Genomic DNA, 230,686 nt, shown 5'->3' on the forward strand with positions numbered 1-230,686 from the left:
GGGGGGGGCGGGGGGGGGGGGGGGGGGGGCGAGCGGGATCGTGCGGCGGTGCGGGGATCAGCGGGGCCGCACGGGTGCCGGGCCCGTGGACCCCCGGACGGTCAGGTGGGTCGGCAGCGCGACGGCGCCCGACGGGTGCTCACCCGGCGGCTCGTCGGCCGGCAGCGCATCGAGTCGACCGAGCAGCATCCGGATCGCCACCCGACCGGCGCGTTCGATCGGCGACGTCATGGTCGTCAGGGGCGGGTTGCAGAAGTCGGCACCGAAGATGTCGTCGCAGCCGACCACGCTCACGTCCTCGGGCACGCGGACGCCCCGCTCCCGGAACCGCGTCAGCATCCCGATCGCGATGAGGTCGTTGAAGGCGATGCACGCGGTGGCCCCGGCGTGCACGGCGGCGTCGGCGGCGGCCGCTCCGGAGTCGACGAACGGCGCGTGCGGGCCGATGCGGGCGACCCGGACACCCAGGCGCCCCGCCACGCGGACGAGCGCCCGCCAGCGGCGTTCGTTCGACCAGGAGCTGTCCGGGCCGGCCACGTAGAGCACGTCCCGGTGCCCGAGGGACACCAGGTGCTGCACGGCCTGCTCGACGCCTCCGGGGGTGTCGATGAGGACCGACGGCACCCCGGCCGGGCGACGGTTCACGACGACGAGCGGGGTGCGCTCGGCGAACCGGGCGATCTGCGCGTCGGACAGGCGGGACGCCGTGAGCACGGCGCCGTCGGCCTTGCCGGCGACGGCACGCAGCGCCGCGACCTCGGCCTCGGCGGACTCCTCGGTGTCGACGAGCAACTGCGTCCACCCGGCGGCGGAGAGCTGGTGCTGCGTGCCGCGGATCACGTCGAAGTAGAAGGGGTTGGTGATGTCGGACACCAGGACGGCGACCGCCCGGGTCCGTCCCGAGGTGAGCGCCCGGGCCTGCGAGTTCGCGACGTAGCCGAGCTCGCGGGCGACCTGCTGGATCCGCTGCTGGGTGTCGCGGTTGACCCGGTCCGGCAGCGAGAGCGCGCGGGAGACCGTGGACGGGGCGACCCCGGTCGCGTCGGCGATGTCCCGGATGGTCACCCGCCGCGAGGTGTCCGTGTCTGCGCTGCTCACGAGGCGAAACTAGGCCGGCGTGGCAACAAGTGGCAACCGGTTGCCGGTTGTTGCCACGGCCGGGACAGTGGTGGCACGTCGGCAGCGCAGCCGCCGTCCCGGGCACCATCGCCCGGGGGAGATGTCGAGGAGGACACCCCCGCATGAGCACAGGAAGACGCAGGACCCGCATCCTGGTCGGTGCCGCCGTCGTCGCCGTCGCCGCCCTCTCGCTGCAGGGCTGCGCGATCGTTGACGGCAGCGGCGACGACCCGGACACCCTCCGCGTGATGATGGGCGCGGACACCACCTACCCGAAGGAACGCGCGCAGTGGCAGCGGGAGACCGCCGCCGAGTTCGAGCGCACCACGGGTGCCGACATCCAGTGGGAGACCTACTCGACCCCGCAGGAGGAGCTCACCGCGATCCAGACCAGCGTCATCTCGGGCCAGGGCCCGGACGTCTACGCGATCGGGACGACCTTCACCCCGACCGCCTACGCCACCGGTGCCTTCGTCGAGATGGGGCCGGAGCAGTGGGACGCGGTCGGCGGCAAGGACCAGTTCGCACCGGCGTCCCTCGGCATCTCCGGTCCGAGCACGGCGGAGCAGATCGGGATCCCCTTCGCCAGCCGACCGTTCGTGATGGCCGTCAACACGGAGCTCCTCGAGCGCGCCGGGATCACGGACCTGCCGACGACCTGGGACGAGCTCACCGAGGACGCCCGGAAGACCACCGGCGACGGTACCTACGGCATGGCGATCGCCTACGCGGACGGCTTCGACCCGTGGAAGTTCGTGTGGGGGATGGCACAGAACGCCGGCAACACGATCATCGACGGTGGGAAGGCCGAGATCGACGCCCCCGCCGTCGAGCAGGCCTACCGCACCTACTTCGACTGGGTGACGGAGGACGGCGTGGTCGACCCCGCGGCGATCGGCTGGAACAACCCGCAGGCCCTCGCGCAGTTCGCCGACGGCAAGGCCGCGTTCTTCCCGATGACCACGACGACCTCCCTGAACTCGCTGCAGGGCTCGGCCGTCGACGGCAAGTACGAGTACGCCCTGCTGCCGACCGTGCCCCCGGGCGCGACCGAGCGTCCCGCCGACGGCATCGAGGCGGCGAGCATCCTGTCCGGGGACAACCTCGTCGTCGCCGACTACGGCTCGAAGCAGGACCTGTCGTTCGACTTCGTGCGGCAGGTGTCCTCGCCCGAGGCGCAGGAACGCTACTTCGAGCTGTTCGGGCAACTGCCGACGAACACCGTCGCGGCGGACCGCATCGCGCAGCAGAACCCCGACCTCGCCCCCATCGTCCGCGCCGGCGAACTGTCGAAGCCCACCGCCTTCACCGGCGCCTGGTCGGACGTGCAGCTCTCGCTGGTCGACGTCGTCGTGCAGTCGATCCCGTCGCTGAAGCGCGGCGAGGTCAGCGACGACCAGCTCCGGAAGCGCCTCGCAGCGGCGCAGCGGGACGCCCAGGCAACGCTCGACCGCCAGAAGAACGGAGGGCTGTGATGACCACCACGCAGACCCGACCCCGCCAGGAGACCCCGCGGGAGGTCCGCCCGCACGGGACGACCCCGCTGTACCAGCGCGAGCGTCCGCTCTGGATGCTCCTGCCCGGCGGCGTCCTCATGCTCGCCGTCATCGTCGTACCGCTGCTCGTCGGCCTGTACATCGCGATGCTCGACCTCGACCAGTACACGCTGCGCCAGTGGTTCAGCGCTCCCTTCGTCGGGTTCGCCAACTTCGCCGAGGCCTTCACCGACTCGCCGCTCCTGCACTCGATCTGGATCTCGGTGTCCCTGTCGGTGCTCGTCACCGCGGTCACCGTCCCGATCGGTGTCGCCGCGGCGGTCTCCACGCAGAACCGGTTCCCCGGGCGCGGCCTGGTCCGGTCGATCTACCTCGTGCCGTACGTGCTGCCGGCCTTCGTCGTCGGGACGTTCTTCCGCACGATGCTCCAGCCGCAGGGCGTGGTGAACACCGTCCTCGGCACCGACGTCCTCTGGCTGAACGGCTCCGCGTCCTACTGGGCGCTCGCCGGCGTCATGGTGTGGACGAGCTGGCCGTTCGTCTACCTGCTCTCGCTCGCCGGACTGCAGGCGGTCGACAACGAGGTGCACGAGGCCGCCGCCCTCGACGGCGTGACGTGGTGGGCGAAGCTCCGCTACATCGTCTTCCCGTACCTGCGCGGACCGCTGAGCCTGGCGATCATCATCTCGATCCTGCACAACATCAACAACTTCACGCTGCCCTTCGTGCTCTTCGGCAACCCCCTGCCCTCGAGCGTCGAGGTGATGCCCGTCCTGACGTACATCGCGAGCTTCCAGTCGTTCCGCTTCGGCCTGTCCGCGGCGATGGCGATCTGCTCGCTGGTGATCGTCGCGATCCCGCTGTTCGTCTACCTCCGGGCCGTCAAGCTCGACACCGGAGACGACGCGGGCCCCACCCGGAAGCAGCGTCGCGCGGACCGCGCCCTGCTCGCCGCCCCGGCCGCCGCCGACCTCGAGGGAGCCCGCGCATGAGCGCCTTCAGCCAGACCCGCACCCGTCCGACCGCGACGCTCACCGAGAGCATCACCGCCGGTGGCTCGAAGCGCCCGAAGCGTCCGTACGACACCGACGTCACCCGGCTGCTGCCGCGGTGGCTGCTGGTCACCGTGATCGCGGTCCTCGTCGCGTTCATCGCCGTGCCGGTGCTGTACATCCTGTTCGGCTCGGTGAACTCGGACGTCGCGGTCGCCCGCGGCGAGTACTTCCCGTCCGAGTTCACGCTGTCGAACTACGTGGCGATCTGGGACACCGTGGCGCTCGGGCAGGGCCTGGTGAACTCCCTGCTCACCGCCGGTGCGGTGGCGGTCGCGAGTGCGGCGCTCGCCGTGTCCACCGCCTACGTGCTCGTCCGGTTCCGGTTCCTCGGCCGGCTGACGATCCTCCGCGGGCTGCTCGCCCTGCAGTCGATCCCCGGCACCCTGCTGCTCCTGCCCGTCTTCGTGGTCTTCGCCAACATCGCGAGCGCCACCGGCGTGCAGGTGATCGGCACCCGCTGGGGCCTCTTCGTCACCTACCTGACGTTCGCCCTGCCGTTCTCGACGTGGGTGATGGTGACGTACCTGCGCGGTCTGCCGAAGGAGCTCGAGGAGGCGGCCCGCATCGACGGCGCCTCGAGCACCCGCATCCTGCGGAGCGTCGTGCTGCCCCTCTCGTGGCCCGGCATCGTGGTCTCGGCGATCTTCGCCTTCCTGCTCGGCTGGAACGACGTGCTCTTCAGCACGATCATGACGACCCCGAACACCCGCACGGTCGCCGTGGTGCTGCAGGTGCTCGGCACCGCCCAGGAGGGCGGCGCCGTCCCGATCTACGGCCAGATGATGGCCGCGTCGATCGTCTGCGCCGTGCCGGTCGTCGCGCTCTACCTCATCTTCCAGCGCTACCTGGTCGGCGGGCTCACCGCCGGCTCCGTCAAGTGACCTGGTCGGCGGGCAGGACCCGTCGAGGCCGCCGGCTCCGTCAAGGAGCGAACGCAACCACACGACGGACGGGAGGCGCGGTGCCGGCCCGCCACGCGCCTCCCGTCCGACAAGGAAGGAACACGATGACCCAGCCAACGTGGGAGCTCTCCGGCTTCGGCGACGAGATCGATGCCGACCCGGCCGTCCAGGTCGCCGTGCTGCAGGCGCTCGGCGCGAGCGCGATCGAGGTGCGCAGCGCCTGGGGCACCAACGTCGTCGACCTCGACGACGACCAGCTCGCCGGCCTCCACCGCCTGTTCGAGGAGCGCGGGCAGACCGTGTCCGCGATCGCCTCGCCGATCGGCAAGGTGGTCGTCGACCGGCCCGTCGAGCACGAGGTCGAGCGGCTGGGCCGCGCGATCGCGGCCGCGCACGCGCTCGGCACGACGAACGTCCGGATCTTCTCGTTCTACTTCGACGGGCGCACGGCGGACGAGGTGCGCGACGACGTCATGGTCCGGATGCGTGCGCTCGCCGACCACGCCGGGCGCGAGGGCGTCACCCTGCTGCACGAGAACGAGAAGGACATCTACGGCGACGTCCCCGAGCGCGTGCTCGACATCGTCGAGAGCGTCGGGTCGAGTGCGCTGCGGCTCGCCTGGGACAACGCGAACTACGTGCAGTGCGGCGTCCGGCCGTTCACCGACGGCTGGGCGCAGCTCGCGCCGTACGTCGACTACCTGCAGGTGAAGGACGCCCTGGCCGCCGACGCGTCCGTCGTCCCGGCGGGGGAGGGCGACGGCGAACTGCTCGAGACCCTGACCGCCCTCCGCGACGCCGGCTACTCCGGGTACGCCTCCCTCGAACCGCACCTCAGCGACGTCACCTCCCTCGGCGGGTTCTCCGGCCCCGCGGCCTTCGGCCGTGCCGGACGGGCCTTCCGTTCCCTCACCGACCAGATCGGAGTCACCCTGCGATGAGCACCCCCCTGAAGTTGGCGGTCGTCGGCGCCGGCGTCATCGGACGCCACCACGCCCGCGTCGCCGTGCAGCACCCGGACCTGCAGGTCGTCGCCCTCGTCGACGCCGTCCCCGCAGCCGCCACCGGCGCGGCGGACGAGATCGAGGCGACGGGCGCCGACCGGCCCGTCACCACCGCGACCGTCGAGGAGGCCATCGCGCAGACCGACATCGACGTCGTCGCGATCTGCTCCCCGTCCGGCATGCACGTCCAGCTGGCCGAGGCGGCGCTCGCCGCGGGCAAGCACGTCGTCATCGAGAAGCCGCTCGACACCACGATGCCCCGGGCGCGCCAGATCGCGGCGCTCGCCGCGGACGCCCGCTCGCGTGGGGTGACGGCGAGTGTGATCAGCCAGCACCGCTTCGACCCGGCCTCGGTCGCGGTCGCGGGAGCCGCGCACGGCGGCGACTTCGGCACCGTGACCTCCGGCGTCGCGAGCGTCGCCTGGTACCGCTCGCAGGGCTACTACGACTCGGGCGACTGGCGCGGCACCTGGGCGCTCGACGGCGGCGGCGCGGTGATGAACCAGGGCGTGCACACCGTCGACCTGCTCGTCTGGGCACTCGGTCGTCCCGAGGAGATCTCGGCGCAGGTCGGGCTCCTCGCGCACGACCGCATCGAGGTCGAGGACACCGCGGTCGCGACCGTCCGGTTCCGCGGCGGCGCGCTCGGCGTCATCCACTGCACGACCGCCGCCTACCCGGGACTCTCCGCGCGCTACGCGGTGTACGGCACGCACGGTTCGGCGATCGTCGACGACGACCGGCTCGCGTACTTCCACGTCGCACCGGACGCGGCGACGCTCGAGTCCGCGTCGACCACGGCGAACGCCACCGCGGTCGCCGACGCCGTCGACCAGAAGCACGACGTCGTCCCGCCGGAGCACGTCGTCGGCGGCCCGCCGGAGCCCGACCACTTCGCCGCGGGGCACGCCCGCCAGTACACGGACATCGTCGCCGCGATCCGCGAGGGGCGCGACCCCGGCGTGACCGTCGACGACGCCCTCGTGTCGCTCGCGACCGTCCGCGGCCTGTACGTCAGCGCGACCCTCGGGCAGCCGGTCCGGATCGACGACGTCATCGAGGGGAAGTACGACGACGTCGAACCGGTCGTCGCTCCCCGGGAAGGAGCAGTCCGGTGAAGTTCTCCGTGTTCACCGCGTCCACGCCCGACTGGACCCCGTCGCAGGCAGCCGACACCCTCGCCGAGCAGGGCTGGGACGGCATCGAGTGGCGGATCGTCGACGACCGCACCGAGGACGGCTCGTCCGGCTTCTGGGCCGGCAACCGGTCGACCTGGCAGTTCACCGGCATCGCGGACCGGGTCGGCGAGATCGCCCGCACCACCGCCGCCGCCGGCCTGCAGTACTCGGGCATCGGCGGCTACCAGCCGGTGTCCGACCACGAGGGCGTCGAGACGATGCTCCGGGTGACGAGCGAACTCGGCGCCCGCCAGGTGCGCGTCACCATGCCCTGGTACCAGCGGGAGCGCGAGCGGACCGGCGCCACCTACGGGGAGCTCTTCGACCGCACGCGCGCCGACCTCGAGTGGGCGGCGGTGCGTGCTGCCGCGCTCGGTGTCAAGGCACTCGTCGAGCTGCACCACATGACGATCACCCCGTCCGCGTCGGCCGCGCTCCGGCTCGTCGACGGGCTCGACCCCGAGCACGTCGGCGTCATCCACGACCTGGGGAACCTCGTGATCGAGGGGCAGGAGGACCACCTCGCGGCCTTCGAGCTCCTCGGGCCGTACCTCGCCCACGCGCACGTGAAGAACGCACGGTGGGTCGACACCGGCGAGACCCGGGCCGACGGCAGCCGGATCTGGCGGAACGAGTGGGTACCGCTGCGCGACGGCCAGGCGTCGGTGTCCGAGTACCTCGACGCCCTGCGACGGCACGGGTACGACGGCTGGGTCACCATCGAGGACTTCTCGACCGACCTGCCGCTCGCCGAGCGCACCGCCGACAACCTGGCGTACCTGCGCTCCCTGGTCCCGGTGACCGCATGAGTCGGCGCCCCGGCATCGCCCACCTCGGCATCGGCGCGTTCGCGCGCGCCCACCTCGCCTGGTACACGCAGCACGCCAGCGGTGATCCGTGGGGGATCACCGCCTTCACCGGGCGCTCGCCCGGAGCAGCCGATGCGCTCGCCGGGCAGGACTGCCGGTACACGCTGGTGACGCGAGCGGCCGACGGTGACACGGCCGAGGTGGTCGACTCGATCGTGGCGGCGCACCCCGGCGGCGACGGCACGGCCTGGAGGCACGTGGTCGCGTCCCCGGGGACGACCATCGTCACGCTGACGGTCACCGAGGCCGGCTACCGCGCCGACGCCGACGTGCCGGCCCGGTTGGTCGACGGGCTCGCCGCACGCCGGGCCGCCGACGGCGGACGCATCGCCCTGGTGTCGCTCGACAACCTGACGCACAACGGCGCCGTGCTCCGCGAGGCGGTGCTGGGGGCGACGGACGACCCGGCACTCCGGTCGTGGATCGAGTCGTCCGTCGCCTTCCCGTCGTCGATGGTGGACCGGATCACGCCGGCCACCACCGCCGCCGACCTCGACGAGATCGGCGACCTGCCCGGGGCGTTCGACGGCGACCGTGTGCCCGTGGTCACGGAACCCTTCGCCGAGTGGGTGCTCGAGGACGTGTTCGACGGCATCGACCGCCCCGAGTGGGAGACCGCCGGCGTCCGGCTCGTGCCCGACGTCACCCCGTACGAGCAGCGGAAGCTCTGGCTGCTCAACGGGGCGCACTCGCTCCTGGCGTACCTCGGCCTGCTGCTCGGCCACGACACCGTGGCGTCGGCGATGGACGACCCACGCTGCCGGACCGCCGTCGAGCAGCTCTGGGACGAAGCCGCCGCCGAACTCCCGCTGCCGGCCGACGAGGTCGCCGACGCCCGGGCCGCGCTCGTCGAGCGGTTCGCGAACCCGCGCATCCGGCACACCCTGCGCCAGATCGCGTCCGGCGGCTCGCAGAAGCTGCCCGTCCGCGTCGTCGACGTCCTGCGTCGGCGACTCGAGCGCGACCCCGACGCCGGGGTCGGCCCGGGAGCCGCGACCCTGCTCGCCGCCTGGTGGGTGCACTGCACCACGCAGGCCGAGCTGGTGGACGACGCCGGAGCACCCGGGCCAGACTCGGACGTGCACGACGTCCTGGGGGTCGTCGCGCCCGACCTCGACACCACCCCAGTGGTGGCCGCCGTCACCGCGGCCGCCGAACGCATCCGCGCCGCCGCGGCACCAGCACGCGGCCCCGTCGACGAAGGAGTCCACGCATGACCGACACCGGCACCACGAACCCCGCTGCGCCCGTCCCCGGCGCTGCCGATGGCGGCGGGGCGACGGACCCGACCGCCGGCCGACCGGACACCTGGGCGTCGGCCGACCGCGGACAGCTCATCGACCGGGCGGAGGTCATCGTCACGAGTCCGGACCGCAACTTCGTCACCCTGCGGATCACCACCGCCGACGGTGTCACCGGGCTCGGCGACGCCACCCTCAACGGCCGCGAGCTCGCCGTGTCCGCGTACCTGTCCGAGCACGTCGTCCCGCTGCTCGTCGGGCGGGACGCCAGCCGCATCGAGGACGCCTGGCAGTTCCTCTACCGCTCGTCGTACTGGCGCCGGGGCCCGGTCACGATGGCCGCCATCGCGGCCGTCGACATGGCGCTGTGGGACATCAAGGCCAAGGTCGCCGGGATGCCGCTCTACCAGCTGCTCGGCGGGGCGTCGCGCACCGGACTCATGGCGTACGGCCACGCCTCGGGCAAGGAGCTCCCGGAGCTCTTCGACTCGATCCGCGAGCACCAGGAGGAGGGCTACCGGTCCATCCGCGTGCAGACGGGCGTCCCCGGGCTCGAGAGCATCTACGGCATCGCGTCGAACCGGACGACCGAGGGCAACGCCGGCGTCCGGTACGACTTCGAGCCGGCACAGCGGGGTGCGTTCCCGGCGATGGAGGACTGGGACACCCGTGCCTACCTGCGCCACGTGCCGACCGTGTTCGAGGCCGTCCGGAACGAGTTCGGGCCCGAGCTGCCGCTCCTGCACGACGGCCACCACCGGATGACCCCGCTGCAGGCGGCCAAGCTCGGCAAGAGCCTGGAGCCGTACGACCTGTTCTGGCTCGAGGACTGCACCCCCGCCGAGAACCAGGAGGCGCTCAAGCTCGTCCGGCAGCACACCACCACGCCGCTCGCGATCGGCGAGGTCTTCAACACGATCTGGGACTTCAAGGACATCATCCGCGACCAGCTCATCGACTACGTGCGCGGTGCCGTGACCCACATGGGCGGCGTCACCCCGCTGCGCAAGACGATGGACTACGCCGCGATGTACCAGATCAAGTCCGGGTTCCACGGGCCGACGGACATCTCACCCGTCGGACTCGCCGCGCAGATGCACCTCGGGATGGCGATCCACAACTTCGGCATCCAGGAGTACATGCAGCACGGACCGAGGACGAACCAGGTGTTCCGGCAGACGTTCACCTTCACGGACGGGTACCTGCACCCGGGCGACGAGCCGGGCCTCGGCGTGACGCTCGACGTGGACGAGGCGGGGAAGTACCCGTACGAGCAGGCGTACCTGCCGTTCAACCGCCTGGCCGACGGCACCGTCCACGACTGGTAGTCCGACGCCGGACCGGCGGCCGACCCCGCCCCGAGCGCCCGCCCCCGCCCCCGCTTCCGAGCGGGCGACCCCGCCCCCGCCCCCGAGCGGGCGACGTACGGCACGGTCGCGCACGACGGTGACGTACGCGGCCCGCTCGGTGGAGGACGTCCGGCGTGTCCTGCCCGGTCGCTCGTGCTTCCGACGAGAGCGCGGGTGCGTCGACGGGCATGCTGGGGGCATGGAGTTCGCGGACGAGGCGAGGGAACTGCTCCTCGTCGCGCCCGCCGACTTCGTCCGGCAACGCACCGCGCGGCAGCGTGCGGTGCGGAAGGACGACCGAGCGCTCGCGACGCGCATCGGCGGTCTGCGCAAGCCCGCGCCCGCGGCGTGGGTGGTCGACCTGCTCGCGCACGAGGGCGCCCTGGACGAGGCGGTCGAGCTCGGCCCGGCGATCCGGCAGGCCCTGGCGGACGCCGACCCCGACGAGATCCGACGGCTCCGCCGCCAGCGGTCCGACGTCGTCGCCGCGCTGGCGCAGGCGGGGGCCGACCTGGCGTCCGACGCCGGGCACCCGCTGACATCCGCCGTCCTCGACCAGGTCCGCGCGACGATCGAGGCTGCGACGGCCGACGGACACGCGGGCGCCGCCGTCCGGTCCGGCCTGCTCGTCCGACCGCTCGAGAGCGCCGGGTTCGACGACGTCGACCTCGACGGGGCACTGGCCGATCCCGACGCGGTCCCGGACGCGTGGTCCGGTACCGACGCCGAACCCATCCCGATCACCAGCGCGCGACGGTCCCGGAAGGGGAGCCGAGCCTCCCGGCCGGAGCCGGAGCCGGAGCCGGAGCCGGAGCCGGAGCCGCAGTCCGAGCCGGAGCCGGAATCCGAACCGCAGGCCGAACCCGGACCGCGTACCGACCCCGCTGCCGAGCGCCGCGCCGCTCGCGAGGCCGAGGCGACCGCTCGGGCCGAGTCCCGCGATGCCGACGCGGCCCTCGATGCGGCGGAGCAGGAACTCGAGGCCGCCGAGGACCGTCGTGCCGAGCTCGAACGGCAGCTCGCCGAAGCAGTCGTCGAGGTCGAGCGGGCCGAACGCGCGCGCGACGAGGCAGCGGACGCGAGTGACCGCGCGCGGGACCTCCTGCGCGCCGCGCAGCACCACCGCCGAGACGTCGGTCGCTGACCGGCGACGACCCTCAGGCACCAGCCGATCGCTCGGAACGCACCTCCGCGACGAGCCGCTGCACGCGCGACCACCGACGACGCTCAGCGACGGCGAGGACGACCACCAGGACGGCGGTCGCGAGGACGATGGCGGGGACGAGCGGCCCCGGGGAGCCGAGCAGGACGATCCCCAGTCCGACGAGGCTCGGCAGGGTCGCCGCCGACGTCCGGCGCTGCCACCGGGTGATCGCGTCGACCAGGTCGACCGATCGCGGCGTGGGTACCTCCGCACCGCGGAGCTGTCGGCGGAGGTCCCGACGATCGGCAGCCCCGAGGAGTGCGACCGGAGACCGGGCAGGGAGGAACGGTTCGAGTCGCCCGCGCCGTCGAGCGACCGACCACGCCCCGACCGCCACGACCCACCCGAGGACCGCGACGGCGACGCGCCAGTCGAGCCCACCGAGGACCGCGAGCGGCACGTCGATGCCGGCCACCAGCGTCGCGGCGGCGGAGAGGGCGGCCTGGATCGACGGCCCGCGTCCCCGCCTCGGTCCGCGGGCGAGCGCTTCGGCTGCGCGCGCCGCCGCTGCCCACCGGTCGTCGGTGGCCGGGTCGCGCGCGGGCAGGGACTCGTTCGTCGACACGCCCCGACGCTAGCGACGCGTCCTGACCGCAGGGCTCGACGGCACCTCATCCACTCGGATGAAAGGTGCCGCCCGAGCTCGCAGCCGCGTCGACGCCCGCCCTACGCTCGCCGACATGACCTCCTTCCTGCGTCGCCGCGTCCGGCACGTGCTGCCTCCGGTCGTCGGTGCCGTGTACCTGGTGCTCTGGATCGTCGCCGAGGCCGGACGCTCCGAGCTGACCGGCCACGTGCTCGTCGTCGCCGCGTTCGCCGTCGCCATCGGGTTGACGAACTGGATGCCCGCGACGGCGCTCGGCCTGGTCGTGGTGGTCCCGCTGCTGCAGGCGCTGCACCTGCTCGACCGCCCGCGCGCGACGACGTGGCCGGAGTACCTGGCGATCGCGATCGTCGTGGGCGTCGTCGGTGCAGGGCGGTCGGGGCTGCTCCGATGGCTCGCGGTCCCGGCCCTCGGCGTCGCGAGCATCGCCGCCGCCTGGGCGATGGCGGTGCCGACGGTCGCCGACCCCGACGTCTGGGGCAACTGGACCGGGGCGCACTCGGGGACGCGGAGTGACCTCGTGCTCCTGTCGCTGGCGATCGCCGGCGCGAGCGGCATCGCCTGGGCCGCCGGCGTCGCCGTCGGTGCAGCGTGGCGGATCGGCCTCGCCAGGACCCGCGTCGTCGCGGCCGAGCGGGAGACCGAGGTCACGACCGCCGAGCTCCGCGCGGAACAGGAACGCGCCAGGATCGCCCGCGACGTGCACGACTCGCTCGCACACTCGCTCGCCGTGGTGGTCTCGCAGGCCCAGGGCGCCGCGGCGATCGCCGGTGCCGGCGCACCGGCAGCGACGGCCCTCCGCGACATCGCCGACGTGAGCCGGAGCGCCCTCGGTGACGTCCGTGCACTCGTCGAACGCATCCAGGGCGCCGGGTCGGCGGCGGTGCACGGCCTCGTGGACGTCCCCGACCTCGTCGAGGACATGCGCGACCTCGGCATGCGTGCGACGTTCGAGCAGCACGGTGTGCCCGGACCCGTCGGCACGGCGACCGGGGGAGCGGTGCACCGGATCGTGCAGGAGAGCCTGACGAACGTCCTCAAGCACCAGGGGCGGACGGCGTCGACCCGCGTCGTGCTCGACTGGCGCGGCCCGGGCCTCGGCATCGTGGTCACCTCGCGAGGGGACGCGCCCCTGGTGCAGCTCGACGGCGCGGGCTCGGGCATCGAGGGCATGCGGGAGCGGGCACGGCTCGCCGGCGGGTGGCTCCGGGCCGGCGCGGGTGACGACGTCGACGAGTTCGTCGTGACCGGTTGGGTGCCCGTCGAGGACGCCCGGTGAGCGCGATCCGCGTCGCCGTGGTCGACGACCAGCACCTCTTCGCCTCCGGCATGCGGATGCTCGTCGAGGCCCAGGACGACATGGCCTGCGTCGGCACCGCTGCCGACGGCGCCGCGGCGCTCGAGCTCTGCGCCGACGAGGACCCCGACGTCCTGCTCCTGGACCTCCGCATGCCGGTGCTGAACGGCATCGAGACCACCGCACGCCTGGCCGCGCAGGGCGGAGACCGCCCGAGGGTCGTGGTGTTGACGACGATCCGCCGCGACGAGGCCGTGCTCGCCGCCCTCCGTGCGGGAGCGGCGGCGTTCCTGACGAAGGACGCCCTGCCCGATGTGGTGCTCGGCACGATCCGCGACGTCCACGAGGGGCGTCCGGCGCCGACCGAGGCCGAGGCGCTCGACCTGCTCCGCGCCGACGGGACCCTCGTCGAGACCCCGCGCCCGGACGAGGTGCTCGACGTCCTCACCGCCCGGGAGCGCGAGGTCTTCCTGCTCGTCGCGAAGGGGCTCAGCAACCAGGAGATCGCGGCGACCGTGTTCCTCAGCGAGGCCACGGTCAAGACGCACGTCCGCGCGGTGCTCACGAAGCTCGGACTCCGGAACCGGATCCAGGTCGTCATCACCGCACACGAACGCGGACTCGTCCGCGCCTAGGGGGAACACCATGCGCATCACCCAGCGTTCCGCGAAGTCCGGCGCACTCGTCCTCGTCCTCGCCGGCCTCGGGGGAGCCGTGCTGCACAGCCTGCCCGAGCCCGCCGACCACGCCGTCCGCCCGACGGTGGAGCGCGACCTCGACACGTGGTCGATGCCGCTCGACGGCTACGCCCGGCCCGCGGTCGACGAGACGTCCTACGCCGAGGAACTGGTCGCGGAGCCGTGTCTCGAGCGGCTCGGGATCGACGGGGCACCACCGTGGGCGACGGTCTCGGGGCTCCGCGCACTGAGCGAAGCGGACGACCCGGCGGTCCGCGGCAACACCGCGCCGGCACTCGCGACGACGAAGCCGCTGCTGCCCGCACTGGCCGAGCGCCGCGGGTACCACCTCACGTCGACCATCGGCGCGAACGTCGAGGCGAGACGGTCGTGGGCCGGCTCTCCCGAGCGGACCGCGGTCATCGCGGCAGCGCCGCGGGACGCGGTCGCCGGCTGCTGGCACCAGGCCCGTCGGACGCTCGGCACGAACGGGCGCGGCGTGGAGCAGAGCACCGAGGTCGCCGAGCGGCTCACCGCCCTCGCCGCCGCCGACGCCCGTCAGGACGCATCGGTCGAGGCGACGACGGGCGCCTGGCACCGCTGCATGTCCACGGCCGGTCTGGTCGACCTCCCCGCGGCGCCGAGCGACCTGCCGTCGCAGTCGATGCTCATGGACTACGGCCTGAACTTCCGTGAGGGTGAGGTCACGAAGCCCGAGATCGCCCTCGCCGAGCACGACCTGGCCTGCCAGCAGTCGTCCGGCTACCGGGAGGCGCTCTACGACGCGCAGTGGTCCCGGCTCCTCCACGTCACCGCCACCGACGCCGCCGTGCTGGCAGCCGCCCGGCCGGACCAGCTCGCGGTCGCCGACCGCGTCGCCAGGACGATCGAGCGACTGGCGCCGGAGGCACCGGAGGACGTCGACTGACGGGCGCCGGCGACGGACCCGCGGTCGCGGGCAGGTGGACCTGGGGGGACCGGTCCGCGACCGTGCGCAGGGACGGACGGGAGGCTCGTGGCGGCACCGCCACGAGCCTCCCGTCCGGTGGTGGGCGGTGCCGCGGTGCGACACGCCCGACGTCCCCTGCTAGACTCACAAACCGACTTCGGCGAGGGCCGCGCAGCGCGCGGCCGTGATCGACGCGGTAGGGAGACCCGGCCCAGTCCTGGGAGCGTTCCTCACGCGTGCACGCGTTCGAGTTGCAACACCACAGACCCCCCGATGCCGGCACCCCGGCGTCGACCCCGACACCAGGAGGCACCATGGCCGACTACACCAAGCTCGCAGCGGAGACCCGCACCAAGTTCGGCAAGGGCGCTGCGCGCAAGCTCCGCGCCGCCGACAAGATCCCCGCGGTCGTCTACGGCCACGGCACCGAGCCGCAGCACATCACCCTCCCGGGCCACGAGACGATGCTGCTCGTCCGTACCGCCAACGCGGTCGTCGACCTCGACATCGAGGGTGCGGCCCAGCTCGCCCTCGTCAAGGACGTCCAGCGCGACCCGGTGCGCCAGATCATCGAGCACATCGACCTCGTCGTCGTGCGCCGTGGCGAGAAGGTCACCGTCGACGTCCCCGTCGTCGTCGAGGGCGAGTCGTTCTCCGGCACGATCCACGTCCAGGACCTCTCCTCGGTCTCGCTCCTCGTCGAGGCGACCGACATCCCGGAGCACGTGACCGTCGACGTCGAGGGCCTCGAGGACGGCACCCAGGTGCTGGCCTCGCAGCTCGAGCTGCCGACCGGCGCCGAGCTCGAGACCGACGGCGAGGCGCTCGTCGTGCAGATCGTCACCCCGCGTGGCACCGCTGACGACGAGGCTGCTGCCGAGGCGGGCGCCGAGGCCGGTGCCGAGGGCGGCTCCGCCCCGGTCGACTCCGAGTAACACACCCGCCGCGGAACGTCTGGCCGACGCTGATGACAGGAACGACCCTCGTCGTGGTCGGGCTCGGGAACCCCGGGCCCGGCTACGCGGGGAACCGTCACAACGTCGGCCAGATGGTCCTCGACGAACTCGCCGCCCGCATGGGTGCGACGTTCAAGAAGCACAAGACGCCGAACCAGGTCGCCGAGGGGCGCCTGGTGCCCGGCGGACCGAAGCTCGTCCTGGCGAAGCCGGGATCCTTCATGAACACCTCGGGTGGCCCGGTCTCGAGCGTGCTCGGGTTCTACAGCGCCACCCCGGCGGACCTCGTCGTCGTCCACGACGAACTCGACCTGCCGTTCGACACCGTCCGTCTCAAGGGCAGCGGCGGGCACGGCGGCCACAACGGGCTCCGCGACATCATCAAGGCGACCGGCACGAACGAGTTCACCCGGGTGCGGATCGGCATCGGCCGTCCCCCGGGTCGCCAGGACCCCGCCGACTACGTCCTGCGTGACTTCTCGCCGACCGAGAAGAAGACGCTGTCGAACCTGCTCGCCGACGGCGCCGACGCCGTCGAGGCGATCGCGGAGCTCGGGCTCCTCGCCGCGCAGCAGCGCGTGCACGCGCCCTCCTGACGCGTCCGGTCGAGTCCGCGGATCCGGCCGGGAGGCACGGTGTGGGTCGTCCACGCTGCTGTCCGGTTCCCGCCGGGTCCCCGAACTGGGGGACCGTCACGTCCCCCGGTCGTCGGTAGGTTCGCCGTCGGGGCGACCGTCCCGACGACGAGGGGGCGACGTGGGGCGAGCACGACACCGGGCAGGACCGGAAGACGTCGCACAGCGCTCCGGCACGGGGGTGCGTGCGGTCCTCGCCGTCGTCCCGGCCGCGGTCGCGCTCATCGCGGTCGGCATGGCCTCCCTGCTCACCCAGGACGGCGCGGTCGCCGGCACCGAGACCTGGACACCGACGAGCGCCGAGTCGTCCGCGCCACCGGTCGCGAGCAGCTTCTCCGCCCCGAACGACGTGCACCACGACGTCGACGGACGACTCCTGGTCGCCGACTTCGCCGGGAACGGCCTGCTGCGCCGCGGACTCGACGGCACCTGGAGCGTGGTCGCTCCGTTCGGCACGGCGCCGGGCGACATGTGGAACCCGTCGGCCGTGACCACCCTCGACGACGGCCGCATCCTCGTCGCCGAGGCCGGGCGGCGGTCGATCACGCTCCTCTCCCCGGACGGGCTCGTCGTCTCCCGGTGGGCCCCGCCTCCGAGCGGACGAGCCGTCTCCGAACTCGCGGTGCAGGGGACGACGGTCTTCGCGGCCGTGCCCGGCAGCGGATCGCTCTGGACGGCCGAGCTCGGCAGCGGGACGTGGACGGCGGTCGCGGGTCCGTGGTCCGACCCGAGCGGCGTCGCGATCTCCGCCGACGGTGGAACGCTCACCGTGACGGACGCCGGACCCGACGAGGTGTGGCAGGTCGACCGCGCGTCGGGCGTCGTCAGCGCGCTCGGGTTCCCGGCCGACGGGCAGACCCGGCTCCGCGGGGTGGCGGTCGACGACGGGGACGTCTTCGTCGTGGACAACGGGAACGGTCGCGTCTGGTCGGACGCCGGCGGCGCGTGGGCTCCGGCGTTCTCGACGGCGCCCGACGGATCGGCACTCGCGAACCCGACCGCCGTGTCCGTCGGCCCGGGTCGGAGCCTGGTCGTGGCGGACTACAACCGGCAGCGGATCGTCACCGCGACGTCGTCCGGCAGCGTCGAGGAGAGCCCGGGCACGAGCCCGACCGCACCGACGGCGGAGCCCCTGCCGTCGGACACCCCGACGCCCGAGCCGACGGCTGGCCCCACGACCGCCCCGTCTCCCGGACCTTCGGCGGAGCCGACGACTCCGGCGACCGGCGAGCCGACGACGCCGGCGAGCAGTGACCCGAGCAGCGGTTCGACCCCCTCGCCGACGGCCGACCCGACCGACCCGCCGACGCCTGACCCGACCGCCTCCCCGACCGACCCGTCGACGCCCGACCCGACTGCCTCGCCGACGTCCGACCCGACGGGTGAGCCCACCCCCGAGCCGACGTCGGGACCGACCGCCGCACCGACGTCCGACCCGACGGGTGAGCCCACCCCCGGGCCGACGTCGGGACCGACCGCAGCACCGACGTCGGATCCGACCGACCAGCCGACGCCCGCGCCGACGCCGACGCCGGCGCCGACGCCGAGCAGCGAGCCGGGTGCGGACCCGTCGGCGCCGGCGACCGACGAGCCCACCCCCGCCCCCACGGGTGAGCCGACCGACGAGCCCTCCGACGAGCCGAGCGCGACGCCGACGGTGACCCCTGCACCGACCTCGTCGCCCTCCCCGACCGACGATCCCACCGCGGAGCCGACCGCCACGCCGCAGCCCGGTCCCTCGACGGAGCCCGGTCCCTCGACGGACCCGGAGCCGACCGACGAGCCGGGCCCCACCCCGACGCCGCCCGGACCGACCACCCCGGAGCCGACCCCGACGCCGTCGGGCACCCCGGGCGCGACACCGACGACCGACCCGGACCCCCGACCCGAGCCGGATCCCGGCCCGACGTGGGAGGCGAGCGCGACCCCGACCCCCTCCGCCCCGGCCACGGCAGGACCGCTCCCGACCGGGACACCCGCGACGGGAGCGCAGCCGTCGCCCGCACCGTCCCCGACGGCCGAGCCGACCGCGGGGCCGGAGCCCGGAGCGACCTCCGCGCCGGAGCCGACCACCGCGCCCGGACCGACCACCGCGCCGGAGCCGACCACGGCGCCCGGACCGACGACCGCGCCGGAGCCGACCACGGCGCCCGGACCGACGACCGCGCCGCAGCCGACCACGGCGCCCGGACCGACGACCGCGCCGGAGCCGACCACCGCCCCCGAGCCGACCACCGCGCCCGAACCGACCACCGCGCCCGAGCCCACCACCGCGCCCGGACCCACCACGGCGCCCGAACCGGGGGCGACCACCGCCCCGGAGCCCGGACCGTCGCCCGCGCCCGACGTCTCGTCCGGACCCACCCCCGGTCCGACCGGCGCCCCCGGACCGACGCCCGCACCCGACCCCGACCCGTCGCCCGGCCCGGGCGGCACCACCGGCGGGGGAGGACCGACCGCCCCGACCCCGAGCGACCCGACCCCGAGCGCCGACCCGGGGGCGGCCCCCGGCCGCGGCGGGACCACCGGCGTGACGGGTGCCGACGCGGCGGACGGTGCCGCGCCTCCCGACCGGGCCGGCTCCACGTCTGCGGACCGCAGCCCGACCAGCCTCGCCTGGACCGGCGCCGCACCCGTCGCGCCCGCGCTGCTCGTGGCCGCGCTGCTCGTCCTGATCGGGTCCCGACTCCGTCGCCGCAGCTGACCGTGTTCGCCGCCCGCGCACGCCGGGCCGGGTGTCGGACGCCGCCGGTACCATCGTCTGAGTGACGATCTCGGGCATCATCCCTGCGCTCTCGCGCGCCTCCGCGTTCGATCGCGTCCTCCGCGCTGCCGGGCGTGACGCGGACTTCTCCGTCGTCGACGGCCTGCGGGTCCCGTTGCTCGGCGCGCTGCTCGCCGAGCGCAACGGTCCCCAGTGCCTCTTCGTCGTCACCGCCACCGGGCGCGAGGCCGAGGCGGTGCGCGGCGCCTTCACGTGCACGGTCCCCGACGCCGAGGTCCTCGAGTTCCCCGCGTGGGAGACCCTGCCGCACGAGCGCCTCAGCCCGAGCGCCCAGACGGTCGGCACCCGCATCGCGACGCTCCGCAAGCTCGCCGCGTGGCAGGACGCCGATCCGGCCGACCGCCGCACGATCGTCGTGGTCGCGAGCGTCCGCGCCGCACTGCAGCCCATCGCGGGCAACCTGACGTCGCTCGCCCCGGTCGCACTCGCGACGGGTTCACGCGGCAACGACCTCGCGGCCATCGCGTCGCAGCTCGTCGACCTGGCCTACGCCCGGGTCGACCTCGTCACCCGCCGCGGCGAGTTCGCGGTGCGCGGTGGCATCCTCGACGTCTTCCCGCCCGGTGCCGACCACCCGGTGCGCGTCGACTTCTTCGGCGACGAGATCGAGGCGATCAAGGCGTTCTCGGTCGCCGACCAGCGCACCACCGACGACGACCTCGGCTCGGTCGAGCTCACCGCCTCGCGCGAGCTCCTGCTCAGCGACGATGTGCGCCAGCGGGCACGCGAGATGCTGCACGAGTTCCCGAACCTGTCGCAGATGCTCGCGAAGATCGCCGAGGGGATCCCGGTCGAGGGCATGGAGTCCCTCGCGCCGGCCCTCGTGCAGGACCTCGTGCCGATCACCACCTACCTGCCCGAGACCGCCACGATCGCGGTCCTCTCGCCCGAGCGGGTCGCCGGTCGCGCGCACAGCCTGGCCGAGACGAACACCGAGTTCCTGCAGGCCGCGTGGAGTGCCGCGGTCGCGGGCGCACAGGCACCCATCGACCTCGACGCGGGCAACTTCCTGTCCGTGCAGCAGCTCAAGAACACCCGTGGCCAGCGCACCTGGTGGACGGTCACGCCGTTCGACTCGGGGCTCGACGAGGGTGACCGCGAGCGCGTGCTCACCGACGCCGAGGCCGCTGCTGAGGCCGGTGAGTACATCCGCGTCCGAGCGGAGTCGATCCCGAGCTTCGCGGGCAGCGCGGACGGGGCCGTCGAGCACGTCAAGCAGCTCGTCGACGACGGCTGGGGCGTCGTCGTGACGGCGCAGGGCAAGGGGCTCGTCGAGCGCGCGGTGCAGGTGCTCGCGGACGCGGGTGTCGCGGCTCGTGCCGAGGACCTCACCGCCCCGCCCGAGCCGGGTGTCGCGATCGTCACCACCGCCACCGTCGAGGCCGGCTTCGCGACCCCCGACCCGCGGATCGCCGTCCTGAGCGAAGCCGAGTTCTACGGCCGCAGCGTCCAGCAGGGCGCCCGCACCGTCAAGAAGCTCGCCGCCCGCCGCAAGAACGTCGTCGACCCGCTGCAGCTGAAGCCGGGCGACGTCGTCGTGCACAACACCCACGGCATCGGCAAGTTCGTCGAGCTCGTCTCGCGCGAGGTCAGCTCCGGCGGTCGCAACGCCGTGAAGACGCAGCGTGAGTACCTCGTGCTCGAGTACGCCCCGTCGAAGCGGAACTACCCGGGCGACAAGCTCTTCGTCCCGACCGACCAGCTCGACCAGCTCTCCCGGTACGTCGGCGGCGAGAACCCCACCCTGTCCAAGATGGGCGGCTCGGACTGGTCCGCAGCGAAGTCGAAGGCGCGCAAGGCCGTCCGCGACATCGCCGTCGACCTCGTGAAGCTGTACTCGGCGCGCATGGCCTCGAAGGGGCACGCGTTCGGCCCGGACACCCCGTGGCAGCGTGAGCTGGAGGAGGCCTTCCCGTTCGCCGAGACCGCCGACCAGCTCACCACCATCGACGAGATCAAGCGCGACATGGAGAGCCCGATCCCGATGGACCGCCTGCTCTCCGGCGACGTCGGCTACGGCAAGACCGAGGTCGCGATCCGCGCGGCGTTCAAGGCCGTGCAGGACGGCAAGCAGGTCGCCGTGCTCGTCCCGACGACGCTGTTGGTGCGTCAGCACATGGAGACGTTCCAGGAGCGCTTCGCGGGCTTCCCCGTGCACCTCCGCGCACTCAGTCGCTTCCAGACCGAGAAGGAGTCGAAGGAGACGATCGCCGGCCTCGCCGACGGCACCGTCGACATCGTGATCGGCACACACCGCATCCTGTCGCAGAACATCGCGTTCAAGGACGTGGGGCTCGTCATCATCGACGAGGAGCAGCGGTTCGGCGTCGAGCACAAGGACCAGCTCAAGAAGCTCAAGACCAACGTCGACGTGCTCGCGATGTCCGCGACCCCGATCCCGCGGTCGCTCGAGATGGCCGTCACCGGGATCCGGGAGATGTCGACGCTCGCGACCCCGCCGGAGGACCGCCACCCCATCCTGACCTTCGTCGGGCCGCAGTCCGACCTGCAGGTCGCCGCCGCGATCCGCCGCGAGCTCCTGCGCGAAGGTCAGGTCTTCTACGTGCACAACCGCGTGAAGGACATCCAGTCGGTGGCGTCGCACCTGGCCGAGATCATCCCCGAGGCCCGGATCCAGGTCGCCCACGGGCAGATGTCCGAGGGCACCCTCGAGCAGGTCATGGTCGACTTCTGGGAGCGCAAGTTCGACGTGCTCGTGTCCACGACCATCGTCGAGACGGGCTTGGACATCGCCAACGCGAACACGCTGATCATCGACAAGGCCGACAAGTACGGGCTGTCCCAGCTCCACCAGCTCCGAGGTCGCGTCGGCCGCGGGCGTGAGCGCGGGTACGCGTACTTCCTCTACGACGCCGACAAGCCGCTCTCCGAGACCGCGCAGGACCGTCTCGAGACCATCGCCGCGAACAACGAACTCGGCGCCGGTATGCAGGTGGCCATGAAGGACCTCGAGATCCGGGGTGCCGGCAACCTGCTCGGTGGTGAGCAGTCCGGGCACATCGCGGGGGTCGGGTTCGACCTCTACCTGCGGATGATCGGCGAGGCCGTGTCCCAGTTCAGGGGAGACGTCGCCGAGGGGCAGACCGAGCTCCGGCTCGAGATCCCGGTCGACGCGCACATCCCCGAGGACTACGTCGAGTCCGAGCGGCTCCGGCTCGAGGCGTACCAGAAGCTGTCGGCCGCATCGGCCCCGGCTGCGCAGCCCGAGGCGATCGACATGGTGCTCGACGAGCTCACCGACCGCTACGGCCAGCCGCCGCAGCCGGTGCTCACCCTGGTCGAGGTGTCGCGCCTGCGGCGCATGGCGCAGCAGGTCGGCCTGTCCGACGTCGTCGTGATGGGGTCGAACCTGCGGATCGCGGGCAAGGAGCTCGCCGACTCGGCCCAGGTCCGGCTGAAGCGCATGTTCCCCGGCGCGCGCTGGTTCCCGCAGCAGGACGCCGCGAGCATCCCGCTGCCGAAGCCGCACGGCGAGACGCTGCCCGACGACGGGCTCATCGAGTGGGTGGAGAGCATCCTGACGGCCGTCTACGGCGCGTCCAAGGCCCCCGCGGAGGCGCCCGCCTCCTGACACGGTCCGGCGCGAAGTGACGCGGCCCGACGCGGCCTGGAGGCGCGGTGCCAGCCGGTACCGCGCCTCCAGGCCGTCGGGTGGCCGTCTTCCGACATCGCACGTGTCGTCGTCCGACATCGCACGTGTCGATCGACCCGTGCGGAGTCGTACGATGCGCCTGCAACGACACGTCCGCGGTCGTCCGACCGCGGACGTGTCGCAGCGCAGCGGCCGCTCGGTGCGCTACTCGGTGGCCTCGGCCTCGGCGAGCTCGCGTCGCGCGCGGTAGCGGCGGGCGCGCAGGCTGACGACGACGGCGGACGCGAGGATCGCGATGCCGGACCCGACGAGCACGGCGAGGACGCCCTCGTCGAGGATCTCCTCGTTCCGGGCGAACGCCAGCTCGTTCATGAGCAGCGAGACCGTGAAGCCGATCCCGCCGAGCACGCCGACCGTCACGATCGACCAGAACGAGAGCGTCGATCGACCGGGGGCGCGGAAGATGCGCGTCGCGACGGCACCGAACAGCGTGATGCCGATGACCTTGCCGACCGGGAGCGCGAGGACGACGGCCCAGAACGTGGGGGAGAGCTCGCCGATGCCGACGCTCGGGATCACGACCGCCGCCGAGGCGAAGGCGAACACCGGCAGGACGACGGCGTTCGACCACGGCTCGACGTTCTCGTGCAGCGTGTGTCCCGGACGGCGGGGCAGGACGAGACCGAGCGCGACGCCGGCGATGGTCGCGTGCACTCCCGAGTGGTAAACGAGCCACCACGTCACGAGGCCGACCAGCACCATCGCGGCGATGATCCACACGCGGCCGGTGCGGCCCGGACGCAGCAGCCGACCGAGCACCGCGAAGACGGCGAGGGCGACGACCGCACCGCCGAGCGCGAGGAAGTCGGTGCCGTGCGCGAAGACGACGGCGATGATGACGATCGCGATGAGGTCGTCGAGCACCGCGAGCGCGAGCAGGAAGACGCGGAGCGTGGAGGGCAGCCCTCGACCGAACATCGCCAGGACCCCGAGCGCGAACGCGATGTCCGTCGCGGTCGGGATGGGCCACCCGTGCTGGTAGGGCGTGCCCGAGGTCACCAGGAGGAAGATCCCGGCCGGCACGAGCACGCCGCCGACCGCGGCGATCGCCGGGATGACGGCCGTCTTCGGGTTCGAGAGTTCCCCGTCGAGCAGCTCCTGCTTCAACTCGATCGCGACCAGCAGGAAGAAGACCGCGAGCAGGCCGTCGCTGATCCAGTGCGACATGGACAGGTCGAGACCGACCGCTCCCCACGGCGAGTGCGCGTCGAGGGCTCGTTCGAGGCCAGGTCCGAGCGGCGAGTTCGCCACGAGGAGGCCGAGCACGGCGGCGGTCAGGAGCGCGATCGCGCTGAAACGGGGGGAGCGGACGAGTGCCGACATGGATCTCCGACGGTGTGCGGGTACGGGTACGGAACCGTCGACCAGACTTCCCGACACACCAGGGGTCAGCCTACCGGAGCGGCCTGCGTGCGAGCATGACGCCATGACCGCCGTCACGGACCTCGTCGAAGTCGTCGACCGCCTGCTCGCCCCCGACGGCGGTTGCGTGTGGAACCGTGCACAGACCCACGCATCGCTCGCGCGGTACGCCGTGGAGGAGTCGTACGAACTCGTCGACGCCGTCGACTCCGGCGACGACGACGACCTCCGCGAGGAACTCGGCGACGTGCTCTACCAGGTCGTGTTGCACGCCGGACTGGCTGCAGTGCAGGGCCGGTTCGACCTCGAGGACGTCGCCGCCGGTTCTCGCGACAAGATGGTCCGTCGGCACCCGCACGTGTTCGGTGCCGAACGGGCGAACACGGAGGCGGAGGTCGTCCGGGTGTGGCGGGCGGCGAAGTCGGCCGAGAAGGCGTCGCGCACGAGCGTCCTCGACGGGGTCCCGAGGGCGATGCCGCCGCTGGAGCGAGCCGTGAAGCTGCTCGAACGCCTGGAGGAGCGTGGCGACGCCGCCACGGTCGTCGCCGCCGCCGTGCGCGCATCGGGGCGGGAGATCGGGAAGACAGACGGGTCGGCGGACGTGGGCACGGTCGGGTCGGCGGGTGCGAACGCTGTGGACGAGCGGTGGGGCGCGCGCATGCTCGCCGAGGTCGCCGCGGCGCGCGAGGCGGGCATCGACGTCGTCGCCAGCCTGCGGGACGCGGTGAGCCGGCTCGAGGCCGGCGCGCGCGTCGGGGAGTGAGCTGCGCCTCCAGTTCGGAGACGCGGGGGAGTGGGCTGCACCTCCTGTTCGGAGCGTGCGGGTGAGTGGGCTGCGCCTCCTGTTCGGAGCGCGCGGAGGAGTGCCGGACGGGCAGACGAGAGAGCGGGCACCCTCCCAACCCGAAAAAGGAGGGTGCCCGCGAGCGGGCCACGACGTGCCAGGGGGGACACGACGATAGGGACGCCCGCTCGAACCGCGGGGCACCGTTGCAGCACACCGGCCCCGCGAACGATCTGGTGGCCGGATCAGGAGGCCGCCAGACCGAGGTTCTGCATCCAGAGTATCAGTAGACCGGATGCGGCGCAAGGTCGTGCCCTGGTTCTGGCAGGATTGGCGGCATGGCGACGACCGTGACGGCTCCCCGTGGCATGCGTGACTTCCTCCCGGCGGACAAGGCCCGTCGCGAGCACGTCCTCGGGGTGGTCCGGGACGTGTACGCGCGACACGGGTTCGACGAGATCGAGACCCCGGTCGTCGAGGACGCCGCACGCCTGCACTCGGGGCTGGGCGGCGACAACGAGAAGCTCGCGTTCGCGGTGATGCGCCGAGGGCTCACCACCGAGGATCTCCAGCAGGCGGATGCGCCGCTCGACCTCGCGGACCTCGGGCTCCGCTTCGACCTGACGGTCCCGCTCGCCCGCTTCTACGCCTCGCACCGCGCCGAGCTGCCCTCGGTGTTCCGTGCCGTGCAGATCGCACCCGTGTGGCGTGCCGAGCGTCCGCAGAAGGGGCGCTACCGGCAGTTCGTCCAGTGCGACATCGACATCCTCGGCGAGCCGGGGCAGCTCGCGGAGATCGAGCTCATCCGCGCGACCACCGCCGCGCTCGACGCGCTCGGCATCGCGGACACCACCATCCGCATCAACGACCGTCGCATCCTGCTCGCGCTGCTCGCCTCGTGGGGGATCACCGACCCGGACGCCGCGGACCGGGCGCTGATCACGGTCGACAAGCTCGACAAGATCGGTGCGGACGGGGTGGCCGCCGAGCTCCGCGCGACGATCGGCGCCGACCTGCCGGGCCTCGAGGACACGATCCGTGCGCTCGAGGCCGCGGACTGGGCGTCCGTCGAGGGGGCGCCGTGGCTCGATGCCGAGGCGTTCGCGGACCTGCTCCGCCTCCGCCGGGCCCTGCCGGGCGTGGACCTGCGCTTCGACCCGACACTCGTGCGCGGCATGGGCTACTACACGGGCACGATCTTCGAGGTCGCCCACCCCGACTTCGGCTACAGCCTCGGCGGCGGCGGTCGCTACGACGGCATGATCGGACGCTTCCTCGGGCAGGACGTGCCCGCAGTCGGGTTCTCGCTCGGGTTCGAGCGGCTCGTCGACCTCGTCACGCTGCCGGAGTCGGCCGAGTCGGACGCCGTCGTGCTCCTGTACGACAAGGACGTCGACCCGGTCCGCCTCGCGGCGCTCAAGACCGAGGCCCTCGCGTCGCACCGTCGCGTCCGGCTCGAGCGGCGGCCGAAGAACACCAAGAACCTGCTCGCGAGCCTCGCCGAGCAGGGCTTCGCGGCCTTCGCCGGTGTGCGGGCCGACACGGAGACCCTGGAAGGTGTCGAGTTCCGCCCGCTGGCGTGAACTCCTCCACACCCGACGTCATCCGCGGCGAGGCGTCCACCGCGCCTCGGTAGGATCGACCCGCTGTCCACCACAACCGAACTCGTAGGGAGTACCCCGTGGCCCAGATCGATGCCGTAGGCGCACGCGAAGTCCTCGATTCCCGAGGCAACCCGACGGTCGAGGTCGAGGTCCTCCTCGACGACGGCGTGGTCTCGCGCGCGCTCGTCCCGTCCGGTGCCTCCACCGGTGCGTTCGAGGCGTACGAACTCCGCGACGGCGACGCGAACCGCTACGGCGGCAAGGGCGTCCTGAAGGCCGTCGACGCCGTCCTCGACGAGATCGGCCCGGCGCTCGAGGGCTTCGACGCCACCGACCAGCGCCTCGTCGACGCCGCGCTCATCGAGCTCGACGGCACCGAGAACAAGTCCCGCCTGGGCGCCAACGCGGTCCTCGGCGCCTCGCTCGCCGTCGCCCGTGCCGCCGCCGACTCGGCCGACCTGCCGCTGTTCCGCTACCTCGGTGGCCCGAACGCGCACACGCTGCCCGTCCCGCTCATGAACGTCGTCAACGGTGGCGCGCACGCCGACACCAACGTCGACATCCAGGAGTTCTTCCTCGTGCCCTACGGCGCCGAGAGCTTCTCGGAGGCCCTGCGCTGGGGCGTCGAGACCTACCACGCCCTCAAGGGTGAGCTGAAGAAGCAGGGTCTCGCGACCGGCCTCGGCGACGAGGGCGGCTTCGCCCCCGAGCTCGCCTCGAACCGTGCTGCGCTCGACTTCCTGCTCGCCGCGATCGAGAAGGCCGGCTTCACCCCGGGCAAGGACATCGCGCTCGGCCTCGACGTCGCCGCGACCGAGTTCTTCCACGACGGCAAGTACGCGTTCGAGGGCAAGCAGCTCTCGAGCGAGGAGTTCACCGGGTACTTCTCGGACCTCGTCGCGAACTACCCGCTCGTCACCATCGAGGACGCCCTGGCCGAGGACGACTGGGAGGGCTGGAAGCACCTCACCGCCGAGCTCGGCTCGAAGCTGCAGCTCGTCGGCGACGACCTGTACGTCACGAACCCGAAGCGTCTGCAGCGGGGCATCGACGAGCAGGCCGGCAACTCGATCCTGGTCAAGGTGAACCAGATCGGCACGCTGACCGAGACCCTCGACGCCGTCTCCCTGGCGCACCGCCACGGCATGACCGCGATCCTGTCGCACCGCTCGGGCGAGACCGAGGACACCACCATCGCCGACATCGCGGTGGCCGTCGACGGTGGCCAGATCAAGACCGGTGCCCCGGCCCGCTCAGACCGCGTCGCGAAGTACAACCAGCTGCTCCGCATCGAGGAGGAGCTGGGCGATGCCGCCGTCTACGCCGGCCGCACCGCGTTCCCCCGCGCCGCTGCGCTCTAGGTCGCACCCGCACCACCACGAGACGCCGTCCTCCTCCGGGAGGGCGGCGTCTCGCCGTCTCCGGGCGCTCTCGTCGCCGTCGAACTGATCCGCCCTCGCCCTCGAATCGGTCTGCTCTCGCCCTCGAGCGGGCAACATCTGCGACGTCCGGCGCAGCAGTCCGACGGATCTCGCCCACTCGGCGGACGCGAGCGGCACGTCCTGCCCGTTCGACGGCCAGCTGGCTCAGCGGTGGACGCTCGGCGGTGGGTGGCGGACGGGAGGCGCGTGGCGGCCGTGCGCCGCGCCTCCCGGCCGCTGGGAGGGTGCCGAGCGACGCACGACGGTCCGCGTGCCGGGTCACGTGACCGTGCCGTGCCGGGTTATCGTCGAGCCGTGCCCAGCCAGAAGCCCCGCGTCCGCCGCATCCCCGTGGCCGTGCCGGAGTCCGGTGCGCACGAGCAGCCCTGGTACCGGTCCATCCGGTTCTCCGGCTTCAGCCTCCTCATGCTCGCGATCATCGTGCTGTTCGTCGTCGTGCTCGCCCCCTCGCTGCGGACGCTCATCCAGCAGCAGGAGCAGATCGCGCAGCAGCAGCGCGAGGTCGCAGCGCAGAAGGCCGACGTCGCGCAGAAGAAGCAGGACGTCGCGCGGTGGGACGACCCGGCCTACATCGAGGCCCAGGCACGCGACCGGCTGCTCTACGTGTACCCGGGCGAGGAGAGCTACCTCGTGATGGGTGCGGAGCAGGCGAAGGGGTCGGACCGGGCCGAGACCGACTCCGGCAGCCCGGTCAGCTCGACGGTGCAGACGCCGAAGGTCGACTGGGTGCAGGCAATGCTCTCCAGCGTGCTGCAGTCAGGACTGACCGAGAAGACCACTGAGCAGCTCGTGGCGCCCGACGTCTCCGGCACCGGAGACCCGACCGGCGCCGCGACGAGCGACAGCAAGTAGGGCAGCCGGGGGCGCCGCGGCGTCACGGAGTGGGACGGCGACCAGGACTCGGGTAGGCTCACGTGCCCGTGACGACCCCTCCCTTCGATCCGCCGTCCGACCGCGACATCCAGGTCGTCTCGGCGCAGCTCGGGCGACCGGCCCGCGACGTCGTCGGGATCGCTGCACGGTGCGCCTGCGGCAACCCCACCGTCGTGTCGACGAAGCCCCGACTCGCGAACGGCACCCCGTTCCCGACGTTCTACTACCTGTGCCACCCCGCCGCCACCGCGGCCGTGAGCACGCTCGAGGCGAACCACGTCATGCCCGAGCTCGCCGCCCTGCTCGAGGACGAGACCGTCGCGGCGCAGTACCGCGCGGCCCACGAGTCCTACCTGGCGGACCGCGAGTCGATCGAGCACGTCGACGAGATCGACGGCATCAGCGCGGGCGGCATGCCCACCCGTGTGAAGTGCCTGCACGCGCTCGTCGGCCACGCCCTCGCTGCCGGACCCGGCGTCAACCCCATCGGCGACCTCGCGCTCGAGCGCGTGGACTGGTCGCCCTCCCGCTGTGAGTGCCGGGCGTATGATGGCATCGCAGACGCTGGAGTCGGGGCGGGTGGCGGCGAAGACTGACCAGCCTCCCGGCAAGCAACCACCCCACTCCAAGGAGATCATCCCCCGTGCCCAAGATCCTCGTCGTCGGCGGCGGCTACGCCGGTTTCTACACCGCCTGGAAGCTCGAGAAGCACCTGCGTCAGGGTGAAGCCGAGGTCACCATGGTGGACCCGCTGCCGTACATGACGTACCAGCCGTTCCTGCCCGAGGTCGCCGCCGGCTCGATCGAGCCGCGTCACGCGATCGTGTCGCACCGTCGTCACCTGAAGAAGACCCGTGTCGTCACGGCGAAGGTCACGAAGGTCGACCACGCCACGAAGACCGCGACGATCACCCCGGCCGAGGGCGAGGCGTGGGAGGAGTCCTACGACCAGATCGTCATGACCGCCGGTGCCGTCTCGCGCACCTTCCCGATCCCGGGCGTCGCGGACGAGGCCATCGGCCTGAAGACCATCGAGGAGGCCGCGGCGATCCGCGACAAGATCCTCACGAACTTCCACAAGGCGGCGAACCTGCCGGCCGGTCCCGAGCGCGACCGCCTGCTCACCGTCGTCGTGGTCGGCGGTGGCTTCGCCGGCATCGAGGTGTTCGCCGAGCTCCGCTCCTTCGCGTCCGACCTGCTGAAGAGCTTCCCGCAGCTGTCCTTCGATGACACGCACTTCCACCTGGTCGAGGCGATGGGCCGCATCATGCCCGAGGTGTCGCTCGAGACCTCGCACTGGGTGCTCGAGAACCTCGCGTCCCGCGGCGCGACGGTGCACCTCGAGACCCAGCTGGCCTCGGCCGAGGGCGGCGTGTGCCAGCTCAAGGCCAAGGACGAGTCGATCGAGACCATCGAGTCCGACCTCATCATCTGGACCGCCGGCGTCATGGCGAACCCGATGGTCAAGGGCACCGACTTCCCGCTCGAGCAGCGCGGTCGCATCCGCGTGCAGCCCGACCTCCGCGTGGTCGACGACAACGGCGTGATCGCCGACGCGTGGGCCTGCGGTGACGTCGCGGCCGTGCCGGATCTGACCGGTGGCGGTGTCGGCGGCTTCTGCGTGCCGAACGCCCAGCACGCCGTGCGTCAGGCGAAGCAGCTCGCGAAGAACCTGGTCGCGGTCGTCCGCGGCGAGGCGACGACGGACTACAAGCACGAGAACCTCGGTGCCGTCGCGGGCCTGGGTCTCGGCACGGGTGTGTTCCAGTCCGGCAAGTTCGCCATGAAGGGCTTCCTGGCCTGGGGCGCCCACCGCGGGTACCACGGCCTGGCGATGCCGTCGTGGGAGCGCAAGTGGCGCGTCATCGGCGACTGGGTCGGCGGCTTCTTCCTGGGCCGTGACATCGCGTCGCTCGACGACCGTGAGACCCCGCGTGCCGCGTTCGAGGCCTTCGCGTCGCGCCCGAAGCCCGCTGCAGCCGAGGAGCCCAAGGCCGTCGCTGCCCCGGCTCCGGCGGAGGGTCAGCCGGCCGACGCCGCCGGCCCCGCGTACGCCACCCCGGCCGAGGACGTCTCGAAGGACGCTGCGCCCGTCGCAGCCCCGGCGGACGCCAAGTAGCACCAGCACCAGCACCAGCACCGACGGCCGTCGCCCCACGTGGGGCGACGGCCGTCGTCGCGTCGGTAGGCTGTTGCGGCCCGCCCCCGTGGCCCAATCGGTAGAGGCACGCGACTTAAAATCGCCGAGTTGTGGGTTCGAGTCCCACCGGGGGTACGCGAGGCGCGGGTGCGCCGCCGGCCGCGCCCCGCCGCCTGCCAGCGGGCGAGTCTCGGCTCCGCGGACAGTTTCGCGGATCGGCCGTCGCGAACGTGTCCGCACAGGCGAGTCTCGTGCGAGCGCCCCGCCCGCACAGACCCCAGCCGCGCAGTAGCATCGACGTCCGTGGTCGGACTCGGAAGCGCTCTCGCGAACCTGCGCAACGCGCTCAACCGACCCGAGGCGCACGTCGAGGTCGTCGACGGCGAGACGGTCCCCACCGGGATGCTGCTCGGGACCCTCGGCGCCCTGCTGCTCGACGCCGGCAGCTCCGTCACCGACGTCCGCTCCGCGCTCGAGAAGGCCCGCGACGCTGCCGGGGTCGGACCGACGCTCGCCGTCGGCGTCCTGCCCGCACTCGTCATGGTCAGTGAGGTCGCCACCGGCGCCGCCACCATCGTGAACGCCGAGGGCGTCGAGCTCTCGTCGCGTCAGGCAGCGCGGGCGAACCGCCTCGTGCTCGGCCTGGAACGCGGTTCCATCGCCCTCGCCGAGATCCCCGCCCGGGTGCGCGCGATCCGGACCGGTACCGTGCCGCCGCCGGCGCTGCCGTGGATCACCGGGAACGCCCTCACCTCGGTCGGACTGGCCGTCGTGTTCCGCTGCCCGTGGTGGGCGATCGTGCTCGCGCTCGTCGTCGGTGCCCTGGTCGGTGTGCTCAGCCTGGTGCTCCGACGCTTCCGCGAGGCCGTCGCGATCATCCCGTTCCTGGCCGCGTTCATGTCGACGAGCGTCGTCGGCCTCGTCGCCGCCGGCACCGGGTTCGACCACGTGCCCCTGTTCGCGGTGTGTGCGCCCGTCGCGGTCTTCGTGCCCGGCGCGCTGATCACGAACGCGCTGCTCGAGCTGACGGCCGCCGACATCGTGACCGGAGCCTCGCGCCTGGTGCAGGGGCTCATCACGCTCGGCTTCATGGCCGCCGGGATCGCCGCGGGGAGCGCCCTCACCGGCCTGCGCGTCGACCCGTCGTCGGCGGCCCTCGTCGGCGAGGTCGCCGGCGTCGGCACGCTCCGCGGTGGTTGGGAGGCCGTGCCGTCCTACTGGGTGTCCTGGGTGGCGGTGGCGGGCCTCGCCGTCGGCCTCGGGCTCGTGTTCCGCTCCGGCTGGCGGCTCACCGTCGTGTCCGTCGCCGTCATGATCAGCGCGTACGCGGTCGTGAGCGGGACGACGCCGGTGTGGGGCAGCGTGGTCGCGACCGGAGCTGCGGCCGCGCTGCTGTTCGTCGCGACGCGGTTGCTCGAGCGTGTGGTCCCGGTGATCCCGGCGACGGTGTCGTTCTTCCCCGCGTTCCTGCTGCTCGTGCCCGGCACCGTGGGACTCGTCGCGGTGACCACGTTCGACCCCGTCGCGCTCGGCACGCCCCTGGCGACGTTCGTCAGCCTGTGCATCGGGACGAAGATCGGCGGCCTGCTGCCCGGTCTGTTCCGGCGGAACGTCCCGCACCGCGTGGCCTGAGACCTGGGGCGCGCGGCGGTCGGGAGGCGCGCAGCCGCCCCGTCACGCGCCTCTCGTCCGACCGGTGCGGGCCGGGAGGCGCGTGGCGGGCGAGCCCGGCGTCTCCCGTCCGGTGGGTGGCGGGCCGGGAGGGGCGTGGGTGGCGAGCCCGGCGTCTCCCGTCCGGTGGGTGGCGGGCCGGGAGGGGCGTGGGTGGCGAGCCCGGCGTCTCCCGTCCGGTGGGTGGCGGGCCGGGAGGGGCGTGGCGGGCGAGCCCGGCGCCTCCCGTCCCGTGGACGGACCGGTCAGCGGTGCTGTGCGGCGGTGCGCGAGCCGCGCAACCAGACCCAGCAGCAGGCGACGGCGGCGGCGCACAGGGCGGACGCCACCGCGGTCTCGGTCGGTGAGGGGACAGCGGGAGCTCCCGCGCCCGCCGTCACCGCCGCCAGCGCGACCCCAGCGGCGGTGAGGCCGACCCAGCGCGCACGCGCCCCGGCGACGAGCACCGCACCCGTCGACCCGGGCAACGGCAGCAGCGACACGACGAGTGCCCCGACCGCGCCGACGCAGAGCGTGGTGGCGAACTCGGCCGTCAGCGTCGTCCAGAAGCCCGACCCGTGCACCAGCGAGTGCAGGACCCAGCCGACGGTGGCGACGCCGAGCAGCGCGGCCGAGCGGGCCGTGGCGCTCCGGACCCCGCGGGCGAGGCTCGAGCCCAGTCGCAGGGCGGCGGTGTCGGCGCCGGGGCGGCCGACCGGGACGAGGACGGCCCCGACGACCAGGGCGGGGGAGAGGTCGGTGACGCGGGTCAGGGCGCAGCCCAGCACGGCGGCGAGCACGAGCCAGGGGGAGACGCGGAAACCGACGGCGGCGCGGTCCTTGCCGGCCGCCCAGCGGGTGGCCAGGACGACGACCCCGGTGGTGACCGCCGAACCGAGCAGCACCGCGAGCGCGAGCCGGACGTAGCGGGCCTCGAGCGCGACGCCGACACCGAGGAGCGTCGTGACGACCACGATCCCGACGCCGACGGCCGCCGCGGCCCAGGTGGGCAGGACCTCGTCCCCGAGTCGTCGCTCCGTGCGCGAGCGGTTGCGGCCGAGCAGCGCGGCGAACGGGTTGTGCAGGCGACCCCGGGCCGCGGCGCCGACCACCGCGAGCGGCACGGCGACGAGCACGAGGAACCCGGCGGCGACGCCGGTGGCGAGCAGGACGGTGCCCCACGAGAACGAGGCCTGGATCGTCGGGACGCCGCGGTCGTAGGCGGTGTCGGCGGTCCAGTCGCCCGCGGGGCCGGACCAGTCGGGCACCCCGCTGGTGCTGCCCCCGGCGCCTGCCGTGCCGCTGCCCCCGGCCGTCCCGGTCGACCCGCCGCCGCTCGTGCCGGTGTCGGTCGGGGTCCCGGTGCCGTCCGTCGCACCGGACGTGTGGTCCGGCGTCGTCCCCGGCGTGCCGGACGACGACGTCTGCCCGCCCGGGGCCCCGGAGGCACTCGCGCTCGGCCCGGCGCTCGGCGCTGCGGTCGCGTCGCTCAGCACGACGCGGACCCCAGACGACGACGGTGAGGAGTTGCCCGCGGCGTCCTGCTGCATCGCGCTCACCACCCGGGTCCCGGCGGGTGCGGTCGCGCCCGTCGTCGTGCACGCCCACCGGCCGTCGGCACCGACGTCGGAGCGGCACACCGGCGAGCGGTCGACGTACACGGTGAGGACGGCGCCGGGCTCACCGGTGCCGCGCACGGTGAACGGCTGGGAGCGGACGCGCTCGTCGGACTCCGGCGTGGTGACGACCGGTGCTGCCGGGGCGGTCCGGTCCACGACCACCGTCCGCGGGGCCGAGGGGGCGCTCCGCAGGTCCGAGCGGAAGCCGTTCGCGGTGCTCGCGGTCTGCGCCGCGGAGACCGTGATGCGCCCGTCGCGCGCGCTGCCGGGCAGCGCGACGGTCCAGCGACCGCCGGCGTCCACCCGCGCGGTGCGGTCGGTCGGGGTGCCGGAGACCGACACGGCGACGGTCGCTCCGGGCAGGCCGGTGCCGGACACGGGACCCGAGGTGGGACCGTCGGTCATGACGGCCGGCGGGACGACGACGTCCGAGGCCGGAGCACGGGACGACCCGAGCGCGGCGTCGGTCTCGTCGGCGACCGTGAAGACCTGCTGCGGGCCCGAGCGGACGGTGGCGATGCACGACCAGGACCCGTCGGTGGCCACGGTCGTCGTGCAGCCGCTCGAGCCCGTGGCCGCCGGTCCGGTGACGCGCAGCCGGTGCCCGGGGGTGCCGGCGCCGTGCAGCCGGACGGTGGCGGTCGTGACGTCGCCGGGGTCGGCGATGCTCGGGCGGACGGCGGGGCGGTCCGTCGGCGAGGGTGCCGGGGAACCGGTGTCCGGTGGCAGGGTGCCGAACTGGGGGAAGGGCGTCGGGGAGGCGGTCCGGGCCGCGTCGTCGTCCTGCTGCGGCACGGTGTCGGTGGTGGACGTCGTGGACGTCGTGGACGTCGTGGTCGTGGTCGTGGTCTTGGACGTCGTCGCGGGCGCGGCTGCGGCGGGCTGTGCGCCGAGCAGGACCGTCCCGGTGGCGAGCACCGTCACCAGCGCCGCGGCCAGCAGCCCGACGCGCGATCGGGGTCGACCGACGGGACCGCCGCCCCCGACGGTCCCCTCCTGCGCGTTGTCCCCGAGCCTGTCCACCGTCTCCATCACACGCGATCATCGGGCTCGGGTCAATCCACCACCCGGATGATGTGTCCCGGGACCGATCCCCGGCTGGGGGTCCCCGGACGGTGGGTGTGCGCCACTCGGGAATCCCCCGTGAACCAGACTGCGCGAACGGGTCGTGCCGGTGCGCCTCGGTACACTCGTGGACGGTCGTCCCACGGCCATGCACCGGCCGCGGTCCCACTGCGCCGGACCCGAAGCGCAAAGGAGTACGCCCAGATGGACACCGGACTCGTCACGACGCTGATCGTCGTCGGAGTGGTGGTGGTCCTGCTCGTCGTGGTCGGGATCTACCTCTGGGTGACCTACAACTCGCTCGTCACGCTGAAGCTGCGCGTGGACGAGGCGTGGAGCGACATCACGGTGCAGCTGAAGCGCCGCGCGGACCTCATCCCCACCATCGTCGAGACGGTGAAGGGGTACGCCGCGCACGAGAAGTCCGTGTTCGAGTCGGTGACGCGCGCCCGCGCCGAGACCCTCGGCGCATCGGACGCCTCGAGCGCCTCGGTGGCCGAGGGGCACATGCAGAAGGCCCTGAAGGGTGTGTTCGCCGTCGCGGAGGGCTACCCCCAGCTGCAGTCGAGCCAGAACTTCCTGCAGCTGCAGTCGGAACTCGTCGACACCGAGGACAAGATCCAGTCCGCCCGGCGCTTCTACAACGGTGGCGTGCGCGAGCTGAACACGAAGATCCGGGTCTTCCCCAACTCGACCTTCGCGAAGAGCAAGGGCTTCAGCGAGGCGACGTTCTTCGAGACGGCCGAGCCCGCGGCGATCGCCGAACCGCCGCGCGTCCAGTTCTGACGCCGACCGGGGCGGCCTGACCCGTGTACAGCGCCATCGCGCGGAACAAGCGCAACACCGTCGTCATCATCCTGGTCTTCCTGCTCATCGTCGGGGCGCTCGGGTTCCTGGGCGGCTACCTCGCGGGCAACGTCTCCGTGGGCGTCATCGTGCTGCTCGTCGCGCTCGGGTACGCGGTGCTCCAGTACTTCCTGGCCGGGCGGCAGGCGACGGCCATCGCCGGCGGCGTCGAGATCGACCGGAACACGGAGCCGCGGCTCTGGCGGACGGTCGAGAACCTGGCGATCACGAACGGCATGTCGATGCCGCGGGTGTTCGTCATCGAGGACCCGGCACCGAACGCCTTCGCCACCGGACGGGACCCGGAGCACGCGATCGTCGCGGCGACGACCGGGTTGCTCGCGATCATGGACGACAGCGAGCTGCAGGGCGTCATGGCCCACGAGCTCGGTCACGTCAAGAACTACGACATCCGCGTCTCGACCATGGTGTTCGGCCTGGTCGTCGCGGTCGGGTTCCTGGCGGACGTGCTCCTGCGCATCTCGATCTTCAGCGGGCTGAGCGGGCGCGGGCGGAACAGCGACTCCGGGGGTGGAGGTGGCAACCCGATCGTCCTCGTCGCGGGGATCGTGGCCGTGCTCGTCGCCCCGATCGCGGCCGCGGCGGTGCAGGCGGCCGTCTCGCGGCAGCGGGAGTACCTCGCCGACGCCACGGGTGCGATGACCACGCGGTACCCCGAGGGACTCGCCCGTGCGCTGGAGAAGCTCCAGGCGTACGGCCGACCGACCCGGTCGCAGAACTCCTCGATGGCGCACCTGTGGATCGCGGACCCGATGCGACCGGGCGTGATGGACCGGTTGTTCTCCACGCACCCGCCGCTGCCCGACCGGGTCGCGCGACTCCGGGGGAGCCTCGACCGGTTCTGACGGGCGCTGCCGCCGTCACCGCCGTCGCCGTCGCTGCGATGCCGGCGCCGAGACGCCGGTGTCCACACGAGACGGACTCGTGCCGGCGAGACGCCCTCGGAATCCGCGGCGCCTCGACGACGATGCGGCGTCTCGACGACGCTGCGGCGTCTCGACGACGTAGCGGCGTCTCGGCGACGACGCGGCGTCGCCACGACACGGCGGCGTCTCGCGGGCCGTGCACGACCGGCGCGACGGAGCGGCGGGTGACGGGGCCACGACCCGAGCCGGACGGGCGGGGCGGACGGGCGCCGTGCCTCCCGGCCGCTGGTCACACGACCGTTTCGTCCTCGGGAGCCGGAGCATCGGCGTCGTCCGCCGCCTCGTGCGGGACGAGCGCGACCCCGAGCGCCGCGGCCACCGCACCCGCGGCGGTGCCGCGATCCGTGACCTCGACGCCGTCGAGGCCCTGCCACGCCGCCGCCCGCCGCAGCGTCTCGGCGAGGCGCTCCGCGTCGAGGTGCTCGCCGGGCTCCTGCCAGGCAGTCCGGACCCGGAGCACGCCGCGCTGCCGATCGCTCTTCAGGTCGACGCGTCCGGTCAGCCGGTCGTCCTGCAGGACGGGCAGCACGTAGTAGCCGTACACACGCTTCGGCGCCGGCGTGTAGATCTCGATGCGGTAGTGGAAGTCGTACATGCGCTCCGCGCGACGCCGGAACCACACGACGGGGTCGAACGGGCTGAGCACCGCGTCGGCGGCGACGTGGCGCGGGACCCTGGCGTCGACGTGCAGCCAGGCACGGTCCCGCCAGCCTGCCACCCGGACCGGCACGAGTTCGCCGCGCTCCTCGAGCTCCGTGATCGCGGCGGCGGTGTCGTCCGCACGCAGGCGGAAGTAGTCGGCGAGGTCCGCGCGGGTCCCGACGCCGGATGCGCGCGCGGCGCGCCGGACCAGCTCCGTGACCGCGGTGTGGCGGTCGGGCGCGGCCTCGAGCGTCCCCACCGGCAGCACCTGGTCGGGCAGGGCGTAGACACGCTCGAACCCGGCGCGTCCGGCGCTCACGACCTCGCCCCAGCGGAACATCTGCTCGAGCCCCGCCTTCACGTCGCTCCACCCCCACCACGGCCCGCGTCGGACGTTCGCCTCGTGCTCGACCGCGCTGGCGGGCAGGGGCCCCTCGGCGGCGAGCAGTGCGCGGAGCTCCCGGCGGACGCTCGCGGTCCGTTCCACGCCGGCGATCCGGTTCGGTCGGGCGTCGCGTTCGCGGTACGCGTCCATCCGCCACCGGAAGAGCGGGAGGTCCGTCCGCGGCAGGAACGCCGCCTCGTGCGCCCAGTACTCCGCGTAGGGGCCGGAGCGCCGCATGGTGAGCCGGTCCAACGTGTCCCGGTCGTAGGGACCGAGGCGGGCGAAGAGGGGCAGGTAGTGGCTGCGTTCGAAGACGTTCACCGAGTCGATCTGCAGCAACCCGAGCCGGCCGATCGTGCTGGTCAGGGTGCGGGTGCCCACCGCGTCGCGCGGGGGTGCGCCGAAGCCCTGGGCCGCCAGCGTGACGCGGCGGGCCTCGGCGGCGGAGAGCGTGGACCGGACCATGGCACGACGCTACCGATCGACGCCGACACCGGGGTCGGGCCGACGTATGCCGCATCTGGAACACACACCGGCACGCGTCGGTACACTCACCGCATGGCCTGGGGAAAGAAGACGCATCCGGATCCCGTCGTCGAGCAGGTCGTGCCGACGGGCATGCGGATCGCGGGCGCGTGGTCGTGGCGCGTGCTCGTGGTCGTCGGTGTGGTCGCGGTCTTCATCTACCTCGTGACGTTGTTCAGCGAGGTGCTCATCCCGTTCCTCATCGGGATCGTCGTCGCCGCCCTGCTCGTGCCGCTGTCGAACTGGATGCAGCGCCACCACGTGCCGAAGTGGATCGCCGTCGTGGTCAGCCTCGTCGGGGGCCTCGCGGCCGTCGGCGGACTCATCTGGCTCGTCGTCGACCAGATCGCGGCGGCCTACCCCTCGCTCCGCGACCGGACGCTCTCGCAGTACGACAACATCCGCGAGTTCGTCCTCAGCTCCGGTCTGGGCATCAGCCAGTCCGACCTCAACAACTACCTCAACCAGGCGACCGACTGGCTGTCGAGCAACTCCGGCTCGATCCTGTCCGGGGTCGCGAGCGCGGGATCGTCGCTGACGCACCTGCTCACCGGCTTGTTCGTGGTGATCTTCACGGTGATCTTCCTGCTCATCGACGGCAAGAACGTGTGGCGCTGGACCGTCCGGCTGTTCCCGAAGAACGCCCGCGCCGCGATCGACGGCGCCGGGGTCGCCGGGTGGACCACCCTGACGAGCTTCATCCGCGTGCAGATCTTCGTCGCGTTCGTCGACGCCGTCGGCATCGGCATCGGTGCCGCCGCGCTGCAGCTGCCGCTCGTCATCCCGATCGCCGTGTTCGTGTTCCTCGGCGCGTTCATCCCGGTTGTCGGCGCCATCGTCACGGGCTTCCTCGCCGTCTTCATCGCCCTGATCTTCAACGGCTGGGTCGCGGCGCTCGTCATGCTCGGCGTGATCCTCGTCGTGCAGCAGGTCGAGGGGCACATCCTGCAGCCGCTCGTCATGGGCAGCGCGGTCAAGGTGCACCCGCTCGCCGTCGTCCTCGGCGTCACCGCGGCGTCCGGGCTGGCCGGCATCGCCGGAGCCTTCTTCGCGGTGCCGCTGATCGCGACCGTGAACTCGATGGTGACGACGATCGCGAGCGGCCGGTGGAAGGGGCTCGACTCCGACCACGTGCTCGAGGCGAAGCAGCGCGACCACCACGCGAGCGTCGAGGCGAAGAAGCGCCGTCGCTGGCGGAAGCGCCACCCCGACGGCGTCCCGGCGCCGGGCAGCGACGAACAGCCCACCGCCGCGAAGGGGACCGCGGGCTGAGCGGGCGTTCACCGACGGACCGTCACGAGTTCGCCGTGACGGCTCCGACGGACGATGATGGGTCCGTGACCGACACCTCCGCGCCCCAGCAGCAGACCGACGCGTTCCCGACGCTCGCGGACATCGAGGCCGCTCGGCAGACCATCGCGGGCGTCGCACGCGTCACGCCGATGGAGACGTCGCAGTTCCTCGCCGAGCTGCTCGGCTCGCCGGTGCACCTGAAGTGCGAGAACCTGCAGCGCACGGGCGCCTACAAGGTGCGCGGCGCCTACAACCGACTCGCCGCCCTCAGCCCCGAGCAGCGAGCGGCGGGCGTCGTCGCCGCGAGCGCCGGCAACCACGCGCAGGGAGTCGCCCTCGCCGCTCGTGAGCTCGGCATCCCGGCCACGATCTTCACCCCGGTGGGCGTCGCGCTGCCCAAGCTCCAGGCGACGCGGCACTACGGCGCCGAGGTCGTGCTGCGCGGCCACTCGGTGGAGGAGGCGCTGAGCGCCGCCAAGGACTTCGCCGCCCACACCGGTGCGGTGTTCATCCCGCCCTTCGACCACCCGGACGTCATCGCGGGCCAGGGCACGCTGGGCCTCGAGATCATCGACCAGGTGCCCGACGTCGACACGGTGGTCGTGCCGATCGGTGGCGGCGGGGTCATCTCCGGCATCGCGCTGGCGGTGAAGGGCATGTCCGAGCGCCTCGGTCGTCCGATCCGGGTGATCGGCGTGCAGGCGGAGAACGCCGCGGCGTACCCGTCGTCGATCACCGCGGGAGCACCGGTCACGATCACGACGAAGCCGACGATCTCGGACGGCATCGCGGTCGCCCGACCCGGCGACCTCAACTTCCCGATCATCCGCGACCTGGTCGACGAGATCGTGACCGTCTCGGACGACGACACCGCCCGTGCCCTGCTGGTGCTGCTCGAGCGCGCGAAGCTCGTGGTCGAGGCCGCCGGCGCCGTCGGCGTCGCGGCGATCATGTCCGGCGCCGTCCGCGACACCGGCCGCACCGTCGTGCTGCTGAGCGGTGGGAACATCGACCCGCTCATGATGGAGCGCATCATCACCCGCGGTCTCGTCGCGGCGTCGCGCTACATCGGCATCCGGATCATGCTGCCCGACCGCCCCGGCCAGCTCGCCCGCGTCGCCCAGGTCATCTCGGACGCCGGCGCCAACGTGGTCGAGGTGCTGCACACCCGGCACGGGCAGGGCCTGGTGATCAACGAGGTGGCCCTGGACCTGTCGATCGAGGCACGCGGTCCCGAGCACGCGCAGGAGGTCATCCAGCGCCTGCACGAGGTCGGCTTCCGCCCGGAGCTGCTCGAGAACTGACGCCGCCGCGCTGCACGCGTCGGTGTCAGCGGTGCGCACGGGACGGCCGCGCAGGCGTCAGGGTCGCGTGAGCGACACCGCGGACGGCCGGGAGGCGCGTGGAGCTCCCGTCATGACCCTCACGTCGATCCTGCCCTCGCTTCGCGACGTCGTCGCGCACTGACCGGCGCCGAGAGCCCAGTCGGCCCCGCACAACGAAGAGCAGCTCGCGCCACGTGGTTCCGTGGTGCGAGCTGCTCCTCGCTGTGCACTGGCACGTCGCGCCGCGGGCCGGCCCGCCGCGCGCTCTGCGCCGCCCGCCCCGGCCGTCGCGCCGGGCGCACTGCGGCGCCGGGCACCTACGGCTCGTAGCGCTCGACCTTCGTCACCTTGGCGCTGATCTCCTTGCCGTTCGGCGCGGTGTAGGTCGTCTCGTCGCCCGCGCGCAGCCCGAGGATCGCGGCACCGACCGGGCTCACCGGGCTGTACACGGTCAGGTCGGACCCCTCGGCCACGATCTCGCGGTTGCCCACGAGGAAGGTCGACTCGTCGCCGGCGATGACCGCCGTGACGACGGTCCCCGGCTCGACGGTGCCGTCGAAGTCGGCCTCGCCCACGGTGGCGTGCTTGAGCAGCTCGGTGAGCTGCCGGATGCGGGCCTCGATCTTGCCCTGCTCGTCCTTCGCGGCGTGGTAGCCGCCGTTCTCCTTGAGGTCGCCCTCTTCACGCGCCGCCTCGATGCGGTCCGCGATCTCCTTGCGGGCCGGGCCCGACAGCTGTTCGAGCTCGGCCGTGAGACGGTCGTGCGCCTCCTGGGTCAGCCAGGTGGTCTGCGTGTCGTTGCTCATCGGTCTCCCTTTCGACAAAGGACGAGACCGGCCGGTGTGGCCGGTCTCGTCCGCGAATCAGTCGAGTCTAGGGAACCCAGCAGTCGTGGATCAAGCCGGTCACGCCGCGGGTCGTGGTGTTCACCTCGGTCGAGATCGAGCGGGTGCGCTGCTCGGATGCCGGCAGCGTCACCTCCTTCCACCCGACGATCGAGTACGACTTGTCGAGCACCTGCACGGCGCACCGGACCTCGGTGCCCGGGTCGGCCGACACCTGTGAGTGCACGACGGTGCGGTGGTCGGAGACGACGGTGTACCCGAGCTCGGTGTTGTCGAGCCCGTGTGACTCCTGGTCGAGGCCGGCCCAGACCACCCACGCGACGAACACGAGCACGACGGCGATCGCCGCGGCGACCCCGAACAGCTTCCCGCGGCGCCGACGATCCGGCGTGCGCCCGTACCGGTCGTCCAGCGACGCGGCGGTGGCCGTGGCCGTGGCCGACGCAGCGGTGGGGGTGGGGTGCAGCGGTTCGGACAGTTCGGGGCTCCTGGGGTGATTATCCTGGTCCCAGGGTAGTTCACGCCCCGCTGTGCGCTGCCCCCACGCCCGGGTCGATCCGTGCGCGTTCCGCCCGCTCCGTCACCCGTGAGGATCCTCCGTGCCGTACCGCCTGCTGGCCGTCCACGCCCACCCCGACGACGAGTCGAGCAAGGGTGCCGCGACGGCCGCGAAGTACGTCGCCGAGGGGCACCAGGTGATGGTCGTCTCCTGCACCGGCGGCGAGGCCGGGGACATCCTCAACGACCAGCTCGGTGAGCCGGCGACGAGCCGCGCCCACCGCGACATGGCGGGCTACCGGCGCACCGAGATGGCGGCTGCGCAGGCAGCGCTCGGCATCGACCACGTCTGGCTCGGCTACCACGACTCCGGGCTGCCGGACGCCGAGAAGGGCGAGACGGTCCGTCCGGGCACGTTCTCGACGGTGCCCCTCGAGTACTCGACCGAGGCACTCGTCCGCGTCGTCCGCCGCTTCCGTCCGCACGTGCTCGTCACCTACGACGAGAACGGCGGCTACCCGCACCCCGACCACATCCGCACGCACGAGGTCTCGGTCGCCGCCTGGCGCGCCGCCGCCGACCCCGCGGAGTACCCGGACGCCGGGGAGCCGTGGTCGATCAGCAAGCTCTACTACGAGCGCACCATGAACCCGCGCCGCTTCCGCACGATCTACGAGGCACTGCGCGAGCGCGACCCGGACAGCGCCGCCGTCGAGCAGCTGCGCGAGTGGGTGGAGCGGTTCGCCGACCGGCCGGACCTGGCGACGACCCACGTCGACGTCCGCGACCACTTCGACGCCCGCGACGCCGCCCTGCACGCGCACGCCAGCCAGGTGCCGCCGGACAGCGTCTTCTTCTCGTGGCCGAACGACCTCCTCGCGACGGTGTGGCCCACCGAGGACTACCAGCTCGTCGAGGCCCGCGTGCCCACCGACCTGCCGGAGTCCGACCTGTTCGCGGGGCTCCCTGACGACGAGGACACCACCGCGTGAGCACCATCCTGACGGCCATCGCCGCCGCCCCCAGCCCGAGCCCGTCGGTCGTGCCCGACGTCGACGTCACCCCCGGGGTCGCCGGCTTCGTCGCGATCGCGGTCGTCGCGGTCGTCACGATCCTGCTCGTGGTCGACATGACCCGCCGGATCCGTCGGACCCGCTACCGCGCGGAGATCCGCCAGCGGCTCGAGTCCGACGCGGGCGACGGCACGTCGACGGACGAGCCGGTGCGTCGCGCCGACGAGGACGGCCGGACCGACGTGGGCGACGACACCGAACGCGGCTGAGCCCGCGACGTCGGCAGCGGCGACACCAGCAGCGGCGACGTCGGCAGCAGCGACGTCCCCAGCAGACGGACGGGAGGCCCGTGGCGAGCGTGCCACGGGCCTCCCGTCCGTCGTCCGGTCGCCCCTGCCGGCCGGTGCCGCGGTCCGCAGCGGCTGCGGTCAGCGCACCGGGTCGAGGGCCACGATGAGCACGCCGACCCACTGCGCGGCGAACGCGACGACGGTCAGTGCGTGGAAGACCTCGTGGAAGCCGAACACGGTCGGGGCGGGGTCGGGGCGCTTGAAGCCGTAGACGAGGGCACCGATGACGTACGCCAGGCCGCCGGAGAGCACGAGGACCGTCATGGGGACGCTCGCGGCGAAGAACTGCGGGAGCAGACCGAGCGCGGCGCACCCGAGCACGAGGTAGATCGGCACGTACAGCCAGCGCGGGGCGCCGATCCACAGGACGCGGAAGGCGATGCCCAGCGCGGCTCCGGACCACATCACCCAGAGCACGACCACCATGAGCGTGTGCGGCAGCGCGCAGATCGCGATCGGCGTGTAGGTGCCGGCGATGAGCAGCAGGATGTTCGTGTGGTCGATCCGCTTGAGGACCTTCTTCACCGTCGGGCCCCACGGGAAGCGGTGGTAGGTCGCGGAGACGCCGAACATGAGCAGCGACGTCGCCATGAACACGGCGCTGCCGGCCTTCGCGGCCCCGCTGTCGGCCAGCGAGATGAGCACGATGCCCATCGCGATGGCGAACGGGAACGTGCCGAGGTGGATCCAGCCGCGCCAGGCGGGGCGCGGCGGCTCGGTGGTGTCCGCTTCCTCGGTGAACGGGACGTGGGGGAGCGTGGCGGTCTCGTCCTGCATGGGGCGACAGTAGGGCCCCCGGCCGAACGGCAGCAGGGAATGCACAGCCCCGCACGACCGGCGCCACGGTGCACTACAGTCGTGGCGTGACCGGCAGGGTGGGATGGGCAGGGCGCGGCGTCCTCTACCGTGCCTACCAGCGTCGTATCCGCCGCCAGATCGACGGCCAGGCGATGCCGAAGCACGTCGCCATGATCGTCGACGGCAACCGTCGCTGGGCCAAGCAGCTCGGCCTCGAGTCGGCCGCCCACGGGCACCGTGCAGGCGCCGCCAAGATCCCCGAGTTCCTCGACTGGTGCGACGAGCTCGGCATCGAGGTCGTCACGCTCTACCTGCTGTCCGCCGACAACCTGACCGGTCGGGGCGGCGAGGAGCTCGAGCAGCTCGTCGGCATCATCGGCGACCTGGCCGGGACGCTCGCCGTGCACCGCGACTGGCGCGTGCAGCACGTCGGTTCCGACGAGGGGCTGCCCGCGGGTCTCCTCGGGGCGCTCGCGGACGCCGAGGCCCGGAGCGCAGCCCACACCGGCCTGCACGTCAACCTCGCGGTGGGCTACGGCGGACGCCGGGAGATCGCCGACGCCATGCGGAGCATCGTCCGGGCGCACGGCGAGGGCGGCGGCACGCTCGACACCCTGGCCGAGGTGCTGACGCCCGAGCTCATCGGCGACCACCTGTACACGCAGGGCCAGCCCGATCCCGACCTGGTGATCCGCACCTCGGGTGAGCAGCGGTTGTCGGACTTCATGCTGTGGCAGAGCGCGCACAGCGAGTTCTACTTCGTCGAGGCCCTCTACCCGGACCTGCGCGAGGTCGACTTCCTGCGGGCCGTGCGCGACTTCGGCCTGCGCTCCCGTCGTTTCGGCGGCTGATCGCGGGAGGCTCCCGACGGCGGTGGCGAGTGCGTCGGGCGGCTCAGGTTCGCGCGGCCTCCGTGCGTCCCAGTAGACTCACAGGGTTTTCGTCCCACGGAAGGTTGCCCCTGTGAACATCGCCGAGTACGCGGCCGGCTTCGACGAGGAGCCCGGGTACCTCGACCACGCCGCCTTCGGGCCGGTGCAGACCGCCGTGCTCGAGGAGCAGCGGGTGCTCGGGACGATCCAGGAGCGCATGCGCTTCGGCGCCGTGGAGACCCTCGACGAGCAGGACGCCCGGGTGCGCACCGTCGCTGCCCGGCTCGTCGGCCGTCGCGAGGACCAGGTGGTCTCGCAGACCGCCACGACGCCGGGGCTGCTGCACACGGCGTTCGGCCTGACCGGCGGTGTCCTGGTGGCCGCCGACGAGTACCCGTCGCTGCCGCTCGCACTGGCGAGCGCCGCCTCGGCGACGGGTGGCCGCGTGCAGCCCGTCGTCGTCGAGTCCGGTGCCGGCTGGATGACCCCGACGCTGGTCCGGGAGCGCCTGACCGACGACGTCGCCGCCGTCGCCGTGTCGCTCGTCGACTGGCAGACCGGGTACCTCGCCGACCTCGCTGCGATCCGGGAGGTCATCGGGGACCGCCTGCTCATCGTCGACGCGATCCAGGGCTTCGGCGTCGTCGACGCCCCGTACGAGGTCGCCGACGTCGTCGCCACCGGCGGGCAGAAGTGGCTGCACGCCGGGTGGGGCACGGGTTTCCTCGCGTTCAGCGACCGCGCCCTGAACCGCCTGCGCCCGGCGCTGTCCGGGCCGCACGGCACGACCGGCTGGCCGACCGAGGTCCCCTCGGTGAAGCCGGGCGCCGCGGGGTACCAGATGACGCGCGTCGACCCGGTCGCCCAGGCCCGGATGGCGGTGTCCCTCGAGCGGCTGGTCTCCGTCGGGGTCGGAGCCGTGCAGGAGCGCGTGGCCGACCGGGTCGAGCGGGTGCTCGACATCGCCGACGAGTTCGGCCTGTCGGTCGAGTCCAGCCGTGACCCGCGCGAGCGTGCCGGCATCGTCGTGCTGCGTCCGCCGCAGGGTCGGCTCACGGCGCTGTCCGCGGCGCTGCACAACCACGGGGTCACGGCGACGACGCGGCTCGGGGTCGCGCGGGTGTCGGTGTTCGCGTCCACCACGGACGCGACGCTCGACATGTTCCGCGACGCGTGCCTGTCCTACGCCACGATGCAGTAGCGCGCCCGCCGGCCGCCCGCCGGCCCGCCGGCCCGCCGGCCGGCCGCCGGCCGCCCGCCGGCCGCGGTCCGCGAGACTCGGCCGGGCGGACGTGTTCGCGCCTCCCAGCCCGCGAATCCGTCCGCGTCCGCGAATCTCGCCGCTGCGCGCCTGCGCCCGAGGCGGCCGGGAGGCCCGTGGCGGGCCCGCCACGTGCCTCCCGGCCGTCGTGGTGCGCGTTCACGTGACCGTAACCTCGGGGACCGCGTGTCGCGGTCCGGCTGTCGGGGGCCGGTCGTAGCTTGGCCCCACCGGGCACGGTGCCCGGTCGGAGCGGCCAGGCAACGGTGCTTCGGGACCGCTCTCCGGCCGCGTCGAGGACAGTGACCGGGCCGAGCGCGGCCCGGGGATGGAGTGGTCGTGACCTCTCGCAACGTCGCTCGCGAACCCGCCCAGCGGTCCACCGCGGACTCGTCCACGTCGGTCGCCCAACGCACGTACGTGCTCGACACGTCGGTGCTCCTCAGCGATCCGCGGGCGCTGTTCCGCTTCGCCGAGCACGCCGTGGTGCTGCCCGTGGTCGTCGTCAGCGAGCTCGAGTCCAAGCGCGACGACCCGGAGATCGGGTACTTCGCGCGCCAGGCCCTGCGGCTGCTCGACGAACTGCGGGTCGAGCACGAGCGGCTCGACTTCCCCGTCGCACTCGACGACGGCGGTTCCTTCCGCGTCGAGCTGAACCACTCCGAGCAGTCCGTGCTCCCGTCCGGGCTCCGGCTCGGGGACAACGACTCGCGGATCCTCGCGGTCGCGTCGAACCTGGCGAACGACGGGCTGGACGTCGTCGTCGTGTCGAAGGACCTGCCGCTGCGCGTGAAGGCGTCGTCGATCGGCATGGCCGCCGAGGAGTACCGCGCCGAGCTCGCCGTCGACTCCGGCTACACGGGCATCACCGACCTGCAGGTCTCCGGTGAGCAGATGAGCGACCTGTACGAGCACGAGGAGATCCGGTCCTCGCGGCTCGACGGCGTCCCGGTGAACACCGGCGTCGTCATCCACTCGGAGCGCGGGTCGGCGCTCGGCCGCGTGCACGAGGCCGGCGCGGTGTCGCTCGTCCGCGGCGACCGCGAGGTCTTCGGGCTGCGCGGACGCTCCGCCGAGCAGCGGCTCGCGATCGACGCCCTGCTCGACCCGGAGATCGGCATCGTCTCGCTCGGGGGATCGGCCGGCACCGGCAAGTCGGCGCTCGCGCTCTGCGCCGGGCTCGAGGCGGTGCTCGAACGACAGCAGCACAAGAAGATCATGGTGTTCCGGCCGCTCTACGCCGTGGGCGGGCAGGAGCTCGGGTACCTGCCGGGCGACGCCTCCGAGAAGATGAACCCCTGGGCGCAGGCCGTCTTCGACACCCTCGGCGCGCTGGTGTCCGACAACGTCCTCGACGAGGTCGTCGAGCGCGGGATGCTCGAGGTGCTGCCGCTCACGCACATCCGCGGGCGGTCCCTGCACGACGCGTTCGTCATCGTGGACGAGGCGCAGTCGCTCGAGCGGAACGTCCTGCTCACCATGCTGTCGCGCATCGGGCAGAACTCGCGTGTGGTGCTCACGCACGACGTCGCCCAGCGCGACAACCTGCGGGTCGGCCGGCACGACGGTGTCGCGAGCGTGATCGAGCGCCTGAAGGGGCACCCGCTGTTCGCGCACGTGACGCTGACCCGCTCGGAGCGGTCGGCGATCGCGGCGCTCGTGACGGAGCTGCTCGACTCGCCCGACCTCGGGTAGCGCGGCTGGTCGGCCGCCGGCGGGACTCGCCTGGGCGGACACGTTCGCGGTCGCAGGACTGTGAACGTGTCCGCAGGCGCGAGTCTCGGGGGCGACCCGACGACGGACGGGAGGCGCGGTGCCAGCCGGCACCGTGCCTCCCGTCCGTCAGTGGGTCCCGTGGGTCAGTTCGGGTGCGTCATCGACAGCACGTCCAGCGCGCTGTCGAGCTGCTCCTCGGTGACCTCGCCGCGCTCGACGTGCCCCAGGGCGACGACCGCCTCGCGCACGGTGATGCCCTCGGCGACGGCGTACTTGGCGACCTTGGCCGCGGCCTCGTACCCGATGACGCGGTTGAGCGGCGTGACGATCGACGGGGACGACTCGGCGAACGCGCGGGCGCGCTCGAGGTTCGCCTGCAGCCCGTCGATGGTCTTGTCGGCGAGCACCCGCGAGCTGTTCGCGAGCAGGCGGATCGACTCGAGCAGGGCCGTGCCCATCACCGGGATCGCGACGTTGAGCTCGAAGGCACCCGAGGCGCCGGCCCAGGCGACCGTCGCGTCGTTGCCGATGACGCGTGCAGCGACCATCAGGGTGGCCTCGGGGATGACCGGGTTCACCTTGCCGGGCATGATCGACGAGCCGGGCTGCAGGTCCGGGATGTGCAGCTCGCCGAGGCCCGTGTTCGGACCCGAGCCCATCCAGCGCAGGTCGTTGTTGATCTTCGTCAGGCTGACCGCGATGACCTTGAGCGCACCCGACGCCTCGACCAGTGCGTCCCGGGCACCCTGTGCCTCGAAGTGGTCGAGCGCCTCGGTGATCGGCAGGCCGGTGTCCGAGGCCAGACGGGCGATGACCTGCTGCGGGAAGCCCTTCGGCGTGTTGATGCCGGTGCCCACCGCGGTGCCGCCGAGCGGGACCTCGGCGACGCGGGGGAGCGTGGCCTGCACGCGCTCGATGCCGAGCCGGACCTGGCGGGCGTAGCCGCCGAACTCCTGCCCGAGAGTGACCGGGGTGGCGTCCATCAGGTGGGTGCGTCCGGACTTCACGGCGTCGGCCCAGAGCGTCGCCTTGGCCTCGAGCGACTCCGCCAGGTGCTCGAGCGCGGGGACGAGCGTGCGGATGAGGGCCTCGGTCACGGCGACGTGCACGGAGGTCGGGAAGACGTCGTTCGACGACTGGGACGCGTTGACGTGGTCGTTCGGGTGGACGTCCGTGCCGGCGATGCGGGTCGCCAGGGTCGCGAGGACCTCGTTCATGTTCATGTTCGACGAGGTGCCGCTGCCCGTCTGGTAGACGTCGACCGGGAACTGGTCGTGGTGCTCGCCGCCGATGATCGCGTCGGCCGCCCGTGCGATCGCGTCGGCCACGGTCGAGTCGACGATGCCGAGGGACCCGTTGACGACCGCTGCGGCGCGCTTGATCCGGGCGAGGGCGACGATCTGTGCCGGCTCGAGTCCGCTGCCCGAGATCGGGAAGTTCTCGACCGCGCGCTGCGTCTGGGCGCGGTAGAGGGCATCCACCGGGACCCGGACCTCGCCCATCGTGTCGTGCTCGATGCGGAAGCCGTCACCGCCCGTCGCGGTCCGGTCGGTCGCGGTCTGGTCGGGCTCGCTGGTGTGGGTCACGTCGTCGTGGTCCTTCCTGTGGTGCACGGCCGGAGCGGTCGCCCCGGTGTCTTCGGCGGCCCGGTGGTCTCCGGGCGTCGCGTCGTGGCGGCCGGTCAGGCCTGGCCCACGACGGTGTCGATGGTGACCTCGCCCGTGGAGAGGTCGTAGGTCGCCCCGACGACGGCCAACCTACCGTCGGCGACCGCGTCGGAGACGACACCGGACCGCTCGATCACCTGGCGGAGCGTGGCCTCGAGGTGCGCGGCACCGACGGCCTCCTGCGGGAGCTCGGCGTCGGTCGCGCGGACCCGCTCGACGCTCGGCGCGATCGCGTCGACGAGCGACTGCAGGTGCGGCGCGGGCACGGGCTCGCCCGAGCGCGCCGCGGCGACGGCTCCGCACGCGGTGTGGCGGAGGACGACGACGAGCGGGGTGCCGAGGGCGACGACCGCGAACTCGATGGAGCCGAGCACGACGTCGTCGACGATCTGACCGGCGTTGCGGATCGCGAACAAGTCACCGATGCCCGCGTCGAAGACGTGCTCGAACGGCACGCGTGAGTCGGAGCAGCCGAGCACGGTCGCGAAGGGCGCCTGCGAGCCCGTGAGCTCGCCACGGCGGTCCGGGTCGATCCGGCCGGTGCGGCGCTTGTCGGCGGCGAAGCGGGCGTTGCCCTCGACGAGCAGGCGGAGGGCGTCGGACGGGGTGGAGGCGGCGCGGTCGGGCATGGTCTTCCTCGTGCTTCGGGTTCGGTCGGGCGGGGTCAGTTCGCGAGCTGCTCGGTGACGGCCTTCGCGACGGTCGTGAACGACGAGTCGTCGGCCGTGCCGGACAGGACGATGGTGTCGCGGCCGAAGGTGTGCACGAGCGAGTACGCGTGGTTCCCGGCGTCCTTGCCCTCGTCACGACGGTCGTACACCGTCCACTTCGTGCCGTCGATGGTGCGGTCACCGGTGGCGGGCTCCTGGTCGAGCTGGTTGGCCACCCACGACGCGTTCGCATCGATGCCCTGCTGGAGGCCGATGTACTGGCGGTCCGGGGTCACGAGGCCGACCGTCCAGACCCGCACGCCGTCCGACGTCTTGTCCTGGAAGTCGGCGCGGTTCGAGGTGAAACCGTCGGGCAGGTCCGGTGCCGCGAGCGTCACGCCGGGCACGTCGGCACCGGCGGCGACCTGCTGGTAGTCCACGGACCGGTCGACGGTCTGGTCCGGTCGCACGACCACGGCGACCAGGAAGAGCACGATGCCGAGCGATGCGATGAGCGCCAGCACGAGGTTGAATGCGGTCTGGTGCTCGCGGCGGGAGCGTCGCGCGGCGTCCTTCCGGGCCCAGGTCTCCTCCGGGGTCTCCGGGCGGCCGAGCTCGGCGACGATCGGGCGTCCGTCGGGGTCGGTCACCGTGCTGCTCCGTCCGGGTCGCCTGCGGTGTCCGCGGTGCCGTCACCGGCAGACGCGGCACGGGCGGCGTCCAGCCGGGCGCGCGCGCCGACGAGCCACTCCTCGCACCGGGCCGCGAGGGCTTCGCCACGCTCCCAGAGCGCGAGCGAACGCTCGAGCGTCGCGGACCCCTGCTCCAGCTCACCGACGACGCGCACGAGTTCGTCGCGCGCCGCCTCGTAGCTCAGCGACTGCACGTCGGACGGCACGGGTTCCTGCTGGGATGACACACCCCGATCCTACCGAGCACCCTCCGTCGGCGGTGCACCGCCGACGGAGCCCGTGGAGACCGGGCTACGCCCCGGAACCGTCCGGCCCCGGTCCCTCCGGCTCGAGTGTCCCCGTCGCCGTGCCCGCGCCGAGGGTGACGTGGACCGGCGTCGCACCATCGAGGTCCTCGGTACCGCGCACGACCCCGCCGTCACTCCGCTGCACGATGGCGTAGCCGCGGCGCAGGGTGTCGCGCGGCGAGAGCGCGCGCAGCCGCCCGGTCAGGTGCCCGACGTCGCTGTGCGAGCGCTCGAGGCGTCGGTCGAGCAGCTCACGGGCACGGGACAGGTCGCGTGCGACCTCCTCGGCCCGGGTGTCGACGAGCCAGGCGGTCGACGCCAGCGCCGGGCGCGACCGGAGGGCGGCGATCCGGTCGGCCTCGACCGACAGGGTGTGCGAGAGCCGCAGCCCGAGCCGGGCCCGGGCCTGGCGGACGTTCGCGAGCTCCTCGGCCACGTCGGGCACCACGCGCTTCGCGGCGTCCGTGGGGGTGGAGGCGCGCAGGTCGGCGACCTCGTCGAGGATCGGGCGGTCCGCCTCGTGCCCGATGGCGGAGACGATGGGAGTGGTGGCGGCAGCGGCGGTCCGGACGAGTCCCTCGTCGCTGAAGCCGAGCAGGTTCTGGAAGTCGCCGCCACCCCGGGCGACGATGATGACGTCGACGGTCGGGTCGGCGTCGAGCTCGACGATCGCGGCCGTGACCTCGCCCACGGCCCGCTCGCCCTGCACCGCCGTGTGCACCGTGCGGAACTCGACCTGCGGCCAGCGGAGCTGCGCGTTCCGCTTGACGTCCTTCTCGGCGTCGGAGTCCTTGCCGGTGATCAGGCCGATCCGGTGCGGCAGGAACGGCAGACGCTTCTTGCGGGACGGGTCGAACAGGCCCTCCGCCGCCAGGGTGCGCCGGAGCCGTTCGAGCCGCTCGAGCAGGTCACCGAGGCCGACGTGCTTCATCTCGACCACCTGCATGGTGAGCGAGCCGCCCTTGACCCAGTAGTTCGGCTTCACCGCGGCGACGACGCGGGCGCCCTGCCCCAGGTCCGCGGGCACCCGGGAACGCACGCTCGACCAGATCGAGAAGGACACGGTCGCGTCGACCTCGACGTCCTTGAGCTTGCCGTAGACGTTGCCGCCGGCGACGTTCCACTGCGTGATCTCGCCCTCGACCCAGGCGGTGCCGAGTCGGTCGATCCAGTCGCGGAGCTTCGCCCCGAGCAGGGCGACGGGCCACGGGTTGTCGGCCGTCGGCGGGCCCTGTTCGATCGCCATACCCACCATCGTGCCGCATCCCGGCGACAGCGCCGGCCCGCGGCGCCGCACGCCGGTGCTCCACCACGTCGTCACGGCCCGGCTCGGCCCCGGACGCACCCAGGCCCCGCGCGTGCCCGGCACCTATCATCGGGGACGTGACGATCACCAACGGCCGCACGGTCCCACTCGCCCCGCCGCGGGTGCACGCAGCGCGTGGTCGGCTGCGGGACGAGCCGGTCGCCGGCACGAAGAAGGTCCTGCTCGCCGCGCCCCGCGGGTACTGCGCGGGTGTCGACCGTGCCGTGGTCGCCGTCGAGAAGGCGCTCGAGCAGTACGGCGAGCCGGTCTACGTGCGGAAGCAGATCGTCCACAACGTCCACGTCGTCTCCACGCTCGAGCAGCGCGGCGCGGTGTTCGTCGACGACGTCGCCGAGGTCCCGCGCGGCGCACACGTCGTCTTCAGTGCGCACGGCGTCGCACCCGCCGTCGTGGCCGGTGCCGCAGAACGCGACCTGCACGCGATCGACGCGACCTGCCCCCTCGTCACCAAGGTCCACCGCGAGGCCACCCGCTTCGCGAAGGCGGACCGCACGATCGTCCTGATCGGCCACGCCGGTCACGAGGAGGTCGAGGGCACCATGGGCCACGCGCCCGAGCGCACGATCCTGGTCAACGGACCCGAGGACGTCGCCGCGCTCGAGGTGCCCGACCCCGACAACCTCGTCTGGCTGTCGCAGACCACCCTGAGCGTCGACGAGACGATGGAGACCGTCCGCCTGCTCCGTGAGCGGTTCCCGTCCATCGAGAACCCGCCGTCGGACGACATCTGCTACGCCACGCAGAACCGCCAGGTCGCGGTGAAGAAGGTGGCGCCCGACGCCGACCTCGTCATCGTCGTCGGTTCGGCGAACTCCTCGAACAGCGTGCGCCTCGTCGACGTCGCCCTCGAGTACGGTGCGGCGTCCGCCCACCGGGTCGACTACGCCGAGGAGATCCGCCAGGACTGGCTCGACGGTGTCCGCACGGTGGGTGTGACCAGCGGTGCCTCGGTGCCCGAGGAACTCGTCACGGAGGTGCTCGAGCAGCTCGCGGACGCCGGCTACGGCACCGTGGAAGAGGTCGTGACGGCGCACGAGGACCTCATGTTCTCGCTCCCCAAGGAGCTCCGCACGGACGCCGCGGGCAACCCCACCCGCGCCCTCGGCGGGCGTCGCTCGTGAGCGGCCTCCGCGGCGACTGGTCGTCGGCACCGGCCCGTGAACCGGGGCACGTGGACGAGACCGCCCTCGGCCTGGAGGCCCGTCCCGCCTCCGCCGCACCGGCCTCCGGTCGACGGGACGGCCGGGTCCACGGCACGCCCGCTCCCGAGTACGGCGAGTACGCGCCGGAGGGCTGGGTGAACCCGGTCCTGGTCGAGCAGGAACGGCGCGACCGGCAGCGGCGCGAGGCCGACGACCGTGCCCGCGCGGCACCCCAGGGGCCGACCGACCGTGGCACGGCACGCACGACCCGTCCGACGGACCGCCGCACTTCCGGTGGCACCGGCGCCGGGCCGTCGCGGGGTGCCGCGGCCGGTCAGGAGCGGCCGACGCTCTCGAGCCGCTTCGGGGCGTCGCAGTTCGACTTCGTGGTGACGGTCGCCCTGTTGGCGTTCGGTCTGCTGTCGGTCGTGCAGTCGCTCGCCGTGAGCGACGTCGCCTCCGCCGTGCGCAGGGCGTTCGAACAGCAGGGCCTGGAGCTCTCCGACCCCACGGCGCTGTCGACCGCCGCTGCCGTCGGAGCCATCGGCAACGTGGTCGTGTTCGCCCTCGTCGCGTGGTGGTCCCTGCGTCGGCTGGCCGCTCGGAGGTGGACGTTCTGGGTCCCGCTGCTCGGCGGGGCCGTGGCGTCGCTCGTCAGCCTGGTCGCCTTCGCCGTGGTGATGTTCCAGGACCCGGGCTTCGTGCAGGTGCTGATGCAGCAGTCCGGGGCCTGACCCTCGGGCCCTCGCTGTCGTGTGCGGGCCGTGCGCTCGTCAGCGACCGGTGTCGAGCAGTCCGGTGACCCGGTCGACCGTGGCGTCGAGGTGGTCCTGCAGCGGTGTGCCGTCCGCGTCCTCGAGCCACGTCTCGAGCGCGGTCTGCAGGACGAGGACCGTGAGCCCGGCGACGGAGCGGGCGGTCCGGTCGTCCTCGCCGCGGCGACGGAAGCCGTCCCGGACCGCCGCCCGCAGGTCCTCCTGCTTCCGCAGGTCCCGCTCCCGCAGGTCGGGCTCCTCGCTGATGATCCGTCGTGCGGCGAGCACCTGGTCGCGGCGGGGGTCGAACCGCTCGGCCGCGAGCCGCCGGAGCCCGTCGAGGACCACGCGCATCGGTGCCTCCTCGGCCGGCGCGGTCTCGATCATCCGGGTCGCGATCGCGGGGATCTCGTCATCGCCGAAGAAGACCTCGCGCTTGTCGCTGAAGTGGCGGAAGAACGTGCGCCGGGTGACGCCCGCCCGCGCGACGATGTCGGGGACCGTCGTCGCATGGAAGCCGCGTTCCGCGAAGAGCTCCATCGCGGCCGTCCGCAGTCGCTCACGGGTGTCCGGTGCCCATCTCGCCATGGGGACACCCTAGTGATGACACTCGGTGCCGAGGGCGGGTAGAGTGACGACACCAGGTGTCATCGCTCGTGACGAAAGGCCCGCCGTGCCCGACAACTCCGCCGCTCTGCTCCGTGAACCCCGGGGCGCACTCGTCGTCGACCGGGTACCGGTCCCCGTCCCCGCCGAGGACGAGGTGGTCGTGCGCGTCCGCGCCGCTGCCGTCAACCCCGTGGACTGGGTGATCCAGGGCACGGGGCCGGTGACCTACCGCTGGCTCCGGACGCCGGCGGTGCTCGGCTCGGACGTCGCCGGCGAGGTCGTCGCCGTCGGCTCCGGCGTCACCCGCTTCGCGGTCGGCGACCGCGTCGTCGGACTCGCGACCGGGACCGACCGTGGCCGCGACCCGGTGCACGAGGGCGCGTTCCAGGAACACACCGCGCTGCTCGAACGCCTGACCGCCGCGGTGCCGGACGACGTGCCCCTCGAACAGGCCGCGGTCCTGCCGCTCGGGGCCTCGACCGCCGCCTGCGCGCTGTTCCAGCCGAAGCACCTCGGGCTCCCGCTCCCCGGGGCCGCCGACGCTCCGTCGGACCGCTCCGGCGTCGTCGTGGTCTGGGGTGGTTCGACGAGCGTCGGGATGAACGCGGTGCAGCTCGCCCGTGCCGCCGGGTACGCGGTCGTGAGCACCGCGTCGCCCCGGAACGCCGCGACCGTCCGGTCGCTCGGGGCCGACGTCGTCGTCGACCACGGTTCGCCGACGGCGGTGGACGACCTCGTCGCCGGCGTCGCCGGACGCCCCGTCGTCGGTGCCGTCGCGCTCGGGACGACCTCGACGGCCGCGTGCATCGAGGTGCTCCGCCGGACGGGTGGCACCGCGCTGGCGATGGCGAGCACGCCGGTCTCCCTCGACCGGATCGCCGGCCGTCGGCGACTCTTCCCGGCGATGCTCCCGGTGTTCACCCGCCTCGGACTCGCCACGCTGGCGCTCACGCTGCGTGCCCGTCGTGCGGGGATCCGGGCCGCGTTCGTGTGGGGGAGCAGCCTGCGCGACGACGACCTGGGCGCGGAGCTGTGGGGCCGGGTCCTGCCCGAGGGGCTCGCCGACGGCTCGATCCGACCGATGCCGGAGCCGCTCGTCGTCGGGCACGGGCCGGGCGCGGTGCAGGGCGCGATCGACCGGCAGCGCGCAGGGGTGTCCGCGCGCAAGGTGGTCGTGACGCTCTGACCAGCGGGCCAGCCGGCGCTGTCCGGCCGGGCAGGCCGTGACCCGCCTACCCGGCGAGGAAGGCGGCGACGGCGCCGTGCAGTGCCGCGAGGTCGTCCACGTGCACGAGCTCACGGACCGAGTGCATCGACAGCAGGCCGACGCCGATGTCGATCGTCGGGATGCCGAGCCGCGTCGCCGCGATCGGGCCGATGGTCGAGCCACCGGGGATGGTGTTCACGTTGACGAAGGGCTGCCAGGAGACGCCGGCGGCATCACAGGCGGTCGCCCACACGGCCTCGCCCTTCGCCTCGGTCATGTAACGCTGGTTCGCGCTGATCTTCAGGAGCGGGCCCGCTCCCGGACGCGGACGGTTCGTCGGGTCGTGCTTCTCCGGCTGGTTCGGGTGGACGAGGTGTCCGGCGTCGCTCGACAGGAGCCAGGACGCCCGGAACGCCCGGGCGGCCTCGGAGCGGGTGGCACCGAGCCCCTCCTGCACGCGGCCGAGCACGTCCTCGAGGAACGGGCCCCCGGCACCGGACGGGGTCGAGGAACCGATCTCCTCGTGGTCGAACGCCGCGAACACCGGGATGTGGTCGCCGTCGGTCGGCGCGTCGACGACCCCGCGGAGCCCGGCGTGCACGCTCGTCAGGTTGTCCATGCGGCCGGACGCGAGGAACTCCCGATCGATGCCGATGCGCGCCGGGGGCTGCGTGTCCGCGAGGAAGAGGTCCCACGAGACCGCGTCCTCCCCGAGCCGGCCGCGCAGCCACCCGAGCACGTCGGTGCCACCGGTGGTGCCGTCCGTGCCGACGACCGGCAGGGTGTGGCGCTGCCGGTCGATCTCCTTGCCGTCGTTCACCCCGCGGTCGAGGTGGATCGCGAGGTTCGGGATCCGCGCGACCGCGTCGGTCGACACGAGCCGCACCGATCCGTCGGCGTCGACCACACGTCCGGCGATGCGGAGGTCGCGGTCGAACCAGGTCGACAGGAGCGCGCCGCCGTAGACCTCGACGTTGAGCTGCTCCCACCCGCCCACGCGCACGGCCGGGTTCGGCTTGATGCGGAAGCCGGGGGAGTCGGTGTGGGCACCGAGGATCCGGAAGGGGGTGGTGGGCGTCGCCGACTCCGGCAGACGCCAGGCGATGACCGCGCCGTCGCGGACGACGACGTAGGCGCCCGCCTCGGTCGGCCAGGCGTCGAGTTCCGACAGCTCGGTGAACCCCGCTGCGACGAGCTGGTCCCGCGCGACCGCGGCCGCGTGGAACGCGGTGGGGGACTCGGTGACGTACTGGGCGAACGAGGAGGCGATGGCGTCGGAGGTCACCCGCCCATCGTGGCACGGGCGGTGGCGGTGACCGGACGCGGAACGGGGCGCGTCCTTGCGGACGCGCCCCGTTCCTCCCGGCTGGTGGTGCCGATCAGCCCTTGCTGTTGCCGGCCGAGCCGAGGACCTTCGCCGCCTCGACGACGCGGGCCGCCATGGCGGTCTCGGCGACCTTGCCCCAGGCACGCGGGTCGTACTGCTTCTTGTTGCCGACCTCGCCGTCGATCTTCAGCACGCCCTCGTAGTTCCGGAACATCGAGTCGGCGATCGAGCGCGTGAACGCGTACTGCGTGTCCGTGTCGATGTTCATCTTGATGACACCGTTGCGCACGGCCTCGTGGATCTCGTCGTCGGTCGAGCCGGAGCCGCCGTGGAAGACGAGGTCGAGCGGGTTCTCACCGGTGCCGTGCTTCTGCGCGACCGAGGCCTGGATCTCGCCGAGGAGCTCCGGGCGCAGCTTGACGTTGCCCGGCTTGTAGACGCCGTGCACGTTGCCGAACGTGAGCGCGGCGATCCAGCGACCCCGGTCGCCGAGCCCGAGCGCGTCGACGACCTTCTCGACGTCGTTCGGGGTCGTGTAGAGCGCGTCGTTGGTGCCCTCGTGCTGGACGCCGTCCTCTTCTCCGCCGACGACGCCGATCTCGACCTCGAGGATCGCGTTGATGTTGCGCGTCTTCTCGATCATCGTGCGCGCGATCTCGATGTTCTCGTCGAGCGGCACGGCCGACCCGTCCCACATGTGCGACTGGAAGATCGGGTTGCGGCCCTGGCGGACCTCCTCCTCGCTCGCGGCGATGAGGGGCATGACGAAGCCGTCGAGGGCGTCCTTCGGGCAGTGGTCCGTGTGCAGCGCGACCGTGACGTCGTAGTTCTTCGCGACCTCGTGGGCGAAGCGGGCCATCGCGAGGGCGCCGGCGGCGCGGTTCTTCACGGTGTGCCCGGCGAAGTAGTCGGCGCCACCGGTCGTGACCTGGAGGATGCCGTCCGAGCCGGCCTCCTGCAGGCCCTGGAGGACCGCGTTGATCGTCTGGGAGGAGGACACGTTCACCGCGGGGTAGGCGAACTTGCCGGCCTTCGCTCGTTCGAGCATCTCGGCGTACTGTTCCGGCGTTGCGATGGGCACTGCGATCTCCTTCGACTGGTGGTTCCCCGCCGAGCCTAGTCAGGGCTCCTCAACGGGTTACAGCGTGCACGTCCGTGCACCCGTGCGGCCGCCCCGGAGCCCGGTCGGTAGGCTCTGGTCGTGACTCCCACGACTGAGACCGGCTCCCTGTTCCTCCAGCCCGACCGCAACCTGGCGCTCGAGCTCGTGCGTGCGACGGAGGCCGCCGCGATCCGTGCGCAGCCGTGGGTCGGCCGGGGCGAGAAGAACCTCGCGGACGGCGCAGCCGTCGACGCGATGCGGAAGTTCCTCGGCACGGTGAACTTCGACGGCGTGGTCGTCATCGGCGAGGGCGAGAAGGACGACGCCCCGATGCTCTTCAACGGCGAGCACGTCGGCAACGGCCACGGCCCGGCCTGCGACATCGCGGTCGACCCGATCGACGGCACCTCGCTCACCGCCGCCGGCCGGCAGAACGCCATCTCCGTGATGGCCGTCTCCGACCGCGGCTCGATGTACGACCCGTCGGCGGTGTTCTACATGGACAAGATCGCCGCGGGCCCCGAGGGTCGTGGCGTCCTCGACCTCGAGAAGCCGATCGGCGAGAACATCCGCGCGCTCGCGAAGGCGAAGCACAAGGACATCGAGGACATGCAGATCGCCGTCCTCGACCGTCCGCGCCACGACGAGCTCATCCGCGCGATCCGCGCAACGGGCGCCGGCACGCGCCTGCTGCTCGACGGCGACGTCGCCGGTGGCATCTCGGCGGCACTGCCCGGTTCGAAGATCGACATGTGCGTCGGTGTCGGCGGTACGCCCGAGGGCATCATCACCGCGTGCGCGATCAAGGCGCTCGGCGGCGTGATCCTCGGCAAGCTCCAGCCCAAGGACGACGAGGAGCGCCAGAAGGCACTCGACGCCGGGCACGACCTGGACAAGGTCCTCGACCAGGACGACCTCGTGACGGGCGACAACACGTTCTTCGTCGCGACGGGCGTCACCGACGGTGTCCTCGTGGACGGCGTCCGCCGGTCGCGCGGTGTCATCCACACCGACTCGCTCGTGCTCCGCTCGCGCTCGAACACGATCCGCCGCATCCAGGCCGACCACCGCGCCGAGAAGTGGTTCTGATCCGTCCCGGCCGCTGACGGCCGTCGGGACGCCTGACCGCTCGCACGACGAGAAGCACCCCGAACCACGCGATCACGTGGTTCGGGGTGCTTCTCGTCGTGCCGGAGCACCTCGCGCCGTGGCGCCTCGTGCCGTGGCGCCGCGCGGTCAGTCCTCGTCGAGGGCGCCGACGAGCTCCGGCGCGGTGAGCAGCCGCGGCTCGTCGTCGATCGTCGCCGGGTCGGCGAGCACCTTCGACTCGTCGAGCAGCGACAGCCGCCGGGCGCTCGGCAGCACCTGGCGCTCGAGCGACCCCACGAAGCGGTTGTAGTCGACGACGGACCCCCGGATCGCCCGGCCGAGCTTGTCGACGTGCCCGCCCATGGTGGCCAGGCGGCCGTACAGCTCGCGGGACACCCGGAAGAGCTCGCGTGCCTCGGCGGTGACGACGTCCTGCTGCCACGAGAACGCCACCGTCTTCAGCACCGACCACAGCGTGACGGGTGACGCCAGTGCGATGCGCTTGCGGAAGGCGTGGTCGAGCAGTCCGGGGTCGGCGGCCAGCGCGCTCGAGACCAGCGACTCGGACGGGATGAACGCGATCGTCAACTCGGGCGACGCGTCGTAGCCCGTCCAGTACTCGCGGGCGGCGAGGGCGTCGACGTGCGCCCGGAGCGCCTTGACGTGCTGCGCGATGAGCTGCTCGCGCCGGGCACCCTCGGCACCCGTCGCGCTCGCCGGGATCTCGGCCGCCTGCAGGTAGGCGCTGAACGGCACCTTCGCGTCGACGGCGATCGTCTTGCCGCCGGGCAGGTGCACGACCATGTCGGGTCGGGCGGTCCCCGCGGTCGTCGTGACGGAGGACTGCACGTCGAAGTCCACGCGTTCGAGGAGCCCCGCGGCCTCGACGACGTTCCGGAGCTGTGTCTCGCCCCACACGCCGCGGGTGCTGTTCGAGGACAGGGCGCTCGCGAGGGTGTCCGCCGTCGCGCGGAGCCGTTCCTCGGACTCGGCGGCGGATCGCAGCTGCGCGGAGAGGGCACCGTACTGCTCGCTGCGGGACTGCTCGAGTTCGGCGATCTTCGCGCGCATGACGTCGAGCGTCTGCGCGACCGGGCTCAGCGCCGACAGCACCTTCGACTCGCCCTGGTTCCGCGCCGCGTCGGCGCCGTGCATGCGCTGCACGAGGTGCTCGAGCTCGGCGGCACGGCGTTCGAGGGAGTCGACCTGCCGGCGGTACTGGGCGTCCTGGGCGTCGAGGCGCTCCTCGGCGTCGGCGCGCACCGAGTCGAGCTGCGCACGCAGCACGTCGGCCGTCGCCCGTGCGGCTGCCGCGTCCACCCCGGCGCGCGAGCGGGCGAGCGACCACGCGACGACGGCACCGACGGCCGTACCGAGGACGAGGCCGATGACCAGGGCGAGGATCTGCATGTCGTGACCCTGGCAGGTCCCACCGACACGCGCCTCCGGGCCGGAGAGGCGCCCGACAGCAGCCCGGTCCATGTACTGACATCAGCGCAAAGTCCGTGTACAGTCGTGCTCGTCCGCCGATGAAGCCGCCCGGAAGGTCCCGCGTCGCATGACCGACGAAGCCCCGCACGTCCACGACGTGATCACGATGGGACGCGTCAGTGTCGACGTCTACCCACAGCAGACCGGACCGCTCGAGGACGTCACCACCTTCTCGAAGTCCGTCGGTGGGAGCGCGACCAACGTCGCCGTCGCCGCCGCCCGGCACGGCGCGGACGCAGCGGTGATCACCCGCACCGGCAACGACCCCTTCGGCCGCTACATCGCCCGCACCCTGCCCGAGTTCGGCGTCGCGAACGACTTCGTCGAGCCGGTCGAGGGCCTCAACACGCCCGTGGCGTTCTGTGAGATCTTCCCGCCGGACGACTTCCCGCTCTACTTCTACCGCGCGCCGAAGGCGCCGGACCTGATGATCACGTCGGAGTCCCTGCCGCTGCACGCGATCGAACGGACGCGGGTGTTCTGGACAACCGTGACGGGACTCAGCGAGGAGCCGAGCCGCAGCGCGCACGACGCGGCCGCCGCGGCACGGAGCGCGGCACTGCGGGCGCCGGGCGCCACCGGGCGGCACACCGTGCTCGACCTCGACTACCGAGCGGTGTTCTGGCCCGAGCCGGCGGCCGCGACGCGCGAGGTCGCCGTCGCTCTCGACCACGCCACCGTCGCCGTCGGCAACCGTGAGGAGTGCGAGATCGCCGTGGGGGAGACCGACCCCCTGCGCGCCGCCGACGCCCTGCTCGAGCGCGGCGTCGAGCTCGCGATCGTGAAGCAGGGCCCGAGGGGCGTGCTGGCGAAGACCCGCGACGAGACCGTCGCGTACCGACCGCACGCCGTCGACGTCGTCAACGGCCTCGGGTCCGGCGACGGGTTCGGCGGAGCACTCGTGCACGGGCTGCTGCAGGGCTGGAGCCTCGACCGCACCCTCGCCTTCGCGAACGCGGCCGGGGCGATCGTCGCCACCCGGTTCGAGTGCTCGACCGCGATGCCGACGAGCGACGAGGTCGAGGGCTTCCTGCGCACGAACCCCGCGCCGGCGACCGCGGAGGAGGGCGTCGGTGCCTGAGGTCAGCCCGGCCGACTTCGCCCGGTTGCGCGACCTGCGCGCCGGGTCACCGGAACACGTCGCGGAGGTCCTGCGGACCCGGATCCGCCGTCCGCTGCTCGCCGAGGACGGCAGGCTCCTCATCGTCGCCGCGGACCACCCCGCGCGCGGTGCGCTCGCGGTCCGCGACGACGCCTCGGCGATGGCCGACCGGTACGACCTGCTCGAACGGCTCGTCGTGGCCCTCGGCCGCCCGGGCGTCGACGGGGTCCTCGGCACGCCGGACGTCCTCGAGGACCTGGCGCTCCTCGGGGCGCTCGACGGCAAGGTCGTCGTCGGCTCGATGAACCGCGGCGGCCTGCGCGGAGCATCGTTCGAGCTCGACGACCGCTACACCGCGTACTCGGCGCAGGCGATCACGGACGCCGGGCTCGACGTCGCGAAGCTGCTCGTCCGGATCGCGCTCGACGATCCCGGCACCGCCTCGACGCTCGAGGCGACGGCGCGGGCGGTGACCGAGGCCGCGGCCCTGCAGCTTCCGATCATGCTCGAGCCGTTCATGTCCTCGTGGCGGGACGGCAGGGTCGTCAACGACCTGAGCGCCGACGCCGTCATCACGTCGATGGCGATCGCCGCCGGCCTGGGCGAGTCGAGCGCCTACAGCTGGCTCAAGGTCCCGGTCGTCGACGACATGGCACGCGTGATGGCTGCGACCACCCTGCCGACGCTGCTGCTCGGCGGCGACCCGTCGGGCAGTCCGGACGAGACGTACGCCGCCTGGGACGACGCGCTCGCCCTGCCGGGCGTCCGCGGGCTCGTCGTCGGTCGCACCCTGCTCTACCCGCAGGACGGCGACGTCGCCGCCGCCGTCGACGTCGCCGCCGCCCTCGTCCACAGCCGGGAGGCACGGGGCGATCGCTCCACACCGGCTCGCCGTCGCGCCGACTCGCCTGCCCCGTCCGCCGCCCTGGACCCGTCCGTCCCGGAAGGAAGCACCGCATGACCACCAGCACCGAGACCAGCGCCGGCAGCACGACGGTCGGGCACTGGATCGACGGCGAGCACGTCGCCTCGGCCTCCGGTCGGACCGCCCCGGTCCACGACCCGGCGCTCGGCGTCGTGACGAAGCGGGTCGCCCTGGCCGACGAGGCCGAGGTCCAGCGGGCGATCGCGAGTGCCAAGGCGGCGTTCCCGGCGTGGTCGGACCTGTCGCTCGCGAAGCGCCAGCAGATCATGTTCGCGTTCCGTGAGGTCCTCAACCGGGACAAGGCCGAGCTCGCCGAGATCATCACGAGCGAGCACGGCAAGGTCATCGACGACGCCCTGGGGGAGATCGCCCGCGGGCAGGAGGTGGTCGAGCTGGCGACGAACATCCCGTCGCTGATGAAGGGCGAGTTCTCGGACCAGGTGTCGACCGGCATCGACGTGTACTCGATCCGTCAACCGCTCGGCGTCGTGGGCATCATCTCGCCCTTCAACTTCCCGGCGATGGTGCCGCTCTGGTTCCTGCCGATCGCGATCGCCGCCGGCAACACCGTCGTGCTCAAGCCCAGCGAGAAGGACCCGTCCGCCGCGATGTGGCTCGCGCGGAAGTTCCGGGAGGCCGGTCTGCCCGACGGCGTGTTCACGGTGCTCAACGGCGACAAGGCAGCGGTCGACGGGCTCCTCACCAGCCCCGACGTCGAGTCGATCTCGTTCGTCGGGTCCACGCCGATCGCCCGGTACGTGTCCGAGACGGGCACGAAGCACGGCAAGCGCGTCCAGGCGCTCGGCGGGGCGAAGAACCACATGCTGGTGCTGCCGGACGCGGACCTCGACCTCGTCGCGGACAACGCGGTCAACGCGGGCTTCGGCTCGGCCGGTGAGCGCTGCATGGCGATCTCGGTGGTGGTGGCGGTCGAGCCGGTCGCCGACGAGCTGATCGCGAAGATCAGCGAGCGCGCGGCGACGCTGCGCGTCGGCGACGGACGTCGGGGCTGCGACATGGGCCCGCTCGTCACCGAGCAGCACCGCGACAGGGTCGCTTCGTACATCGAGGTCGCCGAGCAGGACGGAGCCGAGGTCGTGGTGGACGGCCGCACCGTGCGACCCGACGGCGACGAGAACGGCTTCTGGCTCGGCCCGACGCTGATCGACCGGGTGCCGACGTCGAGTCGCGTCTACACCGAGGAGATCTTCGGTCCGGTGCTCTCGGTCGTTCGGGTGCAGTCCTACGACGAGGGGCTCGAGCTGATCAACTCCGGCGCCTTCGGCAACGGCACCGCGATCTTCACGAACGACGGCGGAGCCGCTCGACGATTCCAGCGCGACGTGCAGGTCGGCATGATCGGCATCAACGTGCCGATCCCGGTGCCGGTGGCCTACTACTCGTTCGGCGGCTGGAAGAACTCGCTGTTCGGCGACCACAAGGCGTACGGCGCCGACGGGGTGGCCTTCTTCACCAGGCAGAAGGCGATCACCTCCCGCTGGCTCGACCCGGCAGTGCACGGCGGTGTCGACCTCGGCTTCCCGTCGAACGGCTGACGCGCAGCATGGCGAACGAACAGCAGCAGCGCGACCGCTGGTTCATCCCGGCGGGCTCCCGCCCCGAGGCGGGCTGGACCGACGTGGTCGACGGCCGCGTCGAGGGGTGGACGCACACCGGTCTGCGGACCGGCGCCCTGCAGGACGGGGGCGAGCTGCGCCTCCCGGCCGACGCGGTCGAGCGCCTCGTCGTCCCGCTCGCCGGCAGCTTCACCGTGGCGTACGACGACACCGAGCAGGCGCTCGAGGGACGCACCGGCGTCTTCGAGGGGCCGACCGACGTCCTCTACCTGGGGTCCGGCACCGCCGCGACGATCACCGGCTCCGGTCGTGTCGCCGTGGCCGAGGCGCCCACGGCGACGGTCCGGCCGAGCACGTACATCGCCCGCGTCGACGTCCCCGTGGAACTCCGCGGCACGGGGCAGTCGAGCCGGCAGGTGCACAACTTCGGGACCCCGGCCGCCCTCGACGCGGTGCGGTTCATCGTCTGCGAGGTGATCACGCCGGCCGGCAACTGGTCGTCGTACCCGCCGCACAAGCACGACACGAACCGCCCGGGCGAGGAGTCGGACCTCGAGGAGATCTACTACTACGAAGCCGCCGTGGCCCGTGGTGTGCAGGCTCCCGAGCAGGCCGACCCCTTCGCCCTGCACCGCACGTACGCCTCGGACGACCGGCCCATCGACGAGTTCCGCCAGGTGCGGACCGGGGACATCGCCCTCGTGCCGTACGGCTGGCACGGACCGGCCGTCGCGGCACCGGGCTACGACATGTACTACCTCAACGTCATGGCCGGACCGGACCCGGAGCGCGTCTGGAACATCACCGACGACCCCGCCCACGGGTGGGTCCGGCAGACGTGGACCTCGGAACCGATCGACCCGCGACTGCCCTACGAGAAGGAGCCCTCCCGATGAGCCAGCACGCCGGCCCGGAGCAGACCCGTCGGATGACCGTCGGTCAGGCGCTCGTCGCGTTCCTGGCGAACCAGTGGACCGTCGACGGTGATCACCGCGAGCGCACGATCCCGGGGATCTTCGGCATCTTCGGGCACGGCAACGTCGCCGGTCTCGGGCAGGCGATCAAGCAGCTCCACGTCGACCAGCCCGGCCTGCTGCCGTACCACCAGGCCCGCAACGAGCAGGCGATGGTGCACCAGGCCGTCGGGTTCGCCCGGATGCACCGCCGCCGGGCGACCTTCGCGTCGACGGCCTCGGTCGGCCCCGGCGCGGCGAACATGCTCACCGGCGCCGCGCTCGCGACGACGAACCGGCTGCCCGCGCTCCTGCTGCCGTCGGACACCTTCGCCACCCGCAGGACCGATCCGGTGCTGCAGCAGATCGAGATGCCCCACGACCCGTCGCTGCAGGTGACGGACGCGTTCCGGCCGCTGTCGCGGTTCTTCGACCGCGTCGAACGGCCCGAGCAGCTGTTCCCGATCGCGCTCGCCGCGATGCGGGTGCTCACCGACCCGGCCGAGACCGGCGCCGTGACGATCGCCCTGCCCGAGGACGTCCAGGCCGAAGCGCTCGACGTGCCGGTGACGTTCCTGCAACCGCGCGAGTGGCACGTCCGGCGTCCGCTGCCGGAACGCGGACCGCTGGCCCGTGCGGTCGAGGCGATCCGGAGCGCCGAGCGTCCCGTGGTCGTGGCCGGTGGTGGCGTGCTCTACTCGGGTGCCGAGGACGAACTCGCGGCCTTCGTCGAGACGACGGGCATCCCCGTCGGCACCTCGCAGGCGGGCGGCGGCTCGCTCGTCTGGGACCACCCGCAGTACCTCGGCGGCATCGGGGCGACGGGGACGGCTGCGGCGAACGCGATCGCCGCACGGGCCGACGTCGTGATCGGCATCGGCACGCGGTACAGCGACTTCACCACGGCGTCCCGGACGGCGTTCCAGGACCCCGACGTGACCTTCGTCAACGTGAACGTCGCCGCGTTCGACGCCCACAAGCACGGCTCGCAGCTGCCGCTGGTCGCGGACGCCCGGGAGGCGCTGGTCGCGCTGACCGAGATGCTCACGGCAGGTTCGTCGGACGCCCCGTCGTACGCCGTCTCCGCCGGGTACGCCGCCGAGGTCGCGTCGCGGAAGCAGGAGTGGGACGCCGTCGTCGACGCCGCGTCCGTGCCGTCCGGACGCGCGGTCCCGGGCCAGTCGGAGATCATCGGCGCGGTCCGGGCGGCGACGGACCCGCGCGACGTCGTGGTCCAGGCGGCCGGCTCGCTGCCCGGCGACCTGCACAAGCTCTGGCGGGTCCGCGACCCGCTCGGGTACCACGTCGAGTACGCCTTCTCGTGCATGGGCTACGAGATCGCCGGCGGCATCGGTGTGCGACGCGGCGCCCCGGACCGCGACGCGATCGTCCTCGTCGGCGACGGTTCGTACCTGATGCTGCACACCGAGCTGGTGACGGCGGTCGCCGAGGGCATCAAGATCGTCGTCGTGCTCGTGCAGAACGACGGCTACGCGTCGATCGGCCGCCTGTCCGAGACCGTCGGTTCCGAGCGCTACGGCACGGAGTACCGCTACCGGGACGACACCGGGTCGTTCGAGAACGACGAGGTGCTGCCCGTCGACCTCGCCGCGAACGCGCGCTCCTACGGCGTCGACGTGATCGAGGTCCGCCCCGGCCCGGACGTGATCGCCGACCTGACCGCGGCCGTGCGGCAGGCCAAGGCGAACGACCACACCACGCTGGTGCACGTGCACGCCGACCCGCTCGCGCCCGCCCCCGAGGGTGACGGCTGGTGGGACGTCCCCGTCGCCGAGACCTCGACCCTGCCGAGCACCCGGCAGGCCCGCGCCGAGTACGAGCAGCAGGTCGCGTCGCAGCGCCCCCTGCTCGGCTGAACGAACCCATCCCACGAAGGACGACGACGTCATGACCGACACCGCCGACACCGCTGCCACCGACGCAGCGGCCGCCCCCGCCGCGATCCGCATCGGTACCGCCCCCGACTCCTGGGGCGTCTGGTTCCCGGACGACCCGGGCCAGGTGCCGTGGCAGCGCTTCCTCGACGAGGCCGCAGCAGCCGGCTACACGTGGATCGAGCTCGGTCCGTACGGGTACCTGCCCACCGATCCGGCGCAGCTGTCCGACGAGCTCGAGTCCCGCGGCCTCCGGCTGTCCGCCGGCACGGTCTTCACCGGGTTCCACAAGGGTGACGACCAGTTCCAGCGGGCGTGGGACCAGGCGGTCGCGGTCGCCGGGCTCGCGTCGGCGCTCGGTGCCCGGCACCTCGTGACGATCCCGGACCTCTGGCGCTCGGACGCGACCGGTGCGGTGCTCGAGTCGCGGACCCTGACCGACGAGCAGTGGGAGCGCCTCGGCAGGGGACACGACCAGCTGGGCAAGGCGCTGCTCGAGGAGTTCGGCGTCCGCCAGCAGTTCCACACGCACGCCGACAGCCACGTCGGCACGTACCGCGAGACCGTGCGCTTCCTCGAGGAGACCGACCCGCGGTACACGAACCTGTGCCTGGACACCGGGCACTTCGCCTACTACGGCGGCGACAACCTCCGCATGATCGCCGAACACCCGGAGCGCATCGGCTACCTCCACCTCAAGCAGGTCGACACCGAGCTGCTGTTCGACGTGCTCAAGAACGACGTGCCCTTCGCGACGGCCGTGGCGCAGGGCATCATGACCGAGCCGCCGCGCGGCACCCCCGAGCTCGCCCCGGTCATCGAGGCCGTCGCCCGGATCGACCCGGACGTCTTCGGCATCGTCGAGCAGGACATGTACGGCTGCTCGGTCGACGCCCCCGGCCCGATCGCCGAGCGCACCGTCCAGCACATCCTCGGCTCGACCGCCTCGGCGCGCGTCCGCTGACCCCCCCAGGAGAACCCCGTGAGCACCACCGAGAACCTCCGCGTCGCCGTCGTCGGAGCCGGCGCGATGGGCAGCGACCACGTCCGTCGCATCACGTCCACGATCGCCGGCGCAGACGTCGTCGCCGTCGTCGACCCGGACACCGCCCGGGCCACCGCCACCGCCGAGCGGGCACCGGGGGCGCTCACCGCAGCGTCCTTCGAGGACGCCCTCGACGCGACGCCGATCGATGCCGTGCTCGTCGCGACGCCCGGGTTCCTGCACGAGCCCGTCCTCGTGCCGGCGATCGAGCGCGGTCTCGCCGTCCTGTGCGAGAAACCCCTCACCACGAGCGCGGAGGACTCCCTGCGCATCGTCGAGCTCGAGCAGGCGAGGTCCGACCGCCCACGGATCCAGGTCGGCTTCATGCGTCGCTTCGACAAGGGGTACCAGGAGCTCCGGGCACTCCGCGAGTCCGGCACGAACGGCGCGCTGCTCGCCCTGCACCACGCGCACCGCAACCCGACGACGCCGCCGAACTTCAGCGAGTCGATGCTCATCCACGACTCGGTCATCCACGAGATCGACATCATCCCGTTCCTCACGGGCGAGCCGATCGTCGCGGTCGAGGTGAAGAAGCCCCGCAGGAACTCGCTCGGACCGGTCGACCTGCCGGAGCCGCAGTTCGTGCTGTTCACCACCGCGTCGGGCACCATGGCGATCGTCGAGATCAACGTCAACGCGCAGTTCGGGTACCAGGTGACGACCGACGCCGTGTTCGAGTCCGGCGTCGCGTACATCGGGCGCGAGACGACGATGAACGTCGTGTCGGCCGGTGTCTCGGGCCAGGGCGTCACCCCGTCCTTCGTCGAGCGCTTCGGCGCCGCGTACGACGAGGAGGTCCAGCGCTGGGTGGACGCTGCCCGCACCGGGGGCATCGACGGGCCGAGCGCCTGGGACGGCTACACGGCGTCGGTCGTCGCCGAGGTCGCCGTACGGGCGCAGCAGACCGGCGCCCTCGAGCACGTGACCTACGCCACCGCGAAGCCCGCGTTCTACGAGACGACGCCTGACGCCTGAGGACGCACCCTGACGAAGGACGCCTGACGGCGGCGCCCGGCGGCGGGCGCCCGGCGACGGAGGTGCCGGCACCGGTGCTGGAGACGGGCCGTGTACCGGACGGGAGGCGCGGTGCATGCTGGCACCGCGCCTCCCGTCCGCGACGGCGCACCGCCACCCCCCCACCCACAGGAGGCACCATGCCGCTCGTCCGCATCGATCTCGTCACCGGTCGCACCCCGGAGCAGGTGCGTGCCGTCGCCGACGCGATCCACACCGCCATCGTCGCCGAGTACGGCATCCCCGAGCGCGACCGGTTCCAGGTGATCACCGAGCACCCGGCGCAGCAGATCATCGCGCAGGACGCCGGTCTCGGCTTCGAGCGGACCGAGGGCGTCGTCATGGTCCAGGTCTTCACCCAGGGCGGTCGGAGCGACGAGGCGAAGCAGGGTCTCTACCGCGCCGTGCACGACCGGCTCGCCGAGGTCGGCGTCGCGAGCGAGGACGTCTTCATCGGCTACGTCGAGAACGGGCCGCAGGACTGGTCGTTCGGGTTCGGCCGCGCCCAGTACGTGACCGGCGAGCTCGGCGTCCCCTCCGCCGGCTGAGGCAGCGGGTCCGCCGGCCTACTTGTCGACGAGGGTGACCTCGAACGAGTAGCGGTCCGGGCGGTAGCAGTGCACCCCGTACTCCACCGCCCGGCCCGACGCGTCGTACGCCGTGCGGCTCATCGTCAGGACCGGGTCACCGTCCTCGATCTCGAGCAGCGAGGCCTCGTCGTCGGTGGCCGCCCGTGCCCCGATCCGTTGCTTCGCGACCCGCATCGTGACACCCCGGCCGCGGAGCAGCTGGTACAGCCCGTGCGTCCGCAGGTCCTCGTCGGTGATCGCCGTGAACTCGGGCGGCAGGAAGTTCTCGAGGATCGCCATCGGGACGTCCTCGGCGAAGCGGACGCGGCGGATGTGGACGACCGGCGTGCCCGGGGCGGTGCCGAGGGCCTCGGCGACGACGTCGCTCGCCGGCAGGTCCGTGCGCTCGAGCAGCGTGGTCGCCGGTGCCTGCGAGCCCTGCGCGAGGTCGTCGTACAGGCTCGTCAGCTCCACCTTGCGCGTCACGGGGCCGTGCACGACCTGCGTGCCGATCCCTCGACGACGGACGAGCAGCCCCTTGTCGACCAGGTCCTGGATGGCTCGGCGGATCGTCGGGCGCGAGAGCCCGAGTCGCTCGCCGAGGGCGATCTCGTTCTCGAGCCGTGCGCCGGGCGGCATCGCGCCGGAGCGGATCGCCTCCTCGAGCCGCGATGCGACCTGGAAGTACAGCGGCACCGGCCCGGAGCGGTCCAGGTCCGTGGAGAAGTCGGACGGCAGCTGGCCCTCGTTGGTCATCGCGGTCCTCCGGGTGGGGAGGGCACCGGCGACGGCACCCCACGGCTATGTCGTGACAATAGCACCGGACTCCGCGCGGCCCGGCCCCCCGGGATCGTCAGTCGGCGAAGATCATCGGACGGTTCGACAGCCGCGGCTGGGCTGCCGCGCGGGGCTGCTCCGTCCGCGGTCGCACCGGCGCGATGTGCACCCGGGTGGCCGCACCGAGCGCCTCGACCGTGTCGCATCCGTGCTGCCCCGCGGCGTGCACGACGATCGCGGCGCAGGCCTCGGCGTCGGCAGCGGCGTCGTGGTGCTGGAAGCCCTCGTACCCGGCCGCGCGGGCCGCCATCGGGAGCCGGTAGGAGTCGAGCGTGTAGGTCTTGCGCGCCACCTGGAGCGAGCACAGTGAGTGGTGCTCCGCCAGTTCCGTGCCGGTCGCCGAGCAGCCGCCGGCGATCACACCCATGTCGAACCGGGCGTTGTGCGCGACGAGGACGTCCCCCTCGGCGAACGCCACGATGTCCCGGTACTGCTCGGCCCACCCCTTCGCCCCGACCACGTCCGTCGCGACGATGCCGTGGATGCGGGTGTTCCACTCGAGGAACGCGTCGTGGCCCTGCGGTGGCTGGATGAACCAGGAGGCCCGCTCGACCACGCGGCCGCCGCGGACCTTGACGAGTCCGACGGAGCAGGCGCTCGCGGGGGAGCTGTTCGCGGTCTCGAAGTCGATCGCGGTGAAGTTCAACGGCACGCCCTCGATGGTCGCACGGGGTTCCGACATCACCCGCGCGCGGCCTCGGCGTTGCGGCCCGGCGCGGTAGCGTCCGAGGCGTGACCGCCCCCGCCACCACGACCCCGCTCGTCCTCGTCCTGCCCGGTGCCGGGTACGGGCAGCAGGCGCCCCTGCTCTGGTGGACGCGCGCGATCGCCGCGCAGCACGGCGTCGAGGTCGTCGCGCCGGCGTGGACGGTCGACGCCGCAGCGAAGGACGACCCGGTGGCCTTCGTCGAGCGCCAGGTGGCAGGCGCACTCGACGGCCGCCGCCCGGACCTCGTCGTCGCGAAGTCGTTCGGCTGCTCCGCCCTGCCCTGGGCGGTCCGCCACGACGTCGACGGGGTCTGGCTCACGCCGGTCCTCACCGATCCGGCCGTCGTCGCCGCGCTCGCCGCGGCGGGCACCGGTTCGCTCGCCGTCGGCGGCTCCGCCGACCCGATCTGGCTGCCCTCCGCGGTCGGGACGACACGCGCCGGACTGCACACGGTGGACGGTGCGGACCACGCGCTCGAGGTGCGCGGTGACTGGCGCGGTTCCCAGCGCCTCCAGACCGAGGTGCTCGCCCTGGTCGACGAGCGCCTCAGAGCGCTGGTGTCCTGACCCGCCGCGACGTACAGTCGGCGCATGGGGGAGCCGAGGGACCTGGACGAGCTGTTGGCGGGCGCACACCGCGTGGACGCGCGGCCGCACACCGTGCGGCGTGGGATCGGTCTCGGGACCACCCTGCTCGTGACCGCGGTGCTGGTCGCCGGCATCGTGCTCGGGATCGCGCACGGCCTGCTGCTCACGTTCGTGAGCTTCCTGTCCGGCATCTGGCCGTCCTGACGGCAGCGGCCTGGAGGACCGGGTCGGCTCCGGCGGGCCGCCGCCGGTAGGCTGTGCTCCCGTGGCTCTCACCATCGGAATCGTCGGTCTCCCGAACGTCGGCAAGTCGACCCTGTTCAACGCCCTGACCAAGAACCAGGTCCTCGCCGCGAACTACCCGTTCGCGACGATCGAGCCGAACGTCGGCGTGGTGAACCTGCCCGACCCGCGGCTCGACCAGCTCGCGACGCTCTTCAGCTCCGAGAAGACCGTGCCCGCGCCCGTGTCGTTCGTCGACATCGCCGGCATCGTGAAGGGTGCGAGCGAGGGCGAGGGCCTCGGCAACAAGTTCCTCGCGAACATCCGCGAGGCCGACGCCATCGCGCAGGTCGTCCGTGGCTTCACCGACGACGACGTCGTGCACGTGGCGAACAAGGTCTCGCCGAAGGACGACCTCGAGGTCATCAACACCGAGCTCATCCTCGCGGACCTCGAGACCATCGAGAAGGCGCTGCCCCGGTACGAGAAGACCGTGAAGCTCAAGCAGGCCGAGCCGATCGTGCTCGAGACCGCGAACGAGGCGAGGGCGGCGCTCGAGCAGGGCACGCTGCTCTCCGCGACCTCGATCGACCTCGCGCCGATCGCCGAGCTCGGCCTCCTGTCGGCCAAGCCGTTCATCTTCGTCTTCAACGTCGACGAGGCGATCCTGACCGACGAGTCCCGCAAGGCCGAGCTGGCCGCGCTCGTGGCACCGGCGCAAGCCGTGTTCCTCGACGCCCAGGTCGAGTCGGAGCTCATCGAGCTCGACCCCGAGGACGCCGCCGAACTGCTCGAGTCGACCGGGCAGACCGAGTCCGGCCTCGACCAGCTCGCCCGCATCGGGTTCGACACCCTCGGGCTGCAGACCTACCTGACCGCCGGGCCGAAGGAAGCCCGGGCGTGGACGATCGGCAAGGGGTGGAAGGCTCCCCAGGCTGCCGGCGTGATCCACACCGACTTCGAGAAGGGCTTCATCAAGGCCGAGGTCATCTCGTTCGAGGACCTCATGGCGGCGGGCTCGATCGCGGAGGCCCGTGCGCACGGCAAGGCCCGCATCGAGGGCAAGGACTACGTCATGCAGGACGGCGACGTGGTGGAGTTCCGCTTCAACAACTGACCGGTACGCGGCGGCCGACGGCTGTCGGCCGCCGCGCTCGGAAGTCCGGTCAGGCCGTCTCGAGGTCCCACACCGGCGGCACGTACTCGCGCGACCAGCCCTCGCGGAGTCGGGTGACCGCGCGGTCGAACGACTCGAGCAGGTCCATCTCCGGCCGCACCATCGACTGCAGCTGCAGCCCCTCGTACGTCGCGAGGAGCTGCTCGGCGCCACGAGCCGGCTCCATGGTGCGCGGCTCCCGGCCGAGCTCGACGTCCCGCTGCAGGGCCGCCAGCACGAACCCGTGGAAGCGACGCCAGCGCAGGTGCAGCATCGGTGCGAGCGGGTGGTGCGGCGTCGCGGCGATGTTGAGCGTCGAGGTCAGGAAGCGCATGAGCGACGGGTCGGCGACGTTCGCGCGGACGATGGCGCGGAGGAACACGATCGTGCCGCTGCGCTCGGCGATCGGCAGCAGCGCGGTGGTCCGCTGGTCGTTCCACTGGTCGATGGTGGCGAGCAGGAGTCCGTCCCAGGTCGGGAACACCTCGGTGACGACGTCGAGCGGCTGCGACGCCTCGGTGGCCACGTGCTCGTACGACACCTCGTGCAGGGCGTTCGCACGGAGCACACGGATCATCGCGTCGACGATCTCGACCCGGAGCAGCGCTGACGTGTCGAGGGGGTGGAACGATCGCATGGGTCCAGTCCACCGGGTGCGTGCTGCCCTGACCAGTCCCCAGAACTGGGAAGAGCCGATCTCCGCAGCCGTGCAGTCCCGGCGTGGCGGAGGAGCAGCGCGTCCCCCGAGGCCCGTCCGAGCTGAGTGCCCACCGAGGATGCAGCGTTGACTGGACCGATGAAGTACGTGGTCTACGGAGAGAACCGAGTGATGACCGGCGACGCGATCGCCGAGGCGGTGCTCGCCTACGCCGCTGCGCTCGGCGAGAACGGCACGACGGACATCGTCGAGATCCCGACCGCGGACGCCGAGGGCTACGGCACCACGGCGGAGGTCCTGCTCGGCCCGGCTTCCCAGATCATGGTCGAGGCGGCGCCGGACGACGAGCTGGAGCCCGAGGACGAGGACCTGGTCAACGAGCTCGGGCGCCGCATCGCGGTGGTGGGCGGCGGACGGTTCACGGACGCCGCGTCGTCGCACTCCGACGAGCCGGAGGCCAAGCGCCTCCGGACGGACCCGCCTGAGGTCTGACCGGCGCACGCCCCGAGGAGTGGACTGGCCACGGAACGCACACTCCAGACCTCCTCGCACACGCGGTACCTACCGTCGAGGGAGAGATGAGGAGGAGACGTGAAGTACATCAACTACGACGCGAGCCAGATCCTCACCGGGGACCTGATCGCGGACGCGGTCGCCGACTACGCGGCCGTCCTCGGAGCGAACTCGCGCACCGACACGATCACGGTGCCGAGCGTCGGTGACGACGGCTCGGTGTCGACGTCGATCCTGCTCGTCGGCCCGGCGAGCGAGCTCTGCGTGACGGTCGCCCCGGACGACGAGCTCGAGCCCGAGGACCCGGCGTTCATCCGTCGCCTGCGCGACGCGGCACGGCGTGCGGGTCCGGCGCTCCCGGTGAACGCGGACGGTGGCACGCGCTTCCGCGGAGCCGAGGGGCCGTCGTCGTACGGGCCGGCCTGACACCCCGAAGGCACAGACGACGAACGCCGCCGGCGCTGAGCCGGCGGCGTTCGTCGTGTGTGGACCGGGAACCGTGTGAGCGGTTCCGGCGGGTCCGACCTAGGCGGCCAGGGCGAGCTCGCCCTTGCCGACGCGGCGCGCGAGCAGGATGGTCCGGCTCGACTCGCCCCGCCAGGAGCGGCCGGGTACGGTCCAGCCGGCCTCGCCGTCGATGTCCACGCGTGCGTCACGCGTGACGAACAGGCGCAGGTCGTCGGCCGCGATGCGGACGAGGTACTCGCGCTGCGAGCGGTCGTCGCGGACCGGGAACTCGGCGATGCGGTCGGGGGAGACGGTGGGGGCCGCGAGTGCGGTCCCGGAGATGGTGATGCGGTCGTTGCTGGTCATGGTGGTGCGGTACTTCCTGGTCGTTCGGCACCCGGCCGTGCTCTGGTCGGCGGACTCCGTGGTCCGGCACGACGCATCGGCTGCGGGTGCGCACGTCGTGTCTCGACGTGCTGCTCGTCCGTTCGGATCGAGCGGTGGTCTCGGTGGAATGCGACCCGGCGGGTCGGTACGAGACGTGCTGGTGTGCGCGAGTCAGATGGGTTCGCTGCAGTGCACCAATGAGACACTATACGTCGCTTCGTCCGGAACGTCCAGCAAGACGGACGGGAGGCGCGGTGCGAGCGTGCACCGCGCCTCCCGTCCGGTGGGCCGTCAGTTCAGAGCGGGGGTGTCCTCCGGCACGACGCCGTCGCCGTACAGGTCGGTCGCCAGGTCGCGGAGCGCGCGCAGCGCGACGCGCTGCGTCAGCGGACCGTAGGAGATGCGGGCGACGCCGAGGGCCTCGTACTCGGCAGCCGGCAGGGCGCCCGGCAGTCCGATCACCGAGAGCTTGCCGCGACCGAGCCCGTCGACGAGTCGTTCGACCACGTCGCGCTGGATCGCACCCGGCACGAAGACGAGTGCGGCGCCGTTGTCGAGGAACGCCTTCCCGCGGGCGATGGCGTCCTCGATGCTCTCGTCGATCGGGCGGTCGCCACCCCGGGCGATCGCGTCGGTGCGGGCATTGAGCTGGAAGGCGACGCCCTCGGCCTCGGCTGCGGCGGTGATCGCGGCGACGCGGGCGACGGCCTCGTCGAAGGGACGGAGGCGGTCCTCGACGTTCGCGCCGACGATCCCGGCGGCGATCGCGCGACGGATCGTCTCGGCCGGGTCCGCGTACCCGTCGTCGAGGTCCGCCGTGACGGGCAGGTCCGTCGCGGCGGCGACGGTCGCGGCGCCCGCGAGGGCCACGTCGAGCGGCATCCCGCCGTCGTCGTAGCCGTGGCTCGCGGCGATGGAGTGCCCGGCGGTCGCGATCGCCTTCGTCTCCGGCAGGTCGCTCACGACCTTCGCGCTGATCGCGTCCCACACGTTCACGACGCGCAGGATCTCGGGGGCTTCGTGCAGCTGCTTGAGGGTGGTCGCCTTGTCGGCGGTGCTCGTGCTCATGGTGCCGAACCTACGTGGGCGGGCCTCGGCACGCACGGGAGGTGACCGCTGGACGACGCGGGATGACGGCCGGACTCGCACCGGGCCTCCCGGTCGATGCATGCTGGGACGCATGGCTGACGACGAACAGGACCCGGTCGGCACGCTCCGCGGGGTCCGCACGAGCATCAAGTGGACGCGCTACGCGCCCGACGTGCTGCCCCTGTTCGTCGCCGAGATGGACCACGACGTGGCGCCGGCCATCCGGCAGGCACTGGTCGAGCGGGTGCAGCAGTCCGACCTCGGGTACCTGGACGGCCCCGGGCCGCTCGCGCCGGCGTTCGCGCAGTTCGCGCGCGACCGGTGGGGGTGGGACGTCGATCCGGGTCGTGTGCACCTGGCCACCGACGTCAGCGTCGGGATCGTCGAGTCGCTCCGGCTCGCGCTCCCCGAGGGCGGACGCGTCGCGATCACCCCGCCGGTGTACCCGCCGTTCTTCGAGCTCGTCGAGGAAGCACGATGTCAGGTCGAGGAGGTCCCGCTGACCGAGCAGTGGGGCGTCTACCGGCTCGACCTCGCCGGGCTCGAGCGCGCCTTCGCCGACGGCGTCCGGGTGTTCCTGCTCTGCAACCCGCACAACCCGATGGGGCTCGTGCACGACCGGGCCGACCTCGAGGCGCTCGCCGAGCTGGCGGCGCGGTACGACGTGCTCGTCGTCAGCGACGAGATCCACGCGCCGCTCACGCACCCGGGGGTCCACTTCACCCCGTTCGCGATGGTCGCCGAGCAGCACGGCGCCCGCAGCGTCTGCGTGACGAGCGCGAGCAAGGGCTGGAACCTCGCCGGCGTGAAGTGCTCCGTCATGGTCGCGGGGGACGGCCGGACCGCGGCGCTCCTCGACACGCTGTGGGAGGAGGTCGCCTGCCGCACGAGCATCCTCGGGCTGCACGCGAACCTCGCCGCGTTCACCCTCGCGACGGACTGGCTCGACGACGTCGTCGCCCGCATCGTCGCGAACGAGCGGCTGCTCGGCGCCCTGCTCGCCGAGCACCTGCCCGGGGTCGTCTACACGCGGCCGCGGGCGGGTTACCTCGCATGGCTCGACTTCCGGGGAATCGGCCTCGGCGACGACCCGGCGGTGCCGCTCCGTGAGCACGCGTACGTGGCGCTGAACTCCGGGCTCGGGTTCGGCGCCCAGGGGCGGGGGTTCGCGCGGCTCAACCTGGCGTGCTCGCCGGAGACCCTGCGCGAGGCCGTGCACCGCATCGCGGCGGCCTACCCGTCGAGCGCGCAGGAGGGGCTGGTCTGGCACGTCGCCTGAGCGGTCGGTCGCGCTCGGACGAGCCTCGGGCTCCGCGACCCGTCCCTGGCCCGGGCGCGAGGGACGTCGCGCGGCCCGAGCTTCACCGCGGGAGGACGCTCGCGGAGGAGCGCCGCGACGGCGTCAGTCGGACAGCTCGTCGACGTACTGGTTGCGGCCGACGACGCGGATGCGCAGGTCGTCGTCGCGGTCCATCGCGAGGAACTCCCGTGCGACCGGACCGACGGAGGACCAGCGGAGCACCTCGGTGATCGGGGTCCCCTCGATGAACACCTGCCACACGCCGCGCTCACGGACGGCCTGCACCTCGTACGTCGCCATGCGGCGAGCGTACCGGCTCACGGCAGGCGCTTCTCGTACCACCGCATGGTCGGGACGGTCCCGTCCGGCTTCGTCCAGTCCGCGGGAGACCGGTGGGTCAGCCGCCAGCCGCGGCGTTCGTAGAGCCGCCACGCGGTCCACGCCGAGCGGTGCCCGGGCGGGGTCAGCCACGCGACCGGATCGTCGGGCCAGTGCGCCGGGTAGCCGTCCTCGTCGTGCGTGCGCTGGAGCACCCGGACCAGGTGCTCCAGCTCGTCGTCGCGGCGCGGTCGGATGTGCACGATCGTGACGCTACCGGGTCGGGGTCAGACCAGGTCGAGCACCATGTGGACGTCCGCACGGGCGTACGGGCTCGGCGCGATCTCGTCGTGTCCGAGGTGCCGGAAGCCGAACGCCTCGTACAGGTGCACGGCGCTCGCCAGGGCACTGTTGCTCTCGAGCGCGACCCGCTGCGCGCCGAGGGACCGGGCGCGGTCGAGTGCTGCGGCGATGAGCTTCCGCCCGGTGCCGTGCCCCTGGTGCACCGGCGAGACCGCCATCTTGACGAGTTCGAACACGCGCTCGCCCACGGGCATGATCCCGATGCAGCCGATGACCTCGTGGTCGAGCCGCGCGACGAACACCGCACCGCCGGGCTCGATGATGCGGCCGACCGGATCGCCGAGGATCGCGCGGTCCTCGTCCTCGAGCGTGAAGTACTGCTCGATCCACGCCTCGTTGAGGGTGCGGAACGCCGTGGCGTCGGCGGCGGTCTCGAACTCGGAGATGGTCAGCGTGGGCGTCTCGGGCACGGACCCATCCTCGACCAGGGATCTGATCGCGTCCAATACTCGTTCCCGCGCATCGATAGGCTGCGTGCATGGATGTCGACCTGCGGCAGCTCCGGGCGTTCCTCGCCGTCGCCGACGAGCTGCACTTCGGGCGGGCCGCCGAGCGGCTGCGCATCGCCCAGCCCGCGCTCTCGCAGCAGATCCGACGGACCGAGCGTGACCTCGGGGTGGACCTGTTCGTCCGCACCTCGCGCAGCGTCGCGCTCACCGCCGCCGGTCGGGTGCTGCAGGGCCGTGCACGCTCGCTGCTCGACCAAGCAGTGCGCGACGTGGACGAGGTCGTGCGGGTCGGACGCGGTGAGGCCGGACGGCTGGACGTCGGGTTCGTCGTCTCGGCGTTGCCCCTCGGTCCGATCGAGCGCGTGCAGGCCTTCCGGCAGCGGTACCCGCTCGTCCGCGTCGAACTCACCGAGGGCTACTCGTCGACGCTGCTCGCCCGCACCGTCCGCGGCGAGCTCGACCTGGCGGTCCTGCGCGACCCCGACCCGGACCCGGCCGTGCGGTTCCTGCCGTTCCGCTCCGAGCCCTTCGTCGCGGCGGTCCCGCACGGGCACCGGCTCGCGGAGCGGGCGTCGATCCGCGGCACCGAACTGGTCGACGACCCGTTCGTGTTCTTCCCGGCGATCGCCGGTGCGGTCGCGACCGAACGCAACCTCGCGCCCGTGGTCGTCGACGGACGGCGTCCCGAGGTCGTGCAGGAGGCCACGACGTGGGCGACCGTGCTCCACCTGGTCGGAGCGGGGCTCGGTGTGACGATCGCCCCGGAGAGCGCGACCCTCGCGGCACCCGACACCGTCGTCCTGCTCCCGCTGCAGGACGACCCGCACCGCAGCGAGCTGGTCTGGGCCGTCCGCGTCGACGACGACCGCGAGATCCTCCGCAACTTCATCGCGGCCACCGAGCCCTGAGCTGTGCCCCGCCGCCGGGCCGGGGGTGCAATGCAGCGTCGAACCAGGTCCCCGACGTCGAAGCAGGCGGCGTGGCTGGTTCGACGTCGGGTACGTGGTTCGGTCCCCGCCCGCCGCCCGCCGCCCGGCGCGACCACGGGAGCGGTCGCTCACCCGAGCGGTAGCACCGGTGCGCGCTGGTCGCCGAGTTCGTCCTCGTGCCACGGCCGCGCACCGCGGAGCGTCAGTCCGAGCTGCACCAGGACGAACGCCACGTGCGGCTCGACGTCCGGGTCCCACGGCCCCTCGACCCCGAGGCCGAGCGCGCCGAGCTCGTCGTCCGCCTCGTCGCGGATGCTGAGGCGCCAGCGCCCGTCGCCCTGTTCCTCGACGACGGCCCACCGCGCGGTGGCGAACCGGCTCACGCGGTCTTCGCCACGTCCTCGGTGAAGTTCCGCACGCGCCCGAGCAGGGCCTCGCCGCGCATCGCGATCGTCGCGGGCGGGTTGAGGTGCGGCGGGGCCGTCCGGATGAGCATCGAGCAGCCGAGGTCCTCGCAGATGTAGGACCCGATGGTGTTGCCGTTCCGGCCGGACTCACCGGCGCGGGCGGCGGAGAACAGGCGGACCTGCGTCGCCGGCTGCGGGGAGTGGCAGAACGAGCACATCGCGGCGATGCCCGGGCGGAGCGAACCGCCGGCGGAGCGGACGACGATGCCGACCGGGCGATCGTCGATCCACGACACGATGTAGCCGCGTCGGGCGGCCTGCGGGTCGCGCCAGCCGAGGAACTCGCGCTCGTCCCACAGCATCTCGTGCAACCCCGGGATGGGGAGCTGCTCGAGCTCGTCCGGGGTGGCGTTCACGAACGACGAACGGATGTCTGCTTCGGTCAGTGGCTTCACGGTGCCTGCCACCCTATGCCTCGCCCCCGACAGGCGTGACCGGTGGGCTCAGCGCAGCCGGGAGGCACGGACCGCCCCGAGCGCGCTCGTCCCGTCCGCCACGAGCACCGCCCGGTGCAGGGCGTCGCGTCCGACGCGTCGGGCCGCCGCGTCGTCGGCGGCGAACTCGACGAGGACGCGCGTCGAGCGCGCCATGGCGCGCGCCCCGGGAACCCACGGGACCGCACGCTCGATGGACTCGGCGACCGCGACGGCCACGGCGTGGCGCTGCGTCAGGTGGGCCCGCTCGTGGGCGACCACGGCCTCCAGTTCGTCGGTCCGCAGCAGGTCGGCGAGCCCGGTGCTCACGAGCACGCCGCCGGACCGACCGGGGACCGCGCAGGCGAGCGCGTGGTCCGCCTCGACCAGGGCGACGGTGGTGCCGTCGATCTGTCGGTGCGGAGCGGTGCCCGACCGCATGGCCTGCCGCACGGCCTCGTGCTCGGCACCGGGACGGACCCGGACCGCGACGACGAACGCCGCCACGCCGAGGAGTGCGACGCCGAGGTTCAGGCCGTGCGTCGGGGACTCGGTGAGCCGGAAGGGGTCGAGTGGTCGGTCGGCCGCGACGACGAGGGCGACCCCGACGACGAAGCCGACCACGCCGAGCAGGACCGCGACGGACCACGAGACCAGCGCCGTGCGTGGGTGGTCGATCGTCCAGGCGGACCGGGTCAGGACGCGCGGGGCGACCACCACGACGACGAGGGCGAGGGCGATGAGGGCGACTCCGACGACGACCACTGCTCGGTTCCGGTCAGGAGCGGGCTCGGGCGTCGAGGGCGCGGCGCAGGACGTCGAGGTCGTCCGAGGCGAGCGATCCGGTGAACTGGAGCAGCGCGGCCTCGCGGTCCGACGCGGCGGCCAGCGCGTTCGACATCAGCGATGCCGTCTGCTGCTCACGGCTGTGCACGGCGCGGAAGGTCAGCGGGGCCTCGGCGTGCTCCTGCCGCTCGACCTGGCCCTTGCGTCCCAGGCGGTCGAGCACGGTCAGCACCGTGGTGAGCGCCGGACGCGGCTCCGGGAAGGCGTCCAGCACCTGCCGTGCCGTGCACCCGTCCACGACGCCGCGGTCGGCCGCAGCGCGCAGGGTCTCGAGGACCGCCTGCTCGAGCTGCCCACGGGGGCGCGATCGCTGTCCTGCCATCCCCGCATTCTACGAGACGTCGAAGGGGCGACCACGACACATGCCGGAAACGCGGGGTCGGTATGCTCGGGCCTGCACAACTCAACACCGGCCGCACACCCGCCGCGGGAGAGCCGAGCGCACGCGCACGGCACCGAAGGAGCAACCTCCCCGTCAATCTCTCAGGTCCCACACCGCAGCGGACAGGCCACTCTGAAAAGCAGACACGCGTCCCCGCCGGGCCCGCGCGGCGTCTCGCCCACGGTGAAAGCCGCCGGACCTCACGGGCCGCGGTGAAACTCTCAGGCCCATGACAGAGGGGGAGTTCCCACCCGACGACGGCCGTCGGGTCCTGCCGATGCCAGGAGAACTCCGTCATGCGTTCCTCCCCACTCGAGTCCGCGCACGAGGCTGCGGGCGCCACCTTCACCGACTTCGCCGGGTACCGGATGCCCGTGCGGTACTCGTCCGACCTCGCCGAGCACCACGCCGTCCGTCAGGCCGCGGGCGTCTTCGACCTGTCGCACATGGCCGAGGTCGGCGTCGTCGGCCCCGACGCCGTGCCGTTCCTCGACCACGCGCTCGCCGGGTCCTTCGGCGCGATGCCCGTCGGTCGCGCGAAGTACTCGCTGCTCCTCGCCGAGGACGGCGGGATCCTCGACGACCTCGTGGTCTACCGCACCGGCGAGGACGTCTTCCTCGTCGTGGCGAACGCCGCGAACCGCTCCGTCGCGGTCGACGCGCTCGTCGCGCGCTCGGGCGGCCACGACGTCGAGGTCACCGACGACTCGGACACCACCGCCCTCGTGGCGATCCAGGGTCCGGCCGCCGCAGGGACGCTCGACGCCCTGGTCGTGGCGGACCGCCTGCAGCCGGAGACCCCGCTCGACGAACTCCGGTACTACCGCGTGCTGCACGCGCTGTTCGACGGCGCCGAGGTCCTCGTCGCCCGGACCGGCTACACCGGCGAGGACGGCTTCGAGATCTACAGCGACACCGACGTCGCGTCGTCGATCTGGGACGCCCTGCTCGAGACCGGCGCCGACCGCGGTGTCGTGCCCGCCGGGCTCGCCGCGCGGGACACCCTGCGGCTCGAGGCCGGCATGCCGCTCTACGGGCACGAACTGTCGACCGAGGTGCGACCCGCCCAGGCCGGTCTCGGTCGTGTCGTCGCGACCTCGGGCTCGTTCGTGGGGGACGCCGGCGTGGTGCCCGCCCCCGGTGCCCGCGTGCTCGTCGGCCTCGTGACCGAGGGACGCCGTGCGCCGCGCGCCGGGTACGACGTCGTGCACGACGGGCAGGTCGTCGGCACCGTCACGTCCGGGGCGCTCTCGCCGACGTTGGGACACCCCGTCGCCATGGCCTTCGTCGATCCGACGGTGGCCGGCGAGGGACAGCTCCTGCACATCGACGTGCGCGGGACCGCGATCCCCAGCACCGTCACCCCCTTCCCCTTCTACCGCCGCACTCCGAGAGGCTGATCCCGTGACCGACCAGACCGCATTGCAGTACACCGCCGACCACGAGTGGATCCTCGTCGAGGGCGACACCGTGACCGTCGGCATCACCGACCACGCCGCCGAGCAGCTCGGGGACGTCGTCTACGTCGAGCTCCCCGCCGTCGGCACCACCACGACCGCCGGCGAGCAGATGGGCGAGATCGAGTCGACCAAGAGCGTCGGCGAGCTCTTCGCCCCGATCGAGGGCGAGGTCGTCGCGATCAACGACGCCGTGGTCGACGCCCCCGACACCGTCAACCAGGACCCGTTCGGCGCCGGCTGGCTCGTGAAGCTCAAGGTCGAGGGCACCTCCTTCCCCGAGGACCTGATGGACCACGACGCGTACCGGGCGTCCCTCGCATGACCGGCGCGCAGCAGAACCTCCAGACGTGCTTCGCCGACCGGCACATCGGCACGACGAGCGCCGACCAGCAGGTCATGCTCGACGTGGTCGGGCAGCCGTCCCTCGACGCCCTCGTCCGCGCGGCGATCCCGGAGTCGATCCACGCCGCGCCCACCACCGACACGGTCGTCCCCGCGGCCGTCGGTGAGACCGAGGCGCTCGCCGAGCTCCGCGCGAAGGCCGGGCGGAACACCGTCCGTCGCGCCATGATCGGCCTCGGCTACCACGGCACCCATACGCCCGCGGTGATCCAGCGGAACGTGCTCGAGAACCCGAGCTGGTACACGGCGTACACGCCCTACCAGCCGGAGATCTCGCAGGGCCGACTCGAGGCGCTCATCAACTTCCAGACGATGGTGTCCGACCTGACCGGCATGGCCACCGCCGGCGCGTCGATGCTCGACGAGGGCACGGCCGTGGTCGAGGGCATGCTCCTGGCCCGTCGTGCGTCGAAGGTGAAGGGCGACGCGTTCCTGGTGGACGCCGACCTGCTGCCGCAGACCCGCGCGCTGCTCGACCACCGTGCCGACGCGGTCGGGATCGCCCTGCGCGAGTTCGACGCGGCGACCGGGCCCAGCGACGACGACCTGGACGGCGCCTTCGGCGTGATCGTGCAGTACCCCGGTGCCTCCGGGCGCGTGGTCGACCCCTCGACGACCATCGAGCGCGTGCACGCCGGTGGCGGCATCGCCGTGGTCGCGGCCGACCTGCTCGCGATGACGCTCCTGGCGAGCCCGGGCGACCTGGGTGCCGACGTCGCCGTGGGCACGAGCCAGCGCTTCGGCGTCCCGCTCGGCTTCGGCGGCCCGCACGCCGGGTACCTCGCGGTCCGTGCCGGTCTGGAGCGGCAGCTGCCCGGCCGGCTCGTCGGCGTCTCCTTCGACGCCGACGGACAGATGGCCTACCGGCTGAGCCTGCAGACGCGTGAGCAGCACATCCGTCGCGAGAAGGCCACGAGCAACATCTGCACCGCGCAGGTCCTGCTCGCCGTGATGGCCTCGATGTACGCGGTCTACCACGGCCCCGAGGGGCTGCGCTTCATCGCGGACCGCGTGGCCCGGACGACCTCGGCGCTCGCCGACGTCGCCCGTGCGGCGGGGCTCGAGGTCGTGCACGAGCACTGGTTCGACACCCTGACCCTGCGGGCTCGCGGGCGCGCGGCAGCGATCGTCGACGCCGCGCGCGACGCCGACCGCCTGCTCCACCTGATCGACGCCGACACCCTCCAGCTGTCGGTGGACGAGACGACCACACCCGAGGACGTGACGGCGCTCGCCGACGTGTTCGGGGCGGTGGACGTGACCGTCCCGTCGACCGAGGGCGCCGTGCGCGACGCGGCCACGGGCCTCCCGTCCGACCTGCTGCGCAGCAGCGAGTACCTGACGCACCCCGTGTTCAGCGCGCACCGCAGTGAGACCCGCATGATGCGGTACCTCAAGCACCTGGCCGACAAGGACTACGCGCTCGACCGCGGCATGATCCCGCTCGGCAGCTGCACCATGAAGCTCAACGCGGCGACCGAGATGGCGGCGGTCACCTGGCCCGAGTTCGCGAACGTGCACCCGTTCGCCCCGCGCGAGGACGTCGAGGGGTACCTCGACATGATCGGCGACCTGGAGACCTGGCTGGCCGAGGTCACCGGGTACGACACGGTCTCGTTGCAGCCGAACGCCGGCAGCCAGGGCGAGCTCGCGGGGCTGCTCGCGATCCGGGGCTACCACCGGTCCCGCGGTGACGTCGACCGCACGGTGTGCCTCATCCCGTCGAGCGCCCACGGCACGAACGCCGCGTCCGCCGTCCTCGCCGGCATGAAGGTCGTCGTCGTGGCCTGCGACGAGGACGGCAACGTCGACCTCGCCGACCTCCGTGCCAAGACCGCGCAGCACGCCGACACCCTCGCCGCGCTGATGATCACCTACCCCTCGACGCACGGCGTGTACGAGCACGACGTCCGCGACGTCTGCGACGCCGTGCACGAGGCCGGTGGCCAGGTGTACGTCGACGGTGCGAACCTCAACGCACTGCTCGGGCACGCCCGGTTCGGCGACTTCGGCGGCGACGTCTCGCACCTCAACCTGCACAAGACGTTCTGCATCCCGCACGGCGGCGGCGGCCCCGGCGTCGGCCCGGTCGCGGCGAAGGCGCACCTCGCGCCCTTCCTGCCGGCGCACGCCTTCGCCCAGGACCCGGACCGGCGACCCGGATCGACCTCGGACGGGCGACTCGCCCACGCCGGTGGGCCGGTCTCCGCAGCGCCCTACGGCAGCCCGAGCATCCTGCCGATCACCTGGACCTACGTCCGGATGATGGGACTCGAGGGCCTCACCCGGGCGACCGAGGCCGCGGTCCTCGGTGCGAACTACATCGCCGCGCGGCTCCGTGACGCGTTCCCCGTGCTCTACACGGGGGAGTCGGGGCTCGTCGCCCACGAGTGCATCCTCGACCTGCGCCCCCTGCGCGAGTCGTCCGGCATCACGGTCGACGACGTCGCGAAGCGCCTGGTGGACTACGGTTTCCACGCCCCGACGATGTCGTTCCCGGTCGCCGGGACGCTCATGGTCGAACCGACCGAGAGCGAGGACCTCGCCGAGCTCGACCGCTTCGTCGACGCGATGCTGGCCATCCGTGCCGAAGCGGCAGCCGTCGAGCGGGGGGAGTGGCCGGCGGACGACAACCCGCTCGTGCACGCCCCGCACACCGCGGCGTCCGCGATCTCGGGGGAGTGGACGCACCCGTACACGCGGGAGCAGGCCGTCTACCCCGTCCCCGGGATCAGTGCGCGGAAGTACTGGCCACCGGTCCGCCGGATCGACCAGGCGTACGGCGACCGGAACCTGGTCTGCGCGTGCCCGCCGATCGAGGCGTTCGCCTGATCGGGCCCGCCGCCCGTGTCACACGGCGACGGTCCCACCCCTGAGCGCGTAGCGTGTGCCCTGTCCGGAGATCCGGGCAGGGCACACGTGCGCCAGGGGGTGTGCGCCGACGGTTCCGGACAGCGGGATGTCGGAGCGCTCCACCTCCGTCCGAGGGCTGCTCGGCTAGCCCATCGCTGTGCGCTCGTGCAACAACTTCGTTGCAGAAGCAACAAACCCGCTCGCGCCTCGTCAGGGCGACCGAATCTTGCATCCTCCCGCAACGATCCTGCAACTTGGTTTCCGGTTTGTAACCGATGGCCGCAGGGTTTGGTCGGCGGTCCGAGCACTGCCTACAGTGCAAGGACAAACGCGCCCGGCAGCACCTCTGTGCCTGGCGCGTCCCATGCACCAGGAGGAACCTTGATCAAGAAGCGCGCTGGGCTCTCTGCCCTCGCCGTGCTCGGGGCCACAGCAATCGCCCTGACCGGCTGCTCCAGCAACGGAAGCGGCAACGGCGGTGACTCGGGCTCGACGAACGCGTCCGGGATCGTCACCACGAACGGCTCCGAGCCCCAGAACCCGCTCATCCCCTCGAACTCCACCGAGACCGGTGGCGGCAAGATCATCACGTCGATCTTCGAGGGCCTCGTCTCGTACGACGCCGACGGCAAGCCGGTGAACGAGGTCGCGAAGAGCATCGACACCGATGACTCCAAGACCTACGACATCACGCTGAACACGGGCTACACCTTCACCAACGGCGAGAAGGTCACGGCCGAGTCGTTCACGAAGGCGTGGAACTGGGCTGCCCAGAAGTCGAACGCGCAGGGCGCGAGCTACTTCTTCGAGAACATCGAGGGCTACGACGCCGACAAGGACTCGGAGCTCACCGGGCTCAAGGTCAAGAGCGACGACGAGTTCACCGTCACGCTGAAGTCGGCGCAGTCGGACTTCCCGCTGTCGCTCGGTTACTCGGCCTTCATGCCGCTCCCCTCGGCGTTCTACGACGACACCAAGGCGTTCGGCGAGAACCCGATCGGCAACGGCCCGTACAAGCTCGACGGCAAGGGTGCGTGGACGCACAACCAGTCGATCAAGCTCGTCACCAACGAGGACTACGCCGGCAAGCGCAAGCCGAAGAACGGTGGTCTGACGATCACGTTCTACACCTCGCAGGACACCGCCTACGCGGACGTGCAGGGTGGCAACCTCGACGTGCTCGACGCGATCCCGGACAGCGCCTTCCAGACCTACAAGTCGGACTTCCCCGACTCGAACGTCAACCAGGCCGCGGCGATCTTCCAGGGCTTCTACCTGCCCTACTACCTCGACCACTGGAAGGGCGAGGAGGGCAAGCTCCGTCGCGAGGCCCTGTCGATGGCGGTCAACCGCAAGCAGATCACCGACAAGATCTTCGACGGCACCCGCACCCCGGCCAAGGACTTCACGTCCCCGGTCATCAGCGGCTGGAACGGCGACCTCAAGGGCTCCGACGTCCTCGACTACAACCCGGACGAGGCGAAGAAGCTCTGGGCGCAGGCCAACGAGATGTCGCCGTACGACGAGACGCTCACCATCGCCTACAACGCCGACGGCGGGCACGAGGCATGGGTGACCGCGGTCACCAACTCGATCTCGAACACGCTCGACATTAAGGCCGAGGGCAAGGCGATCCCGACGTTCCAGGAGGCGCTCGACGCCCAGACGCAGGACAAGCTCACGGGCGGTAGCCGCACCGGTTGGCAGGCCGACTACCCGTCGCTGTACAACTTCCTCGGCCCGACCATGGGTGAGGGCTCGTCCAGCAACTACGCGCGCTACGACTCGGCCGAGTACAACGAGCTGCTCGCCAAGGGCCGTTCCGCCTCGACCGTCGAAGAGGGCAACAAGTACTTCGACCAGGCCCAGGAGCTCCTGTTCCAGGACCTGCCGGAGATCCCGCTGTGGTACTCCAACGTGACCGGCGTCTGGTCGGCCGACAACGTGAAGAACGTCAAGTTCGGTTGGGACTCCGTGCCGCTGTACTACGACATCGAGGTCACCAAGTAACACCGGTGTCACCGCGGTCGAGCACCGCGGAGACACATCGCGAGCAGGTATCCTGCTCCGCGGCCACCGGACGGGGGTCCGGAGACCACACGGTCTCCGGGCCCCCGTACCTCGGCGGCAACACAACCCCCACCACCGCGGGCGCCGCCGCCCGCACCGGACACCCGTGCCGACCCGCGAGCCGTCCACCCCTCACGACATGAACCTGAACGACACGCGCGCCGCTGCGCAGGGCCGAGCGATCTGATGCTCTGGTACCTCGGCAAGCGCCTCCTGCAACTCATCCCCGTCTTCTTCGGGGCCACGTTCCTCATCTACTTCATGGTCTTCTCGCTGCCCGGCGACCCGATCGCCGCGCTGTTCGGCGACCGTCAGCCGTCGCCGCAGGTGATCGAGCAGCTCCGGCAGCAGTACAACCTGGACAAGCCGTTCCTCGTCCAGTACTTCCTGTGGATCGGTGGCGTCTTCCGCGGCGACCTCGGACTGACCTACTCGGGCCTGCCGGTGTCGCAGCAGCTCGCGTCGGCGTTCCCGATCACCGCGCGTCTGGCGCTCCTGTCCCTGCTCTTCGAGGCCGTCGCGGGCATCGTCGTCGGTGTCATCGCGGGTCTCAAGAAGGGCAAGTGGTTCGACACCTCCGCGCTCGTCGTCTCGCTGCTGCTCATCTCGGTGCCGACCTTCGTCGTCGGCTTCCTGCTGCAGTACGTCTTCGGCATCCAGCTCGGTCTGTTCCGCGTGACCGTGTCGGGTCAGGCACCGTGGTCGGAGCTCGTGCTCCCGGCCGTCGTGCTCGCGACCGTGTCGTTCGCGTACATCGTGCGGCTCACGCGCGCGAGCGTCGCCGAGAACATGAACGCCGATTTCGTCCGGACCGCCACCGCGAAGGGCCTGCCCCGTCGTCGCGTGGTCGGGGTGCACATCTTCCGCAACTCGCTCATCCCCGTGGTGACCTACCTCGGTGTCGACATCGGCAACCTGATGGTCGGCGCGGTCGTGACCGAGGGCATCTTCAACATCAACGGTGTCGGCGGCACGGTGTTCCGCGCCGTCAAGCTCGGCGAGGGCCCCACGGTCGTGTCGTTCGTCGCCGTGATGGTCATCATCTTCATGCTCGCCAACCTCCTGGTCGACCTGCTCTACGCCGTCCTGGACCCGAGGATCCGCTATGCCAAGTAACGCCGAACCCCGCTCCGCGACGCACTACGTGGCGCCGATCGAGGAGACGCCGCTCCAGGCCGTCGACCAGGTCGACGAGACGGAGAAGACGCGCTCGACCTGGACCGACGCGTGGGACTCCATGCGTGTCCGCCCGACCTTCTGGATCTCCTCGGTCCTGATCCTGCTCGTGCTGGTCGTCGCGGTCTTCCCCGGCCTGTTCACGCACGTGGACCCGCGCGCCGCGAACCTCGACTTCAGTGACGAGGGCGCCCGCCCGGGTCATCCGCTCGGGTACAACCGCCAGGGCTACGACGTGTACGCCCGTGTCATCTGGGGCGCACGCAGCTCGGTCATCGTCGGCCTGGTGGCCACGATCCTGGTGTCGCTCGTCGGCATCATCATCGGTGCCCTCGCCGGCTTCTACGGCGGCTGGCTCGACACGATCGTCTCCCGCATCGGCGACATCTTCTTCTCGATCCCGACCATCCTCGGCGCGATCGTGATCATGTCGGTCATCCCGGCCCGCAACGCGATCACGGTGGCCCTCGTGCTCGCCGCGTTCGCGTGGCCGCAGATCGCCCGCATCATGCGCGGTGCGGTGCTCAGTGCGAAGCAGTCCGACTACGTCACCGCCTCGGCGGCGCTCGGCGTCAGCCGCTTCACCACGCTCGTCCGCCACGTGATCCCGAACGCGATCGCCCCGGTCATCGTCATCGCCACGGTGTCGCTCGGGTCGTTCATCGTCGCCGAGGCCACCCTGTCGTTCCTCGGCATCGGGCTGCCCCCGTCGGCGCTCAGCTGGGGCCTCGACATCGGGACCGCGCAGACGTCGATCCGCACCAACCCGTCGACGATCTTCTGGCCGTCCGCCGCCCTGTCCATCACCGTGCTCGCGTTCCTGCTCCTCGGCGACGTGGTCCGCGACGCGCTCGACCCGAAGGCGAGGGCCCGTCGATGACCGAGACGCTCACCGATCCCACCACCCGTCGTCCGGCCGGTTCCGGCGCCCCGCTGCTCGAGGTCTCCGGCCTGCAGGTCGGGTTCCGCACGCAGAGCGGTCTCGTGCAGGCCGTACGCGGCGTCGACTTCACCCTCGAGCAGGGCGAGCGTCTGGCGATCGTCGGCGAGTCCGGTTCGGGCAAGTCGACCAGCGCCCAGGCGATCATCAAGCTGCTCGCCGGCACCGGCGAGGTCACCGGCGGGTCGATCAAGTTCAACGGGCGTGAGCTCGTCGGGCTGTCCGACAAGGAGATGGCCGGCATCCGCGGGAAGGAGATCGGCTACGTCCCGCAGGACCCGATGTCGAACCTCAACCCGCTGTGGTCGATCGGCTTCCAGGTCGAGGAGGCGATCAAGGCCAACGGCATGGCCACCGGCAAGCACGCGATCCGCGCCCGCGCGGTCGAGGTGCTGCAGGAGGCCGGCCTCGGCGACGCCGCCACCCGGCTCAAGCAGTTCCCGCACGAGTTCTCCGGCGGCATGCGCCAGCGCGTGCTCATCGGCATCGGTCTGTCCAGCCGCCCGCAGCTGCTCATCGCGGACGAGCCGACCTCGGCGCTCGACGTCACCGTCCAGCGGATCATCCTCGACCACCTCGAGACGCTGACCCGTGACTTCGGCACCTCGGTCCTGTTCATCACGCACGACCTCGGCCTCGCCGCCGAGCGTGCCGAGAAGATCGTCGTGATGTACAAGGGCCAGGTCGTCGAGTCGGGTCCGTCCAAGGAGATCCTGGCCAACCCGCAGCACCCGTACACGCAGCGCCTCGTCGCCGCGGCGCCCTCGCTCGCGAGCCGTCGCATCCAGTCGAAGGTGCAGCACGCGCGGGTCGACATCGCCGACGCGGGCAGCGAGGACGACGAGCTGATCGCCCGCGCCCAGGAGCGCGAGCACCGTCCGGCGCAGGACCTCATCGTGGTGAAGAACCTGCAGAAGGTCTACAAGCTCCGAGGGAAGAACCTGCAGTCCCGCGAGCTCAAGGCCGTCGACGACGTCTCGTTCGCGATCCCGAAGGGCACCACCACGGCGCTCGTCGGCGAGTCGGGCTCGGGCAAGTCGACCGTCGCGAAGCTCGTGCTGCAGCTCGAGTCGATCAGCGGTGGTTCGGTCACGTTCGACGGCATCGACATCGGCGCCCTCAAGGGCAAGGACCTGTTCGACTTCCGTCGCCGGGTGCAGCCGGTCTTCCAGGACCCGTACGGCTCGCTGGACCCGATGTACAACGTCGGGAACACGATCGCCGAGCCCCTTGCCACGCACAAGGTGGGCGACAAGGCGAGCCGCCGAGCCCGCGTGCTCGAGCTGCTCGACCAGGTCGCGCTGCCGAAGTCGATGGTGAACCGCTACCCGAACGAGCTCTCCGGCGGGCAGCGGCAGCGCATCGCGGTCGCGCGTGCGCTGGCGCTCAAGCCCGAGGTCATCGTGCTCGACGAGGCGGTCTCGGCGCTCGACGTGCTCGTCCAGGGACAGATCCTCGACCTGCTCACCGAGCTGCAGACCGAGCTCGACCTGACGTACCTCTTCATCACGCACGACCTCGCCGTCGTCCGCCTCGTCGCGGACAACGTCTGCGTCATGCGGAAGGGGCAGATCGTCGAGAAGGCGACGACCGACGAGGTCTTCGCGAACCCGAAGGAGCAGTACACGAAGGACCTGCTCGCCGCGATCCCGGGTGCCGGGTTCGAGTTCGGGCGCTGATCCCGCTGCACCACCCCGAGGCCGGACGTCCCGTCAACCTCCGCGCAGGTCGCGGAGGGGCGGTGGCGTCCGGCCTCGTCGTCGTCCTGGGGGTGTTCCTGCTCGCCGACGCCGCGGTACGGGGGAGTTGGGACGTCGTCTGGGTCGCGGTCGGCCCGGTCGCCGCGATCGTGTGGGCGCTCTGGCTGCTCACCGTCCGGCCGTCGGTGCGGCTCGACGACGACGCGCTCACGGTCGTGAACCCGATGCGCACCACCCGCGTCCCGTGGGCTGCCGTCACCGACGTCCGGCTGCGCTGGCAGATCGTGGTGCAGACCGCCGACGGGCGCTCCGTCACCTGCCGCGGCGGGCCGTCGATCCGCGGGTCGCGTCCGGTCCGTCGTGGGCAGCTGTCCGTGCCGCAGGAGCCGGAGGAGCTGCGGACGATCCGCCAGCGCTGGCGCGCACGCCGCGCGGCCGGGGCACCCGACAGCGACGTCCGCCGCGGGTGGGACCGTCCCGCCGTCGTGACCGGGGCGGCGGTCGCGGTCCTGCTGCTGGTCTCCGCGGGCGCGCTGGCGGTCTGACGCACCACGGGGCGGTCGGGAGGCCCTGCGCGGTCCCGCCACGCGCCTCCCGTCCGCCGACGGGATGGCCGGGAGGCTCTGCGCGGTCCCGCCACGCGCCTCCCGTCCGCCGACGGGATGATCCGGAGGCTCGACGCGGTCCCGCCACGCGCCACCGGGCCGTTGCGTGCTCGTCTAGAGCTGTGCGCCGGCCATCGACGCGGCGACACCGAGCACGATCATCGCCGTGACCGTCCACCCGTGCACGCGGTGGACGATGGTCGCGGCCTCGACGGTCGCCGGCGGCGGTCCGTCCTGCACGACCGGCGCCGGCACGTGCGCGCGGAGGACGTCTGCGGCCTCCCGCACGTCGGCGGCCGTCGTCGCGCCGTCGCCCGGCCGACGGATCCCGAGCGCGGCGGTCGGCCGCGTCGCGAGCCAGGTGCGGCGGACGCCCTCGGTCGTGACCACCTCGATGCCGTACTTCGTGCGGACCTCCTGCACGCGGCGCCAGGGGTAGGTGCTCGTGCGGCGGACGTCGACGATCGTCAGCGTCTCCTCCGTGAGCTCGAACCGCGGGCGCCAGAGCACGGCCCACGCGATGAACGCGGTGAAGACGCTCGGGACGGGGACGAGCAACGGGTTGCCGCCGGTCAGGAGCGCGAGCGGCACCAGCACGACCGCGACGACCCACAGGACGACGGCGAACAGGCGCATCCGGGGCGCGACGACGGTGCTCATCCAGGCCATCGTAGGGGAGTGGGCGGGGTCGAGAGCGCCTCCCCGGGGACGTCCGGGAGCGGGTGTGACACACCTGCGCGTACCGCCGGACGACCCGGTTCCCCGGAGAGGCGGGTCCGTTGCGGACCTCGTCCGTCCATGGTCAGCACCGCCACGCCCGGGTGTCAACACCCGGTGCCCGATCTTCAGGAACGCTGGTCCGTCCCGCGCGGTCAGACGAGTCGTTCGACCTGCTCGCGGATGGTGTCGGCCTTCGGGAAGCGCAGGCCGACGAGCCCGACGTGGCGCCAGCGGACGATGCCGTCGGCATCGATGACGAAGACCGAGCGGCGGAGGCCGATGCCCGGCGCACGGACGCCGTAGGCCCGCGCGACGTCGCCGCCGGTGTCGCTCAGCAGCGGGAAGGTGAGGGACGCACCGCGGGCGAAGTCCTCGTGCGAGTCCAGTGCCTGCGGGCTGACACCCCAGACGACGGCCCCGAGGTCGGTGAACTCGTCGAGCTCCTCCTGGTAGCTGCAGAGCTGGGCCGTGCAGACGGGCGTGGCGTCGCCGGGGTAGAAGGCGAGGACGAGCGGACGGCCGATGACCGCGGACAGGGCGTACTCGTCGTCCGTGCGGGTGCCGTTCCGGACGACGAGTCCGGGCAGGGAGAAGTCGGGCGCGGTGTCGCCCGGCTCGGGGATGCTCATGCCCTCACAGTAGGACAGGGAACGGGCCCGGTCGCGTGGTGCGACCGGGCCCGTCCTGGTGTCGTGCTGCTACTTGGTGAACCCGACCTTGGTCCAGTCGATGTTCTGCGCGCCCGCGAACGCGCCGTAGTTGGCGAGCTTCGGGTTCTGCGCGACGAGGGCAGGCTTCGCGGTGATCGGCATCGAGTGCCCGATCGCCCAGACCTGCTTGTCGACCTTGTTCCAGATCGCGTTCGCCTTCTCGGTGTCCGGCTCGGCGACCGCCTGCGCGATGAGCTTGTCGATCGCGTCGTCACCGATGCGGCCGTAGTTCTGACCGGTGTCGCCGGTTTGGTAGATCGACGCGCTGCTGGAGTGGAAACCGGTGCCGCCCCAGACGAAGATCGTCATGTCGTAGTTGCCCGGCGTGACGTACTGCTCGAAGAAGTCGTCCACCGCGACGGACTTGAGCTTCAGCTCGATGCCGACGTCCTTGAGCTGCTGCTGCATCACCTCGGAGAGCTTCTGCGACGAGGTCGCACCCGACGGGATCGTGATGGACAGCGAGAGCGTCTTTCCGCCCTTCTTGCGGTACTGGCCGTCGGTCTTCCAGCCGTCGTCGTCGAGGATCTTCTTCGCCTTCTCGACGTCGAAGGTGCCGTTCGGGTCGGTGTTCGCCTCGTAGCCGTCGTCGGTCGACAGGAAGACGTGGTTGTCGAGCGTGCCGAGCTTGTACGGCAGGGTCCCGCCGATGACCTGCGCCAGCGCTTCCCGGTTCACCGCGTGCTGGATCGCGAGTCGGAGCTGCTTGTCCTTGAGGATGCCCTTGGACGAGAAGTCGACGTGCGTGTACTGCGCCGAGGTCGAGGCGTAGACCTTCGAGTTCTTGGCGTCCTTGACGCGGTCGAACCGTTCCGAGGTCGTCGTCAGGACCGAGTCGATCTCCTTGTTGAGGTAGGCGTCGACGTCCGCGTTGCCGTCGAGCGACCGGAAGATGACCTGGTCGAGCTTCGGCTTGTCACCCCACCAGTTCTCGTCGGGGACGATCGTCACGGTGCCGGCGGTCTCGTCGAGCTCGGACACCTTGTACGGGCCCGAGGAGACCGGGACCTTGCCCTTGTACGCCTCGTTGAACTGCTCGGGGGTTCCGGTCTGGCTGGCCGGGTAGAGCGGGGTGAAGAGCGACTTCCAGTCGGAGAACGGCTTGTCGAAGACGACCTTGACGTCCTGGTCGGACGACCCCTTCGTCACCGAGGCGATGTCCTCGTACCCGGTGGTCGACCCGACCAGGTAGTCCGGGTTCGTCCCGTTCAGGGCCTTCCACTCGTTCTCGAAGTCCTTCCACGTGATGGGGGACCCGTCGTTCCACTTCGCCTTCGGGTTGATCTCGTACTCGATCGTGAGCGGGTCGTCGCTCGTCGCCTCGGCCTTGGAGACGTAGTCGGTGTCGAGCTGCGGGGCGCCCTTGCCGTCGATCACGTAGATGAACGGCATCGTCGCCTGTTCGATCGTGGAGGCGTCGACCAGGGCGCCGTCGACCTGGTTGTAGTTCCACTGGGTGATCCACTGCGAGATCGGCAGGCGGAGCGTGCCGCCGTCCTGCAGGTCCGAGACGGGCTGCTCGTTGATCTGGGCCGAGGTGGGCAGGGTCTTCTTGCCCGAGTCGTCGGAGCCGCTGCCGGACCCACCGTTGGATCCGTTCGAGCAGCCGGTGGCGACGAGAGCGAAGCCGGCGAGTGCCGCCGTCAACGCCAGGACTTTCCTGTGCTTCATGGTCTTCCCCTCGTGAAGTTGTGGATCACCATACGGCCCCCGCGCGGGGGCAGTCGACCCGTTCTGTTGCAAACACCAATTCGTTACGCGGGGAGTGGCGGGATGTGATCTCCCGGAAACAAATCGGGTCGTATGGTGTTCCGCATGACCCGCTTCCTGGCGCGTCGACTCGTGTACTACGTCGTGCTCGTGTTCCTCGCCACCTCGCTGACGTACTTCCTGGCCTCGGCGACGTTCAGCCCCCGATCCGTCTACGCAGAGCGCAACCCGGCCCCGCCTGCGGCCACCATCGACAAGAAGCTCGACGACATCGGTGTCAACGACAAGACGCCGATCGTCGTGCGGTACGGGCACTGGCTCGGCGACGTCGTGCAGGGAGACATGGGGCGGACGATCCAGGACCGCCCCGTGACCGACCAGTTCTGGCCGCGCCTGGGGGTGAGTCTCCGCCTGCTGCTGGTGGGCACGATCGTCGGCATCCTGCTCGGGGTGCTGCTCGGCGTCTGGAACGCCGTCCGGCAGTACCGGATCTCGGACCGGGTGAGCGCGATCATCTCGATCGTGCTCATCTCGACACCGGTGTTCCTGACGGCCGTGTTCCTGAAGATCGGGGCGACGAAGCTCAACCAGGACACCGGGACCCAGCTCATCAACTTCACCGGTGAGGCCACCCCGGGGCTCAGCGGGAGCTGGATCGACCTGTTCTTCGACCGCGGCGTGCACCTGCTCCTGCCGACAATCTCGATCGCACTCGGGCTCATCGCGATCTACAGCCGGTACCAGCGGGCGACGATGCTCGACGTGCTCGGTTCGGACTTCCTGCGGACCGCGCGCGCGAAGGGCCTGACGAAACGGCAGGCGACGTTCAAGCACGGGCTCCGGACGGCGCTCCTCCCGATGACGACCCTCTTCGCCTACGGCTTCCTGGGCATCCTGACCGGAGCGATCTTCACCGAGAAGATCTTCGGGTGGAACGGCCTCGGTGCGTGGTTCATCGACTCGGTGAACAACAACGACGTGAACGCGGTCACGGCGTACTCGCTGTTCGCGTCGGTGATGGTGCTCATCGCCGGGTTCCTCGCGGACACCCTCACCGCCGTCCTCGATCCCCGCGTGCGGAGGAACTGACATGACCGACACCCGGATCGAACCCGTCGACGGCACGACCGTCGGTCGGTCCGACACACCGTTGCCCGGCAGCCCGAAGCCCGGCGGGAAGCAGCGCAACCGCTTCGTGCAGACCGTCGTCCGCACCTTCATGAACCGCGGGGCCGGGATCGGCCTCGTCGTGATCGTGCTGCTCTTCGCCTTCGCGTTCATCGGGCCGCTCGTGAGCCCGTACGGCTACTCGCAGATCGACTACACCGCGTTCTCGCAGCCGCCGAGCGGGACGCACTGGTTCGGCACGAACGGCATCGGGCAGGACGTCTTCGCGCAGACCGCGCGGGGGATGCAGAAGAGCCTGCTCATCGGCCTGCTCGTCGCGGTGTTCTCGACGGCGATCGCTGCCCTGACGGGTGCCGCGGCCGGGTACTTCGGCGGCTGGGTCGACCGGATCGTGATGTTCTTCGTCGACATGCTGCTCGTGCTGCCGTCGTTCCTCATCATCGCGATCATCAGCCCACGCATCCAGAACTCGGGCTGGATCGTCCTGGTCGCCCTCATCGCGGGCTTCGGCTGGATGATCACCGCCAGGGTCGTCCGCTCGATGACGCTGTCGGTGAAGGAGCGCGAGTTCGTGCGCGCCGCCCGGTACATGGGCATCGGACCGTTCCGGATCATCGTCCGGCACATCCTGCCGAACGTGGCGTCCTTCCTCATCATCGACGGCACGATCCAGGTCGGCGCCGCGGTGTTGTCCGAGACGAGTCTCAGCTACTTCGGCTTCGGCGTGCAGGCACCGGACGTCTCGCTGGGCACGCTCATCGCGCAGAACCAGGACGCCGCGCTCACCAGCCCGTGGCTGTTCTTCTTCGCGGCCGGTGCGCTCGTGGTCTTCGCCATCGCGGCGAACCTGCTCGGCGACGGGCTGCGCGACGCGCTCGACCCGACGTCGGCGACGGGCAAGAAGCAGAAGCGGAGCGGTCGGAAGCGCGACCAGAACCAGGCCGCGGTCGACGCCGCGACCATCACCACGCAGGCAGGGGCCGGCGCATGAGCACCACCACCACGACGACCACCACGACCGAACCGCTGCTCCGCGTCCGCGACCTCGACGTCCGGTTCCCGACCCCGCGCGGCGTCGTGCACGCCGTTCGGGGGGTCGACCTCGAGCTCCGGCGGGGCGAGGTCCTCGGCATCGTCGGCGAGTCCGGTTCGGGCAAGTCCGTCACGAGCATGGCGATCCTCGGACTGCTGCCGGAGACCACGAAGGTCACGGGGTCGATCGCGCTCGAGGGGCAGGAGCTCCTCGGCCGCAGCGACAAGCAGCTGAGCAAGCTGCGCGGAGCCAAGGTCGCCATGGTCTTCCAGGACCCGCTGTCCGCCTTCACGCCCGTGTACACGATCGGTGAGCAGATCGCCGAGACCGTCCGCGTGCACCGGGGTGCCTCGAAGCAGGACGCACGCGCCCGGGCGATCGAGCTGCTCGAGCTCGTCGGCATCCCGCAGGCCGCGCAGCGCGTGGACGCCTTCCCGCACGAGTTCTCCGGTGGCATGCGGCAGCGCGCGATGATCGCGATGGCCATGGCGAACGACCCGGACGTGATCCTGGCCGACGAACCGACCACGGCACTGGACGTGACGATCCAGGCCCAGATCATCGACGTGCTCCGCACCGCGCAGCGCGAGACCGGTGCCGCCCTGGTGTTCGTCAGCCACGACCTCGGGGTGATCGCCGGCATCGCCGACCGCATCGCCGTGATGTACGCCGGGCGGATCGTCGAGACCGCGAGTGCGGACGAGCTGTTCGCCCGACCACGCATGCCCTACACGATCGGCCTCATCGGCGCGCTGCCCCGGCTCGACGAGTCGAGCGGCGAGCCGCTGGTCCCGATCCCCGGGTCGCCGCCGTCGCTCATCGGGCTGCCCGACGCCTGCCCGTTCGCCGACCGGTGCCCGCTCGCCGCCGCCGTCTGCCGTGGGTCGGAACCGCCGCTCGCCGCGGTCGACGTGGCGGCCGGTGTCCCCGGAGAAGGGCCGGTCGACACCTCGGTGCCGCACGCCGTCGCCTGCCACCGGTACGAGGAGGTCGCCGAGGCCCACGCCGACGCCGGCGCGATCTTCCGGCTGCCCGAGATCCCGGACACCGGCGTCGCGGTCACCACACCCGCCGCCCGCGAGCAGCGCCCCGCCGTCGTCCAGGTCGAGGGGCTGACGAAGACGTTCCCGCTCGTCAAGGGATCGGTGTTCAAGCGCAAGGTCGGCGAGGTCTACGCGGTGGACGGCGTCGACCTCGACATCCGCACGGGCGAGACGCTCGGGCTGGTCGGGGAGTCGGGGTCCGGCAAGTCGACGACCCTGCACCAGCTGATGGACCTCGAGCGGCCCGAGCACGGCACGGTCGAGCTCTTCGGACAGCCGGTCACGGCGTCGAAGCAGCTGCGGCAGCGCATCTCGATGGTGTTCCAGGACCCCGCAGCGAGCCTCGACCCGCGCATGTCCGTGTACGACGTCGTCGCCGAACCGCTCCGGGCCATCGGCGCCTCGTCGGACCGCATCGCCGAGCGGGTGCCGGAGCTCCTCGGGCTCGTGGGGCTCCGTGCCGCCGAGGCCGACCGCTACCCGCACGAGTTCTCCGGCGGGCAGCGGCAGCGCATCTCGATCGCTCGGGCGCTCGCGACCGAGCCGGAGCTCATCGTGCTCGACGAGCCGGTCTCCGCGCTCGACGTGTCGATCCAGGCCGGGGTGCTCAACCTGCTCGCCGACCTCAAGGCACGACTCGGGTTGTCGTACCTGTTCGTGTCGCACGACCTGTCGGTGATCCGGCACGTCGCGGACCGGGTGAGCGTGATGTACCTGGGCCGCACCGTCGAGGAGGGTGCGGTCGACGAGGTCTTCGAGCGCCCGATGCACCCGTACACGGCTGCGCTCATGTCGGCGGTCCCGGTGCCGGATCCCGTCGTGGAGCGCGCACGGCGGACGATCCTGCTGCCGGGGGACCCGCCCAGCCCGACCGAGCGCCCGACCGGCTGCCGGTTCCGCTCGCGCTGCCCGCTCTACGCGATGCTGCCCGAGGCGCAGCAGGCGCGGTGCCGCGACGAGGTGCCCGAGAAGGCGCCGCGCGCCGGCGCGGAGCGCGATCACCGTGCGGCGTGCCACTACCCGGAGCAGGTGCCGCAGCTGGTCGCGTGACCAGCCGACGGACGGAAGGCGCGGTGCCGGTCGGTACCGCGCCTCCCGTCCGTCACCGGCCCACGTCCCGGTCTGTGCGCGACCACACGGTGAGGTCGACCACCGACCCGTCACCGAGGAACCCGGCGCGCCGCAGCGTCCCCTCGGGGACGAAACCGGCTCGGCGCGCGAGGGCGAGGGACGCAGCGTTGCCCGGTGCGATCCGCAGCTCCACGCGACGGAAGTCCGCCGACGTGACGAGGTGGTCCGCCAGGGTGCGGACGGCTGCCGCGGTCCCACCGGTGCGGCGCCGATCGGGCACCGACCAGTAGCTGAGTTCGCAGCTCCGGGCCCGGCGGTCGACACGTCTGACCTCGATCGACCCGGCCAGACCACCCGCCCACTCGATGGCGAGACGGAGGCCGTCGCCGGATGCGCGGAGCGCCGCGGCCTCGTCGGCCCAGGCTCCGTACGCCTCGGGCGGCAGGCCCCGCGGGACCGGGAGCCAGCGGCAGATCTCGTCGTCGCGGTAGGCCGCCGCGATGGCGACGCCGTCGGCGGCCGTCAGGTCGCGCAGTCCACCGGGCAGTCGACCCCACCTCGGTGCGCTCACCGGAACAGTCCCGGGAACGCCTGGGCGACGAAGGGGTAGCCCACGAAGACGACGGCGTCGAGCAGGCAGTGCGTGATGACGAGCGGGAGCAGCCGCCCCCACCTCGTGTAGATCCACCCGAACACGACGCCCATCACCGCGTTCCCCACGAACGCCCCGAACCCCTGGTACAGGTGGTAGCTCCCGCGCAGGACCGCGGTCGACAGGATGACCTGCCACCGCCCCCACCCGAGCCCGCCGAGTCGCTCGTACAGGTACCCGATCACGATGACCTCCTCCTGCAGCCCGGACCGGACGGCCGAGAGCAGCAGGACGGGGATCGTCCACCAGTAGGTGTTCAGCGCCGCCGGGTCGACGTCCACCGTGACGCCGAGTGCGCGACCGGTGAAGTAGAGCGCGAGTCCGGGGATGCCGATGCCGAGCGCGATGAGGGCTGCTCCGCCGAGGTCCGGCCGCGCCCGGAACCGGTCGATGCCGAGCCGGTGGAGGTGCGGGCGCCTCGCGCTCCAGAGGAGGTAGCAGACCAGCGCGACCGGGGCCAGGTCGACCGCGATGCCGACGAGCTGCCGCGCGAGGTCGACGTACTGCACGGTCGTGGTGGACGTGTTCAGCGCCGTCGACTGCTCGCCGAGGGGCGTCGTCTGCGACAGGTCGTCGATGATCTGGAGCACCGAGTACAGGGCGCTGCCGCCCAGTGAGAGCATGAGGACGATCGTGATCTCGGTCCACGTCCGCCGTCGGGTCATGCGCTGTACTCCTCAGGGTTGCGAACTACCGGTAGACTGGCGTGTCGGGCGTTCCAGCCCACCCACGGGCAGTGCCACCACGGCGCGAGAGCCGCCGTCGGCCGCCCGATCTTCTCCGAACACTTGAAGGATGTCCTGTATGGCGCTCGCCACCCGGTCCGACCTGCGCAACGTCGCCATCGTGGCACACGTCGACCACGGCAAGACCACCCTCGTCGACGCGATGCTCACGCAGACCAACTCGTTCGACGCCCACTTCGAGGGCGAAGACCGGATGATGGACTCGAACGACCTCGAGCGCGAGAAGGGCATCACCATCCTCGCGAAGAACACCTCGGTGCTCTACAACGGGGAGCACGCCGAGGAGTTCAACCCGGGTGGCCGCATCACGATCAACGTGATCGACACCCCCGGCCACGCCGACTTCGGTGGTGAGGTCGAGCGCGGCCTCTCCATGGTCGACGGTGTCGTGCTGCTCGTCGACGCGTCCGAGGGCCCGCTGCCCCAGACCCGCTTCGTGCTGCGCAAGGCGCTCGCTGCGAAGCTCCCGGTGATCCTGCTCGTCAACAAGACGGACCGCCCGGACTCCCGCATCGACGAGGTCGTCTCCGAGTCGCAGGACCTGCTCCTCGGCCTGGCCTCCGACCTGTCGGACGAGGTCGACGACCTCGACCTCGACGCGATCCTCGACGTCCCGGTCGTCTACGCGTCCGGTCGTGCCGGTGCCGCGAGCCGCAACAAGCCGAACGACGGCGAGCTGCCCGACAACGACGACCTCGAGCCGCTGTTCGAGGCGATCCTGCAGCACGTGCCGGCGCCGACGTACGACGACGAGCACCCGCTGCAGGCGCACGTCACCAACCTCGACGCCTCGCCGTTCCTCGGCCGCCTCGCGCTGCTCCGCATCTTCCACGGCACGATGAAGAAGGGGCAGACGGTCGCATGGGTCAAGCACGACGGCACCGTCGCGAACGCCCGCATCACCGAGCTGCTCATCACGAAGGCACTCGACCGCTTCCCGGCCGAGTCCGCAGGCCCCGGTGACATCGTCGCCGTCGCCGGCTTCGACACCATCACCATCGGCGAGACGCTGTCCGACCCCGAGGACGTCCGCCCGCTGCCGACCATCACGGTCGACGACCCCGCCATCTCGATGACCATCGGGACGAACACGAGCCCGCTCGTCGGCAAGGTCAAGGGCCACAAGCTGACCGCGCGCATGGTCAAGGACCGCCTCGACCGCGAGCTCATCGGCAACGTGTCGCTCAAGGTGCAGGACATCGGGCGTCCGGACACCTGGGAGGTCCAGGGCCGTGGTGAGCTGGCGCTCGCCATCCTGGTCGAGCAGATGCGCCGCGAGGGCTTCGAGCTCACCGTGGGCAAGCCGCAGGTCGTCACGAAGCGTGACGAGAACGGCAAGCTCCAGGAGCCCTACGAGCACATGACGATCGACACGCCGGAGGAGCACCTCGGCGCGATCACGCAGCTCATGGCCGCGCGCAAGGGTCGCATGGAGAACATGACGAACCACGGCACCGGCTGGATCCGCATGGAGTTCATCGTGCCGTCGCGTGGCCTCATCGGCTTCCGCACGTCGTTCCTCACCGAGACCCGTGGCACGGGCATCGCGAACGCGATCTCGCACGGCTACGACGACTGGGCGGGCCCGATCCAGACCCGCATCAACGGCTCGATCGTCTCCGACCGCGCCGGTGTCGTGACGCCGTTCGCCATCACGAACCTGCAGGAGCGCATGACGTTCTTCGTCAACCCGACGGAGGAGGTCTACGAGGGCATGGTCATCGGCGAGAACTCGCGCGCCGACGACATGGACGTGAACATCACGAAGGAGAAGAAGCTCACGAACATGCGTTCGGCGAACGCCGACTCCTTCGAGTCGATGACGCCGTCGCGCCAGCTCTCCCTCGAGGAGTGCCTGGAGTTCGCGCGCGAGGACGAGTGCGTCGAGGTCACCCCCGACAACGTGCGCATCCGCAAGGTCGAGCTCGACGCTCAGGCCCGTCAGCGCGCGTACGCCCGCCTGAAGCGCCAGGACGCGTAACTCCGCGACAGCCTGGAGGCACTGCCTCCGTCCGACGGCCCGGTCACCTCGTCGAGGTGGCCGGGCCGTCGGCGTCCGCGCCCTCCGGCTCCGGGGTTACGGTGGACGGGTGACCCTCGATCTCCTCTCCCTGTACCAGGACCTGCACGCCCACCCGGAGCTCGGCTTCCAGGAGCACCGCACCGCCGGTGTGATCGCCGACCGACTGGCCGAGATCGGTGGGATCGAGGTCACCACGGGCGTCGGCGGCACGGGCGTCGTGGGCGTCCTGGCGAACGGCGACGGGCCGGTCGTGTGGCTCCGCGCCGACATCGACGGCCTGCCCGTGCAGGAGCGCACGGGGCTGTCCTACGCGAGCACGCACACCGGCCGCGACGACGAGGGCGTCGAGGTCCCGACGATGCACGCCTGCGGACACGACATCCACGTCACGTGGCTGCTCGGGACCCTCGAGCGCCTCGTCGACACCCGTGACGCGTGGCACGGCACGGTGGTCGCCGTCTTCCAGCCCGCGGAAGAGGTCATCTCCGGTGCCCGCGCGATGATCGAGGACGGCCTGGTCGAGCGCTTCCCGCAGCCGGAGGTCGTGCTGGGGCAGCACTCCGCCCCCGCGCCGGTCGGGATCGTCGCGGTCGGCAGCGGACCGGTCATGGCGTCGAGCGACCGGCTGACGGTCACGTTCAACGGCCGCGGCGCGCACGGTTCGGCGCCGCAGGCCTCGCTCGACCCGATCGTCACCGCCGCGAGCGCCGTCGTGCGGCTGCAGACGGTCGTCTCCCGCGAGGTCTCGCCGTCCGACGCCGGCGTCGTCACCGTCGGCGCCTTCCACGCCGGGACCCGGCCGAACATCATCCCGGACCAGGCCGTCATCGAGATCTCGACGCGCGCTCGGAACGAGGAGACCCGCGAGCGGATCATCGCCTCGATCGAGCGCATCGTGCGGGCCGAGAGCGAGGCGGGCGGCCTCGCCGCGCCGACCATCGAGCGTGCCCCGGGTGCCGAGGTGACCGTGAACGACCCCGAGGCGGCGAAGCGCGTGCTCGAGGCGATCCGTCCCGTCGTGCCCGGTGCGCGCGACCTGGAGATCGGGCTGGCGATGGCGTCGGAGGACGTCGGCCAGCTCGCCACCGCGGCGGGGGTGCCGCTCGTGTACTGGTTCACCGGCATCACCGATCCGGAGCTGTTCCGCCGCGGCGAGGAGATCCCGAGCAACCACTCGCCGTTCTACGCGCCGCAGGCCGAGACGGCGATCCCGGTCGGCGTGGACGCCCTGACGGCAGCCGCCCGCACCTACCTGTCCTGACCGGCGGCGCGGCGGACGGGAGACTTCCCAGGGAACGCACGCCGCGCCTCCCGGCAGTCCACCTAGGGTGTCCGCATGCGCACGACCCGGACCCTCATCGCCGCCGTGACCGCGGGGATCGCCCTCGCGGGCCTGACCGGCTGCTCCGCCGACGCGGTGCGCCAGGCGACCGACCTCGGCTCGTCGGTCGCCTCGAACGTCAGCGAGACCGTGCAGGGCATCGACGGCAAGGCCGTGCAGGACGGCATGGCCTCGGTCGCGGGCGGCATCGACGGCGCCCTCGACGCGGCACTGTCGGGCACGGGCGTGACGAGCGACGGCAGGGTGCCGGACGGCTTCCCGACCCCCGACGTCCCGCTCGTCGACGGAACCGTGCTCGGCGGTGGGGCCGGGCCGAACGGTTCCGGCTGGGTGGTGCAGGTCCGCGTGGCCTCGGTCGACGACTTCGCGGCGGCCGCCGAGCAGCTCGCTGCCGCCGGGTACACCGAGTCCGCGAAGCGTGCGGACACGTCGAGCGCGTTCGGGATGTTCCGCAGCGACGCGTACCGCGTGGTGCTGACGGTGTCCGAGTCGTCGGACGGCGTCACCGCGACGTACATCGTCACGCCCCGCTAGCGAAGTACCCTGGGACGCGATGTCCAAGGCTCCCGCACCGCGTCCCGAGCGCGTCCTGTTCGTGCACGCCCATCCCGACGACGAGACCCTGTCGTCCGGCGGCACCATCGCCACCCTGCTCGAGCTCGGCGCCGAGGTGACGGTGCTCACCGCCACGCGGGGCGAGCGCGGCGAGATGCTCACCGAGGCCCTGGCGCCGCTCTTCGGTGACGGCCCCCGTGTCGCGGCACACCGCGAGACCGAGATCGCCGCCGCGCTGGCCGCGCTCGGCGGTCCGGCACACCTGTGGCTCGGCGGCCGGGGAGCACGTCCCACCGACCTGCCCGAGCGGCGGTACAGCGACTCCGGCATGCAGTGGGGACCGGACGGACGCGCGACGGCCGCCGACGACGCCCCGGCCGACTCGCTCACCGCGGCGGACCTGGGCGAGGTCGTCGACGACGTGCGCGCGGCGATCCGCTCCACCGGCGCCGACGCGGTGGTCAGCTACGCCGACGACGGCGGGTACGGCCACCCGGACCACGTGCGGGTGCACCACGCTGCCCGGTACGCGGCCCGGGCAGAGGAGGTCCACTTCTCGATGATCGTCGACCCGACGTCGGACGAGGTCGACCTGACCGTCGACGTCGTCCCCGTCCGGGCGAAGGTCCGCGCCGCCGTCGAGCAGTACCGGTCGCAGGTCGCCATCGACCCCGTGGACCCGACGGACCCGCAGCGCCTGACCTGGGTGATGCCCCACGGCGTCCGGCAGGAGGCCCCCGCGGTCGAGGCGTTCCGGCACGACGCCGACCCGGTGCCCCACGCTCCCGAGACCTTCGCCGAGCTCACCCCTCAGGGGAAGGTGACGGCGGTCGTCGTCGCGGCGGTCGCCGGGCTCGTCGTCGGAGCACTCGGGACCGTCACGCACCAGCAGCGGCTCGCGGGCTTCCCGGTCGGCATGGTCCTGACGACGCTCATCGTGCTCGGACTCGTGGTGGGACTGCGCCTCCTGTACCGCTCGCGGGCGATGGTCGCAGCGGCCGGCATCGGGATCATCGTCGCGACGCAGGTGCTCGTGAGCGTCGGCGGGCAGTCGTCCCCGCTGGTGCTCGCGAACCTCGCCGGCTACGTCTGGACCTTCGCGCCGGCGGCGATCGCGGCGTTCGCCCTCGCCTGGCCCGACCTGTCGGGGCTGCGAGCCCGCGCCGCGGCGGCGTCGGCGTCCGGAGCCGGAGCCGGGGCCGGGACGGCTGCCGCATCGTCCACGGACACCGCGCGGTCCGGGGCTCCCGGGCGCCGCGAGTAGACTCGACCACGCTCAGTCCGAAGGGAGCACCCGCACCGTGACCTACGTGATCGCCCAGCCCTGTGTCGACGTCAAGGACCGCGCCTGCATCGACGAATGCCCGGTCGACTGCATCTACGAGGGTGACCGGTCGCTGTACATCCACCCCGACGAGTGCGTCGACTGTGGTGCGTGCGAGCCGGTCTGCCCGGTCGAGGCGATCTACTACGAGGACGACCTGCCGGACGAGTGGGCCGACTACTACAAGGCCAACGTCGAGTTCTTCGACGAGGTCGGTTCGCCCGGCGGTGCTGCCAAGGTCGGTGTGATCCACAAGGACCACCCCGTCGTCACAGCCCAGCCCCCGCGCGGCTGACCCCGGACCGCTCCGTGGCGCTCGACCTCCCCGACTTCCCCTGGGACCAGCTCGTCCCGTTCAAGCAGCGCGCAGCGGCGTACGAGGGCGGCATCGTCGACCTCAGCGTCGGTTCGCCCGTCGACCCGACCCCCGAGGTCGTCCGACGGGCCCTGGCGGGTGCCACCGACGCGCACGCCTATCCGCAGGTCGCCGGCACGCCCGCGCTGCGCGAGGCGATCGCCGACTGGTACGGCCGTCGGCAGGGCATCACGCTGACGCCCGAGCAGGTGCTCCCGACCATCGGCTCGAAGGAGTTCATCGCCGGGCTCGCGCTCTGGCTCGGGATCGGCCCGGGGGACACCGTCGTGTTCCCGGAGGCCGCGTACCCGACCTACGAGCTCGGAGCCGCGCTCGTTCGGGCCGACGCGCTGGCATCGGACGACCCCGCCGCATGGCCGGAGAGCACGAAGCTCGTGTGGCTGAACTCGCCCGGCAACCCGGACGGTCGCGTGCTGTCCGTCGAACAGCTGCGCGCCGCGGTCGCACGGGCGCGGGAGCTCGGCGCCGTGATCGTCGGTGACGAGTGCTACGCCGAGCTCGGGTGGGAGCCGCCGTACGACGCGTCGCCGACACCCTCGATCCTCGACCCCCAGGTCGTCGGCGACCGGGTGGACGGTGTGCTCAGCGTGTACTCGCTGTCGAAGCAGTCGAACCTCGCCGGGTACCGTGCTGCCTTCGTCGCGGGGGACGCCGCGATCCTGGCCGACGTGCTGGCGGTCCGGAAGCACACCGGCATGATGCCGCCGCTGCCGGTCCAGGACGCGATGATCGTTGCCCTCGCCGACGACAGGCACGTGCAGCAGCAGAAGGCCCGCTACCGGGCCCGTCGGAACATGCTCCGACGGGCACTCGAAGGAGCGGGCTTCCGGATCGACCACAGCGAGGCCGGACTCTACCTCTGGGCGACCCGCGGCGAGCCCGCGCTCGACACGGTCGGCTGGCTGGCGGAACGGGGCATCCTCGTCGCACCGGGCACTTTCTACGGGCCCGCCGGGGCGGAGCACGTCCGGGTGGCGCTCACCGCGACCGACGACCGGATCGCGGCCGCGGCGCAGCGGCTGGCGAGCACCCGGAGACTGGCCGCGTCCTGATCGAGGTGGGCCGCGCCTCCCGGTCGTGACGAGGGGTGGGACCGCTGTGCGCTCCCCGCACAATCCGTGGAATCCACCAGATCTCCGCCTTCCGGTGGTGCACGACCGACAGTCGGCGCAGTTAGGCTGTCGTCGTGACTGACACTGCCAACGACGCTCAGAAGACGGCCACACCGCCCACCACGCCCGTCCCCGTGAGCCCCGCCGCCGCGGAGTCGACGGAGACGGCGACACTGACGTTCCCGGGTGGCACGGCGGAGTTCCCGATCCTGCCGAGCGTCGACGGCGCGTCCGCCATCGACATCTCCTCGCTGAAGAAGCAGACCGGGCTGAACACGCTCGACTACGGCTTCGTCAACACCGGCGCGACCAAGAGCGCCATCACGTACATCGACGGCGACCAGGGGATCCTGCGCTACCGCGGGTACCCGATCGACCAGGTCGCATCGGGGTGCACCTACCTCGAGGTCGCGTGGCTCCTCATCTACGGCGAGCTCCCCACGAAGGACGAGCTCGACGACTTCGACGCCCGCATCCGTCGGCACACGCTGCTGCACGAGGACCTCCGCCGCCTCTTCGACGCACTGCCGCACTCGGCGCACCCGATGTCGGTGCTGTCGAGCGCCGTGAGCGCACTGTCCACGTACTACGAGGACGACATGGACGTCGACGACCCCGAGAAGGTCGAGCTGCAGACCGTCCGGCTCCTCGCGAAGCTCCCGGTCATCGCCGCCTACGCGCACAAGAAGGCGATCGGGCAGGCGTTCCTCTACCCGGACAACAAGCTGTCGTTCGTCGACAACTTCCTCCGGCTGAACTTCGGCACGATGGCCGAGCCGTACGAGCCGAACCCGGTGCTGTCGAAGGCGCTCGAGCGGCTCCTCATCCTGCACGAGGACCACGAGCAGAACGCCTCCACCTCGACCGTGCGCCTGGTCGGCTCGACGAAGGCGAACATGTTCGCGTCGATCTCCGCCGGCATCAACGCGCTGTACGGGCCGCTGCACGGTGGCGCGAACGAGGCCGTGCTCGAGATGCTGCAGCAGATCAAGGACTCCGGTGAGCCGGTGTCGCGCTTCGTCGAGCGGGTGAAGAACAAGGAGCGCGGGGTGAAGCTCATGGGCTTCGGGCACCGCGTCTACAAGAACTACGACCCGCGCGCGAAGCTCGTGAAGGAGTCCGCGCACGAGGTGCTGCAGTCGCTCGGGGTGCAGGACGACCTGCTCGACATCGCGATGGAGCTCGAGCAGATCGCGCTCGAGGACGAGTACTTCGTCAGCCGCAAGCTCTACCCGAACGTCGACTTCTACACGGGCATCATCTACCGGGCGATGGGCTTCCCGCCGCGCATGTTCACGGTGTTGTTCGCCATCGGGCGTCTGCCGGGGTGGATCGCCCAGTGGCGTGAGCTCAACAACGACCCGCTCAACAAGATCGGCCGCCCGCAGCAGCTCTACGTGGGGCACCCGGAGCGGGACCTGCCCGCTCGCTGACGTCCGGCCCCGGTCCGAAGGCCCGCTCGCGCCCCGCAAGCGGGCCTCTTCCGTCACGCTCGACGGTCGCGAGCCGCGAGCGGGCTATTTCTGTGACGCTCGGCGTCGTCCGGCGACGGTTCCTGCCCGCTCGGCAGGAGACGCGCGGCGTGTCCTGCCCGCTCGGTGACCTGAGCGCAACTGCGCGCGCCGGACGGGAGGCGCGGTGCGGGCTGGCACCGCGCCTCCCGTCCGGTGCGCAGCTCGTTCCTTCCCGACACGCGTGCCATGGCAGGCGGAACCGGGCGTACCTGGTCGATCCTGCGGATCAGGTACGCCCGGTTCTGCTGGGTACGCCCGGTTCTGCTGGGTACGCCCGGTTCTGCTGGGTGCGCCCGGTTCTGCTGGGTGCGCCCGGTTCCGTGAGTGCGCCCGGGGTCCGTCGGTCCCCGGCGGCGTCACCCGGCACGCGGCGAACTCCTCGCGGCGCTCAGGAGCGGCGCTCGGGAGCGGCGGTCAGGCGCCGCGCTCAGGCGCGGCGGTCAGCAGGCGCGGCGCACCGCCGACGGGAACCGGCCCGTCGCCGTCGCCCAGGTCCCGAGCCGGTCGACGGCCGCACGGAACGCGGGCGTGCCCGGTCGGTTCAGGAAGGCGTGCCGATCGGGCAGGACGTGTCGCTCCACCGACGTGCCCGCCGAGACGAGTTCGGCAGCGAACCGCTCGCCCGACGCCCGCATCGCGTCGGACGCGGCGTCGACGACGAAGGCGGGCGGGAAGCCGGTCAGGTCCTGTCCGCCGGCGAACGCCGTCCGCTGCCCGAGTGCCGTCCGGGGCACCGCGTTCCGGTTCGCGACGTCGAGGGCCCACGGGGCGTGCGTCACACGGCGGTGTCCGCGGACGGTGCGCTGCACGGCGCGGTCGCGGGGGAGTCGGGCGTGGTGGAAGCCGTACGCGAGGACGACGCCCTCCGGCGGGTCGCCGGCATCGAGCAGGCCGAGTGTCGCGGCGGACGCGAGGCACGCCCCCGCGCTCGCCCCACCGAGCAGCAGCGGCCCGTCGGTGTGCGCCCTCGTGTGTCGGACCACCGCGAGCACGTCGTCGTGCGCGTGGGGCCACCGCGCCCGGGGCCGAGCCCCCCGGCGTCCGACCCAGGGCAGCCCGGGCAGCGGAGCGAGGCGGTAGTCGACGGTCACGACGGCGAGCCCGTGGGCGGCCACCGCGGTGGCGACGGCGTGCGACTCCGGTTGGTCGAGGCCGCCGCGGAAGAACCCGCCCCCGTGCAACCACACCAAGGTGGGTCGGCCCGGGCGTCCGTACTGCCGGACGGGCACCGGTCCGTGCGGCCCCGCGATCGTCGCCCCCATGCCGTCGGTCTCGTCGGGAGCCGCGCTACGCGTGCAGCGCCGTGTTGAGCTGGATGCCCTGGCCCTGGCGCTGCAGGGCCTCGACCGCACCGGAGAGCGAGTTGCGCCGGAACAGCACGTTCGGCACGCCCGACAGCTCTGCGGCCTTCACGGTGCGCGGCGTGCCGTCCGGGTTCGGTGCGACACCCACCAGGACGACCTTGGTGCCGGCCGTCACGTAGAGTCCGGCCTCGATCACGGAGTCGTCCCCGAGCGAGATGCCGAGGCCGGCGTTCGCCCCGAGGAGCGCCCGCTCGCCCAGCGACACCCGGTGCGTCCCGCCGCCGGACAGGGTCCCCATGATCGACGCACCCCCACCGATGTCGGTGCCGTCTCCGACGACGACCCCCTGCGACACCCGACCCTCGATCATGGCGTCACCGAGCGTGCCGGCGTTGAAGTTCACGAAGCCCTCGTGCATGACGGTCGTGCCGGGAGCCAGGTGTGCGCCCAGCCGCACCCGGTTGGCGTCGCCGATGCGCACCCGGTCCGGCACGACGTAGTCGAGCAGGCGGGGGAACTTGTCGACCGCGTGCACCGCGATGCCCGCGCGCTGCAGGACCGGACGCAGGCGGACGAGGGCGTCCGGGTGCACCGGGCCGGCGTTGGTCCAGGCGACGATCGGCAGGTGACCGAAGACGCCGTCGAGCGAGACGGTGTTCGGCCGGACGTGCAGGTGGCTGAGCAGGTGCAGCCGCAGGTACGCATCGGGCGTGCTGGTCGGTGCGTCGTCGATGACGATCTCGGTCGTCACCGCCTCGATCCGGACCTCGCGCCGGGGGTCGTCGCCGACGTGCGCCTCGAGCTCGGGCGGGAACACCGTGTCGGCCGGACGCGCACCGAGGTGCGTCTCGGGGTACCAGGTGTCGAGGACGGTGCCGTCGGCGGCGATCGTCGCGAGGCCGTGGCCCCAGGCGTGCGTGGGTCGGTCGGTGGCAGCGGTCGCGTCGGTCACGCCACCAGGGTAGCGAGCGGGCCGGTCGGCGACCCGTCCGGGGAGACGGTCTGTGGAGAACGTCGGTGACGCGACCAGGCCGGCCTGGAGGCGCGGGTGCTGTGGACGGATCAGCACCGTCCACCGGTGGTCGCCTCACCGTCCGCTGAGGGACGCGGCCGGTACGCTGACCGCATGCCGGAGCAGCTCGACCTCACCGCCTCGTCCATCGACATCACGCGCGCCGTCTGCGACATCGAGTCGGTGTCGGGGAACGAAGGACCCCTCGCCGACGCGATCGAGGCGGCGCTGTCATCGCTGCCCCACCTCGACGTCGTGCGCGACGGCGATGCGATCGTGGCACGCACGCAGCTCGGTCGCGAGCGCCGGGTCGTGATCGCCGGGCACATCGACACGGTGCCGCTCAACGGCAACCTGCCCACCGAGTTCCGGACCGCGGACGACGGCACCGAGATCCTCTGGGGTCGCGGCACGGTCGACATGAAGGCCGGGTGCGCCGTGCAGCTCAAGCTCGCGCACGACCTGACCGAGCCGAACGTCGACGTCACGTGGGTGTTCTACGACCACGAGGAGGTGAGCGACTCCCTGAACGGCCTCGGTCGGCTGGCGCGGACCCGTCCCGAGCTGCTCGCGGGCGACTTCGCGATCCTCGGTGAGCCGTCGGGGGCCCAGATCGAGGGCGGGTGCAACGGCAACCTCCGCGCCGAGGTCCGGACCTCCGGCAAGCGCTCCCACAGCGCACGCAGCTGGATCGGCGACAACGCGATCCACAAGACCGCACCGATCCTGGCGACGCTCGCGGCGTACGAACCGCGCACCGTGACGGTCGACGGGCTCGAGTACCGCGAGGGGCTCAACGCCGTGGGCATCACCGGCGGGATCGCCGGCAACGTCATCCCGGACGAGGCCATGGTGCACGTGAACTACCGCTTCGCGCCGTCGCGCAGCGCGGACGAGGCGGTCGCGCACATCCGAGAGCTGTTCGCCGGGTACGACGTGCAGATCGTCGACCTCGCCGCCGGCGCCCGCCCCGGGCTCGACGCGCCGCTCGCGCAGCAGTTCGTCGCAGCGGTCGGCGGCCCGGCCCCGCGCCCGAAGTACGGGTGGACCGACGTCGCCCGCTTCTCGGCGCTCGGGGTCCCGGCGGTCAACTACGGTCCCGGCGAGCCGGTCTTCGCCCACCACGACGACGAGCAGGTCCCCGTCGACCAGATCACCGCGGTCGAGGACGGCCTGCGTCGGTGGCTGACGGCGTGACCACCGGCCCCGCGCGCACCGTCGCGGGGCTCCACGGCGCCGGCCGCTGGCGCGCGCGCTACCGGCTCGTGCCCTGGTGGGTCCGGGTCACCGTCGTCTACGTGGTCGCGCGTCTCGTGACGGGGGCGGTGCTCCTGGCCTTCGCCGGTGTGCAGACCGCCAACTCGTTCACCGGTGCGCGTCCGTCGTACCTGTCCTTCGCATCGATCTGGGACGGCGCCTGGTACCGGGTGATCGCGTCGAACGGGTACCCGTCGACCCTGCCGGTGGACGCCGCGGGCCACGTCACCGAGAACGCGTGGGCGTTCATGCCCGCGTACCCGTTCCTCGTCCGAGGGCTCATGGTGCTGACCGGGGCGTCGTTCGAGGCCGTCGCGGTCACCGTGTCGCTGGTCGCCGGGTGGGGCGCTGCGCTGGTGTTCCGACGGCTGATGGGCCGCTTCCTCGACGACGGCCGGGCGACGTTCGCCACGGTGCTGTTCTGCGTCGCGCCGGTGTCCGCCGTGTTCCAGGTCGCCTACGCCGAGGCGATGGGGCTCTTCCTGCTCCTGGTCGCCCTGCTGCTGATGGTGGACCGCCGCTGGTGGACGATGCTGCCGGTCGTGCTGCTGCTCGGGATGACCCGACCGACCGGGCTCGCGTTCGCGTTCCTCGTGGTGCTGTTCCTGGCCGCCTGGACGATCCGGCCGTCATGGGTGCGCGAGGTGGAGCGGCCGACCCTGCGCACCGCTCTGCCGCCACTCGTCGTGGGTGCGGTCTCGGGGCTCGTCGGACTCGCCTGGCCGGCGATCGCGTGGGCGGTGACCGGGGTCCCGAAGGCGTACACCGACACCGAGCTCGCCTGGCGGTCGTCGTACATCGGGTGGCGGGAACTCGTCCCGTTCGCGCCGTGGATCCAGGGCGCCGGCTGGTGGTTCGGGCAGCCGGCGGGCGCGATCCTGCTCGCCGTGGCGCTCGTCGGGTTCGCGGTGTTCGTCGCGCACCCCGCCGTGCGGCGCGTCGGCCTCGAGCTGCGGTTGTGGGGCGTGGCCTACGTCGTGTACCTGCTCGCCGTGTTCTTCCCGCAGTCGAGCACCTGGCGCATCCTGCTGCCGATCGCGCCGCTCCTCGGCATCGTGGCCCTCCCGCGGTCGTCGGGCTACCGGGTGCTGGTGGTCGCGGTCGGTCTCGGTCTGCAGTTCGTCTGGCTGTACACCTGCTGGTGGGTCGACGGCTACGACTGGACGCCGCCGTGATCGACCTCGCGGTCGTCTGAGTCCTCGGCGGCGGGTGTCGCCGAGGGGTCCTCGCCCGGGCGCCAGTCGGCCGCGGCGTGCACCATCGCGTTCACCGTCGCGATGAACGGCACGGCGAAGAAGGCTCCGACGACGCCGGCGATCGTGGTGCCCGCGGTCACACCGAGCACGACGCCGAGCGGGTGCACCCGGACGGCCGAGCCGGTCAGGAACGGGTGCAGCACGTGGCTCTCGAGCTGCTGGACCACCACCACCACGGCGAGCATGACCAGCGCCGGCACCAGTCCGTTGAAGACCAGCGCGATGAGCACGGCGACGATGCCGGCGACGATCGCCCCGACCACCGGGACGAACGCGCCGAAGAACACGATCACGCCGATCGGGACGGCGAGCGGGAGGCCGAGCGCGAGCGCGCCGATGACGATGCCGAGTGCGTCCGTCACCGCGACGACGAGCTGCACGCGGATGAAGCTGGTGAGGGTCTTCCACCCCGCCTGACCCGCGGCGTCGATGCGTCCGCGCGAGCGTCGCGGGAAGATCCGCACCACCCACGACCAGATCCGGCGGCCGTCGATGAGCACGAAGATCGTCGTGAACACCACGATGAACAGCCCCTCGAGCGCGTGCACCAGCCCGCTGCCCGCCTCGGCGGCCCCGGACAGGATCGACGCGACGTGGGTCTGCAGGAACTTCGTCGCCTCCGCCAGGTACTTCGTGACCTGCGCCGAGGTGATGCCGAACGGCTCGGACGCGAGCAGGGTCTGGAAGGTCTGCACGTTGCTCGTCAGTCGACGCTCGAGCGTCGGCAGGTCGTAGCGGATCTGCGCCGTCACGACGAGCGCCAGGACACCGAGGACGACCACGACCGAGATGCAGGCCGTGAGCACGGCGAGCCACTTCGGCCACCGGTGACGTTGCAGGAACGCCGAGAAGGGGGCGAGCAGTGCGCAGACGAGCAGCCCGACCAGGAACGGCACGAGGATGTCCTGCAGCAGGACCACGAGGGCGACGACGACGGCGAGGGCAGCCACCACCACGAGGAAGCGCCACGAGAACGCTCCGGCGATGCGCATGCCCCTCGGCACCGCCTCGACGACCGGATCGACCTGTGGACGCAGCATGGAGCGGATGTTCGGCACACGCCAAGGTGACCACCCGGAGCCGCGAGAACGTCGCATTCCGACACCCCCAACCTGGGCGGTTTCGCAGTTGCCCCCTCGGTACGGGATAATGGGCCTGCATCTTCTGCACGAAAGGGGACATCTGATGGCAGCGATGAAGCCGAGGACCGGTGACGGGCCGATGGAGGCTGTCAAGGAGGGTCGACTCATCATCGTGCGGGTTCCGCTCGAAGGTGGAGGCCGCCTGGTGGTCTCGGTCAACGACGCCGAGGCCAAGGAACTCCACGACGCACTGGCAGAGGTCGTCTCCGCCTAGTCCGTCGACGCACCACGACGAGAGGCCCGGAGCGCGTACGCTCCGGGCCTCTCGTGTGCGTCGTGGCCGACGGAACCGGCAGACCGGGCCGCGACGTCCGTCGATCCAGGACGTCCATCGGATCAGGATGTTCGGCGGTCCAGGACGTCCGCCGGGTCAGGACGTCCGGCGGGTCAGGCCGAGACCTTCGTCATCTGCAGCAGCCCGTCCCCGGCGGGGGAGAGCGCACTCCGCACCGCGCCCGAGGTCGAGACCTCGGTGAGCAGCAGTCGGAAGTCCGTCGTCGCGCGGTCCCGACGCACCGGGTCCGCGACGCGACCGCGCCAGAGCGCGTGCGGCACGAGCACGGTGCCCCCGACGCGCGCGAGGCGGAGTCCGTGCTCCACGTACTCGATCACGTGCTCGGGGTCGGCGTCGACGAGGACGACGTCGTACGACGCCTCGTTCATCCGGGGCAGCACCTGGTTCGCCCGACCCGGGATGAGCCGGACGCGCGAGGGTGCCGTGCCGGCGGCGACGTAGGCGTCACGGGCGTACTGCTGGTGGTCGACCTCGACGTCGATCGTCGTGAGGGTCGCATCGGGCGCGCCGCGCAGCAGGTAGAGTCCCGAGACGCCGAGCCCGGTGCCGATCTCGATCATGCTCGTCGCGCGCGATGCCGCTGCGACCACGGCGATCTGGGCGCCGATCGCGGGGGAGACGGCTTCGACCCCGAGTTCGAGGGAGTGCTCTCGCGCTCGCGCGATCACCTCGGGCTCCGAGACGATGTCCTCGGCGAACTTCCAGTTCGACTCTTTCTCTGACACGCACACTCCGTTCGGGAGACAACTCTACGGGTGCGGCGCAGTGGGACGGGTTACGCTCGTTGCCGTGTCCATCGACTTCAACAAGATCCTGATCATCGGGATCATCGCGGTGCTGCTGCTCGGGCCGCAGCGCCTGCCGATGTACGCGCAGAAGCTCGCCGAGTTCGTCAAGGCGATCCGCCGGTTCGCGGACACCGCGAAGGACCGCATGCGCGAGGAGATGGGCCCCGAGTTCGACGACGTCGACTGGCAGAAGCTCGACCCCCGGCAGTACGACCCCCGTCGCATCATCCGCGACGCCCTGCTCGACTCCGGGGGCACCGCCGCCGGCAGCACGGCCGCGGTGGAGACCGCGCAGGTCACCGCGTCGAAGGTGCGTGCGACGGCGCCGGTGGTGCCGCTCGCCGAGGGCGAGCCGGCCCCCTTCGACACCGAGGCGACCTGACGCGGCTCCCGTCCGTTCTCAATCACGCGTCGCGACGATCGTGAACGTCGTCGGGATCCGGTCGCGGTCCGGGGCGGGCCACACCCACGAACCGTGGCCGTCCTCCTCCATGCGCGGGCTGAACCGCCACGGCAGGGAGCGCCCCTCGTCCAGTCGGCGGAGACGCAGTCCGGCGCCGAGCAGGGCGTTGACGACCTCGGACAGTGGGTGCGGCCACTCGTACGTCCGGGTGTTCGCGACGGTGCCCTCGCCGACGTAGGTGCCCGCGTCCTCCCACTGCTGGGCCGTGCCGTCGGGGAAGTACCGGTGTCGCGTCGCGAGCTCCGGCGCGTCCTCGTCCAGGGCGTACAGCGCGGGGTGTCCGTCGCGGATGAAGAACACCCCGCCCGGCCGGAGGAGCCCCGCGACCTGCGCGGCCCAGCGGTCGAGGTCCGGGAGCCAGCAGATCGTGCCGATGCTCGTGTAGACGACGTCGAAGTCGCCCGTGACGGCCGCGCGGGCGTCGAGGACGTCGGTCTCCACCCACGTGACGTCGAGGCCGAGCCGGTCGGCCAGGGCCGCTGCCGACGCGAGCGCCGGTGCCGAGAAGTCGACCCCGGTGAGGCGTGCACCCTCGCGGGCCAGCGAGACCGTGTCGGTGCCGATGTGGCACTGCAGGTGGCAGACGTCGAGCCCCGTGAGCGTGCCGCCGGGCAGCCACGGCGTGAGCGCGGGCAGGTCGTCGCGCACGACGTCCGACCGGTGTGCCGGGTCGTCGAGCGCGGCGACGTCGTACGCGCCCTCGTGGATGGGGACCCGGTCGTCCCAGTTCGCGCGGTTCGTCGCGCGGGCGGCGTCCCAGTCGACGCTGACGTGGTCGGAGCTGTCCATGCGGCCACGCTAGCGGGCGCATCGGCCCGTGCGCGACGATCGCTCAGGACAGGCTGAGCCCGAGCTTCCGTCCGGCCAGGCCCCGTCCCATCGTGGTGATGGTCTCGGCGACGGACCGCAGGGCGACCGCGGCGGGGTCCTCCGGGGCGCCGAGCACGACCGGGACGCCGCCGTCGCCGCCCTCCCGGAGCGGGACCGACAGGGGGACGCGGCCGAGGACCGGCACGGGGATGTCCTGCCCCCGGGAGAGCCGAGCGGCGGTCTCGTCGCCGCCGCCCTCGCCGAACAGGTGCAGGACGCTGCCGTCGGGCTGCACGAGCCCGGCCATGTTCTCGACCACACCGATGACCTTCTGCCCGGTCTGCCGTGCGACGACCCCGCTCCGCTCGGCGACGTCGGCGGCCGCGGCCTGGGGCGTCGTGACGACGAGCACCTCGGCGTGGGGGAGCAGCTGCCCGACCGAGATCGCCACGTCGCCGGTGCCGGGCGGCAGGTCGAGCAGGAGCACGTCGAGGTCGCCGAACCACACGTCGGTCAGGAACTGCGAGACCGTGCGGTGCAGCATCGGTCCACGCCAGGACACCGCGGTCGAGACGTCGTCGACGAACATGCCGATCGAGACGACCTTCACCTCGTGGGCGACCGGCGGCAGGATCATGCTGTCCACACGGGTCGGTCGTGGTGCGACGCCGTGCTCGTCGGTCAACCCCATCAGGCCGGGCACGCTGAAGCCGTGCACGTCGACGTCGACGATGCCGACCCGCTGACCGGCCGCTGCGAGCGCGACGGCCAGGTTGACGGTGACCGTCGACTTCCCGACCCCGCCCTTGCCGCTCGTGACGGCGATCACGCGGGTCAGGGAGTCCGGGGTGAACTGCACGCCGCGCGGCCGGCCGGCACGGAGGCGTTCGGTGAGGGCGGCGCGGGTCGCCGGGCTCATGACGTCGACGTCGACCTCGACGTGGTGCACGCCGTCCACGGAACCGGCGGCCGATCGCACGTCGCGCTCGATGGTGTCGGCGGCGGGGCACCCGACGATCGTGAGCTGCAGGTCGACCCGCACCGAGCCTCCCGGCCGGACGTCGACCCCGCGGATCATGTCGAGCTCCGTGACGGGGCGGCGGATCTCGGGGTCGATCACGCGACCGAGCGCAGCGAGGACCGCGGCGCCGAGCTGCTCGTCGGGCGTCGCTGCGGTGCCGTCAGCCACGCGTGCTCGCCGCTCCCTCACCGTCGTCGACGGAGTCGGCGCGCAGCGCTGCCTCCTCGGCGTCCCGCCGGTCGAGCTCCTCGAGCAGTGACCGGATCTCGGCGCGGATGAAGTCCTTCGACGCCATCTCCCGCATCGCCAGACGGAGGGCGACGACCTCGCGGGCCAGGTACTCGGTGTCGGCGAGGTTGCGCTCGGCGCGCTGGCGGTCCTGCTCGAACTGCACGCGGTCGCGGTCGTCCTGCCGGTTCTGCGCGAGCAGGATGAGCGGTGCCGCGTACGAGGCCTGCAGTGAGAGCACCAGGGTGAGCGCGGTGAAGCCGATCGCAGCCGAGTCGAACTGCAGCGGCTTCGGCGCCAGGGTGTTGTAGCCCATCCACAGGGCACAGAAGAGCGTCAGACCGACCAGGAACCAGGGCGTCCCCATGCCGCGGGCGATGCCCTCGGTCGCACGACCGAAGGTGTCGCCACGACCACGGCGGCGGGTCGGGAGCACGCGTGTGCGCATGCCCTTCGGCGAGTCGAGTCGCTCCTGGCGGTTGTCATCCGTTCGGGCCACGGGTGGTCCTCCTCCCCGTCGTCACGGGCGTCTTGCGCTGGCGTTGGCGGAGTCGCGAGGGGGCATCCCCCTCGCCGTGACTTCGCCAGTCGTCCGGCAGGACGTGGTCGAGGACATCGTCGATCGTCACCACCCCGACCAGACGGTGGGCGTCGTCGACCACGGGGACGGACACGAGGTTGTAGGTCGCCATCACGCGCGTGACCTCGGCCGCGCTCGCGTCGACGCGGACCGGCTCGGTCTGCTGGTCGATGAGCGTGCCGAGGCGCTCGTTCGGCGGGTACCGGAGCATGCGCTGGAAGTGCACGAGCCCGAGGAACCGACCGGTCGGCGGTTCGTAGGGCGGCAGCACCACGCACACGCTCGCGCCGAGCGCCGGGGCGAGCTCGTGCCGGCGGATGAGCGCCAGCCCCTCGGCCACGGTCGCGTCCGCGGAGACGATGACGGGTTCGGTGGTCATGAGACCACCCGCGGTGTCCGGCTCGTACTCGAGGAGCATGCGGACGTCCTGCGCCTCCTCCGGCTCCATGAGCTGCAGCAGCGCCTCGCTCCGGTCGTCGGGGAACTGCGCGAGCACGTCTGCGGCGTCGTCGGGCTGCATCTGGTCGAGGACGTCGGCTGCGCGGGCGTCCTCGAGCCGGGTCAGGATCTCGATGCGCTCCTGGTCGGGCATCTCCTCGAGCACGTCGGCGAGCCGGTCGTCGGGGAGCTCCTCGGCGACCTCGAACCGGCGCTCCTCGGGCAGGTCGAGGAGCGTCGACGCCAGGTCGGCCGGGACCAGGTCGGAGTAGGCGGCGATCACGTGCTCGGCGGACTGGGCCTCGCCGGGGAGCTCGTCCTCGGTGACCTCGTTCCACGTGGCGAACGTCGTCGGGCCCTTGCCGAACGGCGACGGCGTCGTCTTCGGCTTGCGGAGGAAGAGCTGCGACACCTCCCAGTCGCCCTGTCCGCGGTCCTCGATCGCGACGTCCTCGATCGTGGCGCGGATGCGGTCGCGCGTCAGCAGGACCTTGCGGCCGAGCATCTCCGCGATGACGCGCACCTCACCCCCGCGCTGCTCGAAGCGACGCATGTTGACGATGCCGGTGGTGATGACCTGACCGGCGCCGATCGACGTGACGCGGCCGATGCTGAGGAAGATGCGGCGCTTGCCGGGCACCTCGACGATGAGCCCGACGACGTGCGGGGCGTCGACGCGGCGGTACACGACCAGGACGTCCCGGACGCGACCGACGCGGTCGCCCGCGGGGTCGAAGACGGAGCACCCGGCGAGGCGGGCGACGAAGACCTTCGTGGCGCTCACCCGTCCAGCGTAGTCGCTGCCGCGCGGGCCGGGGACGAGCGCACCCTGCGCACACCGAGGGGACGCGCGGCTCGGTGCACCAGCCGCTGCGCCCCTGCCCCGGAGGTTCCCGGGAGGCGCACGTGTGATCGCAAGGTGCCCGGTGGATGATGGCTGGGTGAGCAACCAGAGCCCGTTCGCCGGACGCACCGCCCAGGCCTTCCCGACGCTGCCGCGTGGGGACGTCCTCGGCACCTACGACAGCTACCCCGATGCCCAGCGCGTCGTCGCGAAGCTCGCCGAGGCGGACTTCCCCGTCGCCAAGATCTCGATCGTCGGCAACGACCTGAAGACCGTCGAGCGCGTCACCGGGAAGATGACATACGGCCGTGCGGCCATCGCGGGCGCGCTCTCCGGTCTCTGGCTCGGCATCTTCTTCGGCATCGTCCTGACGCTGTTCTCACCGACGGCGGGCGGGCTGATCATCGCCGCGGCGATCATCGGTGCCGCGTTCGGCATGCTGTACGGCATCGTCTCGTTCGCGATCACGAAGCGGCAGCGGGACTTCACGAGCGTGCACCAGGTGCTCGCCACGAACTACCAGATCGTCGTCGACCCGCAGCTCACCGGCCAGGCGCAGCGGATCCTCGGCCAGCACGGCGCGACGCCGTCGACGCACTGGAACGACGCTCCGCAGCCTGGCGCGCCGGGTTCGCAGGCCCGTCCGTCCCAGGGCCAGGAGCCGTGGCGTCCGGGCCCCCAGCAGGGCTCGCCCTACGGTGGGCACGCGACGCCGCACCAGCCGCAGCAGCACCGGCCTGGAGGCCCGCAGCAGTCCGGCCCGTCGGCCGCCGGTCCGCGGTACGGGACCGACGACGGCCCGCGGTACGGGACGAACGACGGCCCCCGGTACGGCGAGACCCCGCAGACGGCGCAGCAGCCGGCGCCGACGTCGGACCCGCGTGTCCCGCAGTCACGACCGGGCCAGCCCCCGCAGTACGGGGAGCGCGTCGACGGAGCCGACGAGCGCTCCGCCGGTGCGGACCAGCGACCCGGCTCGGCACCCGACGACCGCCGCGACGGCGAGCGCGGCTGACGGAGGGACCGAACCGAACCGGAGGACGCCCGCGTCGACGATCGTCGACGCGGGCGTCCTCCGTTGCGGCGCGTGACCGGTCAGGGCTCCGGTCACGGGTCGCCGGTCAGGGCTCGGTGGTCAGAGCACCTTCGAGTAGCACATCGACCGCGCCGCTCCGACGTAGGGCCCGAACTGCGCGATGCGGCGGAAGCCCTCGCGCTCGTAGAACCCGATCGCGCGCTTCTGCTCGTCGCCGGTCTCGAGCACGAGCGCCGGGGAACCCAGGTCGATCGCGGCCTCCTCGAGGCGACGGAGGATCGCGCTCGACACCCCGGCCCCGCGGGACTCCGGCCGCACGTACATCCGCTTCACCTCGGCGATGCCGTCCTGCACCAGGCGCAGGCCACCGCAGCCGAGGGGCGTGCCGTCCTCGTCGCGGGCCAGGAAGAAGACCGCGATCGAGTCGGCCGTCGGCTTCTCGCCCGGTTCGGTGTCCCCGCCGTAGGCCCGGTCGATCTCGAGACGCTGGGCGGCGCGGAGCCGCTGTGCGTCGGGCGAGTCGAAGTGCTCGACGTCGATCACCAGCCCGCGCGGCGCGATCGGGCCGTCGGTCGGGGCGGACGTCGTGCTGGGGGAGGCGTCGGGCATCGTCACCCGCTCAGGCTAGCGGCCGGTGCGGGCGATCCACCCCTCCACTTCCGAGGGGGTCCGGGGGATGCCGACCGACAGGTTCTCGGCGCCGTCCTCGGTCACCAGGACGTCGTCCTCGATCCGGACGCCGATGCCGCGGAACTCCTCGGGCACGGTCAGGTCGTCCTGCTGGAAGTACAGGCCGGGCTCGATCGTGAACACCATGCCCGCTTGCACGACGCCGTCGATGTACATCTCGCGACGGGCCTTCGCGCAGTCGTGGACGTCGAGCCCGAGGTGGTGGCTCGTCCCGTGCACCATGTAGCGGCGGTGGAACTGGTTGTCCGGCTGCAGCGACTCCTCGGCCGTACCGGGCAGGAAGCCCCACTCGGCGGTCTTCTTCGCGATGACCTCCATCGCGGTGGCGTGCACCTCGCGGAAGGTGATGCCCGGCTTCACGATCGCGAACGCGGCGTCGGCGGCTTCGAGTACGGCCTCGTAGACCATGCGCTGCACGTCGGTGAAGGTGCCCGACACGGGGAGCGTCCGGGTGATGTCGGCGGTGTAGAACGAGTCGACCTCGACGCCGGCGTCGATCAGGATCAGGTCGCCCGGCTGCACCGCGCCGTCGTTGCGGGTCCAGTGCAGGATGCACGCGTGGTGGCCGGACGCGGCGATCGTGTCGTAGCCGACCGTGTTGCCGTCGGCCCGTGCGCGACGGTTGAACGTGCCCTCGACGATGCGCTCGCCGCGAGGGTGCGCGAGCACGGCGTCGAAGTCGGCGATGACGTCGTCGAAGCCCGACCCCGTGGCCTCGACGGCCTTCCGGAGCTCGCGCACCTCGTACGCGTCCTTGACCAGCCGGAGCTCGGACAGGTCACGGGAGAGCACGTCCTCGGTCGCCGGGGCCCCGTCCACGGCGTCCGCACCGCCGACCGTCGTGCCGAGTCGGGTGTCGAGAGCGCGCGTCAGCTCGGCGTCGGCATCGCGGACGAGCAGGACGGATGCGTCGAGGCCGTCGGCCACCCCGGCGAAGGCGCCGAGGTCGGCCGTCGCGAGACCCAGGTCGGCGGCGACCTCGTCGAGCGAGGGGCGGGGCCCGACCCAGAACTCACCGATCTCGGGGTTCGCGTAGAACTCCTCGGAGTCACGGCCGGCCGTGGCGCGGAAGTACAGCGTGGCGTCGTGACCGGACCCGTTCGGGGTCATCACCAGGACGGAGCCGACGACGGTGTCGGTGCCCCAGCCGGTCAGGTGCGCGAAGGTCGAGTGCGGACGGAACGGGTAGTCGCAGTCGTTCGACCGCACCTTCGCCTGACCCGCGGGGACGACGATCGTGCGTCCGGGGTGCAGCTCCGAGATGCGAGCACGTCGTTCCGCCGCGAAGGGCGACTGCTCGCGCGGCTCGGGGGTGGGGCGCTCCCGGTCCGCCCACTGCGACGCGATGTGGTCCTTGAAGGTCGAGGACCCGGGGGTGGTGGATCGGTTGCTCGTCGCGCGAGGAGTGGTGTCGGCCATGTCACCCATCATCGCACCGAGCTGACCCTCCGGCCTGAGCGGCTGTTCACCTGTCGGTAGCATGGTCGACGTGCCCGATCCGTTCATCGACCTGCACGCCCACTCGAGCGTGTCCGACGGCACCGAGCGGCCGGCGGAGCTCGTCACTGCCGCCGCCGCTGCCGGCCTCGACGGCGTCGCCCTGACGGACCACGACACGACGGCCGGCTGGGACGAGGCGACCGCCGCCGTCCGCGGCCGCCCGATGTCGCTGCTCCCCGGCCTCGAGCTGAGCACCCGCGTCGGCCACCGGAGCGTGCACGTGCTCGGCTACCTGGTCGACCCGACCGACGAGGCCCTGGTCGCGGAGACCGCCCGGATCCGCGACGGCCGGTTCGCGCGGGCACGACGCATGGTCGAGCGCATCGGTCGCGACCACCCGATCACGTGGGACGACGTCCTCGCGCAGGCGCGCGACGGCGCCACCATCGGTCGCCCGCACATCGCCGACGCCCTGGTCGCCCGGGGGCTCGAGCCGGATCGCAGCGCGGCGTTCCGCGGGATCCTGCACCCGGCCTCCGGCTACTACGAACCGCACGAGGCGCCGACGCCCCTGCGCGGCGTCGAGCTCATCCGCGGAGCCGGTGGCGTGCCGGTGATCGCGCACCCGGCGGCGTCCTCGCGCGGGATCGTGATCGACGAGCCCATGCTGCGTGACCTCGTCGACGCCGGCCTCGGCGGGCTCGAGGTCGACCACCGCGAGAACCTCGCTCACGGCAAGCGGACGCTGCTCGACTGGGCCGGTCGCTACGACCTGTTCGTCACCGGCTCGAGCGACTACCACGGCACCGGCAAGCCGAACCGGTTCGGCGAGCACCGGACCGCGCGGCACTCCTTCGACGCCATCGTCGACCAGGCCACCGGCAGCGACCCGGTGCACGGAGCGGGCTCCCGCCTGGCCTGACGTCCGCCCCTGTCGGGGTCCCCGGCGGGCAGGCCCGCGGACGTGACGAAGGCCCCGTCAGGTGAGTGACGGGGCCTTCGGACGGGAGGCGCTACTCGCCCTCGCCGGTGCCCTGCGGTGCCGAGGTGGTCGCCTCGGCGGAACCGCTGCGGCGACGACGACGGCGACGGCGCTTCGCGGCCCCGTCGGTGGTCGAGCCCTCGCCGGCGGGCTGCGCGGCGTCAGGACCCGTGGAGTCGGCGGCCGGAGCCGACGTGACGGCGTCGGACGAGCCTCCCGACCGGGTACGCGAGCGCGGACGCGAGCCGCCCTGGCGATCACCGCTGCGCTCGGAGCCGCGACGGTCACCGGTCCGCTGCGCGCCACGGCCGGCGGAGGAACCTGCCTCGGCCGCGTGCGAGGGCGCACCGGGCAGGCGGCCCTTCGTCCCGGCGGGGATGTCGAGGTCGGCGAACAGGTGCGGCGACGACGAGTAGGTCTCGACGGGCTCGGGGATGCCGAACTCGAGGGCCTTGTCGATGAGCGTCCACTTGTGGAGGTCGTCCCAGTCCACGAAGGTGACCGCGATGCCCGTCTTGCCGGCACGACCGGTGCGGCCGGCGCGGTGCAGGTAGGTGTCCGGGTCGTCCGGGATCGTGTGGTTGATGACGTGCGTGACGTCGTCCACGTCGATGCCGCGCGCCGCGACGTCGGTCGCGATCAGCACGTCGCGCTTGCCGGCCTTGAACGCCGCCATCGCGCGCTCGCGCTGCTCCTGGTTGAGGTCGCCGTGGACGGCGGCGGCGTTGAAGCCACGGTCCTTCAGCTCCTCGACGAGCTTCGCGGCGGCGCGCTTCGTGCGCGTGAAGATCACGGTCTTGCCGCGGCCCTCGGCCTGCAGGATGCGGGCGATGACCTCGTCCTTGTCGAGCGAGTGTGCGCGGTAGATGACGTGCTTGATGTTCGCCTGCGTCAGGCCCTCGTCGGGGTCCGTCGCGCGGATGTGCACCGGGCGCGTCATGAACCGTCGGGCCAGCGCCACGATCGGAGCCGGCATCGTCGCCGAGAAGAGCATGGTGTGGCGCACCGCGGGGACGGCCTGGAAGATGCGCTCGATGTCCGACAGGAAGCCGAGGTCGAGCATGCGGTCTGCTTCGTCGAGCACGACCTCCTGCACCTTCGACAGGTCGAGCAGGCGCTGGCGCTGCAGGTCGATGAGGCGACCGGGCGTGCCGACGACGATCTGCGCGCCGGCCTTGAGCTGCTCGATCTGGCCCTCGTACGCCTTGCCGCCGTAGATCGACACGATCGTGGTCGACCGGTTCGAGGTGGCGAGCTCGAGGTCCTCGGTCACCTGGACCGCGAGCTCGCGGGTCGGGACGACGACGAGCGCCTTCACGCCGTGCTCCGGGTCGGCGCCGAGACGCTGGATCAGCGGCAGGCCGAAGCCGAAGGTCTTGCCGGTACCCGTCTTGGCCTGGCCGATGATGTCCTGGCCGGTGAGGGCGAGCGGGATCGTCTGCTGCTGGATCGGGAAGGGCTCGGCGATGCCCTTCGTCGCGAGCGCGTCGACGATGTCCTGCTCGATGTTGAGGTCTGCGAAAGTCAAAGAATCACCTTAGTCCTGGTGGAAGTCCAGGCCAGTCTACCGACGGCGGGCGAGGACAGCGCCCGCCGGGCGGGAGTGGTGCCCGCGGCCCGTATGCTTGGGGCGTGGTGTCGTGGTGGAACCGGAAGCGCGCTGCGCAGCTCGCCGCCGCGTGGCTGGCGTCGCGGAACCCGCGGAACGCCAAGCCCGTGGAGCGCCTGCAGCTGGACGACGTGAGTCCCGAGCTCGACGTGTACCTGGGGCAGGCGGCCTACCTGCAGCTGTCGCTCTACGAGACGATGGGTCGAGCCGGTGCCGCGGCGCCGACGATGTCCGGGCGACTCGTCACGGGCGTGCTCGCGACGACCGCGCTCGAGCGGCACCGGACGATCGTCGCCGAGATCGAACGAGGCGGGTGGGCGCCGGCGGAGCTCATGGAGCCCCACCGCGAGGCGATCGACCGCTTCCTGCTGCGCACGAGCGGCGCTGACTGGTACGAGTCGATGCTCACGGGCTACGTGACGGCAGGGATCCTCAACGACCTCTTCGGCAGCCTGCTCCGGTCGCTGCCGCTCGACGTCCGACAGCGGTTGCGGACGGTGTTCGACGCGCGCGAGGAACCGGCGGTCGTCGAGGAGCTGGCAGCGCACATCGAGCAGGACCCGCGCGTCGGGTCGCGCCTGGCGATGTGGGGCCGGCGGCTCGTGGGGGACACGCTGCTCGTGGCACGGTCGGCGCTGGCGGTCCACGCCCGTGAGGACCAGGAGAAGCTCGAGCCGGTGTGGACGGAGCTCATCGCTGCGCACACACGGCGGATGGACGCACTCGGCCTGACCGCCTGAGGCGCGGGCCGCGTCGACGGCCCGGGGCGCGCTCGCTCGGGCCTGCTCGGTCAGACGCGCTCGGTGCGTGCGCGCTCGAAGGCGTGCTCGTCTGCGGCCGTGCGACGACGACCCAGGACCCACTCGGTCACGACGGCGACGACCCCGGCACCCACCAGGGCCACGACCCAGATCCATCCGCCGTCGTACGGCCAACCGGCCCAGGTCAGGGCCTCCCACACGACGGCCGCAACGACGCCGCCGACGACGGGTCCGAGCAGTGCGCCGCGCGTCGAGCGCCACGGAACCACGACGTGCGCGACGGCCCCCGCGATGAGGCCGCCGAGCACGGCGAAGAGCAGCTCCACGTCAGGCGACGAAGCCGATGCGGCGGGACTCCTCTGCGCCGACCTCGACGTAGGCGAGCGAGGCGACGGGCACGATGAACCGGCGGCCCTTCTCGTCCTTGAGGGAGAGGTGGGTCGACTGCGACTCGAGGGCCGCTGCCACGGCCTGCTCGATCTCCTCGGCGCTCTGGGCGGTCTCGAAGGCGATCTCGCGCGGGCTGTTGATGATGCCGATCTTGATGTCCACGAGCACAGCGTATCCGAGCGGTACCCCGTCGGCCCGGGCGTTCGCCGGGGGCGCACCGCCAGCGGCGGTCCCGGTGCGTCGAGCGTTGCTGTCGGCCGTCCTCGGTACCGTGTCCGCGTGCCCAGGACCACGCTGACGACCCTCCCCGAGGACGTCGGGGTCGTCCGCCCGCTCGTCGCCGACCCCGCGCAGGACGCCGTGCTCGCGCTGCCGGAGGGCCGGCACGCCGCCGTGCTCGGCGCGCCGGGCACCGGCAAGACCACCACGCTCGCGCGGCTCGTCGCCGACCGGCTCTCCCGTCCGGACGCGGTCTCGCCGGACGGTCACGCCACGGTGCTCGCGCTGACCTCGGCCCGCACCGCAGCCACGGCGCTCCGCGATCGCCTGGCGGCCGCGGTCGACCGGGCGGTCCCCGGCGCGCTCGCCCGGACGGTCAACTCCCTGGCCTTCCAGGTCGTCGCGCACGCCGCCGCGCTGCAGGGGCAGGAGCCGCCGACGCTGCTCACGGGTGGCGAGCAGGACCGCATCATCGCCGACCTGCTCGCGGGGCACGAGACCGACGGGGTCGGACCGGAGTGGCCGGCGCCGATCACCGCCGTCGTGCGGGAACGGGCCGGCTTCCGCACGGCACTCCGCGACGTGATGATGCGCGCCGTGGCCGCCGGGGTGGAGCCCGAGGACATGCGGGAGCTCGCCGACGAGCGCGGTCGCCCCGAGTGGCGCGCCGTCGGTGACTTCGTGGACGAGTACCGCGCAGCGGTGACGGCCTTCCGTGGCAGCAGTCTCGACGCCGCGGAGCTCGTGGCCTTCGCGACCGCCGCGGTGCTGCGACACGAGGTCCCGGCGAGTGTCGCCGCGCTGCGCCTGGTCGTCGTGGACGACACGCAGGAACTCGTCGAGGGCGAGGTCGCCCTGCTCGGGGCGCTCGCCCGCTCCGGGGTGCAGGTCGTGGCCTTCGGGGACCCGGACATCGCGGCCTCGGCGTTCCGCGGTGCGGAGCCGGACGTGCTCGGACGCCTGGCCACCCGGCTCGGTGTGGCGCGCGTCGACGAGGTCGTGCTCGGCACGGTGCACCGGCACGCGGTACCGGTCCGGGAGCTCGTCGGCGCGGTGACGGCGCGCATCGGGGCCGCCGCGGCCGGACGCCAGCGCACCGCCGTCGCGTCGACGACCGGTGCCCGGAGCGACGCCGTGCTGCACCTCGAGGCCGGCAGCCGTTCGGCGCTCGTCGTCGCCGTCGCCCGGCGCCTCCGTGAACACCGGCTGCTGGACGGCGTGCCGTGGCACCGGATGGCCGTCGTCACCCGCAGCGGAGCGGCCATCCCGGAGCTCGTGCGTGCCCTGTCCGTCGCCGAGGTGCCCGCGACGGCCGGCGCCGCCCCGGTGCGCCCGCGTGACGACAGCGCTGCCCGGGCGCTGCTCGACGCCGCCGCGGTCGCGCTCGGGGTGCTCCCGCTCGGTGCCGACCTGGCGACGTCGTTCGCGACCGGACCCCTCGGGGGCCTGGACACCCTGGCTATGCGACGTCTCCGGCTCGCCCTGCGTCGCGAGGAACTCGCGGGCGGCGGGACCCGTACCGCCGACGAGCTGCTCGTCGAGGCGCTCGGTGCCCCCGAACGGCTCGCCACCGTCGACGCCGGCTTCGCCAGACGCGCGACCCGACTCGCCCGCAGCCTCGTGCAGGCGCGGGCGGACGCCGCCGCGGACGCCAGCATCGAGGAGATCCTGTGGGGACTGTGGGAGCGCAGCGGCCTCGCGACGGCCTGGGGCGGGCAGTCCGCGGCAGGAGGTGTCGGGGCCGCCGAGGCCGACCGGCACCTCGACGCCGTCGTCGGGCTCTTCACCGCGGCGAAGCGCTTCGTCGAGCGCACCCCGGACGCGCCCGCGCGGGTGTTCGTCGACGACCTGCTCGGCGCCGACCTGCCCGAGGACTCCATCGGCCCCGACCGCACGGCCGGACGCGTGCGCGTGCTCACCCCCTCGGCCACGATCGGGCTCGAGTGCGACGTGGTCGTCGTGCTCGGGCTCCAGGACGGTGTCTGGCCGAACACCCGGGTGCGGGGGAGCCTGCTCGACCCGGACGGGCTGGTCCGCGCAGCCGCCGGCATCGACGACCAGACCGTCGACGACCGGGCAGCCGTCATCGCGGACGAGCTCCGGTTGTTCGCCCGCGCCGTCTCCCGCGCCACCACCCAGGTCGTCATCGGCACGGTCGCCAACGACGACGAGGCACCGTCGCCCTTCGTCCGGCTCGTCCCGGTGCCGCCGGACCGGCAACCGACCGTGCACCCGCTGTCGCTCCGGGGCATGGCGGGTTCGCTGCGGCGCCGCGTCGTCGCCTCGGGCGACCACGAGGCCGCATCCGCCCTCGCACGGCTCGCCGAGGCCGGGGTCGCCGGTGCGTCACCGGACGAGTGGTACGGGACGGCCGAGCCGACGACGGAGGACCCGCTGGTCGACCTGGACGCCCCGCCGGCGCCCGAGCACGAGGACGGTGAGCCGGTCGCCCCGACGGTCGCGGTGTCGCCCTCGCGCATCGGCACCTTCGAGGAGTGCCCGGTGCACTGGTTCGTGCAGACCTTCGGTGGCAGCGCGCCGAGCCCGGCGATGGGCATCGGGACGATCGTCCACGAGGCGATGGAGCAGGCCACCGCGGTCGACGTCGAGTCGCTGTGGGACCACGTGGAGGGGCGCTGGGACGAGCTGACCTTCGAGTCGCCGTGGGTCGCCGACCGCGAACGCGCGCGGACCCGGCGGATGATCGAGGGGCTCAGCGACTACCTGCGCACGTTCGCGAGCGCCGGTCGACGGCTGCTCGGCGCGGAGACGTCGTTCGCACTCGTGACCGGGCCGGCGCGGATGCGCGGCAGCATCGACCGCATCGAGGTCGACCCCGACGGGCGGGTCAGCGTCGTCGACCTGAAGACCGGCCGCTCCATGCCGAGCGAGAAGAACGACATGCCGGAGCACCCCCAGCTCGGCGCGTACCAGCTCGCGGTCGAGGACGGCGCGGTCGAGGGGGTCCCGGCGGGCGCGCCGATGGCCGACGCCCGACTCGTCTTCGTGCAGAACCCCCGCTCGGGACAGGCGTACTCGGAGCGCACGCAGCACGCCTTCGACGACGAGGCGCGCGAGGCCTACCGGGAACGGTTGCACGCCGTCGCGCGGGGGATGGCCGGCCGGACCTTCCTGGCGAACGTCGACGACCACTGCGACCGGGCGCGGACCGGCGTCGAGTGCCGCATCCACGTGGTGGGGGAGGTGACCTGGTGACGACCGGTACCGACACGCAGCCCGGGGCCGACGCAGGTGTCGACACCGCCGCACCCCCGGCGGCCCACGACGCCGACGCGCCCCCGGCGGCCCACGACGCCGACGCGCCCCTGGCGGCCCACGACGCCGACGCGATCGCCGACGCCCTCGGCCGACCGCGCCCGACCGACCAGCAGCGTGCGGTCATCGAGTCGCCGCTCGCTCCCGCGCTCGTCGTCGCGGGAGCCGGCAGCGGCAAGACGGAGACGATGGCGTCGCGGGTGGTGTGGTTGCTCGCGAACGGGTTCGTCCGTCCCGCCGAGGTGCTCGGGCTGACGTTCACCCGCAAGGCGGCCGGTGAGCTGTCCGTGCGCATCAACGACCGGATCCGTGCGCTCGAGGACGTCGGGCTCCTGACCGCCGGCGACGCCTTCGAGGCCCCGACGGTCTCCACCTACAACGCGTTCGCCAACGCCGTGTTCCGCGAGAACGCCCTGCTGGTCGGACGCGACGGCGAGTCCCAGGTGCTCACCGAGCCCTCCGCCTGGCAGCTCGCCCGTCGGGTGGTCGTCGGTGCGCGGGACGACCGGCTCGCCGGGCTCGACCGCGACGTCGACACCGTGACCGCTGCCGTCGTGGCCCTCGCCGGGGCGGTGTCCGAGCACCTCGTCGACCCGGCCGACCTGCGTCGCTTCGCGATCGACTTCGGCGCGCTGCTCGAGCTGCCCGGGAACGCCAGGGGCAACCCCTACAAGGCCGTGACCGACACCGTCGCAGCGATCGGAGCACTGGAGCCGCTCGTCGACCTCGTCGAGGAGTTCCGACGGCAGAAGGTCGACCGCGGCTTCGTGGAGTTCTCGGACCAGATCGCCCTCGCGCTCGCCGCGGCCGAGTCCGCCCCGCGGGTGGTCGACGACCTGCGGAGCCGGTTCCGTGTGGTGCTCCTCGACGAGTACCAGGACACCTCCGTGGTGCAGACACGCTTCCTCGCCCGGCTCTTCCGCGGACACCCGGTGATGGCGGTCGGCGATCCGCACCAGTCGATCTACGGCTTCCGCGGGGCGAGCGCGGCGAACCTGGCCCGCTTCCCGCGCGACTTCGCGGTCGCACCGGTCGCACCGGTCGCACCGGTCGCACCGGTCGCACCGGACGCACCGGACGCACCGGTCGCACCGGACGCACCGGTCGCGGGGACGGACGGTGCCGGAACGCCGGCGCCGGTGACCTTCGCCCTGTCCACGAGCTGGCGCAACCCGGTCGACGTGCTCGCCGGCGCGAACGCCGTCGTCGACCCGCTGTCGGCTGCGTCGGAGGTCGCCGTGGAGCGACTCGCGCCGCGACCCGGTGCGGACGCCGGCACGGTGACGGCCGTCTTCCCCGAGACCCTGCCCGAGGAGGCGGACGCGGTCGCCCGCTGGTTCGCGGAACGCCGGAGTGCCTCGCCGGAGGGCTCGATGGCGCTGCTGCTGCGCTCGCGGAAGGACCTGTCGGCGTTCACCGCCGCGCTCGGTGCACACCGGGTGCCGTTCCACGTGCTCGGCACCGGCGGCCTCCTGCAGCGACCCGAGATCGTCGACCTGGTGGCGTGTCTCCGGGTGCTCCACGACCCGGCGGCCGGCAACGACCTCATCCGCCTGCTCGCCGGCGCACGGTGGCGGGTCGGTGCCGCCGACGTCGCCGCGCTGCACGAACTCGCCCGCTGGCTGTTCCGCCGCGACCACACGCAGCAGCGCCTCGACGACGAGCTGACCGCGGCGTTCCGCGCGTCCGTCGCCGCCGGGGAGCACGGATCGATCGTCGACGCGCTCGACTTCGTCGCGAGCGCCCCCGACGAGCACGGCGCCCTCGAGGGCATCAGTCCCGCCGGCCGCCAGCGGATGCGCGAGCTCGGGCAGCAGCTCGCCGCGCTCCGGGCCCGGGCGGCCGGGGACCTGGTCGACTTCGTGACCCTGGTCGTGCAGGAGATGCGGCTCGACGTCGAGGTCGCCGCCCACGAGCAGGGGAGCGCCGCCTTCCTCGACGCGTTCGTCGACGAGCTCGCCGGGTTCGTGACGACCGACGACCGCGCCGACCTCGGTGCCTTCCTCGGCTGGATCGACGCCGCCGCCCGCCGCGACGACATGGGCCCGCGGTCCGAGGAGCCGGAGGCCGGCACGGTGCAGATCCTGACGATCCACGGGTCGAAGGGCCTGGAGTGGGACGCGGTCGCGGTGCCGCGGCTCGTCGAGGGCGCGCTCCCCGCCCGACCGCAGGAAGGATCCTCGGGGTGGCTCGGCTTCGGCCGCCTGCCGTACGAGTTCCGCGGAGACGCCGACGAGCTCCCGCGGCTCGAGTGGCGGGGGCACGCGGACCAGAAGGGCGTCGTCGACGCCATCGAGGCCTACAAGGAGCAGGTGAAGGCCCGGAACGAGGACGAGGAGCGTCGGCTGACCTACGTGGCGCTGACGCGGGCACGGCACGACCTGCTCGTGTCCGGGTCGTCGTGGGCCGGCGGGGTCAAGCCGACGCCGCCGAGTCGGTACCTCCGGGACCTCGTCGCGGCAGGGGTCGTCGCTGCCGACGCCGTCCCCGACGGCACCGTGCACGAGGAGAACCCCCTCGGTGGGGACGGGGCGACCCAGACCTGGCCGCACGTGCCGTTCGGGCAGCGGGGTGCCCGGGTCCTCGCGGCAGCCGACCGCGTCCGGAACGCGAACCCCGGTGCGGCCGGGCGCTTCGCGGCGGACATCGACCTGTTGCTCGCCGAACGGCAGGCTGCACGGTCGGACCGGCGCCGCGTCGCGATCCCGCACCGCGTCCCGGCCTCGGGGTTCAAGGACTACATCGGCCAGCCGGACGCGGTCGCCGAGCGCCTGCGCCGGCCCATGCCGGAGCGGCCGTACCGTGCGACCAGGCTCGGCACGCTCTTCCACCAGTGGGTCGAGCAGCGCGCGCGCAGCGGTGGCTCGCTCGAGACCCTCGACCTGTGGGACGACGAACGCGACCTCGACGCGGACGAGGCCGTGGACGCCTCGACCGACGCCGCGGTCACCGACGACGACGCACGACGACTGGCGGCGTTCCAGGCGACCTTCGCCCGGTCACGCTGGGCCGACCTGACCCCGGTGGAGGTCGAGCGCGAGATCCACATCCCGTTCCTCGGGCACAGCGTGGTGTGCAAGCTCGACGCGGTGTACGAGATCGACGGTCGCGCCGAGGTGGTGGACTGGAAGACCGGCAAGGCACCGACCGGCACGGCGGACCTGGCCGCGCGGCAGCTGCAGCTCGCGCTGTACCGGGTGGCGTACGCCGAGTTCACCGGGCGACCGGTCGACGAGGTGGACGCCGTCTTCTACTTCGTCGCGGACGACCTCGAGGTACGGCCCACGGCGCTGCTCGATCGTGCCGGTCTCGAGCGCGCCTGGCAGGAGGCACTCGGCTGATCCGGTGCGTCGACCGGCCGGGTGCGTCGACCGGCCGGGCCCGGTGCGTCGGCCGGCCGGATCAGGGCTGGGCCGCTGCGGCACGTGGACCGACGCCGTGTCGGACGGGAGGCGCGGGGCGGGGCCGCGGGGAGCCTCCCGTCCGATGGGTGGTCGCGACGGACGGGGCGGTGGCCGGGTCAGCCGTGTCGACGCTCGGTCGACGACAGCAACTGCTCGACCTCGCCGATCTCCATCGTCTCGGGGGAGACCGACTGCAGCGGCGCCGCGCTCGGGGTCTGCACGGCGTCGACCAGCCGGTGCATCATCGCGACCGCGTCGTCGACCACCTCGGTGCTCTTCGCCTGCACGCCGTGCAGCAGCCACTGGGCGGTCTCGAGCTCGTGGTGGACGCGGGCGCGCTGGGCGAGCTGGCGGTCCCGACCCCCGCCGTTCGCCTCGTACGCACTGATCACGGTGTCGAAGGCGTCGCGGTGACCGGCGAGCACCCAGGCCAGGTCCTTCGCGGGGTCGCCGAGTCGGAGCTCGCCCCAGTCGAGGACGCCGGTGACCGAGTCGCCGTCGACCAGGACGACCCCGGTGCCCAGCGCACCGTGCACGACCGTCGGGGTGAACTGCCAGAGCTGCTGGTCGCGCGCAGCGCCCTCCCACCGTTCGACGAGTGCGGCGGGCACGAGCTTCGTGGCGACCGCGCGGTCCATCACGGAGACGGCGGAGCGCAGGACCTCGAACGGGGTGAGCGACGGCAGTCCCGCGTCCGTCACGAAGCTCGTCGGCAGCTGGTGGACGGCCGCGACGGCACGGCCGACGGCGGTCGCGAGGTCGGGACGCTCGGTCAGGTCGCGCAGCGTCGGGTGGATGCCCGGAACGTAGGTCGTGACGATCGCCCGGGTCGAACCGATCGGCGCCTGACCGCGGTACTCGGCGACGGCGAACGGCAGACGCGAACGGATGCCGGCGCTCAGGGCACGGATCGCGACGAGGTCCGCGGACTGCCGGGCCTCGGCCCGCTGGTTGCGCGGGCGACGGATCGCACTGAGCGCGCCGTCCGCGTCGCGGAGGACGGCCGACTCGTAGTCACCGGAGGCGGCCGAGCCGAGTGTGCGCGTGCCCGTGACGACCAGACCGGGAACGGCCGTGGTCGCCAACGCGGCTAGAGTGAACTGGGATCCCGCCATGCCCCTCAGGGTAGGTCCGCGTCCGGTGCCGGAGCGCACGCCACGCTGGCCTGTGCAAGCCCGGGCACCGTCCACAGGGTCCCGTTGAGAAGCCCGTCCCGATCGAGGAGCACCCCGCCGTGACCGTCGAGTTCGCCGCCAGACTCCCGCTGTCCCGCAACGAACTCGACCGCGACGCGGAGTTCCGGACCACCCCCGACCTCGACCGCGTCCTGCGGGCCGACCCGGACACCCGGTGGCTGCCCGTCCGCGGTGCCGAGCTGCTCCGTGACGCCGACGGCGCGCTCCGGTTCGTGGGCGCCGACGCGGTGCCCGAGCACGCGGTGACGCTCTACCTCGGCCGAGCGGTCACCGACGCCGCCGACGCTCCTGCCGGCACGCGCTTCGCCGCCGCGCTGCTCGACGCGACGGCCGCCGCCGCGATCGAGCCCGACGACGAGGCGTGGTCGAGCCTGCGCATGTTCGGCACCGAGCTGTCCGCCCGCGACCAGGGCCTCGCGGTCGAGGCCGTCGCGATGGCGAACTGGCACGCCGTGCACGGGTTCTCCCCGCGCACCGGCTCGCCGTCCGACGTCGTCAGCGGCGGGTGGGTCCGCCGCGACCCCGAGGGGCACGAGCTCTTCCCGCGGACCGACGCGGCGATCATCGTCGGGGTCACCGACGCCGACGACCGCATCCTGCTCGGGTCGAACGCCGCGTGGGACGCCGACCGCTACTCGCTGCTCGCCGGCTTCGTCGAACCGGGGGAGTCCCTCGAGGACGCCGTCCGCCGCGAGGTCTGGGAGGAGTCCGGCGTGCGCGTCGAGGAGCCCGAGTACCTCGGGTCGCAGCCCTGGCCGTTCCCCGCGTCGCTCATGGTCGGCTTCCGCGCACGCGCCGTGGACGGCGATCCCTCGACCGCTCGACCGGACGGCGTCGAGATCCTCGACGTCCGGTGGTTCTCGCGCGACGAGGTCCGCGAGCGTGCCGGTGACACCCTGCTGCTGCCCGGCCGCACGTCGATCGCCCGCGCGATCATCGAGGAGTGGTACGGCGGGCCGCTGGACGTGCCGTGACCGATCCCCGCGCGTCGACCGGTGCCGCACCGGTGCGCCCGCCGTCGCCGGACGAACTGCTCGCGGCGCTCGACGCCGAGCAGCAGACCGTGGCCCGGACGTTGCTCGGCCCCGTCGCCGTGCTCGCCGGCGCAGGGACCGGCAAGACCCGGGCGATCACCCACCGGATCGCGTACGGGGTCGCGACCGGCACGTACTCGCCGAACCACGTCCTCGCGCTCACCTTCACGACACGGGCGGCCGGGGAACTCCGGTCGCGGCTGCGCGCGCTCGGCGCCGGGACGGTCCAGGCGCGGACCTTCCACGCCGCGGCGATGGCACAGCTCAGCTACTTCTGGCCGGACACCGTCGGCGGGCACGCCCCGCGCATCGTGGAGTCCAAGGGTCGGGTCATCGCGCACGCCGCCGACACGGTCGGGATCCACGTGGACACCCCGGTGCTCCGCGACCTCGCGGCCGAGGTCGAGTGGCGCAAGGTGCAGATGCTCACCTACGACGAGTACGAGGCCGCTGCGGCCGACCGGGTGATGCCGCGGGACACCCCGCCCCGGCGGGTGATCGACCTCATGAAGGCGTACGAGCAGCTCAAGGACGACCGTCGGCAACTCGACTTCGAGGACGTCCTGCTCGCGACGCTCGGCATGGTCGAGTCGGAGCCGCGGGTGGCCTCGTACGTCAGACAGCAGTACCGGTTCTTCGTCGTGGACGAGTACCAGGACGTCTCGCCCGTGCAGCACGACCTGCTGCGCGCGTGGCTCGGCGGCCGCGACGACGTGTGCGTGGTCGGTGACGCCAGCCAGACGATCTACTCGTTCGCGGGCGCGTCGAGCCGGTACCTGCTGGGCTTCGGGTCGGAGTTCCCCCGCGGGTCGGTCGTGCGCCTCGAACGGAACTACCGGTCGACGCCCGAGGTGGTGCACGCCGCGAACACCCTGATGCGCGGGCAGCCCGGTGCGCTCGACCTCGTCGCGCAGTCCACCGAGCGGGGCCCGGAGCCGGAGGTGCTGCCCTGCGTGCACGACGGCGACGAAGCGCAGACCGTCGCCCGTCGCATCGGCGAGCTCGTGGCGTCGGGAGCGGCGTTCGGCGACTGCGCGGTGCTCTTCCGCGTCGGCGCGCAGTCCGCCGCGCTCGAGTCCGCCCTCGGTCGCGCCGGCATCCCGTACCGGGTGCAGGGCGGCACGCGGTTCTTCGACCGGCCCGAGGTGAAGCTCGCGGTGCACCACATGCGCGGCGAGGCCGTCCGGCAGACCGACGACGAGCTCACCCGCCGGGTCGGGCTCGTGCTGCAGCTGAGCGGCTGGACCCCGACGCCGCCGGACGGCACCGGCGCGGTCCGCGACCAGTGGGAGGCGTTGCAGGCGGTCATGGGCCTGGCCGAGGCCGCGCCCGCCGGCACGACGATGCAGCAGTTCACGCAGGACCTGGTCGACCGTGCGGCGACCCACCACGAGCCGGAGCTCGACGCCGTGACCCTCGCCACCATGCACTCCTCGAAGGGTCTGGAGTGGCCCCACGTCGTGGTCGTGGGCGCCGCCGAGGGGCTGCTGCCCATCTCCCACGCCACGACCGACGCCGAGGTCGACGAGGAGCGCCGGCTGTTCTACGTCGGGCTGACCCGCGCGCGTCGCTCGGTCACCGTCACGTGGTCACGGCAGGGTTCCACGCGCGGGGGTGCCCGGGCGCCGAGTCGGTTCCTGGCAGCGCTCGACAGGCGCACCGAGGGTGCTGTGCCACCGGCAGCAGGCTGACCGTCAGGTCGTCGCGGTCGAAGACGACCTGGTCCGTCGTGGGGACCTGGGTCCGCAGGGGCAGGCGCTGCACGAGCATCCGCACCGCGGCCGACGCGACCGCTGCGCGTCGCCAGGGCGACAGCGGTGCTGCCGGCCGACCCCACACCTGGGCGGCCAGCGCGGGCCACGCCGGGTCCTCGTCCACGCGGGCGTACTCGACACACTGCAGGCACGGGCCGTCGCCCGGGACGACCACCGGCCCGAGCCGGATCCGTCCGTCGCCGACCACGAGCGACAGGTGCGGGGTCCCGCGCCGCGCCCACGCCGACCGGAGCGCCGGGTCGACGACGTGGTCGACGACGACCACCGCGAGTGCGGGGGTCGGGTCCGGCAGCACGACCGGCCCACCGCGGGGCGCGGCCGTCCGGGCCACCGTCACGCCCTCGCCGGAGAGCATCTCGGCGACGGTGTCGGCGAGGACGCCGTCCCCGTGGACCTCGACCCGGGCGAGCGGCTCGGGCAGGACGTCGACGACGGCGGGGGAGGCGTCACCGAGCACGCGGGCCGCCACCTCGGGCCTGCACCCCGTCGTCCCGGCGAGGGCGGTCAGGGCGTCGCGGCTCGTCTCCCGCCGGAGCGCGCAGAGGAAGCGCTCCTCGGCCACGGTCGGGACGGGGACGACGGCGCGCGGCGGGTCGACGCCGAGCTGCACGGTCCCCGGGTCGCGCCAGACGAACTCGAGCGTGGGGTCGATGCGGATGCCCATGCACCCACGCTGGCGGAACGGCCGGCCCCGTGGGGACCGGCCGTCACGATCTGTGGAGAACTAGCGGGGTCCGGCGCCGGGGGTGTCGTCGCCCGTAGCGCGGTCGTCCGCGGGGCCGCCCTCGTCCTCGATGCCGCCGCTCTCGTCCTCGCGCGGGCGATCGCCGGAGGCGTCGTTGAGCAGGTCCTCGAGCGCCTTGTCGAACGCGTCGTCCTCGGCGGAGCGACCCGGGTTCCGCAGCCGCAGCACGAAGGCGTCCGGGTCGTCCACGTCCTCGGACGTCGGCACGGCGTCGAAGTGCGACCACAGGGCGTCGCGCTCCTCGGCCCCGAACTCCTCGGTGACGCGCTGCCAGAGCGCAGCGGCCTCGCGCAGTCGGCGGGGGCGCAGCTCGAGGCCGACGAGCGTGGCAAAGGCCGACTCCGCGGGACCACCGGCGGCACGGCGACGGCGGACCATCTCTGCGATCGCGTCGGACTTCGGCAGCCGGACGGTCGCGGCGGCGGTGACCGTGTCGACCCAGCCCTCGACGAGCGCGAGCATCGTCTCGAGCCGGCCGAGCGCGGCTTCCTGCTCGGGCGTGCGCGGCGGGATGAGCGCCCCGGACGCGAGTGCGTCGCGCAGCTGCTCCTGGTTGGTCGGGTCGATCTCCGAGGCCAGTTCCTCGACCCGGTCGAACGGGATGTGGATGCCCCGTGCGTAGTCGGTGATCGACGAGATGATGTGCAGCCGGAGCCAGCGGGCGGAGCGGAAGAGCCGGGCGTGCGCGAGCTCACGGACAGCCAGGTAGATCCGGACCTCGTCCTCGGGCACGTCGAGGCCCTCGGCGAACTCGGCGACGTTCTGCGGCAGCAGTGCGGCGACCTGCTCGTCCAGGAGCGGCACGCCGACGTCGCCGCCTGAGACGACCTCCTTCGACAGCTGCCCGACGACCTGGCCGAGCTGGATCGCGAACAGGGCGCCGCCGACGCCGCGCATCGCCTTCGAGACGTCGCCGAGCATGGCCTTGAGCTGCTCCGGCGCGCGCTGGTCGATCGCCTCGGTGAGGGCGTTCGCGATGCTCAGCGCCACCGGCTCGGCGATCTGCGCCCAGACCGGGGTCGTGGCCTTCGCCCACTGCTCCCGCGTGTACAGGCTCGGCGTCGCGGTGAGCTCGGGGACGCTCGTGGCCTCGTCCAGCCAGAGCGCGGCGACCTGGAACGCCTGGTCCGAGGCCTGGGCGGTCGCCGGGTCGACCGGGTGTCCGCCGTCACGCGCGATCGCGGTCGCACGCTCGGACGCGACCGAGAAGTCGATGCCGTCCCCGCCCGACTGCGCCGCGCGCTGGAGCTGGCTCATCAGGTTCGCCACGAACGCCGGGTCGTTCGGCAGTCCGGCCGCGCCCGCGAGCTGCGACGGGTCGATCTGTCCCTCTCCGGAGAGCAGCTTGCGCAGCATCTCCTGGAAGTCGTCGTCCGGCCCCGGCTGCGGTTGATCAGGCATGACGACTACGCTAACCGCTGCTCACGGGGCAGCGCCCGGGATGCTCCCGAGGGGACGCCCGGACCGCTGCGCCGAGGGCGAACAGCCTGCGAGCACGCGGGCGACCGACCCGCCAGCGCGCGGGTGCACCGCCCGCACCCGCGGGCGCCCCGCCCGTGGAAGGACGTCCGTGACCCTCTTCGCCCCCGCGCCCCGTCGCCGTTCCCGCGCACGCACCGTCGGCTGGGCGTTCGTCATCGGCGCGGTCGTGCTCGGACTCCTGGCGAGCTTCCTGCCGAGCCCCTACCTGATCGAGGTGCCCGGGCCGGTCTACAACACGATCGGCACGCAGCGGCAGGGGCAGGGCAAGGACGCGAAGGACGTCGAGCTCATCCAGATCGACGGGGCGGAGACGTACCCGACGGGTGGCGCGCTCGACATGCTCACCGTGGGCATCCAGGGTGACGCCACGAACCGCCCGTCGTGGACGAGCGTGATCCGCGCGCTGTTCTCGCGCTCCGAGGCGGTCATCCCCGCGAGCGCCGTCTACCCGGAGGGCACCACCACCGAGCAGGTGAACCAGCAGGACGAGGCCGACATGCGGTCGTCGCAGCAGTCCGCCGTCGCCGCCGCGCTCATCCACCAGGGCCACGACCTGCCGACCGAGCTCCGGGTCGGAACGGTGCAGGAGGGCTCCGCTGCGGACGGCACCATCCGCGAGGGCGACGTCATCACGGCCTTCGACGGGGAGCAGCTGACCGAGAACGTCGACGCCGGGTCGCTCCGTGCGGCGGTCGCGGAGCACGGGACCTCGTCGCCGGCGACGGTGACGCTGCTGCGCGACGGAAAGCGCGAGCAGGTCGAGGTCACCCCCCGCGAGGAGCAGGGGACCCCGCTCCTCGGGGTCGGCGTCACCGAACGGTACGACTTCCCCTTCGACGTGAAGATCGCGCTGCAGGACGTCGGTGGCCCGTCCGCCGGCATGATGTTCGCGCTCGGGATCATCGACGAGCTGACGCCGGGCGAGCTCAACGGCGGGAAGCACGTCGCGGGCACCGGCACGATCACCGCGGACGGCGAGGTCGGCCCGATCGGTGGCATCCGGCAGAAGCTCTACGGCGCGAAGGACGCCGGTGCGACCGTGTTCCTGGCGCCGGCCGACAACTGCGACGAGGTCGTCGGCCACGTGCCGGACGGACTCGACGTCTACAAGGTCGCCACGCTCGACCAGGCGGTCACCGACCTCGAGACGATCGCCGCGGGGAAGAGCACCGCCGGGCTCGCACGCTGCGGCTCCTGACCCGGCCACCCGCACGGCGCGACGTGTGCGCTCGACGCGATCCGCGCCTCCCGGCCGACCGGCCTGGAGGCTCGGCTCGCCTTCCTGAGTCCCCGTACAGTTTCACTGTCGGTCCGGACCAATAGGATCGGAGCACTGACGGCCCGGCGCGCCGGGCCCGCCGGTCCGACACGTCTGGAGCACATCAAGTGACGACAACCTCGTCCACCTCGGGCACTGCTGGGCGGCGTTCGCCGCGGGTCCCGATCGTGGTCACGATCATCGTGCTGGCCGCACTGGTGATCGGCTTCTTCATCTTCGCCAGCCTGTACACCGACTACGCGTGGTTCGCGCAGCTCGGGTTCCAGCAGGTCCTCACCACGCGCTGGATCGCGGGCACGCTCATGTTCGTGGCCGGGTTCCTCGGCATGGCGGTCCCGGTCTACGTGAGCATCGCGCTCGCCTTCCGCTTCCGCCCGGTCTACGCCAAGCTCAACTCGCAGCTCGACCGCTACCAGCAGGTCATCGAGCCCCTGCGCCGCGCGGTCATGATCGGCATCCCGGTCGTCCTCGGCCTGTTCGCCGGGCTCGCGACCGCCGGTCGCTGGAGCATGGTGCTCGAGTACTTCAACCGGACCCCGTTCGGCCAGAAGGACCCGCAGTTCGGGCTGGACATCGGGTTCTACGTGTTCGAGCTGCCGTTCTGGCGCTCGATCGTGGCGTACTCGTCGGCCGTCGTCCTCATCGCCGGCATCGCCGCGCTCGCCGCGACCTACCTCTACGGCGCGCTGCGCTTCGGCGGGCGCGAGGTCCGCATCTCGAAGGCCGCACGCGTCCAGCTCGCCGTCACCGCAGCGGTCTACGTGGCGCTGCAGGCCGTCAGCCTGTGGCTCGACCAGTACGCCGCGCTGACGAAGGACAACCCGCTCATCACGGGTGCGCAGTACACCGACGTCAACGCCGTCATCCCGGGGCGCGAGATCATGGCGGGCATCGCGGCGATCGTCGCGATCCTCTTCATCGTCACCGCCGTCATCGGCCGCTGGCGCATCTCGATCGTCGGCACCGGGCTGCTGCTCGTCGCGGCGATCGTCATCGGCGGCATCTACCCCTGGATCGTCCAGCGCATCCAGGTGAAGCCGTCGGAGCGGACCTACGAGTCGGCCTTCATCGAGCGCAACATCAAGGCCACCCGCGACGCGTACGGCGTGAGCGGGGTGCAGGAGCAGAACTACGACGCCACGACCGAGGCGAGCTCCGGCGCGCTGGCGCAGGACGCCCAGACCACGGCGAACATCCGTCTGATCGACCCGAAGATCGTCTCGGACACGTTCAGCCAGCTGCAGCAGTACCGGCAGTACTACCAGTTCCCCGACCAGCTGGACGTCGACCGCTACGACATCGACGGCCAGACCGAGGACACCGTCATCGCGGTCCGCGACATCGACCTCGACGGGCTCAGCTCGCAGGCGAACACCCAGTACAACCGGACGTTCGTCTACACCCACGGCTTCGGCGTCACCGCGGCCTACGGCAACCAGCGCGCGAGCGACGGCAAGCCGGTGTTCCTCGAGTCCGGCATCCCGTCGAACGGGCAGCTCGGCAACTACCAGGAGCGTGTCTACTTCGGTGAGACCTCGCCGCCGTACTCCATCGTGGGCGGACCCGAGGGCTCGAAGAACATCGAGCTCGACTACCCGGCCGGCTCCGACGACAGCGACGGCGGCAACGCCACGACGACGTACCAGGGCAACGGCGGACCGAGCCTCGGTGGGTTCTTCAACCGCCTCGTCTACGCGGCGAAGTTCCAGTCGGAGCAGATCCTGCTGTCGGACGCGGTGAACCGCGACTCGCAGATCCTGTACGACCGCGACCCGATCCAGCGCGTGCAGAAGGTCGCTCCGTACCTGAAGCTCGACAGTGACGCGTACCCGGCGATCGTCGACCACCGCATCCAGTGGATCGTCGACGGCTACACGACGAGCGACGCCTACCCGTACTCCCAGAGCCAGAGCCTGTCGGACACGGTCGCCGGGACCGACTCGTCGGCGTTCCGCACGGACCAGGTGAACTACATCCGCAACTCGGTGAAGGCCACCGTCGACGCGTACACCGGCAAGGTGACGCTCTACGCGTGGGACACCGAGGACCCGGTGCTCAAGACGTGGCAGAAGATCTTCCCCACGTCGACGCAGCCGGTCTCGCAGATGAGCGCGGAACTCCTCGACCACGTGCGCTACCCGACCGACCTGTTCAAGGTGCAGCGCTCGATCCTCGGCACGTACCACGTGACGAACGCGAACTCGTTCTACTCGGGTGACGACGCGTGGAACACCCCGCAGGAGACCACCACGGGCACGACCGACTCCGAGGCCAACTCGGACACGGTGTCGCAGACGACGACGAACGCCCTCGGTACCAGGACCACGGCTTCGCAGGGCAACCTACAGGACCCGTACTACCTGACGATGAAGGTGCCGGGGCAGGACACCGCCTACTCGCTGTACACGACCTACATCCCGCAGCAGTCGGCCGGAGCGAACAACCGCAACGTGCTGACCGGGTACCTGGCGGTGGACTCCGACGCGGGTGGTGCCGGCAAGGGCGAGAAGGCGTCGAACTACGGCAAGCTCACGCTGCTGACGATGCCGAAGACGGACAACATCCCGGGTCCGGCGCAGGTGCAGAGCCTCTTCAACGGTGACACCACCGTGTCGCAGGAGCTGAACATCCTGAAGCGGGGCAACTCGACCGTGAAGCAGGGCAACCTGCTGACGCTGCCGGTCGGCGGTGGGTTCCTCTACGTCCAGCCCGTCTACGTCCAGTCGACCTCGAGTGGCTCGTACCCGCTGCTGCAGAAGGTGCTCGTGGCCTTCGGCGACAAGATCGCGTTCGAGGACACCCTCGACCAGGCGCTCAACGAGCTGTTCGACGGTGACTCCGGTGCTGCCGCCGGTGACCAGGGCGCGGCGAACGGGTCGGGTTCGACCGGTTCGTCGGACTCGGGTTCGTCGGGCTCGGGTTCGTCGGGCGCAGGCTCGGCCGACTCGGGTTCGGGATCGTCCGACTCCTCGGGTGGCTCCGGTTCGTCGTCCGGAGGTTCCTCCTCCGGCGGCTCGGGCGGCTCGTCGAGCGACACCGGCAACCAGGCGCTCGACCGGGCCCTGGCCGACGCGCGCAGCGCGCTGCAGGACCGCCAGAAGGCCTACGCCGACAACGACCTGGTCGCTGCGGCCGAGGCGGACAAGCGCCTGCAGGACGCCATCGAGGCCGCGACCGAAGCCGAGAACGGCAACTGACACGCCGTGGCGGGGCACTCGATTTGTGCCCCGCCACCGGGGTGTGTAGGCTATTGGATGTGCCGCGGGGTGGAGCAGTTCGGTAGCTCGCTGGGCTCATAACCCAGAGGTCGTAGGTTCAAATCCTGCCCCCGCAACCAAGCGTCACAAGAAGGCCCCGGTCCACTCGGACCGGGGCCTTCGTCGTTCCACCCGGACGTGCACGGCGTGCTGGTCGTGCACCGCGTGCTGGTCGTGCCGGTCGTGCTGGTCGTGCTCGTCGCGCTGGTCGTCCTCGCTGCTGCGTTCAGCGAGGACGTGCCGCGGCTACGCTCGGGCCATGGCAACCCTCACCGTCGCCGCCGCGCAGTTCGCTCCCGTCGACGACACGGCAGCCAACCTCCGCACCGTGCAGGCCGCTGCCGAGGACGCCGCCGCGCGCGGGGTCGACCTGCTCGTGACGCCCGAGTACACGTCGTACTTCAGCGCCGAGATCGACGACCGGTTCGTCGCCGCCGCCGAGCCGCTCGACGGGCCCTTCGTGACCGGGCTCCGGGCGATCGCGCGACAGCACGCCATCGCGCTCGTCGTGGGTGTGGCCGAGACCGCGGGGACGCCGGGACGGTTCCGGAACACCCTGGTCGCGGTGCTGGCCGACGGATCGATCGCGGCGACGTACCGGAAGGTGCACCTGTACGACGCGTTCGGGTCGAAGGAGTCCGTCCGCATCGAGTCGGGTGAAGCCGACCAGCTGCCGGTGTTCGAGCTCGGCGGGGTCCGCATCGGCCTGGAGACCTGCTACGACCTGCGCTTCCCCGAGGTCACCCGGCGCCTGGCCGCACCCGAGGTCGGCGCAGCCGATGCGGTGGTCCTGCCGGCCGAGTGGGTGCGCGGCCCCGGGAAGGAACACCACTGGCGCACGCTGCTGACCGCCCGTGCGATCGAGAACACGGTCTGGGTGGTCGGGGTCGGTCAGACCGGGCCGATCGGTATCGGCGACTCCGTGGTGATCGACCCCGCCGGTGTCGCGGTCGCCGCCGGCGGAGCGCAACCCGGCACCGTCGTCGCGACGATCGACACCGCGACCACCGAGGCGGTCCGTGCGGTCAACCCCTCGCTCGCGCTCCGTCGATTCGACGTGCACCCGCGCTGAGCGCACGCTCCGCACGGGCACGGACTGTGCGCTCGCCCGCGCCCGCGCCGCACAGGCTGCGCCCGCCCGCGCCTCTGCCGCACGTCTGTCTCCCCGAGCGGGCGGAACCGGCATCGCGGCGCGAGCTCCGCCCTCGATTCCGCCCGCTCGCACCCCCTGGTGCAGTCGTGGTCGCCCTCTGCTGCGAGCGGACGAACAGCGCGGACCAGCGCACGACGGCGAACGGGCGGAACCGGGAAAGCCGCGTGTCGAAGGGTGCAGGAACGACCCGCTCGCGGGGACCGCCGGCGTCAGCCGGTGTCGGCACGACGAGCTGCGATCCCCGGACGGGCGGAAACGGCGGCTCAGTGCGGCGGGACGTGCAGAGAAGGCCCGCTCGCGGTGGCTGGGTGGACCGGGGCTCCCCGAACGGGCGGAAACGGCGGCTGGGAGCGGCGAGACGTGCAGAGAAGGCCCGCTCGCGGTGGCTAAGGGACCGGGTGGCCGGGTGGCCGGGTGACCGGCGCTCGTCGAACGGGCGGAAACGGTGGCTCGGTGCGCCGAGACGTGCAGGAGAGGCCCGCTCGCGGTGGCTGGGGGACCGGGTGGCCGGCGCTCGCCGGACGGGCGGAAACGGCGGCTCAGTGCGGCGAGACGAGCAGAGATGGCCCGCTCGCGGTGACCGGGTGACCGGCGTTCGCCGAAGGGGCGGAAACGGCGGCTCGGTGCGGCGAGAGGTGCAGAAGAGGCCCGCTCGGCTGGCCAGCGCGGGACGACGGCTGCGGACGTGCACGTCGGGTGCGGCGCACCGGAGCACGGAGTGCGCCGTGGGGGCGGTTGCGGGCCCGACTCCCGGTCAGCGGGTCGGGGCGAGGGCTGCGAGGCGGCTGACGGCCTCGGACAGGACGTCGCGGCGCTTGCAGAACGCGAAGCGCACGAGCGACCGGTAGCCCGCCGCGCGCTCCGGTCGGACGAACGCCGACACGGGGACGCCGACGACCCCGGCGAGTCCGGGGAGCCGCAGGCAGAACTCCCGGGCGTCGTCGTACCCGAGCGGTGCGGTGTCCGCGAGGACGAAGTACCCACCGTCCGGGTGCATCACCTCGAAGCCGGACGCGCGGAGCCCGCCCGCGAGCAGTTCGTGCTTCTCGGACAGCTCCCGCGCGATGCCGTGGAACACCTCGTCGGGCAGACGGAGCCCGGCTGCGACCGCGGGCTGGAAGGGAGCCCCGTTCACGAACGTCAGGTACTGCTTGACCGAGACGACGGCCTCGACGAGTGCGGGTGCCGCCGCGAGCCACCCGATCTTCCAACCGGTGGTGCTGAAGGTCTTGCCAGCGCTGGAGATCGTGATCGTCCGGTCCGCTGCACCGGGCAGGGTCGCGACGGGGACGTGCGGTGTGCCGAAGGTGAGGTGCTCGTACACCTCGTCGGTGACGACCAGGGCGTCGTGCCGCTCGGCGAGCTCGAGGACGGTGGCCAGGACCTCGCGGGGGAGGACCCGCCCGGTCGGGTTGTGCGGTGTGTTCACCAGCACGACCCGCGTGCGGTCGGTGAACGCGGCACGCAGGGTGTCCTCGTCCGGCAGGAAGTCCGGTGCCGTCAGGGGAACCGTGACGTGGGTGCCGCCGGCGAGACGGATCAGCGCCCCGTACGCGTCGTAGAAGGGCTCGAAGGTGACGACCTCGTCGCCGGGCTCGACGAACGCGAGCAGCGTCGCGGCGAGGGCCTCGGTCGCGCCGGCGGTGACGAGGACCTCGCGGTCCGGGTCGACCGTCAGCCCGTACCAGTGCGCCTGGTGCTCGGCGATCGCTTCCCGGAGCTCCGGCGCCCCGCGGCCGGGCGGGTACTGGTTCACACCGCGGCGGATCGCGTCGACCGCGGCGTCGAGCACCTCGACCGGGCCGTCCTGGTCGGGGAAGCCCTGGCCGAGGTTGACGGCGCCGGTGGCGGCAGCGAGCGCGCTCATCTCGGCGAAGACGGTCGGCGCGGGGACGCCGTCGGGACCGAGCAGCATCGCCCCCTCGGCGGCTCGGAGCCAGGGTCCGGTGCGGTGCATGGTGGTCCCTCCGGTGCGCGCGGCGCGGGTCGACGGCCTGGAGGCCCCAACCTAGTCGGACGGATCGGCGGTGCGCGTCCTGCGGGTCACCCGGCGCCGCGAGACCGGGAACGCGTCCACAGCCCACGCATAAGATCGCCATAGGTCGCTTGCAGCGCCAGCAGGAGCACCGCTCAGGTGGGTCCGGAAGACTGCACGAGCTTGAAAGGAGCACGTCCAGCATGACCGACACCACGCCACACGGCCAGGGCGACGACAACCGCCCCGAGGAAACCGACCACCGGGCCGCAGCCGAGGACGCCTCGCGCGCCACCTCCGGCGAGGGCACGTCGACGCAGGACGTCTCCGGACAGCCCGCCGACCGCCGTACGGACCACGACCACACCGACGTCATCGACGACGCCCACGGGGCCGAGACCGACGTCATCGCTGCGGGGACCGACACCACGACGGACCGCTACACCGCGCCCTACCCGACCATCGACCGCGACCGCGACGGCAGCGATGCCGTGCAGCAGGCGAGCCCCTACGGCTCCGACAACGCACACCACGGGCGGGGCGACGACCGGTACGGGCACAGCCAGTACGGCCAGGGTCAGAGCCAGTACGGCCAAGGCCAGTACGGCCAGGACCAGGACCAGGGCCAGTACGGCCAGGGCCAGTACGGACAGGGCCAGTACGGCCAGGGCCAGTACGGCCAGGACCAGAGCCAGTACGGCCGGAGTCAGTACGGCCAGGACCAGAACCAGTACGGCCAGAGCCAGAACCAGTACGGCCAGAGCCAGTACGGCCAGGACGGCCAGAGCCAGTACGGCCAGACCCAGAACCCGACCCCGTACGGTCAGGACCAGTACGGCCGGTCCCAGGGCCAGCCCCGCTACGGCGAGTACGCCCAGGGCACGCCGCAGGTCGGCTCGCAGTACGGCGCACCGCAGAGCGCTTCGTACCCCGGCTCCGCCCAGGCCCCCTCGTCCGCCAGCGCCTTCGGCGACGTGGACGGCTCGAACCAGCGCAACGGCCACTACTTCGGCGGCGCTGCCGCGGGTGCGGCGACCGGGACCGCCACGGGTGCCGCAACGGGCACGACCGCGAACGGGAAGGGCGGCCGCAACAAGCTCGTCCTGCCGATCGTCGCGGGTCTGGTGCTCGCCGGCCTGGTCGGCGGCGGCGCCGGTTGGGCGGCCGGTGCAGCCCAGGGCGGCGGCACCACCGTGATCGGCTCCGGCTCGTCGCAGAACGGCGGCAACCTCACGGTCAACGACTACAACAACGCCACCGTCGTGACCGCGGTCGCCGCGCAGGCGACGCCGTCCGTCGTCACGATCAACGTCTCCTCGGGCTCCGCGGGCGGCACCGGCTCCGGTGTCTTCTTCACGAAGGACGGGTACATCGTCACGAACACCCACGTGGTGACCCTCGACGGTGACAGCTCGAACGGCACGATCACGGTCACGACGTCCGACGGCAGGATCTACCCGGCGAAGCTCGTCGGCACCGACCCGACGGTCGACCTCGCGGTCATCAAGATCGACGCGACCGGCACCAAGCCGATCTCCTTCGCGAACTCCTCCGAGCTCAACGTCGGTGACACCGCCGTCGCGATCGGCGCGCCGCTCGGCCTGTCGAACACCGTCACCGACGGCATCGTCTCGACCCTGAACCGCAGCATCCAGGTCGCCTCGAGCGCCCCCAGCCAGGGCGGCGACTCGAACGAGGGCGGCAACGGCGACAGCCCGTTCGAGTTCCCGGGCAACGGCGGATCCTCCACCAAGACGACCGTCTCGCTGCCGGTCATCCAGACCGACGCGTCGATCAACCCCGGCAACTCGGGCGGCGCCCTGCTCGACTCGAAGGGCAAGCTGATCGGGATCAACGTCGCGATCGCGAGCGCGGGCAGCTCACAGTCCTCCGACGCGCAGTCGGGCAGCATCGGTGTCGGCTTCGCCATCCCGGCGAACCTGGTCCAGCGCGTCGCGAACGAGATCCGTGAGAACGGGTCCGCGACGCACGGTCTGCTCGGCGCGACGGTCGGCGACGCCTCCGAGGACGCGAACGCCACGCAGATGGGTGCGCTCATCAAGTCGGTGTCGTCCGGCGGAGCGGCGGCGGACGCCGGCCTGCAGAAGGGCGACGTCGTGACGAAGATCGGCTCGGCATCGGTGGCGGACGCCACCGACCTGACCGCGCAGGTCCGCTTCTTCGCCGGCGGTGCGAAGACGACGATCACCTACGTCCGCGACGGTCAGACGCGCGAGGCCGACGTCACGCTCGGGACCTACAAGAGCTGACGCGACCAGCGACGGACGGGAGGCGCGGTGCCGGCTGGCACCGCGCCTCCCGTCCGTCGTCCGGCCACGCCGCGGCTCGTGGTGCGGTCCGCCGGTCGGCGCCCTGGCGGGTCCGGCGCAGGTGGGCGCTCCGGCCGCTTGATAGGCTCATGGCTGCTCTCCGGGGCGGTACCGGTCCACGGTGCGCTCCGCGCGTCAGCCACGACCCCGAGGACCGCATGCAGACAGACGGACAGCCCCTGCCGGGGGTCTCGTACGTGATGCCGGTGCTCAACGAGGTCACCGAGGTCCGTGCCGCGGTCGGGAGCCTGCTGGAGCAGGACTACGAGGGTCCGTTCGAGGTGATCCTCGCGCTCGGACCGTCGATCGACGGGACGAACGAACTCGTCGCCGAGATGAGCGCCGCCGATCCTCGTGTCCGGGCCATCGAGAACCCCGTCGGCTCCACACCCGCCGGGCTCAACGTCGCCATCCGAGCATCGGTGCACCCGATCGTGATCCGGGTCGACGCCCACTCGGTGCTGCCGTCGGACTACACCCGGATCGCCGTCCGCGTGCTGCTCGAGTCGGGTGCGGACAACGTCGGTGGCATCATGCACGCCGAGGGCCGCACGCCGTTCGAGCGTGCTGTCGCGCTCGCCTACGGCAGCCGGGTCGGCCTCGGGGGGACACCGCACCACGTCGGTGGCAAGGCCGGTCCGGCCGAGACCGCCTACCTCGGGGTGTTCCGACGCGACCGGCTGTTCGAGGTCGGACTCTTCGACGAGGGCATCAAGCGCGGCCAGGACTGGGAACTCAACCGGCGGTTGCGCCAGACCGGTGGCACGGTGTGGTTCACCCCGGAACTCGTGGTGACCTACCGGCCGCGGCCGAGCCTCCGACGACTGGTGCGCCAGTTCGTCGCGACGGGCCTGTGGCGCGGCGAGCTCGCCCGACGCTTCCCGGCGAACAACGGCCTGCGGTACTTCGCGCCCCCGGCGATGGTCGTGGCGATGGCGCTCGGGATCGTCGCCGGACTCGTCGGCATCGTCGGTGCCGTGCTCGGGTCGCCCGTCGCCTGGGCGGCGCTGGGCTTCGTCGTCCCCGCCGTCTACCTGCTCTTCGTCGTGCTCGGCGCCGTCCTCGTGGCGCGGCGTTCCGGGCTGCCCACGATGCTCTGGCTGATCGTCGTGCTGCCCTGCATCCACGTCGGTTGGGGCATCGGTTTCATCATCGGGTTCCTGACCCGGACCTCCGAGCTGACCACGCACACGGGACGGTGACCTGACCCCTTGACCGACGACACCACCGGCCGCGGCAGCGCCCGCCCGACCTCGATCGCCGAACTCCGTGCGGTCGCCCAACCCGACGAGGTCCGCTCGCGGGCGAACGCCGAGCACTGGACGGCGTCGCTCTACCTGCGCGACGTGTCGCCGTACCTGACCTGGGTGCTGCTCAGGACGCGGGTCTCGGCGAACCAGGTGACCGGCCTGATGATCCTGGTGGGGTGGAGCGTCGCCGCCGCGCTGCTGATCCCGGGCATCTGGGGTGCACTGCTCGCACTCGTGCTCGGTCAGCTGCAGATGCTCGTGGACTGCTGTGACGGTGAGGTCGCCCGGTGGCGCGGCACCCGGTCGCCCGCCGGGGTGTTCCTCGACAAGGTCGGGCACTACACGACCGAGGGACTCATCCCGATCGCGCTCGGCGTCCGCGCCGCGACCTGGCCGGTCCACGGCGCGGACTGGATGTGGACGACGATCGGGTGCGCGCTCGGCCTGGTGATCGTGCTCAACAAGGCGCTCAACGACATGGTCCACGTCGCCCGCGCGAACGCCGGGCTCGAGAAGCTCGTCGACCGCCGGGACGCCGGCACGGCCCCGTCCGGGCGGCGCTTGGCGACGCTCCGTCGCTTCGCACGCTTCCTGCCCTTCCACCGCCTGTACCACTCGGTCGAGCTGACCATCCTGGCGTTCGTGTTCGCACTGCTCGGGCTCGTCGTCGGCAGCCCGCTGGTCGACCGGGTCCTGGTCGGGGCGCTGTTGCCGCTCGCCGTCCTCGCCACGGCCGGTCACTTCGTCGCCATCATCTCGTCGAAGCGGGTGCGGGCATGACCTCGGGAGCGACGACGGGCGCCACACCGGAGGCGTTGCCCGGGACCCACCGTCGGAACGCCGTCCCGCACCGGCAGCGCCCGCGCATCGCCGTCGTGAGCCTGTCCCAGGGCACCCGTCCGGACGACCTCCGCCGTGGGCTGACGAGCGTGCTCGCGCAGCAGGACGTCGAGCTCGACGTCGTCTGCGTCGGCAACGGCTGGGAGCCGACGGGGTTGCCCGAGGGCGTCCGTGCGCTCGCGCTGCCCGAGAACGTCGGGATCCCCGCCGGTCGCAACGCCGGAGCAGCAGTCGTCGACGGCGACTACGTGTTCTTCCTCGACGACGACGCGTCGATCCCGTCGCCGACCTTCCTGCGTGACGCCGTGGCACTGCTCGAACGCGACCCGTCGCTCGGCCTGGTGCAGCCGCGGGTGGTCGATCCGACCGGATCGGCGAACCCCCGTCGCTGGGTGCCGCGCATCCGCAAGGGCGCTGCGACCGACTCGTCGCCGGTCTTCTCGGTGTGGGAGGGGGCCGTGCTCCTGCCGATGGACGTCCACCGCGCCGTCGGCGGGTGGGGTGCACCGTACTTCTACGCGCACGAGGGCATCGAACTGGCGTGGCGTGTGTGGGACGCCGGTCGACGCGCCTGGTACGCCGGTGACCTGGTCGCGCACCACCCGGCGATCGACCCCGCCCGACACGCCGAGTACATCCGGCTGAACGCCCGCAACCGCGTGTTCCTGGCACGCCGCAACCTGCCGGTGGCACTGCGACCCGTCTACGTCGGGTCGTGGGCCGCGATCCAGGTGGCGCGCTGGTGGCGACACCCCGTGCGCCTGCGGACGTGGTTCGCGGGGATCCGGGAGGGCTGGACGGCGGACTGCGGACCGTCGCGGCCCATGGGGTGGCTGACCGTCGCCCGGATGACGCTGGCCGGTCGGCCACCCGTCGTCTGACGCCGCCGCCCGGACGTCCCGCCGCCCCGACCGGGTGTCCGCGGTCGAGCACCCCGTCGCTGCCCGCACCACACCCTTCGTCACTGCCGTCGTCGCCGAGCACACCGCCCAGCAACCGCCCGTAGCCTGAGGACCACCATGCCGATCACCAAGGACGTCCGGACCGCGATCCGTCTCGCCCGCCGCCTGCTGCGTTCCCGTCAGAACCGGCGGGAGCTCGCCCGCCGGCTCCCGGAGGTCCCGGAGCTCGCACCGCGCTCGATCGAGGTCGCGGTCTACTTCGCCGACGGCAAGGTGAACATGTACCAGCTCCGGCAGTGGTACGCACCGTTGGCGGAACTCGCCCGCGAGCACCCCGTCGCGATCATCTCCCGCAGCCCCGGCACGATGACGACCCTGCTCGACGAGTCGCCCGTCCCGGCGGTGTACGCCCGCCAGGTCGTCGACCTCGAACGGTTCGTCGAGGAGCAGGCACCGAAGATCGTCCTGTACGTCAACCAGAACGCCCGCAACTTCCAGATGATGCGGTACGGGCGCATGTGGCACGTCTTCGTCAACCACGGCGAGAGCGACAAGATGTACATGACCACCAACCAGTTCAAGGCGTACGACTACGCCCTGATCGCGGGAGACGCCGCCCGGGACCGCCTGCGTGCCGCCCTGTGGGACTACGACGTGGACCACCGCACCATCGCCATCGGACGCCCGCAGGCCGACCACTTCGCCGGCGCGGTGCCGTACCCCCACGACGACCGGACCGTGGTGCTCTACGCGCCCACGTGGGAGGGCGACCGCGCCGCCGCCGCGTACGGCTCGATCGCGTCGCACGGGGTCGAGCTCGCCGAGCGCCTGCTCGCGACCGGTCGACACCGGCTGGTGTACCGGCCGCACCCGCGCAGCGGCGTGCTCGACCAGGACTACCGTGCTGCCCACGAGCGCATCGTCGCCGCGATCACCGCCGCGAACGCCGCCGACCCGTCTGCGCACCACGTGTACGACGACGGCCCGCAGCTCGGGTGGCAGCTCGCGGACGCGGACGTCGCCGTGACCGACATCAGCGCGATGATCTACGACCGACTGGCCGTCGGCAAGCCGCTGCTCGTGACGCGTCCTGCGGCACCCGAGGCCGACGTGGACGAGCGCGGGTACCTCGGCGCCGCGAACTGGCTGCTCGCCGAGGACGCCGCCGACGTGGTCGCGCGGGTGGACGCCGCCGCGAACGACGCCGAGGAGCTCGCGACGCTGCAGCACTGGGTCGAGCGGTACTTCGGCGACACCACACCCGGCGTCGCGACGCGCCGGCTGCACGCTGCCGTCGACCGTCTCGTGGCGCGCTGGCACGAGGTCGCCCGGGAGCGCGGCGAGGGCTGACCCTGCGGTCGTCACGACGCGAGGCCGACCAGACGGTCGCCCACGAGTGACATCCGCCACAGGTACTCGGAACGGTCCGGGCGCCGCCACCGGACGACCACGATGCCGGTCTGCTCGGGGTCGGCGCCGAACACCGCGATCGACAGGGATCGACCCGGGTCGAGACGGTTGACCGCCAGCGGCGGGCAGTACCCGCTGCCGAGGTGCGTGAGGGAGATCGCGTGGAGCGGCTCCGGCCCGGTGTTCACCAGGTCGTAGCGACGTGGTGCCCAGGATCGGTCGACGGTGAACGGGACTGCGTAGGCCGTGGGTGGGTGGTGCATGCGGGCCACGGTAGGGGGAGGGGCCGACGTCGGGAGCCCGGGGGAGTGCGCTGGTGCCTCGGCTTGTGGACGAGGGTACGGCGGGGCCCGGGTGTGGAGGAGCGGAGCTCAGGCCCCGTGGTCGGCCGCGTACCGCGCCAGGGCTGCCTCGATCGTGTCGTCGAGCTGCAGACGCCCCTTGTCGAGGTAGAGCCCCCGGTCGCAGAAGCGACGCAGGTCCTTGTCGTTGTGCGAGACGAAGAACAGCGTCCGGCCACCGGCCAGCAGCTCCTCGATGCGCTTGTAGCACTTCTCGCGGAAGCTCTTGTCACCCACCGCCAGGACCTCGTCCACCAGGATCACCGGTTCGTCCAACCGCGAGATCACCGCGAACGCGATGCGCACCTTCATGCCGCTCGACAGGTGCTTGTAGGGGGTGTCGACGAAGTCGCCGATCTCGGCGAAGTCGATGATCTCGTCGAAGGCGTCCCGGATCTCGGCCCGGGACATCCCGTGCAGACCCGCTGTCAGGTACACGTTGTCCCGGACGGTGAGGTCGCCGACGAAGCCGCCGGTGATCTCGATGAGCGGAGCGACACCCGCGTCGACACGGACCCGTCCCTCGTCCGGCAGCATGACCTGCGCGACGAGCTTGAGCAGGGTCGACTTCCCCTGACCGTTGCGTCCGACGACGCCGATGGCCTCGCCCGGTCGGACGTCGAACGACACGTTGCGGAGCGCCCAGAACTCGTCCGCGCGCTTGCGGCGGTTGCTCCCGGCGAACAGGTCCTTGAAGCTCCGGCTCGCGCGGCGGTTGCGCTTGAACCGGATGCCGGCGTCGCGCACGGAGATCACGGGCGCCACGCTCGTGGACGGCGCGGTCCGGTCGGTCGCGGTCATCACAGCTCCTTCAGGACGCGGTGCTCGCTCCGGCGGAACACGACGAGACCGACGGCGAGGACCACGGCGGTGACCACCACCGACACGCCGACCTCGAGCCAGTCGAGCTGGCCGGGGAAGAACGCGGAGCGGTACAGGCCGAAGATGCCGCTGAGCGGGTTCAGTGCGGCGATGTCGTGCAGCCGGTCGGGCAGGGCCTGCGTGCCGTAGATGATCGGCGACGCGTAGAACAGGAACCGCAGGACGAGCTTCACGGCGCGTTCCAGGTCACGGAAGAAGACGACCAGGGGTGCGACGATCAGCCCGATCCCGTAGACCAGGGCGCACTGCAGCACGATGGCCAGCGGGTACAGCGCCAGTTCCCAGTGCAGGTGCGCACCGGCGGCGATCGCGAAGACCGCGAGCACCGGCAGGCTCAGCAGGAACTCGATGCCCTTCGACGCGTTCACCCGGGCGACCCAGATGCTCCGGGGGATCGTCGTCGACCGGATCAGCTTCGCCTCCTTCGTGAAGGCCCGGGTCGAGTCCGACACCGCTCCGGTGAACCACATCCACGGCAGCAACGCCGACAGCAGGAAGACGATGTACGGTTCCTCGCCCACCGATCCCCGGTGGAAGACCTGGGTGAAGACGAACCAGTAGATCGCCGACATCACCAGCGGGTCGAGGATCGACCACAGGTACCCGAGCGCGGACGTCGAGTACCGGACGCGCAGGTCCCGCACGGTCAGCAGCCAGAGTGCCTGGCGGTACCGCCGACCGGCGCTCCGGGACGACGTCGATGCGGTCGTCGCGGGCGCGGTCGGCGCACTCGCTGTGGTCACGCGGCTTCCCTCCGGGCGGAACCGCCGAGGGGGTCCTGACGGTGGTTCAGGCGAACAGGTCGTTCGCGCGCTGGAGGTCCTCGGCGAAGTCGATCTCGACCGCGTACAGGTCGGAGATGTCGATCGGCGACCAGCGTAGCCCGTCCTCGGCGATGGCAGCCTCGATGCCGCCCTCGAAGTACTCCTGGTCGTCGACGCGGCCGAGCTGGCGGATGAGTGCCTGCTTGTCGCGCGAGGAGACGTAGTTGATGCCGACGGCCTCGCCCAGTCCGCCCACGACCCGCTTCGAGAGTTCCTTGATGCAGCCGTCGGCGTCGACCGTGTACTTGACCTCCTCGTCGGAGACCTTCTCGGTGTTGACGCTGACGAACGAGCGGTCCTGGTCCATCATGTCCGCGGCACGGACGAGGGCGCGCGGGTCGAAGACGACGTCGCCGTTCATCCACAGGACACCGCTCTTGCCGGTCGCCTTGAGCGCGCGCAGCAGGCTCTTCGACGTGTTCGTCGAGTCGTAGGACTCGTTGTAGACGAAGTTCGCCTCGGGGAACGCCTCGACGATGTACTCGGACTTGTAGCCGACGACGATCGTGACGCGGGCGCTCGAGCCGAAGGCGGCTCGGATGTTGTCGAACTGCTGCTGCATGATGGTGCGGCCGTCGCTGAGTTCGGTCAGCGGCTTCGGCAGGCTCCGACCGAGTCGGCTGCCCATCCCCGCTGCGAGGATGACGATCTGCGTGGTCATGCTGGTCCCTTCTGGTGTCCGCCCGCGCGCCGCGTGGGGCACGGGCGGGCCTCGTCGAGTGTGCCCGCTCCGGGTCCGAGTTCGCCGTGAGCGTGCGCTTCCTGCACCTTCGTGCGGGGGACGAGCGGCCACGGGCGCCCGTCCGGGCAGGTTTCCATGTGGTGAACACTCCGTCGTGCCCTGGTGAATGATACGGAACGAGTGCGCTCCGGGGTACACCCCCGCGTGCTTCGTGCTCATTTCGTGATCCTGTGACCGGTTCGGTACCGAGGCCCTCGCGGACGCGCCGCCGGTCGGGGTCGGCCGCGTCCGGCGCGTTGGTACGGTGGGGCGGTGGCTGCAGCTGATGACGACGACGTGTACGCGACGTCCGACGCCGCCTGGCTGGCGGACGCGGACGGACCGTCCGGTGACGCGGCCGACGACGACACGGGGGACGAGGATGCGCGCGACGACGCCTCCGATGATGACGAGATGACCGACGACACGACGGGTGCGGCCGTCGCGGTCGGTCACGACGAAGGGGCACCCGACCAGGTCGCCGACCCGGAGACCGCCGTCGCCTCGCGACCGGCAGCTGCTGCGACGAGCGCACCCGCCACCGCTGCTGCGGCGACCGGCACACCGACGGCCACGGCCGCCGCGTCGGACCGCACCCCCCGCAAGGGCAAGGGCAAGGGCAAGGGCAAGGGGCGTGCCGCACGACCCTCGGGCCCCGCGACGCCCGCACAGCCCACCGACACGACCGCCACCGGCTCCGGCGCGGCCGGGGACGACGCGTCGAGCACGGGGACGACCCAGCGTGCGGGCACGCCGAAGACCGCTGCGGCCGGCTCCACGGCGAAGGAGAAGCGCGCTCCCGGACGCCAGCCGACCGCCACCGCCGCCGCGACGCAGACCGCACAGGCGCAGCAGCCCGTCGTGCTCCGCGCGAGCGGCCTCGTGAAGCGGTACGGCCAAACCCTCGCCGCGGACGAGGTCGACCTCGAGATCCGCCAGGGTTCGATCTTCGGCGTCGTCGGACCGAACGGCGCCGGCAAGACCACCACGCTCTCGATGGTCACCGGTCTCCTCCGGCCCGACGCGGGCACCGTGAGCGTCCTCGACCACGACGTCTGGTCCGACCCGACGGCGGCCAAGCGCGCCCTCGGTGTGCTGCCCGACCGGCTCCGGCTGTTCGACCGGCTCACCGGCGCGCAGCTGCTGCACTACTCGGCCACGCTCCGTGGGCTCGACGGTGCGACCGCACGGAAGCGCAGCACCGACCTGGCCGAGGCGTTCGGTCTCGGCGAGGCGCTCGGACGCCAGGTCGCCGACTACTCGGTCGGCATGGCGAAGAAGATCGCGCTCGCCGCGACCCTGATCCACTCGCCGCGCGTCCTCGTGCTCGACGAGCCGTTCGAGTCGGTCGACCCGGTGAGCGCGGCGACGATCACGGACATCCTGCGGCGGTACACCCGCGGCGGCGGCACCGTGGTGCTCTCCAGCCACTCCATGGAGCTCGTGCAGCGCACGTGCGACTCCGTCGCGATCATCGTCGGCGGCAAGGTCCTCGCCTCCGGCACGATGGCGCAGGTCCGCGGGCGCAAGAGCCTCGAGGACAAGTTCGTCGAACTCGCGGGCGGCCGCGTCGTGGCAGAGAGCATGGAATGGTTGCACAGCTTCTCCGACTGAGGGTCGACCTGCTCGCGGGCGAGGTCCGTGGGGGAGCCCGACGGTCGGTCCTCGTGGTGCTCGGGTCCCTGCTCGGCCTGGTCGCCGCCGTGGTGGTGGCCGGCGAGCTCCTCGCGCTGCGGCAGGCACCCGTCGAGGTCGCGCGGTCGGTCGCGGTCCCCGTCGGCACGTTCGTCGCCCTCGCACTCACGCTGGTGCCGCTCGTCGTCGGTCGCAGCGACCAGTTCGACCCGCGCCGCTTCGCCGTGTACGGGATCGACCGCCGTCACCTCGCCGTCGGTCTCGGCGTCGCCGGACTCGTGGGCGTCCCGGTGCTCGCCGTCGCGGTCGTCGCGGTCGGGCAGGTCGGCGCGTGGTCGCGCAGCGGCGGCACCGCGGTGCTGGCCGTCGTCGCCGCACTGCTCGGCACCCTGACCTGCGCCCTGCTGCTGCGGGTCGGCAGCGCCGTCGGTGCGACCTTCGTCGGACCGCACCGGTCGCGCGACGCCGGCTGGCTCGCCGCCCTCGTGATCGTCGTGCTGGGACTGCCGGTGGCGTCGCTGCTGTTCCGCAGCGACTGGCTCGACCCCGCCAGCACCGAGCTCCAGCGGATCGCCGACGTCGCCGGGTGGACGCCGTGGGGTGCCGCCTGGGCGGTGCCGGCGGACGTGGCGAGCGGTCGCGTCGGCGAGGGGCTCCTGAAGCTGCTGGTCGCCCTGGTCACCGTCGCACTGCTCGCGTGGGCCTGGTGGGCGCTGGTCGGCGCCGCACTCGAGGCCGCGGACGGACGCGCCGGCACCCGCCGGTACCGCGGGCTCGGCTGGTTCGCCGGCCTGGGCTCGACGCCGGTCGGCGCGGTCGCCGCCCGGGCGCTGACGTACTGGGGCCGTGACCCGCGCTACCGGATGTCCTACCTGGTCATCCTGTTCGTGCCGCTCGTGGTGCTCCCGCTCGGGGTCGCCGGCGTGCCGTGGCACTGGACCGCGCTGGTCCCGCTGCCGCTCATGGCACTCATCGCCGGGTTCCTGCCCCACAACGACGTCTCCTACGACAACACCGCGGTCTGGCTGCACGTCGCGTCGGGCGCTCCCGGTTGGACCGACCGGCTCGGGCGACTCGTGCCCCTGCTCGTCGTCGGACTGCCGCTCGTCGTGGCGGGCGCCGCCGTGTCCGCCGCGCTCTTCGGGGACCCCACGGCCTTCCCGGTGCTCACCGGCATCGCAGTGGGTGCACTGCTCGCCGGGCTCGGGCTGTCGAGCGTCGTCTCCGTCCTGCTGCCGTACCCGACCGTCCGCCCCGGCGACCACCCGTTCCAGCAGCCGCAGGCCGCCGGGACGACGGCCGCGGTCGCGCAGACGACGATGATCGTCGGCATCCTGGCGTCGCTCGTCCCCGCGGGCTGGCTGGCGGTGCTCACCGCGGTCGAGGGTCCGGAACCCTGGGCACTCGCGACGCTCCTCGTCGGCATCGCCGTCGGTGTCGTCGTGCTCGTGACCGGCGTGGCCGTCGGCGGTCGGCTCTTCGACCGGCGTGGTCCCGACCTGCTCGCTGCGGCGCAGCGGAACTGAGCGCCTGCCGGCCGGGAGGCACGCTGTGGCCCGACGCCGTGCCTCCCGTCGGTACGCACCGTCGGACGGGAGGCGCGTGGCGGGACCGTCCCGCGCCTCCCGTCCGTCCTCGGTGCAGGTGAGCCGCGTGGCGGGGCGGACCCGCGCCTCCCGTCCGTCGCGGCGTCGGCCGCATCGTCGTACCCTGGACCCATGAGCATGACGGAACCCGGCGGCGGCCTCGACGTGATGGACCGCGAGCTCGAGAAGCTCCTCGAGGAAGAGGCGATCGAGCCCGGCGACCACGAGCGGTTCTCGCACTACGTGAAGAAGGACAAGATCCTGCAGTCCGCACTCTCCGGCAAGCCGGTCAAGGCGCTCTGCGGCAAGAAGTGGGTGCCGGGCCGTGACCCCGAGAAGTTCCCGGTGTGCCCGGACTGCAAGGCCATCTACGAGAAGATGAAGTCCGAGTAGTCCGCTAGACCACCAGGGTGGGGATCGCCGGGTCGCCGCGTCCGATGCGGGACGCGTCCACCGGGAGCTCCGCCTTGGCGCGCTCGTGGTGTGCGCGCGCGGCCTCGACACCGGCGACCCCGAGGAACGCCGGGTCGACCTCGCCGTGGTCCACCACGGGGACGAGCAGGGGTCGCTCGTCGGGGCCGAGGCGACCGGAGGTCAGGACGACCTCGGCGGTGGCGATGCCGTTGCGGAGGCGCCGGCCGGCCTCCTTGCGCCCACCGGTCGAGGCCTTGTCCGCGGACTTCTTCGCGACGGGGACCCACTCGTCGCCCGCCGGGGTCTGGTGCGCGACGAGCTTGAACACCATGCCGGCCGCCGGGTGGCCCGAACCGGACACGACGCTCGTGCCGACACCGTAGGAGTCGACCGGCGCGGCCCGGAGCGCGGCGATCGTGTACTCGTCCAGGTCGTTCGTCACGGTGATCTTCGTCGCCGGGGCACCGAGCCGGTCGAGCTGCGCGCGGACCGCGGCGACGACGCTCGGCAGGTCACCGCTGTCGATGCGGACCGCGCCGAGCCGGCCGTCGGTGAGCCGGACGGCGGTCTCCACCGCTGCCTCGATGTCGTACGTGTCGACGAGCAGCGTGGTGCCGTCGCCGAGGGCGTCGAGCTGCGAGCGGAACGCGGCCTCCTCGGAGTCGTGCAGGAGCGTGAACGCGTGCGCGGCGGTGCCCATCGTCGGGATGCCCCAGGTGCGGCCGGCCTCGAGGTTGCTCGTCGCGCCGAAGCCCGCGATGTACGCGGCGCGGGCGGCGGCGACGGCGTTCCACTCGCCGGTGCGTCGCGAGCCCATCTCGGCGAGCGGACGGCCGTCGGCGGCGGACACCATGCGGGCGGCTGCGCCGGCGATGGCGGAGTCGGCGTTGAAGATGCTCAGCGCGAGGGTCTCGAGGACCACCGACTCGGCGAACGTCCCCTCGACCTGCAGCACGGGGGAGTTGGGGAAGAAGACCTCGCCCTCGCGGTAGGCGCGGACGTCCCCGGTGAACCGGTAGTCCGCGAGCCACCGAGCCGTCCCCTCGTCGATCACGCCGCGGTCGCGGAGGAAGCCGATCTCCTCGTCGCCGAAGCGGAACTCCGTGAGCGCCGTGAGGAAGCGCCCGAGACCGGCGGCGACACCGTAGCGGCGGCCGTCGGGGAGGCGGCGGGCGAACACCTCGAACACACAGCGTCGATCGGCGGTGCCGTCCTTGAGGGCGGCGTCCACCATGGTGAGTTCGTACTGGTCCGTGAGGAGCGCGCTGGTCACGCGTCCGACACTAGTGACCTCCCGGTGCCGAGGTGACGTCGGTGTGCCACGGTGACGTCGCGGAGCCGGGGCGACGTCGCGGAGCCGGGGCGACGTCGCGGTGCCGAGGCGCGGGGCGCGCGTGGTCGGGCGCCGGGTGAGTGCGGCTCGGTACGCTGGGCGGGTGACGGATGCACCGATCGGAGTCTTCGACAGCGGGGTCGGTGGACTGACGGTCGCGCGGGCGATCATCGACCAGCTGCCGCGCGAGAGCATCCGCTACGTCGGGGACACCGTGCACTCGCCCTACGGCCCGAAGCCGATCGCCGACGTCCGGCGGTACGCGCTCGAGGTGATGGACGACCTCGTCGACCAGGGCGTGAAGGCGCTGGTGATCGCGTGCAACACCGCGTCCTCCGCCGTGCTCCGCGATGCTCGGGAACGCTACGAGCAGGCGTACGGCATCCCCGTCGTCGAGGTGATCCAGCCGGCCGCCCGTGCCGCCGTGAAGCAGACCCGGACCGGTCGCGTCGGGGTGATCGGGACGGTGGGGACCATCGCCTCGCGGGCGTACGAGGACGCGTTCGCCGTGGCTGCCGACGTCACCCTGTCCCTCGCAGCGTGCCCGCGCTTCGTCGAGTTCGTCGAGGCCGGGGACACCTCGTCGCCGGCGCTCCGTGAGGTGGCGGCGCAGTACCTCGCGCCGATCCGCGCCGCCGACGTCGACACGCTCGTGCTCGGGTGCACCCACTACCCGCTGATGTCCGCGGCGATCCAGTACGTGATGGGCCCGGACGTCACGCTCGTGTCGAGCGCCGAGGAGACCGCGAACGACGTCTACCGTCGGCTCGTCGAGCACGGGCTCGAACGCACCACCCCGGAGCCGCCGACCTACGCGTTCGAGGCCACCGGCGACGACAAGAACGGCTTCATCCGGCTCGCCCGGCGCTTCCTCGGTCCCGAGGTCTCGAGCGTCGGACACCTCCAGACCGGGGCCATCACGCTGCCCCGAACCGAAAGGACCCCATGAGCACCCGCATCGACGGCCGCAGTGCCACCGACCACCGTCCGGTCAGCATCGAGCGGGGGTGGAGTTCGCAGGCCGAGGGCAGCGCACTCATCTCGTTCGGCAACACGAAGGTGCTGTGCACGGCGTCCTTCACCAACGGTGTGCCGCGCTGGATGGCCGGCAAGGGCACCGGCTGGGTCACCGCCGAGTACTCGATGCTGCCGCGGTCGACGAACGAGCGCATGCAGCGCGAGTCGATCAAGGGCAAGGTCGGCGGACGGACGCACGAGATCTCGCGGCTCATCGGGCGGTCGCTCCGAGCGGTCGTGGACATGAAGGGCCTCGGCGAGAACACCCTCGTCCTCGACTGCGACGTGCTGCAGGCCGACGGCGGGACCCGCACCGCGTCGATCACCGGCGCCTACGTGGCGATGGTGGACGCGATCGAGTGGGGCCGCGACAAGGGCTTCATCGCCAAGAAGGCGACGCCGCTCACCGACAGCGTGCAGGCGATCTCGGTCGGCATCGTTGGGGGGGAGCCGATGCTCGACCTCGCGTACACCGAGGACTCCGCGGCCGACACCGACATGAACATCGTGACGACCGGCTCCGGCAAGTTCATCGAGGTGCAGGGCACGGCGGAGCACGCGCCGTTCGATCGCGACGAGCTGGACACGCTGCTCGACCTCGGCCTCGCGGGCAACCGGTCGCTCGCGGCGATCCAGCGCGACGTGCTGGGCCTCGCGTGACCGGCCACACCGTCGTCCTGGCGACGCACAACCAGGGCAAGGTCGTCGAGCTGCGCGGGATCCTCGGCGAGGCCCTCGGCGCGGGCGTCGAGCTCGTCGGGTACGACGGTCCGGAGCCCGTCGAGGACGGCGACACCTACGCGGCGAACGCGCTCATCAAGGCGCGTGCGGCGGTGGCGCACACCGGGCTGCCGGCGCTCGCCGACGACTCCGGGATCGCCGTCGACGCGCTCGGCGGGGCACCCGGCATCCACTCCGCCCGGTACGCCGGGACGCGCGTGGACGCGGACAACATCGCGCTGTTGCTGCGGAACCTCGAGGGGGTCGTGGAGCGGACCGCTGCGTTCGTGTGTGCCGCCGCCTTCGTCACCCCGGACGGCACGGAGCACCTGTTCGAGGCGGTGTGGAACGGCGAGGTCCTGACCGAGCCGGTCGGGGACGGCGGACACGGGTACGACCCGGTGTTCCAGCCGGACGACGCCGACCGTTCGGCAGCACAGCTGACGCGCGACGAGAAGAACGCACTGTCGCACCGGTCGAAGGCGTTCCGGGGGATCGCACCGATCGTCCGGGAGTACTTCGGGGTCTGACCACACCGGTCGGAGGGCTCCGCGGGACGCCGGCGTCAGCGCGGCGTTCCATGCCCAGGCACAACGAGCGACACCTCGCGCCACGGGTTCCCGTGGCGCGAGGTGTCTTCGGTTGTGCGACGCCGCCGCTGCAGCGCCGTGTGCGGACGGTCAGCGCCGCCAGGCCGCCGGAGCGCCGACGGCCCGCCGACTACTGCTCGGCCGGGCGACCCGCGCCGTCGGCGGTACCCCGCTCGGCGCCACCGCGCTGCGCTGCCTCCTCGGCCTCGGCGGCGTGCTTCGCCTTGCGCGCGGTCCGCCAGTAGTGCAGCCCCGCGGGGACGACCGTGACGAGCACCGCGAGGATGAGGATCACGTCGATGTAGTTCCGCACGACGTACGCGATCGGCGGGATGTACCCGAGGAAGTACCCGAGGAAGGTCACGCCGACACCCCAGACGACCGCACCGATGGCGTTGTACAACGAGTACTTCTTGTAGTTCATGCGCCCGACCCCGGCCGCGATCGGCAGGAAGGTCCGGACCACGGGGACGAAGCGGGCGAGGATGACCGCGAGCGGGCCGAAGCGGTGGAAGAACGCGTTCGTGCGGTCGACGTTCTCCTTCGAGAAGAGTCCGCTCTCCTTGCGCTCGAAGATCGGGGGCCCGGCCTTCTTGCCGATGTAGTACCCGAGCTCACCGCCCAGGAACGCCGCCGCGCCGATCATCAGCGCCGCCGCCCAGATGGGGATGCCGCCGATCTGGCCGCCGCGGTCGAAGGCGAAGAGCCCCGTGATGACGAGCAGGCTGTCGCCGGGGAAGACGAAGCCGATCAGCAGGCCCGTCTCGGCGAAGACGATGGCGCAGACGATGAGCACGGCGATGGCCCCGAAGTGGTCGAGGATGTACTGCGGGTCGAGCCACGGGATCAGGGCGAGTGCGACGGAGTGCATGGTTGTTCCGGTCGTGTCGGGGCGGGGCACGGGGAAGCTCCCGCCTGACGAGGGTACCGCCCGGCGGTGACCGCCCCATCCTCCTGTGGTGTGACTCCACCCGGCGAGCCGACCATCGTGCGGAAGGAGGGACTCGAACCCTCACGCCTGGGGCACAGGAACCTAAATCCTGCGTGTCTACCGATTCCACCACTCCCGCGAGCAGCGGCAGTCTACCGAGGCGTGGACGCGGGGCGGGCGGGAGCCGCGCCTCCAGGCCGTCCGCTCAGCGCAGCCGACGAGGCAGGTACCGCGGCACGTACCGCAGCAGCACCCCCGCACCGACCAGGCCGAGCACCCCCATCACCCCGCTCGCCAACGCCAGCGAGGCGACCGCGGTGACGCCCGAGATCAGCAGTGGCGCCGCAGCCGACCCGAAGTCCCCCGTGAAGCGCCACGCACCGAGGAACGGTGCCGGGTTCCCCCGCGGCGCGAGGTCCGCACCGAGCGTCATGAGGATGCCGCTGCCGACCCCGTTGGCGAGTGACATGCCGATCGCGATGCCGACGAACCACCCGACCCTCGCGTCGAGGTGCCCGCTCCAGGCGAGCAGGAAGTAGCTCACGGCGAGCCCGAGCATGCACGGCAGGGCGCTCGCGAGTCGGCCCCAGCGGTCCATGATCTGCCCGCTCGTGTAGAAGAGCGCGAAGTCGACGGCGCCGGCGATGCCGATGACGAGCGCGGCCGAGGCGTCGTCGAGACCGACGCTGACCGCCCAGAGCGGCAGGATCACCTGCCGTCCGGCGCGGAGCGCGCCGATGAGCGCCGCTCCGCTGCCGAGCCGTGCCAGGACGGCGCGGTTCTCGCGGATGGTGCGGAAGAGGCCGTGTGCCTCGCGTTCGACGAACTGCGCGCCCGTGTCGGTGGGCGGCTCGTCGGGGTGCGGCGCGGGTGCCGTGCGCCGTGCCGCGTCGGCCGCGTCCGGTCCGCGGGTCGCGTCCGTCCCGTCGGTCGCGCTCGTCGTGTCCGGCCTGGAGGCCCTGCTCGGCAACCGCAGACCGCGTGCGCCCGTCGCGGGGTCGCGCAGGACGAGGAGCACGACCGCCGCCGCGAGGCAGCACACCACGTGGATCCAGAAGGCGCTCTGCGTCGTGCCGGTCAGGTGGACGACGCCGGCCGAGAGGAAGGGCCCGACGAAGTAGCCGAAGCGGAACACGCCGCCGAGGCTCGACAGGGCGCGGGCCCGGATCCGCAGGGGGATCGCGGTCGTCATGTAGGCGTGCCGGGCGAGGGCGAAGACGGCGGTCGAGACACCGACCAGGAACACCCCGACGGCGAGCACCCAGGGGCTCGGCGAGACGACGCAGACGAGCAGCCCGACGACGGACACCACGGCGGCGCCGATCATCGCGTTCCGTTCACCGATCCGTCCGACCACGACGCCGGAGGGCACGTCACCGATGAGCTCGCCGACCAGGATGAGCGCGGCGACGAACCCGGCGAACGCGAGGCTCGCGCCGAGGGAGTCGGCGGCGATCGGGATGATCGGGATGATCGCTCCCTCGCCGATCGCGAAGAGCGCCGCGGGCAGGAAGCCGGACAGCAGGACGCCGCGGCGGTCGAAGGCGTCGTTCGTGGTGCTGGTCATCGTCGAGCAACGGTACGCCTGGACTCGTCGGGGGATGCGCTTACCCTGGATGCATGCGTGTACTTGCGGCGATGAGCGGTGGGGTCGACTCGGCGGTGGCCGCGGCGCGAGCCGTCGACGCCGGGCACGACGTGGTCGGTGTGCACCTGGCGCTGAGCCGGATGCCGGGCACGCTCCGCACGGGGAGCCGTGGCTGCTGCACGATCGAGGACTCGATGGACGCGCAGCGGGCAGCCTCGGCGCTCGGGATCCCGTACTACGTGTGGGACTTCTCGGCGCGCTTCAAGGAGGACGTCGTCGACGACTTCGTCGCGGAGTACCAGGCCGGCCGCACCCCGAACCCCTGCATGCGGTGCAACGAGCGGATCAAGTTCGCCGCCCTGCTCGAGAAGGCGCTCGCCCTGGGCTTCGACGCCGTGTGCACCGGCCACTACGCCTCGGTCGTGACCGGGTCGGACGGCGCCCGTGAGCTGCACCGTTCGGCGGCGTGGGCGAAGGACCAGTCGTACGTGCTCGGCGTGCTGACGGCCGAGCAGCTGGAGCACGCGATGTTCCCGCTCGGTGCGACACCGTCGAAGGACGAGGTCCGTGCCGAGGCGGCGGCGCGCGGGCTGACCGTCGCGCAGAAGCCCGACTCCTACGACATCTGCTTCATCCCGGACGGGGACACCCGCGGGTGGCTGGCCGACCGCGTGGGGACCGCGCCGGGCTCGGTCGTGGAGCGCGACGGCACCGTGGTCGGCGAGCACGAGGGTGCCACGGGCTACACCGTCGGGCAGCGCCGCGGACTGCACCTCGGACGCCCGGCACCGGACGGCAAGCCGCGCTTCGTGCTCGAGATCCGGCCGAAGGACAACACCGTCGTCGTCGGACCGAAGGAGGCGCTCGACGTCCGGTCGATGGCCGGCTCGCGGTTCACCTGGGCCGGGACCGCTCCGGCCGACCCGTCGACGCCGTTCGCGTGCGACGTGCAGATCCGGGCGCACGCCGATCCGGTCCCGGCGACGGCGCGGGTGACGGACGGCGAGCTCGTGATCGACGTCGACGAGCCGCTGTCCGGTGTGGCTCCCGGTCAGACTGCGGTGGTCTACGTCGGCACCCGGGTGCTCGGGCAGTGCACGATCGACCGCACCGTCTCGGCGGTGCCCGCGACCGTCTGAGCCTGCGGCCCGGGGCCGGGCAGCCCGCTGCTGCCGGGGCCGGGCAGCGGGGTGCTGCCGGGGCCGGGCGGCTGGGGTCGGGGAGCCGGCTGCGGCCGGGGTCGGCGGTGCACGGTAGAACTGAGGCATGAGCGACACGACCCCCGACTCGGCCGACTCGACGTTCGAGACGCTGGCCCCGGCCGACCTCGACGCCGCGCAGGCCCAGCGGGAGGTCGACCGGCTCCGGGTGCGCATCGGCGAGCTGCGCGACCAGTACTACGAGGGCAACGGCTCGACGGTGTCGGACGGCGACTACGACGCGATGGTCCGTCGCCTCGACGCGATCGAGCAGCGCTTCCCGGACCTGCGCACCCCGGACAGCCCGACCCAGACCGTCGGCGGCCAGGCGCAGACGGTGCAGTTCGCGCCGGTCGAGCACGCCGAGCGCATGCTGAGCCTCGACAACGTGTTCAGCCCCGAGGAGCTGACCGAGTGGGCCGACAAGGTGCAGCGCGACGCCGGCTCCGAACGGGTCCGGTTCCTCACCGAGCTGAAGATCGACGGGCTCGCGATCAACCTGCGGTACGAGCACGGTCGCCTCGTGTCGGCGGCGACCCGTGGTGACGGCGTGGTGGGCGAGGACGTCACCGGCAACGTGCGCACCATGGGCACGATCCCCGACCGGTTGTCCGGCGAGGGACACCCGGCCATCGTCGAGGTCCGCGGCGAGATCTTCTTCCCCGTCGCGCAGTTCGACGAGCTGAACGCCCGGCAGCGCGAGGCGGGGGAGCGGGTGTTCGCGAACCCGCGCAACGCGGCTGCCGGATCGCTCCGCCAGAAGGAGGAGGGCAAGTCCGAGGCGAAGCGCGCGCTCATGGTCGACCGCCTGCGACGCCTCCGCATGCTCGTGCACGGCATCGGCGCGTGGCCGGTGCGCGAGCTCGAGCGCGACACCGAGGTGCACTCCCAGTCCGAGGTCTACGAGCTGCTGCAGACCTGGGGCCTGCCGACGAGTTCGCACTACCGGGTGTTCGACACCGTGGACGAGGTCATCGGCTTCGTGCGGACGACCGGCGAGCGTCGTGCGTCGGTCGAGCACCAGATCGACGGCGTCGTGGTGAAGGTCGACGACCTGGCCCTGCACGAGGAACTCGGCTCGACCTCCCGTGCACCGCGCTGGGCCATCGCGTACAAGTACCCGCCGGAGGAGGTCCACACGAAGCTCCTCGACGTCGTGGTCAGCGTCGGGCGGACCGGACGTGCGACGCCCTTCGCGGTGATGCAGCCGGCCGAGGTCGCGGGGTCCGTGGTGCGGCAGGCGACCCTGCACAACCAGGACGTCGTGAAGGCGAAGGGCGTCCTGATCGGCGACACCGTCGTGCTCCGCAAGGCCGGCGACGTCATCCCCGAGGTGCTCGGCCCGGTCGTCGAGCTGCGCGACGGCACCGAGCGCGAGTTCGTCATGCCCGCCGCGTGCCCGGAGTGCGGGACGCCCCTCGCACCGGCGAAGGAGGGCGACAAGGACCTCCGCTGCCCGAACGCCCGGAGCTGCCCCGCCCAGGTCCGTGGCCGGGTCGAGCACATCGCCTCGCGCGGCTCGCTCGACATCGAGGGCCTGGGCGAGGTCGCCGCCGCGGCGCTCACGCAGCCGCTGCACCCCGAGCAGCCGCCGCTCGTCACCGAGGCCGGGCTGTTCGACCTGACGATGGAGGACATCGTCCCCATCGAGGTGATCGTCCGCGACGCCGAGACGGGCATGGAGAAGTCCGACGACGACGGCACACCGAAGCGCGTCACGCCGTTCAGCCGTGCCCGCAAGAAGACCGATCCGCCGTTCGACCCCGACGCGCGCGGAGCCGACCACACGGGCGAGCCGAGCCGCTACCCGTCGAAGAACGCCTTCGAGATGCTGGCGAACATCGAGGCCGCGAAGACCAAGCCGCTCTGGCGCATCATGGTCGGGCTCAGCATCCGGCACGTCGGCCCGGTCGCCGCACGGGCACTCGCGAACCACTTCGGGTCGCTCGACCGCATCCGGGAGGCGTCGCGCGAGGAGCTCGCGGCGGTCGACGGGGTCGGCGGGATCATCGCGGACGCCCTGCTCGACTGGTTCGCCGTGGACTGGCACCGCGAGATCATCGACCGCTGGACGGCCGCGGGGGTGCAGTTCACCACGCCGGACCACCCCGGTCCCGGCGCCGCCGTCGAGGGGGGCGTCCTCAGCGGGGTCACCGTCGTCGCGACGGGCTCGCTCGAGGGGTACACCCGTGAGGGCGCGCAGGAGGCCATCATCGCCGCCGGCGGCAAGGCTGCGTCGAGCGTCAGCAAGAAGACGGACTTCGTCGCCGCCGGTCCCGGTGCCGGGTCGAAGCTCACGAAGGCCGAGCAGCTCGGGCTCCGCATCATCGACGCGGAGCAGTTCCGCCTGCTCGTGACCGAGGGGCCCGGCGCCCTGGAGCCGGACCGGGCGGACGGACCGGAGCCGTCCGACGGCGCCGACGGCCAGGCGACCGACGACGCGGACGCAGGGAGCTGAGCAGCACGGCGGAGCGCGGCTCGCCGTGAGCGACGCGCCGTCGTCCGCGGGGGACCGTCGACGATCCGCACCCAGTTCGAGGGGCAAGTTGCACCGCGCACCCCCTCGTGAGCGCATTCTCCTTACACTCGAGAGGGCATCAATCGTCGGCTGAGGGGGTCGACGACACGGCCTTCCCGGGGAGACCTGATTGCTGCTCATCGCCGCGGCCCTGCTACTCACCGCCTCGATGCACTCGCTGGGAGTGGTCGAGGCCCCTGCCGTGCCCGTCCCGGGAGCGTCCGGCGTGGGCGTCCCGGCAGCGGCCGAGGCGCCCGTCGCGGAGGTGTCCGGGGTCCGGGACCCCGTGGCACGCGACGCTCCGCCCGACGCCCCGACGACCGCTGCCGGCGGTCACGTCGACCTCGAGCGGTTGGCGCAGGCGCGCGGCACGGCGTTCCTCGACGCACTCGTCGCGGTCGGTCCCGGCGACCTGGCACGCGCCGACGAGGACGATCGGGTGCTCGCGACCGCCCAGGACCGGCCACCCACCGCGGCCGCCGTCGCACGGTGGTGGGACGCGCTCGGCACCGCCGCACAGGAGCGCCTGGTCGCCCTCGCCCCCGCGGTCGTCGGCAACCTGGACGGGGTGCCGTACGACGTCCGTGACCGCGCCAACCGGACCACCCTCGCCGACGGGGTCGGCACCGACGACCAGGACTCCGACGACCAGGACTCCGATGCCCAGGACTCCGGCGCCGGGTCCGACCGTGCCGCCGCCCGCACCGCGCTGCTCGCGCAGGTCCGGGACTCTCTGCACCGCGAGTCGGGCCAGGCCCCCCGGCGCCTGATCGTCCTCGACACCCGGGGCTCGGGCCGCGCGGCGATCGCGGTGGGGGACCTCGCGACCGCCCGGGACGTGACGGTGGTCGTCCCGGGGATGTTCTTCACCGTGACCGGGCAGATGCACGACTTCACCGACACCGCGAGCGACCTGTACGACGAGCAGACCACCGTGTCGGCGCTCGCCACGACGCAGACCGCCCGAGGCGTCGCGGACCACGCGTCGAGCGGCACCGCCGTGCTCGCGTGGATGGGCTACCGGACGCCCGACATGTCCAACATCCTGTCGCTCGGACTCGCCCGCACCGGTGCCGAGCGGCTCGAACGGGTGGTCGACGGTCTCGACGCCGTCCGCGGCGACGACCGGCCCCGGTTGAACGTCGTCGCGCACTCCTACGGGTCGACGACGGCGCTGATGGCGCTGTCGTCCGGCCGCATGCAGGCGGACTCGCTCACCGTGCTCGGCTCGCCGGGCAGTGCGGTGCAGACCGCCTCCGAGCTCGCGGTGGGTCCTGGCCAGGTGTACGTCGGCGACGCGCACAGCGACCCGATCGCGGGCTCCGGGTACTTCGGGACCGACCCGGGTTCGGCGGGGTTCGGGTCGACGCTCCTCGACCTCTCCACGGACACCGTCGAACCGGACGCGGGCGTGTTCCGCCGACCGGTGGGTCACAACGACTACCTCAAGCCGGGGACGGCGTCGCTGCACGACGTCGCCCTCATCGGGGTCGGTCGCGGTGACCTCGTCCGGCACCAGGCCCGGCGCGGCCAGGGTGGCGGCGGGACCGCGCAACCGGTGCCCGACATGTACCTCCTGCGACCCCAGGACCTGCAGCCCCGCGACTGAGCGGACCCGCCCCGTGGGCGATGCACGACCCTCCCTGTGGGTGATCCTGTGCGCCGCCGCAGCCCCCGGCCTCCGCACGGCAGAAGCACCCCAGTCCGGGCCCGTACCGTGCCGCCATGCGTGCGATGCGGTGGTCCGGTGCCCTCACGACCTTCCTCGCCATGTCCGGCCTCGCAGGACTGCTGGTGGCGGTCGCGGTGACCCCGGCCGTCGCGGTGGCGGGCGAGGCGACGTCCGGAGCGGTGTCGTTCTTCGAGGACCTGCCGAGCTACCTCGACATCCAGACCCCGCAGCAGGTGTCGTCGGTCTACGCCACGAAGGACGGCCAGCAGGTCAAGATCGCGTCGTTCTACGCCGAGAACCGGACCGACGTCGCCTCGGACGCCATGGCGGAGTCGCTCAAGCGCGCGGCGATCGACACCGAGGACCCCCGCTTCGAGGACGAGGGCGGCATCGATGTGCTCGGGACCGTCCGCGGTGTCGCGGCGACCGTCGTCGGGGGCGACGTACAGGGCGGTTCGAGCATCACGCAGCAGTACGTGAAGAACGTCCTCGTGCAGCAGTGCGAGCAGCTCACCGGCGCGACCGCGGCCGCCACCCAGGCCAAGGTCGCGGCGTGCTACCAGGACGCCGCCGGGGTGACACCGCAACGCAAGCTGCAGGAGATGCGCTACGCCATCGCGGTCGACAAGAAGTACACGAAGGACCAGATCCTCACCGGCTACCTGAACCTCGTCGGGCTCGGAGGCCGCGTCTACGGCGCCGAGGCGGGTGCCGAGTACTACTTCGGCGTGCACGCGAAGGACCTGTCGCTCCCGCAGTCCGCGACGCTCGTCGCCATCCTCAACAACCCGGCGAACCTGCGCATCGACGAGCCGGACGACGAGGACAACGGCGCGGCGAACGGCTACGCGGCGACGAAGACGCGGCGCGACTACGTCCTGCAGCGGATGTACGTGCACCACGACATCTCGAAGGCGCAGCTCGACCAGGCGGAGGCCACCCCGGTCACGCCGCGGATCACCGACACCGCGAACGGCTGCTCGGCCGCGGCGAGTGCGTACGACGCGGGGTACTTCTGCGACTACGTCCGCGACCAGGTGCTGCAGGACCCGGCGTTCGGCAAGACCGCCGCGGAGCGCATCGAGACCCTCGACACGAAGGGCCTCGAGATCCACACGTCGCTCGACCTCGACCTGCAGGCCCAGGCCCAGTCCGCGCTCTCGTCCTACGTGCCCGCGACGATGACCGGTGTCGACCTCGGCGGCACGAACGTCACCGTCCAGCCCGGCACCGGACGTGTGCTGTCGATGGTGCAGAACACGACGTACACGCAGCGCGACAACGCCGGCCCCGGTGCGACGGCCATCGACTACAACGCGGACACGGCCTACGGCAACTCCGGTGGGTTCCAGACCGGCTCGACCTACAAGGTCTTCACGCTGGCCGAGTGGCTGGCGTCCGGGCACACGCTGTCGGAGTCGGTGCCGACGGGCGAGCACCTGTTCCAGCAGTCCGAGTTCACGAACTCGTGCGAGGCACTCGGCGGGTCCCCCTGGCCCGTCTCGAACGCCGAGGCCGTCCCGGCGAGCATGAGCGTCCAGGCGGCGACCTCGGAGTCGATCAACACTGCGTTCGGCGCGATGGCGAAGCAGCTCGACCTCTGCAAGATCAAGGACCTCGCGCAGGCCATGGGCATCCACCAGGCGGACGGCTCGGCCCCGGCGTCGAACCCGGCGTCCGTGCTCGGCACGAACCCGCTCTCGCCGATCGACCTGGCCGAGGCGTACGCGGGCTTCGCGAACGGCGGCGTCGTGTGCACGCCGACCGTCATCGACTCGGTGCGCGAGGCCGACGGCACGACGGTCACGCCCACGCCGTCCAGCTGCACCCGGGGCGTCTCCGCCGAGGTCGCCGGGACGGTCGACCACGCACTGCAGGGCGTCCTGACCGGCAGCGGCACCGCGGCCTCGGCGAACCCCGGTGACAGCACCCCGAAGTTCGCCAAGACCGGCACGACCGACGCCGACACGCAGAACTGGCTCGTCACGTCGAGCACGAAGTACACCAACGCGACGTGGATCGGCAACGTCAGGGGGCTCGTCGGTCTCGCGAACACGTCCTTCCCGCAGGGCACGACCGGGTACAGCGCGAAGTTCGGCGTCGGCCGCTCGATGATGTCGTGGCTCGACCAGCGCTACGGCGGGGGAACGCTGCCCGAGCCCGACCCGGCGATGATCGGCTCGACGCCGCGGTCCGTCGACGGTTCGGCCTCGGACGCGGCGACGGGCGGGGACCAGGCGACGCCGGGGACGAGCGCCCAGGCGCCCGCCGCGCCGGGATCGTCCACCGCGGACACGACCGGCGGCACGACGACGGGCGCGCCCGCACCGGGCGGGGCGGCGGGTGCCGGCTCGCAGCCGGGCGCGGGTGCCGGCGCGACGTCGACCGGGACGGGCCCCGGCGGCGGCGCGCAGGGTACCGGAACGGGCGAGGCGACCCAGCAGCCACCGTCGCACGGGTAGGCGGCGACGGCGAGCACGCGACGGTCTGGAGGCCCGGTGCCGGTCCGCCGGACCGGCACCGGGCCTGGCGTGCCGGTTCTCCACAGCCGCGGTGACCGTGGTGCCGCCGCCGGACGCGGCCAATAGACTGGTGCGCATTCCACGAACCGATCGACGGAGCACCATGCCTGACATCACGAGCGAGCAGGTCGCCCACCTGGCGAACCTCGCACGTATCGCACTCACGCCCGACGAGATCGAGAAGCTGACCGGGGAGCTGTCGCACATCGTCGAGAGCGTCGCCAAGGTCGCCGAGGTCGCGACCGACGACGTCCCGGCGACGAGCCACCCGGTGCCGCTCGGCAACGTCACCCGACCCGACGTGGTGGGGCAGACGCTGACCCAGGAGCAGGCGCTCTCCGGCGCGCCCGACTCCGACGGCGAACGGTTCCGCGTGACGGCAATCCTGGGAGAAGAGCAGTGACCGACGACCTGACCCGCCTCAGCGCGGCCGCCCTCGCCGACGCCCTCGTGGCGCGCGACGTCTCGAGCGTCGAGGCCACGCAGGCCCACCTCGACCGGATCGCAGCGGTCGACGGCGACGTGCACGCGTTCCTGCACGTCAACGAGAACGCCCTGGCGGCAGCGCGGTCGATCGACTCGCGTCGCGCCGCGGGCGACGACCTCGGCGCGCTCGCCGGTGTGCCGATCGCGATCAAGGACGTCCTGTGCACGCAGGACATGCCGACCACCTCGGGGTCGAAGATCCTCGAGGGCTGGCGGCCGCCCTACGACGCCACCCCGGTCGCGAAGCTCCGCGCCGCCGGCCTCGTGCCGCTCGGCAAGACCAACATGGACGAGTTCGCGATGGGCTCGACGACCGAGTTCTCGGCGTACGGTCCGACGCACAACCCGTGGGACCTCGACCGGATCCCCGGCGGCTCCGGCGGGGGATCGGCGGCAGCGGTCGCCGCGCACGAGGCCCCCTTCGCCCTCGGCTCCGACACCGGTGGCTCGATCCGCCAGCCGGGTGCCGTCACGGGCACGGTCGGTGTGAAGCCGACCTACGGCGGGGTCAGCCGGTACGGCGCGATCGCACTCGCGTCGTCGCTCGACCAGATCGGTCCGGTGTCCCGCACGGTCCTCGACGCCGCGCTGCTGCACGACGTCATCGGCGGGCACGACCCGAAGGACTCGACGTCGATCCCTGACGCCTGGCCGTCGATGGCCGCCGCTGCGCGCGAGGGCCTGCAGGCCGACACGCTCCGCGGGCTCAAGGTCGGCGTCGTCAAGGAGCTCGCGGGGGGCGCGGGCTTCCAGGCCGGCGTCACGCAGCGGTTCCAGGAGACGGTCGCGATCCTCGAGCAGGCGGGCGCCGAGGTCGTCGAGATCGACGCGCCGTCGTTCGCGTACGCGATCAGCGCCTACTACCTGATCCTGCCGGCCGAGGCGTCGTCGAACCTCGCCAAGTTCGACTCGGTGCGCTTCGGCCTGCGCGTCACGCCCGAGAACGGTGCGACCGTCGAGGACGTCATGGCCGCGACGCGTGAGGCCGGCTTCGGCCCCGAGGTCAAGCGCCGCATCATCCTCGGCACCTACGCGCTCAGCGCCGGCTACTACGACGCCTACTACGGGTCCGCGCAGAAGGTCCGCACCCTGGTGCAGCGCGACTTCGCGGCGGCGTTCGACCAGGTCGACCTGCTCATCAGCCCGTCGGCGCCGACGACCGCCTTCCCGCTGGGGGAGCGCCTCGACGACCCGCTGTCGATGTACCTCAACGACCTCACGACGATCCCGGCGAACCTCGCCGGCGTGCCCGGCATGAGCATCCCGAACGGCCTCGCGCCCGAGGACTCGCTGCCGACCGGTGTGCAGCTCATGGCGCCGCAGCGCGAGGACGCCCGCCTCTACCGGTACGGCGCCGCGCTCGAGCGCCTGCTCGAGCAGCAGTGGGGTCGCCCGCTCATCGACAGCATCCCGGACCTCGACCAGTCTCAGCAGTCCGCTGCGCAGGAAGGTGTGATCTGATGGCGCAGAAGGACGCGCTGATGGACTTCGACGAGGCGCTCGAGCGCTTCGAGCCGGTGCTCGGCTTCGAGGTCCACGTCGAACTCGCGACGAAGACCAAGATGTTCTCGGACGCCCCGAACTTCTTCGGTGGCGAGCCCAACACGAACGTGACCCCGGTCGACCTCGGGCTGCCCGGGTCGCTGCCGGTCGTCAACGAGCAGGCCGTGCGCTACTCGATCCAGCTCGGGCTCGCGCTCGGCTGCTCGATCGCGGAGTCCTCGCGGTTCGCCCGGAAGAACTACTACTACCCGGACAACCCGAAGAACTACCAGATCTCGCAGTACGACGAGCCGATCGCGTTCGAGGGCGAGGTCGAGGTCGAGCTCGCCGACGGCACCATCTTCCAGGTGCCGATCGAGCGCGCCCACATGGAGGAGGACGCGGGCAAGCTGACGCACGTCGGTGGTGCCACCGGTCGCATCCAGGGCGCCGAGTACTCGCTCGTCGACTACAACCGCGCCGGCGTCCCGCTCGTCGAGATCGTCACCAAGCCGATCTTCGGCGCGAAGGACCGTGCTCCCGAGCTCGGCGCCGCGTACGTCCAGGTCATCCGTGACCTGGTCCGCGCGCTCGGCGTCTCCGAGGCCCGCATGGAGCGCGGCAACCTGCGCTGCGACGCGAACATCTCCCTGCGCCCCTGGGGCCAGGAGAAGCTGGGTACCCGCACCGAGACGAAGAACGTCAACTCGTTCCGCGCCGTCGAGCGCGCCATCCGCTACGAGATCCAGCGCCAGGCCGCGATCCTCGCCGCGGGTGGCACGATCACGCAGGAGACGCGGCACTGGCACGAGGACACCGGGCGCACCTCGGCCGGCCGCCCGAAGTCGGACGCCGACGACTACCGCTACTTCCCGGAGCCCGACCTGCTGCCGGTCGTGCCGGACCCCGCGGTCATCGAGGAACTCCGGGCAGCCCTGCCCGAGGCGCCCGTCGCACGTCGCCGCCGTCTCAAGGGGGACTGGGGCTTCAGCGACCTCGAGTTCCAGGACGTCGTCAACGGCGGGCTGCTCGACGAGGTCGAGGCGACGGTCGCCGCCGGTGCCTCCCCGCAGGCCGCGCGCAAGTGGTGGACGGGCGAGATCAGCCGCGTCGCGAACGCGCAGGACGCCGCAGCGGGTGACCTCGTGTCGCCGCAGCACGTCGCCGAGACGATCGCGCTCGTCGAGTCCGGTGACCTGACCGACCGTCTGGCGCGCCAGGTGCTCGAGGGGGTCATCGCGGGCGAGGGGTCGCCGGCGCAGGTCGTCGAGGCCCGTGGGCTCAAGGTCGTCTCCGACGACTCGGCCCTCACCGCAGCGGTCGACCAGGCGCTCGCCGCCCAGCCGGACGTCCTCGCCAAGATCCAGGACGGCAAGGTCCAGGCCGCCGGCGCGATCATCGGCGCGGTCATGAAGGCGATGCAGGGTCAGGCCGACGCGGCCCGCGTCCGCGAGCTGGTCCTGGAGCGCGCGCAGCAGTCGTAGCGTCCGTCGTCGGCACCGCCCGGACCGGACCAACCTGGGGACGTGTCAGCGACCCGGTGACAGGATGGGTCGTGACCGCAACGATCCGCGCCATCGGGACCGCCGTCCCCGACACCACCCTCGACCAGGGTTCGGTGCGCGACCTGTTCGCCGGGCAGCCCGGCCTCGGCCGCCTCGGCGCACGGATCGTGCCCGCGGCGTTCGACGCATCCGCCGTGGAGCACCGGCACACGGTGATCGAGGAGCTCGACGCCTCGCGGCCCGGCGGCCTCTTCCGACAGGACTCCGGAACGCTCGTCTCACCGTCCACCGGCACACGCAACGACCGCTACCGGGACCTCGCTCCGGCGCTCTTCGTCGCGGCCGCCCGTGACGCCGTCGAGCGCGCCGGGGTGGCACCGGACCACGTCACCCACCTGGTGACCGTCTCGTGCACGGGGTTCACGCAGCCCGGACCGGACATCGACGTCGTCGACCAGCTCGGACTGCCCGCCGGGGTGTTCCGACACCACATCGGCTTCATGGGGTGCTGCGCCGCCTTCCCGGCGCTGCGGATCGCCGCGGCCTTCGCCGAGGCGGACCCCGACGCGGTCGTGCTCGTCGTCTGCGCGGAACTCTGCACCCTGCACGTCCGCGCGTCGGACGACCCGGACCAGATCGTCGCGAACAGCGTCTTCGGCGACGGCGCGGCGGCGGCGGTCGTCACGGCGGGCGGGCCGGGCCTGCGCATCGAGCGGTTCGCGACGGCGACGGTGCCCGAGGGTGCGTCCGAGATGGCGTGGAACATCGGTGACGAGGGCTTCGAGATGGTGCTCTCCACCGCCGTCCCGAAGCTCGTCGGTGTGCACGTGCCGGCTGCCGTCACCGCGCTGCTCGGCGAGGGCGAGACCTTCGCCGACGTCCCGGTGTGGGCGGTGCACCCCGGTGGACGGGCGATCCTGGACCGGGCGCAGGACGCCCTCGAGCTGCCCGACGGCGCGGTCGCGTCGAGCCGCGCCGTGCTCCGCGACCACGGCAACATGTCGAGCGCGACGGTGCTGTTCGTGCTCCGCGACGCCGTCGAGCAGGGCCTCGCGCCCGGATCGCCGGTCGCGGCCGTCGCGTTCGGTCCCGGGCTGACGGTGGAGAGCGCGAGGCTCACGGCGGTCGAGGCGTGACGGACCGGCCACGGACCGTGCGCGGTACGGACGGCGGACGTGAGCCCGGCGCCCGAGCGGTCGACCTCCGACAGCGGGACACGGTCCTGCAGGAGCTGATGGACGACCCCGGGTGCGACCCGCGGGTGCTCGACCGGACGTTCCGGCGGTTCGCCGTGGTGAACGCGCTGGTCAGCGGGTGGCGGGCGGTCTGGCGGACGCACGTCGTCCCCGCGCTGCCACCGAGCGGTCGTGCGCGGGTGCTCGACCTCGGCTGCGGTGGCGGCGACCTGGCACGCTCGCTCGTGCGGTGGGCGGGCAGTGACGGGCTCTCGCTCGAGGTCGTCGGGGTCGACCCGGACGATCGCGCCATCGCTGCAGCCCGACGGTCGACAGCGCGCGGGGTGACCTTCCGGCAGGCGTCGAGCACGGACCTCGTCGCCGCGGGGGAGCGGTTCGACGTCGTCGTGTCGAACCACGTGCTGCACCACCTGGACGACGACGCCCGAGCGGCCTTCCTGTCGGACTCCGAGCAGCTGGCCACCGGTCGGAGCCTCCACTCGGACATCCGTCGGTCGCGGCAGGCCTACCGCGCGTACGCGCTGGCATCCCCGCTCGTGTCCGCCGGGACGTTCGTCCGGGTGGACGGGCTCCGCTCCATCCGCCGGTCGTTCACCGTGCCGGAGCTGCAGGAGGCGCTCCCCGCGGGGTGGACCGCCGAGCGGGCGGCGCCGCACCGGGTGCTCGCGGTCCGCGACGCGTAACGCTCGCGAAACAGCCGCTGCGGGACGCTCGACCCGTGACTCCCTCGCTGTTCCGCCGCGCTGCGCGCGACGCCGTCCTGCTGACCTCGATCATCGCGGCGTCGGCCGCACTGACCGCGTGTGCGGGCACTGCCCCGCCGCCGGACGACCGCGCGACCGCCGGGGCCGGTGAACGGTGGTCCGCCTGCATGCGCGGGAAGGGCTACGACGTCGAGGACGTCACCGACCGTCAGGCCGAGTCCGGTCTGTCGAAGGTACCCTCGGGAGCCGACGAAGCGGCGTTCTCGGAGGCAGCGGGAGCCTGCTCGACGGCAGTGGGGATCCCGCGTGCGGACGAGGCGCAGCTGCGGGAGTGGGATCGCCAGTACGAGGCCGCGGACGCCTGCATCCGCGAGCGCGGCTACCCGGACTTCCCCGGACAGCACGGCAGCGGCCGGTTCGACCGTGAGGACGAGCCGGAGTTCACGGAGGTGGCATCGGCGTGCCTCCGGGAGTTCGCGCCGGACGTCCAGCAGATCACGGTCCCGCCGCCCGGCGACTGAGCACCGAGCGGCGGGACCGGACCTGCGACGCGGCCGGTGCTACGGACGCAGCAGCACCTTGATCGCGCGCCGCTCGTCCATCGCCGCGTACGCCTCGGCGGCCTGGTCGAGGGGCAGCTCGAGGTCGAACACCCGGCCCGGCTCGATCGTCCGCGAGAGCACGTCGGGCAGCAGCTCCTCGATGTACGCGCGGGCGGGGGCCATCCCGCCACCCACGGTGATGTTCTTCGCGAACAGGAAGGGCATCGGCAGCTCGGGTGCACCCGCGGGGACCCCGACGTAGCCGACGTTGCCGCCGGGGCGGACGACCCGCAGCGCCTGGTCCATGCTCTCCGCGGTACCGACGGCCTCGAGGGCGCAGTCGGCGAGCTCCCCGCCGAGCAGTTCGCGCACGGCGGCGATGCCCTCCTCGCCGCGGGTCTCGACGACGTCGGTCGCCCCGAACTCCCGCGCCAGTGCCTGGCGGTCCGCGTGCCGGCTCATCGCGATGATGCGCTCGGCGCCCAGGCGCGCGGCGGCGAGCACCGCGGACAGGCCGACCGCGCCGTCGCCGACGACCACGACGGTCTTCCCCGGGCCGACCTCGGCCGACACGGCGGCGTGGTGTCCCGTCGAGAAGACGTCGGAGAGCGTGAGGAGCGACGGCACGAGGTCGTCGTCCACCGGGCCCGGGACCTTCACGAGCGTCGCCGCGGCGTCGGGCACCCGGACGTACTCCGACTGGGCGCCGCCGATCGGGTGGCCGTAGGCGTCGGTCGTGCCGCCGAAGATCGAGCTGTGCTCGCAGCCGCTCGTCATGCCGTGCGTGCACGCCTGGCAGGTGCCGTCGTTCGTCGTGAACGGCGCGATGACGAAGTCGCCGGCGGACAGGCCCGTGACGTCGGCGCCGACGGACTCGACGACGCCCACGAACTCGTGCCCGATGGTGTGGGCCTGCTCGGTCCCGCGGACGCCGCGGTACGGCCAGAGGTCCGATCCGCAGACGCAGGACGCGGTCACCTTGACGACGGCGTCGGTGGGCTCGATGAGGACGGGGGTGTCGCGCTCCTCGACGCGGATGTCGCGAGGGGCGTGGATGACGGTTGCGCGCACGGTGTGGCCTTCCGATCGGGGGTGGACGCGGCGCGTACCGTGACGCGCCAGGGTGCCGGCGCCGTTGCGGGACCCGTCGACACTACGCTTCCCGGGTGGACGACGACCGGTACGGCAGTGACGTGCTCTCGGGCGACTGGCGCTCGAAGGGCGTCAAGAAGGTGCGGCAGGTGCCGCTCGAACGCGACATGGTGCTCGAGGACCCCGACTCCGGCTGGGCGGGCGCCGTCGTCGGGCTCGAGGCGGGCAACGTCGCCCTGGAGGACTGGAAGGGTCGCACCCGCGCCTTCCCCTTCACCGGGCAGTTCCTGCTCGAGGGCGAACTCGTCACCCTCGGTCGTCCGCAGGCGCCGGTCGGTCGTTCCGCCGCGGCTGCACCCCCGGCTCGCGCCGCCGGTGCGGACGGGAGGCCCGGGGCCGCGCCCGCCGTGCGGCACACGACCGACGGTGGTCGCCTCCGGACCGCGTCGGGTTCGTTCGCCGTCGAGCAGCAGCGGGCACGAGTGGCGCTGCCCTCGCGGATCATGGTCGAGGGCAGGCACGACGCCGAGCTCGTGGAGAAGGTCTGGGGCGCCGACCTGCGTGTCGAGGGTGTCGTCGTCGAGTACCTGGAGGGCGTCGACAACCTGGCCGACGTGCTCGACGAGTTCCGGCCCACCCGCGAGCGTCGCGTCGGGGTGCTCGTCGACCACCTCGTCCCGGGGTCGAAGGAGTCCCGGTTCGCCGACGCGGTGATGCGCGGGAAGTGGGGCGCGCACGTCCTCGTCGTCGGGCACCCGTTCGTCGACGTCTGGCAGTCGGTGAAGCCGGCGCGCCTCGGGCTCGAGGCGTGGCCGACGATCCCGCGCTCGATCGAGTGGAAGAAGGGCATCCTGCAGCACCTCGGGTGGCCCGCGGCGGAGCAGGCCGACGTCGCCCGTGCATGGCAGCGGATCCTCGGGCAGGTCCGGACCTTCAACGACCTGGAGCCACAGCTGCTCGGGCGCGTCGAGGAGCTCATCGACTTCGTGACCGAGCCGCGGGCCTGAGCACGGCACCACCCGGGGCCGGATCGACCGAGGCGGGGCCGACCCGCGCCTCCCGTCCGTCCCGTTCGCCGAGCGGGCGGAACCGGCGGGGGCGGACCACCCCTGCTGCCGTTCCTTCCCGCTCGCCGGCGCCCGCGTCCGGCGGCCATCGCGAGCGGGCGGATCGCGTACTCCCGCGCCCGGTCCGGTCGCCGGTTCCTTCCCGCTCGCCGGCCCCCGCGTCCGGCGACCATCGCGAGCGGGCGGATCGCGTACTCCCGCGCCGGGTCCGGTCGCCGGTTCCGTCCACTCGCCGGCCCCCGCGTCCGGCGACCATCGCGAGCGGGCGGATCGCGTACTCCCGCGCCCGGCCAGGTCGCCGGTTCCTTCCCGCTCGCCGGCCCCCGCGTCCGGCGGCCATCGCGAGCGGGCGGAACGCGTACTCCCGCGCCCGGTCCGGTCGCCGGTCCCGCCCGCTCGCGCGACGTGTCCGCTCGCGCGTCCGGTACCGAGCGCGAGAGGGCGGAACGCGCAGGTCCGCGCAGGGCTGCTCGGCCGTTCCGCCCGCTCGCCGGGTGGTGCCGGACGCTCACCCGAGCGGGCGGAACTCGCACCTGCGCGACCGGTCCGGCAGGCGTTTCCGCCCGCTCGCGGCACACCTGGCCGCTCGCCGCACCGCGCCGGGCCGACGAGGGGGCGGAACGTGCGGGCCGCTCGGCGAGCGCGGCGCGTTTCCGCCCGCTCGGGCGCGCTCCGGGGGCAACCGCGCCGCGCGGCCTACTGTTGAGGGATGGACGGCATCGACGGTCGCGTGCGGAGCGCGGTCGACGTGTGGTTGCGCTGGCTGCCGCGCTGGCAGATCGGGACCGCCCGCCCGCGGACGCGGATCTGCCGGAAGTGCACCGGTTCTCCGATCGCCTCGGCAGCGGGCTTCGGCCCGGACGTGCCGCACGCCGTCCAGCACGCGTTGATCGGTCGGATCTCGACCATCGTCGAGGACGCCGTCGACGAGTACACCGCGAAGAACCTCCCGCTGCTGCACCGTGAGCTCGAACGGGCCGCCGCGCGGAAGCGGCACGCGGGCTACCAGCCGACCGAGGGCCTGTCGCCGGAGTTCCAGGGACTCGACGTGGACCCGGAGCCGTCGCCCGGGGAGCCGTTCCTGTTCACCCTCGACGAGATGACCGGCACGGGGGCGGGGGAACAGACGCCGCGCGAACCGCTGTCCGACGAGGCGAAGGCCGCACTGCGGCACGAGATCGCCCTGTCCGACGAGTGTGCGCGCGCCACGGGGACGGCCGTGTGCCTGGCCCTCGTCGAGCACCGTCCGCGGATCGCCGAGGCCGTCGAACGCCTGGTCGAACCGCAGATCGCGGCGCTCGTGTCCGACATGTTCCGCGGGTTCGACCTGCCGGAGGAGAACGGTCGCCCCGGGCTGTTCTGAGCGCGGGCCCCGGCAGGACTGGGTCACGACGGGCAGCGTCACGACGGACTGGGTCACGACGGGCAGGGCAACGACGGCGCAGGGTCACGACGGGGCGGGTGCGCCGATCGGGCTGGGGTCACGAGCAGCGTTCCGACCGCGCGAGAATGGTCGGGTGACTCGCACCTGGGGCTGGCTCGCAGCCGTCGTCGACATCGTCCTCATCGTCGCCTTCGCGCTCATCGGGCGGTCCTCCCACGCCGAGGCCTCGTCGCTCACCGGACTGTGGACGACGGCGTACCCGTTCCTGGCCGGCTGGCTCGTCGGGTACCTGGTCGTGCGCGGTTGGCGGCGTCCGCTCAGGGTGTGGCCGACCGGTGTGGTGGTGTGGGTGGCGACGGTCGCGATCGGGATGCTGCTCCGCGTGCTGACCGGGCAGGGCGACGTCGCGGGGGACCCGCTGCCCCTGTCGTTCGTCATCGTCGCGACGATCTCGCTCGCGGTCTTCCTGCTGGGGTGGCGGCTGCTCGCCGGGCTCGTCCTCCGCACCGGGCGGCGGGGTCGCGGGCGCGCCTGAGCAGTCGCCGGCGCTCGTGGCCGTGGCGGGAGCCCCGTCCTCGTCGCCCGCCCGGGTGCCGCCGACGCGCGATCCACGGCCGGGTCGACGGCGCTCGGCGCGCGCTGACACCGCTCTCGGCCAGTTCTGTGCGGTCGCACAGTCAGCGGTCGCCGGCGCTCCCTAGGGTGGCACCGACGGACCCTCCCGACCGGGGCGGACCGCACCGAAGGAGCAACGACATGGGATTCCTCGACCGACTGCTCGGCCGTCCCGAGCGCGACCGCGACCAGCAGGGCGGGTGGGGCCAGCCGCAGCAGCAGCCGCAGCAGCAGCAGGGCTACCGGTACGGACAGCAGTCGTACCAGGTGCCGCCCGTCCAGCAGGGACAGCAGTACGGGACCCAGCAGGGCCAGCAGTACGGCGGCCAGCAGTACGGGACCCCGCAGTGGGGCGGTCCCGCTCAGCCCAGCGGACAGCAGTACGGCGGCCAGCAGTACGGCGGACAGCAGCCGGGCGGACCGCAGGGTGCAGCGTCCACCGACGACGAGCGCGCCGTCGAGCGCTACCGCTACCTGCTCCGCACGGCGCCACCGGAGCGCATCGAGGAGGTCCACGCCGAGGCCTTCGCGACCCTGACGCCCGAGCAGCGTCGGATGGTCTACGACGAGTTCACCCGCAGCGCCCCGGACGGCGAGGCCCCCCGCGGGGACGACCCGCGGTCCCTCGCCCAGGCGGCGACCCGCTCGGAGATCCGGCAGCCCGGCTTCATGGAGCGCTCGCTCGGCGGCATGAACGGCGGCGCGGGAGCGATGGGCCAGCGCGGTGGTCCGTCGTTCGGCCGGATGATCGGCGCCTCGATCCTCGGCACGGTCGCCGGGTACGTCATCGGCTCGGCGATCATGAGCGCCTTCCTGCCCGACGCCGGATCGTTCGACGGCGGTACCGATGCTGCGGGCGACGGCGGTTCGGAGGACACTGGTGCCGACTCCGGTGACGGCGGGGCGTCCGATGCGGGCGCGTTCGACGGCGGCGGGTACGAGAACGCGGGCTGGGACGACGGCGGCGGAGACTTCGGCGGCGGCGGCTTCGGCGACTTCGGTGGTGACTTCGACGTCTGAGTGACGTCGTCGCTCCCTCCGACCCCACACCACACCGACGTGGCCGACGAGGGAGCGACATGGCCATCATCGAAGCCTCCGGGCTGACCAAGACCTACCGATCGCGCTCGGGTCCGGTGCACGCGCTGGCCGGGCTCGACCTGTCCGTCCCTGAGGGCACCGTCACGGCGCTGCTCGGACCGAACGGCGCGGGCAAGACCACCACCGTGAAGGTCCTCACGACGCTCGTCACCCCGGATTCCGGCCGGGCGACGATCGACGGCATCGACGTGGTCGCCGATCCGCAGGCCACCCGGCGGTCCATCGGTGTCTCGGGGCAGTACGCCGCGGTCGACGAGAACCTCACCGGGGCCGAGAACCTCGAGATGATCGGCCGGCTGTACCACCTCGGTCGACGGGCAGCGCGGCAGCGGGCGAGCGAACTCATCGAGGTGTTCGACCTGTCCGAGGCCGGAGACCGACCCGTGAAGGGCTTCTCCGGCGGCATGCGTCGGCGCATCGACCTCGCCGGTGCGCTCGTCACGAACCCGCGCGTGCTGTTCCTCGACGAGCCGACCACCGGACTGGACCCCCGGAGTCGCCTGGCCCTCTGGGCGATCATCGAGGGCCTGGTCGGCGACGGCGCCACCGTGCTGCTCACGACGCAGTACCTCGAGGAGGCCGACCAGCTCGCCGACGACATCGCCGTGATCGACGACGGACGGGTGATCGCCGAGGGCACCGCCGACCAGCTCAAGGCGCAGGTCGGTGGACACCGTGTGGTGGTCACCCTGGTGGACGAGGACGACCGGGAGGCCGTGGTCACCGCCCTGCGCCGTCACGGCGTCGGGGACGTGGAGACGTCGGCCGACGGGCGCACCTCCGGCGTCGCGGTCGAGGCCGGACCGCAGGCGCTCCAGCGGGTCCTCTCCGACCTGGGCGAGGCGGGCATCCGGCTGCACGACGCCGGCATGCGACGCCCGACGCTGGACGACGTCTTCCTGCGCCTGACGGGACACGCCGCCACGGCGGACGAGGAGGACGCGTCGGACGGTGGCGGCGGGGCGGGGGCGGGACGTGCCTCCCGGCCGGGGCGACGCGACACGGTGGGAGCCGCGGGCGACATGAGCGACAGCACCCCGGAGCGTGTCCGGTGACCGCCGTCGGCGCGTCGCGGCAGCAGCTGCCGGTGGTCGTGACCTCGCCCGTCGCGATCTGGTTCGAGGACGGCTGGACCGTCACGCGACGGAACCTGACGAAGATCAAGCGGTCCCCGGACATGCTCGTCTTCGCGGTGCTGCAGCCGATCATGTTCGTGCTGCTCTTCAGCCAGGTCTACGGCGGGGCGATCCAGGTGCGGGGGACCGACTACACGCAGTTCCTGATGGCGGGGATCTTCGCGCAGACCGTCGTGTTCGGGGCGACCTTCTCGGGGTCGGCGATGGCGCAGGACCTCAAGGAGGGCCTGATCGACCGCTTCCGGACCCTGCCGATGTCGGCGTCGGCGGTGCTCGTCGGGCGCACGAACTCGGACCTGGTGCTCAACGCGATCTCGATGGTGATCATGATGCTGACCGGGCTGGCGGTCGGGTGGCGGGTCGGGTCCGCACCGCACGAGTTCCTCGCCGGGGTCGGGCTGCTCCTGCTCTTCAGCTACGCGTTCAGCTGGGTGATGGCGCTGCTCGGGATGAGCGTCCGGACGCCGGAGGTCATCAACAACGCGTCCTTCATGGTGCTGTTCCCCCTGACGTTCATCTCGAACGCCTTCGTGCCGAGCGAGACGATGCCGCTCGTGCTGCGGGTGTTCGCCGAGTGGAACCCCGTGTCGTCGCTCGTGCAGGCCGCACGGGAGCTGTTCGGCAACGTCGGCACGGCTCCCGTCCCCGACGTCTGGACGATGCAGCACCCGGTCGTGACGGTGCTGATCGGGATCGTGGTGCTGCTCGTGGTGTTCGTGCCGCTGTCGGTGCGGAAGTACACCAGGATCAGCGCGGGCTGAGGCGCCGTCCACAGACCCGGTCGTGGGGTGCCCGAGGGTCGTCGGGACCGCTTACCATCGACTCTCGTGACCGCGACCGAAGCCGAGCGTGCCGCCCAGGGCGGCGCCACCGGGCGACCCTCCGACCGCAGCGTGCGGCTGCGCCGCTGGATGCTGCACGGAGCCGACCAGGGTGCCTCGCACCAGGGCCCCCACCAGGTCGAGGTCGAGAAGACCCACTCGTGGTGGCGGGTCATGTGCCTGACCGGGGTCGACTACTTCTCGACGCTCGGCTACCAGCCCGCCATCGCGGCGCTCGCCGCCGGGCTGCTGTCGCCCATCGCGACGATCGTGCTCGTGCTCGTGACCCTGTTCGGCGCCCTGCCCGTGTACCGACGGGTCGCGTCGGACAGCTTCAAGGGTGCCGGCTCGATCATGATGCTCGAGAAGCTGCTGCCGTGGTGGGCCGGCAAGCTCTTCGTGCTCGTGCTGCTCGGGTTCGCCGTGACCGACTTCATGATCACGATGACGCTCTCGGCCGCCGACGCCACCGCGCACATCGCCGAGAACCCCTTCACGCCGCACTGGTTCACCGAGATCCCGGTGCCGATCACGCTCGTGCTGCTGCTCCTGCTCGGCGTCGTGTTCCTCCGCGGGTTCAAGGAGGCCATCGGCATCGCCGTCGGGCTCGTCGCGGTGTTCCTCCTGCTCAACGCGGTCGTCGTCGTCGTGGCGCTGTGGCACGTGTTCGAGCGTCCCGTCGTCGCGAGCGACTGGTGGTCGAACCTCACCGCGCAGCACAGCAACCCGCTCGTGATGATCGGGATCGCGCTGGTCGTGTTCCCGAAGCTGGCGCTCGGCCTCTCCGGCTTCGAGACGGGCGTGGCCGTGATGCCGCAGGTGCGCGGCGGGGCCGGTGACGACCCGGACGGCCGCCCCGAGGGACGGATCCGCGGCACGAAGCGCCTGCTGACGACCGCCGCGATCATCATGAGCACGTTCCTCATCACGTCCTCGATCGCCACGACCTTCCTCATCCCGCAGCAGGAGTTCCAGCCGGGCGGCGGCGCGAACGGTCGCGCCCTGGCGTTCCTGGCGCACGAGTACCTCGGCAACGTCTTCGGGTCGGTCTACGACGTGTCGACGGTGGCGATCCTGTGGTTCGCGGGCGCGAGCGCGATGGCCGGCCTGCTCAACCTCGTGCCGCGCTTCCTGCCCCGCTACGGCATGGCGCCGCAGTGGGCGCGTGCGACCCGGCCGCTCGTGATCATCTTCACGCTCATCGCCTTCGCGATCACGATCATCTTCGAGGCGAACGTCGACGCGCAGGGCGGCGCATACGCCACGGGTGTCCTCGTGCTCATCACCAGCGCGGCCGTCGCGGTGACGCTGTCGGCTCGGCGGCGGCAGCAGAAGAAGCGGACGATCGGCTTCGGGGTCATCGCGGTGGTGTTCGTCTACACCACGGTCGCGAACGTCATCGAACGTCCGGACGGTGTCCGCATCGCCGCGGTCTTCATCATCGCCATCGTCGTCGTGTCGTTGGTGTCCCGTGTGCGGCGGTCGTTCGAGCTCCGGGCGTCGTCGATCGAGCTGGACGCGACCGCCCGGCAGTTCATCGAGGCCGACGCCGACCAGTTCAGCTCCGTCTGCATCATCGCCAACGAGCCGGGCGCCGGGACCGCCGAGGCCTACCGGTCGAAGGGGCGCGAGGAACGCCGCGACTCGGGCATCCCCGCGCGCGTGCCGACGATGTTCCTCGAGGTGCTGCCAGCCGACTCGTCCGACTTCGAGGAGGACCTGGTCGTCGAGGGACACGTCGTGCAGGGCCACCGTGTCCTGCGCGTCCGGTCCGGCAACGTGCCGAACACCATCGCGTCGACGCTGCTCGCCGTGCGGGACATCGCCGGCGTCGTGCCGAGCATCTACTTCGAGTGGAACGAGGGCAGTCCGATCCAGAACGCCCTGCGCTTCGTGTTCACCGGGGTCGGCGACGTCGCCCCGGTGACGCGCGAGGTCCTGCGCGAGGCGGAGCCGGACGTGCACCGGCGGCCGACCGTCCACGTGTCGTGACCGACCCGGCGGCGGCCGACGGTCCACGTGTCGTGACCGACCCGGCGGCGGTGGGTCGTGCCTCCCGTCCGGTGGGCGGCCCCGTGGCGGTCCTCGTCGCCGCCGCCGTGTGGGGGACGACAGGGACCGCGACCCACTTCGCACCCGGCGTTCCCGCGTTCGTCTTCGGTGCGGTCACGTTCGGTCTCGGCGGGCTCGTCCTCGCCGCGACGACGGGTCGCTCCGCGCTGCGCGCGGTGGTCCGACCCGGTGCACGGAGCTGGGTGCTGCTCGGCGCGGTCTCGCTCGTCGTGTACGCGGTCGCGTTCTACGCAGCGCTCGCGGACGCGGGGGTCGCGCTCGGCACGACGGTGGCCATCGGGTCGTCGCCGCTCTTCGCGGGCATCGTGGAGTGGGCGGCGGACGGGAGGCGCGTCACCGGTCGCTGGGTCGTCGCCACCCTGGTGGGCGTGGTCGGCATGGTCGTCGTGACGCTCGCGAGGACGGCGGCGCCGGGCGACGGGTCCCTGCTGCTCGGGCTCGGCAGCGCACTGCTCGCCGGACTGACGTACGCCACCTACTCGTGGGCGGTCGCGCGGGGGATGCACGCGGCGACCCGGCCGGCCCCGGTGCCGCCGGCACTGCCGACCGCCGTGTCGGGCAGTGCGGCCGGTGCCGGCGGGCGCGGGGTGGTCGGCGCCGTGTTCGGGCTGGCTGCCGTCCCGCTCGTGGTGCTCGCGGCGGTCGCGGGACGTGACGCGCTCGTCGTCGGGGCGAACTGGCCCGTGTTCGTGTACCTCGCGCTCGTGCCGACGGTGCTCGGACACTCGCTGTACGCGGTCGGGCTGCGGCGGGTCAGCGCCTCGGTCGCGACACTGCTGTCGCTGTTCGAGCCCGTGGTCGCCGCGGTGCTCGCCGTGCTCGTGGTCGGCGAACACCTCGGCGGTGCCGGGTGGCTCGGGGTCGCGCTCGTCGTCGTCGGCCTCGCGCTGCTCGCGGTCCCGCGACGGAGCGGCCCGCCTACTTCGCGGTGATCTGGTCCCGCACCTTGCGGCGGAGCACCTTGCCGATCATCGAGCGCGGCAGGTCATCCACCACGACGATGCGCCGCGGCACCTTGTAGGCCGCGAGCTGCTCGCGCGACCACGCACGGAGCGCCTCGGCGTCGAACGACGCCCGGTCCTTCGGCACGACCGCCGCGACGACCTGCTCGTTGCCGCCCTGCGTGATGCCGACGACGGCGACCTCGCGCACGCTGGAGTGCTTGAGCAGGGCGTCCTCGACCTCGGACGGCGAGACGTTGAAGCCGCCGGTGATGATGAGCTCCTTGAGCCGGTCGACGATGCTGACGAAGCCGTCCGCGTCGATCGACACGACGTCACCGGTGCGGAACCAGCCGTCGGGCGTGAAGACCTCGTCGGTGGCCTCGGCCTTGCCCCAGTAGCCGCGGAACACCTGCGGGCCCCTGACCTGCAGCTCGCCGGCCTCGCCCGTGCCGAGCACCTTCGTCTGGTCGTCCGGGTCGACCACGCGGGCCTCGGTGGACGACAGCGGCAGTCCGATCGCGCCGAGGCGACGCTCCGGGGAGACCGGGTTCGCCATGAGGACGGGGGAGCACTCGGACAGGCCGTAGCCCTCGACGAGGTAGCCGCCGGTCCGGGCCTCCCACGGCTCGACGACGCTCTGCGACAGCGGCATGGCGCCCGAGATGCCGATCTCGATGCCCTGCAGCGACACCTTCGCCGAGTCCGCCGCGTGCTGCAGTCGGGTGTAGATCGGCGGCACGGCCGGCAGGAACGTCGGCGGGTGCTTCTTCATCGCCTTGAGGACGAGTGCCGGGTCGAACGCCGGGAAGAGCACCAGCCGCGAGGCCATGCTCATCGCGAAGGTCAGGCACAGCGTCAGACCGTAGGCGTGGAACATCGGCAGCACCGCGTACACCGTGTTGTCGCCCCGGCGGATCGTCGGGACCCACGCCCGTGCCTGCGCTGCGTTGGCGAGCAGGTTCCGGTGGCTCAGCACCGCACCCTTCGGCACCCCCGTGGTGCCGGACGTGTACTGGATGAGCGCGACGTCGGTGGTGGCCGGTCGCGGGTGACGCTTCGACAGCTTGCGCGTCGAGACGAGGTCGTCCCACTTCGTCGTGCCACGCACGCTCGTGGTCAGCTTCGCGCGCGACTCGCGGGCCTTGGCCACCGGCAGCGACAGGGCGATGCGGGTCGCACGGGGCATCGCGCGCGTCAGGTCGACGGAGACGATCGCGTCGAGGCGCAGGTCCGCGGGGAAGTCCTGGAGCGTGGAGACGGACTTGTCCCACGCGATCGCGACCTTCGCGCCGTGGTCCTCGAACTGGTGCCGGAGCTCGCGCGCCGTGTAGAGCGGGTTGTGCTCGACGACGATCGCGCCGAGCCGGAGCACCGCGTAGAACGCCACCACGTGCTGCGGGCAGTTCGGCAGCACGATCGCCACCCGGTCGCCGGCACCGACGCCGAGCTTCCGCAGGCCGTTCGCGGCCCGCAGGATCTGCTCCTGCAGGTCGGCGTACGACGTCGTCCTGCCGAAGAACTCGAGCGCCACCTTCCCCGGGAAGCGGTCCGCGGACTGCTCCACGATGTCGGAGAGCGAGCCCGTGGGCTCGTCGATGTCGTGCGGGACCCCCGGGGCGTACGAGGCAAGCCAGGGACGAGGCGTGTCGATGCTCACTCGGCCAACCTACCGGCGGAGCCGTGCTCGTTGTCAGGGGCACGACGGACGATGGGTGCATGGCTTCCGTGTCCGACGCGTTCCGCTCCCGCCTCAACGACACCTTCACCAACGGCGCGACCGAGCGTCCCGCCTGGATCGACGAGCTCGAACAGGGCTCCGACGCGGGCTTCTTCGGCCCGGGCTCCGCGACCTGGGCCGTGCACGGCGGCAACCACACCGTGCTCGCGGGGGTCCGGGCGCTGCTCGTGCAGGCGCTGCACCCCGGGGCCCTCGCCGGGGTGGCCGACCACTCGCGCTACCGCGAGGACCCGTTCGGCCGCCTCGCCGGCACCATCCGGTGGATCTACACGGTCTCGCACGGCGACACGCAGCAGGCGACGCACGCCAGCCAGTGGGTGCGGAAGCTCCACGAGCGGGTGGTCGGCGAGTACGTGGACGGCCACGGCGTGACGAAGCCGTACGCCGCGAACGACCCGGACCTGGCGCGGTGGGTGCACCTCGCCTTCACCGATGCCTTCCTGCGGAGCGCCCAGGTGTGGGGCAAGCCCATCCCGGGTGGTGCCGACGCCTACGTGCGCGAGTGGGCGGTCGCCGGGCGACTGATGGGGGTCGAGGACGCTCCGGAGTCGGACGCCGAACTCCGAGCACAGATGAACGGGTACCTCGACCGCGGCGAGCTCAAGGCCGACGCCCGGACGCACGACGTGGTCCGGTTCATCAAGGACCCCCCGCTCGCCAGGCTCCTCCGACCGGGCTACCGGGCGTTGTTCGACGGAGCGGTCGCGTCGCTCGACCCGCGACACCGGTCGATGCTCGCGCTGCGGACGCCCGGGGTCGGGCCCGTGCAGCTGCCGGTGCGGCAGGTCGCCGGCGTAGTGCTCGACGGCATCGGCGCGGTGCTGGGGACGACCCCGGGCACCGAGCGCGCGGCACTCGTCCGGATCGCCCGGTTGGAGCAGGAATCGCGTCAGGACGCGACCGCCTGAGCGGTGCGCCGTCCGTGCGGCGTTCCCGGACTGACTGACCTGACGGACGGCACCCGCGGGGTGTAGGCGGACTCGAGTCGCGACACCTCATCGGGCGTCAGCTCCATCGCGGCCGCCGCCACCGCGTCGTCGATGTGGTGCTCCTTCGTCGCGCCGATGATCGGCGCGGTGACGGCGGGCTTGCCGGCCACCCACGCCAGGGCGACCTGCGCCATGCTCGCGCCGCGGGCCTCGGCGACCTGCTGGACCGCGTCGACGACGGCACGGTTCGCGTCCTCGTCCTGGCGGTACAGCGTCTTGCCGAACTCGTCCGTGTCCGAGCGGCTGCCCGAACCCTCGGCGTCCCACGGGCGGGTCACCTTGCCGCGGGCCAGTGGGCTCCACGGGATGACGCCGACGCCGGTCGCCTGCGCGAACGGGTGCATCTCGCGCTCCTCCTCACGCTCGAGGAGGTTGTACTGGTCCTGCATGCTGACGAACTTCGTCCACCCGTGCAGCTCGGCGGTGTGCTGCATCTGCGCGAACTGCCACGCCCACATGCTGCTCGCGCCGATGTAGCGCGCCTTGCCGGCCTTGACGACGTCGTGGAGCGCCTCCATGGTCTCCTCGATCGGCGTGTGCGGGTCGAACCGGTGGATCTGGTACAGGTCCACGTAGTCCGTGCCGAGCCGGGTCAGCGAGGCGTCGATCTCGTGCATGATCGCGGCTCGGGAGAGCCCGGCGCCGTTCGGACCGGGGCGCATGCGGTTGAAGACCTTGGTGAAGACCTGGACCTCCTCCCGCGGGGCGATCTCCTTGAGGAGCTGGCCGGTGATCTCCTCGCTCGAGCCGGCCGAGTAGACGTTGGCGGTGTCGAACGAGGTGATGCCGGCCTCGTAGGCACGGCGGACGAACGGGCGGGCGTCGTCGATGTCGACGCTCCAGGGGTGAGCGCCCTGGTCCGGCTGGCCGTAGGACATCATGCCGAGGACGACGCGGCTGATCTCGAGGCCCGTGCGTCCGAGGCGGGTCGTGCGCACCGAGGGCCCGGCGGCGTCGGGGGCGGTGGTGTTTCCGGTGGTTCCGGCGGTTCCGGCGGTTCCGGCGGTTCCGGCGGTTCCGGTCGTTCCGGGGGTTGCGGTGGTTCCGGTCGTTCCGGGGGTTGCGGTCTCTTCGGCGGCTCCGTGGCGTCCGTGGGCGTCGGTCGAGGCGGTCGAGCGGGCGTTGTCTGCTGCGTTCGTGATGGCTCCTTCGTCGATTCCGCCCGCCGGGTGTCCGGCGGGCGGTTCCTGTTGGATGAGTGCTGTCATCGTCGTCGTGTCGGGCCGTCAGCAGTCAGGCGTCCGGCTTGCCGAACGACGAGCGGGCGGATATTCCTCGCGTGCGCTCACGCTGCCGCTGGTTCCGCCCACTGGCGTGCTGCCGCCGATTCCGTCCCTCGGTGTCGAACGGGCGGAAAGACGCGTCAGGCGTTCACCCTGGCATCGCGACCTGTGACCGCGAGCAGGCGGACCTGCAGCGGCGCATCCTCGTCGACCTCGACCGGCGCGGCGTACAGCCCGGTCGCCGCGAGGTCCTGGATCTGCGGCTCGAAGTACTCCCACACAGCGCGGACGAGTTCATCGGGCAACGCTTCGTCGGTCCCCGTCGCGCGCGCGAGGTCCCACGTGTGGATGGTGATGTCGCTGGTCTGCTCGGTCAGGTACTCGTCTGCACGGACCACGTCGGTGCTGAGGTGCACGGGAGTGTCAGCGGGCGCGTTCTGCCATGCGCTCGAAGCTGCCGCCGCGAACTTAGCCCACTCGTCGACGAGGTCCTGCCCGATGGGTTCGAGGTCCGCCTCGGCCTGCGCGTAGTCGCACCCCGTCAGGAGCTTGGGGATCCATCGCTGTTCGTCGATGACGTGCGTCACCAGGTCGCGCGTGGTCCACTCCGAGTCGGGAGTGGACGCTTCCCAGTCGGTCACCGCAGCGACGCGGCGTCCGAACTCGGCTGCGGCGAGGGACTGCAGCGCGATCCAGTCGATGGCCATGGTGGTGCTCCTCTTCGGTCGGGGCGGGTGCGAGGTGCAACGGGACCGACGGACGGGCGATTCCCGCGCTGAACAGGCGACACGCTACGCCCGCTCGCTAGCTCTGTGCGCGTGCGGGGCAGCGCTCGGTGTCGTCTGCGGGCCGAAAGCGGTCGGTCATCGCGACGGTCGGGCGGATCCGGCGTCGAGGTCGAGCCGGCAGCGGCGGAAACACCCGCTCGTGCTCGGGCGGGCGGAATCGGTACGCGGCGGCGGGGACGGCTGCGGGAACGGCCCGCTCGTGCCCGAGCGGACGGGATCGGCGCATGCAGGGGAACGGCTGCCACGGGAAAGGCCCGCTCGAGTTCACGGGCGGGCGTCCGGCCGGCTCACCGATCACGGCGCACGGACCGGGGCATCGGGAACGCGGAACGGCCCGGCTCCGTGGGGGAGGAGCCGGGCCGTTCGCCGGGTACTGCAGGTACTTCGTTCGGTGTCCGCGGCCGTCGTCCCCGCGCTCGGGCGGGGCGACAGCCGTGGTTCAGTGACCTGGAGGTCAGGCCGCCTGGAGGACGAACTGCACGTCGAGGTTGATGGTGACGTCGTTGCCGAGCGTGAAGCCGCCGGCCTCGAGCGCCGCGTTCCAGTTCACGCCGAACTCGGTGCGGTCGATCTTCGTGGTCGCCTCGGCGCCGAGCTTGACCTGGCCGTAGCCGTCGGTGGTCACGCCACCGAACTCGGTCTTCAGCGTGACGTTCTTGGTCACGCCGCGGAGCGAGAGCTCACCGTCGATGAGCATGTCGTCGCCGTCCTCGCGGATGCCGGTCGACTTGAAGGTCATCTGCGGGTGCTCCTCGGTGAGGAAGAAGTCACCGGTGGCGAGGTGCTGATCGCGCTGCGCCTGGTTCGTGTTGATGCTCGCGACGTCGATCGAGGCCTCGAGGGTCGTGTCGAGGGGGTTCTCGGCGGTGACGAGCGTCGCGTCGAAGCGCTCGAAGGAGCCCTTGACCTTGCTGATCGCGAGGTGGCGAACGGAGAAGGTGACCTCGGAGTGGGTCGGGTCGATCTTCCAGGTACCGGTCTGGTAGCCCGGGATGGCGGAGGCGTTGAGCGTCATGGTGACTCCTTACGAGAGCGTTGGTCTGCGGTTCCCGACCAGGCGAGCATCTTCATGCGCCTGCATCGATTCGAACTGTAGCCCATTGTGCACCTGTTTGGTTGAAGCGTCAACCAATGTTCACGTGAACGTCGCAACGGGATGTCGGGACCGCGTGTCGTGCCTCCCGGCCGCGCCCGTCGTGAGCAGGCGCCGGATGCGCTCGGCGAAGTCGTCGGCGAGCGGACCGACGTCATCCGCTGTCGCCCGGACCAGCCACCAGTCGACGTCCTTCAGGTGCTCGCCGCGCGTCAGGTCCTTGCGGAACACTCGCGGGTCGGATCGGTGGAGGTCGCTCTCGTACTCGATCGCGACCCTCGCGTCCGGGTAGGCCAGGTCCACACAGGCGACCCATCTGCCTCCGACGACGACGTCGTGGTTGCGCGACGGAAGGGGGAGTCCGCGCCGGACCAGGACCAGTCGGAGACGTGTCTCGCCCGGGCTCCGCGAGCCCGGACGCACCTCGGCGAGGGCGGCGCGAGCCTTGCGGACGTGCCGCCCGCCGCGGTGGCGGCGGACGACGGCCCTGAGTTCGTCGACCGTGCACCAGTTCAGCCACCCGACCAACGCGTCGCCGGCGATGACGAGCTCGTCGACCGTGAGGAACGCTGCCAGCATGACGAAGGTGGTGGCCGGGTCCACGATCGGGGTGGTCCCGGAACGGACGACGTTCGCGAGGTGTGCCCTGGTTCGGTGTCCGACGGTCCCGCGCACGCGGATGGCCTGGTCCTTGCCGATGGTGGTCACGTGGATGCGTCGGTCTGCCTCGAGTCTGCGTGGGAGCGGTATGCCGAGGAGGTGCGCTGCGGTCGTGTGACTGAACGCCTGGTCGTACCGGAGCCGTGGAGCGACCGCGCGTGCACGGTCCGCGTGGGAGGTGGGTGGGGTCCAGCACCGTGTGCCGTGGAAGGGGCGGCAGAGCCGTCGTGAGCGGAGTCGGCTCGCCGGGACACCGCGGTGCAGTGCCTCGCGGACGCGGAAGGGGCGTCCGCGGAGCGGCGGCGGGAAGTGGTCGGCGAGGGACATGCGGGCAGCGTGCCTGATCGTCCAGGTCGGCCGTGGCGGGTGCTGTCGAGCTGTGGACGGGCGCCGGACGGAGCGAGGTGTGCAGGACTCGTGCCGGTGCCGAGGAGCGATTCGCGCGGCCCGGAGCGGGCGGATCCGGTCTGCTGCTGCTCTCACCCCGAGCGGGCGGATCCGGATGAGGTCGGGAGGCGCGCGTCGCGTGTTCCGCCCGCTCGCGCCAGCACCCGATCCGACCCCGCCGCACCACACCGCGTGTTCCGCCCGCCCGCGCCGGCGGCGCCCGTGCCGGCGGCGCCCGCGCCGGCGGCGCCCGTGCCGGCGGCGCCCGTGCCTCTCCACAGGTACTCGCACACCCCCTCACGAGAGCGCTCACTCCACTAGCGTCAGGAGCATGGAATTCAGGTACCTGGGCAACTCCGGACTCAAGATCTCCGAGATCACCTACGGCAACTGGCTGACGCACGGCTCGCAGGTCGAGAACGACGTCGCCACCCAGTGCGTGCGGGCAGCGCTCGACGCCGGCATCACCACGTTCGACACCGCCGACACGTACGCCAACACCGCGGCGGAGACGGTCCTCGGCGAGGCGCTCAAGGCCGAGCGTCGCCAGTCGCTCGAGATCTTCACGAAGGTCTACTGGCCGACCGGGCCGAAGGGGCACAACGACGTCGGCCTCTCCCGCAAGCACATCATGGAGTCGATCGACGGCTCGCTCGAGCGCCTGCAGACCGACTACGTCGACCTCTACCAGGCGCACCGCTACGACCACGAGACGCCGCTCGAGGAGACCATGCAGGCCTTCGCGGACGTCGTCCGTCAGGGCAAGGCGCTCTACATCGGCGTCAGCGAGTGGAACGCGGAGCAGATCCGCGCCGGTGCCGCGCTGGCGAAGGAGCTCGGCTTCCAGCTCATCTCGAACCAGCCGCAGTACTCGATGCTGTGGCGCGTCATCGAGGGCGAGGTCGTCCCCGCCTCGAAGCAGCTCGGTCTCAGCCAGATCGTCTGGTCCCCGATCGCACAGGGTGTCCTCACCGGCAAGTACAAGCCGGGTCAGCCGGCCCCCGAGGGGTCCCGCGCCACGGACGAGAAGGGCGGCGCGGACATGATCAAGCGGTTCATGCGCGACGAGGTCCTCGAAGCCGTGCAGCGCCTGCAGCCCGTCGCCGACCAGGCCGGCCTCACGCTGGCCCAGCTCGCGATCGCGTGGACGCTGCAGAACCCGAACGTCGCCTCGGCGATCGTCGGCGCGTCCCGCCCCGAGCAGGTCACCGACAACGTGAAGGCCGCGGGCGTGACGCTCGACGCTGATGCGCTCGCCGCCATCGACGAGGCGCTCGGCGACATCCCGGAGCGCGATGCCAGCAAGACGGTCAGCCCGGAGCAGCGCCCCGCGTAGCGCGCGACCGACCGACGGACGGGAGGCACGGTGCCAGCTGGCACCGTGCCTCCCGTCCGTCGTACAGCAAGCTCACGACGAGCGCGACCGTCCGGACGGACTGCCCTTCTGGCACCTGATCAGCAAAAACGCTGAAGGATGTTCACTGATGAACGGCAGGTGTCGCGGAACTGGCAGAGTCCTGGCAGGGGCTGTACCCCGACCAAACCACTCCGCAACGTGCCCCCGAAGAGGGGGCATGACCCGAACCGTCACCCCCGTTCTGGTGCCACCAGGCACAGGCTCGGTGCCGACCTCCACCGCCTCGACCGCCCACCCAGCGGCGACCGGCGTCCCTGCGGCGAGCGTCGCACGACCGGCCCTCGGCCCGCGGCTCCGCGCCACCATGACGCAGCTCGCGTCGTTCGGCGCCATCGGAGCGATCTGCTTCCTCATCGACCTCGGCGTCTACAACCTCCTGCGCGCGACCGTCCTGCCCGACGGTCCGATCGCCGCGAAGATCGTCTCCGCCGTCATCGCCACGGTGGTCGCGTGGCTCGCGAACCGCTCGATCACGTTCCGTTCGCAGCGGCAGGTCGGCCGGAAGGAGACCCTCCGCGAGGGACTCCTCTTCGCCGTCACGAACGTCATCGGTCTCGGCATCGCCGCGGCCTGCCTGTTCGTCTCGCACTACGTCCTCGGCTTCACCTCGACCCTCGCCGACAACGTCGCCGGCAACGGGGTGGGTCTCGTCCTCGGCACCGTCTTCCGGTTCGCCGCGTACAAGGCCCTCGTCTTCCGTTCCACCGACGCTCACGCGAAGGAGCACGCCGCATGACCATCACCACCACGCTGCTGACGGCCGCCGGGCCGCTGCTGCAGCCGAACGAGGGGACCGGTCCCGCCGGGGACCTCCCGAACCGCGGGACCACGGACGTCCCGACGGGAGGCTCGGGACAGGCTCCGCAGGTCGCCTGGTCGCTGGGCGAGTGGGTCGGCTACTCGGCGCTCATCGCGGTCTCCGTGCTGCTCACGGTGATCGCGCTCACCACGCTGTGGTGGATGCTGCACGCCTGGCGCTCACGTGACGCGCTGAAGTCGACGAGCTTCAGCCAGACCCCGCTGCCGGCCGCCCACCGCTTCACCCTGCTGGTGCCCGGTCGGCACGAGCAGGACGTGATGGGCGAGACGCTCGACATGCTCGCGACGCAGGACCACCCGGACTTCGAGATCATCGCGATCGTCGGCGAGGACGACCCGGAGACGGACGCCGTCGTGCGCGCGGCTGCGGAGCGTCATCCGGGACTGATCCGCGTGGTCGTCGACGACACCGCACCGAAGAACAAGCCGAAGGCGATGAACCTCGCGCTGCAGTACGCGACGGGCGACATCGTCGGGGTGTTCGACGCCGAGGACGAGGTCTACCCGAAGCTGCTGTCGCTCGTCGACTCGCGCTTCCAGGAGACCGGCGCTGACGTCGTGCAGGGCGGCGTCCAGCTGATGAACTTCAAGTCGAGTTGGTGGTCGCTCCGCAACGTGCTCGAGTACTACTTCTGGTTCCGCTCGCGCCTGCACTTCCACGCGGGCTCGAAGTTCATCCCGCTCGGCGGCAACACCGTCTTCGTGACGAAGGAGCGCCTCGAGTGGTCGGACGGCTGGGATGCGCACTGCCTCGCCGAGGACTGCGAGCTCGGCGTCCGGCTCTCCGCCGACGGCGCGAAGGTCGTCGTCGCCTACAGCCCCGAGGCCGTCACCCGCGAGGAGACGCCGCCCACGTTCGCGTCCCTGCTCAAGCAGCGGACCCGCTGGAACCAGGGCTTCCTGCAGGTGCTCGGCAAGGGGGAGTGGAAGAAGCTGCCGTCCTTCCGCCAGCGCTTCTTCGCCCGCTACATGCTGACCATGCCGTTCATCCAGGCGGCGACCGGTCTGCTCATCCCGCTCAGCGTCCTGATGATCCTCTTCGTCAAGGTGCCGACGGCGATCGCCCTCGTCTCGTTCATCCCGGTGGCGCCCACGCTCATGCTGCTCGCCGTCGAGGTCGTCGGACTCAACGAGTTCGGTCGCATCTACAAGGAGAAGGTCCGCATCCGCGACTACGTGAAGCTCGTCCTCGGCCTGGTGCCGTACCAGGTGTTCCTCGCCGCAGCGGCGGTCCGTGCCGTCGTCCGCCACGTCAAGGGGCAGAACGGGTGGGAGAAGACCGAGCACACGGGCCAGCACCGCACCGGTGGCGCCCAGCCCGAGGTCGTCGGGTTCGCGTCCGAGCTGACCGGCTCGGCTGCGTCCGCATCATCGGCTGCGTCCTCGTCCTCGTCCTCGTCCTCGTCTGAGCGTGCGCTCGCCGGTTCGTCTGCAGGAGGTGCCCGATGACCGCCACCATCACCCACACCACCGGGATCCCCGTCCGGGGTGCCGCCTCCCTGTCCGGCGTGCGCGGTTGGTTCCGTGTCCACGCGGCGAGCATCGGGTGGCTGGTGCCCGTCCTCATCGTGACCGTCGTGGTGCAGGCGTGGAACATGACCGGTACCCCGCAGCGCATCGACGACGAGGGGACCTACACCGCCCAGGCGTGGGCGATCGCCAACCTCGGGGAGATCACCCACTACACCTACTGGTACGACCACCCGCCGCTGGGGTGGATCCAGATCGCGGCGTACACGTCGCTGACCGGGGCGTTCGCGCGCTACCCGTTCGCCGTCGAGGCCGCCCGCGAGGCGATGGTCTTCTTCGCCGCCGTCTCCAGCGTCCTGCTCTTCGTCCTCGCGCGTCGACTGGGCGCAGGTCGCGTCACGGCCGCGGTCGCGGGGCTCGTCTTCGCCCTCTCGCCGCTGGCCCTGCAGTACCACCGCACGGTCTACATCGACAACGTCGCGACGCCGTGGCTCCTCGCCGCGTTCGTGCTGGCGCTCAGCCGACGCCAGCAGCTCGCCGGGTTCGCCGGAGCCGCCGCGTGCCTCGGCGTCGCGGTGCTCTCCAAGGAGACGTACCTGCTCGCGCTGCCGTTCCTGATCTGGATCGCGGTCCGCCGGGCCGACAGGAGCACCCGTCGGTACACGCTGAGCGTCGCCGGGGCCGTCCTGGTCGTCATCGGTGGCGGCTACCTGCTGCTCGCCGCGGTCAAGGGTGAGCTCCTGCCCGGCGCCGGCCGGGTGAGCCTCTTCGAGGGCATCACCTACCAGCTCGGTTCGCGCACCGCGTCGGGATCGATCTTCGACGGAGGGAGCCTGGCGAACCAGGCCGCCGCACAGTGGTGGGCGCTCGACCCCGTCTTCATCGTGCTCGGTTCGGCCGCCGCGGTCGTCGGGCTGTTCCTGCGCCGGGTCCGCCCGATCGCCGCGATGCTCGTCTTCCTGCTCGCGATGATGTTCCGCCCGAACGGGTACCTGCCGGTGCCGTACGTCATCGTGCTCGTGCCCTTCGCAGCGCTGCTCGTCGCGTACACCGCCGAGCGAGCGGTCCTCGCGCTCGCCGGACGGATCCGGTCCAACGCCCGGACCCGCGTGCACGGAATCGCTCGACGTGGCTTCGGTGCCGCCTGGGCCGTGGTCACCGCAGCGGCCGTCGTCGTGGCGGTGCCGCTCTGGGGCACGCAGCTGCGCGGGTTCACGTCGGCGAACCTCGACCTGCCGATGCAGCAGGCCGAGCAGTGGGTCGGCGACAACGTCCCGAAGTCCTCGCGGCTGCTCGTGGACGACGCCATGTGGGTCGACCTGGTCCGCGACGGGTACGCCCGCAACAACGTCATCTGGTACTACAAGCTCGACACCGACGCCGCCGTCCAGCGCCAGTCGCCGAACGGGTGGAAGGACTCCGACTACGTCGTCACGACGGACTCGATGCGCACCGGCGGGAACTCCTCGCAGGACGTGTCGCTCGCCATCCGGAACTCGACGAGCGTGGCCACGTTCGGCACCGGTGACCAGCAGGTCGACGTCCGTCGCATCCACTCCGAGGGCGAGGCGGCCGCGAACGACGCGATCACCGCCGCGACGAACGGGCGGAAGACGATGGGGACCGAGCTCGCGCAGAACCCGGCGCTCCGGGCCGACGCCGGCACGAAGTCGCAGTTCCGAGCGGGTCAGGTCGACTCGCGCGCGATGCTCGCCCTCGGCCAGGTGCTCGCCGACCAGTCGGTGACGGTCGAACGGTTCCGCCCGCTCACTGGGGAGGACGGGCAGCCCTTCCGCCGGCTCGTCGTGCAGACCGCCGACCGGGCGGATGCTGCTCGTGCCGTCGCCACCTTCGATGCCATGAGCGACGGGATCCGCCCGGCCGACGTCGAGCGCGACGGGGAGCGGGTCGTCGTGACCTACACCCCGGCCGATCCCACGACGACGCCGACGAGCGCCTCCTGACCCCGGCCCCGTCGTGAGCGGGCGGAACCGGTAGCCGAACCGTCAGCCCCGAGCAGGATCCGCCCGCTCCCGGAACGGCGAGCGTCTCCCGGCCCCGGCCCCGGGCTCGTCGTGAGCGGGCGGAACCGGTAGCCGAACCGGCAGCCCCGAGCAGGATCCGCCCGCTCGCGCACCGCCACCGGCCACCAGCCCCACGGTCCGCCCACACCCACACCCACACCCGCACCTGCTCCCCAGCCCCAGCCCCAGCCCCAGCCCCAGCCCCAGCCCCAGCACCAGCACCTGCACCACCCGAACCGAAGGAGCACCACGATGCACGCACGCACCTCCGCGCCCACCGCCACCCGCCGCGCCGCCCGCCGCCCGGTCGTCGTCGCCGGGATCGCCGCAGCCGTCGTCGCCGCCACCGTCGGCCTCGCCGCACCGCAGACCGCCTCGGCCGCGACCGGCTCCGACGAGGGCTGGCTCCGCGTCGGCCACCTCTCCCCGGACACCAAGGGCGTCGACGTCGAGCTGACCAGCCTGTCCGGCGGCAAGACGGTGTTCGAGCTCGACGACGTCACGTACGGCCAGGTCAGCCCCTACCAGGAGCTCCCCGTCGGCACCTACGTCCTCTCGATGCGCGCTGCCGACGCCCCCGACTCCACCCCGGTGATCTCGACCGATGTCCAGGTCCAGCAGGGCGACGCGAACACCGTCGTCGCCTACGGCAAGAACGACGACCTGCAGACCAAGGCGTTCACCGACGACCTGCAGCAGCCCGGTGACGGCAAGGCCAAGCTCCGTCTCGTCCAGGCCGCGACCACGGCGAAGGAGGTCGACGTCAGCACGACCGACGGCACCGCCATCGCCGAGGACGCCTCCTTCGGCACGGCCACCCGGTACGCGACGGTCGGCGCCGGCAAGTGGTCGCTCGACGTCTCCGGCAGCGGCCAGCGCGGGACCGCCGAGGTCGACCTCGCCGGCAACACCGTCTCGACGCTCTTCGTCCTCGACGACAGCAAGGGCGACCTGACCGTCGTGCCCGTCACCGACGCGGCCGCCACGGCAACGACCCCGTCCGGTGGGGTCCAGACCGGTGGTGGCGGCGCAGCCGCCGACCGCCCCGTCACCGAGTTCACGCACGCGATCGTCGCGGCGTTCCGCTCGCTGTTCCACTGACCGACGGGCAGCCGACGGGTCGCGTGACCCGTCGGGCCCGGCCTGGAGGCGCGGATCACCGCAGCCCGAGCGCCCACCTGGTGCGCGCCTCCCGTCCGACCGTCCCCGACCACCCCGGAAGAGGTGCCGGCATGACCCGCAGGACCTGGATCCCCATCACCGCCGCAGCGGCGGTCGTCGTCGCCGTCGGCGTCGCCCTCGTCGCCGTCCGTCCGTGGAGCGACGCCGTGCCGCAGGCAGGAGCGACCTCGAGCGTGACCTCGTCGCCCGCCCCGGACGTCGACCGCAGCGCCGCCGAGCTGCGGCAGGACTTCCTCGACGACTACGTGCAGGACGGCCGGGTCGTCCGCACCGACCAGGGCGGCGACACCGTCAGCGAGGGGCAGGCCTACGGTCTGCTCATCGCCTACGCGGACGACGACCGTGCGACCTTCGGCGACATCTGGTCGTGGACGAAGCGGCACCTGGTGACCGACGACGACCTGCTCGCGTGGCGGTGGACGCCGGAGGACGGGGTCGTCGACGGCCAGTCCGCGAGCGATGCCGACCTCGACGCCGCCCGGGCACTCTTGCTCGCCGGCGACCGGTGGGGCGACGAGCGGTACACCGCCGCGGGCAGGGCCATGGCGTCGGCGATCCTCGAGCACGAGACGGCGGAGACCGACCTCGGGACGATCCTGCTGCCGGGGCCGTGGGCGGACACCGAGCCGTACCGGTACGACGCGTCCTACGCGTCACCCGCCGCGTTCCGGATCCTGGAACGGGCGACCGGAGACCGCCGCTGGGCGGAGCTCACCGAGGGCTCCCGTGCGGCGACCGCCGCCGTGCTCGACGTCAGCGACCTGCCGAGCGACTGGTCCCAGGTGCACGCCGACGGCACGGTCGAACCGATGCCCGCGAACGGCGACCAGGGCAGCGTCGTCTACGGGTGGGACGCGATGCGGCTGCCGCTGCGCTACGCCGAGGCGTGCTCGGCCGAGGACCGCACGCTCGCCGGGTCGATCGCGCCGACCCTGCGCCGGAGCACCGAGCTCGCAGCCCAGCTCGACCTGGGCGGCACGGCCGTGACCGGGGACACCAGCGCGCTCGCCTACGCCGCACGGGCAGCGGCCGAGCACGCGGCCGGCTCGTCGTCGGCGGCGTCGGCCGACCTGCGGCGGATGGACCGGACCTCGGCGACCACCCCGACCTACTACGGCGACGCGTGGGCAGCGCTCGGCGCGACCATGCTCACGTCGGACGTCCTCGGTGGCTGCGCGACCGACGCGGGAGGCGCCTCGTGACCGGGCGTCGGACCGCGACCGGACCGAGCCGGTGGTGGTCCGGCCGCCGCGGCGTGCTCGTCGGTGGAGCGGTGGCGGCGGTCCTCGTCGGCGGCGGCATCGCCGGGGTGGCCGTCGCCACCACGGGGACCGACGCCGCGGGGACCCGGACGGCGGCGACCAGCAGCCCGTCCGCGAGGACGGACCCGGGTGCGGCGGCGAACGGCTCCGGGGCCGGCGACACGTCGGGCTTCCAGGACCCGGCGGCACCGGCCGCGCGCTCGACCGCCACGCCGGTGCGGGTGGAGATCCCGGCGATCGGTGTGTCCTCGGGCCTCGAGGACCTCGGCCGCGGTGCCGCTGGGGAGCTCGACCCGCCGGAGGACTGGGACAGCGCGGGCTGGTTCGCCGACGGCATCGTGCCGGGGCAGGTCGGGCCGGCCGTGATCGCCGGGCACGTCGACAGCCCGACGAGCGCAGCCGTCTTCTTCCGGCTCGACGAACTCGTGGCCGGGGACGAGATCCACGTGGCGATGTCCGACGGCACGACCCGCACCTTCACGGTCGACCGTTCGGAGCGCGCCGCGAAGTCGGCCTTCCCGACGAGCGACGTGTACGGCAGCGCACCGACCCCGCAGCTCCGGCTGATCACGTGCGACGGTACGTTCGACACCGCGACCGGGCACTACACGGACAATCTGATCGTGTTCGCAGACCTGACGTCGGGCTGACGCAGGGCGACCCGATACCCTTCGATGCGAACCGCGAGGAGCACCATGAGCACGTCCCTGGTCATCATCCCGACCTACGACGAGGCGGAGAACGTCCGCCCGATCGTCGCCCGCACCCTGGCCGCGACCGACGACAGCGTCCACGTGCTCGTCGTCGACGACAACTCCCCGGACGGCACCGGCGACATCGCGGACGAGATCGCGCGCGAGACCGACCGGGTCCACGTGATGCACCGGACGGTGAAGGACGGGCTCGGCGGCGCGTACCTCGCGGGGTTCGCCTGGGGCCTCGAACACGGCTACGACAAGCTCGTCGAGATGGACGCGGACGGCTCGCACCACCCGGAGTACCTCCCGTGGATGCTCGAGCTCGCCGACTCGAACGACCTCGTGCTCGGCTCCCGCTGGATCAAGGGCGGCGAGGTCGAGAACTGGCCGTGGTACCGCGAACTGCTGTCCCGCGGCGGGAACCTCTACACGCGGATGGCGCTCGGCATCGCGGTGCGTGACGCGACCGGCGGCTTCCGGGTGTTCACGTCGAAGGCGTTCGAGCGGATCGACCTGGCCGGGGTCGCGTCGAAGGGGTACTGCTTCCAGGTCGACCTGTGCTGGCGTGCGCTCGAGGCCGGGTTGCGGGTCGTCGAGACGCCGATCGCCTTCACCGAGCGTGAGTTCGGCGTCTCGAAGATGAGCGGCAACATCGTGCGCGAGAGCCTGACGCTCGTGACGAAGTGGGGCATCGACCGGCGGGTGCGCGAGGTGCGCTCCGTCGTGAAGGACCACCGCCGACTGCCCTCGGTGCGCAAGAACGCGCACGCGGTCGGAGACCAGTCCGCCTGACCTGCAACGGCCCGGAACCGGTGCCGGTGACGGCCCGGTACCGGTGCCGGTACTGCCGCGCCGTGCCCGGCCGGTGTCGTGGCCACTCTGCTCCGCGGAAGCAACAGTCCCCCGTGGGGGTTCCACGGGGGACTGTCGCTCACGCAGATCGGTCAGGGGACGTCCGTCAGCGCAGGACCACCACGCCGCGCGACGCGAACCGGACCACACCGGCGTCGACGCTCGCCTCACCGAAGCGGTAGAGCTCCTCACCGGTCGCGTCCGGGACGGACACCTCGGCAGCGTCGTCGGCGAAGTTCACCACGACGTGCACCGGCGCCGCGTCGGGCCCGAGCAGACCGCGGGTCAGCACGAGCCAGCGGTCGTCCCCGTCGAAGCGGACGGCGTTCGCCTCGTAGCGGTGGTCGACGAAGGCCTGCTCGGTGCGGCGCAGCGCGACGAGCACGCGGTAGGCCCGGAGGATCCGCGCACCCCGCTCCGAGGTGACGTCGGCCCAGTCGAGCTTCGAGTTCGAGAACGTCGTCGGGTCCTGCGGGTCCGGGACGACCGATTCGTCCCAGCCGTGCTCCGCGAACTCGGCGATCCGACCCTTCGCCGTGATCTCGCCCAACGCCTTCTCCGGGTGGGAGGTGAAGAACTGCCACGGCGTGGTCGCGGCGAACTCCTCGCCCATGAACAGCATCGGCGTGAACGGGCCGAGCAGCGTCAGCGCCGCAGCGATGACGAGCGACTCGTCGTCGAGGGACGCCGCGAGCCGGTCGCCCGCGGCGCGGTTGCCGATCTGGTCGTGGTTCTGGTTCGCGACGACCAGCGCCGTCGCGGGCGACGTCCCGCGGTCGATCGGTCGACCGTGCCGCTTCCCGCGGAACGACGACCAGGTGCCGTCGTGGAAGAACCCGTGCTCCAGGACCTTCGCCAGCGCCGAGAGCGGTGCGAAGTCGGCGTAGTAGCCGTTCGTCTCGCCGGTGAGCGCCACGTGGACGGCGTGGTGGAAGTCGTCCGACCACTGTCCGGTCAGGCCGTACCCGGAGGCCTCCTGCGGACGGAACATGACCGGGTCGTTGAGGTCCGACTCGGCGATGAGCGAGAGCGGGCGCCCGACGAACTCCGAGTACGACTCGGTCTCGGAGGCCATGACCTGCAGCACGTGCGGGCGCGTGGTGTCCCGGATCGCGTGCACCGCGTCGAGCCGGAGTCCGTCGACGTGGTGGTCGCGGAACCACATCCGCACGTTGTCCAGCACGTACCGGCGGACCTCGGGGTGCTCGACGTTGACCGAGTCGCCCCAGGTGTTCCCGAGCCCCTGCAGCAGGTACGGACCGTACAGCGGCAGGTAGTTCCCGCTCGGGCCGAGGTGGTTGTAGACGACGTCCTGGATGACCCCGAGGCCCAGCGCGTGGGCGGTGTCGACGAAGCGGTCGTAGGCGTCGGGACCGCCGTAGGGGTGGTGCACGGCGAACCAGCCGACCCCGTCGTAGCCCCAGTTCCACTCGCCGTTGACGGCGTTGACGGGGAGCAGCTCGACGAACTCCACGCCGAGCTCGACGAGGTGGTCGAGCTTCGCGGCCGCAGCGTCGAGGGTGCCCTCGGGCGTGTAGGTGCCGATGTGCATCTCGTAGATCACACCGCCGCGGGCGGGACGGCCCGTCCAGGCCTCGTCGGTCCACGCGAAGCGCTCCGGGTCCACGACCTCGGACGTGCCGTGCACCCCGTCCGGCTGGTACCGGCTGCGGGGGTCCGGGCGGACGTCCTCGTCGTCGTCGATACGGAAGCCGTAGCGCGCGCCGACGACCGGGGCGACCTCGTCGGTGCTCCACCAGTCGTCGTCACCGCGGGTCAGGGCGTACTCGACGTCGTCGACGACCAGGCGCACGCGCTCGGGGTTCGGCGCCCAGACGGCGTAGCGGGCGGGAACGGTCATGCGTGACCCTCCAGGATCTCGATCTCGGCCTGCTGGTCGGAGACGGCGGTGCCGTCCGACCCGGAGGCCGCGGGGGTGGTCGTCGACGTGGACGAGGAGGCAGCGGCCGCCCCGGCGTCGGCGAGGTCGGCGGGCACGAGGAGCGCAACCGGCAGGTCCGTGAGCAGCTCGGCGAGCGCGATGCCGCGGGACGCGGGGAACCGTCGACCGGTGAGCAGGTCGACCCGGTCGAGCGGCACCGGGTGCACCAGGGTGTCGCCCCAGCCCCCGACCCGCTCGAGTCCGACGGGCAGGCGTGTCGCGACGGTCACGGCACCGCCACGGTCGAACGCCAGGACGTGGTCGGCGGCGCTGCCCGTGGCCTCGAGCCCCAGGTAGCGGGTGAACAGCTCGGGGTGGTCGCGGCGCAGGCGCAGGGCCCGGCTGACGACGAGGGTCTTCACGGCACCGTCGAGTCCGACGGCCGGCAGCCGCTCGGGGCCGTCGTCCTCGGGGCCGTCGAGCCCGGCGAGCACGTGCCGGAGCTCGGCGTAGTCGACCGGTCGGCGGTTGTCGGGGTCGACGAGCGACCGGTCCCAGCCCTCGGTGCCCTGGTAGACGTCCGGCACGCCGGGCATCGTCAGCTGCACGAGCTTCTGGGCCAGCCCGTTCGACCACCCGGCAGCGTTGATGACCTGGTCGAGCTCGTCGAGCACGGCCACGACCTGCGGATCGTCGAACGACGCGTCGACGAGCGCGTGCATCTGCTCCTCGAACGCCTCGTCCGGCTCGGTCCACGTCGTGCTGTCGCCGGCCTCGCGCGACGCCTTCTCGGCGTAGGCGTGCAGGCGATCGCGGCTCGCAGGACGTGCACCGACGATGGCCTGCCACAACAGGTCCGCCATCACGGCGTCGTCGAGCGGGGCCAGGGATCGCAGCCGCGCGAGCGCGTCGGCCCACTCGGAGCCGAGCTCGGCGAGCACGCTGATGCGCGCACGGGTGTCCTCGCTGCGCTTCGTGTCGTGCGTGGTGAGCGTCGTCATGGTGTGCGGCCAGCTGCCCTGGCGGTCGCGCTGGGCCTGGTGGAAGTCCTCCACCGAGACGGCGAACAGGCTCGGGTCTGCGCCGACCTCGCTCAGGGTGGTCAGGCGCGACGTGCGGTAGAACGCGGTGTCCTCGACGCCCTTCGCCATCACCATGCCCGACGTCTGCTGCAGCCGGACGGCCGCGGCGTGACCGGGGTCGACGAGCGCCGGTGCGATGCGGTCGATCACGTCGTCGAGGTCCGGGCGGGCCTCGGCGGCGCGTTCGAGGGCGTCGATGAGGTGGTGGACGCCCTCGGGCAGGTACGTCCGGTAGACCTCGAAGGACGCGACGATCTCGGCGACGGCGTCGACGACGCGGTCCTCGGGCACGTCGGGTGCCACGGGGGCGAGGAGCCGTGCGAGCCGGCGGACCTCGCTGCCGAGGATGCCGTCGGCGATCCCGCGCCGGGTGTCGTGCGTGAGCTGCTGCCAGTCGGCGGGCTCGGCACCGGACGCGGCGGTGAGCGCCGGTTCACCCGCGGGGTCGACGAAGACACGGTCGACCACGGCGAGGGCGTCGTAGCCGGTGGTGCCGTCGACCGGCCACGACGACGGGAGCTGCTCGCCGGGCTCGAGGATCTTCTCGACGAGCGTGTACGCGCCGCCGGTGAGGTCGTGCAGGTCCTGCAGGTACCCGGCGGGGTCGTACAGGCCGTCCGGGTGGTCGATGCGCAGGCCGTCCACGAGCCCGTCGCGGAACCAGCCGCCGATCGTAGCGTGGGACGAGGCGAACACCTCGGGCTCCTCGACGCGGATCGCCGCGAGGGTGTTGACCGCGAAGAAGCGACGGTAGTTGAGGTCGTGGTCAGCGCGCTTCCAGTGCACGAACTCGTAGTGCTGACGGGCGTGCACGGCTGCGACGTCGTCACCGTCCTGCACGGTCCCCTCGGCCGTCGGGTAGGCGGTCTCGCCGACGTACAGCCGGCCGTCCCGCAGCTCGACCGCGTCGAGCAGCCGGTCGTCGAGCACCGGGATCCGGATGCGCCCGTCCCCGGCCTGCCAGTCCACGTCGAAGGCCCACGCGACGGGGGAGCCCTGTCCGGACTCGAGCAGGGACCACCACCACGGGTTCGCCTCGGGGGTGGCGACGCCGACGTGGTTCGGCACGATGTCGACGAGGACGCCCAGCCCGGCGGCGTGCGCGGCCTCGGCGAGGGCTCGGAGCGCGGCGTCGCCGCCCCGCTCGGTGTCGACGTGCGAGTGGTCGACGACGTCGTAGCCGTGCTGCGACCCGGGCTCGGCCTGCAGCACGGGGGAGAGGTAGACCCAGTCGGCACCGAGGGTGCGGATGTGGTCGACCACGCCCTGGGCGGCGTCGAGGTCGAAGTCTGCGGTGACCTGCAGCCGGTAGGTGGACGTGGGGACGCGGCGAGCGCTCACGCGTTGGCTCCTGTGGGATCGGGTTCGGGTTCGGTGTCAGGGGAGTCGGGGTCGGCGTCGGTCTCGCTGACCGGGTCCGTTGCGGACGTGCCCTCGGCCGACGCCGTGGGCTGTTCCGCCCCGGACGGAGCAGCGTCGGACGGTTCCGCGCCGGACGGTGCAGCGTCGGACGGTTCCGCCCCGGTCGGTTCCGGGTCGGTGGCGGACGCCGCCGTCGACGCCGCGGGGTTGGTCGGGGTTGACTGCCGCCCGCCCTCGACCGACTCCACCTGCGTGGTGGTGACCTCGTGGTCGGGCTCGGCGCGGAGCACGATCATCGAGCGCGCCGGCACGTCGAGCGGGGTCCCGGCGTCGAGGACCGTCTCGCGGGCGCCGGGTTCGGCCGTGTCGATCCGGACGGTCCACCCGGGCGAGTACTCCTCGGGCGGCAGGGTGAAGGTCACGACGTCGTCGTGTGCGTTGTAGTACGTCAGGAACGCCACGTCGGTCACACGTTCGCCCCAGCGGTCGCGGCCGCGGATGCCCTCGCCGTTCAGGTACATGCCGACGCTCTTGCCGAAGCCGGAGTCCCAGTCCTCGGGGTCCATCGCGTCGCCGGACGGGGTCAGCCACACGACGTCGGGCAGTGGCTCGCCCTCGCCCCGGCGCACCGGACGACCGTTGAAGTACCGGGTGCGGCGGAAGGTCGGGTGGTCGTGCCGGAGCTTCACGACGTCGGCGGTGAACTGCACGAGTTCGTCGTCGGCGTGCTCCCAGTCGATCCAGCTGATCGCGGAGTCCTGCGCGTACACGTTGTTGTTGCCGTGCTGGGTGCGGCCGAGCTCGTCGCCGTGGGCGATCATCGGCACGCCCTGGCTGAGCAGCAGGGTGGCGAGGAAGTTCCGCCGGCGCTGCAGTCGGAGCGCGGCGACCTCCGGGTCGTCCGTCGGCCCCTCGACGCCGGAGTTCCACGACCGGTTGTGGCTCTCGCCGTCGTTGTTGTCCTCGCCGTTGGCGTCGTTGTGCTTCTCGTTGTACGCGACCAGGTCGTACAGCGTGAAGCCGTCGTGGGCGGTGATGAAGTTGATGCTCGCCTTGGGCGTCCGGCCGTCGTGCTCGTACAGGTCGGCCGACCCGGAGATGCGCGAGGCGAACTCGCCGAGCGTCGAGGGCTCGCCCCGCCAGAAGTCACGCACGGTGTCGCGGTACTTGCCGTTCCACTCGGACCACTGCGGCGGGAAGTTGCCGACCTGGTACCCGCCGGGCCCGACGTCCCACGGCTCAGCGATGAGCTTGACCTGGGACACGATCGGGTCCTGCTGGACCAGTTCGAAGAAGGCCGCGAGCCGGTCGACCTCGTAGAACTCGCGGGCCAGGGCCGCGGCGAGGTCGAAGCGGAACCCGTCGACGTGCATCTCGGTGACCCAGTACCGCAGCGAGTCCATGATGAGCTGCAGCGAGTGCGGGTGCCCGACGTTGAGCGAGTTCCCGGTGCCCGTGGTGTCCATGTAGTACCGCTTGTCGTCCTCGACCAGGCGGTAGTACGCCGCGTTGTCGATGCCGCGGAAGGACAGCGTCGGCCCGAGGTGGTTGCCCTCTGCCGTGTGGTTGTAGACGACGTCGAGGACGACCTCGATGCCGGCACGGTGGAGCTCGCGCACCATCGCCTTGAACTCCTGCACCTGCTGCCCGCGGTCGCCGGACGACGAGTAGTGCGAGTGCGGCGCGAAGAAGCCGATCGTGTTGTAGCCCCAGTAGTTCGACAGCCCCTTCTCCTGCAGCGTGGAGTCGTTGACGAACTGGTGCACCGGCATGAGCTCGAGCGTCGTGATCCCCAGGCGCTTGAGGTGCTCGATGACCGCCGGGTGCGCGACACCGGCGTAGGTGCCCCGTTGCTCCTCGGGCACGTCGGGGTGCGTCTCGGTGAGGCCCTTGACGTGCGCCTCGTAGATCACCGTCTCGCCGTAGGGGACCCGGGGAGCCCGGTCACCCTGCCAATCGAAGAACGGGTTGATGACGACGCCCTTCATCATGTGGGACGCCGAGTCCTGGTCGTCGGTCGAGTCCGGGTCGCCGAACGTGTACGAGAACAGCGCCTGGTCCCAGTCGATGTCCCCGCTGGTCGCCTTGGCGTACGGGTCGAGGAGCAGCTTGTGCGGGTTGCCGCGCAGTCCGTTCGCCGGGTCGTACGGGGCGTGCACGCGGAAGCCGTACTCCTGCCCCGGGGCGACGTTCGGCAGGTAGGCGTGCCAGACGTGTGCGTCCACCTCGACCAGGTCGACGCACTCCTCGTTCCCCGCGTCGTCGAAGAGGCACAGTTCCACGCGGTCGGCGACCTCGCTGAACAGGGCGAAGTTCGTGCCGCTGCCGTCGTAGGTCGCCCCGAGGGGGTACGGGTTGCCGGGCCAGGTGTGCAAACAGTCCTCCAGGTGTGGGTTCCGCCACGGTATCGGCGCGGGCCGTCCGCGTCCGCAGACAAGCCCCAGGGGTGGACGGCCGCAGGTGCTCGCCGGCCTGTGGAGGAACCGCCGAGTAGCCTCGCGCGCATGGCCAACATCGTGAGTCAGATCGCAGACAAGGTGCGCCCCGTGGGCGTCTCGACCAACTACGGCGAACCGGTCGAGGTCGGGGACCAGACCCTCATCCCGGTGTCCATCGGCTGGTTCGGCTTCGGCGCCGGTGGGGACGACGAGAACGGCGGCGGCGGTGGCGGCGGGGCGTCGATCCCCGTCGGTGCCTACGTGCGTCGCCCGGGGCAGGACCTGCAGTTCGAGCCGAACCTGATCTCGCTGCTCGCGGTGAGCATCCCCACCATCTGGGTGACCGGCAAGGCCCTGAGCAAGGTGATCCGCGCCCTCAAGAAGTGACCCACCGGACGGGAGGCCCGTGGCGAGGCCGCCACGGGCCTCCCGTCCGTCACGCGGTCGCGACCGCGTCTAGACTGCTGCCACACACACGGGAGTCCGGGACCGCCGGGCTGAGAGGGAGCGAACGGCGCTCCGACCGTCGAACCTGATCCGGGTCATGCCGGCGCAGGGAGGAGTCAGCAACCATGCCTGCAACCACGCAGTCCGCAGCACCGTCCACCACCGTCAGGCGCTCGTTGCGCTGGCGGGTCGTCGACATCGTCGTCGCGAGCGTCCTCGCCGTCGCGATCGGTGTCGTCTTCAAGCTCTGGGAGTTCGGCTACGAGCCGATCAGCGCCGTCGCAGCCCTGGTCCTCCCCGGCACCCAGGCACTCTTCGGCGGGGTCTGGTTGCTCGCCGGGCCGCTCGTCGCCATCGTCGTCCGGAAGCCCGGGGCCGCGCTCTACGCCGAGATGGTCGCCGCCAGCGTCGAGGCACTGCTCGGTACCCAGTGGGGGTGGCTGACGCTCGAGGCCGGTCTCGTGCAGGGCCTCGGGGCCGAGGTCGTGCTCGCACTGTTCCTCTACCGGGCCTACCGGCTGCCGGTCGTCGTGCTCGCCGGTGCCGCCGCGGGGCTCGCCCTCGGCATCAACGACACCGTGCTCTGGTACCCGGGGCTCGACGCGGCGTTCAAGACCGTCTACGTCGTGTCCGCCGTGGTGTCCGGAGCCGTGATCGCCGGGCTCGGTTCGTGGCTGCTCGTGCGGGCGCTCGCCGCGACCGGCGTACTGTCCTCGTTCGCCGCAGGGCGTGAGCACGCCCGACGGACGCACGCGACCACCCCGCAGGAGTCGTCCGCCCCGACCGGCGCGACCGTTCCGCTCGACGGCGCGCAGTCCGGCACCGCGACGCCCGCTGCCGAGCAGGCCGAGCGCGGGTCCCGCGCCGCCCGGTGACGGCCGTGTCGTCCTCGGGGGCGGCGCGGATCGCCTTCCGTGACTGGGGCTGGCGGTACGCCGGGCGCGACGCGTGGGCGGTGCGCGGTCTCGACCTCGTCGTCGAGCCGGGTGAGCGCGTTGCGGTCGTCGGCCCCTCGGGCGCCGGCAAGTCGACGGTGCTCCGCGCGGTCGCAGCGGTGCTGGCGGACGAGCCGGACCCCGACGACGACACCGCCGCAGCCGTGCAGGGCTCGGTCCTGGTCGACGGCGCCGACCCCCGCGCGGTCCGCGGGCGCGTCGGCCTCGTCATGCAGGATCCCGAGGCCCACACGGTGATGTCGCGCATCGGCGACGACGTGGCCTTCGGATGCGAGAACACCGGCGTCCCGCGGGCCGAGACGTGGGAACGCGTCCGGCACGCGCTCGGGGTCGTCGGCCTCGACCTGCCGCTCGACCGGTCCACGAGCCGGCTCTCCGGCGGGCAGCGGCAGCGTCTGGCGCTCGCGGGCGTGCTCGCGATGCGGCCCGGCGTGCTCGTGCTCGACGAACCCTGCGCGAACCTCGACCCCGAGGGCGTGGCGCAGGTCCACGACGCCGTGCGGGCGCTGCTCGACACCAGCGGTGCGACGATGCTCGTGGTCGAGCACCGGATCGGCACCTGGCTCGACCTGGTCGATCGACTCGTGCTCCTCGAACCCGGGGGCGGGGTCGTCGCGGACGGGACCCCCGCGTCGGTGCTCGCCGAGCACGGTCCGGCGCTGACGGCGGCCGGCGTGTGGGTGCCCGGTGCCGAGCCGGCGCGGGGATCGTCCCGGGCCGGCGGCGGACGTCCGGTCGCGCCGTCGACCGGTGCCGGACGTCCGGTCGCGCCGTCGACCGAGCGAGCGGGCGGATCAGCACCGGGAGCACCGGTGGCCGGGGGCGCCTTCCGCCCGCGCGACGATGAGACGGCGCTGCTCGAGGCGCGGGGACTCGCGACGGCGCGCGGGGGCATCCTCGGACGTGCCGGCGGGGCCCGTGTCGGCAGCGGCATCGACCTCGGGATCCGTCGCGGTCGGGTCCTCGCGGTCACCGGTCCGAACGGCGTCGGCAAGTCGACGCTCGGCCTCACCCTCGCCGGGCTCCTGCGGCCGTCCGGAGGGACACTCCTCGCGACGCCCGACCTGGCCGGGGAGGCCGGTGACGCTCCGATCCGGTGGACGAGCCGGCAGCTCGCGGCCCGGATCGGGTCGGTGTTCCAGGACCCCGGACACCAGTTCGTGGCGCGCAGTGTCCGCGAGGAGCTCGGTGCCGGACCGCGCGCGCTCGGGCTGTCGGACGCCGACGCGCGGGTGGAGGAACTCCTCGACGCGTTCGGGCTCCGGCACCTCGCCGACGCCAACCCCTTCACGCTGTCCGGCGGTGAGCAGCGGCGGCTCGCGATCGGTGCCGTCGTCGCCTCGCGGCCGCCCGTGGTCGTGCTGGACGAACCGACCTCGGGCCAGGACCGTGCGACCTGGCAGGCCGTGGTCGACCTGCTCGGGGCGCTGGCGGACGCGGGGACGGCGCTCGTCGTGGTGACGCACGACCGTGACCTCGTCCGTGCGCTCGACGCCGACGAGGTCGTGCTCGCCGCCGACGGTGCGAGGGCCGTGCCGCCGGCCGGAACCGCCGTGCCGCCGGCCGGAACCGCCGTCCCGCCGGACGGACGCAGTGGCCCCTCGGCCGGACCCGGCGCTCCGTCGGCCGGACCGGACGCCCCGTCGACCGGACCCGGCGGACCCCGACCGACCACGGAGGTGCACCGGTGACCGCCCCGACGACCCGCGCCGGTGCGGGCGGTCGAGCCGAGCCTCCCGGCCGGACGCGTCGCGGTGTCGCCGGCGTCCAACCCGTCGCCGCGATGCTCGGCGTGCTCGCACTCGGCCTGTGCCTCGTGACGAGTCTCGACGTCGTCTCCGCGGCCGTCGCGCTCGCGCTGGAGCTGCTGCTCCTCCCGGTGCTCCGGATCCCGCCGCGGACCCTGTTGCTGCGGGCGTCACCGGTGCTCGTCGCCGTGCCCCTGACGGCGCTGAGCATCGCGCTGTACGGGCGGCCCTCCGGGCGGGAGTGGTTCGACCTCGGCTTCGTCCACGTCACCGACGGGTCGCTGACGCTCGCGCTGGCGACCGCGCTGCGGGTCCTCGCGGTCGGGCTGCCGGCCGTCGTGCTCTTCGTCGGGGTCGACCCGACCGACCTGGCCGACGGGCTCGCACAGCTGCTGCGGCTGCCGGCCCGCTTCGTGCTCGGGGCCCTGGCCGCGGTGCGGATGACGACCCTGCTCGGCGAGGACTGGCGCCAGCTCGCCATGGCACGCCGCGCACGGGGGCTCGCCGACCACGGGCGACTGCGGCGCGGAGCGTCGATGGCCTTCGCGCTGCTCGTGCTCGCACTCCGCCGGGCGACCACGCTGGCGGTGGCGATGGAGTCGCGCGGCTTCGGCGCTCCCGGTCCCCGGACGTGGGCGCGGCAGGCGCGGTTCGCGGGACCGGAGTGGGCGATGGTCGCCGTGCTGGTGGGGATCGGTGTCGCGTCGATCGGGGTGGCCGTGGCTGCGGGGACGTGGCGTGCCTGAGCGCGCGCGGCCGGACGCGATCGCCTCGGGTGCGGTCGCCGGGGGAGCGGTGCCGGACGTGACCGACGGAGGTGCGCGGCCGGACGTGACCGCCGGGGGAGCGGCACCGGACGCGGCGCTCGTCGAGGGGATCGCCGCGGCCGCGGCCGGCGCTGCTGCCGCCACCGGACGACGGCTCGTCGTGCTGGTCGACGGGCGCTCGGGCACCGGGAAGACCACGCTGGGCGACGCCGTGGCGGCACGGCTCGGCGCACGGGTCGTGCACCTCGACGACGTCTACCCCGGGTGGGACGGCCTGCGCGCGGCCGCCGACGCGGTCGTGTCCGACGTGCTCGGGACACCGTCGGGGTACCGGCGCTGGGACTGGGAGCGGTCCGAGCCGGCGGAGTGGGTGTCGATCGAGTCGCACGTGCCGCTGGTGGTCGAGGGGTGCGGGGCGCTCTCCCGGGGGTCCGCTCCACATGCGACCCTCCGGGTGTGGCTCGAGGCGGACGACGACGTCCGACGCGACCGGGCGATCGGCCGCGACGGCGAGGTGTTCGCCCGCGAGTGGGAGCGCTGGGCTGCCCAGGAGCGTGCCTTCATCGCCGCCGAGGCGCCCGCGGAGCTCGCGGACCTGGTGCTCAGGACGTGATCGGTGTGGTCGCCGGCGAGACCCGGGCTGACCGGCGTCCCTCGCGGCCCGGAGCCCGAGCCCCGTCGCTCAGCCCGAGACTGGCCCACCGGCACCGGCACCGGCACCGGCACCGGCACCGGCACCGGCACCGGCACCGGCACCGGCCGCCCGGGCGTCCGCCCGCCGCGCGTCGCGCACCGGGTCGACCGCGAACACCGCGGCCACGACCGACAGCACCGCGTACACGCCGAGGTACGCGCACAGGATCCACGGCGAGCCCCCGCCCACCTCGACGAACACCGCCGCGAGCAACGGCGTCAGTCCCACCGAGAAGATCGACCCGATCTGGTACCCGAGGCTCATGCCCGAGTAGCGCCGCCCGGTCGGGAACTGCTCCGCGAACCACGCCGCCTGCGGACCGTAGATGCTGTCGTGGAACACGCTCATGCCGATCAACGCCACGAGCGGCAGCAGCACCAGGGGCCCAGCGTCGAGGAACGCGAAGAACGGCCAGATCAGCACGCCGATCCCGATCGCCGACCCGATCGCGAGCGGCCGGCGCCCGACCCGGTCGGACAGCCACCCCCAGAACGGCGTCGACACGAGCGACACCGCCGAGATCACGAGCACCGCCTGGAGCCCGGCCGCCGAGCCCTCCTCGCCGCGCTTCGCCCCGAGGTACGTCAGCGAGTACGTCGTCAGGATCGAGTAGAGCGCCGGCTGGACGAGCCGCAGTCCTGCGGTGACGAGGATCGACCGCGGGTGCCGACGGACCGCCTGCCACACCGGGAACCGTTCGACACCGCCGGACGCGCGCAGCGTCTGGAACACCGGGGCGTCCTGCACGCCGAGCCGGATGACGAGTCCGACCGCGACGATGACCGCGGAGAACAGGAACGGCAGGCGCCACCCCCAGGCCAGGAACGCCTCGTTGCCGAGCAGGGTCCGTACGAGCGTGAAAACCCCGGTCGCCAGCAGCATGCCGCCGGCGGACCCCATCTGCGTGAACGCCCCGAACAGTCCCCGGTGCCGCGCCGGCGCGTGCTCGACCGACAGCAGCGCCGACCCGCCCCACTCCGCGCCGGCTGCGACGCCCTGGAGCAGTCGCAGCACCACGAGTGCGACCACCGCGCCGACCCCGATCGTCGCCGCCGAGGGGATCACCCCGATGAGCGTCGACGCGATGCCCATCAGCACGAGGGACGCCACGAGCAGCTTCTTCCGCCCGATCCGGTCGCCCAGGTGCCCCGCCACGATGCCGCCGAGCGGCCGTGCGACGAAGCCGACACCGTAGGTCGCGAAGGACGCGATCACACCGACGGCCGGCGTGACGGACGGGAAGAACGTCGGGGCGAACACGAGCGCCGAGGCCGTCGCGTACAGGTAGAAGTCGTAGTACTCGACGGTCGTCCCGACGAACGACGCGAGCGCGACGCGACGTCGGGTCGCGTTCGTGGACGGAGACGGGGGACGGACGGGAGGCGCGGCTGCGGTCGTCTGGGTCGGCATGCCTCAGGAGCATGGTCGCCGCCCGGCCGCCGCGGAACCGCGCCCGTAACGCGAGGTCACGTCATGACCGTCGGCGCTGGCTCCCCGGACACCATGGGGGGCATGAGCGATGCACCGACCCGTCCGCTGCGCTTCGCGGCCTTCGTCATGAACACGACGTCGCACATCCAGCACGGCCTCTGGCGGCACCCGGACGCCCGGCAGGCGGACTTCGACGACGTCACACTGTGGACCGACCTCGCCCGGACGCTCGAGCGCGGGAAGTTCGACGCGATGTTCTTCGCGGACGTCGTCGGCACGTACGGCCCCGCCCGCGGCGACTACGCGACGAACCTCCGCGAGGGGCTGCAGATCCCCTCGAACGACCCGTCCGTGCTGCTCTCCGCGCTCGCCGTGTCGACCGAGCACCTCGGCCTGGCGTTCACCTCGAGCGTCATCCAGGCGCACCCGTTCGACTTCGCCCGCAAGGTGTCGACGCTCGACCACATCACCCGCGGCCGCATCGGGTGGAACGTCGTGACGAGCGCCCTCGACAGCGCCGCCCGGAACTTCGGCGCCGACCGGCTCGAGGAGCACGACGAGCGCTACGCCTGGGCCGAGGAGTACCTCGAGGTCTGCGCCAAGCTGTGGGAGGGGTCGTGGGAGGACGGCGCCGTGCTCAAGGACCCGGTGCGCGGCTACGCGGACCCGGAGCTGGTGCACCGCATCGACCACCACGGCAAGCGGTACGACGTGCAGGGGCCGCACCTCAGCGCGCCCTCGCCCCAGCGGACGCCCGTGTTGTTCCAGGCCGGGTCCTCGCCGGCCGGCCGGGCCTTCGCCGCGCGGAACGCCGAGGCGCAGTTCATCCTCACCTCGAACCGGGACGCCACCGAGCAGCTGATCCGCGAGACCCGAGACCTCGCCGCCGCCGTCGGCCGACGCCGCGAGGACATCGCGTTCTTCCTCGGCCTGACCTTCGTCACGGGATCCACCGAGGCCGAGGCGAAGGCGAAGGAAGCGGAGATCGACGAGTACCTGGCCGCCGACGGCTTCCTCGTGCACTCGAACCTCGGCTTCGACCCGGACACCGGCGAGCCGCTCGACCCGGCGACGCCGCTGTCCGAGGTCCGGACCCAGGCCGGGCAGTCGCACCTGCAGTGGCTCCGCGAGGCCGCCGGCGACCGCGAGCCGACCATCGCCGACCTCGCCCGGCTCTCCGCCAAGCTCCGCGCCCGGGTCGTCGGGACGCCCGAGCAGATCGCGGACGAACTCGCCGCGTGGCAGCGGGTCGGGGTCGACGGCGTGAACGTCATCAACTGGACGCTGCCCGGCTCGTACGAGGAGTTCGTCGACCACATCGCGCCGACCCTGCAGGAGCGCGGACTCATGCAGTCGGAGTACCGGGAGGGCACCCTCCGCGAGAAGCTCTTCGGCCACGCGCAGCTGCCCGACTCGCACCCGGCGAGGCGGTGGCGCGGCGCGTTCTCCGGCGGCGCGGCCGGGACCGGTGCGGACGAGGCGCGCGACGCCGTGGAGGTGACCGCATGACGGACGTGACGACGAGCGCCGGGGGTGCGCCGGGCCTCCCGAGCGACCGTCCGGACGACGTGCCAGCGAGCGCCGGGGGTGCGCCGTGCCTCCCGGCCGACCGTCTCGCAGTCCTGCGTGCGCGCTTCGCGCCGGTCGTCGAGGCGATCCGCGAGGGCGCGGTCGCGCGCGAGCTGGCGTCCGGCACCCCTGGCGACCGCGACCTCCCGCACGCCGAGGTGCGCGCGCTGGCGGACGCGGGCTTCGGGCGGCTGCGCGTGCCCGAGGAACGCGGTGGCTTCGGCGTGACGCTCGTCGAGCTCGCGAACCTGGTGGCGGACCTCGCGGCGGCGGACTCGAACATCGCGCACCTGTGGCGGGGACACTTCGGGTACACGGAGCTCGTGCTCCTGCGTCCGGACTCGCCCGCTCGGGACGAGTGGCTCCAGCGCATCGTCGACGGGGCGATCGTGGGGAACGCGACCTCGGAGCGGACCGGCACGACGCTGGCGGACATCTCGACGACCGTCGCTCCCGACGACTCCGGCACGTGGCGGCTCGACGGGCGGAAGTTCTACTCGACCGGCACGCTCTACGCCGACTGGATCTACCTGGCGGCCGACCGCGACGGCGAGCGGGTGACCTTCGCCGTGCCGACCGGTGCACCGGGTGTGACCGGCGTCGACGACTGGGACGGCTTCGGGCAGCGCCTCACCGCTTCGGGGACGACCGTCTTCGACGGCGTCGCGGTCGACCCGGCGGTGGTCTCGGCCTACCGGGACGCGCCGCTCTCGCACATCCAGGCCTTCTACCAGCTGTACCTGCTGGCGGTCCTCGCCGGGATCGGACAGGCCGTCGTCGACGACGCCGTGGCGTTCGTCCGGCCGCGGACCCGCACGTACATCCACGCGAACGCCGCCGTACCGGGGGAGGACCCGCAGGTGCTGGCCGTGCTCGGACGGCTGTCGGCGGGGGCGTTCACCGCGCGGTCGCTCGTCGTCGCCGCGGCAGGGCTGCTCGACGGGGTCGTGGCGACGAACGAGCCCGGGGTGGGCGTCGACCACGCACTGCTCGACGCCGCCGAGAACGCCGTCTACCAGGCGCAGGTCGAGGTCGGGCCGCGCGTGCTGCAGGCGGCCACGGAGTTGTTCGAGGTCGGTGGGGCCTCGGCGGCCGACCGGACGCGGGCGCTCGACCGGCACTGGAGGAACGCCCGGGTGGTGGCGTCGCACAACCCTGCCGTCTACAAGGAGCGACTCGTGGGGGAGTACGTGCTGCACGGGCGGGGGCCGGTGGACGCGTGGGAGGTACCACGAGGTGGGGCCGACGCGGTTCTGAGGGCGCCGCGCGCGCGCCGCGCGCGGCGCGTGCCGCCAGCGCGAGTCTCGGCCCCGCGGACACGTTCGCGTCTTCGGAGCCGCGAAACCGTCCGCCAGCGCGAGTCTCGGCTCAGCGGGAGCCGGAGCCGACAGCCGGCAGCGGGGCGCCTCTACGCCCAGCCGAGCTCGTGCAACCGAGCGTCGTCGATGCCGTAGAAGTGCCCGATCTCGTGGACGAGCGTGGTGTGCACCTCGTCCCGGAGATCCTCGACGGTGTCGCACTCCTCGAGGTGCTGCTTCCGGAACACCACGATCCGGTCGGGGAGCTCACCGAACCCGTACTGCCCGCGCTCGGTCGCAGCGACCCCGTCGTAGTACCCGAACAGGTCGGAGCCGTCCTCCGGCTCGTCCTCGACGACGAACACCACGTTGTCCAGCCCGTCGACCATCTCGTCGGGCAGCCGGTCGAGCTCGTCGGTCACGAGCTGCTCGAACTCGTCGGCGGACATCTCCATCACGAGGCCGATCGTGACACATCCGCCTGGACGGCAGCGAGCGATCACCCCGCTGCGCCGCCGGTGCTCCCGTCCTGTGGGGGCAGGACCCCTGCGCTCACGAGCGCGTCTTCCAGGGCCGGGGCGACGTCCTCGGCTGCTTCGAACGTCGCGTGCGTCCCGTCGAACGAGACGGCGCGATCATCGATGACCGCCGGACACCGGCCACCAGCACACCAGAGGGCCGTCGGATCGATGTAGGGGATGTGACTGCGCCTGGCTGCGTCCTGATCCGCCGAGATCGACGGGCGCCACCGCTGCGTCGTGCCCGTGCAGGCTTCCGGGCCGATCAGGGCACTTCCGCAGTCGTCCCACTTCGGACCGGGGACGTTGGGGCCCACGATTGCGACTGATCCGACCGCGGCGCGCACTTCGTCGATCCTGGCGATCACGCCTGCGGCCCGATCGCTCTCCGGAACATCCGTGCCGTGCAACTGCAGGGGGCCCAGGACGTTCATCACGACGAGGACATCCGGTGACGCCTGAGCGATGTGCGCCACTACCTCCTCACGGGCCTTCGAACAGTCGGTGTCGCCGTGCGCGAGTTCCAGCGTGCTGAACGGACAGCCGTACCGCGCGCCTGCGATCAGCTTCCATCCAGATCGGTGTTCAGTCATCCAGCGGAATGCTGGTGTGAGGAACTCCGCGGTCGAGTCGCCCACGATCATCAGTGACCTCGAGCCGTCGCCGAGCGTGCACTGCTCCACCGTGTGGTTCTGCCCTGGCTCGGCGCACCGAGCGACCTGCTCGAAGCGAGTGTCCTGCTCGAGCGCGGGAAGGTAGTCGTGACCACGCAATTCGTCGAGTTGAGGCTGCAGGGAATCGGGCCACGACCGGAGCGACAGACCTTGCTCGACAGCTCGTCGGCGCTCGGTCTTCACGGTTGCTGGTCCCGGCTCTGAAGGGTCGACCGCGCTCGGCTCCGGGGCGGGTGGAGCGGTCGCCTCGTACCGGGTGACGGCCGAGGCAGTCGTGACCGTGGCGATGATCGCGAGGGCGACAACGGCTCCGGCCGACTGCTCGAGCCTGGCCGACCTGTGCCCATGGGCGAGTGTCGGCTGCGACTTCGCTGAGCCCCTCCGTCGGATCGGTCGTTCGACGAAGGCATGGGACAGCACAGCTGCGGCGACCGCGATCGCGAGCGCGACCACCGGCTCCGTCCCGAGTACGGCCGGAGCGAGGACGAGGACCGGCCAGTGCCACATGTAGAGCGCGTAGCTCCGCTCTCCGACGAGGACGAGCGGCCGTGCGCCGAGCAGCTTCGTCACCATCGTGGGCGCACCGCAACCTGCAGCGATGATCATCGCGGTTCCCGCTGCCGGAGCGAGACCAGCGGGGAACGGAACACCGACGTCGGGTCGAATCAGGAGTGCGGAAGCCACCAGCAGGAGGAGACCGGACACTGCCATGACTGCGGTCCTTCGCGGCGCTCGTGCCGGTGCCGGCCCCAGCCCCTCGAGACGGTGCGCCACCAGCGCCAGTCCGACGCCGGTTCCGAGCTGCCACAAGCGTGTCACTGTCGAGTAGAACGCGAAGACAGGCTGCGGTGCCGTGGTCGCGACGGCTGCGGCAAAGGACGCGACCACCACGGCGGTGATGACGAACAGACCAAGCCGTCGTCGTCTGATGACGAGTAGGAGCGCCAGCGGGAGGAGGAAGTAGCACTGCTCTTCGACACCGAGGGACCACAGGTGACGGAAGGGCGACGGAGCCGATGCGCCGTCAAAGTAGCCAGCGTCACTGGTGATGAACCGCCAGTTGGCTGTGCCGAGGAGCCCGGCGAGTCCGTCGAACAGCGTCTGTTCCCGCCGCGAGCCGCGGAGGAACAGCGCGGAGACGGCCATGGTGAGGCCGACCACGAGGAGGGCGGTCGGCGCGAGACGTCGCGCCCGACGCCGGAAGAAGTCGATGATCCGGATCTGGCCGTGGGTCGCGCCCTCGTTCAGGAGCCCCCGTCCGACGACGAAACCGGAGATGACGAAGAACACATCAACCCCGAGGAAACCCCCGACCGGCGTTGCGAAGGTGTGTTCCAGTAGCACCATGAGGACCGCGATTCCCCGAAGCCCCTCGATGTCCGGCCGGCGCTTGTTCGCTGAGGTCATGTAGCGAGACTAGGCCGGGCTGGTACATCAGTTCCAGAAGGTGATATTCCACTGTGGAGAGATCGCAAAAAAGGACCGTCCCCGCGCTAACGGGGACGGTCCTACTGGGGTGAATAACGGGTCTCGAACCCGCGACCTCCTAGACCACAACCAGGCGCTCTACCAACTGAGCTATATCCACCATGTCCGAACCGGCTGACCGGCGCGACCACTCAATAGTAGTACATGCCGGAGGCCGCGACGACCACGCGTGTCGCTACTCCGCCGAGGGCTGCCCGAGCCGCGGCTCCCACTTCTCGACCACCTCGGCCGCGACGGCGCGGACGTCCTCGGTCGTCGGGCCGGGCTCCGGGATGAAGCCGGCGCGACGGTAGTACTCGAGCTCGCGGATCGACTCGAGGATGTCCGCGAGGGCGCGGTGGCCGCCGTGCTTCTCCGGCGCGTTGAAGTACACGCGCGGGAACCAGCGGCGGCAGAGTTCCTTGATGCTCGACACGTCGACGCTGCGGTAGTGCAGGTGCCCGTCGACGCGGGGCATGTACTTCGACAGGAAGGCGCGGTCCGTGCCGATCGTGTTGCCGGCCAGCGGCGCGCTGCCCTCGGCCGGGACGTGCTGGAGGATGTACTCGAGCACCTGGTACTCGGCGTCCGCCAGCGAGACACCGTCCGGGATCGCCTCGGCGAGGCCCGAAGTCGCGTGCATGTTCGTGACGAACTCGTTCATGTTGTCGAGCGCCGACTGGTCGGGCTTGATCACGATGTCGAACCCGGGGTGCACGGGGACGAGGTCGAAGTCCGTGACGACGACGGCCACCTCGACGAGTTGGTCGACCTCGACGTCGAGGCCGGTCATCTCGCAGTCGATCCAGACGAGGCGGTCGTTCGCAGTTGCCATGTCCTCGATCCTATTCCGCACGGGTGACGCTCCCGCGCCCGGTCCCGAGGCTGTGGAGCGATCCCGGTCAGCACCGTGCCGGCTCCGCTCGAGGCGACACCGGGACGTCGTGGCCGCACGGCTGCCCCTGGCCGAGCGGGCGGAACCCGCAGCCGCGAGACGACCCGTCTGCAGGATCCGCCCGCTCGCGGCGCGCGCGGTCCGGATCCAGGTGGGCCGTGCCTCCCGGTCGGTCCGTGAGCGGGCGGAACCGGCAGCCGCGATCCGGAACGGCGGCAGGATCCGCCCGCTCGCGGCGCGCGGTGCGGCTCGACGTGCACCGTGCCTCCCGGTCGATCCGTGAGTGGGCGGAACCCGCAGCCGCGATCCGGAACGGCGGCAGGATCCGCCCGCTGGCGACTGGGCCGTCCCTGCGCTGTCACGGCGCGCCTCCCGGTCGGCCGATCCAGGCGGGCGGGCGGAATCGTCGACCGGGCGATCATCACGGCGCGCCTTCCGCCCGCTCGCGTTCACGCGGCTGCCCTCACCACCGCTCTGGAGGCTCGACCCGCGTCCGACGATCTGCTCCGGCCCGTCCTCCGGTTGCCCAGCGGGCGGAACCGGTCGGGCGGACGGCGTCGGCCCGGCGCATCCTGCCCGCTCGCGCGGCTCGCGCGGCCTGCCGAGCGCACTCGGCCCCGAGGACCCTCCCAGCGCGCCCGACGGGTCCACCCCTGGATCTCCATCCACTCGCCCACGCGCGCCCGCACATGACGAACGGGCGAGACCCGCGACCGGACCGGAGTCCCG

Annotated in this window: 199 protein-coding genes, 4 tRNA genes and 2 riboswitches; of the genes, 130 read left to right on the forward strand and 73 right to left on the reverse strand. The window is 72.3% G+C overall.

The genetic code is table 11. The features are described 5' to 3' along the window. Positions 1 to 57 precede the first annotated feature (57 nt). On the reverse strand, positions 58 to 1,098 hold the full coding sequence (locus M3666_RS05100) for a LacI family DNA-binding transcriptional regulator (RefSeq protein WP_251154665.1): 1,041 nt from the start codon (positions 1,096 to 1,098) through the stop codon (positions 58 to 60). A gap of 143 nt (positions 1,099 to 1,241) precedes the next feature. Here M3666_RS05100 and M3666_RS05105 point away from each other — a divergent pair, with 143 nt between their 5' ends. The 9 genes from M3666_RS05105 (at position 1,242) to M3666_RS05145 (ending at position 11,357) form a co-directional block, all read left to right on the forward strand. After that, a complete protein-coding gene (locus M3666_RS05105) occupies positions 1,242 to 2,594 on the forward strand; it encodes an ABC transporter substrate-binding protein (protein ID WP_209683786.1) in 1,353 nt (450 codons plus the stop codon). Further along, positions 2,594 to 3,607 (forward strand): carbohydrate ABC transporter permease, encoded by a 1,014-nt coding sequence (locus M3666_RS05110; RefSeq protein WP_066652494.1) that lies wholly within the window; start codon positions 2,594 to 2,596, stop codon positions 3,605 to 3,607. The genes M3666_RS05105 and M3666_RS05110 overlap by 1 nt, the downstream gene beginning before the upstream one ends. Further along, positions 3,604 to 4,551 (forward strand): carbohydrate ABC transporter permease, encoded by a 948-nt coding sequence (locus M3666_RS05115; protein WP_251154666.1) that lies wholly within the window; start codon positions 3,604 to 3,606, stop codon positions 4,549 to 4,551. Before M3666_RS05110 ends, M3666_RS05115 begins: the two co-directional genes overlap by 4 nt. Positions 4,552 to 4,676: 125 nt before the next feature. Further along, positions 4,677 to 5,513: a sugar phosphate isomerase/epimerase gene (locus tag M3666_RS05120; RefSeq protein ID WP_251154667.1), complete on the forward strand. Its 837-nt coding sequence runs from the start codon at positions 4,677 to 4,679 to the stop codon at positions 5,511 to 5,513. Next, positions 5,510 to 6,694, forward strand: coding sequence for a Gfo/Idh/MocA family protein (locus M3666_RS05125; protein WP_251154668.1), 1,185 nt, complete (start codon positions 5,510 to 5,512; stop codon positions 6,692 to 6,694). The genes M3666_RS05120 and M3666_RS05125 overlap by 4 nt, the downstream gene beginning before the upstream one ends. Beyond that, positions 6,691 to 7,563 (forward strand): sugar phosphate isomerase/epimerase family protein, encoded by an 873-nt coding sequence (locus tag M3666_RS05130; RefSeq protein ID WP_251154669.1) that lies wholly within the window; start codon positions 6,691 to 6,693, stop codon positions 7,561 to 7,563. The genes M3666_RS05125 and M3666_RS05130 overlap by 4 nt, the downstream gene beginning before the upstream one ends. Continuing rightward, positions 7,560 to 8,840: a mannitol dehydrogenase family protein gene (locus tag M3666_RS05135; protein WP_066652516.1), complete on the forward strand. Its 1,281-nt coding sequence runs from the start codon at positions 7,560 to 7,562 to the stop codon at positions 8,838 to 8,840. Before M3666_RS05130 ends, M3666_RS05135 begins: the two co-directional genes overlap by 4 nt. Further along, positions 8,837 to 10,192 carry a D-mannonate dehydratase ManD gene (gene manD, locus M3666_RS05140; RefSeq protein ID WP_235426496.1) on the forward strand — a complete coding sequence of 452 codons (1,356 nt, stop codon included), beginning with the start codon at positions 8,837 to 8,839 and terminating at the stop codon, positions 10,190 to 10,192. The genes M3666_RS05135 and manD overlap by 4 nt, the downstream gene beginning before the upstream one ends. 220 nt (positions 10,193 to 10,412) lie before the next feature. After that, the gene (locus M3666_RS05145) at positions 10,413 to 11,357 is read left to right on the forward strand and encodes a hypothetical protein (protein ID WP_251154670.1); all 945 of its coding nucleotides are present in this window, start codon (positions 10,413 to 10,415) and stop codon (positions 11,355 to 11,357) included. A 13-nt stretch (positions 11,358 to 11,370) separates the two neighbouring features. On the opposite strand, the gene M3666_RS05150 is transcribed toward M3666_RS05145, so the two are convergent. Further along, the gene (locus tag M3666_RS05150) at positions 11,371 to 11,982 is read right to left on the reverse strand and encodes a hypothetical protein (RefSeq protein WP_251154671.1); all 612 of its coding nucleotides are present in this window, start codon (positions 11,980 to 11,982) and stop codon (positions 11,371 to 11,373) included. A gap of 115 nt (positions 11,983 to 12,097) precedes the next feature. Between M3666_RS05150 and M3666_RS05155 the strand changes: the two genes are divergently transcribed. The 7 genes from M3666_RS05155 to mfd all read left to right on the forward strand — a co-directional run bounded on the left by M3666_RS05155 (position 12,098) and on the right by mfd (position 22,912). Continuing rightward, positions 12,098 to 13,300, forward strand: coding sequence for a sensor histidine kinase (locus tag M3666_RS05155; protein ID WP_251154672.1), 1,203 nt, complete (start codon positions 12,098 to 12,100; stop codon positions 13,298 to 13,300). Then, positions 13,297 to 13,953: a response regulator transcription factor gene (locus M3666_RS05160; RefSeq protein ID WP_251154673.1), complete on the forward strand. Its 657-nt coding sequence runs from the start codon at positions 13,297 to 13,299 to the stop codon at positions 13,951 to 13,953. Before M3666_RS05155 ends, M3666_RS05160 begins: the two co-directional genes overlap by 4 nt. A gap of 10 nt (positions 13,954 to 13,963) precedes the next feature. Next, positions 13,964 to 14,923 carry a hypothetical protein gene (locus M3666_RS05165; protein ID WP_251154674.1) on the forward strand — a complete coding sequence of 320 codons (960 nt, stop codon included), beginning with the start codon at positions 13,964 to 13,966 and terminating at the stop codon, positions 14,921 to 14,923. Positions 14,924 to 15,258: 335 nt separating this feature from the next. Then, positions 15,259 to 15,879, forward strand: coding sequence for a 50S ribosomal protein L25/general stress protein Ctc (locus tag M3666_RS05170; protein WP_251154675.1), 621 nt, complete (start codon positions 15,259 to 15,261; stop codon positions 15,877 to 15,879). Between the two features lie 32 nt (positions 15,880 to 15,911). Then, positions 15,912 to 16,496: an aminoacyl-tRNA hydrolase gene (pth, locus tag M3666_RS05175; RefSeq protein WP_251154676.1), complete on the forward strand. Its 585-nt coding sequence runs from the start codon at positions 15,912 to 15,914 to the stop codon at positions 16,494 to 16,496. 160 nt (positions 16,497 to 16,656) lie between these two features. Next, positions 16,657 to 19,239 (forward strand): hypothetical protein, encoded by a 2,583-nt coding sequence (locus M3666_RS05180; protein WP_251154677.1) that lies wholly within the window; start codon positions 16,657 to 16,659, stop codon positions 19,237 to 19,239. A gap of 61 nt (positions 19,240 to 19,300) precedes the next feature. Next, entirely contained in the window at positions 19,301 to 22,912 is a 3,612-nt protein-coding gene (mfd, locus tag M3666_RS05185) for a transcription-repair coupling factor (protein WP_066652554.1), read from the forward strand. 225 nt (positions 22,913 to 23,137) lie between these two features. Here mfd and nhaA read toward each other — a convergent pair whose 3' ends face one another. Further along, positions 23,138 to 24,316, reverse strand: coding sequence for a Na+/H+ antiporter NhaA (nhaA, locus tag M3666_RS05190; RefSeq protein WP_251154678.1), 1,179 nt, complete (start codon positions 24,314 to 24,316; stop codon positions 23,138 to 23,140). Between the two features lie 103 nt (positions 24,317 to 24,419). Here nhaA and M3666_RS05195 point away from each other — a divergent pair, with 103 nt between their 5' ends. From M3666_RS05195 to M3666_RS05230, 8 genes are all read left to right on the forward strand, one after another. Continuing rightward, the gene (locus tag M3666_RS05195) at positions 24,420 to 25,118 is read left to right on the forward strand and encodes a MazG family protein (RefSeq protein ID WP_251154679.1); all 699 of its coding nucleotides are present in this window, start codon (positions 24,420 to 24,422) and stop codon (positions 25,116 to 25,118) included. 359 nt (positions 25,119 to 25,477) lie between these two features. After that, entirely contained in the window at positions 25,478 to 26,722 is a 1,245-nt protein-coding gene (gene hisS / locus M3666_RS05200) for a histidine--tRNA ligase (RefSeq protein ID WP_251154680.1), read from the forward strand. Positions 26,723 to 26,820: 98 nt separating this feature from the next. Further along, a complete protein-coding gene (gene eno / locus M3666_RS05205) occupies positions 26,821 to 28,104 on the forward strand; it encodes a phosphopyruvate hydratase (RefSeq protein WP_251154681.1) in 1,284 nt (427 codons plus the stop codon). A 375-nt stretch (positions 28,105 to 28,479) separates the two neighbouring features. Further along, the gene (locus tag M3666_RS05210; protein WP_066652590.1) at positions 28,480 to 29,037 is read left to right on the forward strand and encodes a septum formation initiator family protein; all 558 of its coding nucleotides are present in this window, start codon (positions 28,480 to 28,482) and stop codon (positions 29,035 to 29,037) included. A 68-nt stretch (positions 29,038 to 29,105) separates the two neighbouring features. Then, positions 29,106 to 29,654, forward strand: a complete 549-nt coding sequence (locus tag M3666_RS05215; RefSeq protein WP_066652599.1) for a DUF501 domain-containing protein — start codon at positions 29,106 to 29,108, stop codon at positions 29,652 to 29,654. A gap of 47 nt (positions 29,655 to 29,701) precedes the next feature. Beyond that, positions 29,702 to 31,177, forward strand: a complete 1,476-nt coding sequence (locus M3666_RS05220) for an NAD(P)/FAD-dependent oxidoreductase (protein WP_066652606.1) — start codon at positions 29,702 to 29,704, stop codon at positions 31,175 to 31,177. Positions 31,178 to 31,259: 82 nt separating this feature from the next. Beyond that, positions 31,260 to 31,333, forward strand: a tRNA-Leu gene (locus tag M3666_RS05225). A gap of 168 nt (positions 31,334 to 31,501) precedes the next feature. Beyond that, positions 31,502 to 32,830, forward strand: a complete 1,329-nt coding sequence (locus M3666_RS05230; RefSeq protein ID WP_251154682.1) for a threonine/serine exporter family protein — start codon at positions 31,502 to 31,504, stop codon at positions 32,828 to 32,830. Positions 32,831 to 33,114: 284 nt separating this feature from the next. On the opposite strand, the gene M3666_RS05235 is transcribed toward M3666_RS05230, so the two are convergent. Then, positions 33,115 to 35,499, reverse strand: coding sequence for an Ig-like domain-containing protein (locus M3666_RS05235; protein ID WP_251154683.1), 2,385 nt, complete (start codon positions 35,497 to 35,499; stop codon positions 33,115 to 33,117). 237 nt (positions 35,500 to 35,736) lie between these two features. Here M3666_RS05235 and M3666_RS05240 point away from each other — a divergent pair, with 237 nt between their 5' ends. Beyond that, positions 35,737 to 36,318, forward strand: coding sequence for a LemA family protein (locus M3666_RS05240; RefSeq protein ID WP_066652615.1), 582 nt, complete (start codon positions 35,737 to 35,739; stop codon positions 36,316 to 36,318). A 23-nt stretch (positions 36,319 to 36,341) separates the two neighbouring features. Then, positions 36,342 to 37,244 (forward strand): M48 family metalloprotease, encoded by a 903-nt coding sequence (locus M3666_RS05245; protein WP_066652624.1) that lies wholly within the window; start codon positions 36,342 to 36,344, stop codon positions 37,242 to 37,244. A gap of 310 nt (positions 37,245 to 37,554) precedes the next feature. On the opposite strand, the gene M3666_RS05250 is transcribed toward M3666_RS05245, so the two are convergent. Then, complete coding sequence (locus tag M3666_RS05250) at positions 37,555 to 38,817, reverse strand: winged helix-turn-helix domain-containing protein (RefSeq protein ID WP_251154684.1); 1,263 nt, start codon at positions 38,815 to 38,817, stop codon at positions 37,555 to 37,557. Positions 38,818 to 38,910: 93 nt separating this feature from the next. On the opposite strand from M3666_RS05250, the gene M3666_RS05255 reads away from it, so the two are divergent. Further along, positions 38,911 to 40,149 carry an AI-2E family transporter gene (locus M3666_RS05255; RefSeq protein WP_066652641.1) on the forward strand — a complete coding sequence of 413 codons (1,239 nt, stop codon included), beginning with the start codon at positions 38,911 to 38,913 and terminating at the stop codon, positions 40,147 to 40,149. Between the two features lie 65 nt (positions 40,150 to 40,214). Then, positions 40,215 to 41,474, forward strand: a complete 1,260-nt coding sequence (gene ilvA / locus M3666_RS05260; RefSeq protein WP_066652647.1) for a threonine ammonia-lyase — start codon at positions 40,215 to 40,217, stop codon at positions 41,472 to 41,474. 338 nt (positions 41,475 to 41,812) lie between these two features. Here ilvA and greA read toward each other — a convergent pair whose 3' ends face one another. Continuing rightward, positions 41,813 to 42,301: a transcription elongation factor GreA gene (greA, locus tag M3666_RS05265; RefSeq protein WP_066652650.1), complete on the reverse strand. Its 489-nt coding sequence runs from the start codon at positions 42,299 to 42,301 to the stop codon at positions 41,813 to 41,815. Positions 42,302 to 42,368: 67 nt separating this feature from the next. Further along, on the reverse strand, positions 42,369 to 42,818 hold the full coding sequence (locus tag M3666_RS05270; RefSeq protein ID WP_081984687.1) for a DUF4307 domain-containing protein: 450 nt from the start codon (positions 42,816 to 42,818) through the stop codon (positions 42,369 to 42,371). Positions 42,819 to 42,939: 121 nt separating this feature from the next. On the opposite strand from M3666_RS05270, the gene mca reads away from it, so the two are divergent. Next, positions 42,940 to 43,830: a mycothiol conjugate amidase Mca gene (gene mca / locus M3666_RS05275; RefSeq protein ID WP_144411239.1), complete on the forward strand. Its 891-nt coding sequence runs from the start codon at positions 42,940 to 42,942 to the stop codon at positions 43,828 to 43,830. Beyond that, positions 43,827 to 44,120: a hypothetical protein gene (locus tag M3666_RS05280; protein WP_081984689.1), complete on the forward strand. Its 294-nt coding sequence runs from the start codon at positions 43,827 to 43,829 to the stop codon at positions 44,118 to 44,120. The genes mca and M3666_RS05280 overlap by 4 nt, the downstream gene beginning before the upstream one ends. A gap of 159 nt (positions 44,121 to 44,279) precedes the next feature. Here the strand turns inward: M3666_RS05280 and M3666_RS05285 are convergent, their stop codons facing one another. Next, positions 44,280 to 44,978, reverse strand: coding sequence for a hemolysin III family protein (locus tag M3666_RS05285; RefSeq protein ID WP_209683735.1), 699 nt, complete (start codon positions 44,976 to 44,978; stop codon positions 44,280 to 44,282). 86 nt (positions 44,979 to 45,064) lie between these two features. Between M3666_RS05285 and M3666_RS05290 the strand changes: the two genes are divergently transcribed. From M3666_RS05290 to M3666_RS05300, 3 genes are all read left to right on the forward strand, one after another. Further along, positions 45,065 to 45,850, forward strand: a complete 786-nt coding sequence (locus M3666_RS05290) for an isoprenyl transferase (protein WP_235426501.1) — start codon at positions 45,065 to 45,067, stop codon at positions 45,848 to 45,850. Positions 45,851 to 45,962: 112 nt separating this feature from the next. Continuing rightward, entirely contained in the window at positions 45,963 to 47,072 is a 1,110-nt protein-coding gene (locus M3666_RS05295; protein WP_066652665.1) for an aminotransferase class V-fold PLP-dependent enzyme, read from the forward strand. A gap of 393 nt (positions 47,073 to 47,465) precedes the next feature. Continuing rightward, positions 47,466 to 48,827 (forward strand): PhoH family protein, encoded by a 1,362-nt coding sequence (locus tag M3666_RS05300; RefSeq protein WP_209683731.1) that lies wholly within the window; start codon positions 47,466 to 47,468, stop codon positions 48,825 to 48,827. Between the two features lie 164 nt (positions 48,828 to 48,991). Here the strand turns inward: M3666_RS05300 and M3666_RS05305 are convergent, their stop codons facing one another. The 5 genes from M3666_RS05305 to xseA all read right to left on the reverse strand — a co-directional run bounded on the left by M3666_RS05305 (position 48,992) and on the right by xseA (position 53,390). Further along, positions 48,992 to 50,365, reverse strand: a complete 1,374-nt coding sequence (locus tag M3666_RS05305) for a class II fumarate hydratase (RefSeq protein ID WP_308301839.1) — start codon at positions 50,363 to 50,365, stop codon at positions 48,992 to 48,994. 164 nt (positions 50,366 to 50,529) lie between these two features. Beyond that, positions 50,530 to 51,144 carry a carbonic anhydrase gene (locus M3666_RS05310; protein ID WP_066652668.1) on the reverse strand — a complete coding sequence of 205 codons (615 nt, stop codon included), beginning with the start codon at positions 51,142 to 51,144 and terminating at the stop codon, positions 50,530 to 50,532. Between the two features lie 35 nt (positions 51,145 to 51,179). Further along, positions 51,180 to 51,815: a DUF4245 domain-containing protein gene (locus tag M3666_RS05315; RefSeq protein WP_066652670.1), complete on the reverse strand. Its 636-nt coding sequence runs from the start codon at positions 51,813 to 51,815 to the stop codon at positions 51,180 to 51,182. Continuing rightward, a complete protein-coding gene (locus M3666_RS05320) occupies positions 51,812 to 52,084 on the reverse strand; it encodes an exodeoxyribonuclease VII small subunit (protein ID WP_066652672.1) in 273 nt (90 codons plus the stop codon). Before M3666_RS05320 ends, M3666_RS05315 begins: the two co-directional genes overlap by 4 nt. A gap of 64 nt (positions 52,085 to 52,148) precedes the next feature. Next, entirely contained in the window at positions 52,149 to 53,390 is a 1,242-nt protein-coding gene (gene xseA / locus M3666_RS05325) for an exodeoxyribonuclease VII large subunit (protein WP_066652675.1), read from the reverse strand. Between the two features lie 137 nt (positions 53,391 to 53,527). Here xseA and M3666_RS05330 point away from each other — a divergent pair, with 137 nt between their 5' ends. Continuing rightward, positions 53,528 to 54,592: a 4-hydroxy-3-methylbut-2-enyl diphosphate reductase gene (locus M3666_RS05330; RefSeq protein WP_081984691.1), complete on the forward strand. Its 1,065-nt coding sequence runs from the start codon at positions 53,528 to 53,530 to the stop codon at positions 54,590 to 54,592. Then, entirely contained in the window at positions 54,589 to 55,347 is a 759-nt protein-coding gene (locus M3666_RS05335; RefSeq protein ID WP_251154685.1) for a DUF6264 family protein, read from the forward strand. Before M3666_RS05330 ends, M3666_RS05335 begins: the two co-directional genes overlap by 4 nt. Positions 55,348 to 55,386: 39 nt before the next feature. On the opposite strand, the gene M3666_RS05340 is transcribed toward M3666_RS05335, so the two are convergent. Continuing rightward, on the reverse strand, positions 55,387 to 55,956 hold the full coding sequence (locus M3666_RS05340) for a TetR family transcriptional regulator (RefSeq protein WP_066652678.1): 570 nt from the start codon (positions 55,954 to 55,956) through the stop codon (positions 55,387 to 55,389). Between the two features lie 85 nt (positions 55,957 to 56,041). Between M3666_RS05340 and M3666_RS05345 the strand changes: the two genes are divergently transcribed. Further along, positions 56,042 to 57,163 (forward strand): zinc-binding alcohol dehydrogenase family protein, encoded by a 1,122-nt coding sequence (locus tag M3666_RS05345; RefSeq protein WP_251154686.1) that lies wholly within the window; start codon positions 56,042 to 56,044, stop codon positions 57,161 to 57,163. 46 nt (positions 57,164 to 57,209) lie between these two features. On the opposite strand, the gene M3666_RS05350 is transcribed toward M3666_RS05345, so the two are convergent. Then, positions 57,210 to 58,469 (reverse strand): M18 family aminopeptidase, encoded by a 1,260-nt coding sequence (locus M3666_RS05350; protein ID WP_251154687.1) that lies wholly within the window; start codon positions 58,467 to 58,469, stop codon positions 57,210 to 57,212. Positions 58,470 to 58,563: 94 nt separating this feature from the next. Continuing rightward, positions 58,564 to 59,592: a class II fructose-bisphosphate aldolase gene (gene fbaA / locus M3666_RS05355; protein WP_066652690.1), complete on the reverse strand. Its 1,029-nt coding sequence runs from the start codon at positions 59,590 to 59,592 to the stop codon at positions 58,564 to 58,566. Positions 59,593 to 59,712: 120 nt separating this feature from the next. Here fbaA and glpX point away from each other — a divergent pair, with 120 nt between their 5' ends. Next, positions 59,713 to 60,702 (forward strand): class II fructose-bisphosphatase, encoded by a 990-nt coding sequence (glpX, locus tag M3666_RS05360; RefSeq protein ID WP_081984693.1) that lies wholly within the window; start codon positions 59,713 to 59,715, stop codon positions 60,700 to 60,702. A 147-nt stretch (positions 60,703 to 60,849) separates the two neighbouring features. On the opposite strand, the gene rmuC is transcribed toward glpX, so the two are convergent. Then, positions 60,850 to 62,112 (reverse strand): DNA recombination protein RmuC, encoded by a 1,263-nt coding sequence (gene rmuC / locus M3666_RS05365; protein WP_066657838.1) that lies wholly within the window; start codon positions 62,110 to 62,112, stop codon positions 60,850 to 60,852. 148 nt (positions 62,113 to 62,260) lie between these two features. Between rmuC and iolC the strand changes: the two genes are divergently transcribed. The 8 genes from iolC (at position 62,261) to M3666_RS05405 (ending at position 71,255) form a co-directional block, all read left to right on the forward strand. Beyond that, positions 62,261 to 63,274, forward strand: coding sequence for a 5-dehydro-2-deoxygluconokinase (gene iolC, locus M3666_RS05370; protein ID WP_066652693.1), 1,014 nt, complete (start codon positions 62,261 to 62,263; stop codon positions 63,272 to 63,274). Continuing rightward, complete coding sequence (locus tag M3666_RS05375) at positions 63,267 to 64,256, forward strand: class I fructose-bisphosphate aldolase (RefSeq protein ID WP_066652698.1); 990 nt, start codon at positions 63,267 to 63,269, stop codon at positions 64,254 to 64,256. Before iolC ends, M3666_RS05375 begins: the two co-directional genes overlap by 8 nt. Beyond that, the gene (locus M3666_RS05380) at positions 64,253 to 65,776 is read left to right on the forward strand and encodes a CoA-acylating methylmalonate-semialdehyde dehydrogenase (RefSeq protein ID WP_066652707.1); all 1,524 of its coding nucleotides are present in this window, start codon (positions 64,253 to 64,255) and stop codon (positions 65,774 to 65,776) included. Before M3666_RS05375 ends, M3666_RS05380 begins: the two co-directional genes overlap by 4 nt. Before the next feature lie 8 nt (positions 65,777 to 65,784). Next, the gene (gene iolB, locus M3666_RS05385) at positions 65,785 to 66,693 is read left to right on the forward strand and encodes a 5-deoxy-glucuronate isomerase (protein ID WP_066652709.1); all 909 of its coding nucleotides are present in this window, start codon (positions 65,785 to 65,787) and stop codon (positions 66,691 to 66,693) included. Further along, positions 66,690 to 68,627, forward strand: coding sequence for a 3D-(3,5/4)-trihydroxycyclohexane-1,2-dione acylhydrolase (decyclizing) (gene iolD, locus M3666_RS05390; protein WP_245171578.1), 1,938 nt, complete (start codon positions 66,690 to 66,692; stop codon positions 68,625 to 68,627). Before iolB ends, iolD begins: the two co-directional genes overlap by 4 nt. Before the next feature lie 31 nt (positions 68,628 to 68,658). Next, positions 68,659 to 69,609, forward strand: coding sequence for a sugar phosphate isomerase/epimerase (locus M3666_RS05395; RefSeq protein ID WP_209683706.1), 951 nt, complete (start codon positions 68,659 to 68,661; stop codon positions 69,607 to 69,609). A gap of 18 nt (positions 69,610 to 69,627) precedes the next feature. Then, positions 69,628 to 70,668, forward strand: coding sequence for a Gfo/Idh/MocA family protein (locus M3666_RS17020; protein WP_209683703.1), 1,041 nt, complete (start codon positions 69,628 to 69,630; stop codon positions 70,666 to 70,668). A 179-nt stretch (positions 70,669 to 70,847) separates the two neighbouring features. Beyond that, complete coding sequence (locus tag M3666_RS05405) at positions 70,848 to 71,255, forward strand: tautomerase family protein (RefSeq protein WP_066652713.1); 408 nt, start codon at positions 70,848 to 70,850, stop codon at positions 71,253 to 71,255. An 18-nt stretch (positions 71,256 to 71,273) separates the two neighbouring features. Here M3666_RS05405 and M3666_RS05410 read toward each other — a convergent pair whose 3' ends face one another. Beyond that, a complete protein-coding gene (locus tag M3666_RS05410) occupies positions 71,274 to 72,032 on the reverse strand; it encodes a GntR family transcriptional regulator (RefSeq protein WP_209683699.1) in 759 nt (252 codons plus the stop codon). Between the two features lie 97 nt (positions 72,033 to 72,129). Further along, entirely contained in the window at positions 72,130 to 72,765 is a 636-nt protein-coding gene (locus M3666_RS05415; RefSeq protein WP_251154688.1) for an exonuclease domain-containing protein, read from the reverse strand. Between the two features lie 80 nt (positions 72,766 to 72,845). Here M3666_RS05415 and M3666_RS05420 point away from each other — a divergent pair, with 80 nt between their 5' ends. The 3 genes from M3666_RS05420 to ychF all read left to right on the forward strand — a co-directional run bounded on the left by M3666_RS05420 (position 72,846) and on the right by ychF (position 74,748). Next, the gene (locus tag M3666_RS05420) at positions 72,846 to 73,388 is read left to right on the forward strand and encodes a hypothetical protein (protein WP_251154689.1); all 543 of its coding nucleotides are present in this window, start codon (positions 72,846 to 72,848) and stop codon (positions 73,386 to 73,388) included. A gap of 24 nt (positions 73,389 to 73,412) precedes the next feature. Continuing rightward, complete coding sequence (locus M3666_RS05425; RefSeq protein WP_066652723.1) at positions 73,413 to 73,613, forward strand: hypothetical protein; 201 nt, start codon at positions 73,413 to 73,415, stop codon at positions 73,611 to 73,613. A gap of 61 nt (positions 73,614 to 73,674) precedes the next feature. Continuing rightward, entirely contained in the window at positions 73,675 to 74,748 is a 1,074-nt protein-coding gene (ychF, locus tag M3666_RS05430) for a redox-regulated ATPase YchF (protein WP_066652725.1), read from the forward strand. Between the two features lie 49 nt (positions 74,749 to 74,797). On the opposite strand, the gene M3666_RS05435 is transcribed toward ychF, so the two are convergent. Continuing rightward, the gene (locus tag M3666_RS05435) at positions 74,798 to 75,424 is read right to left on the reverse strand and encodes a TetR family transcriptional regulator C-terminal domain-containing protein (RefSeq protein WP_066652727.1); all 627 of its coding nucleotides are present in this window, start codon (positions 75,422 to 75,424) and stop codon (positions 74,798 to 74,800) included. Between the two features lie 147 nt (positions 75,425 to 75,571). Here M3666_RS05435 and M3666_RS05440 point away from each other — a divergent pair, with 147 nt between their 5' ends. Together M3666_RS05440 and M3666_RS05445 are read left to right on the forward strand one after the other, a co-directional pair. Continuing rightward, complete coding sequence (locus M3666_RS05440) at positions 75,572 to 75,937, forward strand: hypothetical protein (RefSeq protein WP_144411241.1); 366 nt, start codon at positions 75,572 to 75,574, stop codon at positions 75,935 to 75,937. 99 nt (positions 75,938 to 76,036) lie between these two features. After that, the gene (locus M3666_RS05445) at positions 76,037 to 76,384 is read left to right on the forward strand and encodes a hypothetical protein (RefSeq protein WP_066652733.1); all 348 of its coding nucleotides are present in this window, start codon (positions 76,037 to 76,039) and stop codon (positions 76,382 to 76,384) included. Between the two features lie 99 nt (positions 76,385 to 76,483). Here the strand turns inward: M3666_RS05445 and M3666_RS05450 are convergent, their stop codons facing one another. Next, on the reverse strand, positions 76,484 to 76,771 hold the full coding sequence (locus M3666_RS05450; RefSeq protein ID WP_066652736.1) for a hypothetical protein: 288 nt from the start codon (positions 76,769 to 76,771) through the stop codon (positions 76,484 to 76,486). 312 nt (positions 76,772 to 77,083) lie between these two features. Beyond that, the gene (locus tag M3666_RS05455) at positions 77,084 to 77,860 is read right to left on the reverse strand and encodes an isocitrate lyase/phosphoenolpyruvate mutase family protein (protein ID WP_066652738.1); all 777 of its coding nucleotides are present in this window, start codon (positions 77,858 to 77,860) and stop codon (positions 77,084 to 77,086) included. Between the two features lie 112 nt (positions 77,861 to 77,972). On the opposite strand from M3666_RS05455, the gene M3666_RS05460 reads away from it, so the two are divergent. Next, positions 77,973 to 79,160 (forward strand): MalY/PatB family protein, encoded by a 1,188-nt coding sequence (locus tag M3666_RS05460; RefSeq protein WP_251154690.1) that lies wholly within the window; start codon positions 77,973 to 77,975, stop codon positions 79,158 to 79,160. A gap of 123 nt (positions 79,161 to 79,283) precedes the next feature. On the opposite strand, the gene M3666_RS05465 is transcribed toward M3666_RS05460, so the two are convergent. The 3 genes from M3666_RS05465 to M3666_RS05475 are packed head-to-tail and all read right to left on the reverse strand — an operon-like array spanning position 79,284 to position 80,272. After that, positions 79,284 to 79,481, reverse strand: a complete 198-nt coding sequence (locus M3666_RS05465; protein ID WP_209683687.1) for a hypothetical protein — start codon at positions 79,479 to 79,481, stop codon at positions 79,284 to 79,286. A gap of 17 nt (positions 79,482 to 79,498) precedes the next feature. After that, positions 79,499 to 79,762, reverse strand: coding sequence for a hypothetical protein (locus tag M3666_RS05470; protein WP_251154691.1), 264 nt, complete (start codon positions 79,760 to 79,762; stop codon positions 79,499 to 79,501). Positions 79,763 to 79,786: 24 nt separating this feature from the next. After that, positions 79,787 to 80,272: a GNAT family N-acetyltransferase gene (locus tag M3666_RS05475; RefSeq protein WP_251154692.1), complete on the reverse strand. Its 486-nt coding sequence runs from the start codon at positions 80,270 to 80,272 to the stop codon at positions 79,787 to 79,789. A gap of 68 nt (positions 80,273 to 80,340) precedes the next feature. Here M3666_RS05475 and M3666_RS05480 point away from each other — a divergent pair, with 68 nt between their 5' ends. Further along, the gene (locus M3666_RS05480) at positions 80,341 to 81,219 is read left to right on the forward strand and encodes a LysR substrate-binding domain-containing protein (RefSeq protein WP_251154693.1); all 879 of its coding nucleotides are present in this window, start codon (positions 80,341 to 80,343) and stop codon (positions 81,217 to 81,219) included. A gap of 149 nt (positions 81,220 to 81,368) precedes the next feature. Here M3666_RS05480 and M3666_RS05485 read toward each other — a convergent pair whose 3' ends face one another. From M3666_RS05485 to M3666_RS05500, 4 genes are read right to left on the reverse strand one after another with little or no spacing between them, the layout of a single operon-like run. Then, positions 81,369 to 81,623 (reverse strand): hypothetical protein, encoded by a 255-nt coding sequence (locus tag M3666_RS05485; RefSeq protein ID WP_209683676.1) that lies wholly within the window; start codon positions 81,621 to 81,623, stop codon positions 81,369 to 81,371. Continuing rightward, entirely contained in the window at positions 81,620 to 82,102 is a 483-nt protein-coding gene (locus M3666_RS05490) for an FBP domain-containing protein (RefSeq protein ID WP_081985224.1), read from the reverse strand. Before M3666_RS05490 ends, M3666_RS05485 begins: the two co-directional genes overlap by 4 nt. Positions 82,103 to 82,150: 48 nt before the next feature. Further along, entirely contained in the window at positions 82,151 to 82,885 is a 735-nt protein-coding gene (locus M3666_RS05495) for a M56 family metallopeptidase (protein WP_066652755.1), read from the reverse strand. Positions 82,886 to 82,898: 13 nt separating this feature from the next. Beyond that, positions 82,899 to 83,288 (reverse strand): BlaI/MecI/CopY family transcriptional regulator, encoded by a 390-nt coding sequence (locus M3666_RS05500; RefSeq protein WP_066652757.1) that lies wholly within the window; start codon positions 83,286 to 83,288, stop codon positions 82,899 to 82,901. 95 nt (positions 83,289 to 83,383) lie between these two features. Next, positions 83,384 to 83,474, forward strand: a riboswitch (glycine riboswitch). Positions 83,475 to 83,644: 170 nt separating this feature from the next. Between M3666_RS05500 and gcvT the strand changes: the two genes are divergently transcribed. From gcvT to M3666_RS05540, 8 genes are all read left to right on the forward strand, one after another. Further along, the gene (gene gcvT, locus M3666_RS05505; protein WP_066652765.1) at positions 83,645 to 84,748 is read left to right on the forward strand and encodes a glycine cleavage system aminomethyltransferase GcvT; all 1,104 of its coding nucleotides are present in this window, start codon (positions 83,645 to 83,647) and stop codon (positions 84,746 to 84,748) included. A 4-nt stretch (positions 84,749 to 84,752) separates the two neighbouring features. Then, positions 84,753 to 85,130: a glycine cleavage system protein GcvH gene (gene gcvH, locus M3666_RS05510; RefSeq protein WP_066652768.1), complete on the forward strand. Its 378-nt coding sequence runs from the start codon at positions 84,753 to 84,755 to the stop codon at positions 85,128 to 85,130. Further along, a complete protein-coding gene (gene gcvP, locus M3666_RS05515) occupies positions 85,127 to 88,042 on the forward strand; it encodes an aminomethyl-transferring glycine dehydrogenase (RefSeq protein WP_251154694.1) in 2,916 nt (971 codons plus the stop codon). Before gcvH ends, gcvP begins: the two co-directional genes overlap by 4 nt. Before the next feature lie 402 nt (positions 88,043 to 88,444). Next, a complete protein-coding gene (locus tag M3666_RS05520) occupies positions 88,445 to 90,073 on the forward strand; it encodes an ABC transporter substrate-binding protein (protein WP_251154695.1) in 1,629 nt (542 codons plus the stop codon). Positions 90,074 to 90,319: 246 nt separating this feature from the next. After that, positions 90,320 to 91,249, forward strand: a complete 930-nt coding sequence (locus M3666_RS05525) for an ABC transporter permease (RefSeq protein ID WP_066652773.1) — start codon at positions 90,320 to 90,322, stop codon at positions 91,247 to 91,249. Next, positions 91,239 to 92,189, forward strand: a complete 951-nt coding sequence (locus tag M3666_RS05530) for an ABC transporter permease (protein ID WP_066652788.1) — start codon at positions 91,239 to 91,241, stop codon at positions 92,187 to 92,189. The genes M3666_RS05525 and M3666_RS05530 overlap by 11 nt, the downstream gene beginning before the upstream one ends. Next, positions 92,186 to 93,928, forward strand: a complete 1,743-nt coding sequence (locus tag M3666_RS05535; protein ID WP_251154696.1) for an ABC transporter ATP-binding protein — start codon at positions 92,186 to 92,188, stop codon at positions 93,926 to 93,928. Before M3666_RS05530 ends, M3666_RS05535 begins: the two co-directional genes overlap by 4 nt. 62 nt (positions 93,929 to 93,990) lie before the next feature. Then, positions 93,991 to 94,494 (forward strand): PH domain-containing protein, encoded by a 504-nt coding sequence (locus tag M3666_RS05540; protein WP_066652794.1) that lies wholly within the window; start codon positions 93,991 to 93,993, stop codon positions 94,492 to 94,494. A gap of 174 nt (positions 94,495 to 94,668) precedes the next feature. Here the strand turns inward: M3666_RS05540 and M3666_RS05545 are convergent, their stop codons facing one another. From M3666_RS05545 to M3666_RS05555, 3 genes are all read right to left on the reverse strand, one after another. Further along, on the reverse strand, positions 94,669 to 95,214 hold the full coding sequence (locus M3666_RS05545; protein ID WP_251154697.1) for a PH domain-containing protein: 546 nt from the start codon (positions 95,212 to 95,214) through the stop codon (positions 94,669 to 94,671). Positions 95,215 to 95,426: 212 nt separating this feature from the next. Continuing rightward, entirely contained in the window at positions 95,427 to 95,903 is a 477-nt protein-coding gene (locus tag M3666_RS05550; protein ID WP_251154698.1) for a peroxiredoxin, read from the reverse strand. Between the two features lie 69 nt (positions 95,904 to 95,972). Continuing rightward, positions 95,973 to 97,655, reverse strand: coding sequence for an ABC transporter family substrate-binding protein (locus tag M3666_RS05555; protein WP_251154699.1), 1,683 nt, complete (start codon positions 97,653 to 97,655; stop codon positions 95,973 to 95,975). A gap of 144 nt (positions 97,656 to 97,799) precedes the next feature. Here M3666_RS05555 and M3666_RS05560 point away from each other — a divergent pair, with 144 nt between their 5' ends. Genes M3666_RS05560 through M3666_RS05570 form a run of 3 tightly spaced genes read left to right on the forward strand, consistent with a single transcriptional unit; the run spans position 97,800 to position 101,948 of the window. After that, positions 97,800 to 98,783, forward strand: coding sequence for an ABC transporter permease (locus M3666_RS05560; protein WP_251154700.1), 984 nt, complete (start codon positions 97,800 to 97,802; stop codon positions 98,781 to 98,783). A gap of 1 nt (position 98,784) precedes the next feature. Further along, positions 98,785 to 99,813: an ABC transporter permease gene (locus M3666_RS05565; RefSeq protein ID WP_251154701.1), complete on the forward strand. Its 1,029-nt coding sequence runs from the start codon at positions 98,785 to 98,787 to the stop codon at positions 99,811 to 99,813. Further along, positions 99,810 to 101,948, forward strand: a complete 2,139-nt coding sequence (locus tag M3666_RS05570) for an ABC transporter ATP-binding protein (RefSeq protein ID WP_066652812.1) — start codon at positions 99,810 to 99,812, stop codon at positions 101,946 to 101,948. The genes M3666_RS05565 and M3666_RS05570 overlap by 4 nt, the downstream gene beginning before the upstream one ends. 52 nt (positions 101,949 to 102,000) lie before the next feature. On the opposite strand, the gene M3666_RS05575 is transcribed toward M3666_RS05570, so the two are convergent. Together M3666_RS05575 and M3666_RS05580 are read right to left on the reverse strand one after the other, a co-directional pair. After that, positions 102,001 to 102,540 (reverse strand): GNAT family N-acetyltransferase, encoded by a 540-nt coding sequence (locus M3666_RS05575; RefSeq protein ID WP_251154702.1) that lies wholly within the window; start codon positions 102,538 to 102,540, stop codon positions 102,001 to 102,003. Beyond that, on the reverse strand, positions 102,537 to 103,286 hold the full coding sequence (locus tag M3666_RS05580; RefSeq protein WP_251154703.1) for a CPBP family intramembrane glutamic endopeptidase: 750 nt from the start codon (positions 103,284 to 103,286) through the stop codon (positions 102,537 to 102,539). The genes M3666_RS05575 and M3666_RS05580 overlap by 4 nt, the downstream gene beginning before the upstream one ends. Positions 103,287 to 103,425: 139 nt before the next feature. On the opposite strand from M3666_RS05580, the gene typA reads away from it, so the two are divergent. From typA to M3666_RS05615, 7 genes are all read left to right on the forward strand, one after another. After that, positions 103,426 to 105,348 (forward strand): translational GTPase TypA, encoded by a 1,923-nt coding sequence (gene typA / locus M3666_RS05585; protein WP_251154704.1) that lies wholly within the window; start codon positions 103,426 to 103,428, stop codon positions 105,346 to 105,348. A gap of 109 nt (positions 105,349 to 105,457) precedes the next feature. Continuing rightward, positions 105,458 to 106,651, forward strand: a complete 1,194-nt coding sequence (locus M3666_RS05590) for an amidohydrolase (RefSeq protein ID WP_066652826.1) — start codon at positions 105,458 to 105,460, stop codon at positions 106,649 to 106,651. 75 nt (positions 106,652 to 106,726) lie between these two features. Continuing rightward, positions 106,727 to 107,266, forward strand: coding sequence for a hypothetical protein (locus M3666_RS05595; RefSeq protein WP_066652830.1), 540 nt, complete (start codon positions 106,727 to 106,729; stop codon positions 107,264 to 107,266). A gap of 19 nt (positions 107,267 to 107,285) precedes the next feature. Continuing rightward, positions 107,286 to 108,551, forward strand: coding sequence for a PIG-L family deacetylase (locus M3666_RS05600; protein WP_251154705.1), 1,266 nt, complete (start codon positions 107,286 to 107,288; stop codon positions 108,549 to 108,551). Positions 108,552 to 108,588: 37 nt separating this feature from the next. Further along, the gene (fdxA, locus tag M3666_RS05605) at positions 108,589 to 108,906 is read left to right on the forward strand and encodes a ferredoxin (protein WP_209683649.1); all 318 of its coding nucleotides are present in this window, start codon (positions 108,589 to 108,591) and stop codon (positions 108,904 to 108,906) included. Positions 108,907 to 108,920: 14 nt separating this feature from the next. After that, on the forward strand, positions 108,921 to 110,039 hold the full coding sequence (gene dapC, locus M3666_RS05610) for a succinyldiaminopimelate transaminase (RefSeq protein ID WP_251154706.1): 1,119 nt from the start codon (positions 108,921 to 108,923) through the stop codon (positions 110,037 to 110,039). A gap of 194 nt (positions 110,040 to 110,233) precedes the next feature. Beyond that, complete coding sequence (locus tag M3666_RS05615; protein ID WP_081984701.1) at positions 110,234 to 111,532, forward strand: citrate synthase; 1,299 nt, start codon at positions 110,234 to 110,236, stop codon at positions 111,530 to 111,532. A 521-nt stretch (positions 111,533 to 112,053) separates the two neighbouring features. Here the strand turns inward: M3666_RS05615 and M3666_RS05620 are convergent. Further along, positions 112,054 to 112,875 (reverse strand): alpha/beta hydrolase, encoded by an 822-nt coding sequence (locus tag M3666_RS05620; RefSeq protein WP_251154707.1) that lies wholly within the window; start codon positions 112,873 to 112,875, stop codon positions 112,054 to 112,056. 25 nt (positions 112,876 to 112,900) lie between these two features. Continuing rightward, positions 112,901 to 113,869 (reverse strand): 2,3,4,5-tetrahydropyridine-2,6-dicarboxylate N-succinyltransferase, encoded by a 969-nt coding sequence (gene dapD / locus M3666_RS05625; RefSeq protein ID WP_251154708.1) that lies wholly within the window; start codon positions 113,867 to 113,869, stop codon positions 112,901 to 112,903. A 174-nt stretch (positions 113,870 to 114,043) separates the two neighbouring features. Here dapD and dapE point away from each other — a divergent pair, with 174 nt between their 5' ends. Both dapE and M3666_RS05635 read left to right on the forward strand, forming a co-directional pair. Further along, a complete protein-coding gene (dapE, locus tag M3666_RS05630) occupies positions 114,044 to 115,126 on the forward strand; it encodes a succinyl-diaminopimelate desuccinylase (protein WP_066657851.1) in 1,083 nt (360 codons plus the stop codon). Continuing rightward, complete coding sequence (locus M3666_RS05635) at positions 115,123 to 116,361, forward strand: hypothetical protein (protein WP_251154709.1); 1,239 nt, start codon at positions 115,123 to 115,125, stop codon at positions 116,359 to 116,361. The genes dapE and M3666_RS05635 overlap by 4 nt, the downstream gene beginning before the upstream one ends. Here the strand turns inward: M3666_RS05635 and M3666_RS05640 are convergent. Then, the gene (locus tag M3666_RS05640; protein WP_158407733.1) at positions 116,340 to 117,482 is read right to left on the reverse strand and encodes an AI-2E family transporter; all 1,143 of its coding nucleotides are present in this window, start codon (positions 117,480 to 117,482) and stop codon (positions 116,340 to 116,342) included. The two genes, M3666_RS05635 and M3666_RS05640, sit on opposite strands and share 22 nt — an antisense overlap. A gap of 145 nt (positions 117,483 to 117,627) precedes the next feature. Between M3666_RS05640 and M3666_RS05645 the strand changes: the two genes are divergently transcribed. Then, on the forward strand, positions 117,628 to 117,798 hold the full coding sequence (locus M3666_RS05645; RefSeq protein ID WP_017887054.1) for a DUF3117 domain-containing protein: 171 nt from the start codon (positions 117,628 to 117,630) through the stop codon (positions 117,796 to 117,798). A 173-nt stretch (positions 117,799 to 117,971) separates the two neighbouring features. On the opposite strand, the gene M3666_RS05650 is transcribed toward M3666_RS05645, so the two are convergent. Continuing rightward, positions 117,972 to 118,604, reverse strand: coding sequence for an O-methyltransferase (locus M3666_RS05650; RefSeq protein ID WP_066652851.1), 633 nt, complete (start codon positions 118,602 to 118,604; stop codon positions 117,972 to 117,974). Between the two features lie 64 nt (positions 118,605 to 118,668). Here M3666_RS05650 and M3666_RS05655 point away from each other — a divergent pair, with 64 nt between their 5' ends. Next, positions 118,669 to 119,049 carry a twin-arginine translocase TatA/TatE family subunit gene (locus M3666_RS05655; RefSeq protein WP_066652853.1) on the forward strand — a complete coding sequence of 127 codons (381 nt, stop codon included), beginning with the start codon at positions 118,669 to 118,671 and terminating at the stop codon, positions 119,047 to 119,049. A gap of 18 nt (positions 119,050 to 119,067) precedes the next feature. Here the strand turns inward: M3666_RS05655 and M3666_RS05660 are convergent, their stop codons facing one another. From M3666_RS05660 to M3666_RS05675, 4 genes are read right to left on the reverse strand one after another with little or no spacing between them, the layout of a single operon-like run. Further along, positions 119,068 to 119,919, reverse strand: coding sequence for a bifunctional 2-polyprenyl-6-hydroxyphenol methylase/3-demethylubiquinol 3-O-methyltransferase UbiG (locus M3666_RS05660; protein ID WP_251154710.1), 852 nt, complete (start codon positions 119,917 to 119,919; stop codon positions 119,068 to 119,070). A 43-nt stretch (positions 119,920 to 119,962) separates the two neighbouring features. Then, positions 119,963 to 121,129: a P-loop NTPase gene (locus tag M3666_RS05665; protein WP_209683632.1), complete on the reverse strand. Its 1,167-nt coding sequence runs from the start codon at positions 121,127 to 121,129 to the stop codon at positions 119,963 to 119,965. Continuing rightward, the gene (locus M3666_RS05670) at positions 121,122 to 121,637 is read right to left on the reverse strand and encodes a DUF1003 domain-containing protein (RefSeq protein WP_285841144.1); all 516 of its coding nucleotides are present in this window, start codon (positions 121,635 to 121,637) and stop codon (positions 121,122 to 121,124) included. Before M3666_RS05670 ends, M3666_RS05665 begins: the two co-directional genes overlap by 8 nt. Positions 121,638 to 121,671: 34 nt before the next feature. Then, positions 121,672 to 122,991 carry a magnesium transporter MgtE N-terminal domain-containing protein gene (locus M3666_RS05675; RefSeq protein WP_066652860.1) on the reverse strand — a complete coding sequence of 440 codons (1,320 nt, stop codon included), beginning with the start codon at positions 122,989 to 122,991 and terminating at the stop codon, positions 121,672 to 121,674. Between the two features lie 157 nt (positions 122,992 to 123,148). Between M3666_RS05675 and M3666_RS05680 the strand changes: the two genes are divergently transcribed. Next, the gene (locus M3666_RS05680) at positions 123,149 to 124,066 is read left to right on the forward strand and encodes a general stress protein (RefSeq protein WP_251154712.1); all 918 of its coding nucleotides are present in this window, start codon (positions 123,149 to 123,151) and stop codon (positions 124,064 to 124,066) included. Positions 124,067 to 124,186: 120 nt separating this feature from the next. On the opposite strand, the gene M3666_RS05685 is transcribed toward M3666_RS05680, so the two are convergent. Further along, entirely contained in the window at positions 124,187 to 124,696 is a 510-nt protein-coding gene (locus M3666_RS05685) for a GNAT family N-acetyltransferase (protein WP_081985226.1), read from the reverse strand. 15 nt (positions 124,697 to 124,711) lie between these two features. Continuing rightward, the gene (locus tag M3666_RS05690; RefSeq protein WP_209683626.1) at positions 124,712 to 126,196 is read right to left on the reverse strand and encodes an aminopeptidase P family protein; all 1,485 of its coding nucleotides are present in this window, start codon (positions 126,194 to 126,196) and stop codon (positions 124,712 to 124,714) included. Positions 126,197 to 126,257: 61 nt separating this feature from the next. Here M3666_RS05690 and M3666_RS05695 point away from each other — a divergent pair, with 61 nt between their 5' ends. Further along, positions 126,258 to 127,139 carry a PHP domain-containing protein gene (locus tag M3666_RS05695; RefSeq protein ID WP_251154713.1) on the forward strand — a complete coding sequence of 294 codons (882 nt, stop codon included), beginning with the start codon at positions 126,258 to 126,260 and terminating at the stop codon, positions 127,137 to 127,139. Between the two features lie 91 nt (positions 127,140 to 127,230). On the opposite strand, the gene M3666_RS05700 is transcribed toward M3666_RS05695, so the two are convergent. After that, positions 127,231 to 128,727: a DEAD/DEAH box helicase gene (locus tag M3666_RS05700; protein WP_251154714.1), complete on the reverse strand. Its 1,497-nt coding sequence runs from the start codon at positions 128,725 to 128,727 to the stop codon at positions 127,231 to 127,233. A gap of 104 nt (positions 128,728 to 128,831) precedes the next feature. On the opposite strand from M3666_RS05700, the gene M3666_RS05705 reads away from it, so the two are divergent. Continuing rightward, positions 128,832 to 129,548, forward strand: coding sequence for a ferritin-like fold-containing protein (locus tag M3666_RS05705; protein WP_066652872.1), 717 nt, complete (start codon positions 128,832 to 128,834; stop codon positions 129,546 to 129,548). A gap of 50 nt (positions 129,549 to 129,598) precedes the next feature. On the opposite strand, the gene M3666_RS05710 is transcribed toward M3666_RS05705, so the two are convergent. Both M3666_RS05710 and M3666_RS05715 read right to left on the reverse strand, forming a co-directional pair. Beyond that, positions 129,599 to 129,895, reverse strand: a complete 297-nt coding sequence (locus M3666_RS05710) for a hypothetical protein (protein WP_066652875.1) — start codon at positions 129,893 to 129,895, stop codon at positions 129,599 to 129,601. Between the two features lies 1 nt (position 129,896). Beyond that, positions 129,897 to 130,121 carry a DUF3107 domain-containing protein gene (locus tag M3666_RS05715; protein WP_066657860.1) on the reverse strand — a complete coding sequence of 75 codons (225 nt, stop codon included), beginning with the start codon at positions 130,119 to 130,121 and terminating at the stop codon, positions 129,897 to 129,899. 117 nt (positions 130,122 to 130,238) lie between these two features. On the opposite strand from M3666_RS05715, the gene M3666_RS05720 reads away from it, so the two are divergent. After that, positions 130,239 to 133,394, forward strand: coding sequence for a UrvD/REP family ATP-dependent DNA helicase (locus M3666_RS05720; protein ID WP_251154715.1), 3,156 nt, complete (start codon positions 130,239 to 130,241; stop codon positions 133,392 to 133,394). A 110-nt stretch (positions 133,395 to 133,504) separates the two neighbouring features. Then, the gene (locus M3666_RS05725) at positions 133,505 to 136,795 is read left to right on the forward strand and encodes an ATP-dependent DNA helicase (RefSeq protein WP_285841147.1); all 3,291 of its coding nucleotides are present in this window, start codon (positions 133,505 to 133,507) and stop codon (positions 136,793 to 136,795) included. Positions 136,796 to 136,974: 179 nt separating this feature from the next. Here the strand turns inward: M3666_RS05725 and M3666_RS05730 are convergent, their stop codons facing one another. Next, complete coding sequence (locus M3666_RS05730; protein ID WP_251154717.1) at positions 136,975 to 137,973, reverse strand: phosphotransferase; 999 nt, start codon at positions 137,971 to 137,973, stop codon at positions 136,975 to 136,977. 119 nt (positions 137,974 to 138,092) lie between these two features. On the opposite strand from M3666_RS05730, the gene nudC reads away from it, so the two are divergent. Next, the gene (gene nudC / locus M3666_RS05735; protein WP_066652885.1) at positions 138,093 to 139,028 is read left to right on the forward strand and encodes an NAD(+) diphosphatase; all 936 of its coding nucleotides are present in this window, start codon (positions 138,093 to 138,095) and stop codon (positions 139,026 to 139,028) included. Further along, on the forward strand, positions 139,025 to 140,779 hold the full coding sequence (locus tag M3666_RS05740) for an ATP-dependent helicase (RefSeq protein ID WP_251154718.1): 1,755 nt from the start codon (positions 139,025 to 139,027) through the stop codon (positions 140,777 to 140,779). The genes nudC and M3666_RS05740 overlap by 4 nt, the downstream gene beginning before the upstream one ends. Here the strand turns inward: M3666_RS05740 and M3666_RS05745 are convergent. Continuing rightward, a complete protein-coding gene (locus M3666_RS05745; RefSeq protein ID WP_251154719.1) occupies positions 140,670 to 141,527 on the reverse strand; it encodes a hypothetical protein in 858 nt (285 codons plus the stop codon). The two genes, M3666_RS05740 and M3666_RS05745, sit on opposite strands and share 110 nt — an antisense overlap. A gap of 60 nt (positions 141,528 to 141,587) precedes the next feature. Beyond that, complete coding sequence (locus tag M3666_RS05750) at positions 141,588 to 143,009, reverse strand: zinc-dependent metalloprotease (protein WP_251154720.1); 1,422 nt, start codon at positions 143,007 to 143,009, stop codon at positions 141,588 to 141,590. A 169-nt stretch (positions 143,010 to 143,178) separates the two neighbouring features. On the opposite strand from M3666_RS05750, the gene M3666_RS05755 reads away from it, so the two are divergent. The 4 genes from M3666_RS05755 to M3666_RS05770 all read left to right on the forward strand — a co-directional run bounded on the left by M3666_RS05755 (position 143,179) and on the right by M3666_RS05770 (position 148,698). After that, complete coding sequence (locus M3666_RS05755) at positions 143,179 to 144,288, forward strand: S16 family serine protease (protein WP_251154721.1); 1,110 nt, start codon at positions 143,179 to 143,181, stop codon at positions 144,286 to 144,288. A 248-nt stretch (positions 144,289 to 144,536) separates the two neighbouring features. Beyond that, a complete protein-coding gene (locus tag M3666_RS05760; RefSeq protein WP_251154722.1) occupies positions 144,537 to 147,566 on the forward strand; it encodes a UPF0182 family protein in 3,030 nt (1,009 codons plus the stop codon). Between the two features lie 63 nt (positions 147,567 to 147,629). Next, positions 147,630 to 147,706, forward strand: a tRNA-Met gene (locus M3666_RS05765). A 179-nt stretch (positions 147,707 to 147,885) separates the two neighbouring features. After that, positions 147,886 to 148,698 carry a carbon-nitrogen hydrolase family protein gene (locus M3666_RS05770; protein WP_251154723.1) on the forward strand — a complete coding sequence of 271 codons (813 nt, stop codon included), beginning with the start codon at positions 147,886 to 147,888 and terminating at the stop codon, positions 148,696 to 148,698. Positions 148,699 to 149,533: 835 nt separating this feature from the next. On the opposite strand, the gene M3666_RS05775 is transcribed toward M3666_RS05770, so the two are convergent. Continuing rightward, positions 149,534 to 150,736, reverse strand: a complete 1,203-nt coding sequence (locus M3666_RS05775; protein WP_251154724.1) for an aminotransferase class I/II-fold pyridoxal phosphate-dependent enzyme — start codon at positions 150,734 to 150,736, stop codon at positions 149,534 to 149,536. Between the two features lie 221 nt (positions 150,737 to 150,957). Here M3666_RS05775 and M3666_RS05780 point away from each other — a divergent pair, with 221 nt between their 5' ends. From M3666_RS05780 to M3666_RS05800, 5 genes are all read left to right on the forward strand, one after another. Next, positions 150,958 to 153,024, forward strand: a complete 2,067-nt coding sequence (locus tag M3666_RS05780) for a S1C family serine protease (protein ID WP_251154725.1) — start codon at positions 150,958 to 150,960, stop codon at positions 153,022 to 153,024. A gap of 218 nt (positions 153,025 to 153,242) precedes the next feature. Continuing rightward, positions 153,243 to 154,286, forward strand: a complete 1,044-nt coding sequence (locus M3666_RS05785) for a glycosyltransferase family 2 protein (protein WP_251154726.1) — start codon at positions 153,243 to 153,245, stop codon at positions 154,284 to 154,286. A gap of 9 nt (positions 154,287 to 154,295) precedes the next feature. Further along, on the forward strand, positions 154,296 to 155,114 hold the full coding sequence (locus M3666_RS05790) for a CDP-alcohol phosphatidyltransferase family protein (RefSeq protein WP_209683599.1): 819 nt from the start codon (positions 154,296 to 154,298) through the stop codon (positions 155,112 to 155,114). Beyond that, positions 155,111 to 156,055, forward strand: coding sequence for a glycosyltransferase family 2 protein (locus M3666_RS05795; RefSeq protein ID WP_251154727.1), 945 nt, complete (start codon positions 155,111 to 155,113; stop codon positions 156,053 to 156,055). Before M3666_RS05790 ends, M3666_RS05795 begins: the two co-directional genes overlap by 4 nt. 138 nt (positions 156,056 to 156,193) lie before the next feature. After that, a complete protein-coding gene (locus tag M3666_RS05800; protein WP_066652908.1) occupies positions 156,194 to 157,426 on the forward strand; it encodes a CDP-glycerol glycerophosphotransferase family protein in 1,233 nt (410 codons plus the stop codon). Positions 157,427 to 157,437: 11 nt separating this feature from the next. On the opposite strand, the gene M3666_RS05805 is transcribed toward M3666_RS05800, so the two are convergent. The 4 genes from M3666_RS05805 to M3666_RS05820 form a co-directional block, all read right to left on the reverse strand. After that, positions 157,438 to 157,749, reverse strand: a complete 312-nt coding sequence (locus M3666_RS05805; protein ID WP_251154728.1) for a hypothetical protein — start codon at positions 157,747 to 157,749, stop codon at positions 157,438 to 157,440. Positions 157,750 to 157,857: 108 nt separating this feature from the next. Further along, a complete protein-coding gene (locus M3666_RS05810) occupies positions 157,858 to 158,628 on the reverse strand; it encodes an ABC transporter ATP-binding protein (protein ID WP_251154729.1) in 771 nt (256 codons plus the stop codon). Continuing rightward, positions 158,628 to 159,452 carry an ABC transporter permease gene (locus tag M3666_RS05815; RefSeq protein WP_251154730.1) on the reverse strand — a complete coding sequence of 275 codons (825 nt, stop codon included), beginning with the start codon at positions 159,450 to 159,452 and terminating at the stop codon, positions 158,628 to 158,630. Before M3666_RS05815 ends, M3666_RS05810 begins: the two co-directional genes overlap by 1 nt. Before the next feature lie 46 nt (positions 159,453 to 159,498). Beyond that, a complete protein-coding gene (locus M3666_RS05820; RefSeq protein WP_066652912.1) occupies positions 159,499 to 160,194 on the reverse strand; it encodes an NTP transferase domain-containing protein in 696 nt (231 codons plus the stop codon). Positions 160,195 to 160,527: 333 nt separating this feature from the next. Here M3666_RS05820 and M3666_RS05825 point away from each other — a divergent pair, with 333 nt between their 5' ends. The 3 genes from M3666_RS05825 to M3666_RS05835 all read left to right on the forward strand — a co-directional run bounded on the left by M3666_RS05825 (position 160,528) and on the right by M3666_RS05835 (position 163,868). Then, positions 160,528 to 161,868, forward strand: coding sequence for an ABC transporter ATP-binding protein (locus tag M3666_RS05825; protein WP_251154731.1), 1,341 nt, complete (start codon positions 160,528 to 160,530; stop codon positions 161,866 to 161,868). Then, the gene (locus M3666_RS05830; RefSeq protein WP_144411248.1) at positions 161,844 to 163,415 is read left to right on the forward strand and encodes an ABC transporter permease; all 1,572 of its coding nucleotides are present in this window, start codon (positions 161,844 to 161,846) and stop codon (positions 163,413 to 163,415) included. Before M3666_RS05825 ends, M3666_RS05830 begins: the two co-directional genes overlap by 25 nt. Positions 163,416 to 163,607: 192 nt before the next feature. Next, on the forward strand, positions 163,608 to 163,868 hold the full coding sequence (locus tag M3666_RS05835) for a DUF3039 domain-containing protein (protein WP_144411249.1): 261 nt from the start codon (positions 163,608 to 163,610) through the stop codon (positions 163,866 to 163,868). 4 nt (positions 163,869 to 163,872) lie between these two features. Here M3666_RS05835 and M3666_RS05840 read toward each other — a convergent pair whose 3' ends face one another. Then, a complete protein-coding gene (locus M3666_RS05840; RefSeq protein WP_374109570.1) occupies positions 163,873 to 165,342 on the reverse strand; it encodes a nicotinate phosphoribosyltransferase in 1,470 nt (489 codons plus the stop codon). On the opposite strand from M3666_RS05840, the gene murI reads away from it, so the two are divergent. Genes murI through rdgB form a run of 3 tightly spaced genes read left to right on the forward strand, consistent with a single transcriptional unit; the run spans position 165,326 to position 167,489 of the window. Continuing rightward, positions 165,326 to 166,171: a glutamate racemase gene (murI, locus tag M3666_RS05845; protein ID WP_066652917.1), complete on the forward strand. Its 846-nt coding sequence runs from the start codon at positions 165,326 to 165,328 to the stop codon at positions 166,169 to 166,171. The genes M3666_RS05840 and murI overlap by 17 nt on opposite strands. Next, complete coding sequence (rph, locus tag M3666_RS05850; RefSeq protein WP_066652919.1) at positions 166,168 to 166,899, forward strand: ribonuclease PH; 732 nt, start codon at positions 166,168 to 166,170, stop codon at positions 166,897 to 166,899. The genes murI and rph overlap by 4 nt, the downstream gene beginning before the upstream one ends. Further along, a complete protein-coding gene (rdgB, locus tag M3666_RS05855; protein WP_066652922.1) occupies positions 166,896 to 167,489 on the forward strand; it encodes an RdgB/HAM1 family non-canonical purine NTP pyrophosphatase in 594 nt (197 codons plus the stop codon). The genes rph and rdgB overlap by 4 nt, the downstream gene beginning before the upstream one ends. Positions 167,490 to 167,679: 190 nt before the next feature. On the opposite strand, the gene M3666_RS05860 is transcribed toward rdgB, so the two are convergent. The 3 genes from M3666_RS05860 to M3666_RS05870 form a co-directional block, all read right to left on the reverse strand. Beyond that, positions 167,680 to 168,420, reverse strand: a complete 741-nt coding sequence (locus M3666_RS05860) for a DedA family protein (protein ID WP_066652928.1) — start codon at positions 168,418 to 168,420, stop codon at positions 167,680 to 167,682. Positions 168,421 to 168,538: 118 nt separating this feature from the next. Continuing rightward, positions 168,539 to 168,619: transfer RNA gene (locus tag M3666_RS05865), tRNA-Leu, on the reverse strand. Positions 168,620 to 168,685: 66 nt separating this feature from the next. Then, positions 168,686 to 170,047: an MFS transporter gene (locus M3666_RS05870; protein ID WP_251154732.1), complete on the reverse strand. Its 1,362-nt coding sequence runs from the start codon at positions 170,045 to 170,047 to the stop codon at positions 168,686 to 168,688. Positions 170,048 to 170,100: 53 nt separating this feature from the next. Between M3666_RS05870 and mnmA the strand changes: the two genes are divergently transcribed. The 10 genes from mnmA to M3666_RS05920 all read left to right on the forward strand — a co-directional run bounded on the left by mnmA (position 170,101) and on the right by M3666_RS05920 (position 183,873). Then, entirely contained in the window at positions 170,101 to 171,207 is a 1,107-nt protein-coding gene (gene mnmA / locus M3666_RS05875; RefSeq protein WP_251154733.1) for a tRNA 2-thiouridine(34) synthase MnmA, read from the forward strand. Between the two features lie 127 nt (positions 171,208 to 171,334). Further along, positions 171,335 to 173,725 (forward strand): NAD-dependent DNA ligase LigA, encoded by a 2,391-nt coding sequence (ligA, locus tag M3666_RS05880; RefSeq protein WP_144411250.1) that lies wholly within the window; start codon positions 171,335 to 171,337, stop codon positions 173,723 to 173,725. Between the two features lie 229 nt (positions 173,726 to 173,954). Further along, on the forward strand, positions 173,955 to 175,394 hold the full coding sequence (locus M3666_RS05885) for an alpha/beta hydrolase (RefSeq protein ID WP_209683567.1): 1,440 nt from the start codon (positions 173,955 to 173,957) through the stop codon (positions 175,392 to 175,394). Between the two features lie 116 nt (positions 175,395 to 175,510). Further along, positions 175,511 to 177,919 carry a transglycosylase domain-containing protein gene (locus M3666_RS05890; RefSeq protein ID WP_251154734.1) on the forward strand — a complete coding sequence of 803 codons (2,409 nt, stop codon included), beginning with the start codon at positions 175,511 to 175,513 and terminating at the stop codon, positions 177,917 to 177,919. Between the two features lie 163 nt (positions 177,920 to 178,082). After that, complete coding sequence (gene gatC / locus M3666_RS05895; RefSeq protein WP_058728900.1) at positions 178,083 to 178,382, forward strand: Asp-tRNA(Asn)/Glu-tRNA(Gln) amidotransferase subunit GatC; 300 nt, start codon at positions 178,083 to 178,085, stop codon at positions 178,380 to 178,382. Further along, positions 178,379 to 179,926, forward strand: coding sequence for an Asp-tRNA(Asn)/Glu-tRNA(Gln) amidotransferase subunit GatA (gatA, locus tag M3666_RS05900; protein WP_251154735.1), 1,548 nt, complete (start codon positions 178,379 to 178,381; stop codon positions 179,924 to 179,926). The genes gatC and gatA overlap by 4 nt, the downstream gene beginning before the upstream one ends. Continuing rightward, a complete protein-coding gene (gene gatB, locus M3666_RS05905; protein WP_251154736.1) occupies positions 179,926 to 181,431 on the forward strand; it encodes an Asp-tRNA(Asn)/Glu-tRNA(Gln) amidotransferase subunit GatB in 1,506 nt (501 codons plus the stop codon). Before gatA ends, gatB begins: the two co-directional genes overlap by 1 nt. 71 nt (positions 181,432 to 181,502) lie before the next feature. Then, a complete protein-coding gene (locus M3666_RS05910; RefSeq protein WP_251154737.1) occupies positions 181,503 to 182,588 on the forward strand; it encodes a type III polyketide synthase in 1,086 nt (361 codons plus the stop codon). Then, positions 182,585 to 183,331: a methyltransferase domain-containing protein gene (locus M3666_RS05915; protein WP_308201964.1), complete on the forward strand. Its 747-nt coding sequence runs from the start codon at positions 182,585 to 182,587 to the stop codon at positions 183,329 to 183,331. Before M3666_RS05910 ends, M3666_RS05915 begins: the two co-directional genes overlap by 4 nt. 35 nt (positions 183,332 to 183,366) lie before the next feature. Then, complete coding sequence (locus M3666_RS05920) at positions 183,367 to 183,873, forward strand: hypothetical protein (protein WP_066652955.1); 507 nt, start codon at positions 183,367 to 183,369, stop codon at positions 183,871 to 183,873. 39 nt (positions 183,874 to 183,912) lie between these two features. On the opposite strand, the gene M3666_RS05925 is transcribed toward M3666_RS05920, so the two are convergent. Next, a complete protein-coding gene (locus M3666_RS05925; RefSeq protein WP_066652958.1) occupies positions 183,913 to 184,965 on the reverse strand; it encodes a zinc-dependent alcohol dehydrogenase family protein in 1,053 nt (350 codons plus the stop codon). Between the two features lie 95 nt (positions 184,966 to 185,060). On the opposite strand from M3666_RS05925, the gene M3666_RS05930 reads away from it, so the two are divergent. The 8 genes from M3666_RS05930 to M3666_RS17025 all read left to right on the forward strand — a co-directional run bounded on the left by M3666_RS05930 (position 185,061) and on the right by M3666_RS17025 (position 194,115). Further along, on the forward strand, positions 185,061 to 185,993 hold the full coding sequence (locus M3666_RS05930; protein ID WP_251154738.1) for a DUF3097 domain-containing protein: 933 nt from the start codon (positions 185,061 to 185,063) through the stop codon (positions 185,991 to 185,993). A 769-nt stretch (positions 185,994 to 186,762) separates the two neighbouring features. Continuing rightward, positions 186,763 to 187,416, forward strand: a complete 654-nt coding sequence (locus tag M3666_RS05935; protein ID WP_066652971.1) for a spermidine/putrescine ABC transporter substrate-binding protein — start codon at positions 186,763 to 186,765, stop codon at positions 187,414 to 187,416. 154 nt (positions 187,417 to 187,570) lie between these two features. Next, entirely contained in the window at positions 187,571 to 187,972 is a 402-nt protein-coding gene (locus M3666_RS05940; RefSeq protein ID WP_066652973.1) for a DUF3054 domain-containing protein, read from the forward strand. Positions 187,973 to 188,193: 221 nt separating this feature from the next. Continuing rightward, entirely contained in the window at positions 188,194 to 189,072 is an 879-nt protein-coding gene (locus tag M3666_RS05945) for a hypothetical protein (RefSeq protein ID WP_251154739.1), read from the forward strand. A gap of 59 nt (positions 189,073 to 189,131) precedes the next feature. Further along, positions 189,132 to 190,208, forward strand: coding sequence for an ATP-binding cassette domain-containing protein (locus M3666_RS05950; protein WP_251154740.1), 1,077 nt, complete (start codon positions 189,132 to 189,134; stop codon positions 190,206 to 190,208). Further along, positions 190,205 to 191,050, forward strand: coding sequence for an ABC transporter permease (locus tag M3666_RS05955; RefSeq protein ID WP_066652975.1), 846 nt, complete (start codon positions 190,205 to 190,207; stop codon positions 191,048 to 191,050). The genes M3666_RS05950 and M3666_RS05955 overlap by 4 nt, the downstream gene beginning before the upstream one ends. Positions 191,051 to 191,116: 66 nt before the next feature. Continuing rightward, positions 191,117 to 193,102 carry an amino acid transporter gene (locus tag M3666_RS05960; protein WP_209683555.1) on the forward strand — a complete coding sequence of 662 codons (1,986 nt, stop codon included), beginning with the start codon at positions 191,117 to 191,119 and terminating at the stop codon, positions 193,100 to 193,102. 32 nt (positions 193,103 to 193,134) lie between these two features. Next, positions 193,135 to 194,115 (forward strand): EamA family transporter, encoded by a 981-nt coding sequence (locus M3666_RS17025; RefSeq protein ID WP_251154741.1) that lies wholly within the window; start codon positions 193,135 to 193,137, stop codon positions 194,113 to 194,115. On the opposite strand, the gene M3666_RS05970 is transcribed toward M3666_RS17025, so the two are convergent. Continuing rightward, positions 194,102 to 195,784 (reverse strand): long-chain-fatty-acid--CoA ligase, encoded by a 1,683-nt coding sequence (locus M3666_RS05970; protein ID WP_066652982.1) that lies wholly within the window; start codon positions 195,782 to 195,784, stop codon positions 194,102 to 194,104. The genes M3666_RS17025 and M3666_RS05970 overlap by 14 nt on opposite strands. 59 nt (positions 195,785 to 195,843) lie before the next feature. On the opposite strand from M3666_RS05970, the gene M3666_RS05975 reads away from it, so the two are divergent. Continuing rightward, on the forward strand, positions 195,844 to 196,773 hold the full coding sequence (locus M3666_RS05975) for an oxygenase MpaB family protein (RefSeq protein ID WP_066652984.1): 930 nt from the start codon (positions 195,844 to 195,846) through the stop codon (positions 196,771 to 196,773). On the opposite strand, the gene M3666_RS05980 is transcribed toward M3666_RS05975, so the two are convergent. The 4 genes from M3666_RS05980 to M3666_RS05995 form a co-directional block, all read right to left on the reverse strand. After that, positions 196,755 to 197,792, reverse strand: a complete 1,038-nt coding sequence (locus tag M3666_RS05980; protein ID WP_251154742.1) for an aldo/keto reductase — start codon at positions 197,790 to 197,792, stop codon at positions 196,755 to 196,757. The genes M3666_RS05975 and M3666_RS05980 overlap by 19 nt on opposite strands. Before the next feature lie 425 nt (positions 197,793 to 198,217). Then, complete coding sequence (locus tag M3666_RS05985; protein ID WP_251154743.1) at positions 198,218 to 198,784, reverse strand: TIGR03086 family metal-binding protein; 567 nt, start codon at positions 198,782 to 198,784, stop codon at positions 198,218 to 198,220. A 535-nt stretch (positions 198,785 to 199,319) separates the two neighbouring features. Next, on the reverse strand, positions 199,320 to 199,880 hold the full coding sequence (locus M3666_RS05990; protein WP_066652989.1) for a YceI family protein: 561 nt from the start codon (positions 199,878 to 199,880) through the stop codon (positions 199,320 to 199,322). Between the two features lie 120 nt (positions 199,881 to 200,000). After that, on the reverse strand, positions 200,001 to 200,666 hold the full coding sequence (locus M3666_RS05995) for a hypothetical protein (protein WP_251154744.1): 666 nt from the start codon (positions 200,664 to 200,666) through the stop codon (positions 200,001 to 200,003). Positions 200,667 to 201,336: 670 nt separating this feature from the next. Between M3666_RS05995 and M3666_RS06000 the strand changes: the two genes are divergently transcribed. The 8 genes from M3666_RS06000 to M3666_RS06035 all read left to right on the forward strand — a co-directional run bounded on the left by M3666_RS06000 (position 201,337) and on the right by M3666_RS06035 (position 210,669). After that, positions 201,337 to 202,341 (forward strand): aldo/keto reductase family protein, encoded by a 1,005-nt coding sequence (locus M3666_RS06000; protein ID WP_066652995.1) that lies wholly within the window; start codon positions 201,337 to 201,339, stop codon positions 202,339 to 202,341. Positions 202,342 to 202,627: 286 nt separating this feature from the next. After that, positions 202,628 to 203,158, forward strand: coding sequence for a GtrA family protein (locus M3666_RS06005; protein WP_235426514.1), 531 nt, complete (start codon positions 202,628 to 202,630; stop codon positions 203,156 to 203,158). Then, positions 203,155 to 204,690, forward strand: coding sequence for a glycosyltransferase (locus M3666_RS06010; RefSeq protein WP_209683536.1), 1,536 nt, complete (start codon positions 203,155 to 203,157; stop codon positions 204,688 to 204,690). Before M3666_RS06005 ends, M3666_RS06010 begins: the two co-directional genes overlap by 4 nt. Beyond that, the gene (locus M3666_RS06015; RefSeq protein ID WP_251154745.1) at positions 204,687 to 206,675 is read left to right on the forward strand and encodes a glycosyltransferase family 39 protein; all 1,989 of its coding nucleotides are present in this window, start codon (positions 204,687 to 204,689) and stop codon (positions 206,673 to 206,675) included. Before M3666_RS06010 ends, M3666_RS06015 begins: the two co-directional genes overlap by 4 nt. Before the next feature lie 312 nt (positions 206,676 to 206,987). Next, entirely contained in the window at positions 206,988 to 207,836 is an 849-nt protein-coding gene (locus M3666_RS06020) for a DUF4397 domain-containing protein (RefSeq protein WP_251154746.1), read from the forward strand. A gap of 131 nt (positions 207,837 to 207,967) precedes the next feature. Next, positions 207,968 to 209,119, forward strand: a complete 1,152-nt coding sequence (locus M3666_RS06025) for a glycosyl hydrolase family 8 (RefSeq protein ID WP_251154747.1) — start codon at positions 207,968 to 207,970, stop codon at positions 209,117 to 209,119. Then, on the forward strand, positions 209,116 to 209,829 hold the full coding sequence (locus M3666_RS06030; protein ID WP_251154748.1) for a class F sortase: 714 nt from the start codon (positions 209,116 to 209,118) through the stop codon (positions 209,827 to 209,829). The genes M3666_RS06025 and M3666_RS06030 overlap by 4 nt, the downstream gene beginning before the upstream one ends. Positions 209,830 to 209,874: 45 nt before the next feature. Beyond that, on the forward strand, positions 209,875 to 210,669 hold the full coding sequence (locus M3666_RS06035) for a polyprenol monophosphomannose synthase (protein ID WP_251154749.1): 795 nt from the start codon (positions 209,875 to 209,877) through the stop codon (positions 210,667 to 210,669). A 166-nt stretch (positions 210,670 to 210,835) separates the two neighbouring features. On the opposite strand, the gene treZ is transcribed toward M3666_RS06035, so the two are convergent. Genes treZ through glgX form a run of 3 tightly spaced genes read right to left on the reverse strand, consistent with a single transcriptional unit; the run spans position 210,836 to position 217,430 of the window. Beyond that, positions 210,836 to 212,590, reverse strand: a complete 1,755-nt coding sequence (gene treZ / locus M3666_RS06040; protein ID WP_066653008.1) for a malto-oligosyltrehalose trehalohydrolase — start codon at positions 212,588 to 212,590, stop codon at positions 210,836 to 210,838. Next, on the reverse strand, positions 212,587 to 215,034 hold the full coding sequence (treY, locus tag M3666_RS06045) for a malto-oligosyltrehalose synthase (RefSeq protein WP_251154750.1): 2,448 nt from the start codon (positions 215,032 to 215,034) through the stop codon (positions 212,587 to 212,589). The genes treZ and treY overlap by 4 nt, the downstream gene beginning before the upstream one ends. After that, on the reverse strand, positions 215,031 to 217,430 hold the full coding sequence (glgX, locus tag M3666_RS06050; RefSeq protein ID WP_251154751.1) for a glycogen debranching protein GlgX: 2,400 nt from the start codon (positions 217,428 to 217,430) through the stop codon (positions 215,031 to 215,033). Before glgX ends, treY begins: the two co-directional genes overlap by 4 nt. Positions 217,431 to 217,559: 129 nt before the next feature. Between glgX and M3666_RS06055 the strand changes: the two genes are divergently transcribed. The 5 genes from M3666_RS06055 (at position 217,560) to M3666_RS06075 (ending at position 222,024) form a co-directional block, all read left to right on the forward strand. Then, complete coding sequence (locus M3666_RS06055) at positions 217,560 to 217,880, forward strand: hypothetical protein (protein ID WP_058727630.1); 321 nt, start codon at positions 217,560 to 217,562, stop codon at positions 217,878 to 217,880. 78 nt (positions 217,881 to 217,958) lie between these two features. Continuing rightward, a riboswitch (TPP riboswitch) is annotated at positions 217,959 to 218,070 on the forward strand. Continuing rightward, positions 218,066 to 218,815, forward strand: a complete 750-nt coding sequence (locus M3666_RS06060) for an ECF transporter S component (protein ID WP_308301832.1) — start codon at positions 218,066 to 218,068, stop codon at positions 218,813 to 218,815. Its footprint overlaps the riboswitch before it by 5 nt. A 5-nt stretch (positions 218,816 to 218,820) precedes the next feature. Further along, on the forward strand, positions 218,821 to 220,587 hold the full coding sequence (locus tag M3666_RS06065; protein ID WP_251154752.1) for an ATP-binding cassette domain-containing protein: 1,767 nt from the start codon (positions 218,821 to 218,823) through the stop codon (positions 220,585 to 220,587). Next, positions 220,584 to 221,390: an energy-coupling factor transporter transmembrane component T gene (locus M3666_RS06070; protein WP_308301833.1), complete on the forward strand. Its 807-nt coding sequence runs from the start codon at positions 220,584 to 220,586 to the stop codon at positions 221,388 to 221,390. Before M3666_RS06065 ends, M3666_RS06070 begins: the two co-directional genes overlap by 4 nt. After that, complete coding sequence (locus tag M3666_RS06075) at positions 221,383 to 222,024, forward strand: ATP-binding protein (protein WP_251154753.1); 642 nt, start codon at positions 221,383 to 221,385, stop codon at positions 222,022 to 222,024. Before M3666_RS06070 ends, M3666_RS06075 begins: the two co-directional genes overlap by 8 nt. 69 nt (positions 222,025 to 222,093) lie before the next feature. On the opposite strand, the gene M3666_RS06080 is transcribed toward M3666_RS06075, so the two are convergent. Beyond that, positions 222,094 to 223,515: an MFS transporter gene (locus tag M3666_RS06080; RefSeq protein ID WP_251154754.1), complete on the reverse strand. Its 1,422-nt coding sequence runs from the start codon at positions 223,513 to 223,515 to the stop codon at positions 222,094 to 222,096. A gap of 102 nt (positions 223,516 to 223,617) precedes the next feature. Here M3666_RS06080 and M3666_RS06085 point away from each other — a divergent pair, with 102 nt between their 5' ends. Continuing rightward, a complete protein-coding gene (locus M3666_RS06085) occupies positions 223,618 to 225,045 on the forward strand; it encodes an LLM class flavin-dependent oxidoreductase (protein ID WP_066653028.1) in 1,428 nt (475 codons plus the stop codon). Next, positions 225,042 to 226,559: an acyl-CoA dehydrogenase family protein gene (locus M3666_RS06090; RefSeq protein WP_251154755.1), complete on the forward strand. Its 1,518-nt coding sequence runs from the start codon at positions 225,042 to 225,044 to the stop codon at positions 226,557 to 226,559. The genes M3666_RS06085 and M3666_RS06090 overlap by 4 nt, the downstream gene beginning before the upstream one ends. Here the strand turns inward: M3666_RS06090 and M3666_RS06095 are convergent. The 4 genes from M3666_RS06095 to orn form a co-directional block, all read right to left on the reverse strand. Then, positions 226,514 to 226,858, reverse strand: a complete 345-nt coding sequence (locus M3666_RS06095; protein WP_251154855.1) for a metallopeptidase family protein — start codon at positions 226,856 to 226,858, stop codon at positions 226,514 to 226,516. The two genes, M3666_RS06090 and M3666_RS06095, sit on opposite strands and share 46 nt — an antisense overlap. Before the next feature lie 44 nt (positions 226,859 to 226,902). Continuing rightward, entirely contained in the window at positions 226,903 to 229,002 is a 2,100-nt protein-coding gene (locus M3666_RS06100) for an acyltransferase family protein (RefSeq protein ID WP_251154756.1), read from the reverse strand. Between the two features lie 105 nt (positions 229,003 to 229,107). Then, positions 229,108 to 229,183, reverse strand: a tRNA-His gene (locus M3666_RS06105). A gap of 75 nt (positions 229,184 to 229,258) precedes the next feature. Next, positions 229,259 to 229,897 (reverse strand): oligoribonuclease, encoded by a 639-nt coding sequence (orn, locus tag M3666_RS06110; protein ID WP_251154757.1) that lies wholly within the window; start codon positions 229,895 to 229,897, stop codon positions 229,259 to 229,261. Between the last annotated feature and the right edge of the window lie 789 nt (positions 229,898 to 230,686).

The sequence above is a fragment of the Curtobacterium sp. ODYSSEY 48 V2 genome, assembly GCF_023712625.1.
Classification (GTDB): domain Bacteria; phylum Actinomycetota; class Actinomycetes; order Actinomycetales; family Microbacteriaceae; genus Curtobacterium.

What these genes read in the sequence shown, in the direction of transcription:
- M3666_RS05105 (WP_209683786.1), top strand. Translation starts at nt 1,242, where the DNA reads ATGAGCACAGGAAGACGCAGGACCCGCATCCTGGTCGGTGCCGCCGTC.
- M3666_RS05110 (WP_066652494.1), top strand. Translation starts at nt 2,594, where the DNA reads ATGACCACCACGCAGACCCGACCCCGCCAGGAGACCCCGCGGGAGGTC.
- M3666_RS05115 (WP_251154666.1), top strand. Translation starts at nt 3,604, where the DNA reads ATGAGCGCCTTCAGCCAGACCCGCACCCGTCCGACCGCGACGCTCACC.
- M3666_RS05120 (WP_251154667.1), top strand. Translation starts at nt 4,677, where the DNA reads ATGACCCAGCCAACGTGGGAGCTCTCCGGCTTCGGCGACGAGATCGAT.
- M3666_RS05125 (WP_251154668.1), top strand. Translation starts at nt 5,510, where the DNA reads ATGAGCACCCCCCTGAAGTTGGCGGTCGTCGGCGCCGGCGTCATCGGA.
- M3666_RS05135 (WP_066652516.1), top strand. Translation starts at nt 7,560, where the DNA reads ATGAGTCGGCGCCCCGGCATCGCCCACCTCGGCATCGGCGCGTTCGCG.
- manD (WP_235426496.1), top strand. Translation starts at nt 8,837, where the DNA reads ATGACCGACACCGGCACCACGAACCCCGCTGCGCCCGTCCCCGGCGCT.
- M3666_RS05145 (WP_251154670.1), top strand. Translation starts at nt 10,413, where the DNA reads ATGGAGTTCGCGGACGAGGCGAGGGAACTGCTCCTCGTCGCGCCCGCC.
- M3666_RS05155 (WP_251154672.1), top strand. Translation starts at nt 12,098, where the DNA reads ATGACCTCCTTCCTGCGTCGCCGCGTCCGGCACGTGCTGCCTCCGGTC.
- M3666_RS05165 (WP_251154674.1), top strand. Translation starts at nt 13,964, where the DNA reads ATGCGCATCACCCAGCGTTCCGCGAAGTCCGGCGCACTCGTCCTCGTC.
- M3666_RS05170 (WP_251154675.1), top strand. Translation starts at nt 15,259, where the DNA reads ATGGCCGACTACACCAAGCTCGCAGCGGAGACCCGCACCAAGTTCGGC.
- pth (WP_251154676.1), top strand. Translation starts at nt 15,912, where the DNA reads ATGACAGGAACGACCCTCGTCGTGGTCGGGCTCGGGAACCCCGGGCCC.
- nhaA (WP_251154678.1), bottom strand. Translation starts at nt 24,316, where the DNA reads ATGTCGGCACTCGTCCGCTCCCCCCGTTTCAGCGCGATCGCGCTCCTG.
- M3666_RS05195 (WP_251154679.1), top strand. Translation starts at nt 24,420, where the DNA reads ATGACCGCCGTCACGGACCTCGTCGAAGTCGTCGACCGCCTGCTCGCC.
- hisS (WP_251154680.1), top strand. Translation starts at nt 25,478, where the DNA reads ATGGCGACGACCGTGACGGCTCCCCGTGGCATGCGTGACTTCCTCCCG.
- M3666_RS05235 (WP_251154683.1), bottom strand. Translation starts at nt 35,499, where the DNA reads ATGGAGACGGTGGACAGGCTCGGGGACAACGCGCAGGAGGGGACCGTC.
- M3666_RS05240 (WP_066652615.1), top strand. Translation starts at nt 35,737, where the DNA reads ATGGACACCGGACTCGTCACGACGCTGATCGTCGTCGGAGTGGTGGTG.
- M3666_RS05250 (WP_251154684.1), bottom strand. Translation starts at nt 38,817, where the DNA reads ATGGTCCGGTCCACGCTCTCCGCCGCCGAGGCCCGCCGCGTCACGCTG.
- M3666_RS05255 (WP_066652641.1), top strand. Translation starts at nt 38,911, where the DNA reads ATGGCCTGGGGAAAGAAGACGCATCCGGATCCCGTCGTCGAGCAGGTC.
- greA (WP_066652650.1), bottom strand. Translation starts at nt 42,301, where the DNA reads ATGAGCAACGACACGCAGACCACCTGGCTGACCCAGGAGGCGCACGAC.
- M3666_RS05285 (WP_209683735.1), bottom strand. Translation starts at nt 44,978, where the DNA reads ATGCAGGACGAGACCGCCACGCTCCCCCACGTCCCGTTCACCGAGGAA.
- M3666_RS05310 (WP_066652668.1), bottom strand. Translation starts at nt 51,144, where the DNA reads ATGCCCGACCGCGCCGCCTCCACCCCGTCCGACGCCCTCCGCCTGCTC.
- xseA (WP_066652675.1), bottom strand. Translation starts at nt 53,390, where the DNA reads ATGGCGATCGAACAGGGCCCGCCGACGGCCGACAACCCGTGGCCCGTC.
- M3666_RS05340 (WP_066652678.1), bottom strand. Translation starts at nt 55,956, where the DNA reads ATGGCGAGATGGGCACCGGACACCCGTGAGCGACTGCGGACGGCCGCG.
- rmuC (WP_066657838.1), bottom strand. Translation starts at nt 62,112, where the DNA reads ATGCAGATCCTCGCCCTGGTCATCGGCCTCGTCCTCGGTACGGCCGTC.
- iolC (WP_066652693.1), top strand. Translation starts at nt 62,261, where the DNA reads ATGACCGACGAAGCCCCGCACGTCCACGACGTGATCACGATGGGACGC.
- M3666_RS05380 (WP_066652707.1), top strand. Translation starts at nt 64,253, where the DNA reads ATGACCACCAGCACCGAGACCAGCGCCGGCAGCACGACGGTCGGGCAC.
- iolB (WP_066652709.1), top strand. Translation starts at nt 65,785, where the DNA reads ATGGCGAACGAACAGCAGCAGCGCGACCGCTGGTTCATCCCGGCGGGC.
- iolD (WP_245171578.1), top strand. Translation starts at nt 66,690, where the DNA reads ATGAGCCAGCACGCCGGCCCGGAGCAGACCCGTCGGATGACCGTCGGT.
- M3666_RS05395 (WP_209683706.1), top strand. Translation starts at nt 68,659, where the DNA reads ATGACCGACACCGCCGACACCGCTGCCACCGACGCAGCGGCCGCCCCC.
- M3666_RS05405 (WP_066652713.1), top strand. Translation starts at nt 70,848, where the DNA reads ATGCCGCTCGTCCGCATCGATCTCGTCACCGGTCGCACCCCGGAGCAG.
- M3666_RS05410 (WP_209683699.1), bottom strand. Translation starts at nt 72,032, where the DNA reads ATGACCAACGAGGGCCAGCTGCCGTCCGACTTCTCCACGGACCTGGAC.
- M3666_RS05425 (WP_066652723.1), top strand. Translation starts at nt 73,413, where the DNA reads ATGGGGGAGCCGAGGGACCTGGACGAGCTGTTGGCGGGCGCACACCGC.
- M3666_RS05435 (WP_066652727.1), bottom strand. Translation starts at nt 75,424, where the DNA reads ATGCGATCGTTCCACCCCCTCGACACGTCAGCGCTGCTCCGGGTCGAG.
- M3666_RS05450 (WP_066652736.1), bottom strand. Translation starts at nt 76,771, where the DNA reads ATGACCAGCAACGACCGCATCACCATCTCCGGGACCGCACTCGCGGCC.
- M3666_RS05455 (WP_066652738.1), bottom strand. Translation starts at nt 77,860, where the DNA reads ATGAGCACGAGCACCGCCGACAAGGCGACCACCCTCAAGCAGCTGCAC.
- M3666_RS05460 (WP_251154690.1), top strand. Translation starts at nt 77,973, where the DNA reads ATGGCTGACGACGAACAGGACCCGGTCGGCACGCTCCGCGGGGTCCGC.
- M3666_RS05465 (WP_209683687.1), bottom strand. Translation starts at nt 79,481, where the DNA reads ATGGCGACGTACGAGGTGCAGGCCGTCCGTGAGCGCGGCGTGTGGCAG.
- M3666_RS05480 (WP_251154693.1), top strand. Translation starts at nt 80,341, where the DNA reads ATGGATGTCGACCTGCGGCAGCTCCGGGCGTTCCTCGCCGTCGCCGAC.
- M3666_RS05500 (WP_066652757.1), bottom strand. Translation starts at nt 83,288, where the DNA reads ATGGCAGGACAGCGATCGCGCCCCCGTGGGCAGCTCGAGCAGGCGGTC.
- gcvT (WP_066652765.1), top strand. Translation starts at nt 83,645, where the DNA reads ATGCGTTCCTCCCCACTCGAGTCCGCGCACGAGGCTGCGGGCGCCACC.
- gcvP (WP_251154694.1), top strand. Translation starts at nt 85,127, where the DNA reads ATGACCGGCGCGCAGCAGAACCTCCAGACGTGCTTCGCCGACCGGCAC.
- M3666_RS05525 (WP_066652773.1), top strand. Translation starts at nt 90,320, where the DNA reads ATGCTCTGGTACCTCGGCAAGCGCCTCCTGCAACTCATCCCCGTCTTC.
- M3666_RS05530 (WP_066652788.1), top strand. Translation starts at nt 91,239, where the DNA reads ATGCCAAGTAACGCCGAACCCCGCTCCGCGACGCACTACGTGGCGCCG.
- M3666_RS05535 (WP_251154696.1), top strand. Translation starts at nt 92,186, where the DNA reads ATGACCGAGACGCTCACCGATCCCACCACCCGTCGTCCGGCCGGTTCC.
- M3666_RS05545 (WP_251154697.1), bottom strand. Translation starts at nt 95,214, where the DNA reads ATGAGCACCGTCGTCGCGCCCCGGATGCGCCTGTTCGCCGTCGTCCTG.
- M3666_RS05550 (WP_251154698.1), bottom strand. Translation starts at nt 95,903, where the DNA reads ATGAGCATCCCCGAGCCGGGCGACACCGCGCCCGACTTCTCCCTGCCC.
- M3666_RS05555 (WP_251154699.1), bottom strand. Translation starts at nt 97,655, where the DNA reads ATGAAGCACAGGAAAGTCCTGGCGTTGACGGCGGCACTCGCCGGCTTC.
- M3666_RS05560 (WP_251154700.1), top strand. Translation starts at nt 97,800, where the DNA reads ATGACCCGCTTCCTGGCGCGTCGACTCGTGTACTACGTCGTGCTCGTG.
- M3666_RS05565 (WP_251154701.1), top strand. Translation starts at nt 98,785, where the DNA reads ATGACCGACACCCGGATCGAACCCGTCGACGGCACGACCGTCGGTCGG.
- M3666_RS05570 (WP_066652812.1), top strand. Translation starts at nt 99,810, where the DNA reads ATGAGCACCACCACCACGACGACCACCACGACCGAACCGCTGCTCCGC.
- M3666_RS05580 (WP_251154703.1), bottom strand. Translation starts at nt 103,286, where the DNA reads ATGACCCGACGGCGGACGTGGACCGAGATCACGATCGTCCTCATGCTC.
- typA (WP_251154704.1), top strand. Translation starts at nt 103,426, where the DNA reads ATGGCGCTCGCCACCCGGTCCGACCTGCGCAACGTCGCCATCGTGGCA.
- M3666_RS05595 (WP_066652830.1), top strand. Translation starts at nt 106,727, where the DNA reads ATGCGCACGACCCGGACCCTCATCGCCGCCGTGACCGCGGGGATCGCC.
- M3666_RS05600 (WP_251154705.1), top strand. Translation starts at nt 107,286, where the DNA reads ATGTCCAAGGCTCCCGCACCGCGTCCCGAGCGCGTCCTGTTCGTGCAC.
- M3666_RS05620 (WP_251154707.1), bottom strand. Translation starts at nt 112,875, where the DNA reads ATGGGGGCGACGATCGCGGGGCCGCACGGACCGGTGCCCGTCCGGCAG.
- dapE (WP_066657851.1), top strand. Translation starts at nt 114,044, where the DNA reads ATGCCGGAGCAGCTCGACCTCACCGCCTCGTCCATCGACATCACGCGC.
- M3666_RS05640 (WP_158407733.1), bottom strand. Translation starts at nt 117,482, where the DNA reads ATGCTGCGTCCACAGGTCGATCCGGTCGTCGAGGCGGTGCCGAGGGGC.
- M3666_RS05645 (WP_017887054.1), top strand. Translation starts at nt 117,628, where the DNA reads ATGGCAGCGATGAAGCCGAGGACCGGTGACGGGCCGATGGAGGCTGTC.
- M3666_RS05660 (WP_251154710.1), bottom strand. Translation starts at nt 119,919, where the DNA reads ATGGACAGCTCCGACCACGTCAGCGTCGACTGGGACGCCGCCCGCGCG.
- M3666_RS05670 (WP_285841144.1), bottom strand. Translation starts at nt 121,637, where the DNA reads ATGCGCACACGCGTGCTCCCGACCCGCCGCCGTGGTCGTGGCGACACC.
- M3666_RS05685 (WP_081985226.1), bottom strand. Translation starts at nt 124,696, where the DNA reads ATGCCCGACGCCTCCCCCAGCACGACGTCCGCCCCGACCGACGGCCCG.
- M3666_RS05690 (WP_209683626.1), bottom strand. Translation starts at nt 126,196, where the DNA reads ATGGCCGACACCACTCCTCGCGCGACGAGCAACCGATCCACCACCCCC.
- M3666_RS05695 (WP_251154713.1), top strand. Translation starts at nt 126,258, where the DNA reads ATGGTCGACGTGCCCGATCCGTTCATCGACCTGCACGCCCACTCGAGC.
- M3666_RS05730 (WP_251154717.1), bottom strand. Translation starts at nt 137,973, where the DNA reads ATGGCGGGATCCCAGTTCACTCTAGCCGCGTTGGCGACCACGGCCGTT.
- M3666_RS05745 (WP_251154719.1), bottom strand. Translation starts at nt 141,527, where the DNA reads ATGGGCATCCGCATCGACCCCACGCTCGAGTTCGTCTGGCGCGACCCG.
- M3666_RS05750 (WP_251154720.1), bottom strand. Translation starts at nt 143,009, where the DNA reads ATGCCTGATCAACCGCAGCCGGGGCCGGACGACGACTTCCAGGAGATG.
- M3666_RS05770 (WP_251154723.1), top strand. Translation starts at nt 147,886, where the DNA reads ATGGCAACCCTCACCGTCGCCGCCGCGCAGTTCGCTCCCGTCGACGAC.
- M3666_RS05775 (WP_251154724.1), bottom strand. Translation starts at nt 150,736, where the DNA reads ATGCACCGCACCGGACCCTGGCTCCGAGCCGCCGAGGGGGCGATGCTG.
- M3666_RS05780 (WP_251154725.1), top strand. Translation starts at nt 150,958, where the DNA reads ATGACCGACACCACGCCACACGGCCAGGGCGACGACAACCGCCCCGAG.
- M3666_RS05785 (WP_251154726.1), top strand. Translation starts at nt 153,243, where the DNA reads ATGCAGACAGACGGACAGCCCCTGCCGGGGGTCTCGTACGTGATGCCG.
- M3666_RS05795 (WP_251154727.1), top strand. Translation starts at nt 155,111, where the DNA reads ATGACCTCGGGAGCGACGACGGGCGCCACACCGGAGGCGTTGCCCGGG.
- M3666_RS05800 (WP_066652908.1), top strand. Translation starts at nt 156,194, where the DNA reads ATGCCGATCACCAAGGACGTCCGGACCGCGATCCGTCTCGCCCGCCGC.
- M3666_RS05805 (WP_251154728.1), bottom strand. Translation starts at nt 157,749, where the DNA reads ATGCACCACCCACCCACGGCCTACGCAGTCCCGTTCACCGTCGACCGA.
- M3666_RS05810 (WP_251154729.1), bottom strand. Translation starts at nt 158,628, where the DNA reads ATGACCGCGACCGACCGGACCGCGCCGTCCACGAGCGTGGCGCCCGTG.
- M3666_RS05820 (WP_066652912.1), bottom strand. Translation starts at nt 160,194, where the DNA reads ATGACCACGCAGATCGTCATCCTCGCAGCGGGGATGGGCAGCCGACTC.
- M3666_RS05830 (WP_144411248.1), top strand. Translation starts at nt 161,844, where the DNA reads ATGGTTGCACAGCTTCTCCGACTGAGGGTCGACCTGCTCGCGGGCGAG.
- M3666_RS05835 (WP_144411249.1), top strand. Translation starts at nt 163,608, where the DNA reads ATGAGCATGACGGAACCCGGCGGCGGCCTCGACGTGATGGACCGCGAG.
- rph (WP_066652919.1), top strand. Translation starts at nt 166,168, where the DNA reads ATGAGCACCCGCATCGACGGCCGCAGTGCCACCGACCACCGTCCGGTC.
- M3666_RS05860 (WP_066652928.1), bottom strand. Translation starts at nt 168,420, where the DNA reads ATGCACTCCGTCGCACTCGCCCTGATCCCGTGGCTCGACCCGCAGTAC.
- M3666_RS05870 (WP_251154732.1), bottom strand. Translation starts at nt 170,047, where the DNA reads ATGACCAGCACCACGAACGACGCCTTCGACCGCCGCGGCGTCCTGCTG.
- mnmA (WP_251154733.1), top strand. Translation starts at nt 170,101, where the DNA reads ATGCGTGTACTTGCGGCGATGAGCGGTGGGGTCGACTCGGCGGTGGCC.
- ligA (WP_144411250.1), top strand. Translation starts at nt 171,335, where the DNA reads ATGAGCGACACGACCCCCGACTCGGCCGACTCGACGTTCGAGACGCTG.
- M3666_RS05885 (WP_209683567.1), top strand. Translation starts at nt 173,955, where the DNA reads ATGCACTCGCTGGGAGTGGTCGAGGCCCCTGCCGTGCCCGTCCCGGGA.
- M3666_RS05890 (WP_251154734.1), top strand. Translation starts at nt 175,511, where the DNA reads ATGCGTGCGATGCGGTGGTCCGGTGCCCTCACGACCTTCCTCGCCATG.
- gatC (WP_058728900.1), top strand. Translation starts at nt 178,083, where the DNA reads ATGCCTGACATCACGAGCGAGCAGGTCGCCCACCTGGCGAACCTCGCA.
- gatB (WP_251154736.1), top strand. Translation starts at nt 179,926, where the DNA reads ATGGCGCAGAAGGACGCGCTGATGGACTTCGACGAGGCGCTCGAGCGC.
- M3666_RS05935 (WP_066652971.1), top strand. Translation starts at nt 186,763, where the DNA reads ATGGACGGCATCGACGGTCGCGTGCGGAGCGCGGTCGACGTGTGGTTG.
- M3666_RS05945 (WP_251154739.1), top strand. Translation starts at nt 188,194, where the DNA reads ATGGGATTCCTCGACCGACTGCTCGGCCGTCCCGAGCGCGACCGCGAC.
- M3666_RS05950 (WP_251154740.1), top strand. Translation starts at nt 189,132, where the DNA reads ATGGCCATCATCGAAGCCTCCGGGCTGACCAAGACCTACCGATCGCGC.
- M3666_RS05975 (WP_066652984.1), top strand. Translation starts at nt 195,844, where the DNA reads ATGGCTTCCGTGTCCGACGCGTTCCGCTCCCGCCTCAACGACACCTTC.
- M3666_RS05985 (WP_251154743.1), bottom strand. Translation starts at nt 198,784, where the DNA reads ATGGCCATCGACTGGATCGCGCTGCAGTCCCTCGCCGCAGCCGAGTTC.
- M3666_RS05990 (WP_066652989.1), bottom strand. Translation starts at nt 199,880, where the DNA reads ATGACGCTCAACGCCTCCGCCATCCCGGGCTACCAGACCGGTACCTGG.
- M3666_RS06000 (WP_066652995.1), top strand. Translation starts at nt 201,337, where the DNA reads ATGGAATTCAGGTACCTGGGCAACTCCGGACTCAAGATCTCCGAGATC.
- M3666_RS06010 (WP_209683536.1), top strand. Translation starts at nt 203,155, where the DNA reads ATGACCATCACCACCACGCTGCTGACGGCCGCCGGGCCGCTGCTGCAG.
- M3666_RS06015 (WP_251154745.1), top strand. Translation starts at nt 204,687, where the DNA reads ATGACCGCCACCATCACCCACACCACCGGGATCCCCGTCCGGGGTGCC.
- M3666_RS06020 (WP_251154746.1), top strand. Translation starts at nt 206,988, where the DNA reads ATGCACGCACGCACCTCCGCGCCCACCGCCACCCGCCGCGCCGCCCGC.
- M3666_RS06025 (WP_251154747.1), top strand. Translation starts at nt 207,968, where the DNA reads ATGACCCGCAGGACCTGGATCCCCATCACCGCCGCAGCGGCGGTCGTC.
- M3666_RS06035 (WP_251154749.1), top strand. Translation starts at nt 209,875, where the DNA reads ATGAGCACGTCCCTGGTCATCATCCCGACCTACGACGAGGCGGAGAAC.
- treZ (WP_066653008.1), bottom strand. Translation starts at nt 212,590, where the DNA reads ATGACCGTTCCCGCCCGCTACGCCGTCTGGGCGCCGAACCCCGAGCGC.
- M3666_RS06055 (WP_058727630.1), top strand. Translation starts at nt 217,560, where the DNA reads ATGGCCAACATCGTGAGTCAGATCGCAGACAAGGTGCGCCCCGTGGGC.
- M3666_RS06060 (WP_308301832.1), top strand. Translation starts at nt 218,066, where the DNA reads ATGCCTGCAACCACGCAGTCCGCAGCACCGTCCACCACCGTCAGGCGC.
- M3666_RS06080 (WP_251154754.1), bottom strand. Translation starts at nt 223,515, where the DNA reads ATGCCGACCCAGACGACCGCAGCCGCGCCTCCCGTCCGTCCCCCGTCT.
- M3666_RS06085 (WP_066653028.1), top strand. Translation starts at nt 223,618, where the DNA reads ATGAGCGATGCACCGACCCGTCCGCTGCGCTTCGCGGCCTTCGTCATG.
- M3666_RS06090 (WP_251154755.1), top strand. Translation starts at nt 225,042, where the DNA reads ATGACGGACGTGACGACGAGCGCCGGGGGTGCGCCGGGCCTCCCGAGC.
- M3666_RS06095 (WP_251154855.1), bottom strand. Translation starts at nt 226,858, where the DNA reads ATGGAGATGTCCGCCGACGAGTTCGAGCAGCTCGTGACCGACGAGCTC.
- M3666_RS06100 (WP_251154756.1), bottom strand. Translation starts at nt 229,002, where the DNA reads ATGACCTCAGCGAACAAGCGCCGGCCGGACATCGAGGGGCTTCGGGGA.
- orn (WP_251154757.1), bottom strand. Translation starts at nt 229,897, where the DNA reads ATGGCAACTGCGAACGACCGCCTCGTCTGGATCGACTGCGAGATGACC.